This is a genomic window from Geothrix fermentans DSM 14018 (assembly GCF_000428885.1).
GTDB lineage: Bacteria > Acidobacteriota > Holophagae > Holophagales > Holophagaceae > Geothrix > Geothrix fermentans.
This window is the reverse complement of record NZ_AUAU01000005.1, coordinates 53,523-215,658: the sequence shown is the minus strand read 5'-3', so window position 1 is coordinate 215,658 and position 162,136 is coordinate 53,523. Positions and strand designations below refer to the sequence as shown.

Below are 162,136 nucleotides of genomic sequence, written 5' to 3'. Positions count from 1 at the left end.
CGTGACCGCCGCAGATCGATGACCTTTGCGACCACGGCTGCCTCGGTGCGGGTCGGGGCGCGCAAAGGCCGGCTGGAGCGGTCATCCAACCCAGACCGGCCCTCCTTCCTGAATCGGGCCAGCCATTTGTAGGCAGTCCGGACGCTGATCCCCGCCGCCTGGGCCGCTGCCTGGACGGTCATTCCCAGGCACCGGACACGCCGGATCAATAACGCTCGACTTCGTGGACAGGTCTTTGCTGAACTGTGGAGGTTCATCCGGGTTGCCTCTGCGAAAGCCGCTGTGTGGTAACAACAGCTTCCCAGCTCAACCCGGATGAACAACCTCCTTGGCAGTTACATCTAGGGCCGCAGGGCTACCAGGCCAGGAGCCGCCCCAGGGCGACCCGGACATCCTCCACGCCCGGCAGGTAGGCGGCTTCCAGGGGGGGGCTGGCAGGCACGGGGGTGTCCGCGGCGCCAAGGCGCATCACAGGGGCGTCCAGCCAGGCGAAGCAGGTCTCGCCGATGCGGGCCACCAACTCGGCTCCGGGGCCGTAGGTGGGGCTGGCCTCCGTGAGTACCAGGACGCGGTGGGTGCGCTTCGCGAGGGCCGTGATGGCCTCGTCGTCCAGGGGCCAGAGGGTGCGGAGGTCCAGCACCGCCACATCCTGGCCGGCCACGGCCTCCAGGGCCACGTGCTGGGCGGCGCCGTAGGTGATCACGCAGGCCTCCGAGCCATCCTTCCGGAGGGCCGCCTCGCCCAGGCGCGCGGTGGGCGCCTGGTCCCATGCATCCTTCAGCCGCCGGTAGAGCCGCTTGTGCTCGAAGAACAGCACGGGATCTGGATCCTCGATGGCGGCGCGGAGCAGGGCGTAGGCGTCGCGCACGGTGCCCGGCGCCACCACCTTGAGGCCCGGGCTCCCGAGGAAGTGGCCCTCGGGGTTCTGGCTGTGGAAGGGGCCGCCGCCGTTGCCGGCGCCGCTCGGCCCGCGGAAGACGGCAGGCACGGAGGCTCCCCAGCGCCAGTGGGCTTTGGCGGCGAAGTTCACCATGAGGTCCGAGGCCAGCAGGGCGAAGTCCATGAACTGGAACTCCGCCACGGGCCGCTGTCCCATGAGGGCCAGGCCGATGGCCGATCCGGCGATGGCCTGCTCGGAGATGGGCGTATCGATGACGCGGTCCGGCCCGAACCGGTCCACCAGGCCCTCCGTGGCCCGGAAGGCGCCGCCGTAGGTGCCGATGTCCTCACCCAGGCAGCAGACGCGGGGGTCCTCGTCCATGGCGTCCGAGAGGGCGCGGCGGATGGCGTCGACGTAGGTCCCGGAGAAGGCGGTCATTCGCCTTCCAACAGGCCGCGCTCCGCCAGCCAGGCATCGTTGAAGATGCTGCTGAGGTAGCGGCCCGCGCCATCCGGGAAGACGGTGACGATGCGGGCGGGGCGGTCCATGGGGGGCAGCTTCGAGGCCACATGCCGCACCGCCCACAGGGCCGCGCCGCTGGAGCCGCCGCCGAGGATGCCCTCCTCCTTCACGAGCCGCCGGGCCTGGTGGAAGGCATCGCGATCCGAGACCTGGTGCATCTCATCGATGAGGTCGAACTCCATGGTGGGGATGAGGAACTCGTCGCCCAGGCCCTCGAGTCGGTAGGGACCGGCCTTCGGGTGCGCCTCGCCGTGGAAGTGGGGCGTGAAGACCGAGCCCACGGGGTCCACGGCCACCACCTTGATCTTCGGGTCCTTCTCCTTCAGGTAGCGCCCCACGCCGCCGATGGTGCCGCCGGTGCCGGCGCCCGCCACCAGATAGTCGATGCGGCCCTCCATCTGCTCCCAGATCTCGGGGCCCGTGCCGGCGTAGTGGGCGGCGTTGTTCTCCCGGTTGCCGTGCTGGTCGGGGAAGAAACAGTCCGGAAGCTCCCTCGCCAGCCGCGGCGTGATGTTGTTGTAGCTGTCGGGATGCTCGGGGGGCAGGCTCGTGTCCACCTTGTGCACCTCGGCACCCAGGGCCAGCAGCTGGTTGAGCTTCTCCCGGGAGATGGTGTCGCGGACCACGACTTTGAGCTTGTAGCCCTTCTGGATGGCCATGAGGGCCAGGCCCATGGCCGTGTTGCCCGAGGAGTTCTCGATGATGGTGTCGCCGGGCTTCAGCCGGCCGTCCCGCTCCGCCGCCTCGATCATGTGCTTGGCGATGCGGTCCTTGCTGCTGCCCATGGGGTTGAGGAACTCCAGCTTGGCGAAGACCTCCACCGGAAGATCCGACACGACACGGCACAGCCGCACCAGCGGCGTGTTGCCGATGGCTTCCAGGACGCTGCCGCAGGGCTTCCGGTACTGCATGGGTTCCTCCAGAGGCCAGTATGACCGGCGCCGCGGCCGGGAGCCGGCGACAATGGGGGCCAGCCGCCGTCGGGGATCCCCGTGGCAGGCGGACGGAGACCCATGCTCCAACGATTCAGGCCCATCTTCGACCGCCACTCCCATGTGAGTGTCTACGCCGCGCTGGAAGGCAGTCCGAACCTGTCTGCCTGCGAGGATTCCGCCGCCGCGCTGAACCTGATGCGCGGCCTCCCCCAGGACCGGCTGTCCCTGGTCATGGGCTGGCACAGCGGGCGCCTGCCCGTGTCGGATGCGGACCTCGCCGGCCTGCCCCCGGTGCTCCTGGTGAACCTCAGCCTGCACGGTCTGAGGCTCAGCCCGGCGGCCGCCCGGCTGCTCCAGGATACGGATCCGGAAGTGGTCGAGCGGCACTCGGATCCCGTATGGTCCGAGCGGAACTTGGACCTGCTCCTGGCGCTGTATGGCCGGACGGCAGGACTCACGGCCGATAAGCTGGAGCGCTGGATCCAGGGCCTGGAGGCGCTGGGCATCGGCGCGGTGGAGGACATGCTGCTGACGGGGACCGAGGCGTGGCAGACCATGCGCACGTCCCGGTGGGCGGACCGGATGCCCTGGTGGACCGTTCCGGCCATCTTCGACACCCTGCCAGCCGAGGCCCAGGCCGAGTGTGCGGGGCTGAAATGCTTCACCGACGGGGCCCTGGGCGCCCGCACGGCTGCGCTGGGCGAGCCGTTCCTCAGCGGCGAGCCGGGCCTGCTGCTCCATGCGGGCGAGGCCTTGAAGCAGATGCTGGCGGCGGTCCATTCTCGCGGCAAGGCGCTCGCCGTTCATGCCATCGGCGACCGGGCCATCGGCCAGGCCCTGGACGCGCTGGAGGACCTGGAGGGACAGGGGCTTCGCTTCCCCTCGGTCCGCCTGGAGCACGTCCAGTTCATCACCGAGGCACAGGCCCGGCGGGCCCGGGACCTGGGCCTGACGCTCTCCATGCAGCCGAATTTCTCCGGCGACAGCCTGGACTACGCCGACCGGCTGGACCAGACCCGCTTGGCCCGGAACAACCCCTTCCGGATGCTCATCGACCGGGTGGGTTTCCGTCCCGGCCGCGACCTGATCTTCGGCTCCGACGGCATGCCCCACGGGCTGGGCGCCGCCGCCCGGTGGAGCCTCTTCCCACCCTTCGTGGGCCAGCGTCTGAGCCTGGAGGAGCTGGTGGCGGGCTACGGAGAGGCGCCCGGCAACCAACCCTGGCGCGAGGTCCTGATCGAGGAGGCGACCCGGAGCGTCCGAGTGCTCCAGGGGTTTCCCGGCCTCCGATAGACTGGTCCGATGCTCTCATCCCTCAGAATCCAGAACCTGGCCCTGGTGGAGGACCTGACCCTGGACTGGGGGCCGGGCTTCACGGTGTTGACGGGCGAGACGGGGGCGGGCAAGTCCCTGCTCGTGGATGCCCTTTCGCTCCTGGTGGGAGCCCGGGGCGACGGGGAGCTGGTGCGGCACGGCGCCGAGCGGGCCACGGTGGAGGCCGTGGTGGAGGGCCGCTTCGAGGCCTGGCGGGCCTTCCTGGCCGAGCGGGGCCTGCCGGAGGAACACCCCGTGGTGCTGCGCCGCGAAGTCGGACCGGGCCGCAGCCGAGCCTGGATCAACGGCGCCAGCTGCTCCCTGGCAGACCTGCGGGAGGCCGGCCGGCTCTGGATGAGGCTCACCAGCCAGCACGACCATCAGTCGCTGCTGGGGGAAGAGCGGCACCTGGCGCTCATCGACGAAGTGCTCGGAATCGAGCCCGCCCTGGAATCCGAGGCGGCGGCCGTGCGGGAGGCCGAAACCGCTCTCAAGGCCCGCCGCCGCAGCGAGGCGGAGCGGGAGCAGCGCCTGGAGCAGCTGGCGGAGGCCCTGGCGGACCTGGAGAAGCTGGGGCCGAAACCCGGGGAGTGGGCCCAGCTCAAGGCCGACCGCGAGCCCCTGCGCCACGCCGTCCATCTGGAGCAGGCCTTCCGCGAAGCGGCGGAGGCCCTGGATGCAGGCGTTCCCAAGGTGGAGCTGGCCCACAAGGCCCTGGCGCGGGCCGTGGCCCACTGGCCGGATGCCGTGGCCGAGCAGGACCGCCTGCGCTCCGCGGTGCTGGAGCTGGAGGACCTCCTGGCCCTGGCCCAGGACCAGGCTCTGCGCTGGGCCCAGGCCGGCGCCGACCGCATCGAGGCCATGGAGGCCCGCCTCGCCCTCTACGAGCGCCTGGCCCGCCGCCACCGCTGCGAGCCGGAAGAGCTGGCGGCGCGCCAGCAGGCCCTGAGGGAGGAGCAGCGGGCCCTCCTTGCTGGCGATGTCTCCGTGAAGGAGCTGGAGAAGGCCCTGGCGAAGGTCGCGGAGGCCTACCGGCTGGCGGCCGAGGCTCTGCATGGCCGCCGGACCGAGGCCATCCCCAAGCTCGAGGCCGAGGTGCAGAAGCGGTTGGGCCGCCTGGGCATGAAGGGCGCTCGGCTCCAGCTGCGGCTGTCCCTGGCGGAGGAGCCGGGCAGCCCCGTCCAGCAGAGCGGCCGGCCCGTGCGCGTGGCGGCCGCCGGATTCTCGGCCCTGGCCATCTGGATCGAGCCGAACCCCGGCGAGGGGTTCCGCCCCCTGGCCAAGATCGCCTCCGGCGGCGAGCTGAGCCGCCTCATGCTGGCCATGGTGGGTGCCGGTCTCGCCCTCGGCGCAGGCGTCAGGGACGGCCTCACGCTGGTGCTGGACGAGGTGGACGCCGGCTTGGGCGGTGAGACGGCCCTGGCCGTGGGCCGGGCCGTGGCCGAGCTCGGCAGGGCCCACCAGGTGCTGGCCGTGACCCACCTGGCCCAGGTGGCGGCCCGGGCGGACCGGCATGGGCGCCTGCACAAGGAGACGGAGGGCGGCCGCACCCGCAGCGCCCTGGGCTGGGTGGCCGGCGAGACCCGCCACCGCGAGCTGGCCCGCCTGCTCTCCGGCCACCCCGACCGCCCCGAGGCCCTGGAGCACGCCAAGGTGCTGCTGGAGGGATGAAAAAGGGCCGCCCGGAGGCGGCCCTTTCAGCAGGCGGATCCGTCTACTTGACGCTCACATCGTCGACGACGAAGGAGGTCTGGAGGCTGCTGTCCTCCACGGCGTAGAAGCGCAGGCGGATGGTCTGGCCCTTGTAGGCGCTGAGGCTCAGCGACTTCTGGGTGTAGCCCGTGCCCTTGTTCAGGTTCGAGTAGGTGGCCAGGGTGGCCAGCACGGTGCCGGAGGTGTTGAGCACCTGGACCTTCATGGTGTCGTAGGCGGTGGTGGTGGTGGTCTCCGCCGTGTCGACATGGAGCCAGAAGGTGAGGGTGCCGGTCGCCGTGGTGGGGATGGCGATCTGCTGGTAGACGTAATCGGTGTGGGCGGAGCCGTAGCCGCACATCCAGGCATCGTAGGAGCCGGTGTGGGCGGGCTCGCCGGTGTAGGTGCCGATGACGCCGGTGGTCTGGGTCCAGCTGGTGGCGCCGCTCTCGAAGCCGCCATTCAGGATCAGCTCTGCGCCGGAAGTCGCGTTGGAGACGCTGAAGCTCACGCCGGTGCTGGTGCCCACGTTGCCGGCGGCGTCATAGGCCTTGGCGGTGAGGGTGTGGGTGCCGTTGGTCAGCGTGGTGCTGTCGAAGCTCAGGCTGTAGGGGCTGGTGGTGTCGCTGCCCTTCAGCGCGCCATCCACGTAGAACTCCACCTTGGTCACGCCGACGTTATCCGAGGCGGTGGCGGAGAAGGTGATGGTGCCGCTGGTGCCGGACTCGGAGGCGGACACGGTGGGCGCGGTGGTGTCGCTGCTGGTCCAGGCCGAGCCCACGTTGATGCCGTGGAAGGCATTCCACACGGCCTGCTCCTCGGCGCCGCCGGCGCCGTAGAGATCCTTGGCCGCGTTGATGGCGGCGGTGCGGGCGGCGGCGTAGTTGGAGCTGGAGGTCAGGTAGACCGTCAGGGCCCGGAACCAGATGGCCGAGGCCTTGTCGTTGCCAACGCCGGTCATGCCGCTGGGCAGGTAGGTGGTGCTGGTATTGCCCGTGGTGGTCGCGCCCTGGCTCAGGAAGTAGAAGCAGCGGTTCATGGGGCCGCTGGAGTAGTGCACGTCCAGGCTGCCAATGGTGGAGGACCAGGCGTCGGGGCTGGAGCCGTCGAGGCTGGGCTTGTACATCCAGCGCAGGGGGTTGGTGGCCAGCTGCTCGCCGATGGTCCAGTTGCCGCCGGTGTTGCCGATGGTGGTGCCGGACCCGCCGCGGGCATAGAACTCGATCATGGTGCCGAAGATGTCGGAGTTGGCCTCGTTCAGGCCGCCGGACTCGCCGGAGTAGGTGAGGTTGGCGGTGCGGGCGCAGACGCCGTGGCTCATCTCGTGGCCCGCCACGTCCAGGGCGGTGAGCGTGGTGAAGCTGGTGCCGTCGCCGTAGGTCATGCAGAAGCAGCTGTCGGACCAGAAGGCGTTGTCGTAGCCATTGCCGATGTGCACGCGGCTGTAGGTGGCCGTGCCCGTGCCGTCGATGCCGTTGCGGCCATAGACGTTCTTGTAGAAATCCCAGCTCTTGATCATGCCGAACATGGCGTCCACGGCCGCGGTCTCGCCGTTGGCGGCGGTGGTGGAGGAGCCCTCCACGTAGTTGGCGCCGTCGCCCCAGGTGTTGTCGGCGTCGGTGTAGAGCGTGCCCGTGGCCGTGCTGCTGGTGGAGGCGTGGGCCATGTTGGTGACCACGTTGTTGCCGAAGGAACCGCCGGTGCCGCGGGTCGTGTCGCGCAGCTCATAGGTGCTGCCGGTGTAGTTGGTGGGCAGGGAGACTGTGCCGTTGTACTGGCTGTTGCCGGTGCCCGTGGCGGCGGTGGTGTGGAGGGTGTTCCAGCTCTTGAGGATGGCGCCGGTGTGGGCGTCCACCAGGTAGTCCGTGTGCCGGATGCCGTCCTGGTCGTTCTCGAGTTCGGTGTGGATGTGGTAGGCCAGGCTGTAGCGGAGCACCTGCCGGGTGACGTCATCGGCGTTCAGGTCCGCGGCGGGGCGGCCCTTGCGGACGACCTCGGCCATCTCGGGATAGACCACCAGCTCCGTGGTGGGGGCGTAGGCGTAGGGGCCCTTCGGCGCCAGATCCTGCTGCGCCGCGGCCAGGGCCTCGGCGGCGCCGAGGGCGGGCGTGACGTTGAGCTGGATGCCCTTGAGCAGGGCATTGGTGAGGGGCAGCTCCGCGCCGTCCTTGCCCGTGTGGGTGATGGCGTCGCCGCCCCATACCTTCACGCCCTTGTAGGTTTGCTGGAAGTGCGCGTGGGTCTGGCCGAGCTGGTCCGAGTGCGCATCGCGGAGGAGGAAGGCGTGGTCGGCATCCAGGCCCAGCTGGGCGCGGTTGGCCAGCAGGCGCTCGGCCGCGGCGGTGGCCCTGGGATTGTCCTGGGGCAGGCGGGCCTGGAGGGAACCGGCGGCCAGGGCCGCGGCAAGAAAGGACAGGGCCATGCGGCCCGTGGCGATCGCCATGGAAGCTCCTTGACTTGGAGGGGGGGGGGAGGCCTTCCCGCTTCGCAGGTTGCGAGGGCGGAGGCGCGGTGAGGGGAAAGATCGTGAAGTCGGATCCAGACTCCCCGCCGACCGTCAACCCCTCAAGTTAAGGCTTGTTAATTTTCATGGGAATCAATTCTATTTAACTTTATTTCGATCAAACACCCTGATTCAATCAATTGATAGCCAATCACGAAGTCAGGTTTGAAGGCTTTGATCAAGGCGCCTGGCGGATGACCTTGCCTCCCTTGAGGACGAAGGAGACGCGCTCCAGGGTGGTGATGTCCTTCAAGGGGTCGCCCTCCACGGCGATGATGTCGGCCGCCCGGCCTGCCTCCAGGGTGCCGATCTCCGTCTCGAGGCGCAGCAGCCGGGCCGCGACCACGGTGGCGCTCTGGATGGCCTGCAGGGGGGTCATGCCATAGGCCGCGAGGTACCGGAAATCCATGGCCACCTGGCGATGCTCGAAGACGCCGATATCCGTGCCGTAGGCGATGGGGATCCCCGCATCCAGTGCGGCCTTGAAGCCGGCCCGCCGCAGGGGCAGGATGGCGCGGGCCTTGGCGATGGAGCCTTCTGGAACGTGGTAGGGGTTGCCGGGCAGCAGGATGGATTCGAGGGCGTACAGGGTGGGCACCAGGAAGGTACCGCGGGCCTTCATCTCCCGGGCCGTGGCCAGGCTCAGCAGGCTGCCGTGCTCGATGGATCGTACGCCCGCCACGGTGGCCTCGAGGATGCCCGCATCCCCGTGGGCGTGGGCGCACACGTCCATGCCGCGACGGTTCGCCTCCTCCACCAGGGCCTTGAACTCGGCCGGGCTGAAGCTGGGCGCTCCGGGATCGTCGTGATTGGAGAGCACGCCGCCGGTCGCATGGATCTTGATGTGGTCCACCCCGCGCTTGCGCCACTCGCGAACGGCGTGCCTGCCCTGGTCCGGGGAGTCCACGATGTGCTCATCGTCCGTATGGAGGTGGGGCGGGAAGCCGTTGAGGTCGCCGTGGCCGCCCGTGATGGACAGGGAGGGCCCCGCCACCAGCATCCGCGGCCCGGGGATGTCGCCGCGGGCGATGGCATCCCGCAGGGCCACGTCGCCGAAGCCTGCCGGGGCCCCCACATCCCGCACGGTGGTGAATCCCGCTTCGAGCACCTTCCGGGCGTTCACCACGCCATCCAGAAGAAGGGCGCCATGGCTGCGCTTGAGGTAGCCCAGTTCGCCGAGTCCCGCCGGGATGAGCAGGTGGGTGTGGCAGTCGATGAGGCCGGGCAGCAGGGTGCGGTCGCCCAGGTCGAGGGTCTCGGCGCCCGCGGGCGGCGCGCCAGGCTGGATGCGGCCATCCTTCACCCAGAGCTGGCCGGGGGCCTCCACCTTTCCGGTGCGGACGTCCAGGAGCCTGGCCGCCTTGAGGACGAGCGGCCGCTCCTGGCCGCAGAGGGCCAGGCATAGGAGGCTGGCAAGAAGGCCGCGCAGGATCATGGGGACTCCGGAGTGTGGCCTACGATAGCCCAGACCCGGCTGGAATTCCCGCCATTCCGGCGCGGCTAGGGGCGCTTGGTGGACTTCTGGCGGACCCGCTTCGGGGGCGCGCCAGTTCCCTTGCGGGGGGCCTGCTTGGCGGCGGGCCTGGGGCCCTCCTGCTTCTTGGGCCGGGGCCGGGCCTTCACCTTGTCCGCCCGCTGGGCCTGGAGGGACTCGTTGCTGCGGGAGGGCTTGAGGCCCTCGCCCGGATCGAGGATGCGCCGCACGGGGGCGACTTCGGCCTCCTCGCCTTCGCCCCTCTGCTTCTTCTGGACGCTGAGGCGCAGGGGCACGCCCGCCAGGCCGAACTGCTCCCGCAGGCGGTTCTCCAGGTAGCGCACATAGCTGAAGTGGAGGCCGCGGTCGGTGTTGGCCTTCACCACGAAGCTGGGGGGCCGCACGCCCACCTGGGTCATGAAGTAGAGCTTGGGCAGCTTGCCGTCCACGGCATGGGGGCTCATGGCCGCCACGGACTCGCGCAGGAAGCGGTTCAGCTCGCCCGTGGGGATGCGCCGGGCGTGCGCCTCCGCCAGCGTGTCGATCATGCCGAACAACTTGGACACCCGCTGTCCGGTCAGGGCCGAGAGGAAGATCATGGGGGCGTGGTGGAGGAAGCCCAAGCTGCGGCGCAGGTCCTCCTCGGCGCCGTAGATGGTGTGGGTGTCCTTCTCGACGAGGTCCCACTTGTTCACCACGAGGATGACGGCGGCGCCGGCCTCCTGGGCGTAGCCGGCGATGACGGCGTCCTGGTGCGTGGCGCCTTCCACGGCGTCCAGCAGCAGGAGGCTCACGTCGGCCCGGGCCATGGCCTGCTTGGCCTTGAGGATGCTGAGCTTCTCGGCGCCTTCGTGGGTCTTGCCCTTCTTGCGGATGCCGGCGGTGTCGATCATCCGGTAGACCTTGTCCTTCACGTGGAAGACCGTGTCCACCGTGTCCCGCGTGGTGCCGGCCACCTCGCTCACCAGGCTGCGCTCGTAGCCCAGCAGGCGGTTGGTCAGCGAGGACTTGCCCACGTTGGGGCGGCCGATGAGGGCGAAGCGCAGCTCGTCCGAGAGGTTGTGGATGGCCGCCTCCTCCGGGGTGCGGTGGAAGGGCAGGCGGGCCCGGATGGCCTCCATCAGCTCGGGCACGCCGGAGCCGTGGGCCGCGGAGATGGAGAGCACCTCGTCGAAGCCGAGGCCGTAGAAGCCGGCATCGGGGGCGCCGCCCTTCATGCCGTCCAGCTTGTTGATGACGAGCAGGATGGGCTTGCCCTGGCGGCGCAGGCGCGCGGCGATCTCCTCGTCTCCTGCGGTGAGGCCGTCGTGGCCGTCCACCAGCAGGATGGCCACGTGCGCCTCGCCCAGGGCCGCCTCGGCCATGCGGGTGATGCCCTGGGTGATGACGTCATCGCCCTCGAAGTCCAGGCCGCCGGTGTCCACCAGCTCGAAGACCTCTTCGGCGAGGCCTTCCTCGCTGAGGCAGGTGACGCGGCCGTAGCTGCGGTCCCGGGTCATGCCCGGCAGGTCGTGGACCAGGGCCGCCCGGCTGCGGGTGAGCCGGTTGAAGAGGGTGGACTTGCCCACGTTGGGGCGTCCGCAGAGGGCGACGAGGGGTAGCTTCATGGGCGGGGTCTGATTCCAGAGTGGATGTGGGCCGCGACGGGTCCAGCCGCGTGATCCAGGAAGGCGGTGGCCGCAGGGCGATGTGGGGCATCGTTCAAGGCCACCAACGCACCTGGGCGCGCGCCTGGGCCCGTCCCAGAGGGCGAGCGGCGGCGCCCGGCGCGATCCTGCGTCAAGCTCCTCGTCAATAGTGCCGCTATTGCCATCGTCGCTTTCCTTGCCTCGCTTGGGCGGCGCCGCTCGCGCGGCCACGCCCCACTCTGGAATCAGACCCCACCCAAGCCTTCCAGTCTATCGGTTCCGTGGGGAAAAGACAGCGAAGGGATCGGGATTCCACCGTAAGCTGGGGCCGGACATCCAGCGAGGTGGGACCATGAAGCGGATCCTGGCGGTCTTCCTGTTCGTGGCCGCGGCTTTCACCGGAGGCTACTACTACATGACCGGCCGCCTGCCCTGGGTGGCGCTGTCCGAGGAGGAACAGCAGGTCATCGACCTGGGTGAGCAGTTCGCGCGGGCCCGCCAGCAGTGGCAGGCGGCGGGCCGGACCCAGGCCCTGGGGGTGGATGCGTCCAGCCAGGTGGAAAACCCGATCGCCACCTTCGACCGCATTGAGCGGGAGCTGAATGAACTGGCTCCCCGGCTGAAGTCCACCGAAGCCAAGAACCGGGCCACGATCCTGCGGCGGGATCTGGCGGCGTTCAAGAGCGAGATGAGGTAGGGGGAACCCGGTCAGCAGGGCCATTCTCCGACTCTCGCGCCGACTTCGGCAATCGAGGGCTCGAACTGGGCCTGCATCGCCCTTCGGGCTCGCAGTCCCGGTCTCGTTCCGGCGCCACATCCACGATCCAACCCGACACTGTATCCCGGCCAGCCTGACAGGCCCGCCGCTCCCCGCCTCTCATGCCGACCCACGCAATCACGGGGCTCGAACGCGTCCGCGGCGCCCTGCGGGCTTGCGTCCGCCGGTCTGGCCATCCCTGCTCCGGCCCTCCACTGGAGGGCCTCCGCGACGGGATGACCAGCCCACTCGACGCTGGATCCTGGCCGCGCATGCGCGGCCGGGGCGGGTCCGAGCCCCGTCAGCCCCGTACGCCAAAAAGCGCCCGACTGGGCGCTTTTTGGCGGGGCTGACGGGGCTCGAACCCGCGACCTCCGGCGTGACAGGCCGGCACTCTAACCGACTGAGCTACAACCCCTTGCTTTTTCACCAGATGAATCTGGTGGGCGATGACGGGCTCGAACCGCCGACATGCTGCGTGTAAGGCAGCTGCTCTACCGACTGAGCTAATCGCCCGAATCGCCGAACCACGATGCTCACACAGGATGCGGGAAGGGTCAAGGACAAAGCTCCGCGTTGAGGGAACCGGGCCCGTCTGGTAAGGTGTTAGGACTTCCGTGCCAGAGGTTCCCGCGGACCTTCGCTGGTGTCGGTTTGACCCTGGCCGGTCCGTCCGGCCGTGGCCTTGGGATGTTTCTGGAGGGTGGCCTGTGGCGCTGCTGGAACTGGCGAATCTGACGCTCCGATCACCGGAAGGGGATGGCCCCGTTGCGCGCATCCTGGCCCAGATGCCGGATCCCATGCGTCCCGACCTGCCGGCGGTCCTGTTCGTGATCGTCCTGCTCGTGGTGCTCTACCTCTACCTCAAGGTGGTCTTCTTCAAGCCCATCACGCAGGTCATGGATGACCGCGAGCGCGACCTGAGCGCCGGCGGGGATGCCAAGGCCCAGGCCGCCGCCGAGCTGGACGCGCGCCAGAAGGACTATCAGGCGCGGCTGAAGGACCTCCGGGCCAAGGCCTTCGACCGCCGCAAGACGCTGGCGGATGCCGCGGGCCAGGAGAAGCAGCGGCTGCTGGAGGAGGCCCGGGTCAAGGCCCTGGCCGAGCGCCAGGCCGCCGTGGCCTCCCTGAAGGCCCAGCAGGCCGAGGCCAAGCAGAACCTGCTGGCCCAGGTGGATGCCCTCTCCGAGTCCATGGCCCAGACCCTTTTGAAGCAGGCCTGAGCATGACGACGCTGATCCGACTCTCCCTTGCCGCCGCCCTGGCCCTCAGTCCCGTCGGACTCTCGGCCCAGGCCCACGACACCCATGCGGCGCCCGCGGCCGAGAAGCACGAAGCGCCGGCCGCCGGCCACGAGGCCCAGCCCGCGGAAGGCCATGCGCCCGAAGCTCACGGAACCGAAACCCACGGGGCTGAGGCCGCCGGCCACGACGCTCACGGCGGCGCCCACCACGGTCCCGCCATGAAGCTCTTCGGCAAGGAATACGGCAATCTGGGTGCCTTCCTCGTTCAGCTCCTGAACTTCGCCATCTACGCCGCGGCCCTCTTCTTCCTGCTGAAGGGCGCCCTGTCCGCCATGTTCAAGTCCCGCAAGGAGGAGTTGGAGACCCTGCTCGCCCAGGCGGAGCGGGACAAGGCCGAGGGCGAGGCGCAGATGAAGGAGATGGAGGCCAAGATGGCCGGGCTCGAGGGCGAGCTGGCGGGCATCCTGGCCAAGGCCGAAACCGACGCCGAGGCCGAGAAACAGCGCGTGCTGGAGGCCGCCAAGGCCGAGGCCGGCCAGATTCTGGCCCAGGCCCAGGCGGAGATCGGCTTCCAGAAGCGCCAGGCCGAGCAGGAGCTGCGGGCCCTCGTGGCCGAGCTGGCCGTCGAGGGCGCCGCCAAGCGCCTGGAAGCCAAGGTGCAGGGCCCCGAGGCCGCCAAGGCCATTGACCGTGCCATTCAGCAGATTGGAGGCGTGCAGTGAGCAACCGCCTGACCGCCCGGCGCTACGCCAAGGCCCTCCTCCAGATCGGCGACAAGCAGGGCAACGTGCCCCAGCTCCAGCAGGAGCTGGACACCGTGGCCGCCGCCGTGGCCGCCAACGCCGACCTCACCCGCCTGGTGGCCTCGCCCCTGGTGCTGCCCACCAAGAAGGCCGAAGTCTTCGAGGCCATCCTCGCCAGCGCCAAGGTGAGCCAGACGCTCCGCCACTTCTTCCGGGTGGTGGCCGAGGCCGGCCGCCTGAACCTCCTGGCGGACATCCACCGCAGCTTCGCGGAGCTTGTGGATGAGCGCGCCGGCATCGTCGAGGCCCGGGTGTCCAGCGCCCAGGCCCTCAGCGAGGCCCAGTCCAAGGCCCTCGTCGCCTCCCTGGCCACCCGCACCGGCAAGACCATCCGCCTCTCCTGGAAGCAGGACGCCGCGCTGCTCGGCGGCCTGAAGGTCCAGGTGGGCTCCACGGTCCTGGACGCCTCGCTCCAGGGCCAGCTCCGCCAGCTCAAGACCCAGCTTCTCTCGGCCTAGTTTCATCCCCTTCGCATCCACCCGCAGGTTTTGGAGGACTTCATGGACATCCGCGCGGAAGAGATTTCCCGCATCATCCGCAGCCAGATCGAGGGCTTCGACGCCCAGGTGGACGTGGCCGAGGTCGGCACCGTCATCAGCGTGGGCGACGGCATCGCCCGCGCCTACGGCCTCGAGAAGGCCATGGCTGGCGAGCTGCTGGAGCTGCCCCACGGCGTGATGGGCCTCGCCTTCAACCTGGAGGAGGACAACGTCGGCATCATCCTGCTGGGCGACGCCGCCGCCATCAAGGAAGGCGACACGGTCAAGCGCACCGGCAAGATCATGTCCGTGCCCGTGGGCCCCGCCTTCGTGGGCCGCGTGGTGGACGCCCTGGGCAACCCCATCGATGGCAAGGGCCCCATCCAGGCCGTCGCCACCAACCCCATCGAGCGCATCGCCCCCGGCATCGTGGACCGCAAGAGCGTGCATGAGCCCATGCAGACGGGCCTCAAGGCCATCGACAGCCTGATCCCCATCGGCCGCGGCCAGCGCGAGCTGATCATCGGCGACCGCCAGACCGGCAAGACCGCCGTGGCCGTGGACACGATCATCAACCAGAAGGACACGGGCGTCATCTGCATCTACGTCGCCATCGGCCAGAAGCGCTCCACCATCGCCCAGGTGGTGAAGACCCTGGAAGAGTACGACGCCATGAAGCACACCATCGTGGTGGCCGCCTCCGCTTCCGAGGCCGCCCCGCTGCTCTTCCTGGCCCCCATGACCGGTGCGGCCCTGGGCGAGTACTTCATGTGGCACGGCAAGGACGGCCAGCCCGCGGGCAAGGCCAATCCCGGCGGCCACGTCCTCTGCATCTATGACGATCTCTCGAAGCAGGCCGCCGCCTACCGCGAAATCTCCCTGCTGGTGCGCCGCCCTCCCGGACGTGAGGCCTACCCCGGCGACGTGTTCTACCTGCACTCCCGCCTTCTGGAACGCGCCTGCAAGCTCAGCGACGAGCGTGGCGCGGGTTCGCTGACGGCCCTGCCGGTCATCGAGACCCAGGCCGGCGACGTGTCCGCCTACATCCCGACCAACGTCATCTCCATCACCGACGGCCAGATCTTCCTCGAGAGCGACCTCTTCAACGCGGGCGTCCGCCCGGCCGTGAACGTGGGCATCTCCGTGAGCCGCGTGGGCGGTTCCGCCCAGGTGAAGGCCATGAAGTCCGTGGCCGGCACCATCAAGCTCGACCTGGCCCAGTACCGCGAACTGGCGGCCTTCGCCCAGTTCGGCTCCGACCTGGACAAGGCCACCCTGGCGCAGCTGAACCGCGGCCAGCGCCTGGTGGAGATCCTGAAGCAGGGCCAGTACCAGCCCATGGCCGTGGAGAAGCAGGTGGTCAGCATCTGGGCCGCCACCAACGGCTTTGTGGACGACCTGCCGGTGCCCCAGGTGCGCCGCTTCGAGAGCGAGTTCATGGCCTACCTCGATGTGAACGCCCCCGAGCTGCTCCGCGGCATCCGCGACACCAAGGTGCTGAGCGACGACGCCAAGGCCCAGCTCAAGGGCCAGGTGGCCGCCTTCAAGGAGACCTTCGTGGCCTCCCTGAACCAGGCCGCGGGAGCCTAGTCCGATGGCCGGTCTCCATAAAGCCGCGCCGAGTGGATGGGTGGTGGCGAGCCGTTCTCCGAAAGCCCAGCGGGCTTTCGGAGATGACATTCGCCGCCGCATCCGGTCGGTGAAGAACACCCAGCAGGTCACCAAGGCCATGAGCTTGCCTTACCGACCCCTTTCGGATTGGAGTAACTAGCCATGGCCGGCCTCCAAGACATCCGACGCCGTATTAGGTCAGTCAAGAACACCCAGCAGGTCACCAAGGCCATGAAGATGATTTCCGCGGTGAAGCTGCGGAAGTCCCAGGAGCGCCTGGTGGCCCTGCGCCCCTACGCCGGTAAGATGATGGATGTCGTCCGCCGCGTGGTGGGCCGCATCGGGGGTGATGCCGAGATCCAGCCGGGTTCCGCCGCCCAGGCCTTCCTGGCCCCCCGCGAGGAGAAGCGCATCCGCGTGGTCCTCGTGGCCTCGGACAAGGGCCTCTGCGGCGGCTTCAACGCCAACGTGCTCAAGGCCGCCACGGCCTTCGTGGAGCAGACCTCCTCTGAGATCGTCCACCTGGACGTGGTCGGGAAGCGCGCCGCGGAGTGGGCGCGCAAGCGGAAGCTCAACGCCGCCCGGGAGTATCTCAACGTCCCGATCACGGGCTTCCAGCATGTGGTGACGGAGATCTCCGAAGGTGCCGCCGCCCAGTACCACGCGGGCGAGATCGACGCCCTCTACGTGATCTACAACTACTTCAACAGTCCCGTCGCCCAGACCCCCACGGTGTTCAAGGTCTTCCCCATGGAGCTGGACCGGCGCGCCGAGGGCCGGGATGCCATCGAGGTGTCCCACCTGCTCGAGCCCGATCCCAATGCGGTGCTGGAGACCCTGCTGCCCCGCTTCGTGGAGACCGAGCTGCTGCGCAACCTCCTGGAGAGCAGCGCCTCCGAGCACGGCGCCCGCATGGCGGCCATGGACAAGGCCAGCAACAACGCCGGCGAGATGATCGCCAAGCTGACCCTCACCATGAACAAGATCCGCCAGGCCAGCATCACCAACCAGATCATCGAGATCGTGTCTGGAGCCAATGCCTAAACCGCGAATTTCGCGAATGTTCGCGAATGAAACGGTCCCTTAAATCATCCGCAGTCCTCACCAGCTCTTCTTCGCGCCCATTAGCGGTTACTTCTTTTCCGAGGTCCCCATGTCAACCACCCTTCAAGGCCGCGTGATCGCCATCGTCGGTCCCGCCGTGGACGTCGAGTTCGACGCCCACCTGCCCGAGATCATGAACGCGCTGCACACTGAGATCGGCGGCGTCATGGTGACGCTGGAGGTGCAGCAGCATCTCGGCGAGAACCGCGTGCGCTGCGTCTCCATGCAGCCCACGGAAGGCATGATCCGCGGCCAGGTGGTCACCGACACCGGCAAGGCCATCAATGTGCCGGTGGGTCCCGAGACCCTGGGCCGCATCATCAACGTCGTGGGCGATCCCGTGGACGAGCGCGGCCCCATCGGCAACAAGATGACCCTCCCCATCCACCGTGAGGCCCCCAAGTACGAGGAGCTGAACACCACCTCCGAGATGTTCGAGACGGGCATCAAGGTCATCGACCTGCTGGAGCCCTACGCGAAGGGCGGCAAGACGGGCCTCTTCGGCGGCGCCGGCGTGGGCAAGACCGTGCTCATCATGGAGCTCATCAACAACATCGCCAAGGGCCACGGCGGCTACTCCGTGTTCGCCGGTGTGGGCGAGCGCACCCGCGAGGGCAACGACCTCTGGCACGAGATGATGGATTCCGGCGTCATCAACAAGGACAACCTCTCCAAGAGCAAGGTGGCGCTCATCTACGGCCAGATGACCGAACCCCCCGGAGCCCGTGCCCGCGTGGCGCTGACCGGCCTCACCGTCGCGGAGTACTTCCGCGACCAGGAAGGCAAGGACGTGCTGCTGTTCATCGACAACATCTTCCGCTTCACCCAGGCCGGCGCCGAAGTGTCCGCGCTGCTGGGCCGCATGCCCTCCGCCGTGGGCTACCAGCCCACGCTGGCCACGGAGATGGGCGAGCTGCAGGAGCGCATCACCTCCACCAAGAAGGGCTCCATCACGTCCGTGCAGGCCGTGTACGTGCCGGCCGACGACTACACGGACCCCGCGCCCGCCACGACCTTTGCCCACCTGGACGCCACCACGAACCTCTCCCGCGAGATCGCGGCCCTGGGTATCTACCCCGCCGTGGATCCCCTGGCCTCCACCAGCCGCCTGCTGGATCCCCGCATCCTGGGCGAGCACCACTACAACACCGCCATGCGCGTGAAGCAGATCCTCCAGAAGTACAAGGAGCTGCAGGACATCATCGCCATCCTCGGCATGGACGAGCTCTCCGACGACGACAAGCTCGTGGTGGCCCGCGCCCGCAAGATCCAGCGCTTCCTCAGCCAGCCCTTCCACGTGGCCGAGCAGTTCACGGGCATGCAGGGCAAGTACGTGAAGCTGGAGGACAGCATCAAGGGCTTCAGCGAGATCTGCGACGGCAAGTGGGACCACCTGCCCGAGCAGGCCTTCTACCTCGTCGGCACCATCGAGGAAGCCGTCGAGAAGGCCGAGAAATTGGCTGCGGTGTAACCTTGTCCTTCTCCTACCCGGAATCCGCGAAAGCGGATTCCGGGCATTGAAAAGAGCCTGTCATGTCCCAATCCATCAAGCTGGAAGTCGTCACCCCGGAGCGGCCGGTGTTCTCGGCCGAGGTGGCCGAAGTCCAGTTCCCCACCGCTGCCCGCGGCTACTACGGCATCCTGCCGGGCCACACGCCCCTGATGACCGAGGTGGGCGACGGCCTGCTCTACTACGTGCAGGACGGCCAGAAGCACTGGCTCACGGTCTTCGGCGGGTTCGCCGAGGTGGGTCCGGACCGCGTCACCATCCTGGCCCGCGAGAGCGAGACCGTGGAGATGATCGACCTGGAGCGGGCTGAGGCTTCGCGCCAGCGGGCCCTCAAGCTCCTCAAGGAGGCGCAGACCGAGCACGACCTGGCCACGGCCCAGGCCAAGCTCGACGCCAGCCTCATCCGCCTCCAGGCCGCGGGGCATCCCGCCGGCCACGGATTCTGATCGGCCGGACCAGGGCCGGTTCCATCCACCCAGCTCATGGACCCCTTCCGCGGGGCCGATGAGGCTGGGTGGTTCCCTTTTTCCGGAGCGACCTTGCCCGACCTCCTGCCCGTGCTCGATCCCAGGCCCCTGAAGGACCTCCTGGAGATGGGGGCGGATCCGGGCCTGATGGCGGAGCTGGTGGGGCTGCTCAGGGCGGACGCTCCCGTCCGGCAGGCTGCCCTGTGGAAGGCCCTGGAGGCCACGGACCAGGGAGCCGCCGCGCAGGAGGCGCACCAGCTGAAGGGGGCCCTGGGCACCCTGGGGCTCCTCCGCCTCGCGGACCACGTCGGCCGGATGGAGGCCTGCCTCCGGAGTGCCCGGTGGGAGGAGGCGCGGCATCTCCTGGAGGCCTTCCCGGCCGGCTACGAGGAGGCCCTCGCCGCGCTCCTGGCCGCCTTCCCCGAAGCCGGGTGAGGCCCCCCCTCAGGCGCGCCGGACTACCAGGACAGCCGCTCCCCCTGGGCCAGCAGGCCCACGCGGGGATCCCCCAGGGCCTGGAGCTGGGGCAGCATGAGGGCCCTGTCTCCGGGCGTGAGGTGGTAGATCCGCACGGGCACGTCCCGGTCCAGCTTCCCCAGCTCCGCGCCGAGCTTGGCGGGCGTGAGGTGCTTGGAGGCCTCCGCCAGCCCCGCCTGCTCGTTGGGGAAGCTGGCCTCGGCGATGACCAGGCGCAGGTTGGGCGTGGCGTTGGCCACGGCCCAGATGCGGTCGGTCTCCGCGGTGTCGCTGGTGAAGATGAAGGCATCCCGGCCGTCGTCCACCTTGTAGCCGACGCAGGGCACCAGGTGGTTCACGCGGATGGGGGTGATCTCCAGGCCGCAGACGCGGTAGGCGCGCTCCGGCTCGATCTCGGTGTAGCGGATGGTGGGATCGTTGGGGCTGGGGATGACGCTGAAGTCGGGCCAGAGCTCGTCGTTGAAGAGGTGGCGGCGGAGGGCGTCCAGGGTCTCCGGCAGGGCGTGGATCTCCACGGCCTCGTGGGTGTGGCCGAAGATGTTCTTGGTGAAGAAGGGCAGGGTGCAGATGTGGTCCAGGTGCGAGTGGCTGAGGAACACGTGCCGGATGGCCACCTGCTCCTCCACGGTCAGCGCCGCGGTGAGGGAGCCGGCGTCGATGGCCACGCAGCCGTTCACGAGCAGGCCCGTCAGCCGCTCGCCATCGGCCTCTCCGCCGCTGCATCCCAGGATCCGGAGCTCCATCGTTCCTCGGTATAAGTGGACTCATCATACGAAAAAGGGGCGCCGCGGGGCGCCCCTTTTTCGCAGGGGACCGATCCTAGAAGCGGATGCCGCCGTAGATGCCGATCTGCACCTGGGGGGCCAGGGCCTCGCTGAGGTCCTTGGGGGTGCCGGTGGCGTCCTTCTTGGAGAGGGGCGCGGCCACTTCCAGGGCGAAGAAAGGGCTCACCACGGGCGTCGGGATGCTGAAGCCCACGTTCACCCGCGCCCAGGGGCGGCCCAGGGTGCTGTCGGTGCTGGCGCCCCCCGTGGGGCGGAAGGTCAGGTTCTCGGAGCGGTACTCCACGCCGGCGCCCACGTTGACCAGGAGCTTCCAGTTCACCATGGCGCCCACGGCCCAGTACTGGTTCTCCAGCTCGCCGTACTTGGTGCCGCCGTAGCTGAGGTCGCCGGTGGTCTTGTTGTGCCAGGTGGCGTTCAGCTGGAGGGCCGCGACCTTCAGGTCCAGGACGTCGAAGCCGCCGCGGATGCCGAAGCCCGTGGGGCTCACATCGTCGTACTTCTGCCCCGCGCCGAAGGCGGCGGTCTGGGACTTGCCGATCTGCTTGTCCACCAGGACGCCGACCTCGCCGGCGGAAGCCGGCAGGGCGGTCAGCGCGGCCAGCGCCGTGAGTAAGAGCAGTTCCCTGCGCATGCGATCCCCCCATCCGGCAGATATGGCATCATCGGGCCTGGGCCGGGCGCGGTCAACCTCCAAGGGCAGGTCTGCGATCACCTTGCTAACCTTACAGGTCATGCGGGCCCACCTTCGCTTCCTGATTCTGGACGGCTTCGACCCCGATACGGGGGAGCTCGCCCTGCGGGTGGCCTTCCAGTCGGGCCTGGAGTCGGGCCTGGAGCTGATCCGGCTCAGGCTGCACCTGGGCCGGACCGGCAGTCCGCTGGAACCCCTCAGCCGGGAGCTGCGCACCCATGTGCAGATGCCCGTGCCGCCCCTCTGGGAGCATGGCCTCAAGACCATCATCCATGCCGTGGAGGAGGAGCTGGCCGGCCCCGATGGCCGCAACGCCCTCCGCTACCTGTGGGTGAGGACCCAGCTGCTCCACCCGGCGGAGGCCGCGCGCTCGACGCCGAACCATCCCGTGGCCCGGCAGGTGGAGATCCTGCGGGACTGGGCGAACCGCCTGGACCAGGAGGGCCAGGCCCTCCGGGCCGCGGAGGTCCTGGACCGCCTCCTGCTGCTGGCGCCCCGGGACGTGGCCAGCCTGGTGTACCTCACGGGCTTCTTCCGGGCCCAGGGCATGGCGGAGGAGATGGCCGCCGTGGCCGAGCGCTGGGCCAAGGCGGAGCCCGGGCGCCTGGAGGCCCTCCTCCGCCAGGGCGAGGCCCTCCTGCGCCTCGGCCGGGCCCAGGAGGCCCGGGGCGTCTTCGAGGCCGTCCTCAAGGCGCAGCCCGTCCACCTCCTGGCCCACCTGGGCATGGCCCAGGCCCTGGGGATGCTGGGGGGGAACCCCTTTCCCCACCTGGACGCGGCCCAGGAGCTGGATCCCGCGGCCACGGCCTCGGTGCTGCGGGAGACCTTCGACTACCGCCTCCTGGAGCCCCCGGCCGGGGACCGGACCCACGGCTTGGAGGTCCTGCCCCCCTTGCTGGGCGTATCCGGGGCCGAGATCCAGGATTTCCTCCAGTTCCTGGGCCTGCCCCTCACGGGCCCCGAAGGCACCGTTCGCGAATCCGAGCTGGCCCGGTGGGCCGGGGTGATGAACCGCTACGCCCTGCTCCCCGGAGGCCTCAACTGGTCCGCCCCCACGCCGAGGCGACTGCCGGATCTGGTCTGAGGGGCTCTCAGCTGTCAGTAACTGATAGCCGACAGCCGATAGCTGATAGCTGATAGCTGATAGCCGACAGCTTTCCGTGGCAGAACGCCCCCCCTGCCTCTGCGATGATGGATGTTTGACAATCGGAGGCCCCATGCCCGTCCTCTTGAGCACCGACCTTCCCTTTCCGGTCTTCCGCCGGGGCAAGGTGCGGGATGTGTACGACCTGGGGAAGCACCTGCTCATCGTGGCCACGGACCGCATCAGCGCCTTCGACTGCGTGATGCCCGAGGGCATCCCGGACAAGGGCAGCATCCTCACGGCCGTGGCCTCGTACTGGTTCGCCGCCACCGAGGACCTGGTGCCCAACCACTTCCGCGGCAATCCCGCCTGGCCCGCGGCCCTGGAGCCCTACCGGGAGCAGCTCGCCGGCCGCGCCGTGGTGGTGGAGAAGACGCGGCCGCTGCCCATCGAGTGCGTGGTGCGCGGGTACCTGGCCGGCAGCGGCTGGAAGGAATACCAGGCCGGCGGCTCCGTGTGCGGCGTGAAGTTGCCCGCGGGATTGAAGCTCGCCGACCGCCTGCCCGAGCCCATCTTCACGCCCTCCACCAAGGCGGAGGAGGGCCACGACGAGAACATCAGCTTCGGGCGCATGGTGGAGATCGTGGGCGCGGATCTGGCGGCGCGGCTGCGGGACCTGAGCCTGGCCCTCTACCGGCGCGGCTCGGAGCTGGCGGCCCAGCGGGGAATCCTGCTGGCGGACACGAAGTTCGAGTTCGGGCTGAGCGAGGCTGGCGAGCTGATCCTCATTGATGAAGCACTCACCTCGGACAGCAGCCGCTACTGGCTGGCGGACAGCTGGGTTCCGGGGAAGAACCCCCCGAGCCTGGACAAGCAGTTCCTCCGCGATTACCTGGAGACCCTCCCAGGCTGGAACAAGCAGCCGCCCGCGCCGCACCTGCCGCCCGAGATCGTCGAAGGCATCCGGGCCCGCTACCTGGACATGGCCTCGCGGTTCGGCATCAAGATCTAGGGGCTCCCAGGGCGCCGGCCTTCAGTCGGGCCGGATCCAGCCAGCGCCTGAGCGCGCCGTTCAGGCCCTCCACCGTGAGGGCCTGCATGCGCGCGGGGGAGGTCCCCCGTCCCCGGGCCTCGTCCAGGGCCTCGCCCACCAGGGCCTCGGGATGCAGGCCCGCCAGGGCGCGGCCCGCGGACCAGGCGGCCTTGGCCTGGCGCAGGTCCGCTTCCGTGAATCCGCGCTGGCGGAGGGCCTGGAGGCGCTCCAGCAGCAGGGCCTCGGTGGCGGCGGGGGAGGCCTGGGCTTCCCCGTCCAGGGCCGCCACCAGGTCCAGGCCCTCGATCCGGATCCGCGCGGGGAACAGCGCCGGGTCGCCGGGCAGGAGGAGGGCCAGCAGGGCCCGGGCCTCCCGGTCCAGGTCCTCCGGCTCCAGGGCCACCGCCAGGGCCCGCGGCAGGGCCCCCGGGGCGTTGATCCGCACCGGCTGGGGAGACGCTACCGGCGCGACCGATGGCGTGGCCGGTGGTGGGGCCGCCGGCGCGGCCTTCGGCAGGGAGGATGGCGCGGCTGGCGCTGTCGTGGGGGCGTGAGGTGGGGCGTGAGGCGCGGATGAGACGGTCCAGGTTCCGAAGCTCAGGTAGACGAGGCGCTTGGCCTGCTCCAGGCCGAGGTCCCCGTGGAGCACCAGCACCGCGCGATCCGGCCGGAGGACGCGGGCGTCGAAGGCCAGCAACTCTTCGAAGCTGAGGGTGGTGAGGCTCTCGAGGCTGGGGGCCTGGAGGGTCTGGTCCGGCTCCAGGACCGCCCGCAGCTTGGCCCGGGGCGAGGCCTCCAGCCGCTCGGTCTCCCGCCAGTAGGCGAGGCGCTCGGTCTCCAGGGTGGCGGTGTCGAGGACCGATCGGAAGGCGCGATCCGCGAGCAGGCCCAGGGCCAGGTCCTGGTCGCGGCTCCGGGTCAGCAGGCTCCAGGACAGGCCGTCGGCGCGGAGGGCCGGGGTCAGCTCGATGCCGGCGCCGGCCAGGAGCTGCTCGAAGTCCCCGATGCGGACGGCGGCGGCGTCGGACTGCCCGAGCACGCGCAGGGCCATGGCCGCGAGCCCAGGGCGGGCGTTCGTCTCGGGATCCAGCGGCAGGTGCAGGCAGGCCCGCACCAGGGGGCGCTCGTGGTCCTCCAGCAGGACCACCCGCAGGCCGTTGGGAAGGCCGAAGGCCTGGGGCCGGATCTGGGCCTGGGCCTGGACCGTCAGGAAAAGCGCGGCGCAGGCCGCCAGGCGTCTCATCGCTTCTCCGGGGCGAGCTGGGCTTCCAGCAGCTTGAGGGTGCGCCGGCGCTCCTCGACGCTGAGCATGCGGAGCTGCCGGAGGCCCTCGGCCACCAGGTGCTCCCGCTGGGCCAGGTCCTGGATGCGGGAGGCGGCCAGGGCTTTCAGCACGCGGGCCGTCTCGGCCTCCAGCGGATCCTGGCTCTCCTCCGAGCCCGCCTGCAGCCAGAGGGTGGTCCGGTGGCTGGGGCCCAGCCAGATGCGGGCGGCGGCCTGCACGGCTTCGGGGCCGGTGTTCCGCAGGCGCTGCGCCTCCTGCTCCGCCTGCCGCCAGTCCCCGGCCTCGACCCAGGCCATGCCCAGCCCCCGGGCCAGCGCCGCCGGCTCGTCCTCGGTGCGGAGCATCTCCACATCGATCTGCGTCAGGGCCCGCTGCCACTCGTCGGCGGGAATGGATTCCTGCTGGAGGCGCAGGATCTCGGTGTGGAGTGCGCCTTCGACCTCGGCGAGGCTGTGTCCTTCGGCGGGCACCAGGTCCACCACCAGCAGGCCCGGCAGCCGCCCCCCGGGCACGTCCATCAGGACTTCCGCGGATTGGGCGAGGAGCTTCTGGCGAACCAAGCGCTGGACCAGCCGCCCGGAGGGCCCCCCCAGCAGCCGCGCGGCCAGGCGCAGGGCCAGGTGGTCCCGGTGGGAGCGGGGCGGGATGCGCCAGCCCACCAGCAGCCGGGGCGCGCCTCCCTGGGCGGCCTGGATGCGCCGGTCCCCGAGGTCCGCGGGGATTTCCGGCAGGAGGGGGTCCTCGGCGGCCGCGGCCGCAGGGGGAGAGGGGAGGGCTCCGAAATGCCGCTGCACGGCGGGCAGGACTGCGTCCATCCCCAGGCCGCCCACCACCACCAGCGTGAGCCGGTCCGGCCGGCAGGTCGTGCGGGCCCAGGCCTGGAGGTCCGAGCGGCGCATGGCCTCCAGCGCGGGAAGGTGGTCCGCCAGGTCCCGGCCGTAGGGGTGGCCGGGCAGGGCGGCGCCCTGGAGCAGCCCCAGGCTCTGGGGCCCACGGGCCCGCAGCTCCGCCACCAGGGCGGCCCGGGCCTCGGAGAAGCGGCTGAGCTGCAGGGTGGCCAGGCGCTGGACCTCCGTGCGGCACCAGAACTCGAAGTCCGTGGCGGGCAGCTCCGCCTCCACCACCAGGGCATCCGCGCCGGGCGTGGCCGCCTGGCGGCCGCCCCGGGCCGTGTAGACATCGGCCAGGGGGGAGGCGGAGAACCGGGCCCGCACGGCCTCATGCAGGGTCCAGAGGTTGGCCCCCAGGGCCGGGAGCTGGCTGACGGCTTCGGGATCCTTCCGCTGGCGGAGCCGTTCCAGGCGCAGGGACTCCAGCAGGCCCTCCTCCTCCTTGAGCAGGGCGTCGAGGGAGCCGTTCCCCTTGGCCGTGTCCAGGTCCTCGGGCCAGGTGGAACCGTAGAGGGTGCGGGCCAGCAGGTCCGTGGCGCCGGCCATGGCCGGGGACTCCTCGGCCCGTCCGCCCCGGAAGACCAGGGTCGCGTGGAAGGCCGCCAACCCCCGCCGCTCCACCACCAGGAGCCGCGCGCCGTTGGCGAGCCGCCGCTCCTGCACCTCCTCGAGGCGGAGGGTCTGGGCGTTCAGGCCGAGGGCGGCGAGGAGGAGCAGGACCAGGCGTCGCATGGGTCGCATAGCCCGTAGAGTACTACTTCGGAGTACTACTTCACCCGGATGCTGCCGTTGGTGGTTTCCAGGCGGATGGACTGGGAGCGGCCCGGCACCTTCACGTGGGCGCTGTGCTTGGTGATCTCGAGGACCTGGGCGCCGGGGATCCGGACCTCCATGGACCCGTTGCTGTTCTCGGCCAGCAGGTCGCCGGAGGCCTTGCCCAGCTCCACCTCGATGCTGCCGTTGGTGGACTCCAGGTGGATGCCCTCCCCCCAGCCATCGAGGTTGCGGGCGCGGACGCTGCCGTTGGTGGTCTCCAGGCGGATGCCGCCGGCCACGTCCTCCAGGATGATGCGGCCGTTGGTGGTGCTGCCGTGGATCCGGGCCACCAGGTTCCGGGCCTCGATAGAGCCGTTGGTGGTGTCCACCAGGACTTCGCCCCGCACGTCCGTGACCAGGATGGGGCCGTTGGTGGCCTCGCAGCGGGCGTAGCCCTCGAGGCGCTCCACGCTCACGGCGCCGTTGGTGGTGCGGAAGTGGCCCAGGAGCTTGCGGGGCACCTGGAGGGACATCTCGCAGCGGGGGCTGATGATGATGCCGAAGCTCCAGGAGGGCTGTTGGAAGAGGGCCTCGATGTCGAGGTCCTGCCCCTTCCGCTGGAGGACCAGCTCCACCCGGCGCTTCTCGCTGTCCCGGATCTGGGCCGTGAGGGCGACCTCCTCCTTGTCCCAGCCCGTCACGCGGATGCCGCCGTTCCGGTTCTTCACCCAGAGCTTGGAGCCGTAGGCCAGCTTCTCGGTGCGCTGCTCGACCCGGGAGCCCGTGGGCACGTCCACCCCCACCATGGGGGCGGGGGGCGCCGGTGGGGCGGGAGGAGGGGGCGGGGGCGGGGGGACCTGGGCCAGCAGGGCGCTCCCGACCAGGAACAGGGGGATCCAACGGCTGGAAACGGTCATGGCGGCTCCCGGGGGGAGAAAGAGCCAGGGCGGGCCTGGTAATTGGTTCACGGTACTGGGTCGCAGACGTTTAGTCACGATACCCTGGATCATCCCCCGGAGCCCGACATGTCCGCCTACATTCTGTCCGCCACCCGCACTGCCGTCGGATCCTTTGGAGGTGCGCTCAAACCACTGAATTCGGTTCAGATGGGGGCCCTGGCCATCACGGAGGCCCTGAAGCGGGCCGGCGTGACGCCGGAGGCCGTGGGCGACGTGGTCATGGGTAATGTGCTCCAGGCCGGCAGCGGCCAGAATGTGGCCCGCCTGGCGGCCCTCAAGGCGGGCCTGCCCTTCTCGACCCCGGCCCATACACCCAACCAGGTCTGCGGCTCGGGCCTGAAGGCCATCGCCCTGGGCGCCCAGTCCATCGCCATGGGCGACGCCGACCTGGTGGTGGCCGGCGGCACGGAGAGCATGTCCAACGCGCCCTACCTGCTGCCCGCGGCCCGCTGGGGCGCCCGCATGGGGAACGCCCAGCTCATCGACAGCATGATCCAGGACGGCCTCTGGTGCGGCCATGGCGACACCCACATGGGCATCACCGCCGAGAACGTGGCCGCCAAGCACGGCCTCACCCGCGAGGCCCAGGACGCCTTCTCCCTCGCGAGCCAGCAGAAGGCCGCCGCCGCCCAGGCCGCGGGCGCCTTCGACCGCGAGGTGTTCACGGTCACCCTGGCGGGCAAGAAGGGCGATGTCCTCTTCAACCGCGACGAGTACATCAAGACCGACGCCACCGCCGAGGGCCTGGCCAAGCTCAAGCCCGCCTTCAAGAAGGACGGCACCGTCACCGCCGGCAACGCCAGCGGCATCAACGATGGCGCCGGCGCCCTGGTGCTGGCCTCCGAGTCCGCCGCCAAGGCGCACAAGCCCATCGCCCGCATCCTCGGCTTCGCCCAGGCCGGCGTGGATCCCGCCACCATGGGCCTGGGCCCCGTGCCCGCCATCCAGAAGCTGCTGGCGAAGACCGGCGTGAAGATGAAGGACATCGACCTCTTCGAGCTCAATGAAGCCTTCGCCGCCCAGAGCCTGGGCGTGCTGGCGGAGCTGCCCGAGATCGATCCCGCCAAGGTGAACCTGCGCGGCGGCGCCATCGCCATCGGCCACCCCATCGGCGCCAGCGGCACGCGCATCCTCGTGACCCTCCTGCACCTGCTCCAGGACGAGAACAAGAAGCTCGGCCTCGCCGCCCTCTGCGTCGGCGGCGGCCAGGGCGTGGCCATGCTGGTGGAACGCCTCTAGAAAGAATGGAACCGCGAATGACGCGAATGTGCGCGAATATGAAAAGGCCTTCATTCGCGTCCATTCGCGCCATTCGCGGTTAAGTTTTTCAGATGATCACTCTCACCCACGTCGGCAAGCAGTACGACCGCATCCACACCGCCCTGGCGGACGTGAGCTTCGCCATCGAATCGGGCGAGTTCGTGTTCCTCACCGGGCCCAGCGGCGCCGGGAAGTCCACACTGCTGAAGCTGCTGTTCCGGGAGCAGGTCCCCAGCAGCGGCGAGATCCAGATGGCGGGGCACCGCCTGGCCGCCATGTCCGAGAAGGAGATCCCTCTGCTGCGCCGCAAGCTGGGCGTGGTGTTCCAGGACTTCAAGCTCATCCGCACCCGCACCATCTTCGAGAACGTGGCCTTCGTGCTGAAGGTGCTGGGGGTGAGTGCCGCCGAGCAGAAGCAGCGCACCTTCCGGGCCCTCAAGATGGTGGGCCTCCAGCACAAGCTCAGCAGCTATCCCCTGCAGCTGTCAGGCGGCGAGCAGCAGCGCGTGGCCATCGCCCGGGCCCTGGTGAACGACCCGCTGGTGCTGCTGGCGGACGAGCCCACGGGCAACCTGGACCCGGACCTGGCCCAGGAGATCATGGCCCTCTTCGAGCGCATCAACGGCCAGGGCACTACCGTGATGGTGGCCACCCATGACCGCAGCCTCATCCAGCGCATGCGCAAGCGCGTCATCGGCCTCGACCACGGCCGCGTCGCCTTCGACCAGCCGGCGCCCACGAGCCTGGTGACGGTGTAATTGGCGGTAGGCTGGAGCCTGTCGATCGGATCCCCATGCCCCAGCCCCTCACCGATGCCCGTTTCGTCACCTCCGCGGCCGACGCGAAGAAGCTCGGCGTCTGCCACGCGGAGGTGGCCTTCGTGGGGCGCAGCAACGTGGGCAAGTCCTCCCTGCTGAACGCCCTGGCCAACCAGAAGCAGCTGGCCCGCGTCTCGAAGACGCCGGGCCGCACGCGGCTCATCAACGTCTTCCTCACGGGTCCGGACCGCTGGATCGTGGACCTGCCGGGCTACGGCTTCGCCACGGGCCCTGCCGCCGAGCGGGCCGCCTGGCAGCGCATGATCGAGGGCTACCTCACGGGCCGTGCCACCCTGCGCATGGTCTTCGTGCTGGTGGACGCCGAGGTGGGCCCCACCAAGCTGGACCACCAGATGATCGACTGGCTGCGCGCCGAGGGGCTGCCCCACCGCATCGTGGCCACCAAGGCCGATCAGGTGAAGCCCAGCAAGGCCCTCAAACAGCGCAAGGACGTGGCCGCGGAGCTGGGCCTGCATGCCGGCGACATCGCTTGGGCCAGCGCCGCCAAGGGCACGGGCATCCCCGAGCTGCGGCGCGAAGTGGCGGATCTGCTAGGCCTCTAGGGACTCCACCTTCCCGCCCCGCCAGACCATGAACCGCCCCTCGTGGGCCCAGGGCAGGGCGATGCCATTGGCCTCCACCTCGTGGGTGTGGAAGTGGCCCGTGAGGAAGGTGGTTCCCGAGTGGGTCTGGGCGGCGGCGCGGAAGGCTTCGCGGGGGAAGGTGAGCTTGTAGGCGGCGTTGGTGGTGCGCAGCTTCCGCTCCATCCAGGCGGACACCTTCCGCGCGGTCCCGGCGGGCATCAGGCGGAACAGCAGCCACAGCGGGCCCGAGCGCGACACCAGGTTCCACAGCCGGTACTGGCGGTCCGCGGTGTTCACGAGGTCACCGTGCTCCCAGGTCAGCCCCTCGCCTTCGAGGGAGCCGCCGATGCCTTCGCCCATGAGGTCGAAGCGCGCGGCGTGGCGGTCCAGGAAGTACTCGCGGTTGCCCAGCCACAGGCCCACCCAGCGCCCCGAGGCCCGGCGGGCGTCCACCCAGGCGAGGAAGTCGCGCTGCGCCTCCGTCTCCATGCCCGGGAAGCCCACCCACACGTCGAACACATCTCCAAGGAAGAGCCAGTCGGCCTCCGGGTGGGCCGCAGTGGCCGTCTCCAGTCCCGTGAGCATGGCCCCCCAGTGGGGATCGGCCACGAGGATCAGGTCGCGGGCCGGCTCGGTGCGCCGCGCCGCTCCCCGCAGCCAGGACAGGGCTCCCAGGCGCCGGGTGAACAGGAGGTGGAGGGAGCCCAGGGTCAGGCCCGCGGCCCCGCCGAAGCAGTCCGCCAGCCAGTCGCCGGACTCGCAGGAACGGCCCGGGACGAAGAACTGGTGCAGCTCGTCGGAGGCTCCATAGAGGGCGATGGCGGCCAGGATCCAGAGGTGGCGGCGGTAGAGGGGTAGCCCGCGCGCCGTGTGGCGGAGCGTGCGGTCCAGGGCCAGGGCCAGCAGCGCGTACGCTGAAGCGTGGGCGGCCTTGTCCAGGGGCGGCGGCAGCTCGATGCCGCCCGGATAGTGCGACTGCGCGCTCAGCCAGAAGATGGTCCCGGCCACGGCCAGGGGGAGGAGCCAGAACCCACGGAAGCGCATGATCCATCCAAACACAGGCCGTGCGGAGAAGCGAGCCGGCCCCGGTGGCGGCCCGGGCCGCGGAAGCCTGGAAATTGGAGCCTTTGGGGCCTTGCCGGCGGGCCCCGGGAATCCTATCTTCCGAGCGTAGTCATCTGGTCTGGCCGTTCCGAGACCGGAGGTTCCATGACCAAGAGCTTCGACTCCCTCATCCCGGGCATCGAGCAGCGGGAGGCAGGCTGGATGCGGATCCGGGAGCGCTTCGCGCGGGCCCGCCAGGCGCCGCCCCATCCATCCGTCACCATTTCCCGGCAGTACGGATGCGAGGGCTATTCCCTGGCCCAGCGCCTCCAGGCGCTCCTGGAGGAAGCCTCGGGCCAGCCCTGGACCCTGTTCGACAAGGCCCTGGTGGACCAGGTGGCCTCGGACGAAAAGCTCTCCCGCCAGATCCTGGGCCACCTGGGGGACGAGAGTCACGCCCAGGACGTGCTCCGGACCCACTTCGGCCACCTGACGCACGACGACGCCTACGCCAAGGTGGTGAAGCACCTGGTCCACATCGCCATGGCCGGCGGCGCCATCATCGTCGGCCGCGGGGGCGCGGTGGCCTGTCAGGACCTGAAGAACTGCTTCCATTTCCGCCTGGAGGCCAGCTTCGAGTTCCGGACCGCGACCATCGCCCGCCGCCTCGAGCTGCCTTTGCCGGAGGCCGAAAAACTCGTCCGGACCCAGTCAAAGCTCCGGGAGAAGTTCATCAGCGAGTTCCTCCACGCGGACGTCACCTCGTCCCGCTGGTACGATGCCGTGTTCAACAACGAGCGGCAGAGCGTGGAAGCCATCGCCCAGTCCTGCGCGCGCCTCGTCATCTGCGCCTGGCCCGACCGGGACTACTTCAAGCACGACCCGATGCGGGGGACGGCGGCGTCCCGGGCCTGAATCTCCGTCATGGCCTGCGCCTGGCAGGTGGGGCAGTGCCCCAGGCAGGTCCAGGAGCAGACGGGACGCTTCGGCACCGGCGGCCGGGCGGGAGTGGAGGCGGCCATGCCTTCAGGATAGCGCCCGGGCCCCTACCTGCGCGCCATCCGTGATTTCGATTCCCCTTGGAACAAGAAGAAGGCCCGGCGGGTGCCGGGCCTTGCTGGTAGTCCCAAGGGGAATCGAACCCCTGTTTACGCCGTGAGAGGGCGTCGTCCTAACCGCTAGACGATGGGACCAGGAACCAAGTTTTGAGTGGTTGGGGAGGAAGGACTCGAACCCTCACCTGACAGAACCAGAATCTGTTGTCCTACCATTAGACCACTCCCCAACGAGTGGAAAATCCACTGTATCAGGTGTGGGGCAAAAGACAAGAGGTGGTTCCGCCGGGAGGGATGTAGGCTTCCGGTGAGAACCGGAAAAGCTCCAGGAGGACCCATGGCGCGCAAACGTCCGGCCCAGCCTCCACCCCCGCCTGCGCCCGTCACCGCGGACATGCCCACCATCTCCGGGATCCTGGGGGCGGGGGACGAGCCCGTCGTTCCGTCGGAATGGGCCCTGGTGGCCTATGCGGGGGCCTCCCTGGGGCGGATCTTCCCCCTGCGCTCCGGCGGATCGCTCATCGGCCGGGCGCCGGATGTCCAGGTGGCCCTGCTGGACGGCGAAGTGAGCCGCCACCACGCGCGGATCACCCTCGTGGCCGGCCAGGTGTGGCTGGAGGACCTGGGCTCCACCAACGGCACCCTGGTGAACGGGGAGCGCGCCGAGCGGGTGGTGGTCCTGCGGGCCGGGGACCGGCTGGCCATCGGCGGCCACGTGCTCAAGCTCGTGGCCATGGACCCCCTGGAGCGGGCCTTCCACGAGACCCTGCTGGACCTCAGCACCAAGGATCCGCTCACGGGGCTGGCCAACCGCACCCGCGCCCTGGGGGAGTTCCAGACCCGCTTCGGCCTGAGCGTGCGCTATGGCCGCCCGCTGTCCGTGCTGATGTGCGACCTGGACCACTTCAAGCAGATCAACGACACCCACGGCCACGGCGCCGGCGACTTCGTGCTGCAGGTCTTCGGCGAGCGGCTCCGCGCCAGCCTGCGCGAGGCGGATCTGGCGGGCCGCATCGGGGGCGAGGAGTTCCTGGTGATCCTCCCGGAGACGGATCTGGGCGGGGCGCGCCCCTTCGCCGAGCGGTTCCGCCGGACCATGGCCGACACCCCCGTGCCCCTTCCCGGCATCGACCTCATTGTCACCTGCAGCCTGGGCCTCGCCGAACGGACGCCCGGGGATCTGGACGCCGGCCACATGCTGGCCCGGGCGGATGCAGGTCTCTACCGGGCCAAGGTGGAGGGGCGGAACCGGGTGTGCGCGGGCTGAGGGCTATCATGGGCCCTTGCGCCCGGAGGCTCGGATGATCCTGCTCTTCCTCGTCATGGCCTTCGCCATCGGGCTGGCCATTCCCCTCCAGTCGGCCGTCAACAACGCGCTGCGCATCTCACTCCACAGCGGCTCCCTGCTGGCGGCCCTGGTGTCCTTCGCCGTGGGCACGGTGGCCCTGCTGGCGGCGGCCGTGCTCACGGGACAGCCCCTCGCGGCGCTGGGCAGCCTGCCCCGGGTGCCCTGGTGGCAATGGCTGGGCGGCTTCCTGGGGGCCTTCTTCGTGTTCGGCTCGACCCTGCTGGCCCCGCGCATCGGCATGGCCGCCATGGTGTCCCTCATCGTGGCGGGACAGGTCTGCTCTTCGCTGGTCTTCGACCGCTTCGGCCTGCTGGGCCTGGAGATCCGGGGCCTTTCCTGGGTTCGCATCGCGGGCGCGGCGCTCATCCTGGCGGGCGTCGCCCTCGTGAACTTCGGCGACCGCTGGCTGGCGGGCTGGCAGAAGGGCTGAGTCAGGCCTTCCGGGTCCGCTCCGCCACCCTGTCGAGCATGTCCCAGATCTGATGACAGTCCTCGCAGGAGGACCGGGGGTCGCCGCAGGGGAAGCCCTCAATGCCGATGCCCTGGCAGCGCGGGGTACGGAAGAAGAAGAGCAACTCTCCGATGGAGGCCTCCATGCGGCCCCGGAGGGCGGGGTCCGGCAGGGCGCGCAGGTCCTGGATGAGTTTCCACTCGGCGGGGCTGAGCTCGGGACGGTCGATGGTCTGGGACATGGGAACTCCGCGCGTTCCCAAGTATACGGAGCTGGCAAGGGGCCTAAACCCCCTCCGAAGGCCTTCGTATCACTGGTCACGATCTCTGACATCGCAGGAGGCTTCCATGTCCCTCACCCGCTCCCTCGCCGCGGCCGTGGCCGCCGTCATCCTCAGCGTCCCGCTGGCGGCCCAGTCCCAGGTGGTCCAGCCCGCCAAGGCCGAGAAGGCCACGGAGACCCGGACCCTTCCCCTGGCGGCGGGCTCGAAGCTCAGGGTGAAGAACGTCAACGGGTTCGTCCACGTGGAAGCCTGGGACCGGGCGGAAGTCCAGTTCACGGGCGAGTTCAAGCCCAGCAGCCGGGACGAGCAGGTGAAGGTGGTGATCGAATCCGGCAAGGATGGTCTGGAAATCCGCGGCGAATATCCCAAGCACACGGGCTGGGGCTTCTATCGGGGCCCCCAGTGCCAGATGACCCTCAAGGTGCCCCGCCAGATCGTGCCCACCCTGGAGAGCGTGAACGGCGAGGTGACCCTCACCGGAACCCGGGGTGCCGCGAGCCTCACCACCGTCAACGGCGCGGTCCATGCCACGGATCTGGGCGACTCCCTCAAGGCCACCACGGTCAACGGCTCCATCACCCTGACGGAGGTCCGCGGCGGGCTGAACCTCCAGACGGTGAACGGCGCCATCAAGGGGTCGGGCCTGGACGGCCAGGGGAAAGGGCTCAAGGCCTCGACGGTCAACGGGTCCATCCACCTCCAGACCGCGGGTCTCAAGGGACGCCTGAAGGCCCGCACCATCAACGGGGACATCGCCTTCAACGCGAAGGGCGCGGAGCAGGTGGAGGTGAAGCGGCGCTCCGTCACCGCGGTCTTCCCCGGTGGGGATGAAGGCATCGATCTCGACACGGTGAATGGCGGCATCACGCTGAATTGATGCCGTTTGAACTCACGGGAAGGGCCGGCACAGCCGGCCCTTCCCGTGATAGCGACCTCAAGATCCCCAAAGATGATTTGATATCGGATTGACAGGTCCTAATTTTATCGCATCCTGTTCCGGTCGGAGGACGGACCCTCCGACATCGGATGGATACCCCGTGAGCGGAAAGCGTCGCCTGATCCTGTTGAGCGTCCTGGCCAGCGTCTTCGCGGGCGTCTTCGTGGGCTCCGGGGCCTACACCTTCGTGTCGGCCCATGGCACGTCCTACATGTCGAACGACCCGCAGGTGTGCGTGAACTGCCACATCATGCGCGACGAGTACGACAGCTGGCGGCACGGCACCCACCACGCGGTGGCCGTGTGCAACGACTGCCACCTGCCCCACGACAACCCCGTGAACAAACTCTACGTGAAGGCCAGCAACGGGTACCACCACTCCAAGGCCTTCACGCTGCTGAATTTCGCGGAGCCCATCCGCATCAAGCCCGGCAACGCCAAGGTGCTGGAGGACAACTGCCTCCGCTGCCACGGCGAGCTGACGGGCGAGATCACCGCCCACGGCACCCTGGGCGTGCCCACGGATCCGACGCAGAAGGCCGACCTCTACGGCTGCGTGCGCTGCCACCAGGAGGTGGGCCATGGCCCCATGGGCTGAGCTTCCGACCCTTCCCGATCCCCTTTCCTGATCCCACCTAGACGCGTGGCCCCCCACGCGGGAGGAACCCCCCGATGACCGACAATCCCACCCCGCTGTTCTCCCGGCCCCTGGTCCGGATGGGCCTCATCGCCGCCGGCGCCGCCCTGGCGACGGTGCTCGTGATGGCCCTGTACGCCAGCATCTCCAGCCGCAAGGCCGAGGCTAAGCAGACCAGCTTCAAGCTGGTGGACCTGGACGAGAAGACCGTCGATCCCGCCCAGTGGGGGAAGAACTTCCCCCGCCAGTACGACGCCTACCTGAAGACCGCCGAGAAGTACAGCACCAAGTACGGCGGCGCCGGCAGCGAAGCCCTGCCCAAGAGCCGCATCCAGGAGGATCCCCGGCTGGTGACCATCTTCGATGGCTACGCCTTCGCCATCGACTTCAACCTGCGCCGGGGCCACGCCTACATGCTGGACGACCAGCGCAACACCAAGCGGGTGACTGAGCGCAAGCAGCCCGGCTCCTGCCTCCACTGCCACGCCTCCAACACCGTGGCCTTCCGCGAGCTGGGCCTGCAGGGCGGCGCCCCGGGCACGCTGGACGAGGCCTTCACCGCCCCCAACGCCCAGGCCCAGCTCATGGCCGGCTTCGAGGCCATGTGCAAGCTGCCCTACGGCGAGGCCACCAAGCTCGTGAAGCACCCGGTGGCCTGCATCGACTGCCACGATCCCAAGAACATGGCCCTGCGCGTCACCAAGCCCGGCTTCATCCGCGGCATCGTGGCCCTGGCCAACAGCACCGAGCCCGTGCCGCACCTGCCCTCCATCGAGAAGTGGCGCAAGGGCGACAAGAGCGTGGCCTATGACGCCAACCGCGACGCCTCCCGCCAGGAGCTGCGGTCCATGGTGTGCGGCCAGTGCCACGTGGAGTACTACTGCGGGCCCAAGGTCACGCTCTTCTTCCCCTGGAACAAGGGCCTGAAGGTCGAGCAGATCGAAGCCACCTACGACGAGTACAAGTTCCCCGACGGCCACCGTTTCTTCGACTGGCAGCACGGCAAGACCGGCGCCGAGGTCCTGAAGGCCCAGCACCCCGAGTTCGAGATGTGGAGCCAGGGCATCCACGCCCGGTCCGGCGTCTCCTGCGCCGACTGCCACATGCCCTACGTCCGCGAGGGCGCGCTCAAGATCAGCGACCACCAGGTGCGCAGCCCGCTGCTGAACGTCTCCCGGTCCTGCCAGACCTGCCACCGGTTCCCCGAGGAGGAGATCAAGGCCCGCGTGACGGCCATCCAGGACCGCACCAAGGCGCTGATGGACCGCGCCGAGGACGCCGTGGTGAACCTCATCAACGACATCGCCGCCGCGAAGAAGGCCGGCGTGGACGAGGCCAAGCTGAAGCCCATCTACGAGCTCCAGCGCAAGGCCCAGTGGCGCGTGGACTTCGTGAACGCGGAGAACTCCATGGGCTTCCACGCTCCGCAGGAAGCGGCCCGCATCCTGGGCGAGGCCATCGACTACGGCCGCCAGGGCCAGGTGGCGCTCCGCGACCTGGGCGCCCCCAAGATGGCCAAGAAGTAGGCGGCCATCCTCCTTGCCCGAGCGGGGCCGGCTCAGCCGGCCCCGCTTGCGTGCGGGCGTAGCATGGAGGGAGCGATCCCCACCTACGACCTGCTCCGAGCCCCCCGGGGGTGTTCCATGGTCCGCCTGCGTCCATTCCTTCTGGCCATCGCCTGGGGCCTTGCCGGCGTGCTCGCCGCCCAGTCCCACCTCGCGGAGGGCTTCACGGGCCTGCCTGGCGGTGCCACCGTGGCGGTGATGCCCCTGGATGTGGAGCTCTACGCGGTGACGGCGGGCGGGGTGCTGGAGCCTCGCGCCGAGTGGACGGCCAAGGCCGTGGCCAACCTGAAGGAGGCCCTCCGGCTCCGCGGCGCGGGCCAGGGCGGGCGGTTCGTGCCCGCGCCCCCGGGGGACGGTGAGCTGCTGGCGGAGCTGAACCACCTCCATGCCGCCGTGGCCCGGGCCATCGACCTCCACCACTTCGGCACCTGGAAGCTGCCCAGCAAGGCGGGAAAGCTCGACTGGTCCCTGGGCGAGGAGGTGGCCGAGATCAGGAGGCAGACTTCCGCCGACTACGCGCTGTTCCTCTACCTGCGCGACAGCTACGCCACCGGCGGCCGGGTGGCCACCATGGTGCTCTACGCGGCCCTGGGCGTGGGCGTGGGCGGCGGCGCCCAGGTGGGTTACGCCTCCCTGGTGGACCTGAAGACGGGCCGCATCCTGTGGTTCAACGAGATGGTGAAGGCCACGGGGGATGTGCGCGAGCTGGAGCCGGCGAAGACCACCCTGGGCCACCTGCTCAAGGCGTTCCCGGGGTAGCCCATGGAGCGCCGGACCTTCATCGGAACCTGCGGCTGCTGCGCCGTCTCGGCCCTTCTGGGGGAGGGCTGGGCGCCGCCCGCCCGGATCCAGCGGCCCGATCCGAAGTCCGACGAGGGGGGCCTCTGGGCCCTCATGGACCGGGAGGAGGAGCGCCTCCACCAGAGCCCCTTCCTCATGCGGGACGCCGCCCTCGTGGCCTACGTCCAGGCCATCACCTGCCGCCTGGCCCAGGGCCACTGCCCGAACGTGCGCACCTACGTGGTGCGCTCGCCCTACTTCAACGCGAACATGGCGCCCAACGGCATGATGCAGGTGTGGACGGGCCTGATGCTCCGGGCGGAGAACGAGGCCCAGCTGGCCGCTGTCATCGGCCACGAGATCGGGCACTACCTGGCCCGCCACTCCGTGGAGAGCCTCCGCGATGCCAAGTCGCGGTCGGCCTTCGCCCACATGGTGGGGATCATCCCGGTGGCCGGCACCCTGGCCGCCCTGGGCCTGGTGGCTGGCGCCTTCGCCTACAGCCGCGAGCACGAGCGCGCGGCGGACCGCATGGGCCTGGAGCTGATGGCCGCCGCGGGCTACCCGCCCCTGGAGGCCTCCAGGGTCTGGGCCAACCTCCTGGCGGAGCTCCAGGCGGAGAAGGACTGGACCGGCGACGCCTCCAAGCGCAGCGTGCTCTTCGCCACCCATCCCCCGGAGAAGGAGCGCGAGGCCAAGCTGGAGGCCGCGGCTCGGGCCATGGGGAAGGAGGATCTGGATCCCCGCACCGGGGCGCTGCGGCAGGCCATCGGCCCCTGGCGGCGCGCCTGGCTCGAGGACGAGCTCAAGCGACGCAAGTTCGGGGAGAGCCTCGCCCTGCTGGGCCGTCTCACGAGGGTGGACCCCCAGGATGGCGAGGCGAGCTACTTCCTGGGGGAGGCCTACCGGCTGCGGGCCGCGGAAGGCGACACGGACAGGGCCCAGGAGGCCTACCAGAGGGCCGCGGCCCTGCCCGGCGCCCCGCCGGAGGTGCACCGGGCCCTGGGCTCGCTCCATCGCAAGGCCGGCCGGCTGCCGGAGATGCGCGAGGCCTACGCCCGCTACCTGGCGGCCCGCCCCGAGGCCGGCGACGCCGAGATGATCCGTTCCTATCTGAAGAAAGGGGAGTGAGATGAACCTGAAGGTGCTGGTTCCCGTTGCCCTGCTGCTGCTGGCCGCATGCACGAAGCCGGCCACCTGGGTGGGTCTCGCGCAGGGCGAGGTGGTGGTGTGCGAGCGGCTGGCGGTGCGCCACGACGGCGCCTGGAGCCGCCTGGAGGGCACCCGGGAGCCCAAGCACGAGGTCTGGACCTCGGACGGCATGCCCCTGGACCAGCTTCACTTCCACACGGGCATCGCCGAAGGCGAGTCTCTGGTGGTGGTCAAGGACCGGCCGGCGGACAAGCCCATTCCCCGCTTCCGCAAGGACATGCAGGCCCAGGACGTGGTCGAGCTCTACGAGTCCTTCGCCACCCAGGACGGCAGCGTGTTCACTCTGGAGAAGCTGGCTCCCGCGCGGTTCGCGGACGAGGACGGCTTCCGCTTCGAGTTCAGCCGCGTGCGCAAGCGCGACGAGGTGCGCACCCGCGGCGTGGCCTACGGCGCCATCCACCGGGGCGAGCTGTTCCTGGTGGCCTTCGAGGCCCCCCGCATCCACTACTTCGCCAAGCACCTGCCCCGCGTCGAAGCCCTCGCCCAGTCCGCACATGTGCGCGAGAAGGGCTGAGACTTGACGGAACGCCGGGGCTCTCCGAGCCTGGAGCCATCGATCCCCAGCCGACCGGAGGCGCCATGCCGAAGTTCCTCATCGTTCCGGCCCTGCTGCGCCTCATCTCCGAGGGCAGCTTCTTCAAGCAGGTCTTCGCCTGGCTCCTGCGGCTGTGGACCGCCGCCACCGTCGTGGCCGGGATCTGGATCTCCATCGAGCTGTGGCGCGGCGGCGGCACGAGCAGCCAGGCGATCTTCGGCCAGCTGGTCTTCCAGGTGGCGCTGGCCCTGGCGGTCTACCTCGCGGCCCACCTCAGCTGGGTGCGGGCCCAGGACGTGGCCGCCATGCCCCAGATCGCCGGCGAGGTGATCATCCCGCTCTCCCGCCTGCTCCTGAGGCTGGGCGGCGAGCTCTACGCCAGCCTCATGGCCGTGGTCGGCACCGGCGGCGCCCTCATGATCTGGATCAGTGCCGGAGAGGCCCGGCCCGATCTGGGGGAGCTGCGCGCCTTCCTGCCGGGCGTCGGCGGCGATGCCTTCCCGGCGGGCCTGGCCCTGCTGCTGACGGGCCTGGCCTGCGCCGCCCTGGGCCTCCTGGCCGGCTACCTGGCTTCCGAGCTTCTGGGTCTGCTCTGCGCCATTGAAAGCAACACGCGGGGCGGCTCCAAGGGCTGAGGACTACCGGTACCGCGCGGCCATGGCCTTCAGGGTCGCGGCCAGGTGGGCCCGGAGGGATTTAGGCTCCAGCACCTCCGCGTCCGCACCGAGCTGGAGGATGTAGCGGGCCGGGCCGTACAGGTCCGTGGCCATGAAGCTGAGCAGCACGGCGCCGCCCTTCTCCTTGCGCACCTCGACCTTCGGCAGGGCGGGGGGCGCGTCCAGCAGGGCCTGGGGCCAGTTCGAGCCGCCCACCCGCACCTGTACCCGGAAGGGCTCGGCAGGGCTGAACCAGCCGCCGATCTGGAGGTCCCGGGCCCGCTCCAGGGGGTGCTTGTCCGGGATCAGGCCACGCTTCGGCAGCGCCTTCGCCTCGAGGATGCGAGCCAGACGGAAGTGCCGGGGCTCCTGCTTGGCCGGGTCCCAGGCCAGGAGGAAGGCGCCGCCGGAAAACACGTCATGGGTGAGGGTGAAGGGCACCACGGTGCGGGTGCCGGTGCGGCCCGTGGAAGCGGCGGCGTAGGTCAGCTCCAGCTCGCGGGGCCCTTCGGAGTGGCCCAGGGCCAGCAGCACCTGGGAGAGCATCTTCGTGTCGAGGGCCTGCTGGTCGTCGGCGCCGCCCCGCACGCAGACGTGGGACTGGAGCACGTCGAAGAGGCTGCGGTCCCGGGTGCTGAGGTGGCTGTCGGCCAGGGCGCGCAGGCCCTCCAGGTGGTCGTACCACATCTCCGTGGCCGTGCCCTCCAGGGCCATGAGGGCCACCTCCAGGGCCAGGCGGGCGTGGGGTGTGATCTTGCTGTCCCACTCCGGGGCCTTCTCCAGGGTGAAGTGGATGACGGCGGGCCGGCCTTCGCGGGCCTTGCCGAAGCGCGCGCCCTGCTCCTCCAGCAGCGCGATGGCCCGGTCCACGGTGCGCATGGCCACGCCGCCCAGCTTGCGGACCAGGGCGGCCTTGGTGATGCCCCGCTCGCCCGCGTCGCGGATGGCCTCCAGCACAGCCTGGAGGCGTTCGGGCTTCACCAGGCTGCCGCCGTCGGGGCGGGGGGATTCGGGCGTCTTCCTGGATGAGGGACGGGGCATGGGGACCTCCCGGTCCAGGATTGGCCAGGGATTGTCCAGAAGCAAGATGAAGATGGCCCCTCCCCGGAAAAGGAAAACGGCGCGGCGAAGGCCGCCGCGCCGTCCCTCCATCCTCCGGGTGGGACTAGAAGCCCCAGGTGACCTGGAAGAAGTAGCGCTTGTCCTTGAACTTCTCGGCTCCGATGGTGGTGATGTTGCCGTGGTTGTAGGACTGCTTCTCGGTGTACTCGAAGTTCCAGCGGGCTCCGCTCTTGTCGCTCTGGTAGAGCATGCCGTTCAGGCCGAGCATGACCATGGACGTCTCGTTGTTGGAGAGGTCCTTGTTGGGGTCCAGGCTGTCATAGCGGCCGTAGATGCCGAAGCTGTCGGTGAAGTTGTAGTCCACCAGGCCGTAGAAGCCCTTGTTCTTGGTCTTGCTGGTGGGAACCCCGTAGATGAGCGTGCCGGGAGCCATGGTCTCTTCGCCCAGGAAGTAGGCGCCCACGAGGCGGAACTTGTCGCGGATGAAGCGGGCCAGGATGCCGTCCTTCTTGAACTTGTTGTCGAAGGAGAGGGCTGTGCTGAAGTCGTTGGCAGTGGCGTAGTTGGAGTACTGGCCGTCGTAGTGGTAGACGCCCACGGCACTCTGGTTCTTGTCGAAGGACCACAGGAAGGAGGCGTACCAGTCCTTGTGGTTGTCCGCGTCGATGGAGTTGGTGACGGAGGTGCTGGAGCCGTCCACCACACCGACGGTGAAGGAGGTTTCGGAGTGGGCGCTGTTGAGGGTGGCGTCCAGGCCCTGCTGGCGGCTGAAGGGGCGGTAGGTATTGGTGCTGCCGGCCAGCTGGTCGTTCAGCACGATGGCGCGCTGCTCGGCGCTGCGGGCGCCCACGCCGAACACATGCAGGATGCCGGGCAGGATCTCGCCGGCGCGCACCGACAGGAAGAGGTCCTGGTTGATGGGCTGGTTGTATTGGATGAAGGCTTCCGCGAGCTTCTTGCGGGAGGCGTCGCCCTGGACCACGTTGGAACCCGAGGTGCTGCCGGTGTTCTCATTGAGGTAGAGCTCGGTGAAGTAGGAGAAGCGGTCGGACAGGGCGCCGCCGGTGTAGAGGGAGAAGCTGTGCTGCTCGAAGTTGGTGGCGGGCTTCTGGGTGTTGGCCAGGCCCGTGCGCTGGCTGTCCAGGGTGTCGCCGTAGGCGCGGCCCTTCCACACGAAGCTGAGGTAGTTGTCCAGCTTCTGCTCCTTGGGATCCACCTTCAGGGCTTCCATGCGGTGCCCGTTCTTCAGGAACTCGAGGCCCGTGGTGGTGAGCTGCCAGGTCGGAGTGGCATGGCAGGTGTTGCAGCTGGAGCCCGTCAGGCGGCTCCAGGCGGGGACGGCCAGCAGCTGGACGGTGCCCAGCAGCAGGGGGGCGATGTAACGGAGCAATCTCATGATGGAACCTCCCGCGCGGTCGGCGCATTAGTGGTCGTTTGGATCTTGACCCACGGGTAAGTTAAGTCGCCATCCTGATCGCTGGATGACATGAACCTGATCGTTTGGTCAGGTTGTCGGGAATGTGATCTTCGCCACTGTGCCCACGCCCTCCTCGCTCTCGATTTGGAGCGTGGCGCCATGCAACTTGGCGATGCCGTTCACTATGGCCAGGCCCAGGCCGGCGCCGCCGCGCTTCCGGCTGCGGGAGGCATCGGTGCGGACGAACCGCTGGCCCAGGTGGGCCATGAATTGCTTGGGGATCCCCTCCCCCCGATCCTCCACGGCCAGCACCAGACCTCCGGAACCCCGGTAGGCCTCCAGCCGCACGGTGCTGTCCCGGCCGGAGTGCCGGATGGCGTTGGCCAGGAGGTTGTGGAGGGCGCGCCGGAGCAGGGTGCCGTTTCCCTGGAGCGAGAGCCCGGCAGGGGCCGAGACCTCCACCGAGATCCCGCTCTCCTCGGCCAGGGAGAGGAAAGGCTCCCGCACGGTCTCCAGCAGTTCCCTCACGTCCAGGGGGAGCATCTCGATCTGGTTCGCGGGGTCCTCCGATCGGGCCAGGAACAGCATCTGCTCGATGAGGGCCGCCATGTGGTCCAGGGTGTCCATCATGCCCGCCAGCTGCTCCTCCGCCACCCCGGGGAGGCCCCCGGTGGCGAGGATGTTCTCCGTCTCCAGGCGCAGCGAATGGACCGGCGTCCGCAGCTCATGGGCCACATCGCTGTTGAGCTCCGAGAGGCGCGCGAAGGCGGATTCCAGGCGTGCGATGCTGTGGTTCAGTGCGCGGGAGAGCGGGGCCAGCTCCGTGGGCAGGCGGCGGGAGTCGATGCGGATCCCCAGGTTGCCCGGCCGCAGGTTCTCGGCCTCGTCCTCCAGGTAGCGCAGGGGCTTCAGGCCCAGCTTGACCAGCCAGTAGCCGAAGGCCGCGCCCGCGAGGGGCGCGATGGCCAGGAGGGCGAGCATGGATTGGAAGAACCGCCTGAGCAGGACCTCCTCGGTCTTGAGATCCCTGGAGAGCTGGATCGAGCCCCCGTGGTAGCGGATCAGCAGGGAACGGGGGGAGTGGTCCGCCGTCGCCGGGCCGTTGAGCCAGATCCAGTCCCCCTGGTCCGGCGTCTGGGGCGGGAATTTCTTCTCCATCCCGTAGGTCTCGATCAGCACCCGGTGATCGTGGTCCATCACGCGGACAAGGAAGTGGTCTCCGACGTCGAGGATCTCCTTGTTGAGGGGCAGGCGATCGTCGTCGAGCTTGTGGGACAGCAGCCGGGCCGTGTTGATGAACTCCCGGTTGATCTGGGTGTACACGATGTATTCGATGGAGGAGTAGAGGTAGAGACCGGTGGCGCCCACCAGTCCCGACAGCGTCAACGCGAATCCCAGGGACAGGCGGACCAGCAGGGATCGCTGGATCCTACGCACCCTCGCACTCGAGGATGTAGCCCACGCCCCGGCGGGTGTGGATGAGCTTGGCGGGGAAGGGGTCGTCCACCTTGCGCCGGAGGCGACGGATGGCCGCGTCCACCAGGTTCGGGTCGCCGTCGAAAGCCAACTCCCACAGCTCCTCGGCGATGCGGGCCCGGGTGACGATGTTGCCCCGGTTGCGCGCCAGCAGGTCCAGGAGCGCGTACTCCTGGGTGCTGAGGTCCAGCCGCTTGCCGTTCCGGTAGACCTTGCGCTGGAAGCGGTGGATGGACAGGTCCCCGATGAGGATGTCCCTGGTGGGGGACTCGCCCCCGCGCTGGAGCAGGTTGTTGATCCGGAGGAGCAGCTCGGAGAAGGCGAAGGGTTTCACAAGGTAGTCCCCGCCGCCCACTTCCAGGCCGCGGATCCGGTCGGGCAGGGCATCCCGGGCCGTGAGGAAGAGGACCGGCGTCTGGATGCCCGCGGTGCGGAGCTCGGATACCAGCGCGAACCCGTCCATGCCGGGCAGCATCACGTCGAGGATGAGGCAGTCGAAGGGCTTCTGCTTGGCCATGGACAGGCCTTCCAGGCCGTCATGGGCGGATTCCACCAGGAAACAGTGCTGGCGCAGGCTACGCTCCAGCGCCTGCGCCGCCCGGGGGTCATCTTCGACGATCAGAAGCTTCATTGTAGTTTCCAATATATTCCGTAAGATTAGCAGGCTGTCCCACCCCGCATCCCGGACGGGGGGGCTCACGGAGGGCCGATGCGTCCCGTACTTCCCCTGATCTGCGGGCTCCTCCCCGTGATCCTGACCGCCGGGTCTCCGAGGCTGGATCATGGCCGGCTGGACCCGGCCTGGTTCTGTCCCGGCATCAGCTTCGAGCGGTCCACCCTGGTCTACTTCCTCTGGACGCAGCCCGACCTCTCGATCCAGGGGCGGACCCTGCACGTCCGGGCCTGGGAGGCCCCCGCCTGGCTGGTGAAACCCCGGTCTGACAAGGACAAGGCCTTCCTGGCGCGCCTCGACCCCATCCTGGTCCCCGCCCTGGTGGAAGGCCTGGGCCAGGCGTTCCACGGGGGCGCATCCCTGTCCATGAATGGGGGAGACCTGGCCTTGACGGGCCGCGTGGTGGACTGCCGGAGCGAGGGTGTCGGGGGGATGTTCGGTGGCGTGGCCGGCCTCTATTTCGACCTGAAGCTCACGGACGTGCGCAGCGGGGAATGCGTCTCGGCAATTCACCACTTCATCGAGGGCGAGAGTGCCGAATCCATCCAGGCGCGTTACCAGGCCTGGTGCGGCGTCCTGGGCCGGGTGCTGGCCCAGCGGCTGCTCAAGGACCTTCCGCCCGCGCCCCTGGCGCCGCTGAAGCCAGCCGCGCCGCCCGTTCTCGCGGTCGCCCCCGCGTCTGCCGCGGCGATCACCTCGGATTTGGAAGTGGCCCTCCGGCGCCTGGAAGCCCTGCGCAAGGAGGGCCTGATCACCGAGGAGGAGTTCCAGACCCTGCGCCGGCAGGCCGTTGAGCGGGTCTCCCGGCGCTGATCATCGCCAGAGCCCCAGGAAGATTTCGGGGTCCCAGGCGGGCGGAGCGCTCCGGAAGCGGGCCAGCCATCCACCGGCAGGCGGCGCCTCGGGTTCGAGTACGGTGTGGACGCCTGCGTACAGGGCGCTCCAGAGGGCGGCGCGGAGGGCCGGTTCGCCCAGGCGGGCCAGGGGGAGGTCCACGCGGGTGTCGTGGTCCCAGCCCAGAACCGCGTTCAGGCGCCGCAGGCGGAGCAGCAGCTCGCCCTGGGTCAGACCCGCGTGAAAGGGGGTGTCCGGGGTGACGATCTGCTCGCGGGCGTGGTAGGGGCCCCGGCCCTCCTCAGCGTTGAAGCGCGGGCCGCCGAGTACCTCGGCCGGTACCACCTGCCCATCCGCCTCCCAGGCCAGGCCCGCGGCGGCGGCGGCCAGCTCGGCAGCCCAGTCCCAGGGCGTCCCGGTGGCGCTGTGGATGGAAGGCGGGGCCGGCGCCGCCAGCAGGCCCAGGGCCACGCCCTCGGCGCGGTTCCGGAGCTGGCCGTAGCCCAGCGTCCCCCAGTCCGGGGTCGTGAGGGCCGGGCGCCCCTGGAGCCTGGCCGCGCGCTGGATGATGAGGTCCCGCAGGGTAAGGGCCATGCAGAAGTGTCGCAAGACGAGGCCTGGAACCGCAAAACGGAAATGTCGTGATCAACTCTTTCCTGCCGCGCCGGGTCAGAGGGGTGTTCCCTTCCATTCCCCCTCCGGAGCCCGGCTCCGTTCCCTGGAGATTTCCATGCGTTCCCCCCTGCGCACCTTCTCCGTGCTGGCGATGCCCCTGGGCCTCACCGCGCTGGCCCTCGGCTTGGCCTGCGGCGGCGGTTCGTCCTCCTCGCCCGCCGCTTCCGCCCCGCCGCCCGCCACGGGCACGGCCGCCGTCATCCTCACGGATGCGCCCTCGGACCAGTGGTCCGCCATCGAGGTGGTGGTGACCCAGGTGGCGTTCCTGAACAAGGCCGACCACACCAAGGAGGTGGTGGCCTTCCAGGGCGCCAGCGCCAAGATCAACCTCGTGGATCTGGACAGCGTGGGCGAGCTGCTGGCCTCGGCCCAGATCCCCGCAGGCACCTACGACGCCCTGCGCATCACCATCGACCCCGCCAGCCTCAATCTGGTGAAGGCCGATGGGACTGTGGTGCCCTCCAGCCAGGTGAAGGTGGCCGGCAGCAGCGTCCTCGTGAACCTCAGCTCGGACTTCGTGGTGACCGCCAACGGCAGCAATGCGGTGCAGCTCGACTTCGACTTGAACCATCCCCTGTTCCTGGTGCAGCTGCCCGACGGCACCTGGGTGCTGAACCTCCAGGTGAGGCACCGCTCCAACCTCAACGGCATGACCGGCGTGGCCCAGCTGATGTTCCGGCACCGCCGGGGCACCATCGCCTCCGTGGGCGCCTCCAGCTTCGTGCTGCACACAGACGGCGGCAACGACCTCACGGTGAACGCGGATGCCGGCAGCTGGTTCTTCAACGCCGACACCCGGACCGTCGGCAGCTTCGCGGGCCTGGCCGCCGGGAAGTACGCCCTGGTGTCCCTGCGCATGCAGCCCGACGGCAGCCTCTGGGCCGTGCGCGTGTGGTATGGCGCCAGCGCCCTGCCGGGCTGGACGCCGGAGGGCCACGTCTACGGCGTGGACCAGGCCAATGGCCTCATGGCGGTCAGCTCCGCCAGCGGCGCGCCCCGGACCATCGCCATCGATGCGGACACCACCTTCACCTTCCACATGAGCCAGGCCTTGGGCACCGGAACAGCGGCCCTCGCCAATCTGTGGACGGGCTTCAAGGTGCAGGTCCAGGTCAAGGATCCCCTGGCTGTGCCCATGCACGCGGCCTCCGTGAACATCCAGCGGGCCGTGGACGGCGGCCGCATCAGCGCAGCCTCCACCAGCTCCTTCACCTACCAGCATCTCACCGGCGACCGCACCCACGCCTACGCCAGCGCCTTCAGCTGGTGGTACGTGGGCCTCCCCGGCCTGAACTCCACCAGCGTGGGCGACTTCGCCTCCGCATGTTCCGGCATGGGCTCGGGCATGATGGGCACCCCCACGGGCGACCTCCAGGCCCGGGGCATGAGCGACCTGGTGTGGAACGGGACCACCGGCGCCTGGGATGCGAACAACGCCATCTTCATGCCCGTGGCCCTGCCCACCGGGACCATCAGCACCTCGTACGACGGCGGCCAGCTGGGCTTCACTTTCGTCAACTCCAGCGCCGCCAGCCAGACCGTCACCGTGGCCCTGAACGCCACCGTGGGCATGCAGCCCCTGGTGCTGGAAGTCTCGAAGCAGAACGGCGTGATCACGGTGGCCCCCGTGGCCGCAACCGCCTGGGCCACCAAGCTCGTGACTGCCACCCCGGCCCGCGTGGCCGTGGTGCCCAAGCCCGACGGCACCTTCGCGGCCTACGCGGTGGTGGTGTTCTCGGGATTCTGATCCGCCCTCTGCGCGGAAAGCGGCGCCGCGAGGCGCCGCTTTCCGTGCATCCCAGGTAGTCTGGAGGGAATGGCGAACCCACGGCTCCGGCGCGTCCCTGCGCGCGGCTTGCGTCCCCTGAGGCGCTGGGTGGCCGTGTTCCTGCTCTGCCTGGTGGGGCTCTACCTGGGCGCCGCGGGCGCCGACCCCTGCACGGACGGAGGGGCCGAAGAGGCCTGTCCCCCCATCTGCCACCTGCTCTGCTCGGACGGGTGCGCCACGGCCCCCATGCCGGAGGCTCCCGCGCCGCCGCCGGGCGACCCCCTTCCGACGCCCGGCTTCCTCGCGGAGCGGGCCGCCGACCTCGTGAGCCTCAGCCCCGAACCGGAAAAGGAACCACCCCGGGCCTGAAGGATGGAGCGCCTGAACGCGCGGCCGGGCCTCGGCCTGCCGTGCCGTCCCCCCTTCCTTCGAGGTCCCCATGCGAGCCTTCCTCCTGGGGGCGTTGCCCTGCCTGCTCATGGCGCAGGCGCCGCCCCTCTCCTATGACGACATCCTCCAGCGGGCCCGCACGAGCCCTGAGCAGCTGCGCGCCGAAGCCCTCCTGGCCGAGCGCCACCGGGCCCTGGGCGGCACCCGGGGCCTGCTCCGGGAGGGCCCGGCCCTGGGCCTGTCCGCCGGCCCCCGCACCCAGCCCGGCGCCCCCGCCACCACGGACCGGTCCGTGGAGCTGGACCTGCCCCTCTTCCTCTCGCCGGCCGTCCGGCGGGACCTGGCCTCGGCCCTCGGGCAGGCGGACCCCGCCCTGCGGGAGGCGGCCCGTGTGGAGGCCCGGTTCCGCCTGCGCCAGGCCTACCTGGACGCATGGCTGGCCGAGCGCCTGCTTCAGCTCCGGCAGGCGGACCTGGCCACGGTCCGGACCTGGCTCCAGGCCGCCCGAGCCCGGCTGGAGGCCGGGGCCGATCCCGCCTTCCAGGTGAGCCTGGTGGAGGGCGAGGCCCTGCGCGCCCAGGCGGACCTGGAGGAGGCCCACCGGCAGCGCCTGATCGCCTGGGCCGGCCTCCGGAGCCTGGCAGAGGTTCCGGCGGCTCCGCAGCCCCTGGGCGATCCTGGCGACCCCGGCGAACCCGCCGCGCCTGCCTCGGAGGGACTCCAGGCCCGCTTCGAGGCCGGGGCCCTGCGGCAGGCCCTCCAGCGGCGCCTGGATCTCGATCGACAGACCCTGCGCCACCAGGAGGCCCTGGCCGCCAGCCGCTGGAGCCTCCGGGGCAGCTACGCCCGGGAGGGCGAGGAGCGCATCGGCAAGGTGGGCCTGGCCTACCGCTTCGCCCGGCCCGGCGAAGGCCAGGCCCTCCGCCGGGAGACCGAGACGGCCCTCCAGGCCGCCACCCGGGAATCCGAGTCCGCCCTGCTGGACCTGGACGCCCGCTTCCAGTCGGCCCTGGCCCGGCTGCCCCTCGCCGCCCCCATCCCCTTCGCCGCCTTCGACGCCTCCCTCCGGGCCGTGGGGCTGCGCCTCAGCGAAGGGCGGGAACGCCCCTCCGAGGCCCTGCCCATCCGCCGCCAGCTCCTGGAGGCCCAGGCGGCCTCCCACCGCCGCGCCCACGCCGCCCACCTCCTCTCCGCCGAACTCCAGGCCCTCACCTCCGGGGTGACCCCATGACCCAGCTCCTCTCCACATCCCTGCTCGCCCTCCTCCTGGTGGGAACCCTGGGCTGCGGCCGCCGCGCCGCGCCTCCCGCCGGCGAGGGGCACCACGACGCCCATGATGCCCATGACGCCCATGACGCCCACGAAGCCCAGGGGCACGAGGAGGAGGCCCGCATCCCCCTGAAGGAGGTTCGCGGCCTCCGCTTCCTGACGGTGCCCGAGCCCCGGGCCGAGGGGGCCTGGTACCCCGCCGAGGCCATCGGGGACGAGTCCGCCCAGGCCCTGCTCAGCAGTCCCGTGAAGGGCATCGTCTCGGCCATCCTCGTGGCGCCGGGCCGGTCCGTGGCGCGGGGAACCGGTCTGCTGGCCCTCCAGAGCCCGGAGCTGGCCCGCCTCAAGGCCGACTGGCTGGCGGCCCGCAGCCGCCGCGACCGTGCCGGGGCCGAGCTGGCCAGGGAGGAGCGGCTCTTCGAAGCCCAGGCCGGTTCCCGCCGCGAGCTGGAGGCGGCCCGTAGCGACGCCGCCACGGCCCGGGCCGAGGAGGAGGCTGCCCGCCTTGCCCTGGAGGCCCGTGGCGTGGCCCCGGAGGCCGCCGGCGCCGTGTTCACCGTCCGCGCCCCGAAGGCCGGCGCGGTGACTGCCTACAAGGCCCAGCTGGGCCAAGGCGTCGAGGCCGGCCAGGAGCTGGGGGCCTTCCAGGCCGGGGCCGCCGCCATCGTCCGCCTGGAGCTGCCCCTGCCGGCGCCCCAGGACTGGCGGCCTGGCATGGAGACCGAGGTCCGCAAGGCCGACGGCCAGCGCTGGAAAGCCCGGCTGGAGGGCACGCCCATGACGCTGACCGCCGACACGCGGCGCCTGGGCTACCGGCTGCGCCTGCTGGGCGGGCGGCTGCCCATCCCCGGCTCGCCGGTGGAGGTCCACGTGCCCCTGGCGAAGACCGTGGTGCTCCCCCAGAGCGCCCTGCAGCAGGTGGAGGGCACCTGGGGCGTGTTCGTGAAGGAGGGCGACGAGGCGGCGTTCAGGCCCGTGCGCCGCGGCCCGGAGCTCGGCACGGATGTCATGGTGCTCGAGGGCGTGAAGCCCGGCGAGACCGTGGCGGGCGAGGGCGCCTACCTCCTGAAGTCGCTCCAGATCAAGCGCAAGAGCGGAGGGGAGGCCCATGACCACTGAGACGACTCCCTTCCAGAAGCGGAGCCTCCTGCGCCGCTGGTTCGATTGGCTACTGCCCCGCAAGGGCTGGGTGTTCGCCCTGGCCCTCGTCTGGGCCGCCGCCGGCGTGGCCGGCTTCGCCACGCTGAAGCGCGACCTCTTCCCGGACCTCAGCCTGCCCAGCCTCAACCTGCTCATCCAGAGCCCCGGGCGGGCCGCCACGGAGCTGGAGCTGACCGTGGCCCAGCCCGTGGAGCAGGCCCTCGGCGGCCTGCCCGGCGTGAAGCGCGTGGTGAGCACCGTGCAGGCGGAAGTGGTGCAGACCATCGTGTCCTTCGAGGGCGGCACCGACCCCTGGCGGGCCCGCCAGCTCGTGGCCGAGCGCCTCGCAGGCCTGTCCGGGGCCTTCCCCGAGGGCACCCGGGCGCCGCTGATGTCCAGCGCCGCGGGCCGCCTCCAGGAGATCATGGAGATCGTTCTGGAAGGCCCGTCCACCGATCCCATGCGGCTGCGGGATCACGCCGAGCAGGTGCTCATCCCGCGGCTCCAGGCCGTGCCGGGCGTGGCCCGCGTGGAGCGCCTGGGGGGCGAGGAGCGCCAGCTCCAGGTGGTCGTCCAGCCGGAGCGCATGCGCCTCCAGGGCGTGAGCCTGGCGCAGGTCCTCGAGGCCCTGGAGGGCAGCCAGCAGGACACCGCCGCCGGCGTCATGGAGATCCAGGACAAGGGCTGGTTCATCACCGTGGGCAGCCTCGCCGCCCGCCCCGAGGCCGTGAAGCGGCTCCGGCTCCAGACGCCCCGCGGGGCCATCCTGCTGGGCGACGTGGCCGAGGTGCGCGAAGGGGCCGCCTTCCGGCGCGGTCTGGCGCGGCACCAGGGCCACGAGGACGTGAGCCTGCGGGTGGTGAAGCAGCCCACGGCGGAGACCCTGGCCGTGGCCCGGGAGACCCGCAGGGCCCTGGACGAGCTGCGCCGGAGCCTGCCCGAGGGCATGGAGCTGGAGCTGATGTACGACCAGGGGGCCCTCGTCACCCACGCCCTGGACGGCGTGACCTGGGCCCTGCTCCTGGGCGGGGTTTTCGTGGCCCTGGTGCTCGTGGCCCTGCTGGGCAACCTGCGCGGCGCCCTCATGGTGATCGCGGTGCTGCCCCTGGCCACCCTGGGGGCCGCGGTGCCGCTCCGGCTCGCGGGTCTCGGGCTCAACGCCATGACCCTGGGCGGCCTGGCCATCGCCGTGGGCCTCCTGGTGGATGCCGCCGTCATCATGGTGGAGAACCTCGCGCACCGCCTGCACCAGCACCGGGAGCACCTGGAGCCCCGGCGCGTGGCCCTCACCCGGGCCGCCGCGGAGGTGGGCGCGCCCATCCTCACGGCCGTGCTGGTCATCCTGGCGGTGTTCATCCCGCTCCTGGCCATCGGCGGGCTCGCGGGGCGGCTCTATGCGCCCCTGGCCATGGCCATTGCCGCTGCCATGACGATCAGCCTCGTGCTGAGCTTCACCCTGGTGCCGGCCCTGGTGGAGCGCTTCCTGCCGCCCGGCGCCGAGCTGGAGGAACCGCGCCTGGTGGAGGCCCTCAAGCGGGCCTACCGGCCGGCCCTCCGGTGGGCCATGGACCATGGGGCCCTCGTCCGGATCCTGGCCCTGGGCCTCACCATCCCCAGCCTCTGGCTGGCCCTGCGCCTCGGGAGCAACTTCCTGCCCGCGCTGGACGAGGGGGCCCTGATCCTGAACAGCCTCCTGCCCGCCGAGACCAGCCTGGCGGCCGTGGACGAGGCCAATGCCCAGCTCGAGCAGAAGCTCGTGAAGGTCCCCGGCGTGGCCTCGGTCTACCGCCGGACGGGCCGGTCGGACCTGACCGAGGATCCCATGCCCCACACGCTCTCCGACGTGCTGGTGGTGCTGGACGGGAGCCGCCGGACCCCCGAGGTCCAGAAGGACGTGGCCGAGCTGGCGGAGGAGCTGCCCTACCCGGTGGAGCTGACCACCCCCATGCAGATGCGCATCTCCGAAGGCATCGGCGGCACGCCCGCGGACATCCAGGTGAAGCTCTTCCACCCGGATCTGGCCGCGCTCCAGCCCCGCCTCCCCGCCCTCCAGGAGGCGCTGGCCAAGGTGTCCGGCGTGGCCTCCGTCACCCCCGAGGGGGCGGGCGTTTTGCCCAAGTGGACCGTGGTGCCCGACGAGGATGCGCTGCGCCGGCTGGACGTGCCCCGGCCCCTCATCGCCGCCACGCTGAAGGCGGCCCTCCAGGGACTGGAGGCCGCGCCACGCTTCGAGGGCCCCCAGCGCATCGAGCGGGTGGTGCGCTTTCCCGACGACGGCCGCACCAGTCCCGAGACCCTCAAGCGCCTGCCCCTGGTGCTGGAGGGTGGCCGGGTGGTGGAGCTGGGCCAGGTGGCCCGCTTCGAGGAGGCCGGCACGCCCAGCCTCATCCGCCGCGAGGCGGCCCAGCGGCGCCTGGCCCTGAACGTCCGCACCACGGGCGACCTGGGTGGCACCGCGGACCGGATCGAGAAGGCCCTCCAGGGCCTGGACCTGCCCCGGGGCACGGTGGTGAAGCTGGGCGGCAAGGTCGAGGAGGCCCGCGAAACCCACCAGCGCCTGGTGATCGCCATCGGGGCCGCCCTGGTCCTGGTGGTGGGGCTGCTCTACCTGGCCCTGGGCCGCTGGCGCGAGGTGCTGGTGGTGGTCCTGACCCTGCCCGATGCCTTCGCCGGCGGTCTCCTGGCCCTGTGGCTGGCCGGGGAGACCTGGAACATCAGCTCCATCGTGGGGATAATCGGGCTCTTTGGCGTGGCGGTGCAGAACAGCCTGGTGCTCATCACCCAGGCCAAGCACCTGGTGGCCGAGGGCCTGCCCTTCCGCGAGGCGCTGATGGAGGCCAGCCTGGGACGCGTGCGGCCCAAGCTCATGACCGCCGGGAGCGCCATCCTCGGCCTCATGCCCATGCTGCTGGGCTTCGGCGGCAGCGAGCTGGAGCGCCCCCTGGCCCTCGTCATGGTGGGCGGCCTTCTCACCAGCACCCTGTTCACCCTGCTGGCCCTGCCCAGCTTCTATGCGTGGGTGGGGAGGCCCAAGGAGGCGTGATGCCACGGGCTCCGGGGAGGCGACGCAACCGCGCCGCCTCTCCGGAGTCAGGCAGAGGCGCTGATGGCGCCCACCGTGAAGGCGGGCTGGTTGTCCATGAGGGGGCGGGGCGGGGGGACGTGCTGGATGTTGCGGAACCCGGCATGCTCCAGGGCCCGGTCCCAGGCTTCTGGCGTGAGGAAGCCATGGCGGGGCCGCCAGCGGGGGTCGAGCCTCACGCCGGTGAAGGCCTTGATGAAGGTGAAGAAGAACTCGATGTAGAGCGGGGTGTCGAGGGCCGGCTTGAGGCACTCGCCGAGGACGAGGCGGCCCCCGGGCCGCAGGCGGCTCCGGAGGTCCAGGAGGGTGGCTTCCAGGTCGTGGGCCACGTGCAGCACGTTGATGCCCACGATGGCGTCGAGGCTGGCGGGCGCGATGCCCTGGGCCTCCAGGGGCCGGTTCAGGTCCAGGGCCTGGAAGGCGAGGGCAAGGCCCGGCGCCGCGGCCCCCAGGCCGCGCTGGGCACGCCGGAGGAAGGTGGGGGCCACATCGGTGAAGCGGTACTCGGCGATGCGCTCCAGCCAGCCTTCCTCGGCGCCCCGCTGGGCCACCAGCTGGGCGAAGGAGCCGGCGCCGCCCCCCAGCTCCAGGACCCGCGCCCCCTGAGGCAGGCCTTCGCGGAGGGCCAGCAGGGTGAGCAGGTTGTTGGGGAAGTAGACCAGGTTCCCGTTGCGGAAGTAGGCCAGCCAGTGGGGGAAGAGGGCCAGGTCGAAGAGCAGGCCGTCGCCGTCCCGCCCCTCGGTGAAGAAGGGGCCGATGTGGGAGCGCACGCCGTCGAGGAGGTCGAAGTTGGCCTCGTGGCCAGGGGCCTCCAGGGCCACGGCCTCGCGGAGGCCCGCCAGGTCCAGATCGGGCTCGCCCCGGAGGGTATAGGTGCCGCCCTCCTCCGCCAGCAGGCTTTCGGCGGCGAGGAAGGGCAGCATCCAGGCGAGGGGCCGGCGGGCCTGGTCCGGCAGGCCCGTGCAGAGGTCGTCGAGGGTGGCGCCGGCCCGCAGGCGGGTCTCCCAGCCCAGATCGCACAGCAGCAGCAGGCAGATGCGGGCGGTGTACAACTCCGAGGCCCGGTGCAGCACCAGGAAGGGGCGGGTGAAGAGCGGGGAGATCTCCGGGCCGAGGGGCCCCAGCAGGCCGGAATCCGGCGGCGCCTCGATGGGGCCGAGGCGCGCCGCCATCAGTCCATCATTTCGCTGATGCTGCGGCCCCCGTGGATGCGGAGGATGGCGTCGCCGAACAGCGCGGCCGTGGAGAGCACCCGCAGGTTGGGCAGGGCCTTGGCGCGGTCGGGCGGGACCGGGATGCTGTCGGTGATCACCAGCTCATCCAGGTTCGCGGAGTTGAGGGTTTCCACCGCGTTGCCGGAGAGGACGCCGTGGGTGACGCCCACGCGGACCGTGCGGGCCCCGAACTCGCGGAGGATGCGGGCCGCCTCCTTGATGGAGCCGCCCGTGGCGATCTCGTCGTCGTAGATGATGGCGTCCCGGCCCTTCACGTCGCCGATGAGGGCCACGCTCTGGGCCTTTTCGGAGTCGTCGAAGCGGCGCTTGTCGATGATGGCCATGGGCACGGAGAGGCGCTTGGCGAAGTGTCCGGCGAACTTGGCGGCCCCGGCGTCCGTGGCCACCACCGTGGTGTTGGAGAGGTCCTTGGTCTTGAAGTAGTTCGTGAGGGTGGGCGTGGCCAGGAGCTGGTCCGCGGGCTTGCGGAAGAAGCCCAGGATCTGCGGGGCGTGCAGGGTCATGGTGAGCACGCGGTCCGCGCCGGCGGTCTCCAGCAGGTCGGCCACCAGGCGGGCGGTGATGGAGATGCGCGCCTCGTCCTTCTTGTCGCTGCGGGCGTAGGGGAAGTAGGGCAGCACGGCCGTGATGCGCGCCGCGGACGCGAACTTGAGGGCGTCGATGAGGATGAGCAGCTCCATCAGGTTGTCGCTGACGGGGGGGCAGGAGGTCTGGATCACGAAGACGTCCGACTCGCGGACGTTCTCCTCGACCTTCACCTTGATGTTCTCGTTGGAGAACCGGGTGATCTTCAGCTTGCCCAGGGGCATGCCCATGTGCGTGGCGATGCCCTTCGCCAGCTCCGGGTGGCTGCTCCCGGAAAACACCTTCATCTCGCCGAACATGGATCCCCCGATCTCGCCCCAAGTGTAGCCGAGGGCCCGGGTGGAGGTCGTCACAGGGATGAGCCGGGGTCCGGCTCCGACCTGTTTGTCTCCAAATGATATGAAGGTTCACCACGGAGGCGCGGAGCATGGGCACACGGGAGGCGCCGGGCCCGGATACCCCGAGAAGGATCCGGACCCGGCGCCTCCCGCGGCTTCCGGCTGGGCCGGAAGCGGCCTCCGGCCTGCCCATCACGGAGATGCACGGAGGCCTCCGTGCCGCCTCCGTGGGTTCCGTGTCTCCGTGGTGAATCTTTCCTGTCGGAGGCCGGGCTCAGGCCTCGTCGGCGCTGGGGCCGTAGATGGAAGGAACCGGCACGTCGAGCAGGCGCAGGTAGACGGCCACCTGGGCCCGGTGGTGGATGAGGTGGTTCATCACGAAGCCGCGGTAGACCGCGATGCGCGGCATGGCCATGAGCACCTGGCCCTCGTTCTTGAGGGTCCAGACCACCTGGAAGTCCTCGTCCGAGGCTTCGGTCAGGGCCTTCAGCGCCCCTTCCACGCAGGTATCCAGGGTGCGCAGAAGCCCCTCCGTGGTCGCGCTGGGCTTGGGCTGCTTCGCCCGGGTCTCGGGCAGGCCGAAGTCCAGCTCCGTCTCCTTCAGGGTGGTGATGGTCCAGCCGGGAATCGTGACCAGGTGGTTCGCCAGGTCATGGAGGGTGAAGGACTTGGCGTGCGGACGGTAGTCCATCCGGTCCGCGGGGATGCGCTCGACCACGCGGCGCAGGGTGGCCATTTCGTGCTCGAACTCGGGGAGGAGGGCTTGGGCGAGGGCCATGGGGGCTCCTTGGGTGGTGGAGGACCATGATGACGCCGGCTCCTGACAACCTGGTGGCAGGAGTGTTTCGACAGCGAACCTCAGATCTGGTTCTTTTCCGTTCTGATTTTTCCCAAGTAGTCCTCCAGGCTCCGCCCTGGCGCCGGCTCGAAGGGGTCCAGCAGCTCCGTGGACTGGATCCGGTCCACGCGGAAGGTCCGCAGGGCCTCGCGCAGCTCGCACCAGGCCGCGAGGTGCCAGCGGTAGCCCCAGAAGATCACGCCGAGGGGCTGCACCACCCGCTCGGATTCGGTCCCGTCCCCGCGGGCGTAGGCGAGGCGGACCCGCCGGCTTTCCCGGAGGCCCTGGCGGAGCGCCCCGAGGAAGCGGGCGGTCTCCGGGGGGACGTGGAAGTCCGGCACGAGGAACGGCAGGTCCGACAGCGAGGTTCTCCGGCCGGGCGGCAGGACGGCCTCCACCTTCCGGAGGAGGCTCTCCGCCGCCTCCCGCAGCGAGGGATCGCCCCAGGCCGCCGCCACGCGCGCCCCCAGAAGGAGGGCCTCGCCTTCCTCCGCGCTGAACATGAAGGGCGGCAGGTCGAAGTGGCGGGGCAGGCTGTAGCCGACGCCCGCCTCGCTCTCGATGGGCACGCCGGAGGCCATGAGGTCGGCGATGTCGCGGTAGAGCGTGCGCTCGCTGACACCCAGCTCCCGGGCCAACTTCGCCGCGGTGCTGAGGCGGTCCCGCCGGAGCAGCTGCACGATCTGGAAGAGGCGGTCGGCGCGGCGCAAGGAGATCCAGGCTGGGCCTAGACCCGGCCGCCGCCCACGCGCTCGATGCGGGCGCCCACGCCCTGGAGCTTCTTCTCCAGGCCCGCGTAGCCGCGGTCCAGGTGGTAGATGCGGTCCACGATGGTCTCGCCCTTGGCCACGAGGCCGGCGATGACGAGGGCGGCGCTGGCCCGCAGGTCCGTGGCCATGACCGTGCAGCCCGTCAGCTCCGCGGGGCCAGCGACGATGGCCGTGCGGCCGTCCGTGCGCAGGTTGGCGCCCAGGCGCTCCAGCTCCATGGCGTGCTGGAAGCGGTTCTCGAAGATGCCTTCGTTGATGACGCTGATGCCGCAGGCCTGGGTCATGACGGCCATCACCTGGGCCTGGAGGTCCGTGGGGAAGCCCGGGTAGGGCAGGGTGGTGATGTCCTTGGAGCGCAGCTTCTGGCCGCACTCGCGCTGGATGCGGAGCTGGCGGCCGTCCTGGCCCTCCCGCTCGGTGATGACGCAGCCCGATCGCTCCAGCAGGTCCAGCAGGGTGCGCAGGTGCTCGGGCTCGCAGCGGTCCAGCACCACGTCGCCGCAGGCGGCGGCCACGGCGCAGAGGTAGGTGCCCGCCTCGATGCGGTCCGCGATGACCGCGTGCTCGCAGCCGTGGAGCTGCTTGACGCCGGTGATCGTGAGGGTTCCGGTCCCGATGCCCTCGATCTGGGCGCCCATCTTCACGAGGAGCTGGGCGAGGTCGCCGATCTCCGGCTCCTGGGCCGCGTTGCGCAGCACCGTGGTGCCTTCGGCCAGGGCCGCGGCCATGAGGAGGTTCTCGGTGGCGCCCACGCTCACCTTGGGGAAGGCGTGGTCGATGGCCTTGAGCCGGCCCTTCACGGAGGCGTGGATGTAGCCGTGGCTGATCTCCATCACGGCGCCCATGCGCTCCAGGGCCTCCAGGTGCAGGTTCACGGGCCGCGCGCCGATGGCGCAGCCGCCGGGCAGGCTCACGGTGGCCTTCCCGAACCGCGCGAGGAGGGGCCCCAGCACCAGGATGGAGGCCCGCATGGTCTTCACCAGCTCGTAGGGGGCCTTGGGATCCTCGCTGCCGGCGCAGGCCAGCTTCGCCGTCAGCTCGAAGCCCTCGCCCTCCGGCTCGAGGGCGGCTTCCGTGCCCAGGGCCTGGAGCACCTTCACCATGGTGCGGATGTCCGCCACGGCGGGAAGGTTGGACAGGACCAGGGGATCGGAGGTCAGGAGCGCCGCCGCCAGGCAGGGCAGGGCCGCGTTCTTGGCCCCGGACACCCGGATGCGCCCCCGCAGGGGATGTCCACCTTGGATCACCAGTCGGTCCATCGAAGCTCCAGCCCTCCAGCGTAGCCCAACCCGGCGGAGGCCGGCCCGGCCGGGCCTGAAAATCGGCATGAATCTTGGCTTTGCCGCCGGTTTTGTGGGTGTGGTAGGTTGGCTCCCGCTCGAACCTGAGTCCCTTGTCTGGAGGCGATCATGCGTTCACGGCACCTTGTTTCCCGCGGATGGATCTGCGGCCTGATCCTGGCCCTGCCCCAGCCCCTGTCCCTGGCGGCCCAGGAGGCGAAGGGGAAGGCCCCCACCCCCGAGCAGCAGGCGATGATGGAGGCCTGGCAAAAGGCCGCCACCCCAGGGCCGAACCACAAGCTCCTGGCCTCGCTCACCGGCGACTGGGCCTTCTCGTCCAGGATGTGGATGGAGCCCGGCGCTCCGCCCGAGCTCTCCAGCGGCACGGCCAGCTACACCTCGCTGATGGACGGGCGGTTCATCCAGGGGCAGTACAAGGGCACCTTCGGCGGCATGGCCTTCCAGGGACTGGGCCTCACGGGCTATGACAACCTGGCCCGGCACTTCACGGCCACGTGGCTGGACAACATGGGCACCGCCATCCTGGTCATGACCGGCACCTACGACCCGGCCGCCAGGACCTTCACCTACAAGGGCGACATGGACGACATCATAAAACCCGGGACGAAGGTCAAGATCCGCCAGGTCGTGAAGGTCCTGAGCGACGACTCCCACGTGATGGAGTGGTACGAGACCCGGGGCGGCAAGGAGGTCCGGACCATGGAGATCACCTACACCCGGCAGAAATAGTTCAGAGGATGCGGCCCCTTAGGGCTGCGCGCGGCAGGCGGCCCCAGGTGCGCCCATCCTGGCTGTCGGGCCGGTTGTCACCCAGGACCAGGTAGCCCTCCATGGCGGCCGACCGGCCCTCGCCTCCGCGCTCCGGGTGGACCACCCAGGGCTCGTTGAGGCGCCGCCCGTCAATCCACAGGTCCGGGCCGCGCCACTCGACGGCCTCGCCCGGCAGGCCCAGCACGCGCTTCACCGAGGCGCCGTGCGGCCCCTCCACCAGCCAGACCTCGCCCCGCCGGGGGGTGTGGCTGGCCCAGGCCCGCAGGGCCCAGCGCAGGTCCCCGTCGTGGAGGGCCGGTTCCATGCTGCGGCCCGAGATGCGGACGGGGTGGACCACCGCCAGGGGGGAGAGGGCCAGGGCCAGGGCCGCGAGGGGGATCCAGGGCCTCAAGGGCGGACGGCCATCCGGCGCCCGCGCCCATCGGTGAGGGCCACCTCCCGGAGCCGCGCCGGCAGCGGCACGAAGGGGGCCAGCTCGGCCGCCAGGCGCGTGGCCAGGGCCAGGGGGCCCTCCAGGCCCAGGTCCGAGAGGAGCTTTCCCTGGAGCGGCGCCAGGCTGCGGTCCAGGGCGGCCTCCAGGTCCCGGAAGTCCACCACCACGTCGAAGCCGTCCAGGCCCTGCCGCTCGGCCACCACCTCCACCGTGTAGTCATGGCCCTCCCAGGCTTCGCCGGCGCGGAACACCACCGACAGGGGGCGGGTGACGGCGGCTTCGAAGACGAGGGGGACGGGACTCAAGGGGGGCTCCGGAAACTGACTCCAGGTCGGGCCTTCAGTTTGTCATGGGCACGGCTACACTGGGCCTTCGACCGCATACCTGATAAACGGGTGAGACAATGACCGGCCCCCGGCCTCGCGCCGCGGGGCGAACCGGACCTTGACTGCTGGGAGGCACCGCCATGAAGGCCCTGGAAATCGCGCTGTTCTGGATCATGACGCTGGCGGCCGCCGGATTCTTCGCGGTGACCATCCGCAAGCGGATCGCCACGATGAAGGCGGGCCTCCCGGACAACCGCTTCGACCAGCCCTGGGTGCGCCTCAAGGGCGTCTTCACCCTCGCGCTGATGCAGAAGCGCATGGTCCGCGACAAGTACGCGGGCTTCTACCACATCCTCATCTTCTGGGGCTTCTGCGTCCTCTCCCTGCGCACCATCGGCCTGGTGCTGGAGGGCCTCTTCCCGGTCTTCCACATGACCGAGGCCCTGGGCGGCTTCGGCCTGGGCTACCAGGCCACGAAGGACATCTTCGAGGTGCTGGTGCTCCTGGGCCTGGGCCTGGCCACCTTCCGCCGCCTGGCCGCCAAGCCCTGGCGCCTGGAGAACTCCTGGGACGCCTGGGCCACCCTGAGCCTCATCGGCGGCCTCATGGTCACGGACCTGCTGGCGGACGGAGCCTTCGTGGCCCTCCACCATCCCGCCTGGGCCGCCTGGTCCCCGGCGGGCGTGGCCGTGGCCGGCTGGCTGGGCGGCCTGAGCGAGACGGGCCTCACCGTCCTCTACAAGACGATGTGGTGGCTGCACCTGGCGGTCCTCTACTTCTTCGCCAACTTCCTGCCCTACTCCAAGCACTTCCACGTCTTCACGAGCCTCTTCAACATCTACTTCCGCGAGCTGGAGCCCCAGAAGAACCTCAAGCCCATGGACCTGGAGGCCGAGCACTTCGGCATCAACCGGATCCAGGACTTCACCTGGAAGCAGATGCTGGACTTCTACACCTGCGTGGAGTGCGGCCGCTGCCTGGAGAACTGCCCCACGACGCTGACCGGGAAGCCCCTGCGCCCCAAGAACTTCGGCAACGACCTGCGCGACTACCTCAAGGCCACGCCGCTGGAGCAGATGGCCCAGGACAAGCCCGTGCCCGAGGACCGCAAGCTCATCGGCGGTCCCGTGCCCGAGGGCTCCTACTGGAAGCGCGACGACGAGGAGGCGCCCTGGAGCAAGGCCCAGCTCGAAGGCTGGATCAGCCAGGACACCATCTGGGCCTGCACCAGCTGCGGCTACTGCGAGTGGGCCTGCCCTCTGCAGATCAGCTTCGTGGACAAGCTCGTGGGCATGCGCCGCTACCTCACGCTGGAGGAGAGCGACTTCCCCGCCGAGGCCCAGGTGGCCTTCAAGGGCATGGAGCGCCAGGGCAACCCCTGGAACCTGCCCCAGGCGGACCGCGCCAAGTGGGCCGAGGGCCTGGAGGTGCCCACCTTCGCCGAGAACCCCGAGGCCGAGTACCTCTTCTGGGTGGGCTGCGCCGGCAGCTACGACGCCGCGGGCCAGAAGGTGTCCAAGTCCCTGGTGAAGCTGCTCAAGGCCGCCAACGTCTCCTTCGCCATCCTGGGCACCGAGGAGAGCTGCACCTGCGAGTCCGCCCGGCGCCTGGGCAACGAGTACCTCTACCAGTCCGCCACCGAGGCCAACATCGAGACCCTCAAGGGCCACGGCGTGAAGAAGGTCGTCACCAACTGCCCCCACTGCCTGAACACCCTGAAGAACGAGTACCCGGCCTTCGGCGGCGACTTCGAGGTGGTGCACGGCACCGAGCTGGTGGCCAAGCTCATGGCCGAGGGCAAGCTCAAGCTGGACCAGAAGGTGGAGGTGGACCTCACCTACCACGACCCCTGCTACCTCAGCCGCATCAACGGCCAAGTGGAGGCCCCCAGGGCCATCCTGGGCGCCATCCCCGGCGTGAAGCTCACGGAGATGGAGAAGCACGGCGAGGCCACCATGTGCTGCGGCGCCGGCGGAGGCCGCTTCTGGCTGGAGGAGCACCTGGGCAAGCGCGTGAACCACGAGCGCTTCGAGCAGGCCCTGGAGACCAAGGCCACCACCATCGCCGTGGGCTGTCCCTTCTGCAACGTGATGCTGAACAATGCAGCGGGCGAGACGAACCACGAGGGCGTGGCCACCACCGACGTGCTGGAGCTGGCCGCGAAGGCGCTGAAGGCCTGACCCACCCGGCTACGGTTACCCACCCGGGACGCGCCCTGCGTCCCGGGCCCCGTCCGGGGAAGTTTCGTCACCACGGCCTCCAATCCCTGTGATCAGATGAAGGGGCCCCTGCTCACGAGGCCCAGGCATGCGCATCGCAGCGAAGATCATCTCCTTCACGGTCGCGACCGCTTCGATCGCGGGCATTGCCCTGGGAACCTTCCTCATCATGGAGGGGCGGCGCACCTCCGAACAGCGCATCCAGCAGCTCGAGCGCACCCTGCGCGACAGCTACGACCGGCGGGCCCGCCTGGAGGTCGAGACGGCGGCGTCCATGCTCAAGGCGATCGCCGACCGGCAGGAGAAGGGCGAGATCCAGGCCGCCGAGGCGAAGCGCCTGGGCGCCGATCTCCTGCGCGGCCTCCGGTACGACGGGGACGGCTACTTCTGGGCGGACACGGTGGACGGCCTGAACACCGTGCATGCCACCCAGTCCAACCTCGAAGGCAAGAACCGGATCGACGCGGTGGACCTGAAGGGCATTCCGTACATGCGGAACATCATCCAGGCCGGCGTGTCCGGCGGGGGCTACAGCGACTACTGGTTCCCCAAGAAGGGCGGCAGCGTCGCGCTGCCCAAGCGGGCCTACTCGCTCCTGGTGCCCTCGTTCGGCTGGGTGATCGGCACCGGCAACTACGTGGATGACATCGACGCGGTTGTGGCAGCCGAGCGGGCGGCGGCGATGGCCGACATCCGGCAGCGCACCCAGGTGCTGCTCGTCGTGATCATCCTCTGCCTGGTCATGACCGTGGCGGTGTGGGCGACCATCGGGCATCGGATCGCCCGGCCCATCCTCGCCATCACCGCCAGCCTCGAGCGCCTGGCCCGGTACGACTTCCGCGAGGACCCCACCCTCCGGCCCTTCGAAGGCGCGCAGGACGAGGCCGGGGCCATGACCCGGGCCCTGGGCGTCATGCGGGAGGCGGTGGCCTCCCTGGCCGCCACGATCCAGCGCTCCGTCGAGGTCGTGAGCCAGGTCAGCGCCCAGGTGAACGACACGGCGCAGGAGGTCAGCCAGGGCTCCTCGGAGCAGGCGGCCTCGGTGGAGGAGCTGACGGCCTCCATGGAGGAGCTGGCCGCCGCGGCGACCCGGGCCGCGGGAGATGCCAAGAAGGCGAGCGATCGGGCCGCGGGCGTGGCCGAGGAGGTGCGGGTCGGGACCGGTGCCGCCGCGGAGACCGCGGAGGCCATGCGTGGCATCGCAGAGCGCATCGGCATGGTCGAGGACCTGGCCTACCAGACCAACCTCCTGGCCCTCAATGCGGCCATCGAGGCGGCGCGCGCCGGGGTCCACGGGCGCGGCTTCGCGGTGGTGGCCGCCGAGGTCCAGAAGCTCGCGGAGCGCAGCGGGGAGGGGGCCAAGGAGATCCGCGCCATCTCCGACCGGAGCGTGGGCATCGCGGCGCACGCCGAGGGGCTGCTCAAGCGGGTGGCGCCCGAGGTGACCCGCAGTGCCCGGAAGCTGCAGTCCTTCGCCGACGCCGCGATCGAACAGGACCACACGGTCCGGCAGATCAACCGCGCCCTGGAGGAGCTCTCCCAGGTGGTGCAGCGCCACGCCACGGCCGCCGAGGAGATGTCCGCCACCTCGAGCACCTTGTCATCCCAGGCCGCGGCCCTCGACGGGAGCGCGGGAGCCTTCGTGCTCGACGCCGGGACGGGGACCCCGGCGGACTGACGCCCCCTCATACCAATCTGCATTCAATCGTAATAGATCCACCACGGAGGCACGGAGCATGGGCACACAGGAGGCGCCGGGTCCGGAACGTTTCAGGCGTGTCCGGACCCGGCGCCTCCTGTGGCTTCCGGCGAAGCCGGAAGCGGCCTCCGGCCTGCCCATCACGGAGTTGCACGGAGGGCTCCGTGCCGCCTCCGTGGGTTCCGTGTCTCCGTGGTGAATCTTAATTCTTGATGGTGATTGGGTATCAAGGGGCCATCACGCGGGAGACCAGAGCCTCCTTCAACAGGGTCCGGGTCTCCCGGAGCAGGGCGGCCGTGTCCTCCCAGCCCAGGCAGGCGTCGGTGACGGAGCAGCCGTAGCGCAGGCTGGAGAGGTCCTCGGGGATGGGCTGGTTGCCCTCCTCGAGGAAGCTCTCCACCATGACCCCCACGATGGAGCGGTTGCCCCGCCGGATCTGGTGGGCGCAGTCCTGGAGGACCAGGGGCTGGAGGCGGGGGTTCTTGTGGCTGTTGGCGTGGGAGCAGTCCACGACGATGTTTTCCGGCAGGCCCGCCTTGCGCAGGGCATCCTCGGCCAGGGCGATGCTGACCGTGTCGTAGTTGGGGCGGCCCCCGCCGCCGCGCAGCACCAGGTGGCCGAATGCGTTCCCCCGGGTGCGCACGATGGCGGCCGAGCCCTGGTCATTGAGCCCCAGGAAGCTGTGGGGGCGGGAGGCGGAGAGGATGGCGTTCACGGCGGCAGCCAGGTCGCCGTCCGTGGCGTTCTTGAAGCCCACGGGCGTGGACAAGCCGCTGGACATCTCCCGGTGCGTCTGGGATTCCGAGGTCCGGGCGCCGATGGCGGTCCAGCTGATGAGGTCGCCGATGTACTGGGGTGTGTTGGGGTCCAGGGCCTCCGTGGCGGCGGGGAGGCCGATCTCGCCGATGCGGAGCAGGAACTCCCGGGCCTTCCGCATGCCCTCCTCGATGTGGAAGGAGTCGTCCATGCGGGGATCGTTGATGTAGCCCTTCCAACCCGTGGAGGTCCGCGGCTTCTCGAAGTAGACCCGCATCACGAGCAGCAGGGTGTCCGAGACCTCGTCGGACAGGGCCTTGAGCCGCCGGGCGTAGTCCAGGCCCGCCGCGGGATCGTGGATGCTGCACGGCCCCACCACCACCAGGAGCCGGGGATCCTCCCGGGCGAGGATGCGCTGGAGGTCCCGGCGGCCGGTGGCCACGGTGTCCGCCACGGCGTCGGGGACGGGCAGGGCCGCATGGACCTCCGCCGGCGAGGGCATCCGGTCGAAGGCGTCGATGTTCAGGTTCTCGAGGTCTTGGTGGGTCATGGGGCCTTCCGGGATAAAGAAAAACCCCGATCCGGGGAACGGATCGGGGTGGTCATGGGGATGTTCCAGGTATCAGGCTGGACCCTCGCCGTGCCACGCACGATCCGTGCGCGGGAACCAATAATAGCGATGGAAGCGGGGCGTCATGGCGAGGTCCGGAGGTGCTTCATCCTGGACCCGCGGCCGCCGGGCGTCAAGGCGGAGCCGGCCCCCGGGAAGGTGGCGCGGCGAGGCGTTTGGGATCCAATCAATGAATGTTTTTTGATAATTCCGTCCATATCTGTTGTGACTTGGATTGGCTTTCGGCTTGGACTAGGCTGGGCTTCTTTCCAAGGAGCCCCCATGGATCGCCGCACCCTGCTCGGAACCCTCGCCGCCGGAACCCTGGGCGCCGGCCTGCATGCCAAGGGCCTGGACCTGGGAGCTCCGGACGCCAAGCCCGCCGCCCATCCCCTGGCGGAGTACGCGGCCCATGCCTTCGACTTCGGCACGGGACTGCCGGGCCTGAGCAAGGACCTCCTTACCGAGCACCTCACCCTCTACAAGGGCTACGTGGGCCGCACCAACGCCCTCCTCAAGGACACGCTGGCCGCTGAGCGGGAGGGCAAGGCTGGTCCCGCGGTCCAGGAGCTGCGCCGGCGCCTGGGCTTCGAGTTCAGCGGCATGCGCCTCCACGAGCTCTACTTCGAAGCCCTCTCCGGCAGCGCCGCCAAGCCCAGCGGGACGCATCCCCTCCAGCAGGCCATCGCCGCCACCTGGGGTTCCTTCGACGCCTGGTGGGCCGCCTTCAAGGCCACCTGCACCATGACGGGCATCGGCTGGGGCGTCCTCCTGAAGGACCCCGCCACGGGCCGGCTCATGAACGCCTGGTACCAGGATCACGAGAACGCCGTGGCCGTGGGCGCCCAGGCGCTCCTGGTCGTGGATGTCTGGGAGCACGCCTACGTGAAGGACTACGGCGCCACGGGCCGGGCCAAGTACGTGGACGCCGTGAAGCCCCTCATCGACTGGCGCGTGGTCGAGAAGCGCTTCTGATTCCAGGGGCCCTCTGGGGAATTTACAAAATTGTAAGATCATGTGATGTTCTGTACAATTTTGTAGACCACTCGCCGGAGCCCCCATGCCCGCCTCGGAGGACGCCCTTCACCTCTCGCCCCTGCTGGAGCTGAGCCAGGCCCTGGCCGCCTCGGACATCCGGGCCTCGCTGCCCCGGGTGCTGGAGATCCTGGCGGAGGCCTACGGGGCCCTGAACGGGGCCATCCTGCTGGCGGACGAGGAGGGGGGCGCCCTCCGCGTGGAGGCCGCCCGGGGCCTGTCCAGCCAGGAGGTGGCCCGGGCCCGTTACCGGGTGGGCGAGGGCATCAACGGGCGGGTGCTGGCCAGCGGCAAGGCCATCGTGGTGCCCCAGGCCAGCCTGGAGCCCCTCTTCCTGGACCGCACCGGGGTGCTGAAGGCCCAGAAGCGGAAGAAGTCGGACATGTCCTTCTTCTGCATCCCCGTGTTCCTGGACCGGAAGACGGCGGGGACCCTCTGCCTCACGGTGCCCTACGACGCGCAGCGGGACTTCGACCGGGACACGAAGCTGCTCCAGATCGCCGCCTCCATGGTGGGCCTGGCCATGAAGGTGGCCCGGCTCGTGGCGGCGGACCGGCAACGGCTGGTGGAGGAGAACCAGCAGCTGCGGCTGGAATTGCGCGAGCGCTACGAGCTGCAGCACCTCATCGGCCACAGCCACGCCATGCAGCGGGTCTACGAGGCCGTGGCCCAGGCGGCGCCCAGCAGCACCACCGTGCTCATCCGCGGCGAGTCCGGCACGGGCAAGGAGCTGGTGGCCCATGCCCTCCACTACAACTCGCCCCGGGCGGACAAGCCCTTCGTGAAGGTGAACTGCGGGGCGCTGCCGGAGCCCCTCATCGAGTCCGAGCTGTTCGGCTACGAGCCCGGCGCCTTCACGGACGCCCGCCAGATGAAGAAGGGCCGCTTCGAGCTGGCCCACGGCGGCACCCTGTTCCTGGACGAGGTGGGCGAGCTGACCCCGGCCACCCAGGTGAAGCTGCTGCGGGTGCTCCAGGAGCGGGAGTTCGAGCGCCTGGGCGGCGTGAAGCCGGTGAAGGTGGACGTCCGGCTCCTGGCCGCCACCAACCGGGACCTGGAGGCCGCCGTGCGGACAGGCACCTTCCGGGAGGACCTCTATTACCGCCTCCACGTCTTCGAGGTCTTTCTGCCGCCCCTGCGCGAGCGCCAGGCGGACATCCTGCTGCTGGCGGACCACTTCGTGGAGAAGATCGCGGCGGCCCAGGGCAAGGATGTGCGCCGCATCTCCACCTCGGCCATCGACATGCTCACGGCCTACCACTGGCCCGGCAACGTGCGCGAGCTGGAGAACGCCATCGAGCGGGCCATCCTCGTCTGCGAGGGCGGCGTGATCCACGCCCACCACCTGCCGCCCTCCCTCCAGACCGCGGAAGTCTCGGGCACCGTGCCGGGGACGGCCCTGGGCGAGGCCGTGGCGGCCTTCGAGCGGGACCTGCTCCAGGACGCCCTGAAGTCGGCCCGGGGCAACCGCTCCCGCGCCGCCCGCCTGCTCCAGACCACGGAGCGGATCCTGAACTACAAGGTGCAGAAGTACGGGCTGGAGCCCGAGCGGTTCCGGTCATCCTGAGGGGAATTTTTACAAAAATGTAATTTAATTGCTACATCATTACATTTTTGTCTATTCAAACTTCGCAATTCCAAACGATGTGAGGCCGCATTATTCCTTTGATTGCAGTGATTCGATAAGAATATAACGACATCTGTCAAATCGGCACGTTCCCTGCTCACTGATACGGGCACAGGGGACCGGTGGTCGGTCCCTGAACTCCAGGGAGGATCGGAAGAGAGCCGTGGCCTGAGCCGATCCACCGGATTCCCTCGGTGAAGGCCACACCGATCCCCTGCTCCCATCGAAGGAGACATCTCCATGAACCGCCGAACCCTGTTCCGGGGTATCGCGGTGGCGGTGGCTTTTGCGGCCATTTCCACGCTGCTCTTCTCGGCCGGGCCCCCGGCCGGCAAGGCCGGCGGTCTCCAGCGGGCTCCCTTCCGCGCCCCCATGCCTCCCATCCATCCGTAGCACGCAGGGCCCAGCCTTTCCGGTCCTCCCGCCTCAGGGCGGGTGGCTCCCGGTGTGCTGACGCCCATGTCCCATCCCCTTCCACCCAGGGCCATTCCGGCCCTCGGGGAGGCCCTGCCCGGCCTCCGCCCTCCATCCGGATCCAGGGCGCCCCCTCGGATCTCTTCGCTTCCGGAGTCCCCATGCCCCCACCCAGGTTCCTTCCGCTGCTCGCGGTCCTGGCGGCCGACCTTGCCGCCCAGGCCCCGGCCGCGCCGCCGCCCCCCTCGCTCCTGGGCTTCACGTTGGGCGGCTCGGCCACCCTCGGCTCCCAGTACATCTTCCGCGGCCTCACCCAGACCGACGGCAAGCCCACCGTGCAGGGGGAGCTGGACCTGGTCCATCCCTCGGGCTTCTACCTCAGCACCAGCCTCAGCAACATCTCCTGGTTCACGGACCAGAACGCGGGCGTGGCCAGCGCCCCCACGGGCCTGGGTTCGCCGGGAGCCGTGGGCGCGCCGCTCTACAACTACGGGAAGGTGAACTCCGCCGCGGTGGAATTGGATCTCTTCGGCGGCTACAAGTGGGGCTTCGCCAAGGACTGGACCCTGGACGTGGGCCTCTACCGCTACCTCTACCCGGGCACCTACGAGAACCTCGGCGCCTACCGCAATCCCGCCACCACCGAGGCCTACCTGGGCCTGAGCTACGCCTGGGCCAGCCTGAAGGTTTCGCAGGTCATCAGCGCGAACACCTTCGGCGTCAACAACTCCGGCGGGACGAGCTACGTGGACCTCTCCCTGGCGATCCCGCTCGGTGAGAGCGGATGGACGGTGCTGGCCCACGGGGGCCACACCACCTACTCCGACAAGGCCAATCCGGGCTACTTCTTCAACGGGACCACCGTGACGGGCGACAACTCGCTGTTCAGCTATTCGGATTACAAGCTGGGCGTCGCGAAGGAGATCAGGGGCTACACGGTGGCTCTCGCCGGCACCTATGCCGACACGAAGTCCCGCGCCTCGGATGACGACGTCACGGTCTACGAGAACGTCCTGGGCCGGAACATCGGCAAGGGCCGGCTGACCCTGACGATCGCCAAGGCCTTCTAGATTCCGCGGGGCCGGCGTTCCACGCCGGCCGGATTCGGAGCTTCACCTCATCCCTTTTCCATGGAGCCTGAGATGGCAAGGACCTTCCACGAGCGCGACAAGCTCTCCTTCTCCGAAAAACTGACCCGGCTGGGCGCCCGCTTGAGGGACCCGGAGTGGCGCCGCTACGGCTTCGTGATGGCCTCGGGCAAGCTGCTGGGGCTGGCGGCCCTCCTCGCCATGATGATCCTCATTCCGCTGCTGCTGAACGGCAGCCCCGTCCATGCCGACGTCCCTCCGGCGGACCGGCCTGCCGCCGTGGCCGCAGCCACGTCCGCACCAACTGCCGCACCGCCTCCGCTGCCGGCGCCGCCCGCGGTGGCCGCCAAGGACATCGTCAACCCCCTCAACACCGTCTGGACGCTGGTTGCGGCCTTCCTCGTCTTCGCCATGCAGGTGGGCTTCGTGATGCTGGAGGCGGGCTTCTGCCGCTCGCGGGAGACGGTGAACGTGCTGGTGGAGTGCGTCTTCGACACCTGCCTGTGCGGCATCCTCTTCTGGGCCTTCGGCTACGCGTTCATGTTCAGCGAGGGCAACGGGTTCATCGGGGCCCACTGGTTCTTCCTCAAGGGCGCCCCGGCGACCTACGGGGCCACGGGCGTGGCCATCCTGGCCCACTGGCTGTTCCAGTTCGCCTTCGCGGACACCTGCTCCACCATCACCTCCGGCGCCATGATCGGGCGCACGGACTTCATCGGCGACATCCTCTACAGCTTCGCGGTCTCCGGCTTCATCTATCCCATCATCGGCCACTGGGCCTGGGGGCCCGACGGCTTCCTGGCCACCATGGGCAGCGCCGGCAAGTTCCTGCCCTCCCTGGGCATGAACTTCCATGACTTCGCGGGTTCCACCGTGGTGCACACCATCGGCGGCGCCGTGGCCCTCGCGGGTGCCATCGTGCTGGGCCCCCGCCTCGGGCGCAAGTTCAAGCGGGATGGCGGCGGTCCCATGACGCCCCACGACCTCACCATCGCTGTGTGCGGCGGCCTGCTGCTCTGGTTCGGCTGGTACGGCTTCAACCCCGGAAGCACCTTGTCCGCCATGGACTTCGAGGGCATCGGCCGGGTGGCCGCCAACACCACCCTCGCGGCCTGCGCCGCGGGCCTGACCGCCGTGTCCTACATCTACGTCCGCACCGGCAAGTGGGATCCGGGTTCCATCACCAACGGCTTCCTGGCGGGCCTGGTGGCCATCACCGCGCCCTGCTACTGGGTGAGCCCCTTCGGCTCGGTCATGATCGGCGCCATCGGCGGCGTGATCGTGATCCTGGGCGTGGACCTGCTCGAGTACCTCCGCATCGACGACCCCATCGGCGCCGTCCCGGTGCACATGATGAACGGCATCTGGGGTACCCTCGCGCTCGGCCTCTTCGCCAGCGGCCAGTATTCCGCCATCGGCAGCGACCCCATCTCGCCGGACCTCTCCAACAAGCTCACGGGCCTCTTCTACGGCGGCGGCTTCAAGGTCCTCGCGGCCCAGGCCATCGGCAGCGCCATCGTCACTGTCTCCACCCTGGCGGTGTCCTTCGCCGTGATGCTCGCCATCGATGCCAAGGGGCTCCTGCGGCTGTCGGAAGACGGTGAGCACGACGGCCTGGACATCCACGAGCACGGCATCTCGGCCTATCCCGAATACGTGATCTCGGCCCTGGCCTCTCCCGCCGGCGCACCCCTGCGGGTCCCCGTTCCCAGCGAGAAGGTGAGCGGAACGCCCACTCCCGTCCCCCAGTCCCTGTAGGAGGAGCCGACCATGAAGATGATCGTCGCCATCATCCGGCCCGACAAGTTCGAGGCCGTCCAGGCCGCCCTGGTGGCCAAGGACATCTACCTGATGACCGTCTCCGATGTGCGGGGCTGCGGCACCCAGAAGGGCTACGCCGAGCAGTTCCGCGGCAGCAAGATCGGCCTCATCCGCCTGCTGCCGAAGGTGAAGCTGGAGATCGCCGTGAACGAGGAATACGTCAAGCCCGCGGTGGAGGCCATCATGGGCGCGGCCAAGTCCGAGCCCAGCCAGCTGGGGGACGGGAAGGTCTTCGTCCTGAACCTGGAGGAGTGCTTCCGGGTCCGGACGGGGGAAGTGGGAGGTGCGGCCATCGGGCCGTGAGGGCTGGCCCGCCCATCGGGCCGGGGTTGGACCGTCCTGCGGGACGGGTGGTAGGGGGGCGTCCGGGTCGGATTCTCGGCCCGGGCACCCTCTGACGAGGTTCCCGGGACCCGCCGCCCTGGCCCGGATTCCGATAAGCTGATCCCATGCCGCTCGATCCGCGCCTCCTGGAGATCCTCTGCTGCCCGGCCTGCCATGGCGACCTGGTGGAGAAGCCGGAGGGGATGCACTGCCAGTCCTGCGGGCTGCTCTATCCCATCGAGGACGGCATCCCTGTGATGCTGGTGGATCATGCCAAGCAGGTGGGCGCGAAGAAGGTGGAGCCGTGAGGCTCGATCGCCCCCAGGCCGAATCCCTGCTCCGGCGCATGGAGGGCTGCAAGGTGGCCGTCCTGGGCGACGTGATGCTCGACGAGTATCTCTTCGGCGAGGTGAGCCGCATCTCGCCCGAGGCGCCCGTGCCCATCGTGCGGGTGGTGCGGGAGCAGGCGGTGCTGGGCGGCGCGGCCAACGTGGCGGCCAACCTCAAGGCCCTGGGCGCCGAGCCCCTGCTCATGGGCACCCTCCAGAAGGATGCCGCCGGGGACCGGCTGCTGGGCCTGCTGGGCCGCCTGGGCATCTCCATCTCGGGCCTCGTGCTGGACCCCTCCCGCCCCACCATCATCAAGACCCGCGTCATCGGCCAGCAGCAGCAGATGCTCCGCATCGACCGGGAAGAGTCCGGACCGCCGGAGGCCGCCGTGCTGATGGGCCTGAAGGACCGGCTGGAGCGTGCCCTGGGCGAAGCCTCGGCCCTCATCGTCTCCGACTACGCCAAGGGCACCGTGAACGAACCGGTCATGGAGATGGTGCGGGATCTCTGCGCGGCCCGGAACCTGCCCTGGATCGTGGACCCCAAGCCCGCCCACAAGACCCTCTACCGGGGCGCGACGCTCATGACGCCCAACACCAAGGAGACTACGGAGCTGACCCAGCGGGCCGCCAAGTCGGACGCGGAGGTGGCCGAGGCCGGCCGGTCCCTCATGGCCGAGCTGGGCCTGAAGGGCCTGCTGGTGACGCGCAGCGAGCGGGGCATGGCCCTTTTCGCGCCCGATGGCGCCCACACGGCGACCCCCTGGATGGTGCCCACGGAGGCCCGGGAGGTCTTCGACGTGAGCGGCGCCGGCGATACCGTCATCGCGGCCTTCAGCGCCGCCGTGGCCGCGGGTGCGGACTGGCGGGAGGCGGCCATGCTGGCCAACGCCGCCGCGGGTCTGGTCGTCGCCAAGGTGGGCACGGCCACGGTCACGCCGGCCGAACTGCTCGCCCACTACCACGAGCAGGAAGCGAACTGACCCTCAGGGGTTCCGGGGAAGCCATGGACCAGGCCGATCTCAGGGGGGTGCTCGCCCCCGTCGTCACCCCCTTCGGAAGCGACCTCGCCCCGGATGGCCGGCGCTTCGCCGCGCATTGCCGCTGGCTCCTGGACCAGGGCGCCAGCGGCCTGGCGGTCTTCGGCACCACCAGCGAGGCCAACTCCCTCTCCGTGGACGAGCGCATCGAGCTGTTCGAGCAGCTGCGCGCCGCGGGCATCCCGCCGGCCCGCCTCATGCCGGGCACGGGCTGCTGCGCCCTCACGGACAGCGTCCGCCTCACCCGCCATGTGGTGCGCGCCGGCGCCGGCGGGGTGCTGATGCTCCCGCCCTTCTACTACAAGGGCGTCTCCGAGGAGGGGATCTTCCGGAGCTTCGCGGAGGTGATCGAGCGGGTTGGCGAGGCGCGGCTCCGGATCTACCTCTACCACATCCCCCAGGTGAGCCAGGTGCCCTTCAGCCTCCCCCTGATCGAGCGGCTCCTCGCGGCCTATCCGGGGACCATCGCCGGCCTCAAGGACAGCTCCGGCGATCCCGCCCACCTGCGGGCCCTGCTGGACGCCTTCGCCGGGAGCGGCTTCGCGGTCTATCCCGGCTCCGAGGTGCTGCTGCTGGAGGGCCTGCGCCATGGCGGCGCGGGCTGCATCACCGCCACGGGGAACGTGAATCCGGGCCCCATCGCGCACCTCTACGCCCACTGGCGCTCGGCCGGCGCCGACGCGCTGCAGGCGGGCCTCGACGCCGTGCGCCGGACCATCCAGGCCTTTCCGCTGATCCCCGCCATCAAGGCCACCCTCGCCCACCACGCGGGCGACGCCGCCTGGAGCCGCGTGCGCCCGCCCCTGGTGGAGCTGGACGCTGCCCAGCAGGCCCAGCTGGCCGCGCAGCTCCAGGCCCTGGATTTCCAGATGCCGGGGATCGCCGCGCTCCGCTGAACGCTGGCCCGGAGCCGGGGCCCTAGTTCCGCAGCTCGATGGCCAGCAGGAAGCGCTCGCCCTTGGGCAGGCGCTCCTTGACCTGGGTGAAGTTCAGGTCGAAGGTCTCGGTTTCGCCGGGCTTGACCGTGCCGACCTTGGTGCCGCCCGAGGCCACACCCAGGAGCTTGCCGTCCTTGTCCAGCACGGCCACAGCGAAGCCGGGGATGCGGGGATACTTGGCGGTGTTCGTGACCTCCACCTGGGCCCGCGTGCCGAACTCGGCCCCCTTCATGATGTTGAAGAAGCCAGGCTGCATCACGCGCCGGTTGAAGAAGATGCTGGTGACCTTGAGGCCGTCCACGTTCACGGACAGGGGGATCACGCGATCCCAGGCGAAGGCGAAGCTCTCGGAGAAGTAGGACAGGGAGGTGTCCGCCACGGCGGCCGGAGCTGGGGCCGGGGCGGAGGCAGGCACAGGCGCCTGGGCCAGGCAGAGGAGGGCGGTGAGGGCGAGGGTCTGCATGTCAGTTCTTGCCGAAGAGGCCGCCGAAGAGACCCTTCTTGGGGGCCATCTCCAGGGCGGGGGAGTCGAAGGCCGGCGTCGCGCCGCTGCGCTCGCGGCGCAGGCGCTCGAAGGCCGGACGGAGGCCGGGGACCTTGTGGGCCTCCAGCCAGTTCTCGCTGTGCTGCCGGGCCACCAGATGGTGCTCCAGGATGCGGCCCTCCTCGATCCAGGTCGTCAGCTGCGCCATGGTGAGGCTGGGGTAGATCTCCTCCCCGATCTTCAGGCGCAGCCGCTCCGCGCCGGGATCCTCCGTGGCGGCCGGTTCCGGCAGGGGGGCGGACAGGTCCGTGGCCCGCAGCACTTCCGTGGGTTCCGACGGTGCGCCGACCCGCAGGGCGGCCCGGAGGTCCTCCTGGGACAGCCGCATGGTGGCGGTGGAGGGCGCGTGGAGGTCCTCCTCCGGAGGCCGGCCCGCGGAGGTGGGCTCGTCGCCCTCCGGCGGGGCGGGCAGGTGCGGGGGCGTGGCGCCCTTGCCCAGGGTGGCCTCCAGGGCCGAGAGGGTGGCTTCCATGTCCATGGAGCGGGGCTCCCTCGGGGCCTTCGGCGCCGGGGGCAGGTCCGGGAGGCCCGCGAAGAGCTTGCTGATGGCGTCCTTGGCGGAGCTGTAGGTGCCGCCGCCGGTGAGGGTGTCCTCTCCGGCCTCGGGGACCACGGGCGCCGGCGCAGGCGCTGGTGCGGCGGGCGGAGGCGGGGCGACCTCCACGGGCGGAGCCGCGGGAGCCGGGGCCGCCTCCGCGGGAGGCATGGGGGGGAGGTCCGAGGTGCCCGCGACGCCGGACAGGGTCCGCTCGAGGATCTCCGCGTCCGTGACCTCCAGGTCGCCCAGGGTCAGGGACGGAGGGGCAGGGGGGATCGGCTCCAGGGCCGCCGCCACATCGGCCAAGTCGAACTGGGCCGTGGCCGCCGGCTGCTCGGGAGCCGGGGCCGCCTCGGGCGCCGCCGCCGCGATCAGCCTTTCAAGCGCCGCCGGGGCGATCAGCGATTCGGGCAGCGATTCGGGCAGCGATTCGGACGCCACAGGCGCGCCCAGGGGGAAGACCTCACCGCAGGAGAAGCAACGGGCCCGGCGATGGGAGGGCTTCATCCGCCCGGGATGCAGGCGGTAGCGGGTGGAGCAGCTGGGGCAATGGAGCGCTTCGGCCACCTGGAACTCCTGGAGTTTCAAGCAGGATAGCACCGCGGCGCGGGGCGTCCAAACCGCGGGGCCGGCCACCGGGTATCCTCATCGGACGGAGGTCCGGTGCGGGGCGTGTTCATCACCATCGAAGGCGTGGAGGGCTCGGGGAAGTCCACCCAGCTTCTGCGGCTCTCGGAACGGTTGCGGCACCTGGACCTCCCCGTGGTGGTCTCCAAGGAGCCTGGGGGCACGGCCCTGGGCCGGGAGCTGCGGCGCCTGCTGCTGGAGCGCCACGCCAGCGGCGAGGCCTGGTGCGCGGACGCGGAGCTGCTGCTGTTCTACGCGGACCGGGCCCAGCACCTGGAGGCCGTGATCCGGCCTTCATTGGCCGCCGGCAAGGTGGTGCTGGTGGATCGGTTCGAGGACTCCAGCCGGGCCTACCAGGGCGCCAGTGGCGTGTCCGAGGCCAACCTGGACCGCCTCAGCGAGGTGGTGCTGCGGGGCCTGCGGCCGAACCTCACGGTGCTGCTGGACATGGATCCCGAGGTGTCGCTGCAGCGCGTGGAGGTGCGCAACCTGGCCCTGGGCGCCGAGTTCGCGGAGACGCGCTTCGACGAGGCGGCCCTGGAGTTCCACCGCAAGGTGCGGAACCGCTTCCTCGTCATCGCCCAGGCCCATCCCGCCCGGGTGGCCGTGGTGCCGGCGCGGGATCCCGTGGACCAGGTGGAGGCGGCCATCTGGGCCCGGGTGGCGCCGCTCCTGCGCAGCGCCGGATTCCGGGTGGACTGATGTTCGCCGCCGAACTCGCCGGCCACCAGGCCATCCGCCAGCGCCTGCTGGACCGCCTCCAGACGGGGCGGATCCGCGGGACCCTGCTCTTCGCCGGGCCCGAGGGCATCGGCAAGCGCCGCGTGGCCCTGGAGCTGGCCCGCCGCGAACTCTGCTTCCGCCGCAACGCCTGCGGCCAGTGCGAGGGCTGCCGCATGGTGATGGGCGACGACCTGCCCTTCGAGCTGCCCAACCTGCTGCGCATCGTCCCCGAAGGCAAGGCCGGCGTCATCCGCATCGACCAGATCCGCGAGGGCCTCGATTCGGACCACCAGCCCCGGTTCAGCCGGGGGGTCATCGAGTGGGCCTCCCTGGCCCCGCCCGTGGGCTGCCACCGCTGGATCCTGGTGGAAGAGGCCCACCGGCTCAACGAGGCCAGCGGCAACATCCTGCTCAAGACCCTGGAGGAGCCGCCGGCGGACACGCACTTCATCCTCGTGACCCACCGCCCCGAGGCCCTGCTCCAGACCATCCGCAGCCGCTGCGAGCGCATCCCCTTCGCACCCCTGGGCCCCGAGGAGGCCTGGGCCGTGGCCTCGCGGAACGGCTGGGCGGAGGCCGACCGGCCCCGCTGGACTGCCCTGGGGGAGGGCACCCTCCGCTACCTGGATGAGGCCGCCTTCCGCCGGGCCGAGGCCCAGGTGGAGGCCTGGCTGGACCTCCTGGGGGGCCGCCCCTTCAGCGAGGCGGGCGGCGCGCTCCTGCCCGAGAAGGACTCCCCTCTGGCCCAGGGCGAGCAGCTGCGCCAGCCCCTGGAGCTGCTCCTGCGCCTGCTGGCGGACCTGGCCCGGATCCGGACCGGCGAGGCGCCGGCGCTGGAACCCTGGCGCGAGGTCCTGGAATCCCTGGCGGCCCAGGGCCGGGATCTCCGGCCGCCCCAGGAGGCCGCCCTGGACTCCCTGCGCCACCTGCCCCGGAACCTCAGCCCCGAGCCCCTGCTGCGGGAGGTGGGGCTGGCGCTCCAGTGACCCCCGTCACCGCCGGTGCCGGTACACTGGATTCAGGAGCCTCGACTCCTGAACTGGAGCCCGCCATGTCCGAACCCCTCTACGGCCACGACCTGCTGTCCCTGCTGGTGGAGAAGGGCGGGAGCTGCCGCCTAGAGGAGCTGCGCGCAGCCTCCGCGGCCGCCCACGGCGGTTCCGCCGTCTACTGCAACTGCCACGGCGACCAGTTCGATTTCGATGGCGTCATCGCCTTCCTGGGCAGCAAGGGCAAGGTGCAGGTCGCAGACGGCACCGTGACCCTCGGCATGGCCCCGGCCTGCCAGCACTGAGCCCCAGCTTTCCTCCCGGTCCCGTACACTGGGGCGGGAGGCCCCATGAAGCTGCTGCGCATCAACCACCTGGGCATCGCCACACCGGGCCTGGACGAGGCCATGGCCCGCATGGCGCGGCTCTTCGGCATGACGGCCGACCACACCGAGGCGGTGCCCGAGCAGAAGGTGACGACGGCCTTCTTCACCGTGGGCGAGAGCACCCTGGAGTTCCTGGAGAGCACGGATCCCGAGGGCCCCATCGGGAAGTTCCTGGCCAAGCGCGGCCCGGGCATCCACCACGTCTGCTTCGAGGTGGACGACATCGACGCCGCCGTGGCCCAGCTCCTGGCCAAGGGGGTGCGCATGATCGACCAGGCCCCGAGGAACGGCGCCCACGGCTGCCGCGTGGCCTTCATCCATCCGGCGGAGACCGGCGGGGTGCTGATGGAGCTGAGCCAGGGGGCCTGACGGTCCCGGCCCTGGGCCCGGCCGGAGTGAATCGCAGGTGGGGGCTCTCATCCGAGGCGCAGGCCCCCGGCTAACCCATACCGGCTTCTCCAACGAAACCCTCTCATCCAGCATTCATCAGGCGTCTTCCCCCCCCCCGGGGCGCATGGGTGGGCTTTCGGAAGAGGAGGCCGCGCGGCCGCTTCGGCCAGGGTCTGCCGGCTCCTCAACCTTCGCCACACCTCTCCGGTCCGCCCATCCCCCAGGAGCCTTCATGACCCCCCGCGCCCTCAAGGCGTCCGCCTTGATTCTCGCCATGGCCTTCACGCTGCGCTCGCAAAGCGGCAAAGCCTTCGTGTTCGAGCATGTGAACGTCGTTCCCATGACCAGGAATGTGGTGCTTGCCGACTACAGCGTGGTCGTCAGGAACGACAAGATCGAACAAATGGGCGCGTCATCCACGATCAAGGCGCCCAAGCATGCGATCAGGATCGACGGCAGAGACAAGTACCTGATCCCCGCCTTGTCCGACATGCACGTGCATCTGGAAGGCGATGCGTGGAACCTCATGTTCCCGAAGGAGAAGAAGTTCACGAGCGAGGAGATCGATTTCAGGGACATCCTGTTCCTGTACGTCGCCAACGGCATCACCACCATTGACGTGCTGTTCGCCTTCCCCGAGCACCTCGCCCTGCGCGAGAAGATCCGCAAGCAGGAGCTGCCCGGACCCAGGATGGTCCTGTCGCGGATGATCGATGGGGCGGGCAAGGCCTGGCCTCCGCCGCTCGGCGTGTGGATCCACAACCCCGCCGAGGCGGAGGACGCTGTGATTGAGGCGCACCGGCAGGGGTACGACCGGATCAAGGTGTACTCATTCCTGGACCTGCCCTCCTACGACGCGATCATGCGGGCCGGAAAGAAGCTGGGGATGCCCGTGGATGGGCACATCCCTTTTGCCGTTTCCGTCGAGCATGCCGTCGCCTCTGGACAAGGCATGATCGCCCATGCCGAAGAGATCATGAAGGCCGCGAAGGAGAACAACCCGGAGAGCATCCGACACTACGCCTCGCTGCTTGCTGCGAGCCCTACCTACGTCACGTCGGCCCTGATCACCAACAAGAACATCAACGCCGTCATCCAGGATCCGGTCCGCGAATTCTCGAAGCCGGGGACCGAGTTCCTCCACCCCATGGGGCTGGGCATCTGGAACTACGTGTACCTGAACTTGTACAAGCCAATCCCGAAGAAGCACCGCGACCATCTGAGCGAGGGCTATGAATCGTTCCTCAAGCCCTTCGTCCGCGAGTTCCACCGGCGCGGCGGCAAGCTGCTGGCCGGGACCGACGCGCCCATCCCCTCCACCCTCCCGGGCTTCGCGTTGCACGACGAGCTGGCGGAGCTGGTGGTGGCGGGGTTGAGCCCCTATGAAGCGCTCCGGGTGTCCACCACCAACGCCCACGACTTCCTGGGAGAACGCGCCCTGGCGGGCACCCTCGAACCTGGAAAGGCCGCCAATGTGGTGCTGCTTGATGGGAATCCCCTCGACGCCATCTCGAACACCCGGAAGATCTCCGGAGTGATGACGCAGGGCCAGTGGTTGTCCAGGGCGGACATCGACCGCCGGCTGGCCGACATCAAGGATGCCTACGCGAAACTGAAGGCCAAGAAGGCCATCCGGCCCATGGTCGCCGATCCCCTGTGATTCCTCGGGCGCCTGGGGCGTGGCGGGATCTGCCGGTCAGCCCACCACCCCCAGGTACCCCAGCCACAGCGCCCGCCCGAAGAACACCACCACGGGCGTGGCCAGGGCCAGGAAGCAGCCGAAGGGCAGCATGGTCTGGCCGCCGGAGCGGCGGAAGAGCATGAGGGGCACGCCCACGGCGGCGCCCAGGCCCGCGCCCAGGAAGAGGATCCCCAGCATGGGACCCCATCCCCAGAAGGCGCCCAGCCAGGCCAGCATCTTGAAGTCACCCATGCCCAGGCCGTCGGTCTTGCGGATGGCCTTGTAGATCAGGTTCAGCAAGGCCGGCGCGCCGTAGCCGATGGCCAGGCCCAGGAGGCTGGCCTGCCAGGTGACCGTGGGCTCGAAGCCGTGGTAGGCCGGGGCAGGCTGGAGGCCGTTGTGGAAGGCCAGGGCCTGGATGAGCGTGTCCCCGCTCCCCCAGGCCTTCATGAGGGTCTCGGGCCGAGCCAGCTGGGGCAGGGCGAACAGCACGCCGAGGGCCATCAACGGGAACTGGAGTACGTCCGGCAGGATCATCTCGGTGAAGTCCGTGAAGAACAGCACCAGCAGCGCGTAGGCGCAGATCACGGCCTTGAGCCAGATGAGCGTGCCGAAGGGGAAGACCCAGTGGGCACTGCCCAGGATGAGCCCCCCCAGCAGCTCCACCAGGGGGTAGCGGACGGGGATGCGCCAGCCGCAGGCCGCGCACTTCCCCCGCAGCCAGAGCCAGCCGAAGAGGGGCACGTTATGCCAGGGCTTGATCTTCGCCTTGCAGGAGGGGCAGTGGCTGGCCTTCGTCACCACGTTGCGGTCCTCCGGCGCCTCCTGGGGCAGCCGGTGGATGAGCACGTTGCAGAAGGAGCCCAGCATCAGGCCGAAGGGGGCCAGGAACAGGCTCAGGATCCAGGGCGGGAGGTCCAGGAAGGGCATGGGACAACGATACCGGGGACTTCTCCCCGGTTCGCGGCAGAATGGAGGGGAACGCCCAGGAGTCCCCGTGTCCCGTCTGCTGCTCTGCCTGTCGCTCGCCGCGGCCCTGTCCGCCCAGGCCCCCGCGCCGGCGCCGGCCGCCCCCCAGGCGCCCGCCCCCGCTGCCACGCCCGCGCCCGTGGCCAAGCCCCGGGTGCAGATCCTCACCAGCTACGGGCCCATCGTGGTGGAACTGGAGCCGGCGCTGGCGCCGAAGACCGTGGAGAACTTCCTCCAGTACGTGAAGGACGGCCACTACAAGGGCACCATCTTCCACCGGGTCATCGAGGGCTTCATGATCCAGGGCGGCGGCCTGCTGGAGAACCTGGACGAGAAGCCGTCGCGGCCCCCCATCGTCAACGAGGCGCCCGACACCTTCCGGGGAGGCCTGAAGAACACCCGCGGCACCATCGCCATGGCCCGCACGGGCTCCCCCCACAGCGCCTCGGCCCAGTTCTTCATCAACACCGTGGACAACAAGGCCCTGGACCACCGCGACATGAGCGAGGAGGGCTACGGCTACTGCGCCTTCGGGCGCGTGGTGGCGGGCATGGACGTGGTGGACAAGATCGAGAAGGTGCGGACCGAGTGGCGCAAGGGCCAGTCCGGCGTGCCCCAGTTCGCCGTGCGCATCAAGGACGCCATCCTGCTGCCCCCGCCGCAGTAGGCATGTCCGGCCGCCCCTTCCTCCGCCCCCTCCTGGTCTGGATCCTCGGCGCCCTGGCGCTGGCCCTGTCCGTCTGCCTCTGTTTCCTGCTGGCGCCCTTCCTGGGGGGACCGCTGGCCTTCTGGCTCGTGGCGCCCCGCTACATCCGCGGCACGGCCCGGGCCTTCGGCATCCGCCGCGAGCTGGAGGGCTGGGAGGCGCTGCCCGCCGACCTGCGGGAAGGCCGGCGCCCGGCCGTGTTCATCGGCAACCACACCTCGCTCTTCGACCCGCCCCTGATGATCTCCACACTGCCCTGCCGCCCGGTCTTCGTGGCCAAGCGTGAGCTGGCAGGGATCCCCTTCCTGGGCTGGGTGATCTGGCTGGCGGATTTCATCTTCATCGACCGCCGCGATGGGGCCTCCGCCCGGGCGAGCCTGGCGGAGGCCACGGCCCGCATCCGGGCGGGCCAGGCCATCGTGGCCTTCCCCGAGGGCACCCGCAGCCGCGACGGGCGCCTCCTGCCCTTCAAGAAGGGCCCCTTCGCCCTGGCCTTCGAAGCGGGCGTGCCCCTGGTGCCCTTCGCCATCCACGGCGGCCCGGAGATCCTGCCCAAGGGCGCCTGGCGCGTGAGGGGAGGGGCCTACCGCATCACCATGGGCCAGCCCCTGGAAGCCAGTGCCTTCGCGGATTCAGGTGCCCTGCGCGAGGCTGCGGAATCGGCGGTGCGGGACCTGCTGGGCCTCAGTTCACGATCTTGATGGGCGGCGGCGGCCCCTGGGGGCGCTGGCGGTCCTTGGGGATGAAGAGGGCGCCGAGGACGGAGGCCACGACGCTGGTGACCAGGGCGCCGAAGAAGCCCGCCCAGAAGCCGCTCACGGTGAAGGTGAGGCCCAGCCGCGAGGACAGGGTGCCTGCCAGCCAGAAGACCAGGCCGTTGATGACCAGGCTGAAGCAGCCGAAGGAGCAGGCCATGGGCACGATGGCGATGAGCTTCAGGAGGCTGCCCACGGTGGTGTTCAGGGCCGCCAGGATGACGGCCACGATGAGCAGGTCAAGGAAGGAGCCATGGCCCAGGCCGGGCACCAAGGCGCTGGCCACCAGCAGGCCGATGGCGGAGAAGAGGAAGCGCAGGAGGGTGGTCATGCGGGCATCCCGTCCTTCTCGTTGGCCTGGGTGATGACACTGCCGGGCGGCACGCTGCGGGTGAGCCACACGTTGCCGCCGATGGCGGAGCCCTTGCCTAGGGTGATGCGGCCCAGCACCGTGGCATTGGAGTAGATGATCACGTCATCCTCCACCACCGGGTGGCGGGGGACGCCCTTGACGGGGTGGCCCTCGGCATCCAGAGGGAAGCTCTTCGCGCCCAGGGTCACGCCCTGGTAGAGGCGCACGTTGCGGCCGATGATGCAGGTCTCGCCGATGACGACGCCCGTGCCGTGGTCGATGAAGAACCGCTCGCCGATCTGGGCGCCGGGGTGGATGTCGATGCCCGTGAGGCTGTGGGCGTGCTCGGTGATCATGCGGGGCAGCAGGGGCACGCCCAGCTTCAGCAGTTCGTGGGCCAGGCGCTGGCTGGCGATGGCCACCATGCCCGGGTAGCAGAACAGCACCTCGTCGGGGCTGGTGGCTGCCGGATCGCCTTCGAAGCCCGCCTGGATGTCCGTGGCCAGGAGGCGGCGGACCTCCGGCAGCCGCGCCAGGAAGGCCCGGGCCAGGCCCAGGGCCCGTTCGCCGCAGTCGCCGCAGGCGGGATCGGAGGCCATCATGCCCCGCTGGATCTGCTCGCAAAGGCCGTTCAGCACCCGGTCCATGCGGGCGCCCAGGTGGTAGCGCAGGGTCTCGGCCTTCAGCTCGGAAGCGCCGAAGTAGCCGGGGAAGAGCAGGGCCCTGAGCTCTTCGACCAGGGCGGCCAGGGCCGTGCGCGAGGGGAACTCCCGGCGGCCCAGGGGCATGTCCGTGAGGGCCGAGGAGGCCTCGGCCAGGGCCTCGACCACGGCGTGGAGGTCGGGCCGGTTCTCCTGGGGATGCGGGCTGGCCATGGCTGCTCCAGATTCCGGGCCGTCCGTTTGATCGGTCCAGATGGACAAGGATGCCACGCCGCTAGTCCCTCACGTAGTGACAGGTGTACCCGCCCGGGTGCTTGATGAGGTAGTCCTGGTGGTATTCCTCGGCCTTCCACCAGGGGCCGGCCGGGGTGATCTCGGTGACGATGGGGCGCTTCCACTTGCCGCTGGCGTCCACTTCGGCCTTCACCCGCTCGGCGGTCTGCCGCTGGGCCTCGCTGTGGTAGAAGATCGCGCTGCGGTACGAGGTGCCCACGTCATTGCCCTGGCGGTTGAGGGTGGTCGGGTCGTGCATGCGGAAGAAGAAGCGCAGCAGGGCCTCGAAGCTGGTTTTCGAGGGATCGAAGCGGATCTGCACGGCCTCGGCGTGGCCCTCGTGGTGCTCGTAGGTGGCGTTGGGCACCTTGCCGCCCGTATAGCCCACCTCGATGGCGATCACGCCGGGCTGCTGGCGCAGCAGATCCTCCATGCCCCAGAAGCAGCCGCCGGCCAGGGTGGCCACCTCCTCCGCCGGGTTCGGCTTCGGGGCAGGCCCGGCCTTGGTGGTGCGGCCGAACAGGGGCAGGAAGCGGCCCAGGCCCTCCTGCTCCAGGTCGTCCACGGGCACGAAGCGGAGGGAGGCGGAGTTGATGCAGTAGCGCAGGCCGCCCTTGTCCCGGGGGCCGTCGTCGAAGACATGGCCCAGGTGGGAATCGGCACCCTTGGACCGCACCTCCGTGCGGATCATGCCGTGGGAGGTGTCGCGGTTCTCCACCACCTCGTCGGCCGCCAGGGGCTTCGTGAAGCTGGGCCAGCCGCACTCTGAATCGAACTTGTCCTTGGAGGAGAACAGCGGCTTGCCGCTCACCACGTCCACGTAGATCCCCTCCCGGTGGTCGTTCCAGAAGGCGTTCTGGAACGGCGGCTCCGTGCCGGACTCCTGGGTGACGTGGTACTGCATGGGCGTGAGCTTCTTCCTGAGCACGTCCTGGCCGGGTTTCTCGGGCGCGTTCACCTTCACCTCTCGATCAATCGGGGCCGGGGCAATCGGGGCCGGGGTATGGCCGCGTGGAAGGGCCAGGGCCGCGCCCGCCGCCAGCACCGCCGCGGCGGCCAGGGTCAGCCAAGTCTTCCCGCTCCACATGAACGGCTCCTCCGGATGCAAGGTTGGATGCCGGAAGCGCTCCCTGCGTTTCCAGGTGCGGGACAATGGGCCCGGAGGCTCCCATGCGCTTCATCTTCGAGCAGGTCCGGGTAGGCGGGGACCGCAACTTCGGCTACCTGCTGGGAGACCGGGAGGCCGGCGAGGGCATCCTGGTGGATCCCTCCTTCGATCCCGAGCCCCTGGTGGCCCGGGCCAAGGCCCAGGGCCTGCGGATCACCGCCATCCTCAACACCCATGGGCACGCCGACCACAGCAACGGCAACGGGGGCGCCCAGAGCCTCACGGGAGCTCCCGTCCTGGGCGGGCCCGGCCACCCCGGCCCCCTGGACCGCGTGCTGAAGGATGGCGAGCGCGTCCCCTTCGGCGCCTGGCGGCTGGGGGTGTGGCACGTGCCCGGCCACTGCCCGGACCACTTGGCCTTCCTGGTGGAGGGTCTGCCCGGCGGCATGGCCGCGGGGATCACCGGCGACCTCCTCTTCGTGGGCAAGGTGGGCGGCACCGCGGACGACCGGGACGCCCGCACGGAGTGGGACAGCCTCCACCGCCTGCTGCGGGAGTGGCCGGACCACGCCACCATCTGGCCCGGCCATGACTACGGCGCCCGGCCCAGCTCCACCCTGGCCTGGGAGCGGGAGGCCAACCCCTTCCTCCGCTGCGCGGACGTGGAGGCCTTCATCCGCCTCAAGGCCGAGTGGCCCGTCTTCAAGGCCCGGCACGGGCTGCGCTGAGGACCGGCCCAGGAGCCAGAAGACCGTGCCCCGGGAGGCGGGCCGATATCATCTCCGGATGGCGGCCGTGGTCCTCTCGCTCATCAGCATCCTCATCTGGAGCACCCTGGCCGTGCTCGGGTCGCGCATGGGGCACCTGCCGCCCTTCCTGTCCGTGGGCATCGCCCTGGTGGCGGGCGGCCTGGTGGGATTGGTCCGTGTCAGGGACTGGAGGGTGCCCCTGGGCACGCTGGCCATCGGCATCGGGGGCATCTTCGGCTACCACGCGCTGCTCTTCGCGGCCTTCCGGTTCGCCCCGGCCGTGGAAGTGAACCTCCTCCAGTACCTCTGGCCCCTGCTCATCGTCGTCCTCTCTCCCGTCTACCTGCGCGGGTGCCGGCTGACGGTCCACCATGTGGCAGGGTCCCTGCTGGGCCTGGCGGGAGCGGCCCTCGTCCTCAGCGGCGGGCAGCTCACCCTCCAGACCGTGAACCTGCCCGGCTACCTGCTGGCCCTGGGCGCGGCCCTCACCTGGTCCAGCTACTCGCTGCTCACCAAGCGGGTCCGGCCCTTCCCGACCGGCGCCGTGGGCGGGTTCTGCCTGGCCTCGGGCCTCCTCTCCCTGGCGCTCTTCGCGCTGGACACCGCGGCCACCGGCGTCCCGATGCCCACGCTCACGGGGAAGGACTGGGCCTTCCTCATACTCCTGGGCCTGGGCCCCATGGGTGCGGCGTTCTACACCTGGGACGCGGCCCTGAAGCGGGGGGACTCCCGCGTCATCGGGGCCCTGGCCTACCTCACGCCCCTGCTGTCCACCCTCAACCTCGTGCTCTGGGGCGGGCGGCGCCTCTCCGCCGTCTCCCTGGGTGCCATGGTGCTCATCGTGCTCGGGGCCGTGATGGGGTCGCTGGACCTGTTCCGCCGGCGGCCCGGGGCCTCCGAAGCCCTGTCCGGCTGATCCTGGGCCGGGTCAGAATGGGGCCCAGCCCCACGTTCCGTCCGGCGTCCGCCCGCCTTGAAAGGATCGACCTGTGAACCTGTACGACACGCCCAGTGAAGCCGCCACCGCTGCCGTGGACGAAGCCATCATGAGCCGCCGCTCCATGCGCGCCTTCCTGCCCACGCCCGTGCCGCGGGAGACGGTGGAGGCCATCCTGCGGGTGGCCTCGCGGGCGCCCTCGGGCACCAACACCCAGCCCTGGCAGGTGCACGTGCTCACGGGCGCGGCCCTGAGGCGCCTCACGGACCGCATTGCCGCCATCTACGAGGACCCCCTCGAGCTGGCTTCGCACGAGCAGGAGTACGACTACTACCCCAAGGAGTGGGCGTCACCCTACCTCGATCGCCGCCGCAAGGTGGGCTGGGACCTCTACGGCCTCCTGGGCATCGCCAAGGGCGACAAGGCACGGATGCACGACCAGCACGGCCGCAACTACCGGTTCTTCGACGCGCCCGTGGGCCTGATCTTCAGCATCGACCGCCGCATGCAGCTGGGCAGCTGGCTGGACTACGGCATGTTCCTGGAGAACATCATGGTGGCCGCCCGCGCCCGGGGCCTGCACACCTGCCCGCAGGCCGCCTTCACCCAGTTCCACCGCGTCATCGCCGAGGAGCTGGCCTTCGAGCCCGGCCAGATGCTGGTCTGCGGCATGGCCCTGGGCCATGCGGATCCCGAGGCCTTGGAGAACAGCCTCGTCACCGAGCGCGCGCCGCTGACCGAGTTTGTGCGCTTCCTGGAGGAGTAGCCCCGGGGACCCGAACCGACTCCCGGAGGACGGCCAGAAAGGCCGCCAGGAGCGGGGAGGCGTCGCCGCTCCGGTGGGCGGCGGCGATCTCGATGAGCACCTGGGGCGGGGCCAGGGGGACATAGGCCACGCCGCCGTGGGCCAGGCGGCGCACGGTGCCGGGCAGGAGGGAGACGCCGAAGCCGGCGGCCACGAAGCCCACCACGGTCTGGATCTCCTTGGCCTCCTGGGCGATGCGGGGCGCGAATCCGGCGGCCAGGCAGGCGCCCATCACCAGGTCCAGGATCCCCAGGCCGTGGCTGCGGGGGATCATGATGAACGGATCCTCCGCCAGGGCGGCCAGGGGGATCCGCCGCCGCCCGGCCAGCCGGTGATCCGCGGGCAGCACCGCCACCAGCGGCTCCCGGAGCACCGTGGTGGTGGTGATGCCCGGCTCGTGCAGGGGCGGGCGGAGGAAGCCCGCCTGGATCCGGCCCTCCCGGAGCGCGTCCACCTGCTCGCCGCTGCTCATCTCGTGCAGCGTGATGGCCACGGCGGGGTACCGCTCCCGGTAGGCCCTGAGCACCCGGGGCAGCGAGTCCTCGTAGGAGGCGGAGCTGACCAGGCCGATGGCGATCTCGCCCGCCTCGCCCCGGGCCGCGCGCTGGGCCTGGAGGACGGCCCGGTCCACCTGGGCCAGGATCTCCCGGGCGGAAGCGAGGAAGAGGCGGCCGGGGCCCGTCAGCTCCACCCGGCGCCGGGTACGGGCCAGCAACTGCACGCCGAGCTCCTCCTCCAGGCGCTTGATCTGCTGGCTCAGGGGCGGCTGGGCCATGTGGAGGCGGGCCGCGGCCCGGCTGAAGTGCAGCTCTTCGGCGACGACGGTGAAATAGCGCAGCAGCCGGAGTTCCATTAATATCTCCTGAATATCAAATAGCACTCGAATAGATATTTTTCATTGGATTTCATGGCTCCGACAATGAAGGCATGCATGAAGGCGACCTCTCCCCGACTCCCGTTCCGGAACCGGACCTCCAGGGCGCGGAGGGCCGCCGCACCCTGGCCGTGACCTTCGCGGGCTTCTGCGCCTTCCTGGGCCTCTACGCCACCCAGCCTCTCCTGCCCATGCTGGAGCGGCTCTTCCAGACCAGCAAGGCGGCGGTGAGCCTCACGCTCACGGCCTCCACCCTGGGCGTGGCCCTGGCGGCCCCCCTGGTGGGCATCGTGGCGGACCGGCTGGGGCGGAAGCGCGTCATCGTCGCCTCCGCCAGCCTGCTGGCCCTGGCCACCCTGCTGAACGCCACGGCCACCGGGCTCCCGGCCCTGGTCTTCTGGCGCTTCCTCCAGGGCGTCTTCACGCCCGGCGTCTTCGCCGTGACTGTGGCCTATGTGCAGGAGGAGTGGGCCGGGGGCGGCGCGGGCCGCGCCATGGCCATGTACGTCACGGGCTCGGTCATCGGCGGGTTCGTGGGTCGCATGACCACGGGCCTCATCGTCTCCCATTGGCATTGGCGCTGGTCCTTCGTGGTCATCGGCCTCATGGGCGCGGCCTCGGCCCTCGTGCTCCAGGCCTGGCTGCCCCGGGAACGCCGCTTCACGGGCCGCGTGCAGGGGGAATCCCCCTTCGCCGGCGCGGTGGCGCACCTGCGCAACCCCCGGCTCCGCGCGGCCTACGCCGTGGGCTTCGGCGTGCTGTTCACCCTCATCGCCAGCTTCACCTACGTGACCTTCCACCTGGCGGGCGAGCCCTTCCGCCTGGGGCCCCTGGCCCTTGGCTCCCTGTTCTTCACCTACCTGGTCGGCGCGGTCATCACGCCCTACGCCGGCCACGTCATCGACCGCTACGGCCACCGGACGGCCATGGTGCTGGCCATGGGCGCGGGCATGGGGGGCATGCTGCTCACGCTGGCGCCGAGCCTCTGGATGGTGGTGGTTGGCCTGGCCCTCTGCTGCACCGGCGTGTTCGTGGCCCAGGCGGCCACCGCCAGCTACCTGGGCGTGGCGGCGCGACAGAACAAGGCCCTGGCCGTGGGCCTCTACGTGACCTTCTACTACATCGGCGGCTGCGTCGGCGGTGAGCTGCCAAGCTACCTTTGGCGCTTCGGCGGCTGGACCGCCTGCGTGGCCCTGGTCATCCTCGTCCAGTTCCTGACCATCGTCATCACCCTCGCGGGCTGCACCACGCCCGCCCGGGAGGCTGCGGACCTGGAGGCCCTTCCCGGCTTCGAGTGAGGCTGGCTCAGTCGATCCGCGCCGCCAGGGCCCGCCCCGTGTGGGAGACCGGACAGGCGCGCAGAGCCTCCGGCGGGCCCTCTGCGATGATCCGGCCGCCGCCGGAACCGCCTTCGGGGCCAAGGTCGATGACCCAGTCGCTCTGGGCGATGAAATCCAGGTCATGCTCCACGGCGACGACGAGGTGGCCATCCGCCGCGAGGCGCCGCAGGGCCGCGGCCAGCCGGTCCACGTCCTCGAAGCCCAGGCCGCGGGTGGGCTCGTCCATGAGGAGGGCGGCCCATCTCTCCGGAGGCGCCGCCAGCAGGCCGGCGAGGCGGAGCCGCTGGCGCTCGCCCTCGGACAGGGCGCTGCCTTCCTGGCCCAGGCGGAGGTAGCCGAGCCCGATCTCCTCCAGGGCCCTCAGGGGTCCGGAAAGCCGGGCGTCCTTGGCAAAGACCGCGGCCAGCTCGGCCACGCTGGCCTCCAGCAGGCCCGCAATGTTGCGGCCCTCCAGCCGGCAGGCCAGCACCTCGGGTTTGAAGCGCCGCCCCTGACAGGTCTCGCAGCCCACGACGACGTCCGGCAGGAGGTCCATGGCCACGGTGAGGACGCCGCGGCCTTCGCAGGCCTCGCAGCGGCCGCCGGGTGCGGCGGTGGAGAAGTGCTTCGCCGTCAGCTTCGACGCCTTGGCCTGGGGGGTCGCGGCGAACCGCCTGCGCAGGGGGTCTCCGAGGCCCGCGAGGGTGAGGACGGTGCTGTTCCAGGCGAGTCCCGGGGCCGCCTGGTCCGCGGAGAGGACCTGCCGGATGTCCGCCTGCACGTCGATCCCGGCGCAGCCCACGGGGCCGCGGCCCTGCACTTGGTTCCGGAGGGAGGCCCCCAGCACCTCCCGCACGAGGCTGGACTTCCCGCTCCCGGAGACGCCGGTGACTGCCACCAGGACGCCAGCGGGGAAGGTGACATCGAGGCCCTGGAGGTTGTGGAGGTGGGCCCCCCGCACCCGGACTCCCGGACGACCTGCCCATGGCTGTCCCGTCCCCACGCCAGGAGACCGCCGGAACAGCGCCCCGGTCCGCGAGTCGGGCTGTTCCGCCAGCTCGCCGGGCGGGCCCTGGGTCACGAGGCGCCCGCCCTCGGGACCGGCGCCGGGGCCCAGCTCGATCACGTGGTCAGCCGCGGCGATGAGGGAGCGGTCGTGCTCCACGAGGACCACGGCGTTGCCTGCGTCCGCCAGGCGCCGGAGCACGCCTCCGAGCCGGTCCACGTCCCGGGGGTGGAGCCCCTGGGTGGGCTCGTCCAGCACGTAGGTGACGCCCACGAGGCTGCCGCCCAGGGCCGCCGCGAGACGCACGCGCTGGGCCTCTCCGCCGGAGAGGCTGGCCATCTCCCGCTGGAGGGCCAGGTAGCCGAGCCCCGCCTCGGAAAGCGCGTGGAGGCGATCGAGGATGTCCCGGCGGAGGTCCTCGGTGAGGGCGAGGGTCCGCGGGGGAAGGCGGCCGTCCAGCTTTTCGAAGGCGGCGAGCGCGGCTTCGACGGGGCGGGTCATCAGCTCCGGGAGGCGGAGTCCGTCGAACCGCACGGCGCGGGCCGCCTCCCGCAGGCGCTCCCCGCCGCAGTCCGGGCAGGGCAGGTCCATCATGAGGGCCTCCAGCTCCTCACCCCTGGGATCGGCGTGGATCCGCCCGTACTCCCGCTCCACGAGGGTGGCGTAGCCGGGCCAGGGGGTTTTCAGCAGGTGCACGCCCTCCGCCTTGCCGCGCCGGTAGCGCCAGGCCACCTCGTGCACGGTGTCCCCCGTGCCGCGCATGGCCAGCTCCCGCTCCGCCGGGCCGAGCTCGCGCCAGGGGCGGCTGAGGTCCAGGCCCGCCTGGGCCGCCACGTGCCGGAGGGTGGCCACGAACTGGCCGTCCGCCTCGCCCAGGTAGGCGCCGAAGCGGGTGCCGTCCATGGCCCCGCCCTCCAGGGGCCGGTCGGGATGGCTCACCAGGCGCTCGGGATCGCAGCGCTGGAGGAAGCCCAGGCCCCGGCAGCGCGGGCAGGCCCCCTGCTCGGAGCGGGGCGAGAAGTCCCAGGCCCAGAGCGCCGGGAGGAGGTGGCCGCCGGGGCAGTGCTCCCCCACCGCGGGCCTTCCGCAGGCTGGGCAGGGACGTTCGCCCGCCCGGGCCCACAGGAGCCGCAGGCGCTCCTCCAGCTCGGTGGCCGTGGCCAGGGTGGAGCGGGGATTCCGGCGGCCCGCGTGGGGCGGCACGGAGAGGGTCGCCTGGAGCCCCCGGGCCGCCTCCAGGTCGGCGCCGCCCCGCCGGGGGAGCAGGCGCCGGGCCCAGGGGGAGACCAGGTCCGCGAACCGGTTCTGGGCCTCGGCCAGGAGGGTGTCGAAGACCAGGGAGGACTTGCCGGAGCCCGAGGGCCCCGTGACCACCGTGAAGCCCTGGGCGGGCAGGGTGACGTCAAACCCCTGGAGGTTGTGGGTGCGGACGCCCAGGAGCTCGATGGGCGGCGGCTCGGAGGGATGGAAGGGCGGGGCCGGAGGCTCCGGGACGGCCCGCAGCGCCGCGCCCGTGAGGGACTCCCGGCGGGCGGCCAGGTCTGCGGGAGTGCCCTCCACCACCACGCGCCCGCCTTCGGGGCCGCTGCCGGGACCCAGCTCCACCACGTGGTCCGCGTGGCGCACCACGTCCAGGTCGTTGTCCACCGCCAGCAGGGTGTGCCCGGCCCCCAGCAGATGGTCCCAGGCCGCCAGGAGCACCTTCACGTCCGCGGCGTGGAGACCCGTGGTGGGCTCGTCCAGGGCGATGAGGGCGGGTCCGGCCGAGGCCCTGGCCAGCTCGGCGGCCAGCTTCACGCGCTGGGCCTCGCCGCCGGAGAGCGTGGTGGCGGGCTGGCCCAGGGGCAGGTAGCCCAGGCCCACGTCCCGCAGGGCGTCCAGGATGCGCCGCAGCCGCGGCTGGTCTGCGAAGCAGCCGAGGGCCTCCGCCACGCTGCCCTCCAGGAGGTCCGCGATGCTCCGGTCCCGGACCTTCACCTCCAGCACCTCGGGATGGAAGCGCCGCCCCCCGCAGGTCTCGCAGACCTGGTCCACGGTGCCGAGGTAGCGCATGCCCACTTCCTGGACCCCCGCGCCTTCGCAGGCCTCGCAGCGGCCTCCGGCGGTGTTGAAGGAGAAGTGCCCCTTGCCGAAACCGCGCCGCTTCGCCTCCGGAGAGGCGGCGAAGAGATCCCGGAGGAGGTCGAAGGCCCCCGTGTAGGTGGCGGCGTTGGAGCGGGGCGTGCGGCCGATGGGATCCGCGTCCACCGCGACGATGCGGCGGAAGGGCGAACCGGGCGCCCGGCCCTCCCGGAGGCGCGCCACGGCCTCCTCGAGGAGGGAGGTCTTGCCCGCGCCGGAGACGCCGCACAGGACGTTGAGGCAGCCTTCGTGCAGGTCCACGCGCACGTTCTGGAGGTTGTGGCGGGCCAGGTCCTCCAGGCGCAGGCGGCTCCGCAGGGGCCGGGGCATCCGCGGAGCCTCCGCCAAGGCTCCCGCCAGCCAGCGCTGGGTGGGTGTGGCGTCATCCGTCAGCTCCCTCGCGAGCAGATCCGCCGGGGGGCCGCTCCAGAGCAGTTGTCCGCCCTCGCGCCCGGGGCCGGGCCCCAGGTCGATGAGCCAGTCCGCGGAACGGGCGATGAGGGCGTCGTGCTCCACCACCACCACGGTCTGGCCCTGGTCCCGGAGGCGCTTCAGCACCTGGACCAGGCGGCCCACCTCGCTGGGGTGGAGGCCGGCGGAGGGCTCGTCCAGGACGACCAGCAGGCCGCGCAGCTCGCCCAGCGCGAGGCCGATGAGCCGCAGCCGCTGGGCCTCGCCGCGGGAGAGGCTCGGGGCGGGCCGGTCGAGGGCCAGGTAGCCCAGGCCGAGGTCCACCATCAGGTCGCAGCGGGCCAGGAGGCCCGCCCGGATGGGTTCGAGGACGGCCGCTTCCCGGGGTGGGACCTGCGCGGAGGCCAGCGTGGCGCGCAGGTCCTTCACCGTCAGGGCGGCGAGGTCCACGATGCGCCGCCCCTGCCAGGTCACGGCGAGGGCCTCCGGGCGCAGGCGGGCGCCCTGGCAGGCCGGGCAGGGGGCGCTGCGGACGAAGCGGAGGATGGAGTCGTTGCGCTTGCCCCGGAGGATCTCCTCCATGACCGGCAGGAGCCCGCGGTAGAAGCCCTCCTGGCGGGGGCGGGCGGTGATGCCCGTCCACTTCAGGCGGGACTCGAGGGGGTGCTTGCCGTAGGGGACCTTCAGCCGATCCGACCCGTGGAGCACGACCTGGCGGGCCTCATCGGTGAGGTCGCGCCAGGGGATGTCCACGGAGCCGCCGTGGGCGCGGAGCACGTCGTCGAGCACCGGGAGGGTCACCTGGGAGTACATGAGGTAGCCGCCGGGCGTGCTGACCCGCAGGGCGCCCTCGCGCAGGGACCTGGCGGGGTCGGCCACCAGCAGGTCCGGATCCAGGCGGTCCTCCACGCCGAGGCCCTGGCACCGGGGGCAGGCCCCCTCCTCGCCGTTGAAGGAGAAGAGCCCCCGGGTGGGATGGACGCCCTCCGGCGCCGAGCCCAGCCGGGCGAAGAGCAGGCGCAGGAGGTCCCAGCCCTCCGTGAGCGTGCCCACCGTGGAGCGGGGGTTCGAGAGGGAGGGGCGCTGGCCCACGGCCACGGCGGGGCCGAGGCCTTCGAGGCCCCGCACCGCCGGGCGCGCGAGGCCGCCCACGAACTGGCGGGCGAAGGAGGGCAGCGTCTCCAGGAACCGGCGCTGGCCTTCGCGGAAGAGGGTGTCGAAGGCGAGGGAGGACTTGCCGGATCCGGAGACGCCGGTGATGACCGTGAGGCTCCGCCGGGGGATCCGTACGTCGAATCCCTTCAGGTTGTGGGTTTCCGCCCCCCGGATCCGGATGTCCCGGTCTCTGCGTTCCGCCAAGGCCGGCCCCCTCAGGATGTGCCGGCCCGGATGCACTCCTTGGCCTTCGGCGTCATGGCGCGGCTGACGGTGAGCTCCACCGCGGGAGCCACCAGCACCTTGATGCGCCCCACGGAGGCGGGGCGGATCCCCTTCACCGTCTGCGGGCGCAGCAGCAGGTGGCGCTGGATCCGGAGCATGCCGTCGTCCGGGAAGGCCTGCTCCACCTCCGCCAGGCTGATCCAGCGCGTGAGGTAGCGGTTCTGCCCCCGGCAGGCCCACACATGCTCGTCCACCAGCTCGAAGTGGGTCACCAGGTCCAGGTCCATGTAGACCTCGCCGTCCCCGGCCTTGATGGGGAACCGGACTGGAGGGGGCAGGAGGGTCTTCAGCTCCGCGGGGCTGAGGGGCCGCACCAGCCGGTCCTGGAGGCGCTGGAGGCACTTGGCGAGCCGGTCCGCGAACACGGGCTTCAGCAGGTAGTCCACGGCGGCCAGCTCGAAGGCCTGCACGGCGTAGGAGGAGTAGGCCGTCACGAAGACCACGGGTGGTCCGCCGGCGGCCTCGGCCAGCACCTCCATCCCGCTGAGCCCGGGCATCTGGATGTCCAGGAAGATGACGTCCGTCTCGGCCAGCTCCCGGCCCGGCTCCTTGAGCCACTGCAGCAGGGCCACGCCGTCCCCCAGCTCGCCGGCGACGGTGCAGCCCGCTTCCTTCAGGAGGCGGGAGAGCCGCTCCCGCGCCAGGGGTTCGTCATCAACGACCAGGGCCTGCAATGGCTTCATGCAGGAAGTCTACTTGGGTTGCCTCGAACCGGATGCAGGCGAGGGTGCCCTGGTCCGAAGGCCCCAGCTGCAGCTCGGCCGCCGAACCGAAATGCAGGGTCAGCCGGGAGCGCAGGTTCCGGATGCCGATGCCGCCGGCGCCGCCCCTCTCCCGGAAGGGCGCCCCGGAGTTCCAGACCTCCAGGCGGATCATCCCTCCCTCGCTCCGGGCCCGGATGACCACCTCGCCGCCCGGGATGCTGGGCGCGATGCCGTGCTTGATGGCGTTCTCCACCAGGGGCTGCAGGAGCAGGGGGGGCACCTCGATGTCATCCAGGGCCTCGTCCCACTCCCAGCGGATCCGGAGCCGGTCGCCCAGCCGGATGGCCTCCAGGGCCAGGTAGTCCGCCACGATCTTCCGCTCCTCCCAGAGGGGCAGGCTCAGGTGCTCCGAGGCCCGCAGGAGGCGCCGGAGCAGGTCCGACAGGTGGCGGATGGCATCCTCGGCGGCCTTCGGGTCCTTGTGGACGAGTTCCGCCAGGCCGTTCAGCGCGTTGAACAGCACGTGGGGATGCACCTGCCCCTGGAGCAGGCGGTTCTTGGCCACCAGGGCCTCGGCCTCCGAGGCCACCCGGAGTTCCTCCGAGTGGGCCCGCGCCGCGACAAGGCCTCCGACGATCATCATGGCCGGCCCCACGAGGGAGGTGTAGAGCTGGACGAGCTTGCCGAGGTTGAACTGGACTCCGCCCCGGGTGAGGATCCAAGCGTCGAGGACCGGAAGCAGGGCGGAAGCGGATTCACAGGTGAGCACCGAGAGGACGAACCCCAGGATGAAGTTCCAGGGTGAAGGGAGCCGGCGGGGGAGGATCCAGGGCAGGGGGGCCAGGAAGGCGAAGGCGCCAATATGCGCAAGCGGAGAGGAAAAGGCGCTGGCCAGCCACCATCCGGATCCGACGCGATGGGATATCCAGTGGTCATACAGAACGAATAGGACCCACAGCGCGTAGCAGATTCCGATGACCCGCCAATTCCGGGCCAAGGGAAACCATGAACCCAAGCGGCTCGCCGAACCCACGACCCCCCCTGTCCCGGATTCGACGAGCCCACTAGGGCCGGCATCAGATCGTCGTGAGGGAGGTGGTGATGGTGATCGGCCGCTGCTCACGGGCATGCTTCGGACTCGTGGCATCGGTGCGTTCGAGGACCTGGCGGCTCAGCGCTTCGCTCTCGCGGCTGGACTGCTGGATGGATTCTTTGCGGAAGGAGAGGGTGGTGGTCACGGGAGCTCCAAGGTGGCGCCACGGGGCGCGACCCTGTTTGTGAGTCCGGCTCGAACGGAAACCAACCGCTTTCCATGAACGGTATGAAAACACAGTTCAACCGTTCGACCCCCCGGATGCCACCGTTCAGCGGATCCTCGCCCCTTCGGTGGCTCCGGGTGGTTCCCTGGAGGCGCCTGTCTCCGGGAAAGCCCCCTTCATGCTTCCTCCACCCGAATGCCGAACCGCTGATTTCTTCGTGCTCCGCAGCCCGGCCCTGCCTCTGGACGCGCTCTCACGCCGCCCCCCCACATGGCTGGAGGCCCTGGGCGAGCGGCTCTCCGGAACCCGCCTGGAGGCGGACCGGGAGGCCCTGCGCGAGACGCTCCGGGGCCTGGCCCGCCGCGAGACCGTCCGCGAGGCGGTGGCGCTCGCCTCGCCGGACCTGGCCTCGCGCCTGGACGCCTGGCTGGCGGGAACCCTGGACGAGGCCGCGGCCCGCGGCGTGGAGCGATCCCTGGTGAAGTACTTCAGCCGCATGAGCAGCCGCTGCACGCCCTTCGGCCTCTTCGCAGGCGTGTCTCTCGGGGCCTGGGGCGCGGCGAGCCGGCTGTCGGTGGGGTCCTGGCAGGCCAGCCGGAAGGCCGTGCGCCTGGACTGGGGTGTGCTGGAGGCCCTGGTGGACCGGCTGGAACAGGCGCCGGAGGTGCGCGCCATGGTCCGGTACCACGCCAACACCAGCCTCCACGCCTGCGGCGGCTGGCACCGCTACCTCGAGGCCCGCAACCCGGGCGGCCAGGGGCGGACCTACCACCTCGAGGCGGTGGAGGCCACGCCCCACCTGGACTTCACCCTCCAGCAGGCCCAGACGGGCCTGCGCCTGGGGAACCTCGCCGCCCGCCTGGCCCGCCATCAGGAGGTGGATCCCGGGGAGGCCCAGGCCTTCCTGGAGCGGCTCGTGGCGGCCCAGGTGCTCCGCTCGGACCTGCACCCCCCCCTGACGGGCGCCGATCCCCTGGGCCACGTGATCGCCGCCCTCCGGTCCCACCCGCTCACGGACGGCCTGGCCGCGCCCCTGGCGGCCCTCGCCCGGGAGCTGGAGGGCCTCCGGGAGGCCCCCCTCGGCGCCCGCCCCGGGGGCTACGCGGACCAGGCGCCCGCCCTCGCGAAGCTCGAGGCCCCGGCGGGAACCCGGGATGTCCTCCAGGTGGATCTCTTCCGCCCGGCGGCGGACCTGGCCCTGTCCCCCGTCGTGCGCAGGGCGCTGGAGGAAGGCGTGGAGACGCTCCGCCGCCTGACGCCCGCGCCCCCCGCCGACGGGCCTCTGGCCCGGTTCCGCGCGGCCTTCACGGAGCGCTTCGGGGTGCGCTGGATGCCCCTGCTGGAGGTGCTGGACGAGGAGAGCGGCCTCGGCTTCGACGGGATCCCTTCGTACGGTTCCCCCCTGCTCGAGGACCTGACGCTTCCGGTCCCGGTCCGCCCCCAGGCGCTCACCGACCGCGACCGCTTCCTCATGGGGCAGATCCCGCGGTGGCAGGGCCACCAGGCCTGGGAGCTGACGGATGCGGACGTGGCGGCGCTGACTCCGCGGAACCTGCCGGCCTTCCCGCCGGCCTTCGCCGCCCTGGCCAGCCTTTCCGCTCCGGATGCCGAGGCCCTGGACGAGGGCGGCTTCACCTTCTGGATGGAGCAGTATTCGGGGCCCACGGCGGCCCGCTGGCTGGGCCGGTTCGCCTCCGGCGACGAGGCTCTGGGCGCGGCGCTCCGGGCCCACCTCCGCAAGGAGGAGGCGGCCCGCCCGGAGGCGGTGTTCGCCGAGGTGGTGCACGTGCCCGAGGGGCGCATGGGCAACATCCTGGCGCGGCCCGCCCTGCGCCAGTACGAGATCCCCTTCCTGGCCACCCCCGGCACGGCCCACGAGCAGACGATCCTCCCGCAGGACCTGCTGGTGACCGTGCGGGAGGGCCGCGTCGTGCTGGCCTCCCGGCGCCTGGGGCGCGAGGTGGTCCCCCGTCTTTCCTCCGCCCACAACTTCGGCCGGGGACCGGTGGTCTACCGCTTCCTCGCCCACCTGCAGGACCAGGACGGGCGGTCCGGCGGCTGGTCCTGGGGGGCCCTGGAGGACCTGCCCTTCCTGCCGCGGGTGACCCGCGGGCGCCATGTGCTCTGCAAGGCCCGCTGGCGCATCGGCGCCGACGAGCTGAAGGCGGGCGGGGGGGATGCCTGGGCGGCCTTCCAGGCCCTGCGGGAACACCGCGGCCTGCCCCGGTTCGTCACCCTCACGGATGCGGACAACACCCTGCTCGTGGACCTGGACCGCGTCCTGTGGGTGGAGGCCCTGCACCACCTGGTGGCCCGCCGGCCTTCGTTCATCCTCACGGAGTGCTTCCCGGATCCGGGCCAGGCCCCCGTGACGGCGCCGGAAGGGGGCTTCGCCCACGAGCTGGTCATCCCGTTCGAGACGGGGGCCGCCAGGCCCGCGGCGGCCCCCCTGCGCCTCCCGGAGCCCGCGTCCCGGGAGGTCCGGGCCCACGCCCCGGGCTCCGAGTGGCTGTATCTGAAGCTCTACTGCGGGCCTGCCAGTGCGGACCGGCTCCTGGTGGAGCTGGAGCCCCTCCTGCGCTGGACCCAGGCGCAGGGCTACTGGGACCGCTGGCATTTCGTCCGCTACCACGACCCCGAGCCCCACCTCCGGCTGCGCTTCCACGGGATTCCGTCGCGGCTCCTGGGCGACCTGCTCCCCCTGGTCCACCGGCACCTGGAGCGCCACCTGGTCCAGGGCCTCCTCTGGCGGTGGCAGGTGGACACCTTCGAGCCCGAGCTGGAGCGCTACGGCGGCGCCGCGGGATTCGCCCTGGCCGAGGCCTGGTTCTCCGAGGACAGCCACCGGGTCCTGGACCGCCTGGCCTCCGGGGCCACCCACGAGGACCGCTGGCGGGCGGGCCTGAAGGAGACGGACGCCATCTGGACGGCCCTGGGGCTGGACCTGCGGGAGCGGAAGGACCTGGCCCAGGCCACCCGGGACGGCCTGCGGAGGGAGTTCGGGGACGAGGGGGCCGGGGCCGTGCAGATGGGGGCGGCCTACCGGAAGCTGAGGAAGGACCTGGAGGCGGCGCTGGCCCAGCCGGCGGCCTCGGATGCCCCGGGCTCTGAGGGCCTGGCGCGGATCCGGGAGGCCTGGGGCCGGGGCCTGGTGCGGGAGGACCTGGCCCGGATCGCCGGGAGCCTGGCGCACATGCACCTCAACCGCCTGCTCAGGACCGACCACCGGGAATGCGAGTGGGTGCTCATGGAGTACCTGACCCGACTCTATGATTCGCGCCTGGCCCGCGCCAAGGGCGGAGCGGTGGAAGCCGGCCGATCGGCCGCGCGGATCTGATACCGTTCGGCGGGGGAAAACGACCGTTCGGGGGGAAAGGCGGCTTCCCGCGGGGGCCCGGCCTAGCATTTAGGCGTAGGAACATGCGTCGGGGCCCAGGTCCCGGTTCCCGCGCCAGGAGTTGCCGTGCACGACCACCTGAACGTCCCCTCCTCCGAAGACCAGGAGCAGATCCGCGTCGAGGATCCCCACGACCTGCTGGACTGGGCCATCTACTTCAGCGTCTCCCGCGAGAAGCTCCGGGATGCGGTGAGCGCCGTGGGCCCCGGGGTCGAGGACGTGAAGCGCTACCTCGGGAAATGACGCCGGCCCGGGTACAGTCGAAGGGTGGGAGGCCTCGACTGGCATGGCGCTTTCAGGGTGGGCGACGGACTACGTGAGGCTGGTGCTGGCGGTGGGCCGCCATGACGCCGATTTCGTGGATGCCTACTACGGGCCCCTGGAGTGGAAGGCCGAGGCGGAGGCCGGGGATCCGCGGCCCCTTCCCGCCCTGAGGGCGGAGGCCGGGCGCATTCTGGATGGCGTGGCCGCGGCCGGCGTTCCGCCGGGCGAGGCGCCCCGGCGCGACTACCTCCTGGGGCAGCTGGGGGCCGTGGCGGCGCACCTGGCCCGCCTGGACGGCCAGCGCTTCCGCTTCGACGACGAGGCCGAGGCCCTGTACCAGGTCCGGCCGCCCCACACGCCGGAGGCCACCTTCGAGGCCGCCCTGGCGCGGCTGGACGGGCTCCTGGAGGGCCGCGGGCCGGTCCAGGACCGCTACCAGGCGGCCCGGGAGCGGGTGCTCCTTCCGCCGGACCGGGTGGACGCGGTCTTCCAGGCCGCCATCGCCGAGGCCCGCGAGCGCACGCGCCGCCACGCCACGCTGCCGGCCTCGGACCACTTCCGCGTGGAGTATGTGCGGGACAAGGCCTGGTCCGCCTACAACTGGTACCAGGGGGGCGGCACCTCGGTGATCCAGGTGAACCTGGACCTGCCCATCGCCATGGACCGGGCCCTGGACCTGGCCGCCCACGAGGGCTACCCCGGCCACCACGTCTACAACGCCCTGCTGGAGCAGCGCTTCGCCCAGGGGCCGCCCGGGGGCCGGGGCTGGGTGGAGTTCTCCATCTATCCGCTCTTCTCGCCCCAGTCCCTCATCGCGGAAGGCACCGCCAACTTCGGCATCGAGGTGGCCTTCCCCGGTGGGGAACGGCTGGCCTTCGAGCGCGACGTGCTCTTCCCCTTGGCGGGCCTCGACCCCCTGGAAGCGGAGCGCTGGGCCCGGGTGCAGGCGGAGATGAAGCTCCTGGCCTTCGCCGACAACGAAGCCGCCCGGGGCTACCTCGACGGCCGCCTCAGCCGCGAGGAGGCCGAGGCCTTCCTGGTCCGCTACTCCCTGCGGACGCCGGAGCAGGCGGCCCAGCGCCTGCGCTTCATCGACGCCTACCGCAGCTACGTCATCAACTACAACCTGGGCGAGCACCTGGTGCGGGGCTGGGTGGAGCGCCAGGGCGGCACCGAGGCCGATCCCGCCCGCCGCTGGGCCGCATTCGTGGACCTCATCTCCAGCCCGCGCCTGCCCAAGGCGCTGGGCCTGTAGGCCGGCGGAGCCCGGGCCCGCATGGGCATCCACGCCTCGCTCCTCGCCGAAGTCCGCGCCTGCACCCGCTGCGCGGACCTGCCGCTGGGACCGAACCCCATCCTGCAGTTCCACCCCGAGGCCCGGATCCTGATCGCGGGCCAGGCGCCGGGGAGGCGGGTACACCAGTCGGGCGTGCCCTTCGACGATGCCAGCGGCCGCCGCCTGCGCGAGTGGCTCGGGATGCATCCGGAAGTATTCTACGATCCCCGGAAGGTGGCGATCCTCCCCATGGGATTCTGCTACCCCGGCACCGGAAAGTCCGGGGACCTGCCGCCCCGGCCCGAATGCGCCGCCGCCTGGCGGGCGCGGCTCCTGGAGGGACTGCCGCGCCTGGAGACCACGCTGGTCCTTGGGCAGTACGCGCAGCGGTACCACTTCGGCGCGGCCGCGGGCTCCCTGACGGACCTGGTGAGGGCCTGGCGGGATCCCTGGCCCCGGCTCGTCCCCCTCCCGCACCCGAGCCCCCGGAACACCCTCTGGCTGCGGCGCCATCCCTGGTTCGAGGCCGAGGTCCTGCCGGCCCTGCGGGCCATGCTGGCCGAGGTCCTGGCCCGGTAGAGGGCCACCGGAGGCCGGACGGACGCTCCCGGGCCCCCTACAATGGAACCCGCTCCTGGAGCCCCCTTGCGTCTGATCATCGCCGAGAAGCCGAGCATGGGCCGCGCCCTGGCGGAGGCCCTGGGCCTGCCCGGGCGGGGCCGGAGCCTCATCGAGGGGAACGGCCTCGTGGTGACCTGGTGCGTGGGGCACCTGGTGGAGGCCCTGAACCCCGAGGGCTACGATCCGGCCTGGAAGCCCTGGCGCTGGGACCGGCTGCCCATCTTCCCCGAGGCCTTCCGCTACGCACCCATCCCGCAGACGAAAGAGCAGTTCGACGTGGTGGCCCGGCTGCTGAACCGCGAGGACATCACCGAGGTGGTGAACGCCACGGACGCCGGGCGCGAGGGCGAGCTGATCTTCGACCTGGTGTACCGCCTGGCGGGCTGCACCAAGCCCGTGCAGCGCTTCTGGACCTCCAGCCTCACGCCCGAGGCCGTGCGCGAGGCCTACGGCGCCATGAAGCCCGGCGAGGCCTACGCGGGACTGCGCGATGCCGCCCGCAGCCGCCAGGAGGCGGACTGGCTGGTGGGCATCAACGCCACCCGGGCCCAGACCCTGCGCATGCGCCGGGCCGGGCCCGAGGAGGGCGTGTGGAGCGTGGGCCGCGTGCAGACGCCCACCCTGGCCCTGCTGGTGCGCCGGGAGCTGGAGATCCGGAACTTCAGGCCCCAGCCCTTCTGGACGCTCCGGGCCCGCTTCGCCCACCCGGAGGGCACATACGAGGGCCGCTGGTTCAAGGAGGTGGACGGCCAGACGGTCGAGCGCTTCACCACCGAGGAGGAAGCCCGCGCCCTCGCCGCGCGGCTGGCGGGGAAGCCCGGGAAGATCCGCAGCGCCACGGGGCGCACCGAGAAGAAGAAGCCCGAACTGCTCTACGACCTCACCACCCTGCAGAAGGAGGCCAACAAGCGCTTCGGCTTCACCGCCGAGGGCACCCTGGCCCTGGCCCAGAGCCTCTACGAGCAGCAGCTCATCTCGTACCCCCGCACCAGCAGCCGCCACCTGACGGAGGCCGACGCCGCCAAGGCCCCCCACTGGATCAAGGCCCTGGCCCAGGGCCAGCTCGCGGAGCTGCAGCCCTTCCTGGACGACCTCCGCAAGCGCTGGCCCGTGAAGCTGGACAAGCGCTTCGTCAACGACAAGGAGGTGGAGGACCACGCCGCCCTGGTGCCCACGGAGAAGCCGGCGCGGGGGCTCGCCGGCGACGAGCTGCGCATCTACGAGCTCATCGCCCGGCGCTTCCTGGCCGCCTACTTCCCCGACCGCGTGGAGGCCAAGACCACGATCATCACCGAGGTGGACGGCGAGACCTTCAAGACCACCGGCACCGTGGTGAAGGAGGAGGGCTGGTCCGCCGTGGATCCGCCCCACCGGAAGAAGAAGGCGGAGAAGGCCGCCGATCCGGCCGAGGCGGAGGAGGAGGGCGACGAGGAGGCCGAGGGCGGCCTGCCGGCCGTGAAGAAGGGCGAGGCCGTGGAGGTGGCCTCCCTCCATCCCAAGGAGGGGAAGACCACGCCCCCCAAGCGCATGAGCGAGGGCGACCTGCTGGCGGCCATGCAGGGCGCGGGCCGGGAGCTGGACGACGAGGCCCTGCGGGGCGCCATGCGCGACTGCGGTCTGGGCACGCCGGCCACCCGCGCCAACATGATCGAGACCCTCATCAAGCGCGCCTACATCGAGCGCAAGCGCAACGTCCTGCTGCCCACGGACAAGGGCATCCGGCTCATCGAGGGGCTGCCGAGCGAGGCCCTCCGCAGCGCCGAGCTGACGGGCAGCTGGGAGGCCCGCCTGGAGCGCATGCGCCGCGGCGAGGAATCCCGCGGAGCCTTCATGGCAGACATCCGGGGTTTCGTGTCGTCCATCGTCACCGAGCTCCAGGACGCCCCGGCGCCCCAGATCCACGGCGGCCCCTGCCCCCAGTGCGGCCAGCCCATGCGCATCCTCCCCAGCACCCGCCGCGGCGAGTTCGTGAACCGTTGCATGGCGTGCCGGCATGTGGAGGCGGGCAAGCCGGCCCCTGCGCAAGCGGGAGCTTCCCGCTGACCGGCGCCTTCCCAGGTGCTGGACTGGGGATTTCGGAAACATGTGGAAATCCCAGGAAGTAGACTGGTTGGATCCGGCATATCCGGCTCGACTGCCGCAAGGAGAACGGATGGCTCAGGTACGGACGGTCATCACGGGCACGGGCAGCTGCATCCCCCAGCGGAATGTCCCGAATGACGCTTTTCTGGATCGGTCTTTTTTCGAAGGCGAGGGGCGGCCCTATCCGGCCGGCGAGACGGCGCGGATGGTGGCGAAGTTCCGCGAGATCACCGAGATCGCCGAGCGGCGCTACGTCTCGGAGGACCGGGTCGCCTCGGACCTGGCCCTCGAGGCCGCGGAGAAGGCCCTGGCCTCGGCCGCCATCGATCCCGAGACTCTGGACTACCTCATCGTGGCCCACAACTTCGGCGATGTGACGGCGGGCAGCCGGCAGTCCGACCTGGTCCCGACCCTGGCCGCCCGGGTCAAGGCGAGGCTGCGCATCGCCAACCCCTTCTGCGTCGCCTACGACCTGCCCTTCGGCTGCCCCGGCTGGCTCCAGGCCGTGATCCAGGCGGACTACTTCCTGCGCTCGGGGGACGCGAAGCGGGCCCTGGTGATCGGCGCCGAGACCCTCTCCCGCGTGTCCGATCCCTGCGACCGGGACAGCCTGATCTATGCGGACGGCGCCGGGGCGGTGGTGCTGGAAGCCCAGTCCCACGACGAGCCCGTGGGCATCCTCTCGCACGCCACCCGGTCCGACGCCCTCGATCACGCCGGACTGCTGCGGATGGGCCGCTCCTTCGACCTCGAAGGCGGCGACCGGCAGCTCTACATCAAGATGGAGGGCCGGAAGCTCTACGAGTACGCCATCGCCACCGTGCCGGGCCTGGTGCGCCTGAGCCTCGAGCGGGCGGGCCTCTCCCTGGAGCATGTGGACAAGGTTCTGATCCACCAGGCCAATGGCAAGATGGACGAAGCCATCCTCAAGCGGCTCTTCCGGCTCTATGGCTTCCAGGAGATGCCCAAGGGGATCATGCCCATGACCGTCTCCTGGCTGGGCAACAGCTCCGTGGCCACCGTACCCACCCTCCTCGACCTGATCGTGCGGGGCCAGCTGGAGGGTCACACCCTGGCCAGCGGCAACCTCGTCGTGTTCGCCTCCGTGGGCGCGGGCATGAGCATCAATTCCGCGATCTACCGCTGGCCCTGAGGTTGGCGCGGGGGAAGCCGCCCCCAGGCCGGCTCCTCCACCAGGGACCTCAGCGGGGTGGCGCCTCGGCCTCAGGGAACGGCGTCCAGGTATCCCTCGATCAGGGATTCGATGGGCCAGTTCTCGGAGTTCGCGCGGGTGTGGGCCAGAAACCGCGCCGCCTCCGGAGGTGCGGCCGCCCTGAGGTCCTTGAGGGTGGGGTACAGCTCGGCCAGGGTCCGCAGAACGGTACCTTCGTCTTCCCTACCTGACATGGCATGGCTCCCCATGCACCGCAGTCCCGGTGCAAGGGAAGCCTGCACCCGGTGCTTCATCCTGTCCACGGATGGTTCCTGAGCGCCGCTGGAGCGCGCTCCCTCTTTTCCATATGACAGGCATGGCTCCCCGTTCTCGCCCGCCAGCCACCCATCGCGGGACTCCCCCTTGTGCTACACCTGCACCAACGGCCCCCAGGAGACTTCAAATCCCGTCAGCCTTGTAAAGATTTGGCCACCTCGCGGCGGCCCAACCGGCAGGGCTGACGGGATTTGAGCCCGTGTGATCGCCGTAATGTGAACAACCAGGGTGTAATCAATGCTCGAGACTGGACTGCGACAATGCGGCGGCGATGTCAGGACGATCAATCTGGCCGGCCCTTTGTCTCATGTTCCGATTCCGAGGATGGGGCAGAGCCCAGTAAACCGTAGGCTCGTCTGCCTCAACCCCATATCAAGCGCCTCCCTCGCCCCGAGGATGGTGGCCCCTGTGCGGGCGCGGGTGAGGGCGGTGTAGAGGATCTCGCGGGTCAGCAGGGGGCTATCCGCGGGCGGGAGAACCAGGACCACCCGGTCGAACTCGGAGCCCTGGGCCTTGTGGACCGTCAGCGCCCAGGCCAGCTCGAGCTGGGGCTGGAGGGGGCGGTAGGGCAGGAGCCGGAATCCGGTCGAGGTGCGGAAGGCCACGGCCTGATGGACGCCATCCTCCTGGCGGGCCTTGACCACGATGCCCTGGTCGCCGTTGAAGAGCCCCCGCCGGTAGTCGTTGAGGGTGACCATCACGGGCTCGCCGGCGTAGACGGTCAGGTCGCGATCCAGCGCTCCCGCAGCCTCCCGCCCGGCCAGGTGGTGGAGCCTCTGATTCAGGCCGGCCACGCTCCGCAGGCCGGGGGTTTCGCGCAGGGGGCAGAGGATCTTGGCGTGTTCGTGGGCCCGGAAGAGGGCTTCCAGGGCCGCTTCATCGCCGGCAGCCCAGGTGTTCCCGTCGTGCTGGTAGATCCGCTCGGCGGCCTCCCGGAAGCCCTGGTGCTGGAGGATCTCCTGGTCGAGGTAGTGCTGGAGGAAGGTCCTCAGAGACGGATCATCCACCTCAGCGTGCTCGGCGCCGTGGCCCTGGAGGTCGGTGAGGGCTCCGCGCGTGGCGAGCGCGCCTGGCGCATCCAGGGCGGCGGCGTCGCCCGCACGAAGGGCCTGGGCCGCCAGCAGCACGGAGCGGCCCGCCGGGTTGGCGGCATCCATCCGGTAGCTGTGGGTCAGCCGGAGGGTGGCGTCGGGCAGGGCCTCCACCAGATCGCGGAAGACCGCGCCGGCCTCGACGGAAGGCAGCTGCTCCGCATCCCCTAGGAGCACCAGCCGGGCCGCGGGATCCAGGGCGCCCGTCAGGCCGTCCATCAGCTCCAGACCCACCATGGAGCTCTCATCGACGATCACCAGGCGCTGGGGCAGGGGATTGTTCCGGTGGTGCCGGAAGGTCTGCCGGAAGGGCAGGAAGGCTAGCAGGCGGTGCAGGGTCTGGGGCTCGGGCAGGTTCTCCAGGAGCTGCCGATCCCCGGCGCTGGGCGACGCGATCCTGGCCAGGGTGCCGCGGATGCTCTCGCCCATGCGCTGCGCGGCCTTGCCCGTGGGCGCGGCCAGGGCGATCTCGGCCGGGGCGAAGCCCAGGCGCAGCGCGGCCCGGAGGATGGCCACCACGATGGAGGTCTTGCCGGTGCCCGGCCCGCCGGTGAGCAGCGTGAAGGGCGCGTGGACGGCCCGGCGCACGGCCTGGCGCTGCTCCTCGGAGAGCAGGACCGGCGCATCGAGCAGATCCCCCAAGTCCGCGTGTTCGGTCTCCCCCATGGGATGGTCGGCCGCTCGCGACCGGACGGCCGCGGCCAGGCGCAGCTCCGCGGTGTGAAGCCGGGCGGAGGCGAGCCAGGCTCCGGTCCGCACGAAGGGGCGGGGGGGCGCGCCGGGAGCACCGAAGGCCACCGAGAGGGCCGGGCGGCCCAGGAGGTCCGCCAGGGGCACCTCGGACCCGGTGAAGAGGGTCAACCTCGCCTCAGCCTCCTCGCTGCCAGCGCCGGTGAGGGGCAGGCGGGTGTGACCGTCCTGGGCAGAGAGCAGCACCAGCAGGGCCACGAGGGTGAGGGCTTCCTTGTCCTGCCCGTCCAGGCCCGGCGGGATGCCCGCGAAGGTCTCGGCCAGGGTCAGGAGCTCCGAGCCCTGGCCCAGCCGGACGAGGGTCTCCCGCCAGGCCCTCGGATCGCCCAGGGGGCGGACGGTATTCCCCGTGCGCTCAGCCATGCATCCCCCGCTCCATGCGGCTCAGGGCCAGTTCCTCGATGCGCAGGTCGCCGAGCTCCCGCCGCCAGGCCTGGACCTCGGCCCAGGAAGGCCGGTGCGTCCAGAGCCCCCCGGTCGGCAGGCCCCGGAGGAACACATACACCGCGCCGCCGAAGCGCTCCCGGAACGCGGCCTCGTGGTCGATCCCCGCGAAGGCGAGGGCCGCCAGGGTGTAGATGCGCACCTGCAGGTCGTAGTGGGCGGCCATGGTGCGCTCGAGCGCCTCCGGGCCGTAGTCGCCGCCCTCGAGGCTGTTGGTCTTCCAATCGAGGATGTAGATCCGGTCTTCCCACTCGAACAGGAGGTCCAGCGAGCCTTCCAGGCCATCTGGGTGGTCCGGGAAGGGCATCTGGAAGGCCACCTCCGGCAGGCGCTGCTCCACATCGTCCAGCCGCATGGCGGGCCCCTCGGGCAGCGGAATCTCGGTGGTCAGGGCGGCCCAGGCCAGGTGGAGGGCCTCTCCGGCCAGCGCGGGGTTCAGGCCCTGGTCCTTCAGGCACTCCATCGCCAGGGGCAGGAGCGCGTCCCGCCAGGCTTCGGGCCCCAGACGGCTCGTCCGCCCCACCGGGATCCGCTCGAGCAGCTCGTGGAGGGCGGTGCCCGTGGCCGTGCCGCCGGGAAGGCCCCCGGCCGGTCTCGCCTGCCGGGGCACCGGCACCTCGTCCGCCCGCGCCTCCTCCTCGCGACTGGCGGCGCGCGGCGTTTCCCCGAAGGCTCGGGACAGGGAGGTGAAGGAGTGGAGCTGCAGGGGGCGGCCCTGCCGGGCGAGGCCCGGGAAATCGGGTGTGGGCGGGGCGGAAGGGAGCTGGAGCCGGGTCGGCAAGGTGGGCATCGGCCCTTCGGCCTGGGCCCGGACCGGGGCGGGCAGCGGCATCGTCCAGGCGCCCCAGGTGTCAGGTGCGGTTTCCCTCAGGGCCCTGACGCGCCGGTTGAGGAGACCCTGGCGGCCCTTGGGATGACCATCGGCGTCGAAGGATCCCTGCTTGCTCGGGGGCTCGGGACCCAGCGTGAACACGGGCATCACCAGGTGCGCCTTGGGCCGGGTGATGGCCACGTAGAGCAGCCGCTCATCCTCCCGGGCGGCATCGGCATCGGCCCATCCCTTCACCTCATCCGGCATGGCGGATCTCGCCCCGAGGAAGGCGCAGCGCGTGTCTGAGCCGTCGTGGAAGCGGTGGACGCGTCCGTTCTTCAGGAACGGGTTTTCGCTGTACCCGCCGAACAGGGTCACCACCGGCGCTTCCAGGCCCTTGGCCTTGTGGATGGTCAGGAGCCGCACCGCCTGGGCCTGTCCTTCGGCGCGCTGGATGCCGGGTTCCGCGTCGAGGGTGGGGAGGTCCTCCTCGCGGATCCAGCGCCCCAGCCGCAGGAGCAGATCCTCGGGATCGAGGTGGGAGGCGTTGGCCTCCGTCAGCAGTTGCTCGGCGAGGTGGCGCAGGTTGGTGAGGGACCGGTCGCCCCGCTCCGTGATCAGGAGGCGCGGAACGATGCCGCTGTCCTCGAGGATGGCGTTGAAGAGCCGGGGGTAGCGCCGCTGGTGGGCCAGCTCCCGCCAGCGCTCCAGCCGCGCCAGGACGGGATGGCCCGTGGGCAGGTCCAGGCAGGCCTCGGCCTCGGCGATGCCGAACCCGAAGAACCGCGTGAGCAGCGCCCGGCCGCGGGCGTCGGGATCGTCGGGCTGCACGATGGCGCCGAGGAGATCCTTCAGCTCGAAGGCCTCCCGGGTCTGGAAGAGCCCGTCCGCCTTGAAGAACGCGGAAGGCAGGCCGGCCTCCCGCAGGGCCTGGGCCATGAGCCGGGATTCGCTGCCCGTGTGGGTCAGCACCATCAGATCCCCGGGATGGAGGGGCCGGGCGGGCTCCGAGGTGCCGGGATGGAAGGTGACGCCGCGGTCGAGGAGGTCCCGGAACACCGCGGCGATGCCCGCGGCGACCTGCGCCCGGAGGCGGCCTACGGAACCCGTGACCGGGACCTCCAGCAGCCGCAGCGGCGATAGCTCCCCCTCCGACCCCTCGAGCCGGGGATTGCGTCCCGCATTGACCGGCTCGGGGTATTCGTTGGGCGCGGTGAAGAACGCGCCCTCCGGCGCCAGGACGGCGTTCACGGCGCAGACCAGCGATTCCGAGGAGCGGAAGTTCTGCTGGAGGGCCAGGCGCTTCCCGCCGGCACCCAGGAGCTCCGCCTTCGCCCGGAGGTAGGTGGGCAGGTCGCCGCCGCGGAAGTCGTAGATGGCCTGCTTGGGATCGCCCACCAGGATGAGGCGGTGGTCCGGGCCGTGGAACACCCGGCGGAAGATCTCCCACTGGCGGCTGTCCGTGTCCTGGAACTCGTCGATGAGGGCCGCCTTGTAGCGTGCCTGGAGGCGGTCCACCAGGTCGGGGTTCCGCACGCCCCCGGCCACCTGGTCGATCATGTCGTTGAAGTCGAAGAGCCCCTCGGCGGCCTTCCGGGCTTCCATGGCCGCCCGGAGGGGCGGCAGCAGGCGATGGACGATCAGGCCCTCCACGGTGGGAAGGGCCGCTTTCAGCGCCTGCAGCCCGTCCCGGATGCGGGTGGCGGGGCCGGTTGGAATCGGATCTTCCCAAACCGCCTTGGCCCAGACTCCGACCGACGCACCTTTGAAAAGGTCCAGGCCGATGAGTTGATCCCAACCACTCAAGGTCTCTTGAGCCTGGAGGGAGGCCAGGAGTCGGCCCAGGATGGCGAACCGCCCCAGCGCGGTGTTGGCGGAGCCTTTGCCGTACGCGGTCTGAAGGGCCTCCGCCTCGATCAGATCCGCCACCGGGAAGGCCCCGACCGCCGCTCGGGCCTGCGCCACCTGGCTCTCATCGGGGAACAATACCGCCCGCGTGTTCCAGGCGTCCCTGAGAAGCTTCTCCAGATCCTCCGGGGAACCGGTCCGCTCCAGGGCCTCCATCAGAAATGCCTGGTCGGCCTCCGTGGCGCAGAAAGCGGTGCGCAGATGGTCCTTGAAGACCTCCGCGAAGAGCTCCCCTTCGGCCACCCGGGTCTGCCGGAACAGCCGGCCCGTCTCGAAGGCCGCGTCCTGGAGCACCTTCTGGCAGAAGGCGTGGATGGTGGAGATGACGGTGCGGTCGAAGGCCTGGAGGGCTATGTCCAGCTTGATCCGGGCGCCGTCATCGAGCTCCCAGTGGGCGCGGCCGGGTAGGAAGCGATCCTCCCCGAGGTCCCGCAGCTCCTGGAGCTTCTCGCGGATGCGGCGGCGCAACTCCAGGGCCGCAGCTTCCGTGAAGGTGACGATGACGATCTGCTCGAGGGGCAGGCCCGCGGTCAGCACCAGGTCCACGACCAGGTGCTCCAGCGTAAAGGTCTTCCCGGTCCCGGCGCTGGCCTCCAGCACCCAGTGTTTCGGCTCCAGCTCCGGGAAGGCGGCGGGCTTGGGATAGCGGACCAGGCTCATTCGACGACCTCCGTGCGGCCCGTCTGGGCCTGTGGGAGGAAGTCGCCCAGCCGCCGCGCGGCGGTGTTTGCTGGATCGGGATCGAGGTCGACGCGTTCGGCCCGGCGGAGGGGGCCGGTCTTGAAGGCCGCGAAGCTCCGCTCGTCCTCCGCCTGGTCGAGAATCCATTGCTGGAGGTCTGCCGTGCTCCACACCGGCTCTTCCAGCAGGGCCTCGATGGGGAGCAGGCGGGGTTCCCGGGTTTCCAGCAGCTCGGTGATCCAGGCCGTGAGCCGAGCCTTCGCCGTCACCGGATCCAGAGACGAGAAAGCCACTGCACTCCGATAGGCCCCGGACTTCTTTCCATCGGCGGACCGCCCGGCCACGCCGAGGGCGCTGTGGGCGACCTCCGTGTCCGAGGCTGCGGCCAGCAGGTGCTGATCCAGGTAGGCCCGGAGCAGCTTGCCCTTGAAGGCATCCGTCAGACCGCCCTTCGGTTTGGCCCCGGCCTCCTTCAGGGGGAAGAGGCTGGCATCCCCGACCTGGGGCTGCAGGGAGCCCACGAGCCGGACCTTCAGGGTCTCGCCATGCACTAGGACGGCGAGCTCCAAAGGCGGCCGGACCTCGTCGGCCTCCTCCTCCACGCTCATGGCGGGGCCGAAGCGCACGAGCCGGATCCGCTCGCCCCGGAGGGCCTTGGCCTGCTGCTTCAGCAGTTCCAGGTCCTCCTGGATCTCGGCCTGCCCGAAGATCCCCGGCGCGGCCTGCCCGGCCCGCTGGAGGGCATGCCGAGCCTCGCGGTAGGCCTGCTCCGGATCCTGGCCCTGGCGGGCGACCCGCAGGAGGGCGTCCTTTCGCAGCAGCGCCCGGTGCAGGGCCGAGGTGCCGAGGGCCTCCTCCTCCAGGTCCGCCAGGTCCTCCTCCTCGTCCCGGAGCTGCAATCGGACCCTCGCGGTGCCCTGGACGGGGCACTCCAGCCAGGCCCTCAGGTGGGCCAGGCGCAGGGTCAGGATCTCGGGCAACTGTCGACGACCGGAGGGCGTAGGACAGGGGTCCACCAGGAGGTCGAGTTCCTTCCGGAGGGGCTCCGGCAGTGACAGCGACGACCAGGGCTGGTCCTCCATATCCGGGATGGTGGCGGCCTGCGTCGTCCCGGCCGCCTTGGCCCGGGCCTCGCGGTGCGCCGCGGGGGCCAGCGACCGGAGGTCGGAGGATTCGGCCAGGGGGAAGTAGGCCTCGTCGAACCGATCGCGCGGGTGGCGCTCCTGCAGGTCCGCCAGTGTCAGGGGCGCGACGGACTGGACCAGGTCCTGGATCAGGCTGGAGGGAAGCCGCGCCTCCTTGCTCACGGGATCCTCGGTGGGGTAGGTCAGGCGCAGGTGCTCCCGGGCGCCCAGCAGCATTTCCAGGAAGAGGTACCGGTCCCGCTCGGCGGCTCCCACATCTCCGGGCTTGCGCTTGGCGTTGCGCAGATCCAGGGGCTGGCGCTCCTCCGGGGACGGGAACTGGCCCTCCCCCAGCCCCATGAGGAGCACGGCGCGGAAGGGCAGGGCCCGCATGGGCGCATAGCTGCCGACCACCACGCCCTGGTGGGGGCGGCCGCCGGCCTCGCCCCGGATGCCCGCGAGGGCCTGGTTGGCCAGCTCCCGGGCCTGCCGGTAGTTCAGGGTCGGCGCCTCCATGCCCGAGGGCACCAGCGACGACAGTCGGAGCAGGGCCTGGGCCAGCTTGGCGCGGCCACCGGCATCGGCAGCGTCCTCGCCGCCGAGGTAGGCCAGCAGGTAGTCCGAGAGCCGCTCGCCCCAGGCCGCGGGCGTTCCGTGGAAGGCCCGCAGGGCGCGCAGCCGCCGGATGAGCGAGGCGGCCTGGTCCAGGAAGGCGGCCGTGGAGGCCGCGTCCCCGGCGTGGGCCGAGGGGCGCTCGAAGCCGCGGTCCGCCCAGGTGAGGTCCGGGGGCAGAAAGGCGGAGAGGGCGAGGCGCTCGAGCCCCTGCTCCCAGTGGAGGAAGCCCGGTTCGACCAGGACCTCGCCCGCCAGGTCCTCCGGCCCCAGGCCCCGGACGATGCCGGCGGCCTCGGCCCACCGGGCCCAGGCCTCGGAGTCCAGGTCGGGGAAGTGCGCCGCCACCGCCGGATGGGTCAGCGCCCGCAGCAGGTCCCGCCGGCTTCCGCGCCCCAGGGGCAGCTCCAGGAGCCACTCCGCGCCGTCCAGCAGGGAGGCGAGGGCCGGGGAGGGGGCGTCCACGACCACCATGGGGATGTGTCCCGTGGCGTCAAAGGCCGTGCGCAGGTGGTCGAGGTAGGCGGTGCGCAGGCTCCCGCTCGGAGGCACCACCACCGCGATGTCCGAGAAGCGCAGGGGGTTTTCAGGAGGGGCCGCATCCATCAGCCGCCAGACCTCGGAGGCCACGACCTCCGCCTCCCGGGCCGGGCTGGGGCAGGCCAGGATGCGCAGGGACGGGTCCGCCGCACCGGGCTCGCAGGCCGTGCGCTGCTGGAGCGCGTCCTGCACGCGGCGCAGCAGGGTGGTGCGGTCCGGCTCCGGGAAGGCGCTCTGGAAGTCGCAGTCCGAGATCTCATTGAGCAGCCGGATGTTCTCCCGCCCGGGGCGCCCCCAGCGCCGCAGGAGCAGAGGATCCTCGTCCGACTCCAGCGCGTAGGGATCGTCCTCCTCCTGGGCTTCGGGCCGGCCCGCCAGCCGCTGGCTCCGGCGGCGCTGCTCGGCTTCGGTGGGGAGATCGTCCCAGAACTCCTGGCAGGGGTTCAGGGCGTACAGGTGGACCTCCACCCGCTTGGCGGCGGCCTCGAAGGCCCGGTGGTAGACCTCAGCCGCATAGCTCAACCCGAAGACGTGGATCCGGGGCGGCAGGGGGATCCGGTCGAAGCGCCCTTCCCGCAGGAGGCCGGCGAGGGTGGTCCACCGCTCGGGGCTCGCCTTGGTCCCGGCGAGCATCCGGTTCCACAGGCCCCGCTGCCAGGCCTCCAGCTCTGCCGGCGCCCCGGAGACAGACCGCCCCGCAGCCCAGGCCGCGGCCCATTCCGGGCGGGTGAGGCTGTAGTCCTCCAGGAGGCCGGCCGCCTTCTCGGCCAGCTGCATGAGCTTCAGGTCGGCGCCTTCGCCCTCCAGGTAGCGCTTCAGGGGCAGCAGGTCCGGGGCCTCCAGGGCCCCGGGCTGGGACAGCACGGACAGGATCGCACCCTGAAGCGCGTGGCGGTTCCACAGCCGCACGGGCGGATCCATCTGCCCCAGGGGCCCCCGCCACAGGCCATCCAGGTAGTTCACCTTGAAGTTGGCCAGGATGCCCAGCGACTTCCCCAGGCCGTCCAGCAGGTAGCGCTTCACATTCGGATTGGGCACCACCAGCTGGATGGGCTCCCACATCCCGTAGGCCTGCCGCTCCTGGCGCAAGGCCTCCGCCAGCGTCTCGAGGAGGCGCTCGGTGCGGTTGGCATAGGTCAGACGCAGCATGGTCGGGAAGGATCCAGGGTAGCGGAAGCGGGCGCGGGGGAGATGCGGGCCGCCCGACCTTTTATCCCCCCTTTTATCCCCCGATCCGATGGACAGCCACTGTCCGATGGAGGGCCTCCGCCGGGATCGGGGAAGGGTTACAGTGGGGGAGGCGCGGGACGACCGCCCGTCCAGGAGGCAAGGTGGCAGGCTTGAGCGGGGATCCGACCCTCCAGGACCAGCGGGCGCAGATTGCCGCGCTCGACCGGCAGATCCTGGAGGCGCTCAACCGGCGGATCCGCCTGGTCCAGCAGCTCAAGGCCCACAAGGAGGCCCGGGGCCTCGGCTTCCACGACCCCGCCCAGGAGGACCGGCTCCTCGCCGCCCTGGGCGAGGCCAACCCCGGTCCGCTGTCGGAGGAGGGGCTACGCGAGATCTTCGGGCTCATCCTGGCCTGGTCCAAGCGCGAGGCGGCCAAGCGCTAAGGCCTGGGGAGGCCGGGCGGCACCTGGCTGGCCGCCTGCCGGGCCGCCGATTCCCCCGCCAGCCAGCCCGTGGAGAAGGCGATCTGGAGGTTGTAGCCGCCGGTGTTCGCGTCGAGATCCACCACCTCGCCGGCGAAGTAGAGGTTCCCGACCTTCCGGGAGGCCATGGTGCGGGGATCGATGTCCTTGAGGGAGACGCCGCCGGCGGTGACGATGGCCTCCTCCCAGCCCCCGTGGCCCGTCACCTCGAACCTCAGCGCCTTGAGCAGGGCCAGCAGCGCCTTCCGCTTCGCGCCCTGGAGCTGCGCCGCGGGGCTGCCCGGGCGGAGGCCGAGGGCCTCGCAGAACACCTCGACGAGCGGGGCCGGAAGCAGCGACCGCAGCAGGGGGCCGCAGGGGCCGCCCCCGTGGGCCTCCAGATCGCGGAGCAGCCGCGCCTCCAGCTTCGCGGGGTCCAGGGCGGGCTTCAGGTCGAGGGTCAGCGCCACCTCCAGGCCCGCGGCCAGGGCCTCGACCACGGCCCGGCTGAGCCGCAGGACGGCGGCGCCCGCCAGACCCCTGGCCGTGAACTCCACCTCCCCGAACTCGCCGGCCCGCTTCCTCCCGTCGATCCAGAGGGTGAGCTGGACGTTCCGGAGGGTCAGCCCCTGGGCCTTCTCGAGGACGGGGCGCGTCTCCAGCCGCACCAGGGAGGGCCGGAGGGGTTCGACCCGGTGCCCGGTGGCCTCGGCGAACCGGTAGCCGTCGCCCGTGGAGCCCGTGGCGGGATAGGACCGTCCGCCCGTGGCGAGGATGCCGCACCGGGCCCGGATCCGCTGGGGTGGGGCCTGATGCTGGGCCTGGTGCGGGGCCGGGGCCTTCCGGGCGACCTCCACGCCCGCGAAGGCGCCGTCCTGGACGATCAGGCCCTCGACCCGTGCGTGGTGGAGGATCTCGACGCCCTGCGCCCGGGCCCAGGCCACCAGGGCGTCCGCCACGTCCCAGGCCAGGTCGCTGGCGGGGAACACCCGGTCGCCGCGCTCGACCTTGGTGGCGACGCCCTGCGCGGCCAGCAGCTCGATCAGGTCGCGGTTGAAGAAGCCCTGGAAGGCCTGACGCAGGAAGCGCGGCTCCGGGCGGATCTCCTTGAGGCAGTCCTCAAGGGCCCGCATGTTGGTGATGTTGGCCCGGCCCTTCCCGGTGATGCGCAGCTTGCGCGCCGACTTCTCCATCTTCTCCAGCAGCAGGACCCGGGCGCCCAGCATGGCGGCCCGTCCCGCGGCCAGCAGCCCGGCCGGCCCCGCGCCGATGACCAGCACGTCCCAGGCGGCCTCGTCGGGCGTCACCCCCGCTCCCGGCGCTCGTGGAGCACCAGCTCCATGCGGCAGTTCCGGCAGTCGAAGCGGCACTCCAGCCGGGTGGGCCCGTTCTCCAGGAACAGCGGGCCCTGGGGCTCCGGGAGGCGGGCCCAGGGCTCGGGGTTCGCATGCACGTGGCACCAGCCCAGCTCGAACTTCACGCAATGCCGCGTGGTCATGACCACCCGGCCCTGGAGGCTGTCCTGCAGCTCCGCCGCGGGCTCCAGGACCCGGGCGCCCGCCCGCTCGTAGAAGGCCCGGGCCGCCCGGTTGGCCACGTTCCAGGTGAAGTCCAGGTCCGTCGCGGGAAGGGGCGCGAGCTGCGGGGAGGCCGGCCGGCGCGCCTCCCGCTCCCGCGGGGCGCGGCGCAGGGCCTCCAGGGCCGCGGCGGCCTCCCGGCGCAGGCCGTTGAGCACGCTGGCGGGCACGAAGCGCGGCTCGGCCGCCTCCAGCCCGGCCAGCTCGAAGGGGGTGTTCCCCAGGCGGGCCAGGGCGTCATGCAGGCTCCGCAGGGTGGCCTCCGGATCCCGGGGCGCCGCGAAGTCGCCCGGGACCTGGGCCGAGGCCGTGAAGCCGGCCGGATCCTCCAGGCGCAGGTGCGCGACCCCCCCCGGGAAGGCCAGGTAGGCCCTCACGGGGATCCGGCGCTCCACCTTGGCGCTCCGCAGGGCCTTGAGCCAGTGGAGGTCCAGGTTCCGGTGGAGCCGGGTGCCGACGCGGATGCGGGAGGGATCCTGCACGAAGACCTGGCGCGCCTCCACCGCGTTGACCACCGTGCCCGCCACTTCGGCGCCATCAATGAACGCGAGGCCATCCCCGGGATGCAGCTCCACCAGGGGATCCAGCACCAGGCGGTCCCCCTGGAGCGAGCGCACCTGGCCCACGAGCTCGCCGAGGTGCTTCGCCGCGTCCGGCGTGCCCATGCGCTGGCGCTTCCCCTCGAGGCGGTAGGTGGAATGCCCGCGCTGGAAGGTCTTGGCGGGATCGGGCGTGAAGGCGTGGTCCACCGCCCCGAGGGAGGCGCGCCCCAGCGAGGGCCGCCGCTGGAGGAGCGCGTCGAGCTTGCGCCGCAGGTGGCTCACCACGTTCTTCACGTAGTCCGCGTCCTTGAGCCGCCCTTCGATCTTGAAGCTCCGGATGCCGGCGTCCGCGAGGGCCTCCAGGTGGTCGGAGAGGTCCAGATCCCGGATGCTCAGGAGGTGCTTCTCCCGCACCACCACCCGGCCCGGGGCATCCACCAGGTTCCAGGGGGCGCGGCAGGGCTGGGCGCACTCGCCGCGGTTGCCGCTGCGGTCGCAGATGGCGCCGCTCAGGTAGCAGCGCCCGCTCTCGCCCACGCAGAGGGCCCCGTAGACGAAGGCCTCCAGCTCGAGGTCGGCGGCGCCGTGGATGGCGCGGATCTCGCCCAGGCCCAGCTCCCGGGCGAGGATGGCCCGGCTGAAGCCCGCGCGGGCGAGGAAGGCCACCTTCTCCGGGCCGTCGCAGGCGGCCTGGGTGCTGGCGTGCAGGGGCAGGGGCGGGAGATCCAGCTCCAGGTAGGCCATGTCCTGGACGATGAGGGCGTCCACGCCGGCCTCGTACAGATCCCACGCCTGGCGCCGTGCCGCCTCGAGCTCGCCGTCGTAGAGGATGGTGTTGAGGGTCGCATAGACCTTCGCGCCCCAGAGGCGGGCCTCGCCGCAGAGCCGCTCGAAGGCTGCCCGGTCGTTCCCCGCCGCCTGCCGGGCGCCGAACTTCGCCCCGCCCATGTACACCGCGTCCGCCCCGCAGCGCAGCGCGAGGAGGCCCTGGTCCGCGTTCTTCGCGGGGGCGAGGAGTTCGAGACCCATGGCTCCAGGGTACCAGCGGGGGAGAGGCCATGATCTGTGATCCCGGTCCAGTCCTTCAACCGCAGGAGCGACCTCGGGGAGCGCAGATGACGAGGGCATGTTCGCCTTGAGCCCATCGGCCGAATGGAAACATCTCACCTGGATCGTTTACCGCGAAGACGCTCAAGCTCGCGGCAATCGAGCTACTCAGAGCCGAATTTTCCGAACAAATCCGGGATGAGCCGCATTCGGAGCAAATCTGGCTTATGGCCATGTATGAAGGCTTGATTGCTTATTCCTGTGCGGAGATGAGGCGAAGGCACGGAAGGCGGCAAGGGCGGCACAGCGACCCGTGAATTGCAGTCTAGCTAGAGGGCGCTCTCCTCGATGGGAGTAGGATGGCCGCAGATATTTCACGAATTATGTGTTGGGCACATGAGGAGGTTGCATGAGGTTACTGGTCGCGCTTCTGGCTATGACTCCCCTTTTGGGGCAGGCCCCAAAAATCAAACCCGCTTCACCCCCGGCGACTCAAATCGAGACCTCGGTTCATCAACTGGCACCCCGTTACCAACTAATCCAGCTTGGTGAGTTCCGCTCGGATCAATACCTTCTCGACACACACACGGGCAGGATGTGGCAGATGGTGAAGAGCAAGGAAGGGAGCATGGTTCTTCAGATGGTCCCGTTTATTGACCCTCTAGATGAGCAGGTGTTGCTTCCGAATGAGGATCTAGACAGCAGAAAGTTCGCGTATCGCATTCAGATCCTCAAGGAGTCGGAAAAACTGTTGGGCGTCGGCGGTGCAAAGAAGAGTGGTAAATACCCACCTGAAACCCCACTACCTCCGCCCAAAAACTAACTGGGCCTCTGAAGTCGAGGGTGAATCCAACCCATCCATGCTCGACCCTGCTTCGGAAGCTCTTCTTAATGCGCCCCTGTGCACCTTGGAACATGGCAGGCCAGGAAGGCGTTTTGAGCATCGTTTGAGCACGGAACACTTTTGAGAATAGCCGATGCCGATTTGATACAATTAGAGCCTAGATTTCTCTAGGCTCTTTTGCTGGTAGGGCTAACGGGATTTGAACCCGTGTTACCGCCGTGAAAGGGCGGTGTCCTGACCCCTAGACGATAGCCCCATGGGGTGGAACTTGGTGGGCCCTGCGGGATTTGAACCCGCGGCCAACGGCTTAAAAGGCCGCTGCTCTACCGCTGAGCTAAGGGCCCTTGCCGGTGGTACCAGGCCCGCAAACCCTCGAGCGTGCGGTGCACGGAAAGCGTGCGCTGCCTGGCTGGGCAGGAGGATCAGTGTGCCTGTGAAGGGGCGGCGGGTCAACCCAGGAGCGGTTCCAGGAAGGTCCCGGGGTAGATGCAGCCCTCCTGGCGGTCGGGGCCGGTGCTGAGGTAGGCGATGGGCACCTCGACACTGTCCACCAAGGCCTCCAGGTAGGCGTGGGCCTCGGCGGGGAGCTTGCCGTGGTCGGTGATGCCGCGGGTGCTGGCCCAGCCCTTGAAGCGCTTCACCTCGGGTTTGAGGCCCTTCCAGTCGGCGGCGCAGCTGGGGAGCTTGGTGGTGACGGTGCCCTCGCCGGTGCGGTAGCCCACGATGAGGCCCACCTCGTCCAGGCCGTCCAGCACGTCGAGCTTCATGATGGCCAGGCCATCCACGCCGTTGGTGCGGCAGGCGTGGGCGGTGATGGGGGCGTCGAACCAGCCGCAGCGGCGGGGCCGGCCCGTGGTGGTGCCGAACTCGCGGCCCACCTGGCGCAGACGCTCGCCGGTGGCGTCGTTCAGCTCGGCGGGGAAGGGGCCCGATCCCACGCGGGTGGTGTAGGCCTTGGCGATGCCCAGGATCTTGTCCAGGGCCTTGGGGGGCAGGCCGGTGCCGGTGAAGAGGCCGCCCAGGCTGCAGTTGCTGGAGGTGACGAAGGGGTAGGTACCGTGGTCGATGTCGAGCAGGGTGGCCTGGGCGCCCTCGAAGAGGATGCGGTCGCCGCGCTCCCAGGCGGCCACCAGGTGGCTCTGGGTGTCGCCGATGAAGGGCAGGAGGGGCTCGGCGGTGCGGAGCAGGCCCTCCACCACGGCCTCCAGCGTGGGCAGGCCGGCTCCGGCGCCCAGGCGCAGGCGGACCTCTTCGTAGCCGGGCTGGATGCGGTCGGCCAGGGTCTCGGGATGGAGCAGGTCGCCCAGGCGCACGCCCATGCGGCCGGCCTTCATCTCGTAGGCGGGGCCGATGCCGCGGCCCGTGGTGCCGATCTTGTTGGCGCCGCCCTCGCGCCAGAGGTCCAGGGCGATGTGGTGGGGCAGGATGAGGTGGGCCTTGTCCGAGAGCATCAGCCGGTCGGAGAGGTCGAAGCCCCGCTCGTTCAGGCGGTCCAATTCCTGCTGGAAGACGTCGAGGTTGAGGACGACGCCGTTGCCCACCACCAGGAAGCAGCCCGGGTGCAGGGCTCCGCTGGGCACTTGATGCAGGGCGATGCTCTGGCCGTTGACCACGACCGTGTGGCCGGCGTTGTTGCCGCCCTGGAACCGCACCACCTGGTGGAAATGGGGGCTGAGGAGGTCCACCACCTTCCCCTTGCCCTCATCGCCCCACTGGAGCCCAAGGATCGCCAGATTGGTCCTGATCAGGCCCATGTCGCCCTCCAAGCCCTCCAGTCTACCGGCGCCGGGCGGTTCTGTCCCGGCCGCAGACGCCGCCGCCCTCCAGGATCCGGGCTCGGTTCTGTCCCAGCCGGGCCGGGACAAGCAGGGTGGAAGAGGCTACCCTTGTAGGCTGCCCTGGAACCATCCTGGCCCGGGGACCATCCAAAGACCCGAGAGGGTGTCCCGTGTTCGAGAAATTCACTGAAAAAGCACGACGCGTGATGTTCTTCGCCCGCTACGAGGCGAGCCAGTTCGGTGCGGAGAGCATCCAGAGCGGCCACCTCCTGCTGGGCCTCCTCCGGGAGTCGGAGAAGACCAGCACCCAGCTGCTCGAGCGCATGGGCGTGCAGGTGAGCGCCCTGCGCGAGCGCCTGGTGGCGGCCCTGACGCCCCGGGACAAGAAGATCACCCCCAGCAGCACCAGCATCGACATCCCCATGGAGGAGGAGGTCAAGCGCATCCTCCAGCACGCCACGGCCGAGAGCGCCAAGCTCAACCACAAGCATGTGGGGGCCGAGCACCTGCTGCTGGGCATGCTCAAGGAGGAGGGCTGCCTGGCGGGCCGGCTCTTGATCGAGGCTGGGGCGGACCTCATCGCCGCCAAGGAGATCCTCCTGGAGAGCACCAAGGAGGAGAAGATCGCGAAGAAGAAGAAGGAGCACCCGCTTCTTTCTGAATTCGCGCGGAACCTCTCGGAGATGGCCGAGCGGGGTATCTTCGACAACCTCATCGGCCGCGAGCAGGAGGTGGAGCGCATCATCCAGATCCTCAGCCGGCGCCGGAAGAACAACCCGATCCTGCTGGGCGAGGCGGGCGTGGGAAAGACGGCCATCGTGGAGGGCTTGGCCCAGAAGATCTACGAGGGCGTGGTGCCCCCCAGCCTGGTGGACAAGCGCATCTACGCGCTGGACCTCAGCCTCGTGGTGGCGGGCACCAAGTACCGCGGCCAGTTCGAGGAGCGCCTGAAGTCCATCATCGCCGAGGCCAGCAAGGACCCCAGCGTGGTGCTGTTCATCGACGAGATCCACAGCCTGATCGGCACCGGGGCCGCCGAGGGCAGCCTGGACGCCGCCAACATCCTCAAACCGGCCCTGAGCCGGGGCGAGATCCAGTGCATCGGCGCCACCACCCACAAGGAATACGCCAAGTACATCGACAAGGACCGCAGCCTGGTGCGGCGCTTCCAACCGGTGACCGTGAACCCGCCGGACGAGGCGGAGAGCCTGCGGATCATCGAGGGCATCCGCAGCCGCTACGAGCTGTTCCACCGGGTGCGCTACGCCCAGAAGACCATGGAGGCCTCGGTCTACCTGTCCAACCGCTACATCACCGACCGCTTCCTGCCCGACAAGGCCATCGACCTGCTGGACGAGGCCGGGGCCCGGGTGAAGCTGCGGGTGGGGCCCGGCGGGTCGGACGCCGAGGGCCAGTCCCATGAGGAGGAGCTGCACCGCGTCATCAACGAGATGAACGAGGCGGTCCTGAGTCGCGATTTCGAAAAGGCCGTCCTGCTGCGCCAGCGGGAGCTGCAGCTCCGGGAGGAGCTCCAGAAGGACCGCGGCGAGCTGACGGACGAGGACTACGCCCGCTTCCCCGAGGTCACCGAGCAGGACATCGAGGACGTGGTGGCCAGCTGGACCGGCATTCCCGTGAAGGCCCTCAAGGGCGACGAGAAGGCCAACCTGGTGAACATGGAACCCAAGCTCAACGAGCGCGTCATCGGCCAGCCCGAGGCGGTGAGCGCGGTGGTGCGCGCCGTGCGCCGGGCTCGGACCGGCCTGAAGAACCCGAACCGGCCCATGGGCTCGTTCCTCTTCCTGGGCCCCACGGGCGTGGGCAAGACGGAGCTGGCCAAGACCCTGGCGGCGTTCCTCTTCGGCGACGTCAAGAAGATGATTCGCTTCGACATGTCCGAGTACATGGAGAAGCACGAGGTCTCCAAGCTGCTCGGGGCCCCTCCGGGGTACGTGGGCTACGAGGAGGGCGGCATGCTCACGGACCGCATCCGGCGGAACCCGTACTGCGTCCTGCTCTTCGACGAGATCGAGAAGGCCCACCCCGACCTGATCAACATCCTGCTGCAGATCTTTGACGATGGTCAGGCTTCGGACGCCTTCGGGAACCTGGTGGACTTCAAGAACACCATCATCATCATGACGTCCAATGTGGGCAGCCGGGAGCTGCTGGCGGAGAAGAACCTCGGCTTCGTCGAGCAGGACGCCCGTCCCGACGCGAAGTCCGGCGATGCCATGAAGGTGCTCAAGCGGACCTTCCCGCCCGAGTTCCTCAACCGCATCGACGAGATCGTGGTGTTCAACCGCCTGGGCGACGACGAGCTGCGCAAGATCGTCCGCCTCCTGGTGGAGGATCTCAACGTCACCCTCCAGAAGCACAAGCTCGCCGTGTCCCTCTCGGACGCCGCCTGCGACTGGCTGGTGAAGACCACCCTGCGGGACCGGGCCTACGGCGCCCGGCCGCTGCGGCGCGCCATCCAGAAGCAGGTGGAGGATCCCCTCGCCGAGCTGATGGTGGGCCAGGACACCGTGCCTTCCGGCCTCGTGAAGTTCGATCTGGTGGACGACAAGCTCGTCCCCACCCTGTCTGATCCCGGAGACGTGGCCGCTGGCCAGGAAACCCATCTGGTCGGAGCGCCTGAATGACGCATCACAACATGGTCTGGAACCGGGTCCGGCCCCGGTGGCGGAGGGGCATGCTGCCCCTGCTCCTGGCGGCGGGATTCGCGCTTCCACTGGCGGCGCAGGACATCGAGCCCATCGTCAAGATCGAGGTGGTGGGCGCCCAGAAGCAGACGCCCGAGACGGTGATCTTCAAGTCCGGCGTCCGGGTGGGCGACGACCTGCGGAACGTGGACTTCAGCGGCGTCATCGGCCGCCTCTGGGCCAGCGGCGGCTTCGACGACATCAAGCTGGAGCTGGAGGACGCCCCGGGCGGCAAGAAGCTGATCATCCGCATCCGCGAGCGCCCCCTGATCAAGGAGATCGACTACCGCGGCGGCACCGAGGTGGGCATCACCAACATCAAGGACAAGGTGAAGGAGAAGAAGCTCACCATCAACCCGGACACCATCTACGATCCCGAGGCCGCGCGGAAGATCAAGAACCTGATCGTGGACCAGGCCGGCGAGAAGGGCTTCCGGAACCCGGTGGTGGACATCACCCTCGAGCCCATGGGCCCCGGCGTGGCGCGCCTGGTCTTCGAGGTGAAGGAAGGCGGCAAGGCGAAGATCTACAAGGTCGACTTCCGCGGCAACAAGGTCTTCTCCAGCTCCCAGCTGCGGGGCGTCATGAAGAAGACGCGCAAGCACTGGATGTTCAGCTGGCTCACCACCCACGACCTGCTGGTGGACAAGAACCTGGAAGAGGACCTGGAGAACCTCAAGAAGGCCTACTGGCAGCGGGGCTACAAGGACGTCTTCGTCGGCAAGCCCGTCATCGAGGTGGAGGACAAGACCACCGAGAAGCAGAAGAAGAAGAACGAGAAGCGCATCAAGGAGGCCAAGTCCCCCAAGTACGACCTCCGCGCCACCCTCACCATCCCCATCCTCGAGGGCGAGCAGTTCTTCGAGGGGACCTTCAAGGCCGAGGGCGGCAAGCTGTTCCGCGAGACCTATTGCCCGATGAAGTACGCGGAGGTGAAGCGGGACAACCACTCCTTCCTCAAGAAGTTCTTCAACATCCGGCCCTCCGTCGAGCCCCCCAAGCCGGGCTCCAAGCCCGTGCCCTTCGACCTGGACGCGGTGAACCAGACCGTGGACAAGATCAAGGAGGCCTACAGCAACCAGGCCTACATCATGTTCCGGGCCGAGAAGAAGTTCGACATCCGGATGGAGGACGGGGTCAAGAAGGTGGACACCACCCTGAAGCTCGATGAGGGCGAGCCGTACACGGTCCGCCGCATCGAGTTCGAGGGCAACCTCACCACCAAGGACAAGGTGCTGCGCCGCAGCATGATGCTGAAGGAGGGCGACCCCTTCCGCACGGACATCTTCAAGGACTCGCTGCTGGGCATCAGCCAGCTGAGCTTCTTCGACGTGAAGAACTCCGAGCCCAAGGTGGACCTGGTGCCGGACAAGCCCCAGGTGGACGTGGTGATCCGCGGCGAGGAGGCGGGCGTCAACGAGCTGCTCTTCCAGGGCGGCTACGGCTCGCTGTTCGGCTTCTCCCTGGGCGTCAGCTTCTCCACCCGCAACCTGGGCGGTGGCGGCGAGACGCTGTCCGTGAGCTACAACGGCGGCAAGTTCTCCAAGAACATCTCCGTGGGCTTCACCGAGCCCTTCGTCTTCGACCTGCCCTACTCGTTCTCGGCCTCCGTGTCGAACGGGTCCGCGGACTACGACGCCTCCCGCGTGGGCATCGCCAATGCCTACAAGCAGTACACCCGGAGCCTCGGCCTGTCGGTGGGCGCGCGTCTGAGCAACTGGTTCCCCAACCAGCCCTGGGCCTTCTTCACCACCTACTCCACGGGCTACAGCTTCCGGCTCATCCGCATCGAGGGCGGCCGCAACTACTACTTCCGCGACCTGAACAACCAGCTCACATCCACCTTCAGCCAGAGCCTGTCCTACAGCACGGTGAACCACCAGTTCAAGCCGACCCAGGGCACGCGCCTCGCCTTCGGCCTGGAGTACGGCGGCTGGCAGTTCGGCGGGGACAAGCCCTTCCTGCGCGCCACCTGGGACTTCGCGAAGTTCGCCAACGTGGCGGACCGGCACATCTTCGCGCTCAACATGAGCTATGGCTACCTGCAGAACCTGGGCCGCGAGGACCTCCCGCTCTACGACCTCTACCGGCCGGGCGGCGAGAACAGCATCCGCGGCTACCGCTACGGCCAGGTGGGCAGCGTCCTCCTGGACAACGGCGGCTACCCGGTGGTGGTGGGCGGCAACAAGCAGTTCATCGCCAATGCCGAGTACCAGTTCAAGATCGCCGACCAGTTCCGCCTGGTGTTCTTCTACGACGCCGGCAACTCCTGGGGCAGCGGCACCAAGATCTTCAGCCGGGACGTGATCACCTACCGGGGCTACGACAACAACCTCTACACCTACAAGAACCCCTCCCTGGTCCGCTCCGCGGGCCTGGAGTTCCGGTTCTTCCTGCCCATCAGCCCCGCCCCCCTGCGCCTGATCTGGTCGCGGAAGCTGAACCCCTATCCCTTCGACACCGAAGGCCAGAACGACTTCCAGTTCTCCATCGGCACCACCTTCTGATTCCCGCGGGAGGGCCGCGTTCCGCGCTACAATGGCCCTTTCGCCCTGGAGATCCCCATGCGTCTGCTCGCCCCGTCCGTGGCCGCCCTGTGCCTGTCCGCCGCCCTCGCCGTGCCCACCGCGGCCCAGGAGGCGCCCCGCTTCGCGTTCTTCAGCATCAACCAGCTGGTCCGCAGCTCCAAGAAGGCCGGCGCCATCTTCTCCGAGCTGGAGATCACCGGCAAGAACCTCCAGGAGAAGCTCCAGGCCAAGGGCCAGGAACTGCAGACCCTGCAGCAGCAGCTGAACTCCCCCAGCATCGACCCCGACAAGAAGGAGGCCCTGGCCAAGAAGTACCGGGACCTGGAGTTCGAGGCCAAGAAGATGCAGGAGGACAGCCAGCAGGAGTACCAGCGCGTGGAGAAGAAGGTGGGCGAGGCCATCACCAAGCTGGCCGGCCCCATCGTCGAGCAGCTGGCCAAGGAGCAGAAGCTCCAGATGGTCTTCTCCGACCAGTCCGTGCAGATCCTCTCCTGGGCTGACCAGGAGTGGATGAAGGGCTTCACCGCCGAGGTGGCCAAGCGCCTGGACGCCAGTGAGGGCGCCGCCCCCGCGGCCAAGCCCGCCGCGGCGCCTGCGGCCAAGCCCGCCGCCAAGCCCGCGGCCCCCAAGAAGTAGCCTGACCCGCCGCCCCCCGAGATGACCGCCGCGCGACGGCTGCTCCTGCTGCTCACCGGGATCAACCTGGTGAACTACCTGGACCGGTACGTCGTCGCGGCGATCCTCGAGCCCCTGGGCCGGGAGCTGCATTTGTCGGACGCCCAGCTGGGGCGCCTGACCTTCGTCTTCATCGCGGTCTACATGTGCGCCGCGCCCCTCTTCGGCTACCTGGCCGACCGCTTCCACCGCCCTCGCCTGGTGGCGGCGGGCGTCGCCCTCTGGAGCCTGGCCACGGTGGGCGCCGCCTTCGTCCACAGCTACCCGGGCCTGCTGGCGATGCGCTCCCTGGTGGGGGTGGGCGAGGCCGCCTACGCCAGCCTGGGGCCCGCCATGCTGGCAGACGGGTTCCACGAATCGGACCGGGCGCGGGCCTTCACCTGGTTCTACCTGGCCATCCCCGTGGGCAGCGCCTTCGGCTACGGCCTGGGCGGGCTGGTGGCCGGCGCCTGGGGCTGGCGGGCCTCCTTCCTGGTGGCGGGCCTGCCGGGCCTGGCCTTCGCCCTGTGGATGGCCTTCCAGGCGGACCCCGTGCGGGGGGGCATGGACGAGGGCGGAGACCGGGAGGCGGGAGAGCCCTACCTGCGCCGCCTGGGGCATGTCTTCCGCAACCGCGTCTGGCTGGCCTGCACCGCCAGCTACGTGGCCTACACCTTCGCCATGGGCGGCCTCAGCACCTGGGGGCCGACGCTCCTGCAGCGGCGCTTCGGCGTCTCCACCGCCCGGGCCGGCCTCGTCTTCGGGGCGCTGGCGGTGGTGACCGGCATCCTGGGCACCTTCCTGGGCGGCTGGCTCACGGACCGCTGGCAGAAGCGCTGGCCCGACGCCGGGGCCGGCATCTCCGGACTCACCCTGGTGGCCTCCGCGCCCGTGGTGGCCTGGGCCCTGGCCACCGGCCACCTGGGGACGGCCTACGCCCTCTTCTTCGTGGGCATGTTCCTGCTCTTCGTGAACACCAGCCCCGTCAACGCCCTCACCGTCAGCAGCCTGCCCTCCGGCATCCGCGCCACGGGCGTGGCCGTGAACGTGCTGTTCATCCACCTGCTGGGCGACGCCATCAGCCCCGAGCTGGTGGGCCGCCGGGCGGACGCCCTCCACGCCGCGGGGCTCTCCGGCGGCGACGCCCTGGCCCGGGCCCTGGTCCTGGTGCTGCCGGCCATCGTCCTCAGCGGCGCCGCCCTCTGGTGGGCCCGGCACCGGCCCGCGGAGGCCTGAGATGTCCGCCAGCCGGTTGGCCCGGCTGCTGGGGCGGATCTGGTTCCGCGCCCTGCGCCGGGAGGGGCCGCCCCTGCCGCCAGGTCCCTGCCTCATCCTCCTGAACCACCCGAACGGGCTGCTGGATCCCCTGGCCGCCGCGGCGCTGCTGGATCGGCGGGCCGGCTGGCTGGCCAAGGCCACCCTCTGGAAGCTCGCGCCCCTGCGGCCCTTCCTGGCGGCCTTCCGGGCCATCCCCGTCACCCGGCCCAAGGATGGCGGCGCCACGCCGGAGTCCATCCAGCAGTGCTTCCGGAAGGTCCACGAGGTGCTGGCCGCGGGCGGCTCCGTGGCCCTGTTCCCGGAAGGCGTCAGCCACTCGGAGCCGGACCTGGCCCCCCTCAAGACCGGCGCCGCCCGCATGGCCCTCTCCAGCCCGGTGCCGGTGGCCCTGGTGCCCGCGGGCCTGGTCTACGGGGACCGGGCCACCTTCCGCCACAGCATCCTCCTGCGCCTGGGCGAGCCCGTGGCCTGGGCGGACCTGGCCCCCCTCGGCACGGACCCCGGGGCCGTGGCGGAGCTGACGGCCCGCATCCGGGCCGCCCTGAAGCCGCTCACCCTCCACGATGCGGAGGCGCGGGTACTGACCCTGGCCCAGGAGGTGGCCTGGCTCCTGGCCGAGGCCCCGGGCAGCCGGGTGGACCTGGAGGCCCTGCGCCTGCGGGTCCGGGCGCTGGTGCCGCACCTGGCGGCACTGCCCGAGGCGGAGCTGGCGGCCCTGGAGGGCCGGGTGCACGCCGCCCAGGCCTGGCTCCGGTCCAAGGGGCTCCGGCCCGACCAGGTGGGCCATCCCTATCCCGGCGCGGAAGTCCGCCGCTGGCTGCCGGGCGCCGCCCTGCGGCTGGGGTTGGCGGTCCTCCTGCTGCCGCCGGCGCTGCTCTTCTGGCCTTCCTACCGCCTGGTGGACGGAGTGGCGCGCCGGGGCACGGACGAGGGCGACCAGGCCGCCACCCTGAAGCTGATGGCGGGCCTGCTGATCCACCCGCTCTGGGCCGGGCTCCTGGCCGCGCTGGCCGGATGGCGCTGGGGGTGGCCCGCGGCCCCGGTCCCGCCGGCGGCCCTGCTGGCGGTGCTCCTGGGCCTGCCCGCCCTGGAGCGGGCCGGGGAGGACCTCCAGGCCATCCGCGGCTTCCTCCGGCGGCGCGATCCTGCGGTGCCCGAGCTGCTGGAGGCCCGGCGGCAGCTGCTGGAAGCCTTCCCGGAACTGGCGCCCTGAACGGGAAAGGCGGGGCCGGAGCCCCGCCTTTCCGTGCGTGCGGCCGAGGATCAGTGGCCGAGGATCAGGAACTTCTCCGGGACCTGCACATCAGGGAAGCTCAGCGGGGCCAGGGGAAGGGCCGCGCCGCCCTGGGTGGGATCCACCACGAGCGCCACGCCGGTGATGCCGAGGAAGTAGCGCATCTGCTTCTGGAGCAGGCCGGTGTTCGCCAGGCTGGCGGTGGGATCCAGCAGGGAGCTGTGGTTGATGCCCGTCTGGTCGAACTGGAAGTAGCCTTCCGTGGGCGTGGTGTCCGCGCCGGTCACGGCGGCATTGGCCACCTTGGGCGCGAGGGCGCCGCCGGCGATCGTATACATGAACTGCGCCGGGACGCCCGCCGCGTGGGGCGGGGTGCCGCCGGCGGTGTAGGCCAGCTGCTTGAAGCCGGGGGCCACGGCGGCGCCGGCGGCGCCGAGGACTTCGCGGCCGCCGAGGGCGTTGCCCAGGTAGCGGGTGTAGGGGTTGCCGATGACGGTGTCACCGACGGCTTCCTGGATGGCCACGCGGTTGGAGAGGCGGCTGGGCAGGCCCGCGCCCAGCGGGGTGGTCATGGTGGCGGGATCCGCGGGATCCACCACGCTCTGGGTCACCTGGAAGAACTGGTGGTAGGTGGGCGTGTTCTTGGCGATGCCCACCGCCGCCAGGCCGGCGTCCACGGAGGGGCCGAAGGCGGGGCTGTTCTGGATGAGGTAGGCCAGGCGCCCGCCGGGGACGGACAGGTAGCCCTTCATGTCGGCGTTGAGGGTGGTCTGGGTGTAGGGCGCTCCGGTGGTGGCCAGGGTGGTGTTGCCGGCCAGGTAGTAGGCGCCGACGATGGAGCCCAGGCTGTGGCCCACGTAGCGCATGCCCGTGTTGGAGGGCGGGGCGGGCAGGGCGGCGAAACCGCCGACGGCCACGGTCAGCTCGAGGCGGTCCAGGTTGAGGGCGGCCTGCTGGATGTTGGTGCGGGTGGCCAGGGGGGCGCCGATGGCCATGAAGTCCTGGCCCCAGACGGTGCCGGTGGTGTGCGTGGGAACGGCCAGGGCGCCGTGCATGGGAAGGTCGATGGCGACCACGGCCCGGCCCACGGTGGTGAGGGTCTGGGCCAGAGCGATGACGGTCTCCTTCCGGCTGGTGATGCCGTGCTGGTAGATCACCAGGGGCCAGTTGGAACCGGCGGCGGGGGCGATGTAGACGAAGGGGATGGCCCGGGGCACGTGGTAGTAGCTGGTGAGGGCACCCGTGGTCCGGTAGGGCTGGGTCACGCCGGCGGCGGGGTTGTAGGCCCCGGTGACGCCGGTGAGGTCGCCGCCGGCGACGGTGGCGTTGGCGGCCACGACGACGGGGTCCACCGAGAGGTCCGCGCTGTTGATGGTGCCGAGCACCACGGTGCCCACGGTGGCGGGGGCGGTGGTGGCGGCGCCCATCACGGCGCTCCAGTAGGCGTCAGGGCTGGGGTTCGTGCCGCCGCGGTCGAAGACGGCGGTGACGGTGGCGGTGTTCGCCCAGGTCTTGCCGGGCAGGCCGCCCAGGGTGGCGCCGGCGGCGAAGGAGCGCAGGGCGCTCTCCACGGGGATGCGGGTGTTGGGGGCCGCGAGGTTCGGCGCGATGAAGCCGGCGCCGGTGGTGATGAAGCGACCCATCACGGTGATGTTGGCGCGCTGGGCGATGGTGGTGGTGGCGGAGGCGGTGATGAGGTCGTCCATCACCTTGGCGTAGCCGGAGAGCAGGATGTTGGTCCCGCTCGTGACGTTGGCCCGGATGGGCTCCAGGGCCGCGAAGGAGCCCGTGAGCGGGGTGGTGGACTTGAGGGCCTCGAAGAAGGGCGAGGCGGAGATGGGCAGGCCGGCGGTGTCCTTCACGCGGTTGGTGACCACGTAGAGGTAGCGGGTGCCGGGCAGCAGGGGGAAGTTCGGGAAGAGGAACAGGTCCGTGCCGCCGGCGGTGTACTGGTAGGTGAAGGTGGCGGAGATGTCCGTGAAGCCCAGGGCCGCGTTCTCGGTGCCGGCGGCGTCGGGAGTGATCTGGAAGACCTTGATGTTGTTGGAGGTGACGGTGGCGGCGTCCACGGCGGCGTTGAACTGGAGGTAGACCGGGGCGTTCAGGCCGGAGACGGCGTTGGTGCCGCCCATCTCGCGCAGGTTCACGTAGGCCAGGGCCTCCGGGGGCGTCATGGGCTTGTTGGCGGCCCGGCCGGTGAGGGGATCCGCGGCCGTGGCCGTGGCCAGGATGTTCGGCAGGGGCACGTTCGCGTGGGCCGGATCGAAGACCGGCGTGGTGGTGCTGGGCATGTAGCCGGGGCCGGTGACGATCGTGGGGGCCTCGGAGTCACCGCCCTTGGTGCAGGCGAGGATCGTCAGCAGGAAGGCGCCGAGGACCGCTTGGTTCAAGCGTGGATGCATCGCGTCACCTCATGGGTGTGGTTGGAAAGGTTTCGAGGACGAGGATTGGTTTGATGACAATAGGCGGCCCGAACGGGAAATGCCACATAAAAGGCGAGGCCCCCGAGGGGGCCCCGCTTGACTCCGGGTAGGTTGGCTGCGGATCAGTCGGTGACGGCGAAGACGACCTTGTCGTTCTTGAAGCGGCTCACGGTGATGAGCTCCACGGTGGCCGTCTGCTTGTCCGGGCTGATGGTGAGGCGGTAGTGCTCATCCTTCAGATACGAGCCGGGCACCACGTTCACCTTGCCGATCTTCTTGAGGCCCACGTCCGAGGCCTTGATGGTGATGGTCTTGCCGGAGCGGAGGTCCAGGCTCTGGGTGAAGACCTCGTCGCGCCAGTTCTTGCCGGCCCGGTCCTTGGCGAAGACGGGGATCTCGATGACGCCCTCGGCCTTCAGGGTGTCGCGGTTGCCGACGACGTAGTGCAGCGAGTTGAGCTTGGCCAGCTGGGCGGTGTTGTCGGCCTGGAGCTTGGTGCGCTCCTCGATGAGGTTGGCCCGCTCGGTCTGGAGGCCGGCGATCTCCTCTGTGATCTTCTGCTTCTGGCTCTCGAGGTCGGTGACCTCCTCCTGCAGCTTCTCGTTCTGGGCGACGGCCTCGTCGCGCTCGCCCTCGATCTTCTCGCGCTCCTGGCGCATCAGGTCGTTGGGCGTGATCTTGGCGTGGCCCTGAGCCACCCAGGTGCCGTAGGTGCCGTTGGCGTAGAAGTGGTAGACCTCGAAGCCCGGGGCCAGCTTCTCCATGATGGCCACGCGGCTCACCAGCTTCTTGGCCTCGGCCTCGGGCACGCCCTTCTTCTTGAGGAAGCGCATGGCCATGCCGTAGTGGCTGTCATTGGGCTTGGCCACATCGGGCTTGGGGAGGTCGGCCTTGAGCTTGGCCAGCTTGGCGTTCAGGTCCTTGATCTCCTTGTCCTTGTCCAGCACTTCCTGGAGCAGGGCCTGGTAGGAGCTGTTCTTCTCGTTCTTGATGCGCTCTTCGAGGGCCTTCTTCTGCTCGTCCGTGAGCTGGAGGGTCTCGGCGTTGGGCTTGATGTCGTTCACGCCGGCCTGGGCCAGCTTCTTCTGCTGCTCGCTGCCGGCCTGGTTCAGCTGCTGGCCGGCCTTGTCAGCCTCGGCGGCCTTCTGGGTCAGCTCCCGGATCTGCGGGTCCTCCCGCTTGCAGGCGGTGGACACCATCAGGATGGACGCGGCCATCAAGGCGAGGGCCAGCGTCGGGCGACGGAAGAGGGTCATGGGTTCCTCCACTAAGGGGGCAAGGGACAAGCGCTTCGGGGATGGAAACATCCAACCTTAGTCCCCCAGGCTAGGCCATGGCAAGGTTTCCCGCGTCATCCGAAAGGTGTATGCGCTGGGGCCTCCACGATATACTCATTGTTTCCTCCGGGCAGATGTTTGGAGGGGTTCCGAGGAGTCGGGCATGGCCACCCAGGGGCGTCACCTGTTCACATCCGAGAGCGTCACCGAAGGGCATCCCGACAAGATGGCGGACCAGATCTCCGACGCGGTGCTCGACGCCGCGCTCAAGGACGATCCCCGCAGCCGGGTCGCCTGCGAGACCCTCCTGACCACGGGGCTCGTGCTGGTGGCCGGAGAGATCACCACCGAGACCTACATCCCCGTGGCCGCCCTGGTGCGCGACGTGGTCAAGGACATCGGCTACGACCACCACATCAAGGGCTTCGACTACGCCACCTGCGCGGTGATGGTGACCATCGACCAGCAGAGCCCCGACATCGCCATGGGCGTGGACACCGGCGGCGCCGGCGACCAGGGCCTGATGTTCGGCTATGCCTGCCGCGAGACGCCGGAGCTCATGCCCGCGCCGGTGCACTACGCCCATCTGCTCACCCGCAAGCTGGCGGAGGTGCGCAAGAACGGCCAGCTGCCCTGGCTGCGGCCCGACGGCAAGTCCCAGGTCACCGTGGAGTTCGACGGGGATCAGGTGAAGCGCATCCACACCGTCGTCATCTCCACCCAGCACGACGAGCACGTCACCCAGAACAGCATCCGCGACGCCGTGATCCAGGACGTGATCAAGGCCTCCCTGCCGCAGGACCTGCTGGATTCCAAGACCATCTTCCACGTCAACCCCACCGGGCGCTTCGTGGTGGGCGGGCCCATGGGCGACACGGGCCTCACCGGCCGCAAGATCATCGTCGACACCTACGGTGGCAGCGGCCACCACGGCGGCGGCGCCTTCTCGGGCAAGGACCCCAGCAAGGTGGACCGCAGCGCCGCCTACATGGGCCGCTACATCGCCAAGAACATCGTGGCGGCGGGCCTGGCGGACCGCTGCGAGATCCAGCTGGCCTACGCCATCGGCGTGGCCGAGCCCGTCTCCATCGCCGTGGACACCTTCGGCACCGGGAAGGTCTCGGACGAGGCCATCGTCCGCGCCGTGCGCGAGATCTTCAGCTGCACCCCCAAGGCCATGATCGAGGCCCTGGACCTGCGCCGGCCCATCTACCGCGCCACCTCCGCCTACGGCCACTTCGGCCGCCCCGAGTTCAGCTGGGAGAAGACGGACAAGGTGGAGGCGCTGCGGGCGGCGGCGAAGTAGCTGTCGGCTGTCAGCTGTCAGCTATCAGTTATCGGCTCTCAGTGGAAATGGATGCGGCCCTCCGGGCCGCGTCTGCTTTTAGCTGACAGGCGACAGCTGATAGCCGATAGCCAAAAGCTATTCCGCCATCTCCACGCGGTTCCGGCCGCCCTGCTTGGCACGGTAGAGGGCTTCGTCGGCCTTGTTGAGGAGGCCCTCCGCATCGGGCATCGCGGCCTGGCCTGCGCGGGCGGAGACGCCCATGCTGACGGTCTTCCGGATGGTGGCGTCGCCCAGGAGGTGATCCAGGGCGGCAAACTTCTGCCGCAGCTGCTCCGCGACCTGGATGGCGGCCGGGCCGTCGGTGTAGGGCAGCACCAGGGTGAGCTCTTCGCCGCCATAGCGCGCCGCCAGGTCCGTGGTCCGGAGGCTGGCGTTCAGCATGGTCCCGATGTTGCGCAGCACCACGTCGCCCATGGCGTGGCCATGGGTGTCGTTCACCTCCTTGAAGTGGTCGATGTCGATCATGATCACCGCCAGGGGGGCCCGGGTGCGGCGGGCCCGCCGCACCTCCTCCTCCAGCCGGGAGACGAGGAGGCGCCGGTTGGCCAGCCCCGTGAGCGCGTCGGTCACGGACAGGGCCTCCAGGCGGGCGTTCATCTCCCGGAGTTCATCCTGGAGCCGCTTGAGCTTGGTGTGGATGCGCACCCGGGCCAGCAGCTCCTTCTCGTGGAAGGGCTTGGTGACGTAGTCCGAGGCGCCCCGGGCCAGGATCTCGGCCTTGCGGTCCAGGTCGTCCTCGGCCGTGAGCATGATGACGGGGATCTGCTCCAGCTCCTTGCGGCTGGCCTTGAGGCCCAGGAACTTCAGCCCGTCGAAGCCCGGCATCACCAGGTCGCAGAGCACCAGGTCCGGCGGCGTCTCCATGATGACCTTGAAGGCGGTGAGGCCGTCGGCCGCCTCCAGGAAGTGCGTGAACCCGCCGTCGCGAAGGAGGACCGCCTTGATCTCGTTGCGGATCGTGGCGTTGTCATCGACGATGAGGACGCGGGAGGCCATCAGCTCTTCTCGGCAGCGCTCCGGAGCCGCTTGAGCCAGGCGTCCCACGCCCCGGGCTCGAAGGGCGGCGAGGGGGGGAGGTGGCGCCGCAGGGTCCGGGCGGCCTGCACGGGCGCCCCCCACAGGGATTCCGGGAGGCGGCCGGCCGCATCGGCGCAGGCGGTCCAACCCTCGGGACTCTGGCAGACCAGCAGCCACTGGTGGCCGGCCTCCAGGGAGAGGCGCACCCGCTCGTCCCAGGTCCAGTCCGCGCAGCCGCCCATCTCCAGATCATCGGGCAGGAAGCGGCCCTGGATGCCCCAGGGGTTCCCGGCCACGGAGCCCCGGTGCAGGCTGGCGGGCAGGGGGGCCGAGGCGGGCGTGCGCAGGTGGGCCACCATCACCAGGCGGTCCGGGTGGGCCAGGGGGATGAAGGCGGCGGCGTTGCGGTCGACCTGGGACGCCGCGTCGAGGGCGGGCAGGCCCAGGTGGCTGTCCAGGGTGGTGCCGCCCAAGCCGGGGAAGTGCTTGAGGCAGCCCCGGACGCCTGTGGATTCCAGGCCGTGGAGGAAGGCTCCAGCGGCGGCGGCGACCTCCGCGGGATCGGCGCTGGCGGCCCGGTCCCCGATGCCCGCGTCCGGGTGGCCGTCCCAGAGGTCCACCACCGGGGCGAAGTCCACGTTGAAGCCCAGCAGGCGGAGCCCCTCGCCCCAGAGGCGGCCCCAGGCCCCGCAGGCCTGGGCGCCGCCGCCGGTCCAGATCGTTCGGAGGGGCGGCGTGGTGCCCACCCAGGGCCGCAGGCGGCTCACGGGCCCGCCCTCCTGGTCCAGGGCCACGGCCAGGGGCAGCCCTGCTCCGAAGCGCGCCTGGAGGCCGTCGATGAGGGCCCGGCAGCGGGCGGGGCCGGACTCCGGGTCGGGATCCAGGTTCCGGGCGAAGAGGATGAGGGCGCCCGGCGTGAACGGAAGGTCCACCTCCGGGGCGTCGAGGCCGCGGAAGCCGGTCCAGAGAAGCTCGTGCGGACTGGTCATCCCCCCACCTTACCCCGGGGGCGGGCCCAGGTCATGAGACGAAGGTCCTCCCTCGGACCATGGTGCGCTCGTAGATCCGGGCCTCGATGAAGATGCGGAGGGACTCCTTGTCCAGGAGGTTCACGCGGACCTCCTGGTCCAGGATCTCCAGGCTGCGCTCCAGGCTCACGGCGGCCTTGTAGGGGCGGTCCGCGGCGGTGAGGGCGTCGTAGACGTCGGCCACGGCCATGAGCCGGCTCTGCACCGGGATGTCCGGCTCCTTCAGGCGCCTCGGGTAGCCGCGCCCGTTCATGCGCTCGTGGTGCGCGTAGGCGATGTCCGGCACGCCCGCCAGCTCCGCCGTCCACGGGATCTGGGTGAGGAACCGGTAGGTGTGGGTGACGTGGCTCTCGATCTCGGAGCGCTCCTCGTTGGACAGGCTGCCCTTGGGGATCCGCAGGAGGTCCAGGTCGCCGGGCGCGAAGAGGGCGTGGCGGTCCCCGCTCCAGTGCTGGTAGGTGAGGTCCTCCAGCGTGTCCAGCTCCGAGGCCACCTCCTGGGGCAGGACGGTGGGCTCGTTGCTCTGCCGCACGAGCTCCATGATGCGGCGGGTCTCCTCCTCCTGGTGGAGCAGCAGGGCCTCGAGCTGGTCCTGGTCGAAGGTCCGCCCCTTGGTCCAGGCCTCGAGGATCCGGTCCCGCAGGGACTCGATGGAACGCTGGTGGAGGCGCTGGTAGAGGCTGTCCAGGCGCTCCTGGGGAAGCTTCTTGGCCTTCACCCGGACCCCCACCTTGCCGAAGTCGTGAAGCAGGCTGGCGTAGCGGATCTCGCGGATCTGGACCGGGGTGAAGCGGATGCCGCCGTAGGGGCCGTTGGGCGTCTCGTTGACCGCCTCCGCCAGGCCCACGGTGAGCTCGGCCACGCGGCTGGAGTGGCCAGAGGTGCTGGGATCGCGGGCCTCGATGGCGGTCACGGAGGCGTTCACGAAGCCCTCGAAGAGCCGCTCGATGTCGTTCTTCAGGCCCAGGATCTCCTGGGTGCGGGCCTCCACCATGCGCTCCAGGTTCTGCTGGTACTCCTCGTTCTCCCGCAGCAGGCGGTAGTGCTCCAGGGCCCGCTCCAGGCCGGCTTCGATCTCCACCAGCTTGAAGGGCTTCTGGATGAAGTCGTAGGCACCGCGCTTGAGGGCCTGGATGGCGGATTCCGTGGTGGCGTAGCCGGTCATGAGGATGCCGAGGGTGCGGGGATCCTCCTCGTGGATGGCCCGCAGCAGTTCCAGGCCCGACAGTCCCCCGGGCATGTTCAGGTCCGTGAAGACCACCGGGAAGTGCCTGGCGCGCACCAGGTCCAGGGCCCGGGCCCCGTCCTCCGCCCCGTGCGCATCGTAGCCCTGGTCCGTCAAAGCCTCGACCAGGAGGTTCCGCAGGTCCGCTTCGTCGTCCACGATGAGGATGGAAATGGGGGGGGTCAGAGTCACTCCGGCTCCACGTACCCGGTCTTCATCGGACAGGACCAGGACAAGGCCAAGTATTGCATGGGTATGGCCTTTTTTGCCCAGGCCCCCCTACTGGACGGCCTCGGCCTCGACGAGGAACTGGCCTTCACGGACCGAGAGCAGAGCCCGGCCGCCGGGCTGGAGCTGGCCCTGGAGGATGAGGCGGGACAGGGGATTGACCACGGCCTGCTGGATGAGCCGCTTCAGCGGACGGGTGCCGTAGTGGGGGTCGAAGCCGCGGGACCCGCTCCGCGAGGCCAGGCGCAGCCTGGCCGAGTGGGAGGACGCGCCAGTGGCGCGTCCGTTCGCGGGGGAGCAGGCCCGGCCCGTGAACCCAAGCGGAGCGCCGGGTGAGCGGCTGCCGGGCGAGGGCGGCTACTGGACGGCCTCGGCCTCGATGAGGAGCTGGCCGTCGCGGACCGAGAGCAGAGCCCGGCCGCCGGGCTGGAGCTGGCCCTGGAGGATGAGGCGGGACAGGGGATTGACCACGGACTGCTGGATGAGCCGCTTCAGCGGACGGGCGCCGTAGTGGGGGTCGAAGCCCTCCGAGGCCAGCCAATCCAGCGCCGCCTCCGGCACCTCCAGGTCCAGCCGCTGCTCCTTCAGCAGCGCCTCCACGCGCTTGAGCTGGATGTGCGCCACGGCCTTCATGTCGTCGCGGTCCAGGGAGCGGAAGATCACCACCTCGTCCAGGCGGTTGAGGAACTCGGGCCGGAAGTGGCCGTGCAGGGCGGCCTTGACGGCGGCCTCGGCCTTCGACGTGTCGCCCCCGGCGTCATAGATGGCCTGGCTGCCCAGGTTGGTGGTCATGAGGACCACCGTGTTGCGGAAGTTGACCGTGCGGCCCTGGCCGTCCGTGAGCCGGCCGTCCTCCAGCACCTGGAGGAAGAGGTCGAAGGTGCGCGGGTGGGCCTTCTCCATCTCGTCGAGCAGGATCACGGCGTAGGGGCGGCGGCGGATGGCCTCGGTGAGGCGGCCACCCTCCTCGTAGCCCACGTAGCCCGGGGCGGCGCCGATGAGGCGCGTGGCGTCGGCCTCGTGGGTGAACTCGCTCATGTCGATGCGCACCAGGGCGTTCTCGTCGTCGAAGAGGAACTCGGCGAGGGCGCGCGCCACCTCCGTCTTGCCCACGCCCGTGGGGCCCAGGAAGAGGAAGCTGCCGATGGGCCGCTTGGGATCGCCCAGCCCGGCGCGGTTGCGGCGCAGGGCATCGGAGATGGCCGTCAGGGCCGGATCCTGGCCTACCACACGCTCGCCCAGGCGGGCCTCCATCTTCAGGAGCTTCTCCACCTCGCCCTCGAGGATGCGGCTCACGGGGATGCCGGTCCAGCGGCTCACGATGGCGGCGACATCGGGCTCGCCCACCTCCAGGCGCAGCATGGCGCTCTCCCGGGGCGCGATGGCCGCGATCTGCTTCTCCAGGGCCGGGATCTCGCCGTATTCCAGCCGCGAGGCCCGCTCGTACTCGCCCTTCGTCTTGGCCTGGTCCAGCTCGATGCGCAGGTCGTCCAGCTTCTTCTGCAGTCCCCGGGTGCCCTCGATGACCTTCTTCTCGTTCTCCCACTGGGCGCGCAGGCGTCCAAGCTCCTCGTTCAGCTCAGCCAGTTCTTTGTCCAGTTCTGCCAGCCGCGTGCGGCTGGCAGCATCTTTTTCCTTGGTGAGCGAATGCCGCTCCAATTGCAGCTGCATCTCGCGGCGCTCCCGCACGTCGATCTCCGTGGGGCGGCTGTCGATCTGCATGCGCACGGCGCTGGCGGCCTCGTCCATGAGGTCCACGGCCTTGTCCGGCAGGAAGCGGTCGGAGATGTAGCGCTGGCTCAGGTGGGCCGCGGCCACCAGGGCCGCGTCCTGGATGCGCACGCCGTGGTGCAGCTCGTAGCGCTCCTTCAGGCCGCGCAGGATGGAGATGGCGTCCTCCACGGAGGGCTCGTCCACCCGCACGGGCTGGAAGCGGCGCTCCAGGGCGGCGTCCTTCTCGATGTGCTTGCGGTATTCGTCCAGCGTGGTGGCGCCGATGCAGCGCAGCTCGCCGCGCGCCAGGGCCGGCTTGAGCAGGTTGGCGGCGTCCATACCGCCCGACACCGCGCCAGCGCCCACCAGCAGGTGCAGCTCGTCGATGAAGAGGACGATCTGGCCCTCGGCCTTCTCCACCTCCTCGATGACGCCCTTGAGGCGCTCCTCGAACTGGCCCCGGTACTGGGTGCCAGCCACCAGGGAGCCCATGTCCAGGCCCATGACGCGCAGGCCCTTCAGGCTCTCGGGTACATCCCGCTTGTGGATGCGCTGGGCCAGGCCCTCCACGATGGCGGTCTTGCCCACGCCGGGCTCGCCGATGAGCACGGGGTTGTTCTTGGTGCGCCGCGACAACACCTGCAGCACGCGGCGGATCTCCTCGTCGCGGCCGATGACGGGGTCCAGCTTCCCGGCCTCGGCCAGGGCCGTGTAGTCCTTGGCGTACTTCTCCAGGCTGGCGAACTTCTCCTCGGCCTTCTCGTCCTCCACTTTCGAGCCCTTGCGGGTCTCGCGGATGGCGGCCTCCAGCCGCTTCCGGTCCAGGCCGAAGCGCTCCAGCACCTTCTTGGCGTCCGTGTGGGCGTTGCTGAGGGCCAGCAGCAGGGCGTCCGTGGCCAGGAAGCGGTCGCCGAGCCCGCGGCCCGTGTCGCTGGCCACCTCCAGGAAGTGGCGGAAGGCCGCGCCCACCTGGGGCTCGGCGCCGCCGACGGCCCGGGGCAGCTTCGAGACCAGGTCATCGGCGGCGTCCAGCAGGCCCTGGGTGGACTCGGGCGTGAGCCCAGCCCGCTCCAGCAGGGGGCGGAGGCCGGCTTCGGGGGCCAGCAGGGCCAGGAGGAGGTGCTGGGGCACCAACTCCGGGTGCTGGTCCGCCACGGCCCGCTCGCGGGCGGCCACCAGGGCGTCGTTGGCTTTCTGGGTGAAGGGGAGGAGGGACATGGAACACCTCGGCTCCATGATGATGTAGATGTGATATCAATACACTAAAATTTTCTTCTGTATTTTGTTTAATACGATTCAAACCCTTTCAAATCAGCTTCCTCCGCTCGGCTTCGCGTCGCAGGGTCGGGTTGAGCTGGAGGGCCCTGGCCGCCAGGGCCCGGGCCGCGTTGGCCTGGCCCCCCTGCTTCAGGCGCTCCGCGTCCAGCAGCTGACACCAGGCGTCCCAGGGGCGGGTGTCGGCGGCGCGGCGGAGGAGGGCGGCGGCGTTGGCATCCAGGGGCAGTCCCAGCTCGCGGGCGGCCTCCAGCGCCAGGGCCCCGGAGGCGATCTGGAGGTCGGGGTTCCCTGGGGCGGCGGCCAGGGCGCGCCGCTGGAGCGCCAGGGCCTCCCGGCCCAGGACAGGGTCGCGGGCCGCGCGGGCGGAGAGCATCCGCTCCCGGGCGCTGGCCGCCAGGGCGTCGGGCTGGCCGGGCCCCTTGGCGAGGACGGAACCGATCTCCCGGCGGGCCTCGGCCAGATCCGCGGTGGCCTCGCGGCCCCGGTCCAGGTCCGCCGCGGCGCCGTCCAGGAGGGCCGCCGCCAGGCCGAGGCGTGACAGGCGCGAAGATGGCTGGAGGGCCAGCCCCTTGCGATGGCAGCGGATGGCCTCCTCCAGCGCGGCCCGGGGATCCGCGCCCGTGCGGGCCTGGTACTGGGCAAGCGTCTGGTAGGCCGAGCCCTCGCTGAAGTCGTGGCCCACCCAGGGGCGCAGGGCGGAGGCGGCCTCGAGGTGCGCCGCCGCGGCCTTGACCTCGGCCGAGGGATCCCGCCCGGTCTGCAGCTGCCGTTCGGCCCGCAGGGCGTGGATGTTGCCGAGGGCGTCCAGGAGGTAGTCGTGCAGGCGGGGCTGGAGGAGGGCCTTCTGGAGGCCGGCCTCCGCCCGGGCGAGGAAGGGCTCCGGATCGCGCCCCTGGGCCATCTCCCGCTCGGCGCGGTTGCGCATCACCGTGGCCCAGTTCACCCAGAGGGTCGCCTCGGCGGGACGGAGGGCCAGGGCCTTCTCCGCGCCCTCGGCGGCGGCGTCCAGCTCCGGGCTGGGGTCCTGGCCACGGGCCAGGAGGTAGGCGGCCCAGCGGCGGTGGATGGCCGTGCCGTAGCTGTGGGCCCGCCAGTTGTCCGGATCCAGGGCCAGGGCCTCGCGGACGGGCGTCAGAGCCCACTCGCGATCCGCCGGGGAGGCCTGGCCCTGGTCCACCTTCAGGCCCAGCAGGGCGAAGCGGCGCTGGGCTTCCTCCACCAGGGGCTCCGGGGCGCTCCGGGCCCGGTCCTGGGCGGCGGCGAGGGCCGCGCCTTGGCCGTCCATCTGGGCCAGGGCCTCGTCCCGGCGGCCCGTGGCGAGGAGGCCGATGGCCATCTCCTTGCGGACCTCCGCCTCCAGCAGCCACGGCTCCGGGAACCAGGGCTGCTGGGCCTGGGCCTCCCCCGCCTTCTGCAGCGCCTCGTCGAAGCGGCCCTCCACCAGGGCCAGGAGGCCCTCGGCGTAGGCGGAGCCTTCCAGGGTGCGGCCCCGGGCCTCGCGCAGGAGGACCAGGGCGGGGCCGCGGAGCGTGGGCTCCAGGTCGCGGCGGCGCTCCTCCAGAGCCTGGCCGTGGAGGCCCTCCAGCTCCGCCACATAGAGGCGCGCCAGGGTGGTACCCAGGGCCTGGGCGGCATCGGGATCCCGGGGCGCGGCCTTCCGGGCCGCCTCGAGCTGGGCGCGGGCCTGTTCCAGGTCGCCCAGGGCCAGGTAGCCGCGCCCCAGGGCCAGGCGGGCGGGGCCCTGGGCCCAGCGGCCCTGCTCACCGGTCTCTTCCAGGAGCCGGGCCAGGGCGGCGCGCACCTCCTGGAGCTCGGGGCCCGCGGGATGGCGGGGCAGGCTCCGCACCTGGAAGATGCGGCTGTTGAGGCGTTCCACCTCCTGGGCCAGCTGCTGGGCGAAGCGGGCCTGGGAGCGCGCCCGCAGGGCCGCGAAGAGGCCGTAGACCGCGGCCAGGAGGAAGCAGGTCAGCAGGATGGCCGCCGGGCGGTTGCGGCGCAGGAGGCGGTCCGCGCGGTAGAGCAGGGAGGGGCGCCGCGCGTGGATCGGATCGCCGTCCAGGAAGCGCCGGAGGTCCTCGCCGAAGGCGCGGGCGGAGTCGTAGCGCCGGTCCGGCTCCTTCTCCAGGGCCTTGAGGATGATGGTCTGGAGATCCCGCGGGAGTCCCGGCGCGAGGCGCGAGGGCGGCGGCGGCTCGTCCTCGGCGATGCTCCTCAGGAGGCCCAGCGGCGTCGTCGCCCGGAAGGGGGGAGCGCCCGTCACGCACTCGTAGAGGAGCGTGCCGAGGGCATAGACGTCCGAGCGGCGGTCCACCTTGTCGGCGCGCCCCAGGGCCTGCTCGGGGCTCAGGTACATGGGGGTGCCCATGATGGCGTGGGTGTAGGTGTGCGAGACGGCATCGAGGTCGCGGGCCACCCCGAAGTCCATGAGGTAGGCGTGCAGGCCCTGGTCGGTCTTCTGGAGCATCACGTTGCCGGGCTTCACGTCCCGGTGGACGATGCCCGCCCGGTGGCAGGCGTGGAGGGCCTCGGCGGTCTGGAGGATGACCTCCACCTTGGACCGCAGGTCGAGGCTGCCAGAGGCCTCGCGGAGGGTCGGACCGTCCACGAACTGCATGACGAGGTAGGGGTGGCCGCTGGCCTCGCCGACCTCGAAGATGTGACAGATGTTCGGATGCTCCACCTGGGCCTGCACCCGCGCCTCCCGCAGGAAGCGCTCCGTGTCCTCCGGGTCCAGGCGCTTGAGGAGCTTGATGGCCACCGTGCGCTGGAGCTGGCGGTCGAAGGCCTGGTAGACCACGCCCATGCCCCCTTCGGCGATGACCTCCAGGGCCTCGTAGCGCCCCTCCCGGGGCAGGGGGAAGCGGGCCAGCAGCTCTTCATGGCTCAGCCCGGAAGACGGCCCGCCGGAACTGCGCGGGGTTGCGCCCATCGGCCCGAGCCAGGTGGCCTCGGGGTCCGGCTCCGGGCCGGCGGCGGTCCAGTCGCTCCCCTTCCCACCGGAGCCGGGAGGCGGCATCAGGGGATCCGGGCGCGGGTCGGTCATGGACTGGCCCCAGGATAGTCGGCCCTGCAAGGGAAGAGGGAATTCCCTACCTAACCCGCTGCCTCCCCCGCCAGGGCGAGGCAGGCGGTGAGGCCCGGGGACTCGATGCCGAAGAGGTTCACCAGGCCGGGGATGCCGTGGACCTCCTCCCGCTGGATGAGGAAGTCCGGCGCCGGCTCGCCCGGCCCGTGCAGCTTGGGGCGGATGCCCGCGTAGGCGGGCTGGAGGGCGCCATCCGGCAGGTCCGGCCAGTACTTGCGCACCTCGGCATAGAAGCCGTCCGCCCGGCGGAGGTCCACGTCGTAGTCCTCCCGGTCCACCCACTCCAGGTCCGGCCCGAAGCGGGCCTGGCCCGCCAGGTCCAGGGTGAGGTGCACGCCCAGGTGGCTCTGGTCGGGGACGGGATAGACCAGCCGCGAGAAGGGGGCCGCCCCGGCCAGAGAGAAGTAGCTGCCCTTCGAGAGGTGGAGGGGCGGAACACTGCCGGGCCGGATCCCCGCAAAGCCCCGCGCCACGGCCTGGGCGCCCAGGCCCGCGCAGTTGAACACGCGCTCCGCCGTGAGGCTCATGGGCTCGGCCCCGCCCACCTCCACCCGCAGGCCCTCCGGCGTGTCCATGCCGCCGAGGACGGGGCTCTTCAGCACCACGGCGGCGCCCGCGGCCTCCGCTTCCATGCGCAGGGCCCGCATGAGGCCGTGGCTGTCCACGATGCCGGTGCTGGGGGAGAGCAGGGCCGCGGCGCAGCGGAGCCCGGGCTCCAGGCGGCGGGCCTCGTCCGCCTCCAGCCACTGGAGGTCCTGCACGCCGTTGGCCCGGGCCCGGGCCTCAAGGCCCCGCAGGGCCTCCACTTGGCCGGGCTCCGTGGCGACGATGAGCTTGCCGCAGCGCCGGTGCGCCACGGCATGGGCGGCGCAGTAGGCGTAGAGGGCCCGGTTCCCGGCCACGCAGAGGCGGGCCTTCAGGGAGCCGGCCGGGTAGTAGATCCCCGCGTGGATGACCTCGCTGTTGCGGGAGCTGATGCCGGTGCCGACGCGGTTCTCGGCCTCCAGCAGCACCACCTCGCGGCCCCGGAGGGCCAGCTCGCGGGCCAGGGCCAGGCCCACGACCCCGCCGCCGATGACAATGCACTCCACGCGTTCCATGGCAGGTTCCCCGGAGGGGCCGGTGGCCCGGCCCGGAACCTCCAGGCTGGGCCACCGGAGATGCCTCCGGACCTAGCTCTTGTGCATGAATCCGGTCCGTTGGAACCGCAGGTGCCAGCTGAAGGCCTCCTCGAGCATATGGGGGGTGTGCTTCCCTGGCGAGGAATTCAGCGCGTACTGGTAGTAGTCCTTCAGCTGATCCCGGTAGCTGGGATGCACGCACTTGTCGATGATCTGGATGGCCCGCTGCTTGGGCGAGGTGCCCCGCAGGTCGGCGAGGCCCTGCTCGGTGACGACGATGTCCACGTCGTGCTCCGAGTGGTCCACGTGGCTGACCATGGGGACCACGCAGGAGATGCCGCCGTTCCGCCCCGCGATGCTCGGCGTGGTGAAGATGCTGATGAAGGAGTTGCGGGCGAAGTCGCCGGAGCCGCCGATGCCGTTGATGATCCGCGTGCCGTTCACATGCGTGGAGTTGACGTTGCCGTAGAGGTCGAACTCGACGCAGCCGTTCATGGCCAGCACGCCCAGCCGCTTGATCACCTCGACGTGGTTGCTGATGGACTGGGGGCGCAGGATGATCTTGTCCTTGTAGGCGGAGACGTTCTGCTTGAACCGCTCCACCACTTCGGGAGAGACGGAGAAGGCCGTGGCCGAGGCGAAGTCCACTTTGCCGGCGTCGATCAGGGCCAGCAGGCCGTCCTGGATGACCTCGGTGTAGACGGTCAGGTCCTTGAAGTCCGAATCCAGCAGGCCGTAGAGCACGGCGTTGGCCACATTGCCCACGCCCGACTGGAGCGGGAGCAGGTTGGCCGGGAGGCGGCCCTTCTTCACCTCGTGCTCGAAGAAGTCGAGGATGTGGCGCGAGATGGCCTTGGAGTTGGCGTCCACGTCCTTGAAGACGGTGGTGCGGTCGGGGTGGTCCGTCTCGACGATGGCCTTGATCTTCTCGGGGGGGCAGGTGAGGTAGGGCGAGCCGATGCGGTCGGCGGGCCTGGTGATCATGATGGGCTGGCGGTGCGGCGGCATGGGCGGCTCGAACACGTCGTGCATGCCCTCCAGCTCCATGGGCTGGTAGTGGTTGACCTCGAGGATCACCTCCCGGGCGCAGTCGATGAAGGCCTGGTTGTTGCCCACGGACGTGGAGGGGATGAGCCGGCCGTCCTCCGTGATGCCCGTGACCTCCACGATGGCCACGTCAAGGTCGCCGAAGAACCCGGATTTCACGTACTGGGCCACGGAACCCAGGTGGAAATCGAAGTACTCCATCTTGCCGGTGTTGATCTTCTCCCGGGCCGTGGGATCGGAGTTGTAGGGCATGCGGAGCTCGATGCCGTCCACCATGGCCAGCGCGCCGTCCAGCTCGGAGCTGGTGGAGGCGCCGGTCATCACCGAGATCTTGAAGGAGCCGCCCCGGCTGTGCTCCCGGAGGATGTGCTCCGCCAGGGCCTGGGGGACGAGCTTGGGATAGCCCGAGCCGGTGAAGCCGCTCATGCCCACCCGGTAGCCCTTCTTGATGAGCGCCGCCGCTTCCGGGGCGAAGCAGATCCGGTCGCGGAGGGAGACGTTCCTGATGCGATCCTCAGTGGGGGTGGCCATGCTGTGCTCCTGGTTGTCATGGAGGTTGGAACAACCATTTTGCGATCTGGAGGGCAGCAATGCCAGCAGGAGAAACCGCCTGTGCCCTCCCAGGCGACGGGACCGCAGACCGACCACTGGACCTTCCAGAGAGGTGCCTGGCTGCGCCGCGCCCAGCGATGCGGCTTTGGGCTGGAAGGTTTATGGGAAGATCGTAGGCATCCAGGAAACATCGGCCCTGGCGCCTTGGTTGGATCAGGCAGAAAAGCCTGCTGATGGAAGCGGAGGATTGCCGAGTGGCAGAGGAAAGCGGAGGTTTGGAGCTTGAGTCACTCTCTGAGGTGGTCCTCGGGTGTGCGGTCAAGGTCCAGCGAGAACTTGGCCCCGGGTTGCTCGAAAGCGCCTATGAAGCTTGCCTGGCCTATGAGATGGGAAAAAGCCGGACTTCGCGTCCAGCGCCAGGTTGCACTCGATATCAGCTATGGAGAGATTCAGATTCCAGGCGCCTACCGCATCGATCTCCTGGTGGAGGATCAGCTCGTCCTGGAGTTGAAAACGGTGGAACGCTTGACAGACTTCCACGAGGCCCAGCTTCTGACCTACCTCCGCTTCGCAGAAAGCGGGTGGGGCTTCTCCTGAACTTCTGGCGCTGGCCGCTAAGAGACGGGGGCATCAAGCGGATCCTGAACCCCCGCATCTCTCCGCTTTCCTCCTCTCCTCCGCAGCCCTCCGCTTAACCTGATCATTCATCTCTGATTGAACGGCGAGCACCCATGTCCACTCCGATGATGCAGCAGATCGCGGGCCTCAAGCGCGAGGCGGGGGAGGCCGTGCTGCTCACGCGCATGGGGGACTTCTACGAGATCCTGGGCGAGGATGCGGTGCGGGCGGCGCCGGTGCTGGAGATCGCGCTCACCCTGCGCGGCAAGGGCACGGACTCGGAGACGCCCATGTGCGGCGTGCCCCATTTCGCCCTCGACTCCTACCTCCCCAAGCTGCTGGCGGCGGGCTTCTCCGCGGCCATCGCCGAGCCCACGGCCAAGGCCGAGGAGGTGAAGGGCCTCCTGCCCCGCGCCATCAAGCGCATCATCACGCCCGGCACCTGGCTGGATGACGACGCCCGCTGGCTCTGCGCGCTGCACCGCTCGGGCGGCACCTGGGGCCTGGCCCTGCTGCAGCTGGCCTCCGGCGCGCTGCGCGTGCTCCCCGGCGAAGGCGAGGAGGCCCTGCGGGCCACCCTGGAGCGCCTGGGCCCCCAGGAGCTGATCCTGGCCGAGGGTGCCGAGAATGCCTTCGGCCTGGAAGCCGCCCGCACGCGCCTGCCCGCCTGGCGCTTCGAGGCTTCCCGCGCGAAGCAGCAGGTGCTGGCCTTCTTCGGCTGGCAGCACCTGGAGGGCGTGGGCCTCGATCCTTATCCGGCGGCCCTGGGCGCCCTGGCGGCCCTGCTGGACCACGTCGAGGCCACCCAGAAAGGCCGCCCCGCGCACCTCCAGGGTGTGTCCCTGGAACTGGGCGCCGCGGGTCCCCTGCTGGACGCCACCAGCGCCCGGCACCTGGAAGTGCTGGCCAATGGCCTGGACGGCGGCCGCCCGGGCTCGCTGCTGGCCCTGCTGGACCAGTGCCGCACCCGCCTGGGCTCGCGGCTGCTGAAGGCCTGGCTGGAGCAGCCCCTGCGGGACCGCGCCACCCTGGAGCGCCGCTGGTCCCAGGTGGCCTGGCTCACGGAGGACCGCCGCCGCGCGCCCATCCAGGCCCTGCTGGCCCAGGTGCCGGATCTCGACCGCCTGCTGGGCCGCGTGGCCCTGGGCCTCGCCACCCCGCCGGAGCTGGCCCAGCTCCGCGAGGGCCTGGCGGTGCTCCAGAAGCTGCCCGCGAAAATCCAGGATGAGGGCTGGGCGGACGAGGTGGCGGAGCTGGGCCTCTGGCCTTCGGGCACTCCGCTTTGCACGCCCTTGCTTACGGAAGTTCAGCGAGTCCTCGCCGAACTTCCGCCCCTCGATCCAGAGAAGGGCGGCCTCATTCGCGAGGGCGTGGACGCGGAGCTGGACGCCGTGCGCCGCCTGGCCCGGGACGCCAAGCAGGTGATGCTGGAGCTCGAGGAAGAAGAGCGCGCCGCCTCGGGCATCCAGAGCCTGAAGATCAAGTACAACCGGGTGTTCGGCTACTACTTCGAGATCACCAAGGCCAACCTGGGCGCCGTGCCCGCCCACTTCCTGCGCAAGCAGACCCTGGCCAACGCCGAGCGCTTCACCACGGAGAAGCTGGTGGCCTTCGAGCAGCGCCTGCTGAGCGCCGAAAGCGACCAGGCCCGCCTGGAGGCCGCCCAGTTCCAGCGCCTGCTGGCCCTCGTCCTGGAACACCGGGCGGACCTCACGCGCCTGGCCCGGGCCGTGGCTGCGCTGGACGTGCTGGCGGCCCTGGCCGAGCGGGCGCGGCTGTCGGGGTGGACCCGTCCCGAGCTGGGCGAGGACCGCGAGCTGGTGCTGGCCTCCGCCCGGCATCCCATGCTGGAGGCGCGCCTGGGCCGCGAATGCATCCCCAACGACCTCCAGTTCACGGCCGGGCAGCCCATGGCCGTGGTGACGGGCCCGAACATGGGCGGTAAGTCCACCTTCCTGCGCACGGCGGCCCTGCTGGTGGTGCTGGCCCAGGCAGGCTCCTTCGTGCCCGCCGAGCTCATGCGCTTCGGGCTGGTGGACCGCATCTTCACGCGCATCGGCGCGTCCGACCAGCTGGCCAAGGGCCAGTCCACCTTCATGGTGGAGATGACGGAGACGGCCCGCATCCTCAACCAGGCCACGGCGGCGAGCCTGGTGATCCTCGACGAGATCGGCCGCGGCACCTCCACGCGGGACGGCCTGGCCCTGGCGGAGGCCATCGCCGTGTTTCTGCGTGATCTGAAAGGAGGCGCGCCCCGCACACTCTTCGCCACGCACTACTTCGAGATGACCAAGCTGGCCGATGATGCCCGCATCCAGAACCTCCATGTGGAGGTGCAGGAGTGGGAGGAGCAGCTGCACTTCCTCCACCGCGTGGCGCCCGGGCCGGCGGACCGCAGCTACGGCATCCAGGTGGCGCGGCTGGCGGGCCTGCCGAGGGCTGTCATCCAGAAGGCCCAGCGGCTGCTGGCCCAGGCGCCGGAGGCGCCGCCCCGGGCCCCCATGCCATCGCAACCTGCGCTGCCGCTTTTCGAAGTGGAACCTGATGCTCTCCGCACCGAGCTGGAGGCCCTGGACCTCAGCCGCATGACGCCGCTGGAGGCCCTGAACTGGCTGGCCATGAAGCAGAAGGAGCGGGCGTGAACGCCCCGGAGCATCCCATGCGCCGCCGGGACCGGGAGCTGGGCGAAGCCGAGACCCTGGCCCTGCTGCGGGAGGCGGAGTGGGGCGTGCTGGCCACGGTGGACGCCGACGGCTGGCCCTACGCGGTGCCCGTGAACCACGCGGTGATGGATGGCGGCCTGATCCTCCACTGCGCCACGAAGGGCCACAAGCTGGCCAACCTGGCCTTCAATCCGAAGGTGTCCTACTGCGCCGTGACCCTGGCGGAACCCATCCCGGCGGAGCTGGCCACCCGCTACGCCAGCGTCATCGTCTTCGGCCGCGCGGAGCTGGTCGAGGATGAGGCGGAGAAGCGGGAGGCCCTGCGGGCCCTGGGCCTGCGCTTCGCGCCGGAGCACTCCGAGGTGGTGGATCGCGAGATCGGCAAGGACCTCTTCCGCACGGCGGTGGTGCGCATCCGCATCGAACGCGCCACGGGGAAGGCCCGTCGCTGAGCAGGAGGCGGGCCCCCCCGGGAGGCCGGACTTCCGCTAGACTGCCGGCATGTCCCCCAAGGCGCCCCTCAGCAAGACCCGCCTCCGCGTGGCATGGACCATCGCCCTCGCCGTGGATGCCATCCAGGTCCCCGCGGATCTCAGCGGGCCCGGAGGCTGGTTCCTGGGTGCGGGCCTGGACTTGGCCACCATGGTCGTGATGTGGGCCCTGCTCGGCTTCCACTGGGCCTTCCTGCCCTCCTTCATCACCGAGGCCGTGCCCTGGCTCAACCTGGCGCCCCTCTGGACCCTGGCCGTGGCCCTCGCTACCCGGGGCCGGGGGCCGGACGCCCTTCCCGTTCCGCCGACCCTCCCCCCTCACCCCTGAAGGAGGTTCCATGCAGATGAACATCGGAGGCACCGACAAGGTCGTACGCATTCTGGCCGGGCTCGCGCTGCTGAGCCTGGTCTTCCTGCTGAAGGGAAGCGCCCGCTGGTTTGGGCTCATCGGCCTCGTGCCGCTGGTGACCGCCTTCACGGGGTTCTGCCCGCTCTATTCGGTAGTGGGCGTGAGCACCTCCCCCAAGAAATAGGCTCCACCGCTCCGCCACGACACAGAGCCGACATAGGCCCTCTGATCCAGTTACTGGGTCACGGCAGCCTTGTTCGGTGGGACACTGGCCTGCCTTGGGCAGGTGGGTCCCATGCGAGCCTTCCCGCGAACCTGCGGATGCCTCCGATCCGGCGTGCTGCCGCTCCTGTGGGGCTCATGGCCCGGGTGCGCCTGGGCTGGCGAGGAACCGGGCCCCCCCGTTCCCGCCTCATTCGGCCAGCGGCTGGATCAATTTCAGGCGAGGACGTACCACTTCCTGCAACCGCGGGTGGAGCGGATCGACCGCTGGTTCGTGCGCAAGGGGGCTGAGCCGCTTCCGGTGCCGCCCTTCGAACTTCGGCTGGGCCTGTACGCCCTCCCTGATCTGGATGCGGCGAGCCGCTTCCACCTGAAAGGCCTCCTCGACCTGGATGCGAAGGTCTATCTCCCCAATGTGGACCGCCGCCTGAAGCTGAAAGTGACCACCCACGACCCCACGCTGACGCCTGGTGCGCCCCCCATCGAGGCTCGGCGGGCGGGGCGGATCGGGGTGGAGCGGAACTGGAGGGATGATTTCCACGCGACGCTGGGCCTCCTGACCAGCCTCCGCCCCCAGCTCTACACGCACCTGGACTGGAGCCCCACGTGGACTGCTGGACACTGGAAGGTCTATCCCTTCGAGCGGATGTACTGGGAAAGCAAGGATGGCGCCGGGGAAATCACGTCCCTGATGGGGGACCGATGGCAGGGCTTCTGGAACCTCCGGCCGGCCGCATCCTTCAAGTGGAGCGAGAAAAAACGGGAAACCGACTGGACGACCCAGACCGGCGGCCGGGGCTGGGAGTGGGAGGTCAGCCTCAGCCTCGGCTACATCACAGAACTCCTCCGGGAAAGCGACATCGGCCGGCGCATCAGCGGCGGGGACATGGCCAAAGGCACGAGCCTCCGGTTCAGCGCCTTCGGCACGCCGGGGCAGGAGAACCGGTACCTCCTCACGTGCTTTCTCAAGCGTGAGCTGCGGAACCGCTGGATCTACTGCGTCGTCATGCCAGAGATCGAGTGGAACCGGGCGAATCGCTGGAGGCGGGAGTATCGGTTGGGCGTCGGCATCGAACTGCTTTTCTGGCACGACCGCCTGGCTTCCAGTCCAGCCCCGCGCGGCGCGCCCTAGTCCACCGCCGCGCCCCGGAACTCATCCTGCTCGTGCCGGTTCTGCTCTTCCATGAGCAGCTGGCTCAGCTCCTTCTTCAGAGCGTTGAAGCCGGGGCTGGCCACGTCGCGGGGGCGGGGCAGGTCCACCTTCAGGTCGCGCTTGATGGTGCCGGGGCGGTAGGTCATCACCACCGTGCGGTCCGCCAGGTAGAGGGCCTCCTCGATGCTGTGGGTGACGAAGAGGATGGTCTTCCTCAGCTCGGTCCAGAGCCGCAGAAGCTCGTCCTGGAGGGTGCGGCGGGTGAGCGCGTCCAGGGCCCCGAAGGGCTCGTCCATGAGCATGATGGGCGAGTCCAGGGCCAGCACCCGCGCGATGGCCACGCGCTGGCGCATGCCGCCGCTGAGGTCCTTGGGGTAGCGCTTCCGGAAATCCTGGAGGTGCAGGAGCTCCAGCAGGGCATCCACCCGGGCCTGGATGGCCGGCTTGGCCTCGCCCTTCACCTGGAGGCCGAAGGCGATGTTCTGCTCCACGGTCATCCAGGGGAACAGCGCGTATTCCTGGAAGACCATGCCGCGATCGGGGCCCGGGGCCGCCACCGCCGCGCCCTCCACGGCGATGGAGCCGGAGCTGGGCAGGCTGAAGCCCGCCACGGCGTTCAGCAGGGTGGACTTGCCGCAGCCGGAGGGGCCCAGCAGGCAGACGAACTCGCCCCGGGCGATCTCCAGGTCGATGGCCTTGAGGGCGTAGACGTCCTGGCCGCCGCTCTGGAAGACCTTGTGGACGGCCTGGACGGAGATGTGGCTGGCGTTCGCGTTCATCCCTGCTCCAGGCCCCGGTGCCAGCGCAGCATGCGCGAGCTGAGGCGGCTCATGACCGTGTCGATGCCCAGGCCCAGGAGCCCGATGGTGAACATGCCCGCGATGATCTTGTCGGACCAGAGGTACTCGCGCGCCTCCAGGATGCGGTAGCCCAGCCCGTTGTTCACGGCGATCATCTCGGAGACGATCACCACGATGAAGGCCGTGCCCATGCCGATGCGCGCCCCGGTGAAGATGTAGGGCGTGGCGGCGGGCAGGATGATCCGGGTGAACTGGGTGTACCGCGAGGCGCCCAGGTTGCGGCCCACGCGCAGGTAGATGCTGTCCACGTTCTGCACGCCGGTCACCGTGTTCATCAGCACCGGGAAGAAGGCTCCGATGCTGATGAGGAAGACCGCCGGCGGGTTGCCCAGGCCGAACCACAGGATGGAGAGCGGGATGTAGGCGATGGGAGGGATGGGCCGCAGCACCTGGATGAGCGGGTTGAAGAGGGCGTAGACCACCTTGCTGTAGCCCATGGCCAGGCCCAGGGGCAGGGCCAGCCCCGTGCCGATGGCGAAGCCCAGCAGCACGCGGTAGAGGCTTCCCATGGCGTCCTGGGGCAGCTCTCCGGAGAAGCACCACTTGAGGTACGAGCCCATGGAAGGGTCGTAGGCCTCCAGCGGCCGCAGGTAGGCCCACCACTTGGTGAGCACCTGCATGGGGGAGGGCAGGATGGTGGCGTTCACCCAGCCCTTGGCGGACAGCAGCTGCCAGAAGGCGATGGCCGCCAGCGGGACGAGGATGCCGGAGGCGGCGTGCCTGTAGCGCTTCATCCCTTCTTCGCCTTTTTCTTCGCGGGGGCGGCCTTGGGGGCGGCGGCCTTCGGCAGGTCGATCTTGAGCTGCTTCTTGGCCTCGCCGAGCAGGTCGAGCTTCACCCAGTCATGGGCCTTCGGCGGCGTCGCCATCTTGCCCACCCCGTACTTGGCCATCAGGTCCGTGGTGATCTGGACGTGCTCGGTGGTGATGTCATAGCTGAAGGGGGAGTTGCCGATGGCGTCCTGGTAATCCTCGGCGCTGATCTGGTTCTTGAACATGTTCTCGCGGACGTACTTCTCGGCGAGCTTGGGGTCGTCGATGAACTTCTTGGTGGCCTCCACGAAGCAGAGGAGGAAGCGCTGGGCCACGTCGCGGCGCTCCTTGTAGAGCTTCTCCGTGATGACCAGCGCGCGGATGGGCTCGCCGAGGGGCGTGTCGTAGGGCTTCAGCAGCTCCACGCCGAACTTCCGGTTGATGGCCTGGGAGCTGTAGGGCTCGCTCTGGCACATGGCGTCGATGTTCTTGGCCATGAGGGCCTGGTTCAGGTCCGCGAAGGGCATGTAGAGCACCAGCACGTCCTTGCCGGGCTTGTCGGACCAGGTCAGCCCGGCCTTGGCCAGCTCCGCCAGCAGCAGCAGCTCCTGGGCGCCGCCCCGGGCCACCCCCACCTTCTTGCCCTTGAGGTCTTTCAGCGACCTGATGCCCGTGGAGGCGTTCACCACGATGCGGGCGCCGCCCCTGGCGAAGCCGGCCACCACGTAGATGGGCACTCCCTGGGCGCGGCCCGCGATGGCCGCGTCCAGGGCCGCGGCGCTGGCGTCGATCTCACCGGCCACGATGGCCGGGTTGATGTCGATGCCCTTGGCGAACATGCGCTCATCGATCCGGAGATTGTACTTCGGCGCGATCTCCTTCATGTAGGACACGGCCCCGTAGTGGGCGAACTTGAGGTTGCCGAGGCGGACCACATCCTGGGCCAGCAGGCTCAGAGAGGAAAGCGCGAGCAGGAAAGCCAGGGGCTTCAGTCTCATGGGGTACTCCGGGGGTTTGGACCATTCTAGGCCAAGGACTCCCGGAGGGGCACGGGTCAATCCTGCCGCCGCCTCGCCACCAGCAGGAACTCGCGTCCCGCGCGGCGCGGATGACCCGTGTCCGCGTGGGCGAGATGGAGGATGTCGAAGCGCGGCTTTGCAAGATCCCGGCAAGTCTCCAGGGACATGGCATGCGGCGAGAAGTCCAGGCCCGCCGCGCAGGCGTGCGCCAGGGCCTCGCCCAGCACCGGCGTGGCCCCGGCCAGGTCCCAGCCGGGACGGCCCCCGCCTTCGTAGATGCGGTTCCTGTGGTCGGGGTGGGTGGTCATGGCACCTGGATCATAGCCCGCGGGCGATGCGCGACAGCACCTCGTGGCTGTTGCCGAACCGGCACATGGCGTCGCAGTGGGTTTCGATGTCGGTGAAGGTGAGCAGGGCCGGCTTGTTGGCCAGGGCGCGGAAGGTGGGGCGGACCAGCTGGGCCCGCACTTCCCCCTCCCGGCCATCCGGGGCGACCAGGTACAGGCTGGGGCCGGGATCCGAAAGCGAGAGGCTCAGGTCCTGGAGCCGCAGGATGCCTGAATAGATCGAAGTGCTCTTCTCCACCTCGAAGGCGCAGACTACCTGGTTCTCCTTCAGCCACAGGACATCGATGAGCTCCACGGTGTTGAGGACCTCCGGGCCCAGCCCCATGGGGGGAAGCTCGGCCAGGGTCTGTTCGCCCAGGCGGCCGCCGCCATGGCAGTCGGGCGCCTGCCGGTCGTTCCGGGCCACCCAGGTCTGGTAGCCCAGGGCCCTCCCCACCTTCAGGAGGTGCGCCTGCATCCGGGCATGCAGGGAGGACTCCTGTCCATCCGCCAGGACCTCCTGGTGGCGCTTTTCCAGCATCTTCTGGAGCTTCTTCTCCTCGAAGGCCAGGGCAGTTTCCGAGTTGCCGTCCATGGCGATCTTCCCGATGCCGATGTCGAAGAGGAACCCTGAAACGGCCCCGAGGTCTCGCGAGAACTCGCCGGGGAAGCGTCCATTGAGCATGACGATCCCCTCTCGCATGGCCAGGTAGTCCCGCCAGGAACCAAGTTTCAGGCGCGCCCCGGTGAGGGCATTGAAGCCCTGGAGGATGGCGGTGTTGAAGGCGGGGAACAGGGTGGGGTGCAGGAAGTAGAGGAGGTTCGCGGCCGCGGGCCCCATGCCCTTGATGCCCAGGGCGTCCAGGCGGTGGATGGCGGTCAGGATCTGCTCCTCGCGGGCCGCCCTCAGGGCCTCCTCCAGGAAGCGCGCGAACCCCAGCTGGTTCTCCCGGTCCTCGTAGATGTCGGGGATCCGGAGCTTGGGCTTCCAGTAGAAGGCATGGGCCGCGCCCTGGAAGACCTGCTTCTGTTCGGTGATGGCGGTCATCACTACTTCGAGGCTCGAACCCCGGTAGTCCCGCGGGAAGCGCCCTTGGAAGATGTCCTCCACCACGGCCTGGATGCCCCGCCGGATCGTCCGGAAGGCCTTCAAGCGCTCTTCGCCCCGGAACCAGGTGTGGTAGACGGACTCCGGGTCGGCGCAGTAGCGGCGGACCAGGGCGGGGAGTCCCGGAGCGGGTGCCGGTTCGTGGGGATCCATGGAGGGCCTCGGGATGGAGTGAGGGGTCCCCAGCAGCTTACCGGGGGGTCAGGTCAGCCGGATCTCCTCGGCCTCAAGGAAGCCCGCCAGCCGCTCCAGGGCCTCGCCGAGGCCGCGCGTCCGGGCCTTGGTGGGCCGGACGCCGGGCTCCCACCAGAGGCCCTTCACCTCCAGCAGGCCGCGGTCCCGGTGGAGCTTGGGGTCCAGACGGCCCACGAGGCGCTCGCCCTCGAGGATGGGCAGCACGAAGTAGCCGTACTGGCGCTTGGGCTCGGGCACGAAGGCCTCGAAGCGGTAGTCGAAGCCGAAGCGGCGCAGGGCCCGGGCGCGGTCCCGCAGCACCGGGTCGAAGGGACAGAGCAGGCGCGTGCGCTCCGGGGGATCGGGCAGCTTCGCCAGCCGCGCCTCCCAGCCCGGCAGGGCGAAGGCCGGACGGATTTCGCCGTCGGCGCCTTCCACGGATACCGGGACGATGCGGCCGGCCTTGGCCGCTCGCTCGCACCAGCCCTTGGCTTCCACGGCCTCGATGGAGGCCCAGAATTCCGCCAGCTCCTTCGGCGTGAACACCCAGAGCCGCTCGGCGGCCGTGGCGCAGGCCCACTCCAGGTGCTCGGCGGGCTCCGGGCAGGGCAGGGCGTGGTGGTCCGGCAGCACGCGCTCGGTCAGGTCGTAGACCTTCTGGAAGCCCTCGCGCCGGGGGACCATCAGCTCGCCGCTGCGCCAGAGGAAATCCAGCGCGGCCTTCTGCGGCTTCCAGCCCCACCAGGGCCCGCGCTTCTCCGGGTGCTCGAAGTCCGCGGACTTCAGCGGACCCTCGCGCTCGATGCGGGCCTTCACATCCCGCACCACCCGCGCGCCGTCCGTGCCGCGGAAGTGGTGCTGCCACCAGGCGTGGGCGTGGATGCGCTCCCGGTCCCGCGCGAAGCGCGGCTTCCAGTGCCCGAACCAGGCGGTGGGGATGACCGAGGCGTCGTGGGTGAAGGCCTCGAAGAGGCTGCGCTTGTCCTCCAGCAGCTTCCGCAGGTGCTCCGGCCGGTAGCCGTCCAGCCGCGAGAACAGCGTGAGGTCGTGGGCCCGGGCCACCACGTTGATGGTGTCCACCTGCACGAAGCCCAGCCGCTCGATCAGCTTCTGGAGCGAGGGCCCCGTGACCCGCCGCTCCGGATCGTCCAGCAACCCCTGCGCCCCCAGGAACAGGCGCCGCGAGGCGGAGGCGGAAACAAAGGGAAGAAGGTTTGCCACGGATGAACCCGGATGAACACAGATGAATCAGTATCCGCGTTCATCGGTGTTCATCCGTGGCAAAAATTCAGATCTTCGCGGCCAGCTCGGCGCCCTGGCGGATGGCGCGCTGGGCGTCCAGCTCGGCGGCCAGGTCGGCGCCGCCGATGAGGTGGACCGGCAGGCCCCGCTCCGCGAGCGGCGCGGCGAGGCTGCGCTCGGAGACCTGGCCGGCGCAGAGGATGACGCTGTCCACGGCGAGGCACTTGGAGCCGGCGTCCTTGCCGTCGCGGATCCACAGGCCCGCGTCGTCCACGCGCTCGTAGTGGATGCCGCCCATCATCTTCACCTTCATGGCCTTGAGGCCGGCCCGGTGGGCCCAGCCCGTGGTCTTGCCGAGCGTGGCCCCCATGCGGTCGGTCTTGCGCTGAAGCAGATACACGGTGCGGGCGGGGGCCGGAGGCTCGGGCGCGGCGAGCAGGCCGCCGCGATGGGCATGGGCGCCATCCACGCCCCACTCGGCGAGGTAGCGGTCCACCTGCGGCCCGTGGGTCGGCTGCACCAAGAACTCCGCCACGTCGAAGCCGATGCCTCCGGCGCCGATGATGGCCACGGTCGCCCCTGCCACCTTCCGGCCCGAGAGCAGGTCCGGGTAGCTGATGACCTTGGGATGGTCCACGCCGGGGAAGTCGGGGGTGCGGGGCAGGACGCCGGAGGCCAGGACGACCTCCTCGAAGTCCGCCAGCAGGTCCACGGTGGCCCGCTCGCCCAGGCGCAGGGTGACGCCCGCGGCGGCCAGGCGGCGCCCGAAGTAGCGCAGCAGCTCGTGGAACTCCTCCTTGCCCGGCACCTGCTTGGCGTAGTTGATCTGGCCGCCCAGCTCCTTCTGGGCCTCGAAGAGGGTGACCACGTGGCCGCGCTCGGCGGCGTGGCTGGCGAAGCTCATGCCCGCCGCGCCGCCGCCCACCACGGCGATGCGCCGGGGCGCGTAGGCGGATTCGAACACCAGCTCGGTCTCGTAGCAGGCCCGGGGGTTCACCAGGCAGGTGGCCCGCTTCTGCTCGAAGACGTGGTCCAGGCAGGCCTGGTTGCAGGCGATGCAGGGGGCGATGTCCAGGGCGCGGTCCTCGGCGGCCTTCTTCACGAACTCCGCGTCCGCCAGGAAGGGGCGGGCCATGCTCACCATGTCCGCGCAGCCCTCCGCCAGGACCTCCTCCGCCACCTCCGGCGTGTTGATGCGGTTGGTGGTGACGAGGGGGATGCCCACCTCGCCCTTGAGCTTCTTCGTCACCCAGGCGTAGGCCCCGCGGGGCACCATGGGACCGATGGTGGGCACCCGGGCCTCATGCCAGCCGATGCCCGTGTTGAGGATCGTGGCGCCGGCGGCCTCCACGGCCTTGGCGAGCTGGACGACCTCCTCCCAGGTGCTGCCGTCCGGCACCAGGTCCAGCATGGAGAGGCGGAAGATCACGATGAAGCCGGGGCCCACGGCCTCGCGCACGGCCTTCACCACCTCCACCGGGAAGCGCATGCGGTTCTCGTAGCTGCCGCCCCAGGCGTCCGTGCGGCGGTTGGTGCGGGCGGCGATGAACTCGTTGATGAGGTAGCCCTCGCTGCCCATGATCTCCACGCCATCGTAGCCGGCCTTCTTCGCCAGGGCGGCGCAGCGGGCGTAGTCGCGGATGGTGGCCCGGATGCCGCGCGGGGAGAGGGCGCGGGGCTTGAAGGGCGTGATGGGGCTCTTCACGGCCGAAGGGGCGGCGCTGAGGGGGTGGTAGCTGTAGCGCCCGCCGTGGAGGATCTGCAGGGCGATCTTGCCGCCCGCCGCGTGCACGGCCTCCGTCACCACCCGGTGCTTCCCCACCTGCCAGGGCCAGGAGAGCTGGGAGCCGAAGGGCGAGAGCCGGCCCCGCAGGTTGGGCGCGATGCCGCCGGTGACGATGAGGCCCACGCCGCCCCGGGCCCGCTCGGCGTAGAAGGCCGCCAGCTTGGCGAAACCGCCCTTCGCCTCCTCCAGGTTGGTGTGCATGGAGCCCATCAGCACGCGGTTGCGCAGCGTGGTGAAGCCCAGGTCGAGGGGGGCCAGCAGGTGGGGGTACGGCATGGACGCTCCGGGGGGTGGTGGCAGTGTACGGCGGCCGCGGGTCCCGCGGCGCATCCGGCGCGGCGCCGCGCCTCGCGGATTCCGTGTCACGCCGGGATTTCCCCTGCGTCCGCCAATGGGCGCTGGCCCTCCGGAGGATTTGTTTTCCGCATCTTGACCGCCCCCCCGGCGGACCTTCCAATGATGGACCACCCAATCCATCCATCCCCCGATTGGTAAGTCCCCGGCCATGCCCTACTCGCCCCATCCCCTGTCTGGCCCCGCCCCCTCCCCGGGAGCGCCCGGCGGTCGCGCGGCCCGGGCCCAGGAGCGCCCATGAGCAACCTGCGGGGCCTCCTCGAGAGCATCAGCATCACGGACGTGGTGCAGCTGCTGCACCTGAACAAGAAGACCGGCCAGCTGCTCATGCAGAACGGCCGGTTCCAGGGCGTGATGTACGTGAGCGGCGGCGCGGTGGTGCATGCGGAGACCGCCCGGTCCACCGGGGAATCCGCCGCCTTCGAGCTGCTGGCCTGGGAGCGCGGCGAGTTCGAGTTCCAGGCGGTGCCGGTCAAGCCCGTGGGCAGCATCCGGCGGAGCGTGCCCGACCTGCTCATGGAGTCCGCCCGCACCCTGGACACCCGGCGCCGCCTGGGGGCCTACTTCCCCTCCCTGGACGCGGTGCCCTGGACCTTCCTGCCCGAGCCCGCGCTCACGGCGGACCTGAAGCTCACGCCCGAAGCCCTCAAGGCCATCGCCCACTTCGACGGCTACCAGGACTTCCACCAGGTGATGGCCTCCACGCAGCTGAACGAGACCGCCGTGCTGGAGGCGGCCTTCGCGCTGCTCCAGGCCGAGCGGCTGCAGGTTTTCGAGCCCGCGGTGCCCCTGTCGGTGGAGACCCTGAAGACCGGCCTCTTCAAGAAGGGCGACCACGTGGAACTGGGCGCCATCCACGAATCCCGCTGGCGCGGCCTCCAGCCCTACAGCCACGGCTTCATCACCCGGGTGCGGATCCAATGGCGCGGCGGCGTCGCCCACGAGGCGGTGCGCTTCGTCCCGAACCTTGCGGACAGCGCGCTGGCAGCCCCCGATGCCCTCCTCCAGAGCTGGGGCATCGGTCCCTCCGAACCCGTGGTGGTGCGGCCCGCCCCCTGACCTGATCCCATTCCCCGGAACCAGCCCCTTCCAGGAGTCACCCATGGTCCAGACCATCGCCGACCTGTTCTACCAGGCCTGTGCCTTCCAGTCCCGGGATGCCCTGGCCTACCGGAAGGGGGGCGCCTACGTGCCCATCTCCCACCAGGAGCTCCAGGCCCGGGTGGAGCGCCTGGCCCTGGCCCTCCAGGCCCGCGGCCTGAAGGCCGGCGAGCCCGTGGCCCTGATCTGCGAGAACCGGCCCGAGTGGGCCGTGGTGGACTACGCCTGCGCCATCTCCGGCCTGCCCTCCGTCCCCGTCTATCCCACGCTGAACGCGGTCCAGAGCGCCTTCATCCTTCGCCACTCCGAAGCCCGCATCGTCTTCTGCTCCACGGCGGAGCAGGCCCGGAAGGCCCTGACCGCCAAGGGACCCGACTCGGCCCTCACCGCAGTGGTGCAGATGGACGGCATCCCCGCCGACGCCACGGTGATCCCCTTCTCCACCCTCATGGCCGAGGGCGAGGCCCTGGAGGCGCGGCGTCCGGAGGTGCGGACCTGGGCCAAGCAGCGCACGCCCGAGGACCTGCTGACCATCATCTACACCTCGGGCACCACCGGCGATCCCAAGGGCGCCATGCTCACCCACGGCAACCTGGTGTCCAACGTGGAGCGCACCCTCCAGCTGCTGCAGCTCAAGAAGGGCGACCGCTGCCTCTCCTTCCTGCCCCTCTCCCACATCCTGGAGCGCATGGCGGGGCACTACTCCACCTTCCGCATCGGCGCCAGCATCTACTACGCGGAGAGCATCGCCACCGTGGCCGACGACCTGCAGGCCACCAAGCCCACCATCATCATCAGCGTGCCCCGCATCTACGAGAAGATCTACGCCCGGGTCCGCGAGGGCGTGGCCTCCAGCAGCATCGTGAAGCGGTTCATCTTCCACTGGGCCATGTGGGCCGGGGAGATGTCCGTGCCCTACCTCTACGTGAAGCAGGACATCCCCCTCTGGATCAAGTTCCAGCTCTGGTGGAGCCGGCACCTGGTCTTCCACAAGATCCTGGCCCGCACC

Annotated in this window: 138 protein-coding genes, 6 tRNA genes and 1 pseudogene (1 of these 145 running past the window's edge); 78 read left to right on the top strand and 67 right to left on the bottom strand. The window is 70.3% G+C overall.

Translation table 11 applies throughout. From position 1 onward, the window contains the following. From G398_RS20080 to G398_RS0101015, 3 genes are all read right to left on the bottom strand, one after another. The coding region (locus tag G398_RS20080; RefSeq protein WP_157492229.1) for a leucine zipper domain-containing protein at nt 1-257 on the bottom strand (257 nt) is incomplete at its 3' end. Nucleotides 258-355: 98 nt separating this feature from the next. Next, nucleotides 356-1,318 carry an alpha-ketoacid dehydrogenase subunit beta gene (locus tag G398_RS0101020; protein ID WP_026852200.1) on the bottom strand — a complete coding sequence of 321 codons (963 nt, stop codon included), beginning with the start codon at nt 1,316-1,318 and terminating at the stop codon, nt 356-358. Then, a complete protein-coding gene (locus G398_RS0101015) occupies nt 1,315-2,313 on the bottom strand; it encodes a PLP-dependent cysteine synthase family protein (protein ID WP_026852199.1) in 999 nt (332 codons plus the stop codon). The genes G398_RS0101020 and G398_RS0101015 overlap by 4 nt, the downstream gene beginning before the upstream one ends. Before the next feature lie 102 nt (nt 2,314-2,415). Here G398_RS0101015 and G398_RS0101010 point away from each other — a divergent pair, with 102 nt between their 5' ends. Together G398_RS0101010 and G398_RS0101005 are read left to right on the top strand one after the other, a co-directional pair. Further along, complete coding sequence (locus tag G398_RS0101010; protein WP_026852198.1) at nt 2,416-3,630, top strand: amidohydrolase family protein; 1,215 nt, start codon at nt 2,416-2,418, stop codon at nt 3,628-3,630. A 9-nt stretch (nt 3,631-3,639) separates the two neighbouring features. Beyond that, nucleotides 3,640-5,322 carry a DNA repair protein RecN gene (locus tag G398_RS0101005; RefSeq protein ID WP_026852197.1) on the top strand — a complete coding sequence of 561 codons (1,683 nt, stop codon included), beginning with the start codon at nt 3,640-3,642 and terminating at the stop codon, nt 5,320-5,322. Between the two features lie 43 nt (nt 5,323-5,365). On the opposite strand, the gene G398_RS0101000 is transcribed toward G398_RS0101005, so the two are convergent. From G398_RS0101000 to der, 3 genes are all read right to left on the bottom strand, one after another. Next, nucleotides 5,366-7,786 carry a M4 family metallopeptidase gene (locus G398_RS0101000; protein WP_026852196.1) on the bottom strand — a complete coding sequence of 807 codons (2,421 nt, stop codon included), beginning with the start codon at nt 7,784-7,786 and terminating at the stop codon, nt 5,366-5,368. A gap of 238 nt (nt 7,787-8,024) precedes the next feature. Then, nucleotides 8,025-9,281, bottom strand: coding sequence for a metal-dependent hydrolase family protein (locus G398_RS0100995; RefSeq protein ID WP_043482862.1), 1,257 nt, complete (start codon nt 9,279-9,281; stop codon nt 8,025-8,027). A gap of 65 nt (nt 9,282-9,346) precedes the next feature. Continuing rightward, nucleotides 9,347-10,927 (bottom strand): ribosome biogenesis GTPase Der, encoded by a 1,581-nt coding sequence (gene der / locus G398_RS15265; protein ID WP_052571052.1) that lies wholly within the window; start codon nt 10,925-10,927, stop codon nt 9,347-9,349. 373 nt (nt 10,928-11,300) lie between these two features. On the opposite strand from der, the gene G398_RS0100985 reads away from it, so the two are divergent. Beyond that, nucleotides 11,301-11,645 (top strand): hypothetical protein, encoded by a 345-nt coding sequence (locus tag G398_RS0100985; RefSeq protein WP_026852195.1) that lies wholly within the window; start codon nt 11,301-11,303, stop codon nt 11,643-11,645. 401 nt (nt 11,646-12,046) lie between these two features. Here the strand turns inward: G398_RS0100985 and G398_RS0100980 are convergent. Both G398_RS0100980 and G398_RS0100975 read right to left on the bottom strand, forming a co-directional pair. Further along, nucleotides 12,047-12,123: transfer RNA gene (locus G398_RS0100980), tRNA-Asp, on the bottom strand. A 22-nt stretch (nt 12,124-12,145) separates the two neighbouring features. Beyond that, nucleotides 12,146-12,221, bottom strand: a tRNA-Val gene (locus G398_RS0100975). A 284-nt stretch (nt 12,222-12,505) separates the two neighbouring features. On the opposite strand from G398_RS0100975, the gene G398_RS0100970 reads away from it, so the two are divergent. The 8 genes from G398_RS0100970 (at nt 12,506) to G398_RS15260 (ending at nt 19,358) form a co-directional block, all read left to right on the top strand. Next, on the top strand, nt 12,506-12,928 hold the full coding sequence (locus G398_RS0100970) for a F0F1 ATP synthase subunit B (RefSeq protein ID WP_169720597.1): 423 nt from the start codon (nt 12,506-12,508) through the stop codon (nt 12,926-12,928). A gap of 2 nt (nt 12,929-12,930) precedes the next feature. Beyond that, nucleotides 12,931-13,671: a F0F1 ATP synthase subunit B gene (locus tag G398_RS0100965; RefSeq protein WP_026852193.1), complete on the top strand. Its 741-nt coding sequence runs from the start codon at nt 12,931-12,933 to the stop codon at nt 13,669-13,671. Then, nucleotides 13,668-14,210, top strand: a complete 543-nt coding sequence (gene atpH / locus G398_RS0100960; protein ID WP_026852192.1) for an ATP synthase F1 subunit delta — start codon at nt 13,668-13,670, stop codon at nt 14,208-14,210. The genes G398_RS0100965 and atpH overlap by 4 nt, the downstream gene beginning before the upstream one ends. Before the next feature lie 42 nt (nt 14,211-14,252). Continuing rightward, nucleotides 14,253-15,821, top strand: a complete 1,569-nt coding sequence (atpA, locus tag G398_RS0100955) for a F0F1 ATP synthase subunit alpha (protein WP_026852191.1) — start codon at nt 14,253-14,255, stop codon at nt 15,819-15,821. A 183-nt stretch (nt 15,822-16,004) separates the two neighbouring features. Further along, a complete protein-coding gene (atpG, locus tag G398_RS0100950; protein WP_026852190.1) occupies nt 16,005-16,886 on the top strand; it encodes an ATP synthase F1 subunit gamma in 882 nt (293 codons plus the stop codon). Between the two features lie 109 nt (nt 16,887-16,995). Beyond that, on the top strand, nt 16,996-18,417 hold the full coding sequence (gene atpD / locus G398_RS0100945; RefSeq protein ID WP_026852189.1) for a F0F1 ATP synthase subunit beta: 1,422 nt from the start codon (nt 16,996-16,998) through the stop codon (nt 18,415-18,417). A gap of 62 nt (nt 18,418-18,479) precedes the next feature. After that, nucleotides 18,480-18,902, top strand: coding sequence for a F0F1 ATP synthase subunit epsilon (locus tag G398_RS0100940; RefSeq protein ID WP_026852188.1), 423 nt, complete (start codon nt 18,480-18,482; stop codon nt 18,900-18,902). Nucleotides 18,903-18,995: 93 nt separating this feature from the next. Further along, a complete protein-coding gene (locus G398_RS15260; protein ID WP_043482859.1) occupies nt 18,996-19,358 on the top strand; it encodes an Hpt domain-containing protein in 363 nt (120 codons plus the stop codon). Between the two features lie 23 nt (nt 19,359-19,381). Here the strand turns inward: G398_RS15260 and G398_RS0100930 are convergent, their stop codons facing one another. Further along, nucleotides 19,382-20,143 (bottom strand): MBL fold metallo-hydrolase, encoded by a 762-nt coding sequence (locus G398_RS0100930; RefSeq protein WP_026852187.1) that lies wholly within the window; start codon nt 20,141-20,143, stop codon nt 19,382-19,384. A 76-nt stretch (nt 20,144-20,219) separates the two neighbouring features. Then, complete coding sequence (locus G398_RS0100925; protein WP_026852186.1) at nt 20,220-20,816, bottom strand: hypothetical protein; 597 nt, start codon at nt 20,814-20,816, stop codon at nt 20,220-20,222. Between the two features lie 100 nt (nt 20,817-20,916). On the opposite strand from G398_RS0100925, the gene G398_RS21780 reads away from it, so the two are divergent. Further along, a complete protein-coding gene (locus G398_RS21780; protein WP_026852185.1) occupies nt 20,917-21,960 on the top strand; it encodes a tetratricopeptide repeat protein in 1,044 nt (347 codons plus the stop codon). Nucleotides 21,961-22,093: 133 nt separating this feature from the next. Then, a complete protein-coding gene (locus G398_RS0100915) occupies nt 22,094-22,972 on the top strand; it encodes a phosphoribosylaminoimidazolesuccinocarboxamide synthase (protein ID WP_026852184.1) in 879 nt (292 codons plus the stop codon). Here G398_RS0100915 and G398_RS0100910 read toward each other — a convergent pair. Genes G398_RS0100910 through G398_RS19035 form a run of 3 tightly spaced genes read right to left on the bottom strand, consistent with a single transcriptional unit; the run spans nt 22,962 to nt 26,841 of the window. Continuing rightward, nucleotides 22,962-24,236: a M16 family metallopeptidase gene (locus tag G398_RS0100910; RefSeq protein WP_026852183.1), complete on the bottom strand. Its 1,275-nt coding sequence runs from the start codon at nt 24,234-24,236 to the stop codon at nt 22,962-22,964. The genes G398_RS0100915 and G398_RS0100910 overlap by 11 nt on opposite strands. Next, entirely contained in the window at nt 24,233-25,900 is a 1,668-nt protein-coding gene (locus G398_RS0100905; RefSeq protein WP_026852182.1) for a M16 family metallopeptidase, read from the bottom strand. Before G398_RS0100905 ends, G398_RS0100910 begins: the two co-directional genes overlap by 4 nt. 35 nt (nt 25,901-25,935) lie before the next feature. Further along, a complete protein-coding gene (locus G398_RS19035) occupies nt 25,936-26,841 on the bottom strand; it encodes a DUF4097 family beta strand repeat-containing protein (RefSeq protein WP_052571050.1) in 906 nt (301 codons plus the stop codon). A 108-nt stretch (nt 26,842-26,949) separates the two neighbouring features. On the opposite strand from G398_RS19035, the gene G398_RS0100895 reads away from it, so the two are divergent. The 3 genes from G398_RS0100895 to yihA all read left to right on the top strand — a co-directional run bounded on the left by G398_RS0100895 (nt 26,950) and on the right by yihA (nt 29,524). Continuing rightward, nucleotides 26,950-28,122, top strand: a complete 1,173-nt coding sequence (locus G398_RS0100895; RefSeq protein WP_026852181.1) for a thiolase family protein — start codon at nt 26,950-26,952, stop codon at nt 28,120-28,122. 92 nt (nt 28,123-28,214) lie between these two features. Beyond that, on the top strand, nt 28,215-28,901 hold the full coding sequence (ftsE, locus tag G398_RS0100890) for a cell division ATP-binding protein FtsE (protein WP_026852180.1): 687 nt from the start codon (nt 28,215-28,217) through the stop codon (nt 28,899-28,901). Between the two features lie 35 nt (nt 28,902-28,936). After that, nucleotides 28,937-29,524: a ribosome biogenesis GTP-binding protein YihA/YsxC gene (gene yihA / locus G398_RS0100885; RefSeq protein ID WP_043482856.1), complete on the top strand. Its 588-nt coding sequence runs from the start codon at nt 28,937-28,939 to the stop codon at nt 29,522-29,524. Here the strand turns inward: yihA and G398_RS19030 are convergent. Then, nucleotides 29,513-30,589: a VanZ family protein gene (locus G398_RS19030; RefSeq protein WP_052571048.1), complete on the bottom strand. Its 1,077-nt coding sequence runs from the start codon at nt 30,587-30,589 to the stop codon at nt 29,513-29,515. The two genes, yihA and G398_RS19030, sit on opposite strands and share 12 nt — an antisense overlap. 165 nt (nt 30,590-30,754) lie before the next feature. Between G398_RS19030 and G398_RS15245 the strand changes: the two genes are divergently transcribed. Then, on the top strand, nt 30,755-31,504 hold the full coding sequence (locus G398_RS15245) for a cytidylate kinase-like family protein (protein ID WP_052571046.1): 750 nt from the start codon (nt 30,755-30,757) through the stop codon (nt 31,502-31,504). A gap of 203 nt (nt 31,505-31,707) precedes the next feature. Here the strand turns inward: G398_RS15245 and G398_RS0100870 are convergent. Together G398_RS0100870 and G398_RS0100865 are read right to left on the bottom strand one after the other, a co-directional pair. Next, nucleotides 31,708-31,782 (bottom strand) — tRNA-Glu (locus tag G398_RS0100870). Between the two features lie 17 nt (nt 31,783-31,799). Further along, a tRNA-Gln gene (locus tag G398_RS0100865) sits at nt 31,800-31,874 on the bottom strand. Between the two features lie 107 nt (nt 31,875-31,981). On the opposite strand from G398_RS0100865, the gene G398_RS0100860 reads away from it, so the two are divergent. Both G398_RS0100860 and G398_RS0100855 read left to right on the top strand, forming a co-directional pair. After that, nucleotides 31,982-32,911, top strand: a complete 930-nt coding sequence (locus G398_RS0100860; protein WP_052571044.1) for a GGDEF domain-containing protein — start codon at nt 31,982-31,984, stop codon at nt 32,909-32,911. Nucleotides 32,912-32,945: 34 nt separating this feature from the next. Beyond that, complete coding sequence (locus G398_RS0100855; RefSeq protein ID WP_026852177.1) at nt 32,946-33,422, top strand: DMT family transporter; 477 nt, start codon at nt 32,946-32,948, stop codon at nt 33,420-33,422. Nucleotide 33,423: 1 nt separating this feature from the next. On the opposite strand, the gene G398_RS0100850 is transcribed toward G398_RS0100855, so the two are convergent. Continuing rightward, nucleotides 33,424-33,684, bottom strand: a complete 261-nt coding sequence (locus G398_RS0100850; protein ID WP_026852176.1) for a hypothetical protein — start codon at nt 33,682-33,684, stop codon at nt 33,424-33,426. Between the two features lie 106 nt (nt 33,685-33,790). Here G398_RS0100850 and G398_RS0100845 point away from each other — a divergent pair, with 106 nt between their 5' ends. From G398_RS0100845 to G398_RS20570, 7 genes are all read left to right on the top strand, one after another. Further along, entirely contained in the window at nt 33,791-34,603 is an 813-nt protein-coding gene (locus G398_RS0100845; protein ID WP_026852175.1) for a DUF4097 family beta strand repeat-containing protein, read from the top strand. Nucleotides 34,604-34,763: 160 nt separating this feature from the next. Beyond that, on the top strand, nt 34,764-35,261 hold the full coding sequence (gene nrfH / locus G398_RS0100840) for a cytochrome c nitrite reductase small subunit (RefSeq protein ID WP_026852174.1): 498 nt from the start codon (nt 34,764-34,766) through the stop codon (nt 35,259-35,261). A gap of 74 nt (nt 35,262-35,335) precedes the next feature. Then, entirely contained in the window at nt 35,336-36,826 is a 1,491-nt protein-coding gene (locus tag G398_RS0100835) for an ammonia-forming cytochrome c nitrite reductase subunit c552 (protein ID WP_052571042.1), read from the top strand. Nucleotides 36,827-36,889: 63 nt separating this feature from the next. Further along, nucleotides 36,890-37,624: a hypothetical protein gene (locus tag G398_RS0100830; RefSeq protein ID WP_157492228.1), complete on the top strand. Its 735-nt coding sequence runs from the start codon at nt 36,890-36,892 to the stop codon at nt 37,622-37,624. A 3-nt stretch (nt 37,625-37,627) separates the two neighbouring features. Next, nucleotides 37,628-38,776, top strand: a complete 1,149-nt coding sequence (locus G398_RS0100825) for a M48 family metallopeptidase (RefSeq protein WP_052571038.1) — start codon at nt 37,628-37,630, stop codon at nt 38,774-38,776. A gap of 1 nt (nt 38,777) precedes the next feature. Continuing rightward, on the top strand, nt 38,778-39,371 hold the full coding sequence (locus G398_RS19025) for a hypothetical protein (RefSeq protein WP_052571036.1): 594 nt from the start codon (nt 38,778-38,780) through the stop codon (nt 39,369-39,371). A gap of 65 nt (nt 39,372-39,436) precedes the next feature. Then, nucleotides 39,437-40,027, top strand: a complete 591-nt coding sequence (locus tag G398_RS20570; RefSeq protein WP_026852170.1) for a hypothetical protein — start codon at nt 39,437-39,439, stop codon at nt 40,025-40,027. A 3-nt stretch (nt 40,028-40,030) separates the two neighbouring features. Here G398_RS20570 and G398_RS0100810 read toward each other — a convergent pair whose 3' ends face one another. The 4 genes from G398_RS0100810 to G398_RS0100795 form a co-directional block, all read right to left on the bottom strand. Beyond that, a complete protein-coding gene (locus G398_RS0100810; RefSeq protein WP_169720596.1) occupies nt 40,031-41,089 on the bottom strand; it encodes a helix-turn-helix transcriptional regulator in 1,059 nt (352 codons plus the stop codon). Nucleotides 41,090-41,213: 124 nt separating this feature from the next. Then, entirely contained in the window at nt 41,214-42,506 is a 1,293-nt protein-coding gene (locus G398_RS0100805; RefSeq protein WP_157492227.1) for a hypothetical protein, read from the bottom strand. Between the two features lie 108 nt (nt 42,507-42,614). Beyond that, nucleotides 42,615-43,964 (bottom strand): ATP-binding protein, encoded by a 1,350-nt coding sequence (locus G398_RS0100800; RefSeq protein ID WP_157492226.1) that lies wholly within the window; start codon nt 43,962-43,964, stop codon nt 42,615-42,617. Further along, nucleotides 43,957-44,634, bottom strand: a complete 678-nt coding sequence (locus G398_RS0100795) for a response regulator (protein ID WP_026852166.1) — start codon at nt 44,632-44,634, stop codon at nt 43,957-43,959. The genes G398_RS0100800 and G398_RS0100795 overlap by 8 nt, the downstream gene beginning before the upstream one ends. A 78-nt stretch (nt 44,635-44,712) precedes the next feature. Between G398_RS0100795 and G398_RS15235 the strand changes: the two genes are divergently transcribed. Beyond that, nucleotides 44,713-45,489, top strand: a complete 777-nt coding sequence (locus G398_RS15235; protein WP_043482852.1) for an SHOCT domain-containing protein — start codon at nt 44,713-44,715, stop codon at nt 45,487-45,489. Here G398_RS15235 and G398_RS0100785 read toward each other — a convergent pair whose 3' ends face one another. Next, entirely contained in the window at nt 45,490-46,104 is a 615-nt protein-coding gene (locus G398_RS0100785; RefSeq protein WP_026852165.1) for a hypothetical protein, read from the bottom strand. Between the two features lie 136 nt (nt 46,105-46,240). Between G398_RS0100785 and G398_RS0100780 the strand changes: the two genes are divergently transcribed. The 5 genes from G398_RS0100780 to G398_RS15225 all read left to right on the top strand — a co-directional run bounded on the left by G398_RS0100780 (nt 46,241) and on the right by G398_RS15225 (nt 53,795). Continuing rightward, nucleotides 46,241-47,932, top strand: a complete 1,692-nt coding sequence (locus G398_RS0100780) for a DUF4382 domain-containing protein (protein WP_026852164.1) — start codon at nt 46,241-46,243, stop codon at nt 47,930-47,932. A 69-nt stretch (nt 47,933-48,001) separates the two neighbouring features. Beyond that, nucleotides 48,002-48,322 carry a hypothetical protein gene (locus tag G398_RS0100775; protein ID WP_157492225.1) on the top strand — a complete coding sequence of 107 codons (321 nt, stop codon included), beginning with the start codon at nt 48,002-48,004 and terminating at the stop codon, nt 48,320-48,322. A 70-nt stretch (nt 48,323-48,392) separates the two neighbouring features. Beyond that, nucleotides 48,393-49,574, top strand: coding sequence for a TolC family protein (locus tag G398_RS21775; protein ID WP_052571034.1), 1,182 nt, complete (start codon nt 48,393-48,395; stop codon nt 49,572-49,574). After that, a complete protein-coding gene (locus G398_RS19015; protein ID WP_052571032.1) occupies nt 49,571-50,731 on the top strand; it encodes an efflux RND transporter periplasmic adaptor subunit in 1,161 nt (386 codons plus the stop codon). Before G398_RS21775 ends, G398_RS19015 begins: the two co-directional genes overlap by 4 nt. Next, nucleotides 50,721-53,795 (top strand): efflux RND transporter permease subunit, encoded by a 3,075-nt coding sequence (locus G398_RS15225; RefSeq protein WP_052571030.1) that lies wholly within the window; start codon nt 50,721-50,723, stop codon nt 53,793-53,795. Before G398_RS19015 ends, G398_RS15225 begins: the two co-directional genes overlap by 11 nt. 47 nt (nt 53,796-53,842) lie before the next feature. On the opposite strand, the gene G398_RS19010 is transcribed toward G398_RS15225, so the two are convergent. From G398_RS19010 to murA, 5 genes are all read right to left on the bottom strand, one after another. Further along, a complete protein-coding gene (locus G398_RS19010; protein WP_052571027.1) occupies nt 53,843-55,006 on the bottom strand; it encodes a class I SAM-dependent methyltransferase in 1,164 nt (387 codons plus the stop codon). Continuing rightward, the gene (locus G398_RS0100755; RefSeq protein WP_026852162.1) at nt 55,006-55,953 is read right to left on the bottom strand and encodes a ribose-phosphate diphosphokinase; all 948 of its coding nucleotides are present in this window, start codon (nt 55,951-55,953) and stop codon (nt 55,006-55,008) included. Before G398_RS0100755 ends, G398_RS19010 begins: the two co-directional genes overlap by 1 nt. A 313-nt stretch (nt 55,954-56,266) precedes the next feature. Then, nucleotides 56,267-56,770, bottom strand: a complete 504-nt coding sequence (locus G398_RS0100750) for a DinB family protein (protein WP_026852161.1) — start codon at nt 56,768-56,770, stop codon at nt 56,267-56,269. An 80-nt stretch (nt 56,771-56,850) separates the two neighbouring features. Next, nucleotides 56,851-57,540 carry a helix-turn-helix transcriptional regulator gene (locus G398_RS0100745; protein ID WP_026852160.1) on the bottom strand — a complete coding sequence of 230 codons (690 nt, stop codon included), beginning with the start codon at nt 57,538-57,540 and terminating at the stop codon, nt 56,851-56,853. A gap of 17 nt (nt 57,541-57,557) precedes the next feature. Further along, nucleotides 57,558-58,859, bottom strand: coding sequence for a UDP-N-acetylglucosamine 1-carboxyvinyltransferase (murA, locus tag G398_RS0100740; protein ID WP_026852159.1), 1,302 nt, complete (start codon nt 58,857-58,859; stop codon nt 57,558-57,560). A 150-nt stretch (nt 58,860-59,009) separates the two neighbouring features. On the opposite strand from murA, the gene G398_RS15215 reads away from it, so the two are divergent. After that, the gene (locus G398_RS15215) at nt 59,010-59,630 is read left to right on the top strand and encodes a DUF1579 domain-containing protein (protein WP_052571025.1); all 621 of its coding nucleotides are present in this window, start codon (nt 59,010-59,012) and stop codon (nt 59,628-59,630) included. Between the two features lies 1 nt (nt 59,631). Here the strand turns inward: G398_RS15215 and lepB are convergent, their stop codons facing one another. Further along, nucleotides 59,632-60,063 (bottom strand): signal peptidase I, encoded by a 432-nt coding sequence (lepB, locus tag G398_RS0100730; protein ID WP_026852158.1) that lies wholly within the window; start codon nt 60,061-60,063, stop codon nt 59,632-59,634. Continuing rightward, entirely contained in the window at nt 60,060-60,410 is a 351-nt protein-coding gene (locus G398_RS21770; protein WP_026852157.1) for a 6-pyruvoyl trahydropterin synthase family protein, read from the bottom strand. The genes lepB and G398_RS21770 overlap by 4 nt, the downstream gene beginning before the upstream one ends. A gap of 161 nt (nt 60,411-60,571) precedes the next feature. Here G398_RS21770 and G398_RS0100720 point away from each other — a divergent pair, with 161 nt between their 5' ends. Next, nucleotides 60,572-62,611, top strand: coding sequence for a (Fe-S)-binding protein (locus G398_RS0100720; protein ID WP_026852156.1), 2,040 nt, complete (start codon nt 60,572-60,574; stop codon nt 62,609-62,611). Between the two features lie 127 nt (nt 62,612-62,738). Then, nucleotides 62,739-64,328: a methyl-accepting chemotaxis protein gene (locus G398_RS0100715; protein WP_026852155.1), complete on the top strand. Its 1,590-nt coding sequence runs from the start codon at nt 62,739-62,741 to the stop codon at nt 64,326-64,328. Nucleotides 64,329-64,575: 247 nt separating this feature from the next. On the opposite strand, the gene G398_RS0100710 is transcribed toward G398_RS0100715, so the two are convergent. After that, nucleotides 64,576-65,655, bottom strand: a complete 1,080-nt coding sequence (locus G398_RS0100710) for a 3-deoxy-7-phosphoheptulonate synthase (RefSeq protein WP_026852154.1) — start codon at nt 65,653-65,655, stop codon at nt 64,576-64,578. A 342-nt stretch (nt 65,656-65,997) separates the two neighbouring features. Between G398_RS0100710 and G398_RS15210 the strand changes: the two genes are divergently transcribed. The 9 genes from G398_RS15210 (at nt 65,998) to G398_RS0100665 (ending at nt 74,289) form a co-directional block, all read left to right on the top strand. Continuing rightward, nucleotides 65,998-66,690, top strand: coding sequence for a superoxide dismutase (locus tag G398_RS15210; protein WP_084511792.1), 693 nt, complete (start codon nt 65,998-66,000; stop codon nt 66,688-66,690). Between the two features lie 85 nt (nt 66,691-66,775). Then, complete coding sequence (locus tag G398_RS0100700; protein WP_026852153.1) at nt 66,776-68,317, top strand: sigma-54 interaction domain-containing protein; 1,542 nt, start codon at nt 66,776-66,778, stop codon at nt 68,315-68,317. A gap of 300 nt (nt 68,318-68,617) precedes the next feature. Next, the gene (locus tag G398_RS20565) at nt 68,618-68,770 is read left to right on the top strand and encodes a hypothetical protein (RefSeq protein WP_157492224.1); all 153 of its coding nucleotides are present in this window, start codon (nt 68,618-68,620) and stop codon (nt 68,768-68,770) included. A 182-nt stretch (nt 68,771-68,952) separates the two neighbouring features. Then, on the top strand, nt 68,953-69,861 hold the full coding sequence (locus G398_RS0100690; protein WP_026852152.1) for a TorF family putative porin: 909 nt from the start codon (nt 68,953-68,955) through the stop codon (nt 69,859-69,861). 72 nt (nt 69,862-69,933) lie between these two features. Further along, complete coding sequence (locus tag G398_RS0100685; protein WP_026852151.1) at nt 69,934-71,637, top strand: ammonium transporter; 1,704 nt, start codon at nt 69,934-69,936, stop codon at nt 71,635-71,637. 12 nt (nt 71,638-71,649) lie between these two features. Continuing rightward, the gene (locus G398_RS0100680; RefSeq protein ID WP_026852150.1) at nt 71,650-72,003 is read left to right on the top strand and encodes a P-II family nitrogen regulator; all 354 of its coding nucleotides are present in this window, start codon (nt 71,650-71,652) and stop codon (nt 72,001-72,003) included. Nucleotides 72,004-72,149: 146 nt separating this feature from the next. After that, nucleotides 72,150-72,332, top strand: coding sequence for a Trm112 family protein (locus G398_RS0100675; RefSeq protein WP_026852149.1), 183 nt, complete (start codon nt 72,150-72,152; stop codon nt 72,330-72,332). Then, complete coding sequence (rfaE1, locus tag G398_RS0100670) at nt 72,329-73,336, top strand: D-glycero-beta-D-manno-heptose-7-phosphate kinase (protein WP_043482849.1); 1,008 nt, start codon at nt 72,329-72,331, stop codon at nt 73,334-73,336. Before G398_RS0100675 ends, rfaE1 begins: the two co-directional genes overlap by 4 nt. Nucleotides 73,337-73,359: 23 nt before the next feature. Then, a complete protein-coding gene (locus G398_RS0100665) occupies nt 73,360-74,289 on the top strand; it encodes a dihydrodipicolinate synthase family protein (protein ID WP_026852147.1) in 930 nt (309 codons plus the stop codon). Nucleotides 74,290-74,311: 22 nt separating this feature from the next. On the opposite strand, the gene G398_RS0100660 is transcribed toward G398_RS0100665, so the two are convergent. Both G398_RS0100660 and G398_RS15205 read right to left on the bottom strand, forming a co-directional pair. Continuing rightward, nucleotides 74,312-74,794 (bottom strand): hypothetical protein, encoded by a 483-nt coding sequence (locus G398_RS0100660; RefSeq protein ID WP_026852146.1) that lies wholly within the window; start codon nt 74,792-74,794, stop codon nt 74,312-74,314. A gap of 1 nt (nt 74,795) precedes the next feature. Continuing rightward, nucleotides 74,796-75,980 (bottom strand): zinc-ribbon domain-containing protein, encoded by a 1,185-nt coding sequence (locus G398_RS15205; protein WP_026852145.1) that lies wholly within the window; start codon nt 75,978-75,980, stop codon nt 74,796-74,798. 96 nt (nt 75,981-76,076) lie between these two features. Here G398_RS15205 and tmk point away from each other — a divergent pair, with 96 nt between their 5' ends. From tmk to G398_RS0100630, 5 genes are all read left to right on the top strand, one after another. Then, on the top strand, nt 76,077-76,742 hold the full coding sequence (gene tmk / locus G398_RS0100650) for a dTMP kinase (protein WP_052571021.1): 666 nt from the start codon (nt 76,077-76,079) through the stop codon (nt 76,740-76,742). Then, on the top strand, nt 76,742-77,749 hold the full coding sequence (locus G398_RS21765; RefSeq protein WP_052571019.1) for a hypothetical protein: 1,008 nt from the start codon (nt 76,742-76,744) through the stop codon (nt 77,747-77,749). The genes tmk and G398_RS21765 overlap by 1 nt, the downstream gene beginning before the upstream one ends. 65 nt (nt 77,750-77,814) lie before the next feature. Continuing rightward, nucleotides 77,815-78,057 carry a DUF2492 family protein gene (locus G398_RS0100640; RefSeq protein ID WP_026852143.1) on the top strand — a complete coding sequence of 81 codons (243 nt, stop codon included), beginning with the start codon at nt 77,815-77,817 and terminating at the stop codon, nt 78,055-78,057. Nucleotides 78,058-78,102: 45 nt separating this feature from the next. Next, complete coding sequence (mce, locus tag G398_RS0100635) at nt 78,103-78,507, top strand: methylmalonyl-CoA epimerase (RefSeq protein ID WP_026852142.1); 405 nt, start codon at nt 78,103-78,105, stop codon at nt 78,505-78,507. 253 nt (nt 78,508-78,760) lie between these two features. Continuing rightward, complete coding sequence (locus tag G398_RS0100630) at nt 78,761-80,188, top strand: amidohydrolase family protein (RefSeq protein WP_026852141.1); 1,428 nt, start codon at nt 78,761-78,763, stop codon at nt 80,186-80,188. Nucleotides 80,189-80,224: 36 nt separating this feature from the next. On the opposite strand, the gene G398_RS0100625 is transcribed toward G398_RS0100630, so the two are convergent. Beyond that, on the bottom strand, nt 80,225-81,139 hold the full coding sequence (locus tag G398_RS0100625) for a prepilin peptidase (RefSeq protein ID WP_026852140.1): 915 nt from the start codon (nt 81,137-81,139) through the stop codon (nt 80,225-80,227). A 67-nt stretch (nt 81,140-81,206) separates the two neighbouring features. On the opposite strand from G398_RS0100625, the gene G398_RS0100620 reads away from it, so the two are divergent. Then, nucleotides 81,207-81,845, top strand: coding sequence for a peptidylprolyl isomerase (locus G398_RS0100620; protein ID WP_026852139.1), 639 nt, complete (start codon nt 81,207-81,209; stop codon nt 81,843-81,845). Nucleotides 81,846-81,847: 2 nt separating this feature from the next. After that, nucleotides 81,848-82,585, top strand: a complete 738-nt coding sequence (locus G398_RS15190; RefSeq protein WP_052571017.1) for a lysophospholipid acyltransferase family protein — start codon at nt 81,848-81,850, stop codon at nt 82,583-82,585. Here G398_RS15190 and G398_RS15185 read toward each other — a convergent pair. The 3 genes from G398_RS15185 to G398_RS0100600 form a co-directional block, all read right to left on the bottom strand. Next, nucleotides 82,569-82,970: a phage holin family protein gene (locus tag G398_RS15185; protein WP_052571015.1), complete on the bottom strand. Its 402-nt coding sequence runs from the start codon at nt 82,968-82,970 to the stop codon at nt 82,569-82,571. The genes G398_RS15190 and G398_RS15185 overlap by 17 nt on opposite strands. Further along, nucleotides 82,967-83,866, bottom strand: a complete 900-nt coding sequence (epsC, locus tag G398_RS0100605; protein WP_026852138.1) for a serine O-acetyltransferase EpsC — start codon at nt 83,864-83,866, stop codon at nt 82,967-82,969. Before epsC ends, G398_RS15185 begins: the two co-directional genes overlap by 4 nt. Nucleotides 83,867-83,927: 61 nt before the next feature. Next, a complete protein-coding gene (locus tag G398_RS0100600) occupies nt 83,928-85,013 on the bottom strand; it encodes a bifunctional methionine sulfoxide reductase B/A protein (protein WP_084511789.1) in 1,086 nt (361 codons plus the stop codon). Between the two features lie 83 nt (nt 85,014-85,096). Between G398_RS0100600 and G398_RS0100595 the strand changes: the two genes are divergently transcribed. The 3 genes from G398_RS0100595 to G398_RS0100585 all read left to right on the top strand — a co-directional run bounded on the left by G398_RS0100595 (nt 85,097) and on the right by G398_RS0100585 (nt 87,486). Beyond that, nucleotides 85,097-85,762, top strand: coding sequence for a hydroxyacylglutathione hydrolase family protein (locus tag G398_RS0100595; protein ID WP_026852136.1), 666 nt, complete (start codon nt 85,097-85,099; stop codon nt 85,760-85,762). A 58-nt stretch (nt 85,763-85,820) separates the two neighbouring features. Further along, nucleotides 85,821-86,699, top strand: a complete 879-nt coding sequence (locus tag G398_RS0100590; RefSeq protein ID WP_026852135.1) for an EamA family transporter — start codon at nt 85,821-85,823, stop codon at nt 86,697-86,699. Nucleotides 86,700-86,829: 130 nt separating this feature from the next. Further along, the gene (locus G398_RS0100585; RefSeq protein ID WP_052571059.1) at nt 86,830-87,486 is read left to right on the top strand and encodes a nitroreductase family protein; all 657 of its coding nucleotides are present in this window, start codon (nt 86,830-86,832) and stop codon (nt 87,484-87,486) included. Here the strand turns inward: G398_RS0100585 and G398_RS15180 are convergent. After that, entirely contained in the window at nt 87,437-88,378 is a 942-nt protein-coding gene (locus G398_RS15180; protein ID WP_052571013.1) for a LysR family transcriptional regulator, read from the bottom strand. The two genes, G398_RS0100585 and G398_RS15180, sit on opposite strands and share 50 nt — an antisense overlap. Before the next feature lie 74 nt (nt 88,379-88,452). Here G398_RS15180 and G398_RS0100575 point away from each other — a divergent pair, with 74 nt between their 5' ends. Beyond that, nucleotides 88,453-89,697, top strand: a complete 1,245-nt coding sequence (locus tag G398_RS0100575) for an MFS transporter (RefSeq protein WP_084511787.1) — start codon at nt 88,453-88,455, stop codon at nt 89,695-89,697. Nucleotides 89,698-89,704: 7 nt separating this feature from the next. On the opposite strand, the gene G398_RS21760 is transcribed toward G398_RS0100575, so the two are convergent. The 4 genes from G398_RS21760 to G398_RS20560 all read right to left on the bottom strand — a co-directional run bounded on the left by G398_RS21760 (nt 89,705) and on the right by G398_RS20560 (nt 96,638). After that, entirely contained in the window at nt 89,705-94,615 is a 4,911-nt protein-coding gene (locus tag G398_RS21760) for an ATP-binding cassette domain-containing protein (protein WP_157492221.1), read from the bottom strand. 11 nt (nt 94,616-94,626) lie between these two features. Then, nucleotides 94,627-95,379, bottom strand: a complete 753-nt coding sequence (locus G398_RS15165; RefSeq protein ID WP_084511786.1) for a LytR/AlgR family response regulator transcription factor — start codon at nt 95,377-95,379, stop codon at nt 94,627-94,629. Next, nucleotides 95,351-96,169, bottom strand: coding sequence for a sensor histidine kinase (locus tag G398_RS18995; protein ID WP_169720595.1), 819 nt, complete (start codon nt 96,167-96,169; stop codon nt 95,351-95,353). Before G398_RS18995 ends, G398_RS15165 begins: the two co-directional genes overlap by 29 nt. Before the next feature lie 307 nt (nt 96,170-96,476). Continuing rightward, nucleotides 96,477-96,638: a hypothetical protein gene (locus tag G398_RS20560; RefSeq protein WP_157492220.1), complete on the bottom strand. Its 162-nt coding sequence runs from the start codon at nt 96,636-96,638 to the stop codon at nt 96,477-96,479. 238 nt (nt 96,639-96,876) lie between these two features. Between G398_RS20560 and G398_RS18990 the strand changes: the two genes are divergently transcribed. The 6 genes from G398_RS18990 (at nt 96,877) to G398_RS0100525 (ending at nt 105,452) form a co-directional block, all read left to right on the top strand. Next, nucleotides 96,877-99,996 (top strand): lantibiotic dehydratase, encoded by a 3,120-nt coding sequence (locus tag G398_RS18990; protein ID WP_169720594.1) that lies wholly within the window; start codon nt 96,877-96,879, stop codon nt 99,994-99,996. Nucleotides 99,997-100,122: 126 nt separating this feature from the next. Next, nucleotides 100,123-100,299 (top strand): DUF3606 domain-containing protein, encoded by a 177-nt coding sequence (locus G398_RS20075; protein WP_084511782.1) that lies wholly within the window; start codon nt 100,123-100,125, stop codon nt 100,297-100,299. A gap of 43 nt (nt 100,300-100,342) precedes the next feature. Then, the gene (locus G398_RS15150; protein ID WP_043482841.1) at nt 100,343-101,575 is read left to right on the top strand and encodes a hypothetical protein; all 1,233 of its coding nucleotides are present in this window, start codon (nt 100,343-100,345) and stop codon (nt 101,573-101,575) included. Between the two features lie 21 nt (nt 101,576-101,596). After that, nucleotides 101,597-102,175, top strand: a complete 579-nt coding sequence (locus G398_RS0100535) for a uracil-DNA glycosylase family protein (protein WP_026852131.1) — start codon at nt 101,597-101,599, stop codon at nt 102,173-102,175. Nucleotides 102,176-102,241: 66 nt separating this feature from the next. Further along, nucleotides 102,242-104,260 (top strand): DNA topoisomerase 3, encoded by a 2,019-nt coding sequence (locus tag G398_RS15145; RefSeq protein ID WP_052571003.1) that lies wholly within the window; start codon nt 102,242-102,244, stop codon nt 104,258-104,260. 109 nt (nt 104,261-104,369) lie between these two features. Beyond that, entirely contained in the window at nt 104,370-105,452 is a 1,083-nt protein-coding gene (locus tag G398_RS0100525) for a 3-oxoacyl-ACP synthase III family protein (protein ID WP_026852130.1), read from the top strand. 71 nt (nt 105,453-105,523) lie between these two features. Here the strand turns inward: G398_RS0100525 and G398_RS0100520 are convergent, their stop codons facing one another. The 4 genes from G398_RS0100520 to G398_RS0100505 form a co-directional block, all read right to left on the bottom strand. Next, nucleotides 105,524-105,706 carry a hypothetical protein gene (locus G398_RS0100520; protein ID WP_026852129.1) on the bottom strand — a complete coding sequence of 61 codons (183 nt, stop codon included), beginning with the start codon at nt 105,704-105,706 and terminating at the stop codon, nt 105,524-105,526. A 387-nt stretch (nt 105,707-106,093) separates the two neighbouring features. Beyond that, nucleotides 106,094-107,992 carry an exodeoxyribonuclease V subunit alpha gene (gene recD / locus G398_RS0100515; RefSeq protein WP_026852128.1) on the bottom strand — a complete coding sequence of 633 codons (1,899 nt, stop codon included), beginning with the start codon at nt 107,990-107,992 and terminating at the stop codon, nt 106,094-106,096. Further along, a complete protein-coding gene (locus G398_RS0100510; protein WP_026852127.1) occupies nt 107,985-111,452 on the bottom strand; it encodes a UvrD-helicase domain-containing protein in 3,468 nt (1,155 codons plus the stop codon). Before G398_RS0100510 ends, recD begins: the two co-directional genes overlap by 8 nt. Next, nucleotides 111,449-114,898 (bottom strand): exodeoxyribonuclease V subunit gamma, encoded by a 3,450-nt coding sequence (locus G398_RS0100505; protein ID WP_026852126.1) that lies wholly within the window; start codon nt 114,896-114,898, stop codon nt 111,449-111,451. Before G398_RS0100505 ends, G398_RS0100510 begins: the two co-directional genes overlap by 4 nt. 191 nt (nt 114,899-115,089) lie before the next feature. Here G398_RS0100505 and G398_RS20935 point away from each other — a divergent pair, with 191 nt between their 5' ends. Next, nucleotides 115,090-115,362 carry a chorismate mutase gene (locus G398_RS20935; protein ID WP_043482837.1) on the top strand — a complete coding sequence of 91 codons (273 nt, stop codon included), beginning with the start codon at nt 115,090-115,092 and terminating at the stop codon, nt 115,360-115,362. Here G398_RS20935 and G398_RS0100495 read toward each other — a convergent pair. Further along, a complete protein-coding gene (locus tag G398_RS0100495) occupies nt 115,359-116,687 on the bottom strand; it encodes a BaiN/RdsA family NAD(P)/FAD-dependent oxidoreductase (RefSeq protein ID WP_026852125.1) in 1,329 nt (442 codons plus the stop codon). The two genes, G398_RS20935 and G398_RS0100495, sit on opposite strands and share 4 nt — an antisense overlap. Next, nucleotides 116,684-118,528 carry a peptidase U32 family protein gene (locus G398_RS15135; protein ID WP_043482835.1) on the bottom strand — a complete coding sequence of 615 codons (1,845 nt, stop codon included), beginning with the start codon at nt 118,526-118,528 and terminating at the stop codon, nt 116,684-116,686. The genes G398_RS0100495 and G398_RS15135 overlap by 4 nt, the downstream gene beginning before the upstream one ends. Nucleotides 118,529-118,955: 427 nt before the next feature. Here G398_RS15135 and G398_RS0100485 point away from each other — a divergent pair, with 427 nt between their 5' ends. Then, nucleotides 118,956-119,369: a hypothetical protein gene (locus tag G398_RS0100485; protein WP_026852124.1), complete on the top strand. Its 414-nt coding sequence runs from the start codon at nt 118,956-118,958 to the stop codon at nt 119,367-119,369. 202 nt (nt 119,370-119,571) lie between these two features. Here G398_RS0100485 and G398_RS0100480 read toward each other — a convergent pair. The 3 genes from G398_RS0100480 to G398_RS15130 all read right to left on the bottom strand — a co-directional run bounded on the left by G398_RS0100480 (nt 119,572) and on the right by G398_RS15130 (nt 121,144). After that, a tRNA-Glu gene (locus G398_RS0100480) sits at nt 119,572-119,646 on the bottom strand. Between the two features lie 13 nt (nt 119,647-119,659). Beyond that, nucleotides 119,660-119,734, bottom strand: a tRNA-Lys gene (locus G398_RS0100475). A 105-nt stretch (nt 119,735-119,839) separates the two neighbouring features. Then, a complete protein-coding gene (locus G398_RS15130) occupies nt 119,840-121,144 on the bottom strand; it encodes an adenylosuccinate synthase (protein WP_052571001.1) in 1,305 nt (434 codons plus the stop codon). A 194-nt stretch (nt 121,145-121,338) separates the two neighbouring features. Here G398_RS15130 and G398_RS0100465 point away from each other — a divergent pair, with 194 nt between their 5' ends. From G398_RS0100465 to G398_RS18985, 5 genes are read left to right on the top strand one after another with little or no spacing between them, the layout of a single operon-like run. After that, complete coding sequence (locus G398_RS0100465) at nt 121,339-123,813, top strand: ATP-dependent Clp protease ATP-binding subunit (RefSeq protein WP_026852123.1); 2,475 nt, start codon at nt 121,339-121,341, stop codon at nt 123,811-123,813. Nucleotides 123,814-123,863: 50 nt separating this feature from the next. Continuing rightward, entirely contained in the window at nt 123,864-126,380 is a 2,517-nt protein-coding gene (gene bamA / locus G398_RS0100460) for an outer membrane protein assembly factor BamA (RefSeq protein ID WP_026852122.1), read from the top strand. A 57-nt stretch (nt 126,381-126,437) separates the two neighbouring features. Next, nucleotides 126,438-127,037, top strand: coding sequence for an OmpH/Skp family outer membrane protein (locus G398_RS0100455; RefSeq protein WP_026852121.1), 600 nt, complete (start codon nt 126,438-126,440; stop codon nt 127,035-127,037). 21 nt (nt 127,038-127,058) lie between these two features. Continuing rightward, the gene (locus tag G398_RS15125) at nt 127,059-128,291 is read left to right on the top strand and encodes a spinster family MFS transporter (RefSeq protein WP_052570999.1); all 1,233 of its coding nucleotides are present in this window, start codon (nt 127,059-127,061) and stop codon (nt 128,289-128,291) included. 1 nt (nt 128,292) lies between these two features. Continuing rightward, nucleotides 128,293-129,546, top strand: a complete 1,254-nt coding sequence (locus G398_RS18985; protein ID WP_026852120.1) for a 1-acyl-sn-glycerol-3-phosphate acyltransferase — start codon at nt 128,293-128,295, stop codon at nt 129,544-129,546. Nucleotides 129,547-129,596: 50 nt separating this feature from the next. On the opposite strand, the gene G398_RS0100440 is transcribed toward G398_RS18985, so the two are convergent. Next, entirely contained in the window at nt 129,597-131,969 is a 2,373-nt protein-coding gene (locus tag G398_RS0100440; protein WP_026852119.1) for an Ig-like domain-containing protein, read from the bottom strand. Between the two features lie 143 nt (nt 131,970-132,112). After that, nucleotides 132,113-133,246: a hypothetical protein gene (locus G398_RS0100435; RefSeq protein ID WP_026852118.1), complete on the bottom strand. Its 1,134-nt coding sequence runs from the start codon at nt 133,244-133,246 to the stop codon at nt 132,113-132,115. Nucleotides 133,247-133,430: 184 nt separating this feature from the next. Between G398_RS0100435 and metK the strand changes: the two genes are divergently transcribed. Continuing rightward, nucleotides 133,431-134,573, top strand: a complete 1,143-nt coding sequence (metK, locus tag G398_RS0100430) for a methionine adenosyltransferase (protein ID WP_026852117.1) — start codon at nt 133,431-133,433, stop codon at nt 134,571-134,573. A 117-nt stretch (nt 134,574-134,690) separates the two neighbouring features. On the opposite strand, the gene G398_RS0100425 is transcribed toward metK, so the two are convergent. The 8 genes from G398_RS0100425 to scpC all read right to left on the bottom strand — a co-directional run bounded on the left by G398_RS0100425 (nt 134,691) and on the right by scpC (nt 146,888). Beyond that, entirely contained in the window at nt 134,691-135,611 is a 921-nt protein-coding gene (locus tag G398_RS0100425; protein WP_026852116.1) for a diguanylate cyclase, read from the bottom strand. Next, nucleotides 135,611-136,621 (bottom strand): glycoside hydrolase family 3 N-terminal domain-containing protein, encoded by a 1,011-nt coding sequence (locus G398_RS18980; RefSeq protein ID WP_052570998.1) that lies wholly within the window; start codon nt 136,619-136,621, stop codon nt 135,611-135,613. Before G398_RS18980 ends, G398_RS0100425 begins: the two co-directional genes overlap by 1 nt. Nucleotides 136,622-136,652: 31 nt before the next feature. After that, nucleotides 136,653-138,077 (bottom strand): HD domain-containing phosphohydrolase, encoded by a 1,425-nt coding sequence (locus tag G398_RS15110; protein WP_052570996.1) that lies wholly within the window; start codon nt 138,075-138,077, stop codon nt 136,653-136,655. A gap of 87 nt (nt 138,078-138,164) precedes the next feature. Continuing rightward, complete coding sequence (locus tag G398_RS21235; RefSeq protein ID WP_281173044.1) at nt 138,165-138,356, bottom strand: hypothetical protein; 192 nt, start codon at nt 138,354-138,356, stop codon at nt 138,165-138,167. A 114-nt stretch (nt 138,357-138,470) separates the two neighbouring features. Beyond that, a complete protein-coding gene (locus G398_RS0100405; protein WP_157492219.1) occupies nt 138,471-141,044 on the bottom strand; it encodes an ATP-dependent Clp protease ATP-binding subunit in 2,574 nt (857 codons plus the stop codon). 88 nt (nt 141,045-141,132) lie between these two features. Further along, nucleotides 141,133-144,147, bottom strand: a complete 3,015-nt coding sequence (locus G398_RS0100400; protein WP_084511771.1) for a serine/threonine-protein kinase — start codon at nt 144,145-144,147, stop codon at nt 141,133-141,135. A gap of 50 nt (nt 144,148-144,197) precedes the next feature. Continuing rightward, nucleotides 144,198-145,289: an NAD(P)/FAD-dependent oxidoreductase gene (locus G398_RS0100395; protein ID WP_026852113.1), complete on the bottom strand. Its 1,092-nt coding sequence runs from the start codon at nt 145,287-145,289 to the stop codon at nt 144,198-144,200. Nucleotides 145,290-145,361: 72 nt separating this feature from the next. Then, nucleotides 145,362-146,888 (bottom strand): succinyl-CoA:acetate CoA-transferase ScpC, encoded by a 1,527-nt coding sequence (scpC, locus tag G398_RS0100390; protein ID WP_043482832.1) that lies wholly within the window; start codon nt 146,886-146,888, stop codon nt 145,362-145,364. A 254-nt stretch (nt 146,889-147,142) separates the two neighbouring features. On the opposite strand from scpC, the pseudogene G398_RS22145 reads away from it, so the two are divergent. From G398_RS22145 to G398_RS0100360, 7 genes and pseudogenes are all read left to right on the top strand, one after another. Next, nucleotides 147,143-147,259: pseudogene (locus G398_RS22145) on the top strand (hypothetical protein); the annotation flags it as partial. A gap of 13 nt (nt 147,260-147,272) precedes the next feature. Then, nucleotides 147,273-147,506, top strand: coding sequence for a GxxExxY protein (locus G398_RS21120; protein WP_211229018.1), 234 nt, complete (start codon nt 147,273-147,275; stop codon nt 147,504-147,506). Between the two features lie 134 nt (nt 147,507-147,640). Beyond that, nucleotides 147,641-150,169, top strand: a complete 2,529-nt coding sequence (mutS, locus tag G398_RS0100380) for a DNA mismatch repair protein MutS (RefSeq protein WP_084511770.1) — start codon at nt 147,641-147,643, stop codon at nt 150,167-150,169. Next, on the top strand, nt 150,166-150,642 hold the full coding sequence (locus tag G398_RS0100375) for a pyridoxamine 5'-phosphate oxidase family protein (protein ID WP_026852110.1): 477 nt from the start codon (nt 150,166-150,168) through the stop codon (nt 150,640-150,642). Before mutS ends, G398_RS0100375 begins: the two co-directional genes overlap by 4 nt. Before the next feature lie 49 nt (nt 150,643-150,691). Then, nucleotides 150,692-151,009: a hypothetical protein gene (locus G398_RS0100370; protein ID WP_026852109.1), complete on the top strand. Its 318-nt coding sequence runs from the start codon at nt 150,692-150,694 to the stop codon at nt 151,007-151,009. Between the two features lie 10 nt (nt 151,010-151,019). Continuing rightward, nucleotides 151,020-151,214 (top strand): YgaP family membrane protein, encoded by a 195-nt coding sequence (locus G398_RS0100365; RefSeq protein WP_026852108.1) that lies wholly within the window; start codon nt 151,020-151,022, stop codon nt 151,212-151,214. 288 nt (nt 151,215-151,502) lie between these two features. Beyond that, nucleotides 151,503-152,384, top strand: a complete 882-nt coding sequence (locus tag G398_RS0100360) for a hypothetical protein (protein WP_026852107.1) — start codon at nt 151,503-151,505, stop codon at nt 152,382-152,384. Here the strand turns inward: G398_RS0100360 and G398_RS0100355 are convergent. From G398_RS0100355 to G398_RS0100325, 7 genes are all read right to left on the bottom strand, one after another. Then, nucleotides 152,381-153,184: an ABC transporter ATP-binding protein gene (locus G398_RS0100355; protein WP_026852106.1), complete on the bottom strand. Its 804-nt coding sequence runs from the start codon at nt 153,182-153,184 to the stop codon at nt 152,381-152,383. The genes G398_RS0100360 and G398_RS0100355 overlap by 4 nt on opposite strands. Continuing rightward, nucleotides 153,181-153,999 carry an ABC transporter permease gene (locus tag G398_RS0100350; protein ID WP_026852105.1) on the bottom strand — a complete coding sequence of 273 codons (819 nt, stop codon included), beginning with the start codon at nt 153,997-153,999 and terminating at the stop codon, nt 153,181-153,183. Before G398_RS0100350 ends, G398_RS0100355 begins: the two co-directional genes overlap by 4 nt. After that, complete coding sequence (locus tag G398_RS15100; protein WP_052570992.1) at nt 153,996-155,015, bottom strand: ABC transporter substrate-binding protein; 1,020 nt, start codon at nt 155,013-155,015, stop codon at nt 153,996-153,998. Before G398_RS15100 ends, G398_RS0100350 begins: the two co-directional genes overlap by 4 nt. 56 nt (nt 155,016-155,071) lie before the next feature. After that, on the bottom strand, nt 155,072-155,344 hold the full coding sequence (locus G398_RS0100340; RefSeq protein WP_026852104.1) for a hypothetical protein: 273 nt from the start codon (nt 155,342-155,344) through the stop codon (nt 155,072-155,074). A 10-nt stretch (nt 155,345-155,354) separates the two neighbouring features. Further along, complete coding sequence (locus tag G398_RS0100335; protein ID WP_052570990.1) at nt 155,355-156,623, bottom strand: hypothetical protein; 1,269 nt, start codon at nt 156,621-156,623, stop codon at nt 155,355-155,357. Between the two features lie 48 nt (nt 156,624-156,671). Next, nucleotides 156,672-157,865: a winged helix-turn-helix domain-containing protein gene (locus tag G398_RS0100330; protein WP_026852102.1), complete on the bottom strand. Its 1,194-nt coding sequence runs from the start codon at nt 157,863-157,865 to the stop codon at nt 156,672-156,674. A 67-nt stretch (nt 157,866-157,932) separates the two neighbouring features. Further along, nucleotides 157,933-159,948 (bottom strand): NADPH-dependent 2,4-dienoyl-CoA reductase, encoded by a 2,016-nt coding sequence (locus G398_RS0100325; RefSeq protein ID WP_026852101.1) that lies wholly within the window; start codon nt 159,946-159,948, stop codon nt 157,933-157,935. 315 nt (nt 159,949-160,263) lie between these two features. Between G398_RS0100325 and G398_RS0100320 the strand changes: the two genes are divergently transcribed. Both G398_RS0100320 and G398_RS0100315 read left to right on the top strand, forming a co-directional pair. Next, nucleotides 160,264-161,085 carry a DUF4388 domain-containing protein gene (locus G398_RS0100320; RefSeq protein ID WP_026852100.1) on the top strand — a complete coding sequence of 274 codons (822 nt, stop codon included), beginning with the start codon at nt 160,264-160,266 and terminating at the stop codon, nt 161,083-161,085. Nucleotides 161,086-161,128: 43 nt separating this feature from the next. Continuing rightward, nucleotides 161,129-162,136, top strand: partial view of an AMP-dependent synthetase/ligase gene (locus G398_RS0100315; protein ID WP_026852099.1) — the 5' portion only. It continues 792 nt past the right edge of the window; 1,008 of the gene's 1,800 nt are visible here — the first part of the coding sequence; the start codon lies at nt 161,129-161,131; the stop codon falls past the right edge of the window.

Bases quoted from the DNA above. Each gene is read 5' to 3' on its own strand.
- G398_RS0101020 (WP_026852200.1), bottom strand. From the start codon at position 1,318: ATGACCGCCTTCTCCGGGACCTACGTCGACGCCATCCGCCGCGCCCTC.
- G398_RS0101015 (WP_026852199.1), bottom strand. From the start codon at position 2,313: ATGCAGTACCGGAAGCCCTGCGGCAGCGTCCTGGAAGCCATCGGCAAC.
- G398_RS0101010 (WP_026852198.1), top strand. From the start codon at position 2,416: ATGCTCCAACGATTCAGGCCCATCTTCGACCGCCACTCCCATGTGAGT.
- G398_RS0101005 (WP_026852197.1), top strand. From the start codon at position 3,640: ATGCTCTCATCCCTCAGAATCCAGAACCTGGCCCTGGTGGAGGACCTG.
- G398_RS0101000 (WP_026852196.1), bottom strand. From the start codon at position 7,786: ATGGCGATCGCCACGGGCCGCATGGCCCTGTCCTTTCTTGCCGCGGCC.
- G398_RS0100995 (WP_043482862.1), bottom strand. From the start codon at position 9,281: ATGATCCTGCGCGGCCTTCTTGCCAGCCTCCTATGCCTGGCCCTCTGC.
- der (WP_052571052.1), bottom strand. From the start codon at position 10,927: ATGAAGCTACCCCTCGTCGCCCTCTGCGGACGCCCCAACGTGGGCAAG.
- G398_RS0100985 (WP_026852195.1), top strand. From the start codon at position 11,301: ATGAAGCGGATCCTGGCGGTCTTCCTGTTCGTGGCCGCGGCTTTCACC.
- G398_RS0100970 (WP_169720597.1), top strand. From the start codon at position 12,506: ATGCGTCCCGACCTGCCGGCGGTCCTGTTCGTGATCGTCCTGCTCGTG.
- G398_RS0100965 (WP_026852193.1), top strand. From the start codon at position 12,931: ATGACGACGCTGATCCGACTCTCCCTTGCCGCCGCCCTGGCCCTCAGT.
- atpA (WP_026852191.1), top strand. From the start codon at position 14,253: ATGGACATCCGCGCGGAAGAGATTTCCCGCATCATCCGCAGCCAGATC.
- atpG (WP_026852190.1), top strand. From the start codon at position 16,005: ATGGCCGGCCTCCAAGACATCCGACGCCGTATTAGGTCAGTCAAGAAC.
- atpD (WP_026852189.1), top strand. From the start codon at position 16,996: ATGTCAACCACCCTTCAAGGCCGCGTGATCGCCATCGTCGGTCCCGCC.
- G398_RS0100940 (WP_026852188.1), top strand. From the start codon at position 18,480: ATGTCCCAATCCATCAAGCTGGAAGTCGTCACCCCGGAGCGGCCGGTG.
- G398_RS0100930 (WP_026852187.1), bottom strand. From the start codon at position 20,143: ATGGAGCTCCGGATCCTGGGATGCAGCGGCGGAGAGGCCGATGGCGAG.
- G398_RS0100925 (WP_026852186.1), bottom strand. From the start codon at position 20,816: ATGCGCAGGGAACTGCTCTTACTCACGGCGCTGGCCGCGCTGACCGCC.
- G398_RS21780 (WP_026852185.1), top strand. From the start codon at position 20,917: ATGCGGGCCCACCTTCGCTTCCTGATTCTGGACGGCTTCGACCCCGAT.
- G398_RS0100915 (WP_026852184.1), top strand. From the start codon at position 22,094: ATGCCCGTCCTCTTGAGCACCGACCTTCCCTTTCCGGTCTTCCGCCGG.
- G398_RS0100910 (WP_026852183.1), bottom strand. From the start codon at position 24,236: ATGAGACGCCTGGCGGCCTGCGCCGCGCTTTTCCTGACGGTCCAGGCC.
- G398_RS0100905 (WP_026852182.1), bottom strand. From the start codon at position 25,900: ATGCGACGCCTGGTCCTGCTCCTCCTCGCCGCCCTCGGCCTGAACGCC.
- G398_RS19035 (WP_052571050.1), bottom strand. From the start codon at position 26,841: ATGACCGTTTCCAGCCGTTGGATCCCCCTGTTCCTGGTCGGGAGCGCC.
- G398_RS0100895 (WP_026852181.1), top strand. From the start codon at position 26,950: ATGTCCGCCTACATTCTGTCCGCCACCCGCACTGCCGTCGGATCCTTT.
- ftsE (WP_026852180.1), top strand. From the start codon at position 28,215: ATGATCACTCTCACCCACGTCGGCAAGCAGTACGACCGCATCCACACC.
- yihA (WP_043482856.1), top strand. From the start codon at position 28,937: ATGCCCCAGCCCCTCACCGATGCCCGTTTCGTCACCTCCGCGGCCGAC.
- G398_RS19030 (WP_052571048.1), bottom strand. From the start codon at position 30,589: ATGCGCTTCCGTGGGTTCTGGCTCCTCCCCCTGGCCGTGGCCGGGACC.
- G398_RS15245 (WP_052571046.1), top strand. From the start codon at position 30,755: ATGACCAAGAGCTTCGACTCCCTCATCCCGGGCATCGAGCAGCGGGAG.
- G398_RS0100860 (WP_052571044.1), top strand. From the start codon at position 31,982: ATGGCGCGCAAACGTCCGGCCCAGCCTCCACCCCCGCCTGCGCCCGTC.
- G398_RS0100855 (WP_026852177.1), top strand. From the start codon at position 32,946: ATGATCCTGCTCTTCCTCGTCATGGCCTTCGCCATCGGGCTGGCCATT.
- G398_RS0100850 (WP_026852176.1), bottom strand. From the start codon at position 33,684: ATGTCCCAGACCATCGACCGTCCCGAGCTCAGCCCCGCCGAGTGGAAA.
- G398_RS0100845 (WP_026852175.1), top strand. From the start codon at position 33,791: ATGTCCCTCACCCGCTCCCTCGCCGCGGCCGTGGCCGCCGTCATCCTC.
- G398_RS0100835 (WP_052571042.1), top strand. From the start codon at position 35,336: ATGACCGACAATCCCACCCCGCTGTTCTCCCGGCCCCTGGTCCGGATG.
- G398_RS0100830 (WP_157492228.1), top strand. From the start codon at position 36,890: ATGGAGGGAGCGATCCCCACCTACGACCTGCTCCGAGCCCCCCGGGGG.
- G398_RS0100825 (WP_052571038.1), top strand. From the start codon at position 37,628: ATGGAGCGCCGGACCTTCATCGGAACCTGCGGCTGCTGCGCCGTCTCG.
- G398_RS19025 (WP_052571036.1), top strand. From the start codon at position 38,778: ATGAACCTGAAGGTGCTGGTTCCCGTTGCCCTGCTGCTGCTGGCCGCA.
- G398_RS20570 (WP_026852170.1), top strand. From the start codon at position 39,437: ATGCCGAAGTTCCTCATCGTTCCGGCCCTGCTGCGCCTCATCTCCGAG.
- G398_RS0100810 (WP_169720596.1), bottom strand. From the start codon at position 41,089: ATGCCCCGTCCCTCATCCAGGAAGACGCCCGAATCCCCCCGCCCCGAC.
- G398_RS0100805 (WP_157492227.1), bottom strand. From the start codon at position 42,506: ATGAGATTGCTCCGTTACATCGCCCCCCTGCTGCTGGGCACCGTCCAG.
- G398_RS0100795 (WP_026852166.1), bottom strand. From the start codon at position 44,634: ATGAAGCTTCTGATCGTCGAAGATGACCCCCGGGCGGCGCAGGCGCTG.
- G398_RS15235 (WP_043482852.1), top strand. From the start codon at position 44,713: ATGCGTCCCGTACTTCCCCTGATCTGCGGGCTCCTCCCCGTGATCCTG.
- G398_RS0100785 (WP_026852165.1), bottom strand. From the start codon at position 46,104: ATGGCCCTTACCCTGCGGGACCTCATCATCCAGCGCGCGGCCAGGCTC.
- G398_RS0100780 (WP_026852164.1), top strand. From the start codon at position 46,241: ATGCGTTCCCCCCTGCGCACCTTCTCCGTGCTGGCGATGCCCCTGGGC.
- G398_RS0100775 (WP_157492225.1), top strand. From the start codon at position 48,002: ATGGCGAACCCACGGCTCCGGCGCGTCCCTGCGCGCGGCTTGCGTCCC.
- G398_RS21775 (WP_052571034.1), top strand. From the start codon at position 48,393: ATGCGAGCCTTCCTCCTGGGGGCGTTGCCCTGCCTGCTCATGGCGCAG.
- G398_RS19015 (WP_052571032.1), top strand. From the start codon at position 49,571: ATGACCCAGCTCCTCTCCACATCCCTGCTCGCCCTCCTCCTGGTGGGA.
- G398_RS15225 (WP_052571030.1), top strand. From the start codon at position 50,721: ATGACCACTGAGACGACTCCCTTCCAGAAGCGGAGCCTCCTGCGCCGC.
- G398_RS19010 (WP_052571027.1), bottom strand. From the start codon at position 55,006: ATGGCGGCGCGCCTCGGCCCCATCGAGGCGCCGCCGGATTCCGGCCTG.
- G398_RS0100755 (WP_026852162.1), bottom strand. From the start codon at position 55,953: ATGTTCGGCGAGATGAAGGTGTTTTCCGGGAGCAGCCACCCGGAGCTG.
- G398_RS0100750 (WP_026852161.1), bottom strand. From the start codon at position 56,770: ATGGCCCTCGCCCAAGCCCTCCTCCCCGAGTTCGAGCACGAAATGGCC.
- murA (WP_026852159.1), bottom strand. From the start codon at position 58,859: ATGGACCGACTGGTGATCCAAGGTGGACATCCCCTGCGGGGGCGCATC.
- G398_RS15215 (WP_052571025.1), top strand. From the start codon at position 59,010: ATGCGTTCACGGCACCTTGTTTCCCGCGGATGGATCTGCGGCCTGATC.
- G398_RS0100720 (WP_026852156.1), top strand. From the start codon at position 60,572: ATGAAGGCCCTGGAAATCGCGCTGTTCTGGATCATGACGCTGGCGGCC.
- G398_RS0100715 (WP_026852155.1), top strand. From the start codon at position 62,739: ATGCGCATCGCAGCGAAGATCATCTCCTTCACGGTCGCGACCGCTTCG.
- G398_RS0100710 (WP_026852154.1), bottom strand. From the start codon at position 65,655: ATGACCCACCAAGACCTCGAGAACCTGAACATCGACGCCTTCGACCGG.
- G398_RS15210 (WP_084511792.1), top strand. From the start codon at position 65,998: ATGGATCGCCGCACCCTGCTCGGAACCCTCGCCGCCGGAACCCTGGGC.
- G398_RS0100700 (WP_026852153.1), top strand. From the start codon at position 66,776: ATGCCCGCCTCGGAGGACGCCCTTCACCTCTCGCCCCTGCTGGAGCTG.
- G398_RS20565 (WP_157492224.1), top strand. From the start codon at position 68,618: ATGAACCGCCGAACCCTGTTCCGGGGTATCGCGGTGGCGGTGGCTTTT.
- G398_RS0100690 (WP_026852152.1), top strand. From the start codon at position 68,953: ATGCCCCCACCCAGGTTCCTTCCGCTGCTCGCGGTCCTGGCGGCCGAC.
- G398_RS0100685 (WP_026852151.1), top strand. From the start codon at position 69,934: ATGGCAAGGACCTTCCACGAGCGCGACAAGCTCTCCTTCTCCGAAAAA.
- G398_RS0100680 (WP_026852150.1), top strand. From the start codon at position 71,650: ATGAAGATGATCGTCGCCATCATCCGGCCCGACAAGTTCGAGGCCGTC.
- G398_RS0100675 (WP_026852149.1), top strand. From the start codon at position 72,150: ATGCCGCTCGATCCGCGCCTCCTGGAGATCCTCTGCTGCCCGGCCTGC.
- G398_RS0100665 (WP_026852147.1), top strand. From the start codon at position 73,360: ATGGACCAGGCCGATCTCAGGGGGGTGCTCGCCCCCGTCGTCACCCCC.
- G398_RS0100660 (WP_026852146.1), bottom strand. From the start codon at position 74,794: ATGCAGACCCTCGCCCTCACCGCCCTCCTCTGCCTGGCCCAGGCGCCT.
- G398_RS21765 (WP_052571019.1), top strand. From the start codon at position 76,742: ATGTTCGCCGCCGAACTCGCCGGCCACCAGGCCATCCGCCAGCGCCTG.
- G398_RS0100640 (WP_026852143.1), top strand. From the start codon at position 77,815: ATGTCCGAACCCCTCTACGGCCACGACCTGCTGTCCCTGCTGGTGGAG.
- mce (WP_026852142.1), top strand. From the start codon at position 78,103: ATGAAGCTGCTGCGCATCAACCACCTGGGCATCGCCACACCGGGCCTG.
- G398_RS0100630 (WP_026852141.1), top strand. From the start codon at position 78,761: ATGACCCCCCGCGCCCTCAAGGCGTCCGCCTTGATTCTCGCCATGGCC.
- G398_RS0100625 (WP_026852140.1), bottom strand. From the start codon at position 81,139: ATGCCCTTCCTGGACCTCCCGCCCTGGATCCTGAGCCTGTTCCTGGCC.
- G398_RS15190 (WP_052571017.1), top strand. From the start codon at position 81,848: ATGTCCGGCCGCCCCTTCCTCCGCCCCCTCCTGGTCTGGATCCTCGGC.
- G398_RS15185 (WP_052571015.1), bottom strand. From the start codon at position 82,970: ATGACCACCCTCCTGCGCTTCCTCTTCTCCGCCATCGGCCTGCTGGTG.
- epsC (WP_026852138.1), bottom strand. From the start codon at position 83,866: ATGGCCAGCCCGCATCCCCAGGAGAACCGGCCCGACCTCCACGCCGTG.
- G398_RS0100600 (WP_084511789.1), bottom strand. From the start codon at position 85,013: ATGTGGAGCGGGAAGACTTGGCTGACCCTGGCCGCCGCGGCGGTGCTG.
- G398_RS0100595 (WP_026852136.1), top strand. From the start codon at position 85,097: ATGCGCTTCATCTTCGAGCAGGTCCGGGTAGGCGGGGACCGCAACTTC.
- G398_RS0100590 (WP_026852135.1), top strand. From the start codon at position 85,821: ATGGCGGCCGTGGTCCTCTCGCTCATCAGCATCCTCATCTGGAGCACC.
- G398_RS0100585 (WP_052571059.1), top strand. From the start codon at position 86,830: ATGAGCCGCCGCTCCATGCGCGCCTTCCTGCCCACGCCCGTGCCGCGG.
- G398_RS15180 (WP_052571013.1), bottom strand. From the start codon at position 88,378: ATGGAACTCCGGCTGCTGCGCTATTTCACCGTCGTCGCCGAAGAGCTG.
- G398_RS0100575 (WP_084511787.1), top strand. From the start codon at position 88,453: ATGCATGAAGGCGACCTCTCCCCGACTCCCGTTCCGGAACCGGACCTC.
- G398_RS15165 (WP_084511786.1), bottom strand. From the start codon at position 95,379: ATGAAGCCATTGCAGGCCCTGGTCGTTGATGACGAACCCCTGGCGCGG.
- G398_RS15150 (WP_043482841.1), top strand. From the start codon at position 100,343: ATGGCGCTTTCAGGGTGGGCGACGGACTACGTGAGGCTGGTGCTGGCG.
- G398_RS0100535 (WP_026852131.1), top strand. From the start codon at position 101,597: ATGGGCATCCACGCCTCGCTCCTCGCCGAAGTCCGCGCCTGCACCCGC.
- G398_RS0100525 (WP_026852130.1), top strand. From the start codon at position 104,370: ATGGCTCAGGTACGGACGGTCATCACGGGCACGGGCAGCTGCATCCCC.
- G398_RS0100520 (WP_026852129.1), bottom strand. From the start codon at position 105,706: ATGTCAGGTAGGGAAGACGAAGGTACCGTTCTGCGGACCCTGGCCGAG.
- recD (WP_026852128.1), bottom strand. From the start codon at position 107,992: ATGGCTGAGCGCACGGGGAATACCGTCCGCCCCCTGGGCGATCCGAGG.
- G398_RS0100510 (WP_026852127.1), bottom strand. From the start codon at position 111,452: ATGAGCCTGGTCCGCTATCCCAAGCCCGCCGCCTTCCCGGAGCTGGAG.
- G398_RS0100505 (WP_026852126.1), bottom strand. From the start codon at position 114,898: ATGCTGCGTCTGACCTATGCCAACCGCACCGAGCGCCTCCTCGAGACG.
- G398_RS15135 (WP_043482835.1), bottom strand. From the start codon at position 118,528: ATGGGTCTCGAACTCCTCGCCCCCGCGAAGAACGCGGACCAGGGCCTC.
- G398_RS0100485 (WP_026852124.1), top strand. From the start codon at position 118,956: ATGAGGTTACTGGTCGCGCTTCTGGCTATGACTCCCCTTTTGGGGCAG.
- G398_RS15130 (WP_052571001.1), bottom strand. From the start codon at position 121,144: ATGGGCCTGATCAGGACCAATCTGGCGATCCTTGGGCTCCAGTGGGGC.
- bamA (WP_026852122.1), top strand. From the start codon at position 123,864: ATGCTGCCCCTGCTCCTGGCGGCGGGATTCGCGCTTCCACTGGCGGCG.
- G398_RS0100455 (WP_026852121.1), top strand. From the start codon at position 126,438: ATGCGTCTGCTCGCCCCGTCCGTGGCCGCCCTGTGCCTGTCCGCCGCC.
- G398_RS15125 (WP_052570999.1), top strand. From the start codon at position 127,059: ATGACCGCCGCGCGACGGCTGCTCCTGCTGCTCACCGGGATCAACCTG.
- G398_RS18985 (WP_026852120.1), top strand. From the start codon at position 128,293: ATGTCCGCCAGCCGGTTGGCCCGGCTGCTGGGGCGGATCTGGTTCCGC.
- G398_RS0100440 (WP_026852119.1), bottom strand. From the start codon at position 131,969: ATGCATCCACGCTTGAACCAAGCGGTCCTCGGCGCCTTCCTGCTGACG.
- G398_RS0100435 (WP_026852118.1), bottom strand. From the start codon at position 133,246: ATGACCCTCTTCCGTCGCCCGACGCTGGCCCTCGCCTTGATGGCCGCG.
- metK (WP_026852117.1), top strand. From the start codon at position 133,431: ATGGCCACCCAGGGGCGTCACCTGTTCACATCCGAGAGCGTCACCGAA.
- G398_RS0100425 (WP_026852116.1), bottom strand. From the start codon at position 135,611: ATGGCCTCCCGCGTCCTCATCGTCGATGACAACGCCACGATCCGCAAC.
- G398_RS18980 (WP_052570998.1), bottom strand. From the start codon at position 136,621: ATGACCAGTCCGCACGAGCTTCTCTGGACCGGCTTCCGCGGCCTCGAC.
- G398_RS0100405 (WP_157492219.1), bottom strand. From the start codon at position 141,044: ATGTCCCTCCTCCCCTTCACCCAGAAAGCCAACGACGCCCTGGTGGCC.
- G398_RS0100400 (WP_084511771.1), bottom strand. From the start codon at position 144,147: ATGACCGACCCGCGCCCGGATCCCCTGATGCCGCCTCCCGGCTCCGGT.
- G398_RS0100395 (WP_026852113.1), bottom strand. From the start codon at position 145,289: ATGGAACGCGTGGAGTGCATTGTCATCGGCGGCGGGGTCGTGGGCCTG.
- scpC (WP_043482832.1), bottom strand. From the start codon at position 146,888: ATGGCCACCCCCACTGAGGATCGCATCAGGAACGTCTCCCTCCGCGAC.
- G398_RS21120 (WP_211229018.1), top strand. From the start codon at position 147,273: ATGAAGCTTGCCTGGCCTATGAGATGGGAAAAAGCCGGACTTCGCGTC.
- mutS (WP_084511770.1), top strand. From the start codon at position 147,641: ATGTCCACTCCGATGATGCAGCAGATCGCGGGCCTCAAGCGCGAGGCG.
- G398_RS0100370 (WP_026852109.1), top strand. From the start codon at position 150,692: ATGTCCCCCAAGGCGCCCCTCAGCAAGACCCGCCTCCGCGTGGCATGG.
- G398_RS0100365 (WP_026852108.1), top strand. From the start codon at position 151,020: ATGCAGATGAACATCGGAGGCACCGACAAGGTCGTACGCATTCTGGCC.
- G398_RS0100355 (WP_026852106.1), bottom strand. From the start codon at position 153,184: ATGAACGCGAACGCCAGCCACATCTCCGTCCAGGCCGTCCACAAGGTC.
- G398_RS0100350 (WP_026852105.1), bottom strand. From the start codon at position 153,999: ATGAAGCGCTACAGGCACGCCGCCTCCGGCATCCTCGTCCCGCTGGCG.
- G398_RS15100 (WP_052570992.1), bottom strand. From the start codon at position 155,015: ATGAGACTGAAGCCCCTGGCTTTCCTGCTCGCGCTTTCCTCTCTGAGC.
- G398_RS0100340 (WP_026852104.1), bottom strand. From the start codon at position 155,344: ATGACCACCCACCCCGACCACAGGAACCGCATCTACGAAGGCGGGGGC.
- G398_RS0100335 (WP_052570990.1), bottom strand. From the start codon at position 156,623: ATGGATCCCCACGAACCGGCACCCGCTCCGGGACTCCCCGCCCTGGTC.
- G398_RS0100325 (WP_026852101.1), bottom strand. From the start codon at position 159,948: ATGCCGTACCCCCACCTGCTGGCCCCCCTCGACCTGGGCTTCACCACG.
- G398_RS0100320 (WP_026852100.1), top strand. From the start codon at position 160,264: ATGAGCAACCTGCGGGGCCTCCTCGAGAGCATCAGCATCACGGACGTG.